Source organism: Luteimonas flava, from assembly GCF_036584485.1.
GTDB lineage: Bacteria > Pseudomonadota > Gammaproteobacteria > Xanthomonadales > Xanthomonadaceae > Luteimonas > Luteimonas flava.
On record NZ_JAZHBM010000001.1, the window covers coordinates 109245 to 339930 of the forward strand.

The window sequence follows — 230686 nt, forward strand, 5'->3', positions numbered from 1 at the left end:
CGCGTCGCGCATCGTGCCGTCGATGTCCAGCGCGAAGCCGACGATCTGCTGGCCCGGCGCGAGCGGGAACTGCAGATTGCCTTCGAGCACGCGGCCGGTGGGATTGCGGAGCGTGAGGTCGATCGTCGTGCGCGCGACGCCGGCACCTGTCTCCACGCGCATCGACGCGGATTCGAGCCGCACCGGCGATTCGCCGGCATCGGCGACCAGCAATGGTGGTGCGACGAGGTCGGGCATGCGCTGCGCCGTGGTCATCGTCGGCAGCAGTACGGTCAGGCAGAGCAGGGCACAGAGGCCGAAGCGGAGACGGGACATGGCGACATCCTTGGGCAGTACTGTCGTCAACGCACGTCGATTGCAAACGGGGTTGCGGCTGACGCGCACCGGCCTTCACGTGCCCATTCAGATTGATCGGCGAGGATCGCGGCCTTCGAGAATCACCGGAGCATCTCCATGAGCGCACAGGGTTCGGCTGGCAACGTCATCGCCGCGATCTGCAGTTTCTTCGTCCCCGGACTCGGCCAACTGGTACAGGGCCGCATCCTGTCGGCCATCCTCTGGTTCGCCGCGGCGTGCATCGCGTTCGTGATCACCTGGCTGCTCACGGTGTCGCTGCTGCCGTTCGGCTGGTTCGTGGTCAGCATCTTCGCCTGCATCAACGCCGCGGTGTATCGCCGCTGAGACAGGACGGGCCGGCAGTGCCGGCCCGTGTCTGCATGTGAACCCGGCGGGCCTTACTTCGGCTCGCCGTTCTCCACGCCGGTATCGCTGCGGACATCGTCCGCAAACGAGCGACCCGTTGCATCGCGATCGCCCAGCTGATCGTCGAGTTCCACATCCAGCAGATCGGCCTGGTCGTCGAGCCCGATGTTGTCGATCGCGGACTGAGAGCGCGGATCGCGCAGCGGCGGACCGTCGGTGTCCGGCAGATCGTCGTGATCGCGCAGTGTCTTTTCGTCCGCGGGGGCAGCCGGACGCGTCGGGTTGGACGTGCTCATGTGAGTCTCCTCGGGTGGAGCTGCAGCCTGCGCGCGCGAATGTCATGCCGCCGGCAAGCGGATGTAAACCCTTCGCAACGACCGGTGCTCCCGACGCGCGGCTATAGTGCTGCGGACGGCTGCCGGACGCGGCCGATGTCGGGGAGGCGAGGTGGACGACGCGCAGGCGAAGGGACAGCGGATTCTCCGCATGGCGACGATCGCGGGATTCGCGCTCGCCGGTGCACTGCTGGCGGCGTGCGTGTCGTGGCAGGTCGTGATCCACATCGCCGAGCAGCGCCTCGGGGGCTACGCGACGATGCTGCTGGAGCGCGCACGGGAACTCGACGACGAGTCGCGCCAGACACTCGACACCTTCAACCGCCAGCCGCAGGCGCGCTGCACGGATCGCGAATTCGAGCAGATGCGCGAAGCGGTGTATCGCACCTACTTCGTCAAGGACATCGGTCGCGTCGAGAACGGGCAGCTGCGCTGCACGGCGAGTCTGTTCCGCCTGCCCGTACCGACTGCCGTCGAACGGCCGCAACTGGTGACCCGCGACGGTCTGCAGGTCGCGACGATGGAACTGCAGCTGCTCGCGAGCGGCAGTCGCGCGCCGGTGCTGGCGCTGGGCGACACCCGGGTGATCCTCGATCCGCTGGCGTTCCGGCTTCGACCCGCGCCGGACATCGGTTTCACGATTGGCTACGTCGACGACGGCGACCGCTTCCTGCCGCTGTACGGCGCCGCCACGCCACTCGACGCGAGCATGCTGCGCGCCGGGCGGCCGCTCGATCGCGACGGCGTGCTCGTCTATCCGATGTGCGCGCCCGAGCACGCCGTCTGCGTCGCCAGCACGCAGTCGAAGGCTGCGCTGTCCGACAGCCAGTGGCCGCTGCTGCTGGTGTGCACGGTGCTCGGTGCGGGCGCAGGCGCCGCGGTCGGACTGGCGCTGCTGCTGGCGCATCTGCGCCGGCATTCGCTCGAAGGCCGTCTGCTGCGCGCGATCGATCAGGACGCACTCGACGTCGAGTACCAGCCGGTCGTGCGGATCTCCGATGGCGCCCTGGTCGGCGCCGAAGCGCTGGTGCGCTGGCGCGACCACGACGGCCGCATGGTCTCGCCGGTGCGCTTCATCCCGATCGCCGAGGAGAACGGCAGCATCGGCCGCATCACCCAGCTCGTACTGCGCCGCGTGGCCGCCGATTTCGGCGGCGTGCTGGCCGCACCGGGCGAATTCCGCATCAACGTCAACATCTCGGCCGCGGATCTCGACAACAGCCGCTTCCACGCCGGCATGGCGCAGATACTCGACTCCGTCGGCATCGCACGCGACCGCATCGGCATCGAACTCACTGAACACTCCACCACCGCCCGCGACATCGCCGTGTCGGGCACGAAGCGACTGCGCGAACTCGGTCACCACGTCTACATCGACGACTTCGGCACAGGCTATTCCAGCCTCGCGTATCTGGCCGAACTCGACGTGCACGCACTGAAGATCGACCGCTCGTTCACCCGCACCATCGGTACCGATGCGGTGAAGGTCAGCCTGGTCCCGCAGATCATCGACCTCGCCCGTACGCTCGGCCTGCAGGTGGTCATCGAAGGTGTCGAAACCGAAGCCCAGCGCGACTGGCTGCGCGCGGTCGATTACCCGCTGTACGCACAGGGCTGGCTGTTCGGCCGGCCGATGGCGGCGGCGGAGTTGCGTGCGCTATTGGACGCACAACGCTGAGAACGCTCAGGCAGCGCGATTGCGCTCGAACGCGCGGCGTGCGCGCGGGGCCACCAGATCGTCGCTGGCGCGCCAGGCGGCCTGGACTTCGGCGCGCACGTCGTGCCAGGCGCGGAGGCGGCCGTCGAATTCCCACATGCGGCGCAGCACGGGCTCGATGTCTTCCCACGGACGTTCGGGATAGGACGCGCGGCCGTTGCGGCCGAGCGAGATCACGAGGGTGCGGTCCGAGTCGTGCTTCATGCGGAGGTACTGCCGGTTGGGAGCGCGCAGGCTACGGTCCGCTTCGTCTCGTTTCCGTGAACCCGACAGTCGATTTCGATGACAACGCACGTGCGTTCAGCGACGGCTGCGGCGTGTCGCGGACGCGCGAAATCCGCGAGGGATTTCGACTGCGCGGACGCGCGCAGTCATGCAACCGCGTTGCTGCATTGCAACTCAGAACAGCGGCTTGATGACATGGATGGTGCCCCACAGAGAGACCACCCAGATCGCGCTGCGCAGGTACGGGACGCCGATGGCATACACCGGCAGATAGGCAACGCGCGCCCAGACATAGACCTGCGCGCCGAGTGCGGTGCCGGCATCGGCGCGGCCCGCGAAGACGACCGCCAGCACTGCGGCGGCGAACAGCGGAAATGTTTCGAGGAAGTTGCGACTGGCGGCCGCGGTACGCACCGCGGCGCCGGTCAACGGCGGGATGTCCGCGCCATCCCGATTGCTGGCGTTCCAGCGCACGCCGCGCTGCGCCGTCGCGAACGCGGCGGCCACGCCGATGTGGACGAGGCCGAGGACGATCGCCCAGCCGAGCATCTGCAGTTCGATCGTCATCGTCCGGTCTCCTTGCGTGGTGTCAGCCGGCGACCGCCTTCGCGATCGCCTCGTTGAACGCAGGAATGTCGTCCGGCTTGCGGCTGGTGATGAGGTTGCCGTCGACGACGACTTCCGAATCTTCCCAGTGTGCGCCGGCGTTGACGAGGTCGGTCTTCACCGATGGCCACGAGGTGACCTTGCGGCCCTTCGCCAGGCCGCTTTCGACCAGCAGCCACGGGCCGTGGCAGATCGCCGCGACCGGCTTGCCGGCATCGCCGAACGCGCGCACGAAGGCCACCGCGTCCTTGTCGGCACGCAGCACGTCGGGGTTCATCTGGCCGCCGGGCAGCACCAGGGCGTCGTAGCTGCCGGGGTCGGCTTTGGACAGCGCGACGTCGACATCGACGCTGCGGCCCCAGTCCTTCTTGTCCCAGCCCTTGATGGAGCCGGCGTCGCCGGGCGAGACGACGTCGACATGCGCGCCGGCGTCCTTGAGCGCCTGAAGCGGCTTTTCGAGCTCGGACTGTTCGAAACCGTCGGTGGCGAGGATGGCGATCTTCTTGCCGTCGAGATTCTGCATCGGGATATCTCCGGGGAGTGGAGCGGCCGATGCTGGGCGACGCGAAGTCCCCCGGCCGTGAAGCAGGCGTTTGCCGCGTGTGCGCCTGCAGTCTCGCCCGGTGAGACGCGCGGCGGCCACGCTTGCGCCCCGTCATCGAACGCGCCGGAGCAGGCAGTGAACGCGATCCTCAAACCTGTCCAGGCACTGGCGACCACAGGCGACGCCGTCTCCGGCAGCGCACTGGCGACGAAGCTGGCGGCGAAGTATCCCGGCCGCGTGACCGGTACCTTGCTGCTGCCGGGACAGGCCGGCGACTACGCGCCCTTGCCCGACGATGTGCCCGAAGCCCTTGCGCGCGCGCTGCGCAGCCGAGGCATCGACCGGCTGTATCGTCATCAGGCGGAAGCCTGGACCGCCACGCAGGCGGGCCGCCATCTCGTCGTGGCCACGCCGACCGCCTCGGGCAAATCGCTGTGCTACACGCTGCCGGTGCTGTCGGCGGCGATCACCGCGCGCAGCAAGGCGCTGTACCTGTTCCCGACCAAGGCGCTGGCGCAGGACCAGGTAGCGGAACTTCTGGAGATCAACGCGGCCGGCGAACTCGGCCTGCGCGCAGCGACCTTCGACGGCGACACACCCGGCGATGCGCGCCAGGCGATCCGCATCAACGGCGACATCGTGGTCAGCAATCCGGACATGCTGCACCAGGCGATCCTGCCGCATCACACGAAGTGGGCGCAGTTCTTCGAGAACCTGCGCTATGTGGTGATCGACGAGATCCATACCTATCGCGGCGTGTTCGGCTCGCACGTCGCCAACGTGATCCGCCGGCTCAAGCGCGTCTGCGCGTTCTATGGCGTGACCCCGCAGTTCATCCTGTGCTCGGCAACGATCGGCAATGCGCGCGAGCACGGCCGCGCGCTGGTGGAAGTGGACGACGCCGCGCTGGAATCGATCCTCGAATCGGGCGCGCCGCGCGGCGACAAGCATGTGCTGCTGTGGAATCCCCCGGTGATCAATCCCGATCTCGGACTGCGCGCATCGGCGCGTTCGCAGTCCAACCGCATTGCGCGCATGGCGATCCGCGCGGGGCTCAAGACGCTGGTGTTCTGCCAGACACGGCTGATGGTCGAGGTGCTGACCAAGTACCTCAAGGAAGTGTTCGACCACGACCCGCGCAAGCCCAAGCGCATCCGCGCCTACCGTGGCGGCTATCTACCGACCGAGCGCCGCGCGGCCGAGCGCGAGATGCGCGCGGGTCACATCGACGGCATCGTCAGTACCTCGGCGCTGGAACTCGGCGTCGACATCGGCAGTCTCGATGTCGTGGTGCTCAACGGCTATCCGGGCAGCATTTCGGCGACGTGGCAGCGCTTCGGCCGCGCCGGTCGCCGTCAGCAGCCGTCGGTCGGCGTGCTGGTCGCGAGTTCCGAGCCGATGGACCAGTACGTGGTGCGGCATCCGGAGTTCTTCGCCGATGCCAATCCCGAGCACGCGCGCATCGAGCCCGACCAGCCGCTGATCCTGCTCGACCACATCCGCTGCGCCGCGTTCGAGCTGCCCTTCATCGACGGCGACATGTTCGGTCCGGTCGCGCCGCTGCCGTGGCTCGAAGTGCTGGCCGAATCCGGCGTGCTGCACCACGAGGGCGATCGCTGGGAGTGGATCGCCGACAGCTATCCGGCGCAGGCGGTGAACCTGCGTTCGGTCGCCGATGGCAACTTCGTCGTCGTCGACCGCACCGATGGCCGCCAGACGATCATCGCCGAGGTCGACTACTCGGCCGCCGCGCTCACGCTGTACGAAGGCGCGATCCACATGATCCAGTCCGAGCCCTTCCAGGTCGAACGGCTCGACTGGGAAGGCCGCAAAGCCTATGTCACGCGGACGAACGTGGACTACTACACCGATGCGATCGACTACACGAAGCTGAAAGTTCTGGACGACGAGGAGCAGGCCGACGCGGGGCAGGGCAGTGCGCACCTCGGCGAGGTGCACGTGGTACGGCGCGTGTCGGGCTACAAGAAGATCCGCTTCCACACCCACGAGAACATCGGTTACGGACCGGTCAACCTGCCCGACCAAGAGTTGCATACGAGTGCAGTGTGGTGGCAGCTGCCGCAGCAGGCACTGGATCGTGCGTTCGATGCACGCCACGAAGCGCTGGATGGCTTCCTCGGTGCGTCGTATGCAATGCATCTGGTCGCGCAGGTCGCGGTGATGGCCGAGAGCCGCGATCTGCAGAAGGCGGTGGGCAGTGGTGATGGCACCTGGTTCGCGACCGCCGACCAGCGCGGCCGCGGGCAACTGCGCGATGGCGACGGCGCGGCGCTGGACTTAGAAGGCATCGGCCGGTTCACGCCGACGCTGTATCTCTACGACAACTATCCGGGCGGTGTGGGTCTGTCGTCGCCGCTGTACGAGCGGCGCGACGAACTGCTCGCCCAGGCGGCCGTCCTGATCGGCAGTTGCAGTTGCCGCGCCGGCTGTCCGGCCTGTGTCGGTCCGATCCTCGCGTCCGAAGAAGATGCCGAACGTACGCCGCGCCAGCTGGCGGCGCGGGTGATCGAACTGCTCGTCGAAACGCCACAGCTGCCGGCATGAGTGCACTCGCCAAACGCCTCGGCCTGCTGCGCAGCCAGGCCGGCACCGCATTGCCGTCGGTGACCCCGACGCCACCGATGCCGACTACCGCGCCGCGCGCGCAGTGGCCGCGCGCCGACGGTGCGCGCTCGCCGGAAGAGGTCGTCGCGCAGCTGCGCAAGCTGATGAAGCTGCGCATACCGACGCCGGCCGCGCGCCCGACAGGACCGATCGATCGCGCGCTGCCCGGCGAGGAGATCGCGCCCGGCCTGCGTTATCTCGAACAGACCGCACCGTGGCCACGTGAGGACGCCGAACTCGCGCTCTACGACATCCGCCACGAGCCGGCACAACGATCGGATCTGCTGGCCTTCGACACCGAGACCACCGGACTCGCCGGCGGTACAGGCACGCGTGCCTTCATGATCGGCGCCGCCGATTTCATCGATGGACGCATGCGCATCCGCCAGCTGTGCATCACCACGCTGGGCGCCGAGCGCGAGATGCTCAAGACGTTCTCGAAATGGCTGCGGCCGTCGACGGTGCTGGTCAGCTACAACGGCCGCAGCTACGACCGCCCGCTGCTGACCACGCGCTATCGCCTCGCGCGGCTGCGTGATCCGCTGATCGAGCTGCGTCATGTCGATCTGCTGCATCCGGTGCGGCGTCGCTATCGCGGCGTGTGGGTGAACTGCAAGCTGGCGACGGTCGAGCGCGAACTGCTCGGCGTGCTGCGCGAGGACGATCTGCCCGGCAGCGAAGCGCCTGCGGCGTGGCTGGACTATCTGCGCGGTGGCAGCGCGGACAAGCTGCGGCGTGTGGGCCTGCACAACGCGCAGGACCTGCGCAGCCTGTTCGGCGTGCTGGAAGCGATGTGCGACGAGGCGGTCATCGATTCGGTGGTGGTGCCCGACGATGTGGACCTCGCGATCGCGGAGAGCGGCTTCGACTGAGCCTGATGCATGCGTGTCGCGCAGCGACACCAAGTCGCATGCAGACAGTCCGTCGCATCGCGTTCACATCACCTGAATCGCGACGATGTTTGAATCGGGCGGCCCAGCAGTTCCGAATCGCCATCCACCGGCGAGCAGTCCGCGCCACTCTGGAGCCCCATGGACCTACGCGAACGCCGGCCAGTGACGGCCGACCCTGTGCCACCGCGCGCCACGCTTCGTGCGCGCGATGCGTTCGCGATCACCATCGGCATCGTCGTCGGGGCCGGCATTTTCCGGACCCCGTCATTGATCGCCGGTGCCTCCGGCAGCGAATTCGTGATGCTCGCGGCCTGGGTCGTCGGCGGCCTCCTGTCGATCGTCGGCGCGCTGTGCTACGCCGAACTCGCGACCACGTATCCGCAGGCCGGCGGCGACTACACCTATCTGCGTCGTGCCTACGGGCCACGCCCCGCCTTCCTGTTCGCCTGGGCGCGCGTGTCGGTGATCCAGACCGGCTCGATCGCGCTGCTGTGCTTCATCGTCGGCGACTACATGGGGCAACTGTTCGATCTGGGGCCGTGGTCGTCCGCGTTCTACGCCGCGAACGCGGTGGTCCTGCTGACGATCGTCAACTGGATCGGCACGCGCCAGGGCGCGGCGGTGCAGACCTGGCTGACGATCGCCGAGATCATCGGCGTGCTGGTCATCGTCGTGGCCGGCCTGATGTTCGCGCCGACCGACATCGCGCCGGTTCCCGGCAGCGGCGGCGACAGCGCCATCGGTCTGATCCTGGTGTTCGTGCTGCTGACCTATGGCGGCTGGAACGAAGCCGTCTACGTGACCTCCGAAGTTCGCGACGCGAAGAAGTGGATGCCGCGCGTGCTGATCCTGAGCCTGATCGCCGTCGCGTCGCTCTACGTGCTGGTGAATCTCGCCTACCTGAAAGTGCTGGGCCTTGGCGGCATGGCCGAGCACAACGCCGTTGCTGCAGAGGTGATGGGGCGCGTATTCGGACCGACCGGTGCGGTGCTGATGAGCGTGATCGTCGTGGCCGCGGCACTGACGTCGGCCAACGCGACACTGATCACCGGCGCACGCAGCGTGTACGCGGTCGGTCGCGATTTTCCGGCGCTCGGATTCATCGGTCGCTGGGATGCGCGCAGCGGCACGCCGCGCGCCGCGATCATGACCCAGGGCGTGCTCGCGCTCGCGCTGGTCGGTCTCGGCGCGTTCGCGCGCGATGGCTTCGAGGTTGCGGTGGAATACACCGCGCCGGTGTTCTGGCTGTTCTTCCTGCTCGTCGGCGTTGCGCTGTTCGTGCTGCGCCGGCGCGATCCCGATCTGCCGCGCCCGTTCCGCGTGCCGCTGTATCCGGTGCTGCCGCTGCTGTTCTGTACGACCAGCGCCTACCTGCTGTATTCCAGCCTGGCCTACACCGGACGCGGGGCGCTCGTCGGCGTCGTCGTGCTCGCGGTTGGCGGCCTGCTGCTGTTGCTGTTCAAACCGACCCTGCATTCCGAGGAAACGCCGCCATGAAGTCGAAGAAGACCCTGATCGCACTCGCCATCTGCACGCCCTTCCTGCTGGCCTGTGCCGACAAGGCGGTCAACGCCTACGAGCCGGCGAACGGTGCTGCGACCAGCGCGGCGACCGGCGAAGACCCCGCGATGCACACCACGGACGCCGTGACCGCCGAGATCGGTCCCGACTCGCCGCACGCCGAGGGCGCGCCGCCGCCGTCGCGCGAACCGGATGTCATCTACGTGCCGACGCCCGAGCCGGTGGTCGACGCGATGCTCAACCTGGCCGGCGTCAAGGCGGGCGATGTGCTCTACGACCTGGGTTCGGGTGACGGCCGCATCCCGATCGCCGCCGCGCAGCGCTTCGGCGTGCGCAGCGTCGGCATCGACATCAATCCGGTGCGCGTGCGCGAAGCGAATGCGAACGCTCAGACGGCCGGCGTGACCGATCTGGTGACGTTCAAGGAAGCGGACCTGTTCGAGGAAGACATCAGCGAGGCCAGCGTGGTCACGCTGTATCTGCTGCAGAGCCTCAACGTGAAGCTGCGGCCCAAGCTGCTGGCCGAACTCAAGCCCGGCACGCGCATCGTCAGCCATGCATTCGACATGGCCGACCAGTGGGAACCCGAGCAGACCCAGGAAGTCGACGGCACGCGCATCTATCTGTGGACCGTGCCCGAGCGCTGAGACCTGTCTCACTGCGTCGAACAGGTTTCGAGCACGCGCGCCGCCGGTCGTCCGCCGACGGCGCGATGGCATCATCGTCGCCCCGCAAGAGAACACCCCGCCATGACCCGCATCGCTCCGCTCGTCCTGTCGCTCGCCGCACTTTCGGCTGCCTCCGTGTCCGCGTCGCCGTATGGCGGTGAACTGCAGGGCTTCGACTATCCGCATCCGCGTCAGGCGCACGCGCTCACGTCGCAGGGGCAGTCGCTGTCGATGGCCTACATGGACGTGCGGCCCGAACGCGCGGGCAACGGCCGCACGGCGGTGCTGCTGCACGGCAAGAATTTCTGCGGGCCGACCTGGGATGACACGATCACCGTGCTGGTCGAGGCCGGCTGGCGGGTGATCGCGCCGGACCAGATCGGCTTCTGCGGATCGACCAAGCCGCGCGGTTACCAGTTCTCGTTCGCGCAGCTGGCCGCGAACACGCATGACCTGCTCGACTCACTGGGCGTCGAACGCGTCGTGCTGATCGGGCATTCGATGGGCGGCATGCTGGCGACGCGCTACGCGCTGCAGTATCCCGACGCGGTCGAGCAACTGGTGCTGGTCAACCCGATCGGGCTCGAGGACTGGCAGGCCGAAGGCGTGCCGTACGCGAGCATCGACACGATGGTCGAGGGCGAGCGCAAGACCACCTTCGACAGCATCAAGGCCTACCAGCTGAAGTTCTATTACGACGGCCAGTGGGCGCCGCGCTACGACCGCTGGGTCGATATGCTGGCCGGCATGTACGCGGGGCCCGATCGCGAGATCGTCGCCTGGAACCAGGCGCAGACCTCGGAGATGGTGTTCACCCAGCCGGTGGTCCACGAGTTTCCGAAGCTGCGCGTGCCCACGTTGCTGATGATCGGCGGCAAGGACCGCACCGCGCCGGGCGCCAACCGCGCGCCGGCGGACGTCGCGGCGCGGCTGGGCGACTACCCGGCGCTGGGCCGTCGGGCCGCCGATGCGATTCCCGACACGCAACTCGTCGAGTTTCCCGCGCTCGGCCATTCGCCGCAGGTCGAGGCGCCGGACGAATTCCACGCTGCGCTGCTGCGTGGGCTGACGCCGCGCTGAGGCGCGCGTCTGTCGACGAGGCGTGACGCGACACGCGCCGCGATGGGGTGGACATTCATTCCGCATTCGTCCGGCGCGGGGCGCACCCCCTAGACTGTCGGGCATCGTCGCGCGCCGCGCGTGCCCGCCCACAGGACCTGTCTTCCGATGCCGATCCGGCGCCTGCCACTGCCGCTGTTGTTGACCGCCTGCATTGCACTGGCGGCCTGCCAGCGCACTGCGGAGGACACCGCGCCGCCGGTCGAAACGGTCGAGGTCGCGAGCCCGGAAGAGGGGGGCGCGGTCAGCAGCGCGCCGGTCGATGTCGACGCAGTGCCGGCCGTGCCGGTGGCCGAGCCCGACACCGGCGGCGTGGACTGGTCGCCGATGACGCTGCCCGCGGGCACGGCCTCGATCAGCTGCGAGCTCGACTACGCCAATGCCGGCGACGGCACGCCGTTGACCGCATTCGACCACGACGCGCTGCGCGAGGCGATGGCGGACTGCGCCGAGCGCGGCGTGTTCCGGCTGCGCTTCAAGGGCCGGGTGACCGAAGACTTCACCCGTCTGATGAAGCGGCTGGCGGTCGTGGCCGACGAACTGTCGATCAACAAGCGCGTGCTCGACATCGACTCCAGCGGCGGCATGGTCGAAGAGGCCATCCGCGCCGGCGACGTGATCGCCGAGACGCGTTGGACGATCTGGGTGCGCGAGGGCGCGGTCTGCCACAGCTCCTGCGTGTTCCTGCTCGCCGGCGGCGACACCCGCCTGATCGGCGGACGCGTCGGCATCCACCGCATCATCCGTATGAGCTCCACGGCCTCCACCCGCGCCGAGCTCAACCGCGAGCTGCGCGCGGTCTACGGCCGCGTGCGTGACTACCTCGAGCGCAACGGCGCCGCGGTTGCGGTAGCCGACCTGATGATGGCCGTGCCCAACCGCAGCCTGCGCATCCTCACCCCGGACGAACTCAAGCTCTACGGCCTCGACGGCGTGAACCCGGCCCAGGACGATCTCGATCGCCTGCGCCTGATGCGCAAGTGCGGTCAGGATTTCGTCGCCCGCCGTGACGCGTATGCACGCGCGTTCGACACCACCTGCAACGCGCCGGATCGCGATGTCGAGCAGATGGCGAACTGCGGCCTCGAACTGCGTGGCAAGTTTGGTTTCCCGGACGAGCAGTGCCCGACCGAGAGCCCGTTGTCGGAATTCGATCTGGTCGGCGCGCTGACCGCCGCGGCCGGCAATGCCAGTCGTTTGCGCATCCTCGGCGTGCCGGTTGGCGAGCCGCGACCCGCTGCACGTCCCACGACGCCGGCGCGTGCGACACCGGCGCCTGCACCCGCGGCCGTCTCTGCCGAATCGCGGGCTGCGAGCGAGCCTGCGGACGAGGGCGATGCGGCGGCGGATGAAGAGGCGGAGGCGCCGGTTCCGTAATTGGCGCTTAGGGATTTCGTGCTGGGCAGGCGTTGCTGTGGCTCGGAGCTACAGGAGCGGTATCTGCCGCAAAGAATTGCTCGAAGCCTGCAATCTCAGTGTCTAGCCGCCCGCCATGAATGAGCACCTCTTCCTTCGGGAGAGGTCGACGCGCGCAGCGCGTCGGGTGAGGGCAGGGCTCTCAAACTATCTCTGAAAAGCGGTGCTTGTTCTCGAGCGCCGTAGATTTGCGACCCTTCGCCCTCACCCCAACCCCCGCTCCGCGCCCCGGCCCTCGCGTTGCCGCGATGGCGTTCGTCGGCACGCGAGCCAGCGGCTCGCAAGCGTGCCATCTCACCCCAGAGGGAGGGGGGCTCTAGTTCAAGACTCGGATCCTGTACTCGGAACCGTTCGCGCTGTACGCCGGCAAGCGCAATCGCGACGCCTCACCCCTCCGCCAGAAACCCGCCCGACTGCCGCTTCCACAGCTGCGCATACACGCCATCGCCGGCGACCAGCACCTCGTGCGTGCCTTGTTCGACGATGCGCCCGCGGTCCATGACGATCAGGCGGTCCATGGCCGCGATCGTCGACAGGCGATGCGCGATCGCGATGACCGTCTTGCCCTGCATCAGGCGGTAGAGGTTTTCCTGGATCGCGGCCTCGGCTTCCGAGTCCAGCGCGGACGTGGCTTCGTCCAGCACCAGGATCGGTGCGTTCTTCAGCAGCACGCGGGCAATGGCGATGCGCTGGCGCTGGCCGCCGGAGAGTTTGACGCCGCGCTCGCCTACGTGCGCGTCGTAGCCGGTGCGGCCCTTGGCGTCGCTCAGCGTCAGGATGAAGTCGTGCGCCTCGGCCCGCTTGGCGGCTTCGATCATCTCGGCTTCGCTCGCATCCGGGCGGCCGTAGAGGATGTTCTCGCGGACCGAGCGGTGCAGCAGCGAGGTGTCCTGCGTGACCATGCCGATCTGCGCGCGCAGCGAATCCTGTTCGATTGTCGCGATGTCGGTGCCGTCGATGCGGATCGTGCCGGCCTCGCGGTCGTAGAAGCGCAGCAGCAGGTTGACCAGCGTCGACTTGCCGGCGCCGGAACGGCCGACGAGACCGATCTTCTCGCCGGGCCGCACGTGCAGGTCCAGACCCTCGATGACGCTGCGGTCGTTCTGGCCGTAGTGGAAATCCACGTGCTCGAAGCGGATGTCGCCGGCGATCTTCGCCAGCGGCTTGGCATCGTCGGCGTCCTCGACGGTCGGCGCCAGCGAGATCGAGTTGATGCCGTCGCGCACGGTGCCGATGTTCTCGAACAGCGCCGACAGTTCCCACATGATCCACTGCGACATGCCCAGCATGCGCAGCGCCAGCGCGATGGCGACGGCGATCGCGCCGGTGCTGATCGCGCCCTGCTGCCACAGCCACAGGCCGAGCCCGGTGACCGATCCGACCAGCAGCATGTTGAGCATGTAGTTCGCGGCGTTGACGATCGTCACCAGCCGCATCTGCCCGTGCACGGTGTGCAGGAAGCCGTCCATCGCTTCGCGCGCGTACGCCTGTTCGCGCTGAGAATGCGAGAACAGCTTGACCGTCGCGATGTTGGTGTAACTGTCGACGATGCGCCCGGTCATCACCGAGCGCGCGTCGGCCTGGCGTTCCGAGATCCGGCTCAGCCGCGGCACGAAGCGCCACATCAGCGCGGCGTAGAGCAGCAGCCAGCCGACGAAGGGCAGCATCATCCGCCAGTCGGCCGCGGCGGCGACGATGATCGCGCCGGTGAAATAGACGATCACGTAGTTGCCGACGTCGAGCAGCTTGATCACCGTCTCGCGCACGGCCAGCGAGGTCTGCATCAGCTTGGTGGCGATGCGGCCGGCGAACTCCTCCTGGAAGTAGCTCATCGACTGCCGCAGCAGGTAACGGTGCACGTTCCAGCGGATCCGCATCGGGAAATTCCCGAGCAGGGTCTGGTGGATGACCATCGCGTTGAACCAGGTCAGCAGCGGCAGGCCGATCAGCACCAGCACCGCCATCAACGCCAGGCGCCCGCCTTCGGCTGCCATGAACGTGGCGGGCGTGTGCGAGGTCAGCCGGTCGACCAGCGAGCCGACGTAGGCATAGAGCACGACCTCGGCCACCGCGATCAGCGCGGTGAACGCCGCCATCAGCAGCAGCCAGCGGCCGCTGCCGCGCACGTAGTGCATGCAGAACGCGAACAGCGTGGTCGGCGGCTGCGTCGGAATCGACGGCGGGAAGGGATCGATGCGGTTTTCGAACCAGCGGAGCATGGGCAATCCAGGGGCGGCGCGACGGGGCGCGCGGGACAGGCGGTCTATTGTCGGCGATGGCGGTCGCCGATGGCGCGACGCAGGCCGAACGCTGCGTGCGGTCAGGGCACGTCGAGCACGATGCGGCCCAGATGGTGACGCGCGATCGCGCGGGCGGCGTCAGCGGCATCGGCCAGCGGAAAACGCGCGTCGATGTGCAGATGGAACGGCCCGCGCGTCGCGGCGCGGCAGGCCGCATGCACCTGGCGCGCACCCGCGCCGGCGCCGAATGTCGACGCGGCGACGTCGTCGCGCGCCGGAGGCGCCGTGACGCCGCGCGGCCAGGCGATACGCCCGCCGGAGCGAAGCGCATCGACGATCACGCCCGCATCGGGCGTCTGCGCCGTCAACAGCGCGGCATCCAAGCCGTCCGGCGCGAAGATCCGCAGGGCCGGTGCCAGCGCGTGGCGCCGACCGTCGATGGCCATGTCGGCGCCGAGGCGTTCGGCCAGCGCCACACCGTCGGCGCCGGATGCGACCGCCAGCACGCGCGCGCCGCGCTGACGCGCGAACTGCAGTGCCATGTGACCGATGCCGCCGCTGGCGCCGAACACCAGTGCGGTATCGCCGGGGCCGAGTGCCAGCGCGACCGCGACCGCGTGCATCGCCAGGCCGCCATCCACCGGCAGCGCGGCCGCCTGCGGCAGGGTCAGACGCGGCGGCACCGGCCACAGATGGTCCACATCGACGACGACGAACTGCGCATGGAAGCCGTGCTTGGGACTGCGCAGCGGCAGCAGGCCGCAGACCCGGTCGCCCTCGCGCAGACGCTGCACGCCGGCGCCGACGTCCACCACCGTGCCCGCACCCTCCGCGCCGGGCACGTACGGAAACACCGGCGCGCCGGCAGCGAACGGCGCCAGCGCGCCTTCACGCTCCAGCACGTCCCAGGGACCGAAGCCCGCCGACAGCACGCGCACCAGGGCCTGGCCGGGGCCGGGCAGGGGAATCGGACGTTCGACCAGCGACAGCACCTCGGGCCCGCCGAAGCGTTCGAACGCGAGGGCGAGCATGGTCTCGTCGTCGATCCCGTCCGGAATGCCGGCATCGTCGGAACCGGGCACGGGAAGCGGCGTGCAATCGTCGAAGGTCATCGGGCGGCCGTGGACAGCAGGAGGAATGGCGCGCAGGCTATGACCTCAACCAATGTTGAGGTCAAGCGATGGCGACGCGTGCACGGCGGGCGGATGAGGTGCTCTCGGTCGGCGAACTGGCCGCGCGCAGCGGCGTGGCGGTCTCGGCGCTGCATTTCTACGAACGGCAGGGCCTGATCCACGGCGGCCGCAACGCCGGCAACCAGCGACGCTATGGCCGCGAGGTACTGCGGCGCGTGGCGATCATCAAGGTCGCGCAGCGTGCCGGCATTCCGCTCGCATCGATCCGCGAAGCCCTGGACACCTTGCCCGACGGGCGCACGCCGACCACCGCCGACTGGACGCGGCTGTCGCGCCGCTGGCGCGCGGAACTCGATGCGCGCATCGACCAGCTCACGCGTCTGCGCGACCAGCTCGACGGCTGCATCGGCTGCGGCTGTCTGTCGTTGAAGGCCTGCCCGCTGCGCAACCCCGAGGATGTCGCCGGTGCACGCGGGCCGGGCGCGCGTTACTTGGAAGGCTGAGGCGGCTCGGCCGGAGGCGGCGTCGGCGCGGCTGCGGCTTTCTTCTTCTTCGGAGTGGTCACCGCCGCGATCCGCGCAGCGAGGCTGTTGCCCATCGAGCGGCTGAAGCGCGCCAGATCGGTCACCGCGAGGCCGCGATACCAGGCGATCCCGGCGACCGCTTCGATCGCTCGGTCGTCGCCGACCGTCGCGGCGAACGCTTTCGTCCACGCATCTTCGACATCGAGCGCCACCGCGTACGGCAGCAGCCGCACGTAGCGCGCGGCATCGATCGTGGGCCCTGTGTGCGCATCGCCGTGCCGGCGTCCCGCCTTCGCCGCGCCGGCCAGATGACGGCGCAGACCTTCAGCCTCCGCGAGCAGCTGCCGCCCTTCGCGCGTAGGCGCACGCACCAGCAGTGCGAACGCCAGCAGCATCGGCGCCATCAGTACGACCGCCAGCACGGTCGCCGGCAGCGAAGGCGCGTGCCAGGCCAGCCACAGCGCCGGTACCGCGGCTGCGAGCGCGATCGCCAGCGCACCGAGGATGCTGCCGCCATGGGCGCGGAACAGTGCGGGCACGAAGCGTTTGCGCAGGGCGACTTCATGCGCCTTGCAGGCCTGCGCGACCCGCGCCTGCTCGCGGCTGCGCAGGTCCACCGCGTCATCGGGCGCCGGCAGCAACGCAGTCAGCTGCGCGCGCTGTTCCATCGTCGGCAGGGTGTGCGCGCCCTCGCGCGTGCGTTCGATCCGCCAGCCGGTACGCGCACCCTGCGGTGTGCGATGGAGGCACAGGTGTGCGTCGACCGCGCTGGCCAGCAGGTCCGCCGCGAAGCTGCGCGCGTCGTAGCGCATGCGGCGCAGGTAACGCAGGCCCGCGGGCGAAAAACCCGCGGGTGGTTCGAGGCGCTCGGGCACGGCGCCCAGCGCCTGCGGATGGCGGACACGGCGCCAGCGCAACACGCAGTACGCCGCCAACACCAGCAGTCCGGCCAGCGCGACCAGCAGTCCGGCGTTGTCCTGCAGCCACCACAGGGCGCGCTGGCGCGGCGCGGGCGCTGCGATCACGTCCTTGGGGAATGCCAGCCGCACGTGCAGGCCCGTGTGCGGCGGCAGCGCCTGCGTCAGCGTCCAGCGCGCGGTGCCTGCGGCCGAGAGAGCCACGTGGAAATCGCGTCCGGCCGTGCCGGTGATGCCTTCCGCGCGCAGCGTGTCGACCGCGACGGGCCGCGGCAGGGTCACCATGACCGAGCCCTGTTCGACCGGTACGGACTGGTCGCTGCCGATCGCCTCGAGCGACAGCGCATCACGCGTGTCGCTGAACAACGGTTGTCGCGTGGTGCGGTAGTGCAGCGTGTACACCGGCTGCGACGGCACCTTCAGATGCCCGGCATCGCCGGTACGCAGGCGCAGGACGCGGCCGACCCGTTCGATCCGCCACGGCTCGACGCGGCCGTCGCGCAGCACGTCCCGCATCTCCAGATCGGTCACCACGACGTCGCCATGCGGATCGCGATCACGCACCGGGAAATCGCGGACGAGGCCGTGACGGAACGTGCGGCCTTCCGCGCGCAGTTCGATCCGTTCGGTGACGTCGAGGCGGCCGTCGGCGAGTACGCGCACGTCGACGTCGTGACGCAGGATCCGCTCCTGCGCCCACGCCGGCAGCGCGAGGCAGGCGAGCAGCAGCAGCGCGCACCGCATCAGTGCGCCAGCTCCACGGGCACCGGCTGCCGGCTGCCGTCGTCGGCCTGGAAGAAACCGGCCGCGCCGATGCCCGTCAACCGCGCAACGATGGTGTCGGGTACGCGCTGGACCGCATCGTTGAGATCGCGCACGGCGCCGTTGTAGAAGCGTCGCGCGTACTGCAGCTGCGCTTCGACGTCGACGAGGTCGGCCTGCAGCTGCGCGAAACCGTCGCTGGCGGCGAGCGCCGGATAGGCCTCCTGCAACGCGATCAGGCGCTGGATGCCGGCGCCGAGGGACTGCTCGAGATCCGACAGCGTCGCGGCATCGGAGGTATCCATCGCCCGCGTGCGCAACGCGGTCACCGCATCGAGCGCGGCGCGTTCGTGATCCGCATAGGCCTGTACCGCGCTGACGAGCTGCGGCACCAGGTCGTGACGGCGCATCAGCTGCACGTCGATGTCGGCCCACGCGGTCCGCACCTGGTTGCGCAACCGCACCAGCCGGTTGAACACCGCGACTAGCCACGCCAGCAGTGCCGCGATCAGCAACGCGCCGATGACGGTGGCCATCATCGACGATCGCCTGCGATGTCCGGAGCTCGATCCATGGATCACACGGCAGCAGAGAAGCGGCTGAGCATACCTGCTGCACGTGACCCGTCGACCCCGGGAGAACCCTGCGTGCGGGACGCTTGCCGGCCGCGATGCAATGCGTACACTCGGTCCACTTCAAGCAGTTCTGCGAGGAACGTCACGATTATGAACACCCTACGCCTGTCGCTGTCGGCTGCCCTGCTGGTCGCCTTCGCTTCCGCTGCACACGCACAACAGCCTGCCGCCCAGCCCGCAGCGCAGCCCGGCGCCGCCGCGCAGCAGCAGCTCACGCCCGAGCAGCAGGCCCAGGTCGCGCGCCAGGATGCCGAGATGGGCGCCGCCGCGGTGCAGGTCATGCAGATGATCGACGGCAACCGCGCCGGCGAAGTCTGGGACGGCGCGTCGGCGACGATGAAGCGCGCGGTGACCCGCGACGAATTCGTGCGTCAGCTCAATATCGACCGCAACCGCCTCGGCGCGCCGACCAAGCGCGACCAGCCGGTCGTCAGCCGCTCGCAGTTCCGCGCCGGCGAAGCGGTGCCGGAAGGCATCTACATCAACGTCGCGTCGCCGACCACGTTCGCCAGCCAGCCGCAGGCCGTGCGCGAACTGGTGTCGTTCCGTCTCGACGAAGACCGCACCTGGCGCGTGTCGGGCTACAGCGTCCGCTGAGCCGACAGTCAATTGCGTTTTGCCGAACGGCGCCTGCGGGCGCCGTTCGTATATCCGCGCCTCAGTGCGCGGCGACGACGCGGATCACCTGGCCGTCGAGTTCGACGGTCTGGTCCGCGCGGATCTTGCAGGTCTTGCGCAGTTCGACCACGCCATCGACGAACACCGCACCGCTGGCGACGATGGCCTTGCCGGCGCCGCCGCTGTCGCACAGTCCCGCGAGCTTGAGCAGCTGGTTGAGTTCGACGTGGTCGCGTTCCAGCGGAAATTCGATTGGCGCGGGCATGGTCGGTCTCGTGATGCGGGCCGGCATTATCGGTGATCCGTCCGAGCGCGCGCGCGGTGTGCGGAAGATCACGCCGACGCCATGCGGGCGATCATGCGGGTGGCTGCAGTCAGTCTGTGTGCGTTACCGTACGTGCGGTGCATTCAGGGAGGCTGCAATGGTTGTACGAAGCGTTCGCTGCACAGGCATCAGCGACCCATGATTCGACCGCCGCTGCCGGCCGACGAGGCTGCGCGACAGTCCACGCTCGATGCGTACCGCATTCTGGATACGCCGCGCGAAGCGGCGTACGACGACCTCGTGACGATCGCCGCAGCGATCTGTGATGTGCCGATGGCGGTCATCACGCTCGTCGACCGCGATCGCCAGTGGTTCAAATCGACGCATGGCGTCGACGGGAGCGAAACGCCTCGCGAGATCGCGTTCTGTGCGCACGCGATTCTCGAACCGGACGAGACCATGATCGTGCGCGACACGCGCGAGGACGTGCGTTTCAGCGACAACCCGCTGGTCACCGGTGCAGCCAATGTCCGGTTCTATGCCGGCGCACCGATGCGCGCGGCAGACGGCCAGCCGATGGGCACGTTCTGCGTGCTCGACCACAAGCCCCGCGAACTCGGGCCAGTGCAGCGTACGGCGCTGGAGGCGCTCTCGCGTCAGGCGTCGCGGCTGATGGAACTGCATCGGATCAGCCATGAACTCCGTCTGCAGCTCGACGAGCGCGGCTGGTACGAACAGCAGTTGCTGCACTACCAGCAGGAGCTCGAGAACCAGAACGCGGATCTGGAAGAGCAGTCGTCGACCGATCCGCTGACCGGTCTCGCGAACCGTCGCGCGTTCTCGCGCACGCTGGACCAGGCGATCACCCAGGCGCATGCGCTCGGCACGCCGCTGTCGGTGGCGATCGTCGACATCGACCACTTCAAGTCGATCAACGATCTGCACGGCCATGCGGAAGGCGACCGCGTGCTGCAGACGCTCGGCGCGATGCTGTTGTCGACCGAGGCCGCACGCGGGCGCGTGGCGCGATTCGGCGGCGAGGAATTCGTGCGGTTGTTGCCGGATCGCGCCCTGGCAGATGCCGCGCGCGAGTCCGAATACCTGCGCGAAGCGGTCGCCGCGATGCCGACCGGATTGCCGGTGACGATCAGCATCGGCGTGGCCGCATTGCAGCCCGGAGAGGACGCGTCCGCATTGCTCGCCCGCGCGGACCAGGCGCTGTACAAGGCGAAGCATGAAGGGCGCGACCGGGTCTGCGCGTTGGCCTGAGGTCGCGCAACCCGACCAAACCCGCCCGTGGGCTGGTAGACCGCAGCGAACCGGATTTCAGTCCGCGATCTGCTTCGCTTCGCCGGCGGCGAGATTCTCCGGATGCACGATGCGGCGCGGTCGCGACAGCAGCGGATACGCCAGCACCGCGGCGAGGATGATCGCCACGCCCGCATAGAAGCGCGGCGTCAGCTCGTGCTGTTCGCCGAGCAGCACGATGGCGAGCGCGATCGCATAGACCGGTTCCAGATTGACCGCGAGCTGCGCGGCGAACGCGCTCATGTGCCGCAGCGCGACCAGCGACAGCGCGAACGGCAGCAGCGTGCAGGCGAAGGCGAGCAGCAGCAGATAGGCGCCGTCGTGCAGGCTCGGCAGGGTGAGCAGGCTGCCGGCGAAGGCCGGGAACAGCAGCGGCATCAGCGGCGCGAGCAGGGTCAGGGTCAGCGTGCCGGCACCGAGTTCGAGCGCGGTCACCGTGAGCGGATCGGCGCGTTCGACCAGGCGCTTGTTCAAGGATCCGAAGCAGGCGACGAACAGCGCCGACAGCGCACCGACCGCGACGCCGACGCGCATGCCGTCGGGAATGCCGCCGACCACCAGCGCCACGCCCGGCAACACGGCGATGCCCAGCGCGAGTTCGCGCCACGAGAAGCGGCTGCGTGCGACCAGCGGTTCGATCAGCGCGATGAACACCGTCGCCAGCGCCATGCAGGTCGCCGCAACCGAGGCGTTGGCGAGCTTCACCGCGCCGTAGAAGGTCAGCCAGTGCAGCGCGACCAGTGCGCCGACGCCGGCGTAGGCCAGCAGCAGTCGCGGCGGCAACGCGCGTACGCCGCGCCAGACCCGCGGCAGCAGCATCAGCGTGCCGGCGACGAGCAACATCCGCCACCACACCAACGGCAACGCGGGCAGGGTGATCAGCTTGCCGAGGATGGCGGTGAAGCCCCACAGCAGGACGCAGAAGTGGATCTGCCAGTGGGCTTTCGTCGTGGGCTGCATCGGGAGGCGCCGGCAAGGGCGCGCATTATCCATCGCCGATGACCGCCGCGGGTGGGCGCCGGTCAACGCGGGGCGGCGTCCCGGTTCGGTTGCAGGGATTCCGCATCGGCCTGCCGCTGCTGCGCCCGACCCAGCCAGATGCCCAGCGCCGCCCAGACCAGCGCCAAGGGCACGACCACGCTCACCAGCCCGCCGAGCGCCAGGCCCAGACGTCCGAGCACGCCCTCGGTCTGCGCGCCGACCACATCGCCCACGCGGTAAACGAAGGTGTCGATGAAGGCCTTGGCTTTGTATTTGTCTTCGCGGCCGACGACGGTGAACAGCGTCTCGCGCGCGGGGCGGGTCAGGCCACGCTGGATCGCGCGGTTGGTGGCTTCGAGCAGGATCAGCACCAGGAACGAGCCGTAGATCGCCAGACCGATGAAGCCGACCGCCATCGCGATCGGCAGCAAGGCCAGCGCGAAGGCCAGTCCGAGTCGGCGGATGATGTGACCGGTCAGCGTGACCTGCAGCACCAGCACCGCGACCTGGGTCCACATGTCGATATTGCCGAGCAGCCCGGTGCGCGCATCGAGATCGGTTTCGGCTGCGGCCACCATCTGCAAACGGGTGAAGTAGATGAAGGTCGCGACGATGGTCATGATCACCACGTAGCCGGCGATGCCCATCAGATAGCGCGACGCGAACACCGCGCGGATGCCGGCCAGTGCGCTGCCACCGATGCGGACGGCCTCCGGGTCCTGCATCGGCGCATCGCGTGGCCCGTCGGACCGCAGCCGCACCAGCCACCAGGCCAGCACGATCGAGGCCGCGAGAAATCCTGCGGCGACCAGCAGCAGCGCCGGCGTGCCCAGCGGTTCGGCCAGTCGCGCAGCGAGCCAGGGGCCGAAGATCGCGCCGAGCGTGCCGCCGACCGCGATCAGCGCGAACAGCCGCTTGCCCTGATCGCTGCTGAAGCGATCGGCCAGCAGCGCCCAGAAGACCATCGTCACGAACAGGTTGAACACGCTGAACCAGACGTAGAACACCTGCCCGCTGCGCGCGCCGACGGCGCCCGGTGCGAACACGAGCAGCGCCCAGAACCCGACCAGGCTCAGCGCGAAGAACGCATACGTCGCCGAGATGAAATGCAGCCGCCGCAGGCGCGCGACCAGCCAGCCGAACACCGGATTGACCAGCAGCGTCACGACTGCGGTGCCGATGAACAGCCAGCGCACGCTGTCGAGTCCGCGCTCCATGCCCAGCGCGTCGCGCGCCGGTCGCAACATCATTAACGCGGTCAGGATGCAGAAGAAGAACAGCCCCGCGACCAGCACCGGCGCGGCCTCGCCGCGTCGGAGATTGAACAGGTCGGCGATCCTGCCGTCGGACATCTTGGCCCGCGCCTCAGGCGAACTGCGCGACGAGCTCGGCCTGCTGCGCCGCACTCAGCAAAGGCCCGGTGCCCGCGCGCAGCTGGTCGGCCTGGCGGTCGGGCCGACCCGTCGCCGGGATCACCGCGGTCACAGCCGGGTGGCTGATCGCGAATTTCAGGAACAGATGCGACCAGGACGTCACGCCGACGTCGTCCGCCCAGCCCGGCAGCGTCAGATCCTGCACCCGCGCAAACAGCTTGCCGTCGTCGAAGGCGCGGTTGATCAGCACGGCGATACCCAGTTCCTGCGCGACCGGCAGCACCGTCTGCGCGGCCTGCGGTGCATTGACCGAGTAGTTGACCTGCACGAAATCCGGGCGGCGCGCACGCATCGCAGCGACCAGCGGGGCATGGCCGCTCTCGAGGTAGTGGGTCAGGCCGATGTATCGCGTCGCGCCGGCGGCTTTCAGCTGCTGCGCGTAGGGCCAGGCGATGTCGAGCGCGCGCAGGTTGTGGACCTGCAGCAGCTCGACGTGATCGGTCTGCAGGCGGCGCTGGCTTTCGGCCCATTGCCGTTCCATCGCGGCGCGGTCGTCGGCGGCGATCTTGGTCGCCAGGAAGCAGCGGTCACGCCAGCCACCGGCGGCGAGCAGAGCGCCGAGCACCGCGTCCGCGGTGCTGTAGTTGGGCGACGTGTCGAACAGCGTGGCGCCACCGTCGAAGAAGACGCGGACGGCGTCCTGCAGACGCGCGAAGTCAGGCGAGTCCAGCGCGATCTCGTAGCTGCCCGATGTGCCCGCGCCGATGGCAGGCACGGTTTCGCCGGTGGACGGAATCGTGCGGCTGATCAGCGGGCCGGGGTGGGCGGCGTGCGGCGGCGCGGCGCCCGCACCTGCAGACGGCGCGGCGGCCTCGCGGCTGCAGGCCGCGATCGGAGCCAGCGCCAGGCCGGCGGCGGCAAGCGAGGCTGCACTGAGGAAACGGCGACGGGACGGCATGGCGAACGCTCCTGCATCGGGTCGGCTCCCGATCATAGGCGGTTCGACACCACGAAGTCGGTCGCCCGACGCGCGTTTGACGTTTCCGGTCTGCATCGCGGAATCCGCCGGCAACCACGCGGCATCGACGGCCGCAGACTGTAGGCTGTGCATCCGGCCGGACCTGACCCGTCGCGCCGGTTCGCCGTTTCGCGTGTTGCCGCCCCAGGCGCGACCGGAAGGGTGAAGCCGAGGGGGTGGCCGGGTCGATGGCCGGGAGGGCCGACGCAACAATGACGCTGGACGAACGCAGGCTCGCGGTGCGCGAGCTGAAGGTGGGCATGTATGTCTGCCGCCTGGACCGACCGTGGGAAGGCACGCCGTTCCTGCTGCAGGGTGTGTTGATCGAGTCCGAGGACGACATCCGGACGCTGGATGGTCTGTGCGCGCATGTCTTCGTCGATGTCGAACGCGGCCTTGCGCCGGTCGGCCCGGCGCTGCAAGTGCTGGATGCTGCACCGCCGAAGCCCGCCGCGCCGCCGAAACCGCGCTGGCGCGCCTACGGCAACGACGAGATATCGGCCCTGCAGGGCGCGGCGACCTATCCCGAACAGATCGAGTTCGAGCAGGAACTGCCGCAGGCGCGCGAAGCGCATGCGCAGGCCGCGGCATTCGCCGAACGCGTGCTCGACGACGTGCGCGAGGGCCGCGCGATCGCGGTCGAGGAGGTGCGTGGTGCGGTCGAGCCGATGGTCCGCAGCCTGGTGCGCAACGCCGACGCCTTTCTGTGGCTCGACGCACTGCGCGCGCGCGGTGCCTACGAATACCGGCACGCGCTGTCGTGCAGCGCGCTGGCCGCGGCATTCGGTCGCCACGTCGGACTGCCGCAGGAATTGCTGATCGACATGGCCAGCGGCGCGCTGCTGCTCGACGTCGGCAAGTTGCGGCTCGATCCCGATCTGCTCGGTAGTAACACCGCGTACGACGACGATGCGCGCCGGCGGATGCAGGCGCACGTCGAGCAGGGCCTGGCGATCGTCGATGCCGGCGGCGCGGTGCCCGAACACGTTCGCGACATGATCCGCACCCACCACGAATGGATCGACGGCAGCGGGTATCCGCGCCGGCTCGAAGGCGACGCGATTCCGCTGCTGGGCCGGGTCGCCGCGGTCGTCGACGCCTACGACGCAATGACCAGCGAACGTCCGCATCAGCCGGCAGCTGCGCAGCACGTCGCGTTGCAGGCGTTGTACCGCGGCCGTGGCAGCCAGTTCGCGGCCGAGATCGTCGAGCAGTTCATGCAGTGCATGAGCGTCTATCCGATCGGCGCACTGGTGGAGCTGAGCAGCGGCGAAGTCGCGATCGTCACCGCCCAGAACGCGGCGCGACGCCTGCAGCCGCGGGTGATGGTGCTGACCGATCCGGACAAACAGGTGCTGTCGCAGTTCCACTCGCTCGATCTCATGGTGCGCGCCAACAGCGACGACCCCGTGCGGATCGCAAGCGCGCTCGCGCCGGGCGCCTACGGCCTCGATCCGGTCGATCTGTTCCTGTGACGCGGATGGGGCCCGTTCCGTGTTGAACCGCACCGCGGCATTGGCCGACGTGGCCGAATGCCTGCAGACGGCCCGGGCCGATGCGCCACTGGGCGTGGTCGTGCTGCGCGCGCAGCGCGTGCGCGAGATCGAGCTCGCACTGGGCTACGCGGCGGGCGAAGCCCTGGGTCATGCGATGCAGACCGCACTGGAAGCCGCGGTGCGGCCGGGCGATCGCGTGCTGCGGATCGGCGAGCACGATTTCCTGGTGCTGTTGCCTGCGTTGCGCGGCCGCGCGCACGCTGCGCTCGGCGCGGCCAAGTTCGTGCGCGCCCTGCAGCAACCGCTCGACTTCGGCGGCCAGCGGGCCCAGGCCACGGTCGTCGCAGGTATCGCGATCGCGCCGGAAGATGGCGATGTCGCGGAATTACTGTGCCGGCGCGCCGATCGTGCCTGCGACGATGCCGTAGACGGCGTGGAGCGGCACGCGTTCTGGAAGGCGCCGCCGATTCCACTCGATACCCTGCACGACGATCTGCGCGCGGCGATCGCCGACAATCAGCTGGTCGTGCATCTGCAGCCGATCGCGGGACTGCCCGATCGCCGCATCCGGAGCTACGAAGCGCTGTCGCGGTGGACGCATCCCAAGCTCGGCAATATTCCGCCCGATGTCTTCATCGACGTGGCCGAACGCGGCGGCATGATCGGCGAGCTCACGCGCTGGAACGTTAATGTCGCGCTGCGTCACCTGGCGACATTGCGCAGGGCGGGGCAGGCCACGCGGATCGCGGTGAATCTGTCGGTGGATGCCTTGCAACTGCCGGGATTCGTCGACCAGGTCCTCGATCTGTTGCGGCTGTGGGACGTGCCCGGCGAGTCGCTGGTGTTCGAGATCACCGAAAGCGCGTTGATGCGCGACATCGTGCGCTGCAGTCATCTGCTGGGCCAGCTGCGCGCGAGCGGCGTCCGCATCGCGATCGACGATTTCGGCACCGGCTATTCGTCACTGGCATATCTGCGCCGGTTGCCGATCGACGCGCTCAAAATCGATCGCAGCTTCGTCCGCGACATGGTCGAGGATGTGCGGGCACGCCGGATCGTCGTGACGATGATCGAGCTGGCGCACGATCTCGATCTGACCGTCGTGGCCGAAGGCATCGAAGACGAGGCCACGCTCGCGCTGCTGCGCGACGCGCGTTGCGACTTCGTGCAGGGCTATCTGATCGGGCGGCCTGCGCCCGCCGACGCTGTGGTGGGCGACGCCTTGGCTCCGTCAGCGGCGCCGGTCGTGTTGTCGTAGACAGCGTCGCCATGGACACGCAGCGTCAACGCAAACGCGCGGCCACCGCATCCCAGTTCACCAGCTGCCAGAACGCATCGAGATACTTCTGCCGGTTGTCGCGGTAGTCCAGATACCAGGCGTGTTCCCACAGCGAGATCGCGAGCAGCGGCGTGTCCTGCCCGGTGATCGGCGTGGCCGCGTTCGCGGTCGCCGCCAGCGCGAGGCGGCCGTCGGGCCGCTGCAGCAGCCAGACCCAGCCCGCGCCGAACGTCGCCAGGGCCAGTGCGTCGAAACGCGAACGGAAACCGGCGAAGTCGCCGAACTGGCGCGCGATCGCCTCGGCGAGACGGCCCTTGGGCTCGCCCCCGGCACCAGCGGCGGCAGGCTTGAGCGAGTGCCAGTAGAAGCTGTTGTTCCAGATCTGCGCCGCATGATCGAAGGCCGCGCCCTGTGCCTTGCGCACGATGGTCTCCAGCGGCGCGTCGGCGAGTTCGCCACCTGCGAGCAGGGCGTTGAGCCGCTCGATGTGCCCACGTTGCAGATGCCCGTGATGCTGGTCGAGCGTGTCGCCCGACAGATGCGGCTCCAGCGCGGTGCGGTCGTAGGGCAGGGCGGCGAGTTCGAGGGGCATGGACGGCGGTCCGGTGGTCGATGGCGGCGACGCGATAGAATGCACCAATTCCGAAACCCGATCCCCGCCGGCGCCGCGCCCGCGGTGTGGTCCACAGGGAGCGTCACCGTGTCGATCCTCGAACACATCCAGGCCGAAATCGACGGCCATGCCATCGTGTTGTTCATGAAGGGCACGCCGCGTTTTCCGATGTGCGGATTTTCCAGTCGCACGGTTGCAGCCCTGCACGAAGCCGGCGCGAAGGACTACCGCACCATCAACGTCCTCGAGGCGCCCGAGATCCGCGCCAACCTGCCGCGGTTCTCGAACTGGCCGACATTCCCGCAGCTCTTCATCCACGGCGAACTGATCGGCGGCTGCGACATCACCCTCGAACTGCACGAGTCCGGCGAGCTGTCGCGCATGGTGGCCGAGGTGCTGGCGGCGTGAGCACGGCCGCTTCCGAGGCCCTGCCGGGCGCCCTGGCCGGACGCGTCGTGCTGGTCGTCGGCGCTGCCGGCGGCCTCGGTGAAGCGGCCTCGCTGGCGTGCGCCGAGGCCGGTGCGTCGCTGGTGCTGCTCGGTCGGCGCGTGCCGAAACTCAATCGTCTGCACGATCGCCTGCAGAAGGCAGGCGCAGCGCCCGCGCTGTATCCGCTCGATCTCGAAGGCGCCAGCCCGGACGATCATGCTGAACTCGCCGCGCGGATCGAGGCGGAATTCGGCCGGCTCGACGGCATCCTGCATGTCGCCGCGTCCTTCGATGGACTGACTCCGCTCGAACTGACCGATCCGGCGGCGTTCGCGCGTGCGCTGCACGTCAACCTCACCGCACGCTGGTGGCTGACCCAGGCCTGCCTGCCTGTGTTGCGCCGCGCCGGTGACGCCTCGGTCGTCTTCGCGATCGACGATCCCGCGCGTACGAGCGCTGCCTACTGGGGCGGCTACGGATTGGCACAAGCCGGGCTGTCGGCGCTGGTCGGCATGCTGCAGGCCGAGCTCGGTGATGCATCTGTCCGCATCAGCGGCCTGCTGCCGCCGCCGATGCGCACACCGTTGCGGGCCAGGGCCCACGTCGAGGCAGAGGACCGCATCGCCCGGTCGCCGGCCGAAGTCGCGGCCCGTTGCGTCGCGTTGCTGTCGCCCGCCGGCGTGTCGCATCGCGGGCAGCTGTGGGCACCTGATACGGCGCGCTCCGCATGACCATCGCCTCCGCCGCGCTGCTGTTGTTTTTGATCCTGGATCCGCTGGGCAACATCCCGGTGTTCCTGAGCATGCTGCGGCGGCTCACCCCGCAGCGGCAGCGCATCGTGCTGGCCCGGGAACTGCTGATCGCGTTGATCGTGCTGATGGCGTTCCTGTGGGCGGGCAAGTACGCGCTGGAAGTCATGCACCTGCGGCAGGAGTCGGTGGCGATCGCCGGCGGCATCGTGCTGTTCCTGATCGGCATCCGCATGATCTTCCCGCCGCCCGAAGGATTGATGGGCGAGATTCCGGACGGCGAGCCTTTCATCGTGCCGATGGCGATCCCGCTGGTCGCCGGCCCGTCCGGCATGGCCGCCGTGATGCTGATGGGCAGCAACGAGCCCGACCGGCTCGGCGAATGGAGCCTGGCGCTGCTGATCGCGTGGGGCGCGACGGCCGCGATCCTGTTCTCGGCCACCTATCTCTACAAGCTGCTCGGTGCGCGGGCGCTGACCGCGATCGAGCGGCTGATGGGGATGCTGCTCGTCGCGATCTCGGTGCAGATGCTGCTCGACGGTCTCGTCAGCTACCTCCGGGCCGGCCTAGCGCCCATGTGAGTGCGGCGTGACCACAGTGCGACAAGGACTTACGCGTCTTTGTTCCAGCTGGTCATAAAAGCCAATGCGGTCAGTGGTTTGCGCCTGCCCGCTGCTGTCATGGCACTGTCACTTCGATTGTTTACCGTGTTAACCTGTTGTTAACCACGGCGCTTCGCCGCGAGCCGTGGCGGGGCCCCCATTCTTGTTTCAAGACCTGACCGTCGCTCGCCATCCGGCCTGCGCCGCAATCCACGTATCGAGGCTATACAACCCATGAACCACTCGCATCGCGCCCGACTCTCCAAGCTGTCGCTCGGCCTGATCGTTGCCCTTGCAGCCGCTCCCGCGTTCGCGCAAAGCACCTCCGCCGGTGTCGGCGGCCAGGTGACCGGCGCTGGCGGCGCTCCGGTGACCGGCGCAGACGTGACCATCGTGCACACCGAGTCCGGCACCGTCAGCCGCGCCACGACCGATGCGAGCGGCCGCTACAACGCCCGCGGCCTGCGCGTCGGCGGCCCGTACACGATCACCGTGACCAAGCCGGGCGAGGGAACGCGGACCGAAGACAACGTCTATCTGACGCTGAACCAGATCAGCACCGTCAATGCCGCGCTCACCGGCGACATGACCACGCTGGCCACGGTGACCGCGACGGCAGTCGGCGGCTCCGAGGTGTTCAGCACGACCAAGATGGGTTCGGGTACCGCGGTCAACCAGCGCACGATCGAATCGCTGCCGTCGATGGGCGGCAACATCCAGGACTACATGCGCCTCGACCCGCGCGTGGCCTTCACCGATCGCGCCTCGGGCAGCATCAGCGCCGGCGGCCAGAATCCGCGCTTCAACAAGATCACCATCGACGGCGTGTCGGCCAGCGACACCTTCGGTCTGGAAGGCAACAACATGCCGACCCAGCGCCAGCCGGTTTCGATGGAAGCCATCGAAGCGCTCGACATCGACCTGTCCAGCTACGACGTGACCATCGCCGGCGCCGCCGGTGCCAACATCAACGCTGTGACCAAGTCGGGTACCAACGAAGTCCACGGCTCGGTCTACGGCTACATGCGTGACGGTGACTGGTTCGGTTCGCACCCGCTGACCCGCGCCCCGTTCTCCGAGTACGACAAGGAAGAAACCTACGGCTTCACCGTCGGCGGCCCGATCATCAAGGATCGCCTGTTCTTCTTCGCCAACTACGAGAAGTTCGAACGCTCCAAGCCGGGTCCGGACCTGAGCAGCACGCCGCTGTTCAACTCGACGGCCGACTTCAACGCCGCCGACCTGCAGCGCGTCGTCGATCTTGCCCGCAACAATCTCGGTTTCGACCCTGGCTGGTACGAGGGTGCGACCGGCAATACCGATCTCGAGGAATACGCGGTCAAGATCGACTGGAACATCAACGACAACCACCGCGCCAACATCCGCTACAGCAAGCTCGAGCAGAACCGCCTGCGCGCCGACGGCAACAGCGCGTCCGCGCTGGTGCTGAGCTCGTCGTGGTTCAACCACGCCAAGACCGTCGAGAGCTATGTCGGTCAGGTCTTCAGCGACTGGTCGGACAATTTCTCCACCGAGTTCAAGGTCTCCTACCGCGACTATTCGGCCATCCGTCAGACCCCGACCAACGCGCCGCTGGTCACCGTCTATTTCGATGACGGCATCGCCGGCAACCAGATCACTTCGGGCGACTACATCCGCTTCGGCACCGAGCGCAGCTCGATGGGCAACGTGCTGACGACCGAGACCTGGAACTACTTCGGTTCGGCCACCTGGACCGTCGGCGACCACGACATCAAGTTCGGTTTCGAATACGCCGACAACGACATCTACAACCAGTTCCTGCAGGACGCGTGGGGCAACTACAGCTTCTACGTGCCGCGCGTGAACGGCGTCAACGACTTCGGCAATCTCGAGCGTCGTCAGTACTTCGACTACGACCTCAACACGAACGTCGCCAACCCGAACGCGATCCCGGCGATCTTCAGCAACAAGAACCTGGGCTTCTTCGTCCAGGACACCTGGTATGCCACGCCGAACCTGACCCTGACGCTCGGCGTGCGCGGCGATCGCCCGAGCACCGGCAACGATCCGCAGTTCAACGCGTGCTTCGCGGCAGCCCCGGGTGCGGCCAACGTCGCCCAGTGCGGCACCGGCCACACCGGCGGCTTCGGTCTGGACAACAGCTTCACCTTCAACAACAAGTTCATCATCCAGCCGCGCTTCGGCTTCAACTACACGTTCGACACCGACCTGCAGACGCAGCTGCGCGGTGGCGTGGGCATGTTCCAGGGTGATGCGCCGACCGTCTGGGTGAGCAACGCCTACCAGAGCACCGGCCTGAACTACACCTCGTACCAGAACCTGACCGATTGGCAGGGCGTGCCCTACAGTGCGGACGGCTTCAACCAGAACGTGCCCAACACCCCGGGCGCCGCGGTGCGCAACGTCAACGTCATCGACAAGGACTTCGAACTCCCGTCGGTGTGGAAGGCGAACATCGCGTTCGACAAGGAGACGCCGTGGTGGGGCGTCGTCGCGTCGGCGGAACTGCTGGTCACCGAGACCCGTAACGGCCTGTTCTACAACAGCCTCAACATCGGTCCCGGCTTCGAGGGCTACGACGGCCGTCGCCTGTTCTGGAATCCGAGCGTCTACAACTTCAGCAACACCAATAACGGTCGTTTCGGTCGCAACGCCTACTTCGGTGACGTCTTCCTGCTGCGCAACACCGACAAGGGCCGCAGCCGCCAGATGACCCTGTCGCTGGCCAAGCCGTGGACGCCGGACAGCGACTGGTCCTGGAGCGTTGGCTACACCTACACCGACACCAAGGAAGTGGGCGCGCTGACCAGCTCGACCGCCGGCTCGGGCTTCGGCAGCCAGTACAACTTCACCACCAACGAGGAAGCACTGCACCGCGCGCGTTACGAGATCCGTAACCGGTTCTCGGGTGCGATCAACTGGGAGCACGCGTTCTTCGGTGACTACAAGACCCAGGTCGGCCTGTTCTACGAAGGCCGCAGCGGCCGTCCGTACAGCTACATCTTCGCCGGCGATGCCAACGGCGACGGCCGTACCTTCAACGACCTGTTCTACGTGCCCTCGGGCCCGGGCGACGTGCTGTTCGGCACCGTCAACAATGCGGGCGTGTTCACCGCCAACCCGGCGATGGAGCGCGCGTTCTTCGACTGGCTCGCCACGCAGGAAGATCTGTCGAAGTTCAAGGGCACCTACGCGCCGGAGAACGAGTTCCGCGCAGGTTGGGTCAACACCTTCGACGTGCGTATCAGCCAGGAACTGCCGGGCTTCATGAAGGGTCACAAGTCGAAGGTCTGGATCGACATCCAGAACGTCGGCAACCTGATCAACAACGACTGGGGCCACGTCCTCGACTGGGGCTTCAACGCCAACCAGGCGGCCGCCACGCTGGTCGGTATCGACCGTGCGACCGGCAAGTACGTCTACGGCTACCGCAGCGGCACCTCGTTCGGTCAGCCGGGCAACCTCGCCGTTCCGACCGACGCCGACAGCAACACCAACGGCATCTCGCAGTGGTCGGTGCAGGTGGGTCTGCGTTACGACTTCTGATCGTGATCTGATGTCGTGAAGTCGAAAACGGCCGGGGAAACCCGGCCGTTTTCTTATGTGCGGGGTCCTGCGCTACAGTGCCGCACCCCTAAGAGAAGCGAAGCACGAATGAGCAACGAGATTGGGGCGGCGACGGCGCTGCCCACGGTGAATGCCTACGTCTACCCCCGTGGCGGCCTGGACGTCTTGTCCCGCGACGAGGTGGCCCGTCTGAAGGATGCTTCGACCGGCGGCATGCACGACCTGCTGCGCCGCTGTGCGCTCGCAGTGCTGACCAGCGGCAGCGCGTCCGACGATCCGCGCGCTGCGCAGGAGCTGTATCCCGATTTCGACATCCAGGTGCTGCAGCAGGATCGCGGCATCCGCATCGAGCTGGCGAACGCACCGGCAATGGCCTTCGTCGACGGCCAGATCATCCGCGGCGTCGCCGAGCTGCTGTTCGCGGTCGTGCGCGACCTCGCCTACACCGCGATCGAGCTGGGCCCCGAATACGCCACCGACCTGGAATCCTCGGCCGGCATCACGAATGCGGTCTTCGGCCTGCTGCGCAACGCGCGTCTGCTGCAGCCGGGCGATCCGAACATGGTGGTCTGCTGGGGCGGTCACTCGATCAACCGCGTCGAGTACGACTACACCAAGCTGGTCGGCTACGAACTCGGCCTGCGTGGCATGGACATCTGCACCGGCTGCGGTCCGGGTGCGATGAAGGGGCCGATGAAAGGCGCCAACGTGGCCCATGCCAAGCAGCGCCAGTATCCGGCGCGCTACATCGGCATCACCGAGCCGGGCATCATCGCCGCCGAATCGCCGAACCCGATCGTCAACCAGCTGGTGATCATGCCGGACATCGAGAAGCGTCTCGAATCGTTCGTGCGCCTCGGCCACGGCATCATCGTGTTCCCCGGCGGCGTCGGCACGGCGGAAGAGATCCTCTATCTGCTGGGTTTGCTGCTGCAGGAGGAGAACCGCGACATCCCGTTCCCCTTCATCCTGACCGGGCCGACCGCGTCGGCGCCGTACTTCGAGCAGATCGACCAGTTCATCCGCCTGACGCTCGGCGACGAGGCCGCCTCGCGCTACGAAATCATCGTCGCCGATCCCGAACAGGTCGCCCGCCGCATGTCGGCCGGCATCCGCAAGGTCAAGGAGTACCGGGTCGGCCACAAGGACTCGTTCTACTTCAACTGGTCGCTGTCGATCCCGCTGGACCTGCAGCAGCCCTTCGTGCCGACCCACGAAGCCATGGCCGCCCTCGACCTGCACCACGGCCGCCGCCCCCACGAACTCGCCGCCGACCTGCGCCGCGCGTTCTCCGGCATCGTTGCCGGCAACGTCAAAGAGGACGGCCTGCGCCGCGTCGAGGAATTCGGCCCGTTCCGGATCAACGGCGACCGCGACATCATGCAGTCGCTCGACGCCCTGCTGCGCGCGTTCGTGGAACAGCGGCGGATGAAGATCGCGGGGGAGTACAAACCCTGTTATGAGGTCGTCGCCTGACCGATCGGCCTCTGGCGACCGCCGCTGATCCGCTGGTCGCTGCCGCCTGTCTGTCTCTCGTTGCGGCAGAAGTCGGACCCGAGGACACTTTTCCGTGGCCCGTACCGGGTTTGGGGGCAATCTGCATGTTGCGTCGGTGGAGCGGTGGTTTCACATTGACCGAGCTGATGGTTGTGGTCGCGATCCTGGCGGTGCTGCTGGCGATCGGCCTGCCCGGCTTCAAAGATACGTTCCAACGAAATCGCGTTGCGACGATGAGCAACGAGGTGATCGGCGCTCTCTCGCTCGCCCGTAGCGAAGCCATCCGGACGACCCGTGGCGGTGGCATGTGCCCGACTGTGGATGGATCGGCCTGCAGCGGCACGAACTGGAACGGGGGTTGGATGGTGTGGGCTAACCAAGGGACAGCGAATACGACCTTCGAAGCGGGTGATGTGCTGACCCGTCGTATCGACGCCCGGCCCGCGATGACGATATCCGCAGTGGCCACCGGTAGTGCCACGGCCCTTGACAGGGTCACGTTCGACGCACGTGGTCGCGTTACTACGCCCGCGTCCATCACTCTGGCGCCGGTGTCCTGCAGCCGGGGGCGGGCCTTGGTACGCACTTTGAGCGTCAATGCTTCCGGGCAAGTGACGACGGTCACCGGGAATTGCCCATGACCATGATCACCCACGATCGGGCTGCTTCAATCAGGCAGCGTTCGCAGGGCTTCTCTCTAATCGAGGTATTGATCGCGCTCGTCGTGCTTGCCATCGGACTGTTAGGGCTTGGGCTGCTTCAAACGATGAACCTGCGTTACACCCAGAGCGCAAACCAGCGGACGGTCGCGACGACTCTGGCCGGGGAGCTGCTCGACACAATCCGTACCAACCGCTCGTTGGCTAATGCCTATGCAATGACCCCATCGGATTTCACCGTCAAACCGACGCGTGGCACCGGGTGTGGCTCGATTGCGAATCTGAACGCTGCTGCCAACGCCACGCGCTGGCGGTGCGAGGTCATGGAGAAGCTGGGCGACGGCGCTTCTGCTGAGGTCATCACGACTGGACTCCCGCAAATTTCCGTAAGCATCACCTGGGACGATCTGCCAGGTGAAACCGCATCGGTGCGACTGGAGACCACGCTGTGATCGCGAATCGGGAACGCGGCGTCTCTCTGATCGAGCTGATGGTTGCCCTGGCCATCGGGACGTTGCTCATCCTCGGGCTGGTGCAGGTGTTCGGCGCATCGCGTACTGCTTACCAGCTATCCAGCGGGCTGGGTCGTGTGCAGGAGAACGGGCGCTTCGCACTCGATCTCCTCCAGCGCGACATTCGCATGGCAGGGCACATGGGATGCGTCAACGATCAGGCCCGCTTTCTGCCGACGAATGTGACAGCGTCGCGACCGGCACTGCTGTCGACATTCCTCACGGCCGCTCAGCAGTTCGGGACGGGCGCGTCCCCGACGTCCAATTACGCGGCTGCTCCGTTTCCTCTGCGCTTCGATGTCGCAATCCAGGGCTACAACGCGGTCGGTACGGCCAGCGGTAATACATTGGCACTGCCGTCAGCACCCGCGCTCGCCACCGCGAACACGTGGGAACCTCAGATTGAGGCCAACCTGTACACGACGCTGACCTCGGGTACCGGTGCCGGCAGACTCGTCGATGGCAGTGACGTCCTCGTGCTTCGCTACTTCGCGCCGACGGGCGCGCAGGTCACTGCCTTCACGTCGGGTGCGCCGACCTCCATCACGGTTGCCCAGCCGGCACTGCTGACGGAGGGCGGGCCCAACAGCGGTCTGTTCGGCATCGCCGACTGCATGCAGGTGGGTGTGTTCGCAGCGACGGTGGGGGCGGGCGGTACGCTTTCCGTCGCCACCACCGCTCTGAACAGGACGACGTTCGACACCATTCCTCAGTTCACGATCGGCCAGGCCATGGTGTATCGGGCCGAGAGCATCGTGTATTACATCGGTCGGAATGCTTCCGGGAACCCGGCGCTGTACCGACTGAGATACGGCGCCAATGCAGCCTTGACCGCAGTGACCGCAGGTGCGCCGGAAGAAATGGTCGAAGGCATCGAATCGATGCAGTTCCAGTTCGGCCAGGACAGCCAGACCAGTGCCTCCGCGCGACCTACCGGCAATATCGGGCAGTCCGTGCTTCCTGCAGGGCTTCAGCCTGCCGGCAACCTCGATCACGCCTGGCGGACCGTCGGACTGGTCCAAGTGGGCCTCTTGGCCAGAAGTCCGGATTCGGCGGCGGCCGAGCGCAGAGCAGACGCCACGATGCGTCTGTCCGCACTCGGCGTGATCATGGCGCCGCCCGATGACCGGCGGTATCGCACTGTGTACGAAGACTCCATCGCTCTCCGCAACCGGTTGTTTGGAAACTGATGATGCACACGTACAACAATCCGCGGCGCGCACAGTCCGGGGCGGTTCTCTATATCGCGCTCGTCATTCTGATCCTGATGGCGTTGCTGGGCATCGTCGCGCTGCAGGTCGCGAGCCTGCAGGAGCGCATGTCTGCGAACTACACCGCGACAAATGTAGCGTTCCAGCTGGCGGAACGCGAGGTGCGCGAGATGGAAAACAAGCTTAAAACCGACGTGCTCGCGGGCAGGACACCGGCCACGAACCTGGCGCCTAACGACTGCACCACGCCACCGGACCTCACGGCCTGGACGCAGAGCGCACAGTACGTGCGACGGCTGGACCTCTGCTTTTCATGGGGCGCGCTCGATGTGCCGGCCGACGAAGCGGAACGCACCGACCAGATCTATCAGGTCACTGCTTACTCCAAGGATCGCGCGGTCCTCCCAACCTCTGAGTCGACCGTAGACACGGTCTTCATTCCCTGATCCAGGTGGAACAGCTGTGAAGTCTGACAACCTCGTTCGATACGGAACCGCCGGTCTGCTGCTCGCAGGTGTCGGTCTCTTCAGTCTGAGCCTTCGCTCCGATCCGGCGTTTTTCGCCGGGGCGCCGCCGCCGATCGCGCAGTCGCCGCTCTACATGCGCGATGCGGTGCCGCCCCTGAACATGCTGGTGATGGGCAAGGATCACAAGATCTATTACGAGGCCTATAACGATGCATCGGACCTCGATGGCGACGGGGTCGTCGATGTTGGATACAAGGGGTGGGAACGCAAGCAGCCAGCGCCGACTGAAGACGGTGTTTCACGGTTCAAAATCGACTATTACGGCTACTTCAACTCCTACGCCTGTTACACGTGGCAGTCGACCCGTTTTGTTGCGGTCGCCGAGGCGTCGGACAAAACCTGCAATGGGCAGCAGTGGAGTGGCGATTTCCTCAATTATCTGTCCACCTCACGCATGGACGCGCTGCGCCGCGTGCTGTACGGCGGTTTCCGTCAGGTGGACGACGACGAGACCGTCTTGCAGGGCGCGTTCTTTCCGCAGGATGCGCACAGCTGGGGCAAGGAATACCAGAGCCTGGCGCGTGACGGCTACAACATCGCGAACTACGCGCCGTTGAGCGCGCCGCCGGCCGGTCGATATCATCTGTTCGCCGTCACGACCCTGACAGATAGCGCCTCGCCATTTCCGGCGTACCAGGCGCCGATGCTGCGCGTGCTGAAGAACTCACCATTCCGTGTCTGGAACTGGTTGTCGATCGAGGGTCCTGTCGCGGGCAATCGGTGCTTCACCGAGAGCAATCAGCGTGTCGACTGTGTCGGCGCCGGTGGCAGCACGGCGGGTCATCCCGGGCATCCGGCGAATCGCAGCCAGTTCGACGCCATGGAGACGTCTCGCGCGGTGCCCGCGAATCTTCTGGGCAGCGGCAGCGTCAATCAGATCGACTGCAACGGCAACAACTGCAATCCGTATGGCAGCCAGGACAACTTCCTGACCATTTTCACGGGTGTCCTGCGAACGGTCGGCGGTGGCGGCATGGCAGCCGCTTACCAGTTCAAGGTCGATGGTGACGACGCGATTGATTTCGCTCTCTACAGCCCGAACGGCAATTTGGTGCCGGGAAGCCAGATCGGTTGTTACAACGGCCGCGGGTTCGGCGCTGCATGTGCGGGCACGCAGATCAGCCCGAACATTATTCTGTCCTCGAATACGGAATACACGTTCAAGTTCCGGCACGAGGAAGCGAACGGTAGCGAGGGCTACCAGTTGCAGGTGCGCGACTGCACGCTGCTGATCGTCTGTGGCGCGTGGCGCACGATCAGCACCAGCAATGTCAGCAATATGCGCCTTCAGGATGTCACGAGAACGGTCTACAACCTGGCGCAATCCGTCGGCGGGGCCACCCGCGACGACTACTACGTTCGTGTTCTGGCGTGTCCGCCCGACCGCCCCCAGCTTCAGGATACGAGCTGCAAGGTGTATCCCGATGGCAGTGTCAAGCCGACGGGCATCCTGCATGACTACGGCGAGTCGAACAAAATGTACTTCGGGCTGATCACCGGCTCGCAGCGAAACAATCTTGAAGGCGGTCTTCTGCGCCGGAACATTTCCAGCTTTGCTGATGAGGTCGATCCTCGCTCTGGTCGCTTCCGGTCTGTGAACGGGCAGCCCGGCATTGCGCGAAGCATCGATCGGTTGCGCATGATCGGCGGTGGATACGACGGCAGTGTCCAGGACAATTCGGGTGGTGATTCGAACTGGAACTGGGCCAACCGGTCATGGATCGGAACCAACATCGGGCAGAACTGTCCCTCGCAAGGCGATCGCGATCTGGCAAACGGCGAATGCCGTATGTGGGGTAATCCGATCGGTGAAATGCTGTTCGAAAGCATGCGTTACTTCGCCGGCGCAAATGAAGGCACCGCGCGATTCACCGCGCGCGGCAATACGAACGGCAATGCCGAGGACGAGTTCCTGGGCTTGCCCGAACCACAGTGGCGCGATCCTTACTCGACGTCCCAGTCGCGCGGGCTCGGCTATCCGGCGTGCTCACGTCCGTACCAGACCGTCATCAGCGACATCAACCCGAGCTACGACGGCCAGATGCCGGGCAGCGCATTCGGCACCTTCCCGGCAGATGCCGCGGTGCCCGGTTTCAGTGCATCAGCCGAGGGGCAGACGATCTGGAACGCGGAGTACGGCGGTCAGCGCGATGTCTTCATCGGGCAGGTCGGAACCGCTGTGGTGGACGGCGCACCGACCGCAAAGTCGGTGTCGAGCATGGGGAACATCCGCGGCCTTTCTCCGGAAGAGCCGAGCAAGGGCGGCACTTACTACTCCGCCAGCGTCGCGCGCTTCGGTCGCAACAACTCGCTCAACGCAGCCGCCGATCCGGACGTGCGCTTGAGCACTTACTCGATTGCGCTGGCGTCTCCGCTGCCACGCATCGAGTTCCCGGTCGGCGGTCGGACGGTCACGCTGCTGCCTTTCGCAAAAACCGCGAGCGGCACGTTTGGTGGTGGCACGCGCAAGCCGACCAACACGATCGTGGATTTCTACGTCGAGACGATCGAGAACTTCCCCGGTACCCCGGTCAACACCACGGTGAACGGCGGGCGGCCCTATGCCGTGTTCCGTATCAACTACGAGGACGTCGAGCAGGGCAATGACCACGACATGGACGCGATCGTCCGGTACGAGGTCGCCGCGAACGCCAACAACACGATATCGGTCAATCTGACGTCCGAGTACGCCGCAGGCAGCGCGGACCAGAACATGGGGTACGTGCTCTCCGGCACAACGCAGGATGGCATCTATCTCGTGGTCCGCGACTCCGATTCGACCGCAGGTTCGTTTCGGCCTTACGATCTCAACACCCCGCCCGGCGTCAGTCCGGGCGGCTGTCGCAATGTGACCACCGGTGCGTGCAACCAGCAGCTGCCGCTGCGTTCGGAGCGTACGTTCACGCCTTCTACGACCGGCTCCAGCGCCATCCAGCTGCGCGATCCTCTGTGGTACGCCGCCAAGTACGGCGCACCGGATCCGGCCAACTGGGACACCAGTCCGCCGGGGACGCCGGGCGCCGGTGACCCGGACAACTACTTCCTCGTGACCAACCCGCTCAACCTGCGCAACCAGCTGGCGAAGGCCTTCGACGACATCGCCAGCCGCGGTCTCGACGCCGGCAGCCGCACGATCGTCGGCGCGCGCATCGGTGCGGAGTCTTTCACGCTGCAGCCGACTTTCCAGCGCGACCGCAATGGCAAGGATTGGACCGGCAATCTGACTGCAATCGCGTTGCGTGCGGACGGGACGCTCGGCAGCTCGCTGTGGAACGCGCGCGCACAATTGCCGGTAGCTGCTTCGCGTAATGTGCGTACGATCACCAACGTGCGTGACGGCACCAGTACGGCAAGTACCGGCGTGACGAAGGCGGAATTCCAGGCAGCGAACCTGGGCACCACGAATGCCGACCGGCTTGGCAAGCTGGGCATCACCGCTGCGCGTCTTTCCAATGGCGACTACGGCAGCGGCGCTTACACGGCAGACGATTTCGTTGCCTACCTGCGTGGTGATCAGAGTCGTGAACTGGGGCGTGGCACAGGCGCTACGCTGCGCGCCCGCAGCTCGGTGATCGGGAGCATCGTCAACTCAGAGCCGGTGGTTGCAGCCCCGCGCTCCGATCTCGGTTATGGAAACGTCTTCCGTCAGACCTCGGACGCGATGTTTGCCGGCTATGCAAGCAATACGGATGGCACCGGGTATCTGGACATCAAGCGGACTCGCCCGGCAGTTGCCTACGTCGGCGCGAATGACGGCATGCTGCATGCGTTCAATGCTGCGACGACGCCGTGCGCGCTCGACCCGACCCAGACCTGTGCGGGTGCAAATGCAGGGCGCGAGGCTTTCGCCTTCATCCCGAACGCCGTACTGGGCAATCTCGGTCAGATTCCCGTGCAGGATGCGCGTTACGAACACCGTTACTTCGTCGATGGGCAGATCAGCATCGGTGACGTCAAGAGCGGCAGCGGTGCAGCGGGTTCGGCGTGGAAGACCGTACTCGTGGGGTCGACCGGCGGCGGTGCGCGCTCGATCTTCGCGCTGGATATCTCGTCGTTCTCCACCGATCCCACGTCTGCGACACGCTTTTCGGACGCGAACGTCCTGTGGGAGCGGAATGACAGTGTCGATGGCGACCTCGGCCACATCTATGGCAAGCCATTGATCGTGCCGTTGGAGAACGGACAGTGGGGCGTGATCTTCGGCAACGGTTATGGCGGGCGTCGCAGTGATCCCTCGCTGTATGTGCTCAACGCCATGACCGGCGCCGTCATCGCCAAGCTCACCGCCGACGACGGGCAGCCGGCACGCCAGGGCGGGCTGCTGAGTGGCTTGGCGTGCGGCTTGCGCGACCTGCTCAACCTGGGGGCGTGCAACGCGCTCGGGACGTCGCCTTACAACGGTCTGGGCCAGGTGACCGCGATCGACAGGTCGGGCAACGGCAAGGTCGATACGATCTATGGCGGCGATCTGCAGGGCAACCTCTGGAAGTTCGACATCAGCAGTGGTGACGCATCTGCGTGGAACGTCGCGAACAGCGGGCGTCCGCTGTTCACAGCCGAGTTGCCGAGCGGCGAGCGTCAGCCGATCACCGGCGGTATGCGCATCACTGCGGGGCCGGGTACGGGCGTGATGGTCTACTTCGGCACGGGCCGTTATCTGTTCGGTGGTCCGTCCGGCGACAACAACGTCCCTGCGAATCCGACTGTGCAGTCGCTCTACGCCGTGTTCGACAACGGAACGCGGGTTGCGAACGGACGCAGCGATCTCCAAGTGCAGACCATCACCGGAACGACCGATTCGGGGGGGAACACGACGCGCAGCATCAGCCGGACCCGTGTGATCTATAACGGTACGGGCGCAAAACGCGGCTGGTATCTCGATCTGCAGGTCAACACGGCGCAGGCCGGCCAGCCGGCCAGCTACTCCGCGGTCGGCGAGCGGTTCATCGCGACGCCGCGCATCCAGAGCGGGCGCGTCTTCTTCACGACGTTCACGCCCTCGGAGGACAGCTGCAATCCAGGCGGTGACAACTTCGTGTACGGGCTGGACCTCCTTTCGGGATCTGGCGCGCTCGCAAATGTGCAGGTACTCCCGTCGCAGACGCCGGCATGTACGGGCGCCGATTGCGGCGCGATCCGCATCAATCAAGGCGGCGCCCCGGTCACCAGCAACTCGGTGGCAGCGATCAATCCGCTCGTCCCGATCACCACGCCTGCGCCTGGCTCCTGCACCCCGGGCGTGGACTGCCCCACCTTCGAACAGTGCCAGGTAGTCGTGTATCCCGGCGCTTTCGTCCTTCCCCGTCCGTGCGGACGTCAATCCTGGCGACAGTTGCGATGATGAGAAATTCTGATTACCCGGTCGTCCAGCAAGACCTTTGTCGGAATCGGGTGCGCGGTTTCACGCTGATCGAACTGATGGTGGTCGTCGCCGTGATCGCGATCCTGGGTGCGATCGCATTCCCCTCATATCAGGAGGCGGTCCGGAAGGGACATCGCGGACAGGCAAAGGCGGATCTGCTCGACCTGGCGCAGCGGGCTGAGCGGTTTCGCACCATCAACGGCACCTACGAGGGCTTCGCGCTGGCTTCGGGCGATGACAGGTCGCCGCGACAGGGCACCCAGCGCTACGCGGTGACTTTGGCCACCACGCCGACCACCTTCACGCTCAAGGCGGCGCCGTCCAATGCGCAGCAGCGCAAGGATGCGAGGTGCAGGACCCTCGTGCTGAATCAGGCGGGTCAGAAAACGATCGAAGGCTCGCCAACGCCTACCGGTACAGCTGCAGAGTGCTGGTGACGTCGCGCTCATCGCGCGTCGGCGTGCATGGATCGGGTGCTTGACCAAATCCGCTGACAGATTAGAATACGCCTCCCCGCCCGAATAGCTCAGCCGGTTAGAGCACTTGACTGTTAATCAGGGGGTCGTTGGTTCGAGTCCAACTTCGGGCGCCAAACATCAGAAGGTCCGCAGAAATGCGGGCCTTTTTTGTTGCGGCTCTCACGTGGGTGTTTCGACCAGCGTGTCCGCAGCAGATCGGGCTCTGCATCATCGGATCGGGCACGGTTGCTGGCGCGCAGGCCGCGCGCTCCGCACGCGCCCCAGATTGTTGACCACCACCTGTCCGCCCAGCGCGTCACCGCGGCAGACGTTAATGGTCAGGTTGGTGCCTGCGCTGCGCCCGTCGCGCTGATAGCGGACGAAGGCTCTGGTCGATGCGAGGCGGATGCTCTGCGGCGCGCCGGATGGCGCGTTGGCGACCCGGATGAGGTCGTCGTCCGTGTCGGGCTGACGGTTGCCGTCGGGATCGGTGAAGACGATCCAGCCGTGGCTCCAGTCGGCGTCCGGGCGGCAGCCGAGCAGGGCGTCGCCGGGGCAGGCGACGACCTGGTTCCGGCGCATGATGGCCGTGCTCCGGGCCATTGCGAGGTCCGCGCTGATCAGGTGCAGAGCGCTCTGGACCCGGTGCCGGGCCAGTGTCTCGGCAAATGCTGAGAGTCCGAACGTGCCGAGCAGCGCGAGGATGACGAGCGTGGTCATCAGCTCGATGAGGGTGAGTCCATGTTGCTGCCGCATGCGGACATCCTTGTCCTGTCGCTGGGCGGGGCCTTTGGCGTGCGGCTGCGAGCGTCCCATCATGTCCGTTCGCTGTGCCCGTCTCAGGTCCTGCTCCGGGTACCTGCGATCCTGCAGGTCGTTCAGAGTCCGCCTGTTCCTGCGGCGATGCAGCCGGCGGGTGTCCCGCTTGGCGGTCGGAGACCGCCCACTGCTACGGTGAGCGGTGGCATCGCGAGGATGTCCGGGCCCTGACCGCAATTGGCTGGTGGCATCGGGCCTACGTTGTCGCCATCCACTTTCGTCCCCATGTCCCGTGCTTCCCCGGATCGTCCCTCGCCATGAACGAAGTCATCCATCCCGCCGCGTTCCAGCTCGTCTCGCCCTATCAGCCGGCGGGTGACCAGCCGCAGGCGATCGAAAAGCTGGTCGAGGGCTTCGAGGCCGGGCTGGCGCACCAGACGCTGCTCGGTGTCACGGGGTCCGGCAAGACCTACACGATCGCGAACGTGATCCAGCAGGTGCAGAAGCCGACGCTGGTGATGGCGCCGAACAAGACCCTGGCCGCCCAGTTGTACGGCGAGTTCAAGTCGTTCTTCCCGCACAACGCGGTCGAGTACTTCGTCAGCTACTACGACTACTACCAGCCAGAGGCCTACGTACCGTCGTCGGACACGTACATCGAGAAGGACAGTTCGGTGAACGAGCACATCGAGCAGATGCGGCTGTCGGCGACGAAGGCCTTGCTCGAGCGACGCGATGCGATCGTGGTGTGCTCGGTGTCGGCGATCTACGGCCTCGGCGATCCGAACGAGTACTTCCGGATGGTGCTGCACATGGTGCGCGGCGAGCGCATCGACCAGCGCGAGCTCATCCGGCGGCTGACCGAGATGCAGTACAGCCGCAACGACACGGAGCTGCGGCGCGGTACCTACCGGGTGCGCGGCGAGATCATCGACATCCATCCGGCGGAGTCCGAGATGGACGCGCTGCGCATCGAGCTGTTCGACGGCGAGATCGAGCGCATCACCCAGTTCGATCCGCTGACCGGCGAGACCAAGCGCACGCTGCCGCGCTACACGATCTATCCGAAGTCGCATTACGTCACCACGCGCCGCACGACGCTCGAAGCGGTGGAAGCCATCAAGGCCGAGCTGCCGCCGCGACTGGAGCAGTTCTACGCCGAGAACAAGCTGGTCGAGGCGCAGCGGCTGCAGCAGCGCACCCAGTTCGATCTGGAAATGATGGCCGAGGTCGGCTACTGCAACGGCGTGGAGAACTATTCGCGGCATCTGACCGGTCGCATGCCCGGCGAGGCGCCGCCGTGCCTGTTCGATTACCTGCCGCCTGATGCGTTGCTGGTGATCGACGAGTCGCACGTGACCGTTCCGCAGATCGGCGCGATGTACAAGGGCGACCGCTCGCGCAAGGAAACGCTGGTGAACTTCGGCTTCCGCCTGCCGTCGGCGATGGACAACCGGCCGCTGAAGTTCGAGGAGTGGGAAGGCCGCGCGCCGCGTGCGATCTTCGTGTCGGCGACGCCCGGCAAGTACGAGCTGGACAAGTCGGAAGGGCAGATCACCGAACTGGTGGTGCGACCGACCGGCCTGATCGATCCGCAGGTCGAGATCCGCCCGGTCGCCAGCCAGGTCGACGACGTGCTCGGCGAGATCCGCGAGCGGGTCGAGATGGGCGACCGCGTGCTGATCACCGTGCTGACCAAGCGCATGGCCGAGAACCTCACCGAATATCTCGGCGAACACGACATCAAGGTGCGTTACCTGCACTCGGACATCGACACCGTCGAGCGCGTGGAGATCATCCGCGACCTGCGGCTGGGCAAGTTCGACGTGCTGGTGGGCATCAATCTGCTGCGCGAAGGTCTCGACATGCCCGAGGTGTCGCTGGTCGCGATTCTCGATGCGGACAAGGAAGGCTTCCTGCGTTCGGGTGGCTCGCTGATCCAGACCATCGGCCGCGCGGCGCGCAACCTGCGCGGCAAGGCGATCCTCTACGCCGACCGCATCACCAACTCGATGCAGATGGCGCTCGACGAGACCGACCGTCGCCGGGCCAAGCAGGTGGAGTACAACGCCGAGCACGGCATCACGCCGACGTCGGTGGCGCGTGCGATCGACGACATCATGGAAGGCGCCCGCGCCGAGCCCGAGACGGAGAAGAAGGGGCGTGGCAAGAGCCGCAAGGTTGCCGAGCCAGCGGAGGATTACAGCGCGCTGTCGCCGGAGAAGCTGGCCGCGCGCCTGAAGACGCTGGAGCAGCAGATGTACCAGCACGCGCGCGATCTGGAGTTCGAGGCCGCCGGCCGCATCCGCGACCAGATCCGCCAGATCAAGGACGCCAGCCTGGTCCGATAAAAATTTGCGCGCGGGTATTCGACAATGCGCGAATCCGGTGTATGATTCGCACCCTTCGGGCGGTTAGCTCAGCGGTAGAGCACTACCTTGACATGGTAGGGGTCACAGGTTCGAACCCTGTACCGCCCACCACCTTGAACCCTGGATGCAACGGGTGAGGTGGAACGAAGTTCCGGTGCGGATGGAGATCGTCTCCGCGCCGATGTGACGCAGGGTTGGCCGAGCGCCCCGTCACGCCGGATCCGTTTCGAATCCAGAAGACCGATGGTTTGGTCGCACTCGCGTGTCTGGCGATCCGGCGGACCGATCGCACGAGATTGTCTCGTGGCGCCTGACCGTCGGCCTTCCATGCACCTGTCTTCATCACGCCGCCGCGGGCGGTCGAGGCGCAGCCTAGCGGCAAGCAGGCCGCCGGCTTGACAGGATCCTCCATGCACCCTGTTTCGAGGATGTCCCGCCGTTGGGCGCGTCTGCGCCGTCGGTTCGGACTGTTGTCGCACCCGGTCACGTCTGCTGACCTCGCATCCGAAGCGCCGATCCGCGCCCAGCTCTTCAGCGCCGAGCAGATGGAACTGCACGGCAAGGCGCTCGCGCTGACGCATCGCATCCATGCCGGCCGCGTGCCGGACCGCCTGCTCGCACGACTCAGCGACAACGCTGCGCTGCTCGAAGACGCGCGCACGTTCCTCTCGCTCATGGTGCGCGACGACATCCGGATCACACCGGCCGGCGAGTGGCTGCTCGACAACTATCACCTGATCGAAGAGCAGGTGCGTCTGGCGCGGCGCCATCTGCCCAAGGGCTATAGCCGCGAGCTGCCGGCGTTGTCGAAAGGCGCATCGGCGGGCCTGCCGCGCGTCTATGACCTCGCGATGGAAGCGGTCGCGCACGGCGACGGCCAGGTGGACGCCGTCACGCTGAGCCGCTTCGTCGCGGCCTACCAGTCGGTGACGCCATTGACGCTCGGCGAACTGTGGGCGATCCCGATCATGCTGCGCCTCGCGGTGCTGGAGAACCTGCGGCGCATGGCGGCGGGCGTGATCCGCGACGGGCGCGACCATCGTCGCGCGCGCCGATGGGCGGAGCGTCTGAATGCCACGGCTGCCGAATCGCCGAAGGACGTCGTGCTCGTCGTCGCCGACATGGCGCGCAGCCAGCCGCCGGCCACCGGTGCGTTCGTCGCCGAACTGACGCGTGGCCTGCATGGTCGCGGCGCACTGCTGTCGATGCCGCTGACGTGGATCGAGCAGTGGCTGACCGACAGCGGCCTGCGCATCGAGGCACTGGTCCATGCCGAAAGCCAGCAGCAGGCCGCGGACCAGGTGTCGATCGGCAACAGCATCGGCAGCCTGCGCTTCCTCGCCAACATGGACTGGCGCGAATACGTCGAGACCATGAGCCTGGTCGACGCGGCGTTGCGCGAAGACCCGGGCGCGACCTACGGCCTGATGGATTTCGCCACCCGCGATCATTACCGCCATGCGGTCGAGACGCTCGCCAGGCGCTCCGGCGCCAGCGAAGTGCAGGTCGCGCAGACCACGGTGCAACTGGCGCAGGCGCATCCGGTCGACAGCATCGAAGCGCACGTCGGCTACTACCTCGTCGACGACGGCATCGACCGCACGGTCGAAACGCTCGCATCCGCGCACGGCCACCGCAAGGCGCACGTGGCGCCGCGCACGGTGCCGTTGCCGGTCTATCTGACGATGATCGCCGTCGTCGTCGCTTTGGCGACGACCGGCCTCGTCGGACAGTCGGGTGCGCATCTGGTGCCCTGGGCGCCGACGTGGGTGCTGGTCCTGCTGGGCCTGCTGGTGTTCAGCGAACTCGGGATCGCACTGACCAACTGGCTGGCCACGGTCATCGTGGCGCCGAAGCCGCTGCCGCGGCTGGATTTCTCGCTCGGCCTGCCGGCGACCGAGCGCACGCTGGTCGTCGTGCCGTGCATGTTCGGCGACATCGCCACGGTCGATGCGCTGGTCGAAGGGCTGGAGGTGCGATTCCTCGCCAATCGCGATCCGCATCTGCACTTCGCGCTGCTGAGCGACGATCTCGATGCCGACCAGCAGACATTGCCCGGCGATGCGGCGGTGCTGGCGCATGCGTCGGCGCTGATCGCCGGCCTCAACCAGCGCTATCTGGCCGACAGTCCCGCGCCCGGCGGCGACCGGTTCTTCCTGTTCCATCGACCGCGCAGCTGGAATGCGGGCGAGGGGCGCTGGATCGGAGAGGAGCGCAAGCGCGGCAAGCTGGCCGCGTTGAACGGCTTCCTGCGCGGCGCCGGCACGGGTGCATTCCAGCAGATCGTCGGCCGCACGGACGTGCTGGCCAACGTGCGCTACGTGATCACCCTCGACACCGACACGCGACTGCCGCGCGATGCCGCACGGGCCTTCGTCGGCACGCTGGCGCATCCGCTCAATCGCGCGGTGTTCGATCCCAGGCGCAATCGCGTGACCCGCGGCTACGGCATCCTGCAGCCGAGCGTCGGCAGCAGTTTCAGTGGCCGCCGCATCAGCCGCTATGCGCGCATGTACGGCAGCGAGCCGGGCATCGATCCGTATACCCGCACTGTCTCGGACGTGTACCAGGATCTGTTCGGCGAAGGCTCCTTCGTCGGCAAGGGCATCTACGACGTCGACGCGTTCGAGCGCGCGCTGCACGGACGCTTTCCCGACAACCGCATCCTCAGCCACGACCTGCTCGAAGGCTGCCATGCGCGCGCCGGTCTGGTCAGCGACGTGCGTCTGTACGAGGACTATCCGGCGCGCTACGCCGCCGACGTCAAGCGTCGTCATCGCTGGATCCGCGGCGACTGGCAGCTGCTGCCGTGGGTAATGCCGTGGGTGCCGACCGCGCGCGACGGCACCGTGCGCAATCCGCTGTCGTGGCTGTCGCGCGGCAAGCTGCTCGACAACCTGCGCCGCAGTCTGGTGCCCGCCGCGGCCCTTGTACTGCTGGTCTTCGGCTGGGCCACGCTCGCCGCGCCGCTGGCGTGGACGTTCTGGCTGCTGACGGTGTTCTTCGCGCCGGTGCTGATTCCGGCCCTGCGCGATCTGCTGTCGAAGCCGGCGGACATGCGCCTCGACACGCATCTGCTGCAGGTCGGAGACGCGACCGGTCGCGGCCTCGTGCGCGCGGCGGTCAACTTCGCGTGTCTGCCTTACGAGGCGATGTTCAGCCTGTCGGCGATCGCACTGACCCTGTGGCGCACGCTGGTAACGCGCCGCCATCTGCTGCAGTGGAATCCGTCGAGCGAGGTCGAGCGTTCGCTCGGCAGCGGCATGGCCGCGGAGCTGCGCGGCATGTGGGGCGCACCGGTGCTCTCGCTGCTGATCGCGCTGCTGGTCCTGCGCACGAATCCCGCAGCGCTGTGGGTCGCCGGTCCGCTGCTGGCGCTGTGGGCCGTCTCGCCGCTGCTGATGGCGTGGCTGGGCCGCGCGCCGCCGCAGCGTAGCGCGCAACTGTCGACGGTGCAGCTGGATTTCCTCGGCCGCCTGGCGCGGCGCACCTGGGCATTCTTCGAGGTCAACATCCGCGAAGAAGACCATTGGCTGCCGCCGGACAACATCCAGGAGCATCCGTCGCTGGTCGTCGCACGCCGCACGTCGCCGACCAATATCGGCCTGTCGCTGCTGGCGAATCTGGGTGCCTGGGATTTCGGCTACCTGCAGACCGCCGCCGTGGTCCAGCGCACGCAGCGCGTGTTCGCCACGCTCGATCGCATGGAGCGCCACCGCGGCCATTTCTACAACTGGTACGACACCGAGACGCTGGCGCCGTTGCCGCCGCGCTACATCTCCACCGTCGACAGCGGCAATCTCGCCGGGCATCTGCTGACCCTGCGGCAGGGTCTGCTCGGTCTGATCGACGCACCGGTGCTCGCGCCGCAGACCTTTGCGGGTCTGGCGCACACGCTGGGTGTGCTGCGTGGACTGCACGACGTGCAGGACCATCCGGATCGTGCCTGGCAGGTCGCGCTCGAGGCCTTCGAGTCGCGGCTCGCAGTCGCGCTGGCGACGCCGCCGGACACCGTGCGCGATGCGCTGGCGACGGTGGACGCCCTGGCGGCGCTCGCACTGCCGCTGGCTGCGCTGTCGCCACCGGTCGATACCTACGATCCGCTCGAGGATGCACCGGCGCACTGGTCGGCGCGTCTGATCGATGCCTGTGAGCAAGCGCGTCAGGCGCTGGCGGCCTGTCTGCCGGCATCGACCGCGCCATCCGGCAGCCTGACCGCGGAGGACGGCGTGCCGTCACTGCGGGCGCTGTGCGCGCCCGGCATCGCAGCGGACGTGCGCGCCCGGGCCTGCGCGCAGGTCCACGAGCTCGAACGTCTGGCGCACGTCGCAGGCCAGTTCTCGCTGATGGAATACGGCTTTCTCTACGACCGTGCGCGGCATCTGCTGTCGATCGGTTACGACGTCGACAACCGCCGCCTCGACCAGGGCCACTACGATCTGCTCGCCTCCGAGGCCCGTCTGTGCAGCTTCGTCGCGGTCGCACAGGGCCAGTTGCCGCAGGACACCTGGTTCGCACTGGGCCGCCTGCTGACCGAGGTCGACGGCGACGCGACGCTGCTGTCGTGGAGCGGCTCGATGTTCGAGTACCTGATGCCGCAGCTGGTGATGCCCAGCTATCCGGACACGCTGCTCGACCAGACCGCGCGTCACGCGGTGCAGGCACAGATCGCCTACGGCCGACAGCACGATGTGCCGTGGGGCATTTCGGAATCCGGCTACAACACCGTCGACACGCGCATGAACTACCAGTACCGCGCGTTCGGCGTGCCGGGGCTCGGGCTCAAGCGTGGACTCGGCGAGGATCTGGTGATCGCGCCCTACGCGACGATGATGGCGCTGATGGTCGCGCCGGAAGCGGCGACGCAGAACCTGCAGCGGCTCGATGCGGCCGGTTTCTCCGGGCGTTTCGGCCTGTTCGAGGCGATCGATTTCACGCCCTCGCGCCTGCCGCGCGGACAGACCCACGCGGTGGTGCGCTCCTTCATGGCGCATCACCAGGGCATGGGGTTCCTCGCGCTCGATCATCTGCTGCGCGAGCAGCCGATGCAGAAGCGCTTCGTCGCCGACGCCGAGTTCCAGGCCACCTTGCTGCTGCTGCAGGAACGCGTGCCGCGCACCGGCGTGTTCCGGCCGCACGAGGTCGAATCGGTCGGCGTGCGCACCAGCAGCGCCGGCAATGAAACCCAGCTGCGCGTGTTCCGCACGCCCGACACCACGCGGCCTGCCGTGCAGATGCTGTCGAACGGACGCATGCATGCGCTCCTCACCAGTGCCGGCGGCGGCTATCTGCGCCAGCACGACATGGCCGTGGTCCGCTGGCGCGAGGACGGCACGCGCGATCACTGGGGCAGCTTCTGCTATCTGCAGGATGTCGAGAACGGCGACGTGTGGTCGGCCGCGCACCAGCCGACCTGCGTGCCGGTCGAGCATTACGAAGCGATCTTCTCCGACGCCAAGGCCGAGTTCCGCGGTCGCCGGCGCGGCATCGAGACGCATCTGGAAATCGCCATCTCGGCCGAGGACGACATCGAGCTGCGGCGTCTGCGCCTGAGCAACCGCTCGCGCCGTCCGCGCACGATCGAGATCACGACCTATGCCGAAGTGGTGCTGGCGCCGGCCATCGCCGACGAACTGCACCCGGCTTTCAGCAACCTGTTCGTGCAGACCGAGATCGTGCGCGACAAGCAGGCGCTGCTGTGCACGCGGCGCCCGCGTGCGCACGACGAAATCCCGCCGTGGATGTTCCATCTCGTCGCCGCGCACAATGCGGACATCGAGGCGATCTCCTACGAGACCGACCGCGCGCGCTTCGTCGGCCGCGGCCGCACGCCACGCGATCCGCTGGCGATGCGCCGGAACGGGCCGCTGTCCGATACCGCGGGCTCGGTGCTCGATCCGGTGGTCGCGATCCGCGTGCGGATCACCCTGGCGCCGGAGCAGACCGCGGTCCTCGATCTCGTCACCGGCGTCGGCGGCGATCGTGATGCATGCGCGTCGCTGCTCGACAAGTATCGCGACCGGCGTCTCGCCGATCGCGTGTTCGATCTGGCCTGGACCCACAGCCAGGTCGTGCGCCGCCAGATCAATGCCACCCAGGGCGACGCGCAGCTGTACGAGCGCATCGCCGGGCTGCTGACGTTCTCGCATGCCTTCCTGCGCGCCGACAGCGCCGTGCTGCTGCAGAACCGTCGCGGACAATCGGGGCTGTGGGGCCATTCGATCTCGGGCGATCTGCCGATCGTGCTGGTGCAGATCGCCGCCGCGGAGAACATCGAGCTCGTGCGGCAGATGGTGCAGGCGCACGCCTACTGGCGGCTCAAGGGCCTGCAGGTCGATCTGGTGATCTGGAACGAGGACCAGATCGGCTATCGGCAGGAGCTGCAGGAACAGATCCTGGGTCTCGTCTCGGCGGGGCCGGAGGGCAATGTGCTCGATCGTCCGGGCGGCATCTTCGTGCGGCCGGCGCAGCAGATCTCGCAGGAAGACCGCATCCTGATCCAGTCGGTGGCGCGGGTGATCGTGGGCGACCAGTACGGCACGCTGGCCGCGCAGGTCGCGCGTCACGTGACGCCGGCGCGCAGCACGCCGTTGCTGGTCGCAAGTACGCCGCCCGTGGACGAAGGTGAAGGCGGTCCCGTCGCGCCGGTCGCCGGGTTCCACGGCCTGCCACCGTCCCGCGACGCCGACGCGCATGACGAAGACCCGTGGCCGTTCGAAGCGGTTGCCGACGCGGTGCTGTTCGACAACGGCCTCGGCGCATTCGCCGCCGACGGCCGCGAGTACGTGATCGTGCTCGACGACGACGCGACTACGCCCGCGCCGTGGTCGAACGTCATGGCGAACGCGAAGCTCGGCAGCGTGGTCAGCGAGAGCGGGCCGGGCTACACCTGGTTCGAGAACGCGCACGAGTTCCGCCTGACGCCGTGGCACAACGATCCGGTGTCCGACACCGGCGGCGAGGCGTTCTACCTGCGCGACGAGGAGAGCGGCCATGTGTGGTCGCCGATGCCGCTGCCGATGCGCGGCCGCGGTGCGTATCGCACGCGCCACGGTTTCGGCTACAGCGTCTACGAGCACGTCGAGGACGGCATTGCCAGCGAACTGTGGATCTACGTCGGCCTGCGCGATGCGGTGAAGTTCTCGGTGCTGAAGCTGCGCAACCTGTCCGGACGTGCGCGCCGGCTGTCGGCAACGGGCTACGTGGAATGGGTGCTCGGCGACATCCGGGTGAAGTCCCAAATGCACGTGGTCACCGAGCAGGACGCCGCGACCGGCGTGCTGACCGCGCGCAACCCCTACAACACCGAGTTCGGCGGACGCGTCGCGTTCTTCGATGTCGATGGCGACCGCCGCACATTCACTGCCGACCGCGGCGAATTCCTCGGCCGCAACGGCAGCCTGCGTGATCCCGATGCGCTGCGTCGCGAGCGTCTGTCGGGCCGTCTCGGCGCGGGGCTGGACCCGTGCACCGCGATCCAGGTGCTGGTGGATCTCGCGCCGGAGCAGGCGACCGAAACCGTGTTCCGGCTCGGCATCGGCGACGACATGCACGCCGCGCTGCAACTGGCGGCTTCGCTGCGCGGCTCGATGCCGGCGCACGATGCGCTCGACGGCGTGCGTCTGCACTGGCTGCAGACGCTCGGCGCGGTGCGGGTGGAGACACCCGAGCCGGCGACCGATCTGCTGGTCAACGGCTGGCTGCTGTACCAGACGCTGGCCTGCCGCTACGTCGCGCGCAGCGGTTACTACCAGTCCGGCGGCGCGTTCGGGTTCCGCGACCAGTTGCAGGACACGATGGCGACCGTGCATGCGATGCCGGCGCTGACCCGCGCGCATCTGCTGCTCAGCGCCGAACACCAGTTCCCGCAGGGCGACGTGCTGCACTGGTGGCATCCGCCGGCCGATCGCGGCGTGCGCACGCGCTGCTCCGACGACTACCTGTGGCTGCCGCTCTCGGCCTGCCGCTATCTGGAAGTCACCGGCGACGCCAGCGTGCTCGACGAGCGCGTCGGTTTCATCGAGGGCCGCCTGGTCAATGCCGACGAGGAGTCGTACTACGACCTGCCGGTGACGTCGGGTCGCGTGCAGTCGTTCTACGACCACTGCGTGCTCGCGCTGGAGCGCGGCATGGCACTGGTCGGCGAACGCGGCCTGCCGCTGATCGGCACCGGCGACTGGAACGACGGCATGAACCGGGTGGGCGAGGGCGGCCGCGGCGAAAGCGTGTGGCTGGGCTTCTTCCTCTACGACGTGCTGCAGCGCTTCATTCCGGTGGCGACGGCGCGCGGCGATGCCACGTTCGCGGCCACGTGCGTCGCGGCGGCGGAGCGCCTGCAGGCCAATCTCGAAGCCGAAGCCTGGGACGGCGGCTGGTACCGGCGCGCCTGGTTCGACGACGGCACGCCGATCGGCTCGCAGTCCAGCGACGAGTGCCGGATCGACTCGATCTCGCAGAGCTGGTCGGTGCTGTCGGGCGCTGCCGAACCGGCACGCGCGCGTCAGGCGATGACCGCGCTCGACACGCATCTGGTCAAGCGCGAGGCGGGCCTGATCCAGCTGCTCGATCCGCCGTTCGACAGGACCGCGCACGATCCGGGCTACATCCGCGGCTACGTGCCCGGTGTGCGCGAGAACGGCGGCCAGTACACGCACGCAGCGGTGTGGACGGCGATGGCGTTCGCCGCGCTCGACGATCGCGAGCGCGCCTGGGAACTGGCGCGCATGATCAATCCGGTGCACCACGCCGAAGACGCCGCCGGCACGGCGGTCTACAAGGTCGAGCCTTACGTCATGGCGGCCGATGTCTACGGCGTCGCGCCGCATGTCGGACGGGGCGGCTGGACCTGGTACACCGGTTCGGCGGGCTGGATGTATCGGCTGCTCAGCGAATCGCTGCTGGGTCTGCAGCGTCGCGGTGACACGTTGCGGATCGAGCCCTGCATCCCCGATGACTGGCCCGGCTACCGGATGCAGCTGCGCCACGGCGCGGCGGTGTATCGCATCGAAGTCACGCGCACGGATGCGGACGCGCCGAAGCTCACGCTCGACGGTCAGGCGCAGGCCGATCTGCAGATCGCGCTGCACACCGACGATGCGGTGCACGAGGTCGTGCTGCACTGGCCGCGTCGACCCGCCGGCGGAGCGGACTGATGGGGCTGCGCATCGAACTCGAGAGCGCACTCGATGCCCTGGCCGGCATGATCCCGGTCTGGCGCGAGAAGCTGCGCGAGCCGGACGCGTTCTGGAAGCAGTTCGACGCACTGTCGGCGAAGATCCTCGTGCGGGCCCGCGACGACGGCGAACGCGCCGCGGTGCAGACGCGTCTGCAGGCGATGCTCGCCGACGCGGGCTGCGTGCGACCCGGCCGTCGTTGAACGAGAAAGGGGCGGCTTCCGGGCCGCCCCTTCTTCAGTCCCGGTGTCGCGCACTCAGAACTTGTAGTTCACACCCACCAGATAGGTGCGACCCCATTCGAGGTTCTCGAGCGGCCGGTCGCGCGTGCCGGCGTAGGTGCGGTAAGCCTCGTTGGTCAGGTTGTTGGCCTGCAGCAGCAGGGTCAGACCGTCGAACGACGAGCCCTCGCCGAAGCTGTAGCTGATCTGCGCATCGGTGATGTTCTCGCCGACCACGTAGCGCAGCGTCCGCGCACCATCGAAGTTGCCGATCTCGCCGATGAAGTCCGAACGCCGGCGCTGGCTCACGCGTGCCTCGAACCCGTCGCGTTCGTAATACGCCGTCAGGTTGTAGACGCGCTTGGACAGACCCGGCAGGTCGATCGGTCCGCTGCCCACGCTGTTGGCGCTTTCGGGATCGAAGATCTGGATGCTGCTGTCGTTGAAGCTCGCGCTGGCGACGATACCGAAACCGCGCAGCGATTCGGTCCACAGATCGAACGGCAGCGAGGCCGTCAGCTCCAGGCCGCGCAGCGTGCCGCCTTCGCCGTTCTGCGGCGCGGTGAAGTTGCCGATGGTCTGCACCGGTGGCGAGTTCGGCGGCGGCACGTAGCTGGCGACGAAATCGGAGAAGTCGTAGTCGTCGCGCGTCTGCGTGTAGATGTAGGTGCGCAGGTCCTTGTAGAAGAACGCCGCGGCCACGTAGGCGCGGTTGCCGAAGTACTTCTCCCACGACACGTCGAACGCGTAGGCGCGCCACGGATCGAGCAGCGGATTGCCGCCGCTGCCGCCGGGCCGGCCGGTCGCGGTGTCGACACCGAACTCCAGCGAGGAGCGCAGCTGGTCGACGCGCGGACGCGCCACCTGTTCCGCCAGGCCCACGCGCAGCGTGTGCTCGTTCGGCAGCTGGAACGCGAGGTTCATGCTCGGCAGCACGTCGGTGTAGGTCTTGCCCGCTTCGAAGGGGCGCACGTTGCTGCCGGCCGGCTGCGTTGAGTCGAAGTAGCGCGATGCCGACGACTGGTCGACGCGCTGGATCTGCACGCCGACATTGCCGGTGACCGTGGTCGCGCCCCAGTCGGTGCTCAGGTTGGCGCGGGCGAAGGCGCTGGTGATCTTCTCGCTGACCGTCCACGCCTTGGGAATCAGGTAGTTCAGGTCTTCGGTCGGCTCGAACACCATGTAGCGCGCGACCGCGGCAGGCACGTTCCAGGCGGGAATGTAGCCCACGCCCGCGAAGCCCAGGTCGACCAGTCCGTACTGCAGATCGCTGGCGATGGCGGTATCACCCTGCGGCCCGAGGAGGATGTTGCCCTCGGGCTGGCGCTTGGATTTCTCGCGGTCGGTGTGGTTGAGGCCGAAGTCGAAATCGGCCAGCCAGGCGATCGACTCCGGCGCCGGCACCGTCAGGCCGATGCGCGCGGCCTTGAGTTCGTCCTCGACCTGCGGTGTCTTGCCGTAGCCCGAGCCGTAGATCGTGTTGGTCAGGAACAGCTGCTCGGGATTCGAGTAGTCGAGACCCGGCGCGAGCTGGGTGAAATCGTCGCGGCGGATGTCGAGTTCGATCGTGTCGAAGGACGGATTCGGCAGACGCTGCGCGTTGTTCTCCAGGCTGATCTCCGAGCGCTTGGCCTTCGACCAGCTGACGTCGGTGAACAGACGCGCACGTTCGAAGTTGAACTCGTTGCTCCAGCCCACGGCCGAGATGCGGTCTTCGCGATGGTTGTACATGCCGCGCACCAGCGGATACACGCCGCTCAGAGTGCCGCCGGCGAAGCTGCCGTTCTCGCTGGTGCGCACGTTGCTGTAGACGCATGCCGGGTTGCACGGGAACGAGCCGTTGAACTGCGTGTTGACCTCGAACTGGTTCGCGGTGTCTTCCTGCTCGGCGCGCGAGTGGAACATGTCCAGCGTGCTGGTCCACGCGTTCGACGGCCGGAACTGCAGCGTCGCCATCACGCCGTCGCGCTTGGTATAGCCGGTGCGGCGCAGGGCCTTCATGCCGTCGGTGGCCCAGGTGCCGGGGGCGAGGCCGGGTCGCGCATCGGTCTTCCACGGTTCGTACAGGCCGACCTGGTTCTCCTGGATCGGCGTATCGCTGTGCGAGTAACCGATCGAGAAGCCGAAGCGGCGGTCTGCGGACTGGCCGATCCAGCTGCCGCTGATGCGGTTGCCATAGGGGTCGGTCTTCGCCGCTTCGCCCAGCGAGTTGCGCTGGTAGCGACCGTTGAGGGTGATGACCGACTCGTTGAAGTTCAGCGGCCGCACCGTCTGCATGTCCAGCGTGCCCGACAGGCCCTGGCCGAACAGGCCGGCGTCGGGCGTCTTGTACACGGTGACGCCGCTGACGAGTTCCGACGGGTACTGGTCGAACTCCACGCTGCGGTTGTCGCCGGTGCTGACCATCTCGCGGCCGTTGAGCAGCGTGGTCGCGAAGTCGGGCGACAGGCCGCGCACACTGATCACCTGCGCGCGGCCGGCGACGCGCTGCGCCGACAGGCCGGGCAGGCGCGCGATCGATTCGGCGATGCTGACGTCGGGCAGCTTGCCGATGTCTTCGGCCGATACCGCTTCGACGATCGACGTCGCATCGCGCTTGATCGAGATCGCGCTCTCGATACCGCGGCGGATGCCGGTGACCTTGACGGCATCGAGTTCGGTCGCCTCGTCCGCGGCGGCGGTGTTCGAGGAATTCGTGGTGGTCTGTGCGTGCGCGCCAGCGGCGAGCATCAGCAGTGCCGACGACAGCGCGGCACTGAGCAGGTTGCGATCGAGCTTCGACATCTCCCCTCCCAAGGGTGTCCAGCGGACAGCAGTGTGTCTTCGTTTATGCCGTCGACGACCGCCGTGGGGCAGGGCGTGGATCGGTTCGCGGCAATGGTAGTCGCGCGTTTGCCGGGCGGACGCGCGCTGCATACGTATTCATTGCGTCGCGCGCGCCGCGCTGTCATCGCGGGTGGCGTGGGCTGGTGTCGCGTGTCGCGTCGGTGTCCATGGAAACCGTTTACGTCGTGCGCCGCTGCCGCGCGATTGCAGCGATCGCGCATCGCCGACGACCGGCCCGTCGCAGCGCGTCGGCTAGCATCGCGGCATGTCTTCGCCCCTGACCGCACCACTCGCCGCCGCATTGCGCCGCTGGGTGCTGGGCGTGTTTCCGCGCGGACAGAGCGGCATTGATTACGACGCGCCGGCGGGCGACCCCGGCCTGTTCGGGCCGGACAGCGCGACCTGGCGCGTGCACGCGGATTTCCCCGGCATGCTCGCCGGCGGCCTGTGCGCGCTGATGCTGCAGGCGCTGCATCCGCAGGTACTCGCGGGCGTCTGGGACCACTCGGACTTCCGCGACGATCTCGTCGGCCGGCTGCGGCGCACGACCGGCTTCGTCGCCGGCACCTCGTTCGCAGGCACCGAGCAGGCCCAGCGGCTGATCGCGCGGGTGCGCGCGATCCACACGCACGTGCGCGGGACCACCGCCGACGGCATGCCGTACTCGGCCGACGAGCCCGCGCTGCTGTCGTGGGTACATGCCAGCGAGGCCTACGCATTCCTGCAGGGCTTCCGCATGTACGCCGGTGTCGAGATGCCGGCGTGGGCGCAGGACCGCTACTACGCCGAGGGCGATCGCGTGGCGGCTGCGTTGGGTGCGGCCGAGATTCCCGAAAGCCGCGCGGCAATGGCGGCGTACTTCGACGCGGTGCGGCCGCAGCTGCGTTACGACGATCGCGCGCGCGAGGTGCTGCAGGTGCTGTCGCGCATCCGTCTGCCGGTGCCGGGCGCGGCGATCTCGCGCGGCCTGTTTCTCGGTGCGGGCGCGGCGCTGCTGCCGCCCTGGGCGGAGCGGATGCTGGGCATCACCACGCCGCAGCGTGCGCGGCATCGCGCCTGCGCACGTGCCCTGCGCGACCTGGCGCCGCTGTTCCACATCGCATTGCCGGATGGCGCGGGTGCGCGCGCCTGCAGGCGCGTGGGTGTGTCGCCGTCGATCCTGCGCACGTGGCCGGACAGCGCGGCGCGCGACGGTTGATGCCGCTCAGCCGGCAGCGTCCAGCGCTGCGACGCAGATGCCGTGCGCAGGCAGCTGCAGCGTGCCGTCGTGCAGTTCGCCCGTCGGCAGACCATGCCCGTCCAGCGGATGCACGGCCTGTGTCGTACGCCATTCGACGGGCGCCGCCGAGAGATTGAACACGACGAGCACCCGCACGCCGTCTTGTTCCCGCACGAAGGCCAGCACCGGTTCCGGCGCGTCGAGGAACGTGATGCTGCCGGTACGCAGCGCGGGCTGCGTGCGCCGCCACTGCAGGAAGCGGCGCGCATGCGCCAGCACCGAATCGGCATCGGCGTCCTGCGCGGCCACGTTCTGCGCGCGATGCGCGTCGGGAATCGGCAGCCACGGCGTGCCGGTCGAGAAACCCGCGTCCGCATCGCCGGTCCACGGCATCGGCGTGCGGCAGCCGTCGCGGCCCTTGAAGTTCGGCCAGAAGGTGATGCCGTAGGGGTCGCGCAGCGCCTCATAGGGCACGTCCGCTTCCGCCAGACCGAGTTCCTCGCCCTGGTAAAGGCATACCGAGCCGCGCAGCGTGCACACCAGCGCGATCATCTGGATCGCGAACGCCGCGCCCGCGGTGCCGCCGCCCCAGCGCGTGACCGCGCGGACCACGTCGTGGTTGGAGATCGCCCAGCACGGCCAGCCGTCCATCGCGGCTTCGAGGCGCTGCACGGTGTCGCGGATGTAGCCGGCACTGAAATCGTCGACCAGCAGCTCGAAGCTGTAGCCCATGTGCAGGCGGCCGGGGCTGGTGTATTCGGCCGTCGTCGCCAGTGAATCCTCCGACGAGATCTCGCCCAGCGCAGCGACGTCGGTGTAGCCGTCCATCAACACGCGCAGGCGCTCGATGAAGCCGATGTTCTCCGGCTGCGTGTTGTTGTACCAGTGGTACTGGAACGCGTAGGGATTGTCGGGCGAGAAGCCGCGACCGATGCGCAGCGCCTCGGGCTTGGGCGGGTTGTCGCGCAGCTGCGCATCGTGGAAACAGAAGTTGATCGAATCGAGGCGGAAGCCGTCGACGCCGCGGTCGAGCCAGAAGCGCACGTAGTCGAGCGTCGCCTGCTGCACTTCGCGATTGTGGAAGTTGAGGTCCGGCTGGCTCGACAGGAAATTGTGCAGGTAGTACTGGCGGCGCCGCGGCTCCCACTTCCACGCCGGGCCGCCGAAGATCGACAGCCAGTTGTTGGGCGGCGTGCCGTCGGGTTTCGCATCCGCCCAGACGTACCAGTCCGCCTTGGGGTTGTCGCGCGATTCGCGACTTTCGCGGAACCACGCGTGCGCGTTCGAGGTATGGCTGAAGACCTGGTCGATCATGACCTTCAGGCCCAGCGCATGCGCCTTGGCGAGCAGTGCATCGAAGTCCGCCAGCGTGCCGAACATCGGATCGACATCGCACTGGTCTGCGATGTCGTAACCGAAGTCGTCCATCGGCGAGCGGAAGAACGGCGACACCCAGATCGCATCGACGCCGAGCGAGGCCACGTGATCCAGGCGCGCGATGATGCCGGGCAGGTCGCCCACGCCATCACCGTCGCTGTCCATGAAGCTGCGCGGGTAAATCTGGTAGATCACCGCACCGCGCCACCAGGGACTCTCGCTCATCGCCGCTCTCGTCTCGCGCCGGCCGGGCGCGCAGCGAAAGTAGTGCATCGCACGGCGCCGGTGAAAGCACGCGAGGCGCCTGCATGCGATGAATACGTATGCAACTCGCGGCGCGTCGCGACGTGCTCGTTACCATGCAGCCATGCACGCACCGGCGTTGGTGCGATGCAGCGGTCCTTGGGAGGGGAGTCGCAGCACATGCGCAACGCGAAACCGCAGCTGTCGTTCTGGCAGATCTGGAACATGTGTTTCGGCTTTCTGGGCATCCAGTTCGGATTCGCCCTGCAGAACGCCAATGTCAGCCGCATCTTCCAGACGCTCGGCGCGGACATGGAACAGGTGCCCGGCCTGTGGATCGCGGCCCCGCTGACGGGGCTGCTGGTGCAGCCGGTGATCGGCTACTTCTCCGACCGCACCTGGACACGTCTCGGCCGTCGCCGTCCGTACTTCCTGTGGGGCGCGGTGTTCTCGACCGCCGCCCTGCTGGTGATGCCGAACTCGCCCGAACTGTGGATCGCGGCCGGCACGCTTTGGGTGCTCGATGCGTCGCTCAACGTGTCGATGGAACCGTTCCGCGCCTTCGTCGGCGACCAGCTCGCGCCGAAGCAGCGTCCGACCGGTTACGCGATGCAGAGCTTCTTCATCGGCGTCGGTTCCGTGGTCGCCAGTGCGCTCCCGTTCGTGCTGGCGAAACTCGGCGTCGCCAATACCGCGGGGCCGGGCGAAGTGCCCGACACCGTGCGCTACGCGTTCTACTTCGGTGGCGCGGTGTTGATCAGCGCGGTGCTATGGACCGTGCTGCGCACGCGCGAGTATCCGCCCGAGGCGCTGGCCGCGTTCGACGATGCGCATCCGCCCGGCACGGTGGCAGGCGGCGACGTGCCGGTGCCGGGCGCGATCGGCGGAGTGCCGTGGTTGCTCGCCGGTATCGCCGGCGTGGCGCTGGTCTGGGCGATGGGCTGGGACCGCATGCTCTACGTGCTCGCCGCGCTGCCGCTGGCCTACGGCCTGTTGCGGCTGCTGGCCGTGGCACTGGGCGGCGGCATGATTGCCGCGATCGCCGGTGACCTGCATGCGATGCCGACCACGATGCGCCAGCTCGCGGTCGTGCAGTTCTTCTCGTGGTTCGGCCTGTTCGCGATGTGGATCTACACCACCGCCGCGGTCGCGCAGACCCACTACGGCACCACCGATCCGCAATCGGCCGCCTACAACGAGGGCGCGAACTGGGTCGGCGTGCTGTTCGCCGCCTACAACGGCTTCGCCGCGATCGCCGCGGTCGCGATTCCGTGGATGGCGCGCCACCTCGGCCTGCGCATGACCCATCTGGTGAACCTGTGGCTGGGCGGCGCGGGTCTGGTGTCGATCGCCTTCATCCGCGATCCGCAATGGCTGCTGCTGTCGATGGCCGGCGTCGGCTTCGCCTGGGCCTCGATCCTGTCGCTGCCGTACGCGCTGCTGTCCGACAGCCTGCCCGCGCACAAGATGGGCGTGTACATGGGCATCTTCAATTTCTTCATCGTCATCCCGCAGCTGGTCGCGGTGAGCACGCTGGGTTTCCTGCTCGGCCACGTGTTCGGCGGCGCGCCGATGCGCGTACTGATGCTGGGCGGCGCGAGTCTGGCGATCGCCGGGCTGTGCGCGCTGCGCGTCTCGCGGCCACTGTCGGAGCAGGCGTCGCGATGACATCGAAACCGAGGAGTGACCGCATGACCCGAGCGTTGACCGTCGCCATCGCCGCGCTGTTGAGCGCCTGCAGCCATGCCGGAGACGTCCGCGCCAGCGACACACCGGTTGGCGACGCGCTCTACGGCACGCGCGAGCCCTTCGCCGCGCACGCGGTCTACTTCGTCGTCACCGACCGCTTCGTCAACGGCGACACGTCGAACGACCAGCGCGAGCAGGGCGGTGCGCATCGCACCTTCGACATCCCGGTGCGTTGCCCGGACGGCATCGACGGGAACATCGGCTATCTCGGCGGCGACTTCCGCGGCGTGCTCGACAACGCCGGCTACATCCGCGACATGGGCTTCGGCGCAGTGTGGATCACGCCGATCGTCGACAACCCGGACGAGGCCTTCACCGGCGGCGATCCGGTCGCCTGCGGCAGCTCGCTGACCGACCGTGGCAAGACCGGCTACCACGGCTACTGGGGTACGAACTTCTACAAGCTCGACGAGCATCTGCCGAGCGCCGATCTCGATTTCCGCGGCTTCACCGACGGCATGCGTGCGGCGGGCCTGAAGACCGTGCTCGACATCGTCGGCAACCACGGCTCGCCGTCGTGGACGATGCCGACGCCGCAGCCGGGCTTCGGCCAGATCTTCGACGCCGACGGCAGGCTGATCGCCGACCACCAGAACCTGCCGCCGCAGCAACTCGATCCCAAGGGCAATCCGCTGCATGCGTTCTACAATGCGACCGGCGTGGTCGATGCCAAGGACGGTTCGATCTTCGACGGCAACCTCGCCCAGCTGTCGGACTTCGACGCCACCAATCCGGCCGTGTTCGAGTATCTCGCCGGCGCCTACGAACAATGGATCGGGCAGGGCGCCGACGCGTTCCGCATCGATACCATCGCCTGGATGCCGCACGCGTTCTGGAACCGCTTCGCCGACCGCATCCGCGGCCAGCACCCGGGCTTCTTCATGTTCGGCGAAGCCTTCGACTACAACGCCGACAAGATTGCAGAACACACCTGGACGCAGAATGGCGGCGTCAGCGTGCTCGACTTCCCGATGAAGCAGGCGATGGACGCGGTCTTCGCCGGCGATGCCGGCTTCGAGCGCCTCGCGCCGGCGCTGCACCTCGAACGTGGGCCGTATGCCAATCCCTACGATCTGGCGACGTTCTACGACAACCACGACATGCCGCGCATGGCGGCCACCGACACCGGCTTCATCGACGCGCACAACTGGCTGTTCACCGCGCGCGGCATCCCGGTCGTCTACTACGGCTCGGAAACCGGCTTCATGCGCGGCCGCGCCGAACACGCCGGCAACCGCGCGTACTACGGACAGGATCGCGTCGAAGCTGGCGCTCAGAGCCCGATCCATGCCGCGCTGACCCGTATCGCGAATCTGCGCCGCGACACACCTGCGCTGCAGCGCGGCCTGCAACTGGTGCTCGATCTCGAGGGCGACCACGCCGCGTTCTATCGCGTGCTCGGCGATGGCGATGCCCACCAGACCGCGCTCGTGCTGCTCAACAAGGGTGACGTGCCGTGGCAGGCGCGGCTGGAAGCGGCGCAGATCGCCGATGGCGTGTGGCGCGATGCGATGGACGCCGGGAATGTGACAGCCGCGCGCGGCGTGTCGCTGGACGTGCCGGCGCATGGCGTGCGCGTGCTGGTGCGCGACGAGATCGCAATGCCGGATGCGCTGCGCGCTCGCCTGCACAAGACGATGGACCGGCGCCTGGGCGGGCCCGACGCCGCCACCGATTGACCGGGCGCGCGACCCGGCAGGCGATCACCGCCGCGCCGTCGACTCCCGCACGACCAGCGACGTCGGCATGCGCAGGCTCTCCGCCGGCTCGCCGATGACCAGTTTCATCAGGGTGTCGACCAGCAGCTCGCCCGCGGTCAGTGTGTCCTGCACCACGGTCGTCAGCGCCGGCGTGGTCATGCGCGCGGCGGGAATGTCGTCGAATCCGGCAATGGCGACGTCGTCGGGCATCCGAAGTCCGTGTTCGGCGAATGCGCGCATCGCGCCGATCGCGATCAGGTCGCTCGCCGCGAATACCGCATCGAACGGCAGCCCGCGCCGCAGCAGCTCGCGCGCCGCCGCGTAGCCCGAATCCTCCGCGCTCTCGGCATCGACCTGCAGCGTCCGCTCCATCGGCAGGCCGCGCGTCTGCAGCGCCGACTCGCACCCGAGCCAGCGATCCAGGAATTCCGGATAGCGGCTGGACGCATCGCCCAGAAACGCGATGCGGCGATGCCCCAGGTCGGCGAGATGCGCGCCGACCTGCGTACCGCCGCCGGCGTTGTCGCAACCGATCGAGATGCCGGGCTGCCCCGGCAGCACCGCGCCCCAGCGCACGAACTGCGTGCCCTGTTCGACCAGCGTGCGCAGCTTGCCCTGGTAGGCGAGATAGTCGCCGTAGCCGAGCAGGATCAGCCCGTCGGCCTTGTGGCTGTCGCCGTAATCGGCGTGCCAGTCGTCCGAGAGCTGCTGGAACGAGATCAGCAGGTCCTGTCCGTGCCGCGCGCAGGCGCGGGTGATCGAGCCGAGCATCGGCAGGAAGAACGGGTTGATGTGCGACTGGTCGCTGGTCGGATCCTCGAACAGCAGCAGCGCCAGCGTGCCCGACTGCTGCCGCCGCAGATTGGATGCGTTCTTGTCGACCTTGTAGTTCAGCTCCCGCGCGATCCCGAGGATGCGCTCGCGGGTTTCGCGATTGACCGACGGATGCCCTCGCAGCGCACGCGAGACGGTCGGCTGCGACACGCCGGCGAGGTGCGCGATGTCCAGCGAGGTCGGCTTGCCCTTGATCGTCATCGCGCAGGTACGGAAAAAACCGCCCCGATGATGCCACGCGGGGGGAAGACGGCGTCCGGAGCAGGATCTTGAGGGCAGGGCTGCGGCTGCTCGCGTGCCGGCCGCAGGCACCCCGAGGCCGCGCGCGCCGCCGGTCAGGGGCCAGACCGCGGCGATCCCGCCCGAAGCGCGCCACGGCCGCTTTCTGCGTTACCATCGACGCCCGTTCTCCCGCATACAGGTGGCCCGCGGCAACGCCGGCCGAGCGTGCGACATGCGCACTACCACCGCCCAGCGCTGACCGCCCCGAGGCCTCCTGCACAAGGCGCCCTCCGGCGCTTTTTTTGTGGCCGCCACGCGGCTCGCGGACCGCCACCGGCCCGCTCCCGACACCTTCAGATCCCGGTTCCCATGATCACGATCACGCTCCCCGACGGCAGCCGCCGCGAATTCGAACAGCCCGTTTCCGTCCTCGAGGTCGCCCAGTCGATCGGCCCGGGCCTGGCCAAGGCCACCGTCGCCGGCAAGGTCGACGGCCGCCAGGTCGACGCGTCCGACGTCATCGACCACGACGCGACGCTGCAGATCCTGACCCCGAAGGACGCCGAGGGCGTCGAGATCATCCGCCACTCCTGCGCGCATCTCGTCGGCCATGCGGTCAAGCAGCTGTACCCGGACGCGAAGATGGTCATCGGTCCGGTGATCGACGACGGCTTCTACTACGACATCTACAGCGAGCGGCCGTTCACGCCCGAAGACATGGCGGCGATCGAAAAGCGGATGGCCGAGCTGATCGACACCGAGTACGACGTCATCAAGAAGATGACGCCGCGCGCCGAGGTCATCGAAACCTTCAAGGCCCGCGGCGAGGACTACAAGCTGCGCCTGATCGAGGACATGTCCGCCGACATCACCGAAATGGGCCTGTACCACCACCAGGAATACGTCGACATGTGCCGCGGCCCGCACGTGCCGAACACGCGGTTCCTCAAGGCGTTCAAGCTCACGCGCATCTCCGGTGCGTACTGGCGCGGCGATTCCAAGAACGAACAGCTGCAGCGCATCTACGGCACCGCGTGGGCGGATGCCAAGCAGCTCAAGGCCTACATCCAGCGCATCGAGGAAGCCGAGAAGCGCGACCACCGCCGCATCGGCAAGCAGCAGGAACTCTTCCATCTGCAGGAAGAGGCGCCGGGCCTGGTGTTCTGGCATCCGAAGGGCTGGGCGCTGTGGCAGGTCGTCGAGCAGCACATGCGCGGCGTCTACCGCGACAGCGGCTACGGCGAAGTGCGCTGCCCGCAGATCCTCGACGTGTCGCTGTGGCAGAAGTCCGGCCACTGGGACAACTACAAGGACAACATGTTCTTCACCGAGTCGGAGAAGCGCACCTACGCCGTCAAGCCGATGAACTGCCCGGGCCACGTGCAGATCTTCAACCAGGGCCTGCACAGCTACCGCGACCTGCCGATCCGCTACGGCGAGTTCGGCAGCTGCCATCGCAACGAGCCCTCGGGCGCGCTGCACGGCATCCTGCGCGTGCGCGGTTTCACCCAGGACGACGGCCACGTGTTCTGCACCGAATCGCAGATCGAATCCGAAGTCACCGCATTCCACCAGCAGGCGCTGGCGGTCTATACGCACTTCGGTTTCGACGACATCCAGATCAAGATCGCGCTGCGTCCCGAATCGCGCCTCGGCGACGACGCCACCTGGGACAAGGCCGAAGCCGCGCTGCGCAATGCGCTGTCGGCCTGCGGCGTCGCGTGGGAAGAACTGCCGGGCGAGGGCGCCTTCTACGGCCCGAAGATCGAATACCACCTCAAGGATGCGATCGGGCGCACCTGGCAGCTCGGCACGATGCAGGTCGACTTCATGATGCCCGGCCGCCTCGGCGCCGAATATGTCGACGAGCACAGCCAGAAGCAGGTGCCGGTGATGCTGCACCGCGCGATCGTCGGCTCGATGGAGCGTTTCATCGGCATCCTGATCGAGCACCACGCGGGCGCCTTCCCGGCGTGGCTGGCGCCGGTGCAGGCGGTGGTGATGAACATCACCGACGCCCAGGCCGATTTCGTGGGGACGGTTCGGAAATCCCTTGCAAATCAAGGGGTCCGCATCGAGGCCGATTTGCGGAACGAAAAGATCGGCTATAAGATTCGCGAGCACACGCTGCAACGGGTACCGTATCTGCTCGTGATCGGGGATCGCGAGAAGGAAACCGGTACCATCGCCGTTCGGACGCGTTCCGGTGAAGATCTGGGCTCGATGCCGATCGACGACTTCGTTGCCCGCCTTCGCGCGGCGCCCGTTCCAGCATGAGTCCTTCACCGGCGCCGGTCCAACATGGACGCGCCGGTCGCCCCGTTGGTTGACGAGCCGGCGGTATGTTCCATTTCGGAGATCGCAGTATTAGCACCCCTGACAACAAGCAGAATCGGCGCAACCAGGACATCCGCGTACCGCGGGTGCGCGTGATTGGTTCCGACGGAGAGATGATCGGCGTCCTGTCGCGCGACGATGCGCTGAAGGCTGCCGAGGAGGAGGGGCTCGACCTCGTCGAGATCCAGCCCAACGCGGATCCGCCGGTCTGCAAGATCATGGACTTCGGCAAGTTCAAGTTCGACCTCCAGAAGAAGGCGAACGAGGCCAAGAAGAAGACCAAGCAGCAGGAAATCAAGGAACTCAAGTTCCGGCCGGTCACCGACGAAGGCGACTACCAGATCAAGCTGCGCAAGATGCGCGGGTTCCTCGAGGACGGCGACAAGATCAAGGTCAACATCCGCTTCCGTGGCCGCGAGATGAGCCACCAGGAGCTGGGCCGCGAGATGGCGTCGCGCATCGAGGCCGACCTGGGCGAGGACATCGTCATCGAATCGCGTCCGCGCCTCGAAGGCCGGCAGATGGTGATGATGATCGCGCCGAAGAAGAAGTAACCACGCGTTTCACGCGTGGGCATGCCGTTTCCCTCTCCTTCTGGAAGAGGGCAACGGGTGAAGGGGCGCCGCGAGGCGCCTCTTTCGTTTCAGGTGGAGGCCCGGTCGTATTGGCGTCAGCAAACTGATCCCGCTGGCGCCACTGCAGCCGCCCGGTGGTGGCATGCGTCGAGCCCTCCGCCAACCCGATGATTTGCAAGCCGAATCCCCGCACGGCATAATGCGCGGCTCCCCGGTTCGTCGGGGTGGCAGATTCATCCAGGACCCGCCTGGATTCCCTCGTGGGATCAAAGGCTTAACACCGGCATGGGCAGGACGGAAAGCGTGGCATCGGCCACCGCCCAGTCAGTACTCGTATCCCACAAGGACTCTCGCAATGCCCAAGATCAAGACGCACCGGGGCGCCGCCAAGCGGTTCCGGAAGACGGCGTCCGGCAAGTTCAAGGCCGGTCACGCAAACCGCAGCCACATCCTCACGAAGAAGACGACCAAGCGGAAGCGCGGTCTTCGTCAGACGAACATCATTCCGGCATGCGACAGCGCTCGCGTCGCCCGCATGCTGCCGTATCTCTGAGGAGGACTGAACCATGGCTCGAGTCAAGCGGGGCGTCCAGGCACGCCGTCGTCACAAGAAGGTTCTCGGCCGCGCGAAGGGCTATTACAACGCCCGTCGCAAGGTCTTCCGCGTCGCCAAGCAGGCCGTCATCAAGGCCGGCCAGTACGCGTACATCGGTCGCAAGCTCAAGAAGCGCGATTTCCGTTCGCTGTGGATCACGCGTATCAACGCGGCCGCACGTCTGAACGGCATCAGCTACAGCCGCTTCATGAACGGTCTGCTGAAGGCCGGCATCACACTGGATCGCAAGATCCTGGCTGACCTCGCGGTCAACGATGCTACCGGCTTTGCCGCGCTCGCCGAGAAGGCGAAGGGCGCGCTGGCGGCCTGAGGCCGTCGTCTCCACCGTAAAGCGGTACTGCCGCCGGATCCGTCCGGCGGTCACGTGGGGAAGGGCGCAAGTCCTTCCCCATTGTTGTTTGTGGCGCCGGATTTTCCAGACGTGACATCCCCCATCAGCGACGGGCCAGCAGTGCGATGAGCGAAATCGACTCCCTTTCGAACCAGGCGCTTGCCGATATCGAGGCGGCCGCGACGCCGGAGGCGCTCGAAGCGCTGCGCGTCGGGCTGCTCGGCAAGAGCGGCAGCATCACCTCGCAGCTCAAGGCGCTCGGCGCGTTGCCCGGCGACCAGCGCAAGGCCGCAGGCGAGGCGATCAATCGCGCGCGCGACGTGATCGGCACCGCGCTGTCGACGCGCAAGATCGCACTCGACGACATCGCCCTCGACGCGAAGCTGTCGTCGCAGACCATCGACGTGACCCTTCCGGGCCGTGATGGCGCGCGCGGCGGCGTGCATCCGATCAGCCGCACGCTGGAGCGCATCGCCGACATCTTCGGGCGCCTGGGCTACGAGCTGGCCGACGGTCCCGAGATCGAGGACGACTGGCACAACTTCGAGGCCTTGAACTTCCCGCCGCACCACCCGGCGCGTGCGATGCACGACACGTTCTATTTCGGCGACGGCCGTCTGCTGCGCACGCACACCTCGGGCGTGCAGGTGCGCTACATGGGCGAGCATGCGCCGCCGCTTCGCATGATCGCAGCCGGCAAGGTCTACCGCTCCGACAGCGACCAGACGCATTCGCCGATGTTCCACCAGGTCGAAGGCCTGCTGGTCGATGAGCACGCGACGTTCGCCGATCTCAAGGGCACGCTGAGCGAATTCGTGCGCGCGTTCTTCGAACGCGATTTCGAGATGCGTTTCCGCCCGAGCTACTTCCCGTTCGTCGAACCCGGCGCCGAAGTCGACATCGCCTGGCAGCAGGCCGATGGCAGCACGCGCTGGCTCGAAGTGCTGGGCTGCGGCATGGTCCATCCGAACGTGCTGAAAGCCGTCGGCATCGATCCCGAGCGCTACACCGGCTTCGCCTTCGGCCTGGGTGTCGAGCGCTTCGCGATGCTGCGCTACGGCGTCGACGATCTGCGCGCGTTCTTCGACAACGACGTGCGCTTCCTGCGCCAGTTCGCGTAAGTCCAGCCGCAGCGCGTCTGCATCTTCTCCGCGTCATCCGTCGCGACAGGTCCCGCAGTGCCGGGACGACGATTCCAAGAGATCGCCATGAAATTTTCCGAGAACTGGCTGCGCCAGCACGTCAAGACCGATGCCACCCGTGACCAGCTGGCGGCGACGCTGACCGCGATCGGCCTGGAAGTCGAAGAGATCACGCCGCTGGGCGAGGCGCTCGATGGTGTCGTCGTCGCGCGCATCGTCTCGGCCGAGAAGCATCCCGAAGCCGACCGTCTGCAGGTCTGCCAGGTCGATGCCGGTGGTCAGATGCTGCAGATCGTCTGCGGCGCGCCGAACGCGCGTCCGGGCCTGGTCGCGCCGTTGGCACTGATCGGCACGACCGTCGGCGCGTTGACGATCAAGGCTGCGCAGCTGCGCGGCGTCGATTCCAACGGCATGTTGTGCTCGGCCAGGGAGCTCGGCATCGACGCCGACGCATCCGGTCTGCTCGAACTGCCCGACGATGCGCCGATCGGCGCGCCGCTGGCCGACTACCTCGGACTGCCCGACGCGAGCATCGAGCTCAAGCTCACGCCGAATCGCGCCGACTGCTTCGGCATCCGCGGCATCGCGTTCGACGTGGCCGCCGCCTGCGGCAGTGAAGTCGTGCCGCTCGATGCACCGCCCGTGCCGGCCAGCACGGACGCATCGCTGCAGGTCGTGCTCGACGCGGGCGCCGATGCGCCGCGTTATCTCGGCCGGGTGATCGAAGGCATCGATGCGACGCGTCCGACGCCGTCGTGGATGGCCGAGCGCCTGCGTCGCAGCGGCGTGCGTCCGGTCAGCTTCCTCGTCGACGTCACCCAGTACGTGATGCTCGAACTCGGACAGCCGATGCATGCCTTCGACCGCGATCTGCTGACCGGACCAGTGGGCGTGCGCCGCGCGCGCAAGGGTGAAACGCTCAAGCTGCTCGACAGTCGCGACGTGACGCTGGACGAACAGTTCCTCGCGGCCACCGACGCCGACCGCGTTGTCGCGCTGGCCGGTGTCATGGGTGGTTTCGACACGCGCGTGACCGACGGCACCCGCAGCGTGTTCCTCGAATCCGCGCACTTCGCGCCGGACGCGATCATCGGCCGCAGCCGCCGTCTGGGCCTGCACACCGATGCCGCGCACCGCTTCGAGCGTGGCGTGGATCCCGAGCTGCCGCGGACCGCGATCGAATACGCGACGCGCCTGATTCTCGATGTCGCCGGCGGCAGCGCCGGTCCGGTGGCCACCGCAGAACTCGACGCGCACCTCGCGCAACCGCGCACGATCGCGCTGCGTCGCGCACGCCTGACGCGTGTGCTCGGCCTGACGGTCGACGATGCGGAGATCGAACGCATCCTGCGCGCGCTGGGACTGACCGTCGTCGCGCACAGCGAAGGCTGGCAGGTCACCGCGCCGACGCGTCGCTTCGATCTGGCGATCGAGGAAGATCTGATCGAAGAGGTCGTGCGCATTCACGGCTACGACCGCGTGCCGACCACGCTGCCCGGCGGCGCGACACGCATCGCTGCGCCCAGCGAAACCCGTGTCGCCGAGGCCGAGCTGCGCGGGCAGATGGTCGCGCGCGATTACCTGGAAACGGTCAACTTCGCCTTCGTCGATGCGTCGCTGCTCGCGACCTGGCAGGCGGATGCCGGCAGCGTGCCGCTGGCCAATCCGCTGAGCGCCGAACTCGGCGTCATGCGCACCGCGTTGCTGCCGGGCCTGGTGTCCACGCTCGCGCGCAACCTTGCGCGCCAGCAGGCACGCGTGCGCCTGTTCGAACTCGGCAAGGTCTTCGCACAGGCGGACGCTGCCGGCGCCGCACCGGTCGAGACCTTGCGCGTGGCTGCCGCGGTCGCCGGTGATGCCGGCACCGAGCAGTGGGGCGATGCCACGCGTCCGGTCGATTACTTCGATCTCAAAGGCGATCTCGAAGCGCTGGCCGCAGTCGCGGGCGCGACGCTGACATTCGAGCGTTCGACCACGGCGCACGGCCACCCCGGTCGCTCGGCCGATGTCTTGCGCGACGGCGCGTGCGTGGGCTGGATCGGCGAGCTGCATCCGCGTCTGCTGCGCGCGCTCGACATCGATGTGCCGGTGGTCGCGTTCGAACTGGACGCATCCGCGCTGCAGGCGCGTCCGCTGCCACGCGTGACCGGGCTGTCGAAGTTCCCGTCGGTGCGCCGCGATCTGGCGATCGTCGCGCCGGAATCGGTCGACTGGGCAGCGCTGGAAGCTACCGTCCGCGCATCCGCCGGTCCGCTGCTGGCCGACGTGCGCCTGTTCGACCGTTATGCCGGGCAGGGGGTCGAAACGGGGTTCAGGAGTCTCGCCATGGGCTTGATTCTGCAGGAAAGTTCACGCACTCTGACCGATCGCGATGTCGATGCCGTCGTCGCGGACGTGGTGGCCGCGCTCGCGCGCGAACACCACGCGAAGATCCGGGGCTGAGGCCTCACAGGGGGATTGCTGCGTGGCACTGACGAAGGCGGACATGGCCGAGAAGCTCTACGAGGAAGTCGGCTTGAACAAGCGCGAGGCGAAGGAATTCGTCGACGCCTTCTTCGACGTGTTGCGCGATGCGCTGCAGCAGGGCCGACAGGTCAAGCTGTCCGGCTTCGGCAATTTCGACCTGCGCCGCAAGAACGAACGTCCGGGCCGCAACCCCAAGACCGGTGAGGAGATTCCGATCTCCGCACGCACGGTCGTGACCTTCCGTCCGGGCCAGAAGCTCAAGGAACGCGTCGAGGCCTATACCGGATCGGTGGGCGCCGCGCATGCTTGACCCGGGCAGCAACCGCGAACTGCCGCCGATTCCGGCGAAGCGCTACTTCACCATCGGTGAGGTCAGCGAGCTGTGCGACGTCAAACCGCACGTGCTGCGTTACTGGGAGACGGAATTTCCGAGCCTGAGCCCGGTCAAGCGCCGCGGCAACCGCCGGTACTACCAGCGCCACGACGTGCTGATGGTGCGCCAGATCCGCGGCCTGCTGTACGAGCAGGGCTACACGATCGGTGGTGCGCGCCTGCGTCTGGAAGGCGAGGGTGCGAAACAGGAGTCCGCGTTGAGCAGCCAGATCGTGCGCCAGGTGCGCATGGAGCTCGAGGACGTGCTCCAGTTGCTGAAGCGCTGAGCGCGCCGCGCAACATGGATGGGCGAAACGTCCGCCAGACGGTATAATTTCCAGATTACGGGGTATAGCGCAGCCTGGTAGCGCACTTGTCTGGGGGACAAGTGGTCGTCGGTTCAAATCCGGCTACCCCGACCAAACCATGCGACATCCGAACGGCCCGTGCGCAAGCGCGGGCCGTTCTGTTTTTTGGCGAATCATTGGTGTGCGTCAGCTCGCATCGAGCAGCGCGCGACCTTCGCTCGTGAGATCGATATCGCCGTCTTCGGCGAGCACGGCATACCCCGCATTGACGGCCCAGCCGGTCTCGGATTCGGTAATGGGCGTCGTCGTGTCGATATCGCGCAGGATGCGGCGTTGGTCACTGGTGATCGTCATGGCGGTCTTCCGGTACGGGATATGGCCACGGTAGCGATGCGGGTGTCGGTAGGGCGTGCGCGCTTTGCGAACGCGCCAGTCGTTTGCACTCGCGACCATGCTGAATGGAAAGCCAGAGATGCGTGGCTACGTGCGCACTCGCGACGCCGGCTTCGTATGCTCAGTCTTCATTTTCTTGAACGGATCAGGCTTATGGGCAAGCGGTTCGGTGGTGTGTCCCTCGCGTTCGCGATGGCATCGATCCTGGCGGTCCCCAACGTGCACGCGCAGGACGCGGCGGCGCGCCTGTCTACACCCGTTGCACCGTCCGATCCCTCAGATGTCCGCGACATGGAGACCGTTGTGGTCACCGGTGTGCATCCCGGCCCTGGCCTGTGGCGGGTGCGGCGCGGCGACCACACGCTCTACATTCTCGGCACCCAATCGCCCCTGCCCAAGTCCATGACCTGGCGTTCGGACGAGGTCCGCGAGGTGCTTGCCGAGGCAGGCGTGGTGCTCGGACCGCCGGGCGTACGAGTGGGCTCGGATATCGGCATCTTCCGGGGCCTGACGATGCTGCCGGCAGCGATGCGCGCAGCGAGAAATCCCGACGGTGCCACGCTGGACGAACTGTTGCCGGCGGATGTCTACCAGCGCTGGTCGGCGCTCAAGCAGCGCTACATCGGGCGCGATCGGGGAATCGAACGCAAGCGGCCGCAGATCGCGGTGTACGAGCTGTATCGCGCCGCGCTCGACGCCAACGGACTGCGCGAGGGCGGCGTCATCACGCCGGTGCTCGACGATGTCCTCAAGGCGCGCGGCATGAAGCTGACGCCCACGACGCTCGAGGTCAAGATCGACGATCCGCGCGCGGCGCTCGCCGAGTTCCGCAAGGAAGGCTTGAAGCCCGAGGACGTGTCCTGCTTGCGCGAGACACTCGACGTCATCGAGCGGGGATTGCCGCAGGTCGCCACGCGTGCGAACGCATGGGCCGCCGGCGATCTCGACGTACTGCGGGCGACGGCCGGGCAGGGCAGCCAGTTGCAGGCCTGCATGTCGTCCTTTCTACAGACCGACACCGCACGCAAGCGCGGTCTCGATGATCTCGAAGCGCGGGTCCGGGCGCACTGGCTGGCCGCGGCCGATCAGGCGCTCGACGCGCATCCCGTGTCGTTTGCAACGCTGTCGGTCAACGATCTGCTGGGGACTGCGGGCTATCTCGCCGCATTGCGGCCCCGCGTGGATGCGGTGCTCGCGCCGGACGAGGCGGACGCGATCGAGGACGTCGATGCAGAGGGCATCGACGCCGCTACGCCCTGATCCGCGTGCGCCGGACAGCTTCGAAGCTGTCCAGCGCTCCGCTTCGGTACCTCAGCCTGCCACGGCCTGCACACCGGCGGCGGGACGCGCTGCCAGATCCGGCCAACGTGCGAGCACCGCGGCGCGGATGCCTGCGGGATCGAGCCCTGCTTCGGCGAGCAGATCTTCGCGGCTGGCGTGATGCTGAAACGCATCCGGAAGACCCAGGTGCAGCACCGGCATGGTGACGCCCTCGGCATTGAGCAGTTCGGCCACGCCCGAGCCGGCGCCACCAGCGACCACGTTGTCCTCGAGGGTGACGAAGCCACCGTGGATCTTCGCGAGTTCGAGCAGCAGCGTGCGGTCGAGCGGACGCACGAAACGCATGTTGACCACGGTCAGATCGAGCGCTTCGCCGACCTGTTCGGCGGCCGGCACGATCGCGCCGAACGCCAGCAGGGCGATGCGCGAACCGCGGCGTCGCAGGTCGGCCTTGCCGATCGGCAGCGTGTCGAGCGTCGTGTCGATCGCAACGCCGGGACCGGTGCCGCGCGGGTAGCGCACCGCTGCCGGGCCTTCGTGACGGAAGCCGGTCGTCAACATCGTGCGGCATTCGTTCTCGTCGGCCGGCGCCATGATCACCATGTTCGGCACGCAGCGCAGGAAGCTCAGGTCGAGGTTGCCGGCATGCGTGGCGCCGTCCGGACCGACCACACCGCCACGGTCGATCGCGAACAGCACGTCGAGCTTCTGCACCGCGACGTCGTGGACCAGCTGGTCGTAGGCGCGTTGCAGGAAGGTCGAATAGATCGCGACAACCGGCTTGGCGCCCTCGCAGGCCATGCCCGCGGCCAGCGTGACCGCATGCTGTTCGGCGATAGCAGTGTCGAAATAGCGCGCCGGGTATGCCTTGCTGAAACGCACCAGGCCCGAGCCTTCCCGCATTGCAGGTGTGATGCCGAGCAGCAGCGGATCAGCCGCGGCCATGTCGCAGATCCAGTCGCCGAACACGTCGGTGTAGGTGGGCTTCTTCGCGCCGGACTTGGCGACGAGGCCCTTGTCGGGATCGAAGGGCGAGACGGCGTGGTAGCCGATCTGGTCGCCTTCGGCCAGTTCGTAGCCCTTACCCTTGGTCGTGATCACGTGGAGCAACTGCGGACCCTTGAGACCCTTGAGGGTCTTGAGCGTCTCGACCAGCGCCTTGACGTCGTGTCCGTCGATCGGGCCGGTGTAATGGAAGCCCATTTCCTCGAACAGCGTGGACGGCACGAACATGCCTTTCCAGTGTTCTTCCCAGCGCCGCACGAACTTCGCGGTCGGATTGTTCTTGTCGCCGAGCAGCTTCTTGCCGCCTTCGCGCAGCGCGTTGAGCGTGCGGTTGCCGGTCGCCCGGCCGAGCATCTTGGTCAGCCCGCCGACGGCTTCGCTGATCGACATGCGGTTGTCGTTGAGCACCACCAGCACGTCGGGCTCGGGCTCCATGCCGCCGGCATGATTGAGCGCTTCGTAGACCATGCCCGCGGTCATCGCGCCGTCGCCGATCACCGCGACCACGCGGCGGTCGTTGCCGGCCTGCGCGTTTGCGATCGCCATGCCCAGTGCGGCCGAGATCGAGGTCGACGAGTGGCCGACGCCGAAGGTGTCGTACTCCGACTCCTCGCGCTTCGGGAATGGCGCCACGCCGCCCTTCTGCTTGACCGTATGGATGCGGTCGCGGCGGCCGGTCAGGATCTTGTGCGGGTACGTCTGGTGACCCACGTCCCAGACGACACGGTCGTGCGGCGTGTCGTACAGGTAGTGCAGAACGGTCGTCAGCTCGATCACGCCGAGGCCGGCGCCGAAATGGCCGCCGCTCTTGCCGACGGATTCGATGAGGTAGGCACGCAGTTCGTCGGCGATCGCGGGCAGTTCGGCTTCGTCGAACTGGCGGAGGTCGGACGGCGCGTCGATGCGCGCAAGGCGCGGATAGCGCGTGGAGTCGATCATCCGCCAATTGTACGCCGCGGCCCCCCGGCTGGCGTCACCGGCCTGTCATGGAAACCGGGCGTTCAGGGCGGTCAGCGGCGCCGCAGCCGGGAGAAGAAGCCGCCCGGTCGCGCGGGTTCGTCCACCGCTTCGGTCGCCTCGACCAGCGGCTCGGCGTAACCCGTGGCGAGGTTGGCATTCACGAACCGGACCACCTCGTCCGCCGGCAGGCCGCTGGACTGGATGATCTCGTCGAGCGTGGCCGGGCCTTTCATCATTGCGGTCGCAATGCGGAAGTGGCGCGGGTATTCGCGTTCGGTCTGGGGCCACTTGTTCAGCTGGTAGCGCGCATCCGGGTCGTGTTCCGGCGCGAGCGTGCCATCGCCGGCCAGCAGGCCGCCCAGCCAGACCAGACGCAGCAGCGGCTGCGGCGCCCCGGACGCCTGCGCCTCGCGCGACCAGGTCGCATCGTCGACGGGCCCGAATGCATCACGCTCGATCGGGCCGTCGAAGTACTGGCTCAGCGGTTTGAGCGTCGTGGGGCCGTGGTACTGCTGCGCGTCGAAATCGAGCCAGAGCGTGGGACCGGTCTCCCGGCGATAGCGACGGCGGCCGCGCAGCACGCCTGCATCGATCCAGGTCGCAAAGGGCAGGGCGCGTTCGGGTTCCGGTTCGGGTACCGGTACCGGCTCGGGCTCGGGCTCCGGGGCGACCGCTGCCACGTGTTCGGGCGCGACCGGTACTTCCGGTGCCGCGGCGGTTGCCGTTTCCGCGACGTCGCCTGGCTCGGGAATCGTGACCTCGGGCTCGACGAGCGCGACCGCTGACGCAGTCCCGGTCACCGGGTCTGCTTCGCGGACATCAGGCGCAGGCGCCGTAGCCGCGGCAGCTGCCGGCATGGGCGTCGCAGACGCCTGCGCGCCCAGCACGATGTCCTGCATCGCCGCGATCTCGCGGAGCAGTGCGGCCATCGCGTTGTCGTCGAACGGACGCCCGAGGCGGAAATGGGTCTGCACCCGCGGTGCCGAGGTCAGGCCGACGATCTGTTTGCCCGCCGCGTGCAGGCGCAGCCAGCTCATCGGGCCGTACATGCTGTCCATGTCGACGATGATGTGTTCGGCATCGGACTCGGCGACCAGCAGGAACGGCTCACCGAGCTGGGCATTGGCACCGGCGAAGGCCGCGCGCAACGCGGTTTCGGTGGCGGTGTCCATTCCGCTCAGGGCGATGGTCAGGGTCATGCAGGGAGTACCGGGCGACGCGGCGCGAGGCGCGCTATCCATGAAGTGTAGCCAAGGCCACGCATGCTGTGCAGCGCACGCGACGCGTGGCGCGCGGTCATCCGCCGCGATCGCGTTTTGGCAGATGGGTGCTGAGGAACGCCATCTGGTCGGCGAGGATGTTGCGGTTGCTGAGGATCAGATGCTCGATCCAGCTCGGCCGGAACGGTACCGCCAGCAGCGGCATCGAAGCCTCCTGCGGCGTGCGCGCGCCCTTGCGGGAATTGCATTGGAAGCACGCGGTGACCACGTTCTCCCAGATGTCGAGACCGCCGCGCGACAGCGGTTCGACGTGATCGCGGGTCAGCGTCTGCCGGCCGGCACGCCGGCCGCAGTACAGACACAACTGGTAGTCGCGGGCGAACAGGGCGGTGTTGGTCAGCGCGGGCGTCGGATCGATCGCACTCGGGCGCACGTGGCTGCGGCCGGCGATGATCGGATGCAGATCCATGCGGCTCTGCTGGCCGGTCGCGCGGCACATGCCGCCGTGCACGGTCATGCAGGGATCGCCGAGCGTCCAGGCGACCGCGCCGCGCGCGTACAGACATGCCGCGTCCTGCCAGCTGATCCAGTTGAGCGCACGACCATGCGCGTCGAGGGCGAGCAGGCGGACTGCATCGCGACGCGGGGCGTGATCAGAAAGTGCGGGGGAGACTCCGGAATCCAGCGCGTTTGCAGCGCCGGTGGGGATCAGGCGTGTGATCGCGCTGTCTGCCTCCATTGCGTCCGAGCATATACCCGATCGATGACACTTTGTGCAATCGATTGCGCGCACGTCGCGACGCCGGGTGGCGGTCGCGACGTGTGCGCAGGACCTCAGCTGTCGAAGGCCTCGTCGGCGATCGACAGCAGCGAGGCCGGGCCACTCGCGATCGCCGCGGCATGGCTCAACGTGCGCGGCAGGATGCGGGTGAAGTAGAAGCGTGCGGTCTCGCGCTTGCCGGCCTTGAAACTCTCCGGGCGCGACGAGGCATCGGCCACCGCCACGCTGCGTGCCCACCAGTAGGCCAGCGCCACGTAGCCGGAGAAGAACAGATAGTCGTACGCGGCCGCGCCGATTTCCTCGGGATCGGCCGCAGCGCGCCCGGCGATCGCACGCGTCAGCGTCTGCCACTCGCCGGCCTTCGCCCGCAACGGCTCGATGAACTCGGCCAGCGCCGCGTCGTTCGCGTGCTCGGCGCAGAAGCGATCGATCATGCCGAGGAACACGCGCAGGCCCGAGCCCTGCAACTGCAGGGTCTTGCGGCCCATCAGGTCCAGCGCCTGGATGCCGGTCGTGCCCTCATAGAGCGTCGTGATGCGGGCATCGCGCGCGAGCTGCTCGATGCCGTGCTCGGCGATGTAGCCGTGGCCGCCGAAGCACTGCAGGGCGTGGTAGGTGCACTCGTTGCCCCATTCGGTCAGACAGCCCTTGACGATCGGCGTCAGGAAGCCGAGCAGATCGTCGGCTTCTTTGCGCGCGGCATCGTCGGCGGCGAGTTCGGCGCTGTCGACCAACGAACCGGCGTGGTACGCCAGCAGGCGGCCGCCTTCAGTCAGCGACTTGCAGGTCAGCAGCATGCGGCGCACGTCGGGCTGCACGAGAATCGGATCAGCCGGCTTCGATGGCAGCTTCGGGCCCGACAGCGCACGCGACTGCAGACGCTCGCGCGCGTAGCGCAGCGCGTTCTCGTAGGCGCGCGTGGCGAGGCCCAGACCCTGCACACCGACGCCGAGGCGCGCGGTGTTCATCATCGTAAACATCGCCATCAGGCCCTTGTGCGGCTGGCCGATGAGATAGCCCTGCGCGCCATCGAAATTCATCACGCAGGTCGCCGAGCCGTGGATGCCCATCTTGTGTTCGACCGCGCCGCAGCGCACGGCGTTGCGCTCGCCTACTGTCCCGTCGCGTGCGACCTGGACCTTCGGCACGATGAACAGCGAGATGCCCTTGCTGCCCGCGGGGGCGTCAGGCAGGCGCGCGAGCACCAGGTGGATGATGTTGTCGGTGAGGTCGTGCTCGCCGGCGGTAATGAAGATCTTGGTGCCGGTGATCGTGTAGCTGCCGTCGGCGACCGGCTCGGCGCGCGTCTTCAGCAGGCCGAGGTCGGTGCCGCACTGCGGTTCGGTCAGGCACATGGTGCCGGTCCAGGTGCCGGCGATCAGCGGCTTGAGGAAGACTTCCTTCTGCCAGTCCTCGCCGTGGTGGCGCAGCGCGTTGACCGCGCCGTGCGAGAGCAGCGGGAAGTTGCTCCACGCGAGGTTGGCGGCATCGATCATTTCCTCGAGGCAGATGCCGATCGCATGCGGCATGTTCATGCCGCCGAATTCGGTCGGCGCGCTCATGCCGGTCCAGCCGCCCTCGGCGAACTGGTCGTAAGCGGCCTTGAAACCGTCGGGCGTGGTGACTGCGCCGGTGGCCTTGTCGAACCGCACGCCCTGTTCGTCGCCGATGCGGTTCAGCGGCGCGAGCACGGTCTCGCACATGCGCGCGCACTCGTCGAGCACGGCGTCGACGGTCTCGCGGTTCGCATCGTCGAAGCCGAGCGTGGAGAACAGGGACTCGACCTGCAGCACGTCGTGCAGCGCGAAACGGATGTCGGTCAACGGGGCGTGGTAGGTGCTCATGCGTCTGTCTGGCTCGCTTGCGTGTTCGTATCGGTGAAAAGAGGTGGCGGCGTCAGCGCATCACGCCGGGCAGGCCCGGCACGGGATTGAGGGTGCTGTCGCGGCGTACGGTGTAGTCCCTGGCGCTGTTGCGGTCATCGGGCGCGGCGCGGATGCTGCCGTCGATCCGGTAGTTCAGCGAACGCCCCGCGGCCAGCGCATCGGCCGCGTGCAACCGGCCTTCGGCAGACGGCGCCAGGCGCAAGCTCAGGATGTCGGCCGATTCGGGACCGATCGTCAGCGTGGTGGCGTCTTCGAGCGTGCCCGCGGACACGCCGTCGACCGACACTGCGAAGCGGATGGATTCGAAGCGCATCGGAATGCTGCTGTAGTTCTGCAGGCGCAGATCGACCGACCAGTTGCCGTCGGCGCCGACGCTCAGCTGCTGGATGCTCGCGGTGGGTTCCGATACGCGACGCTGCCCGGTCACGCAGGCGGCGAGGGCGCCGGCCAGCAGCACGATCGTCAGCAGTTTCCACGGTTTCATGCGCGGCACTCCGGTTGCGGGTGGAGGCCGATGTTAACGCGTCGTCGGTCGCGAGCCGCTGCGCGGAATGGCCTCGAATGCGGCGCTCGACACGAGTTTTCGAAAAACGGTTGCCGTTCGCGAGCCCGCCCCGTATCATGCGCCTCCCGCAGTGGCCGGGTAGCTCAGTTGGTAGAGCAGGGGATTGAAAATCCCCGTGTCGGGGGTTCGATTCCCTCCCCGGCCACCATATATATCAAGGGCTTGCAGAGATGCAGGCCCTTTTTATTTGGACGAATCGCAATCTCGTTGCCGTTCCGTTGCCGTTTGTATGCGACTCGCGCGTTGCGCATCGCACTTAGGCCGCGCGCTGTTCGCCTTCGGTATGGCCGTCGAGTACGCGGGCAATCCATGCTGCGACTTCATGCTCCGGCCAAACCACAACGGTGGGCGTGACCTTTCGTTGTCGCGGGAACGTGCCGGCGTCGATCAACTTGTAGATGGTCGTACGGCCGAGGCCGGTTAGGCGTTGTACTTCTGGCATCCGAATGAGGCGACGCGGGGCCGTGTGGGCGGTGGTGTTCTGGTCCTGCATTGGAATCCTAGGCATGAGAAAGGCCCGCCGCGGTGGTGGGCCGGGCGGGCGTCGGTAGTGGTGTGGTGGTAGGAAAGGCGGCCCCGGTCCTGCTGTAGACAGCGAAGGGGGTACGGGGGGTGATCGGCGCGCTCCGACTTCTTAGATACCCTCGCGGAAATTTGTCACCAAAATTCTGTCCAGGTCGAGACGCAGCCTTGTGTCCCGTCAGTCTCGGTTGGTTCCGTCCGCCCTGTCGGGGAATTGGCGGGCCACCTCGTCGGTGATGTTCCGCACCCCGGTGAGGTTGTTGAACCACCAGATTTTCCAGAAGTCCCGCATCTGCTTCTCGGTGATCGCTTGGTCGTCATTGATCGCCGCACCGGCCATGCCCAAACTGCCGTAGGCCCGGTTGAACAGGTCGAGGGTCGGAATCCCCATGACACCGTTCTCTAGGCCGGTGGACCTGTTGTTGGCGAACACGGGGTCATTCCGCAGGATGTCCGACCACACGGCGTCGGTGATCGCCGGGATCGCGGTTGCCCAGCTCGATTGCGCTACGGCGTTCTTGTAGAAGTTCGCCATCGTGAGTTGCTGCTCCCGCTGCTCGGGGTTCCCTACGGTGTTGACGTAGGTACGCGCGGCCCAGCCCATGCCAGCAAAGCCGGCGCTGAGGGTGACCATCGCGTAGGTGCGCCAGTCGTCGTAGTGGTGGACCGAGTTGAGGAAGTGCCGGGTGTAGCTGTTGACCATGAAGCTGCGGAACTGCAACAGCAGCCGCCCGGTCACCCCATGCATAAGCTCGATGCTGTCCGAGGCGTCACCCTCCATGACCTGATGCCGCGTCAAGCGGAACAGGAAGGCGGCCATGTGCTCGCGGGTCTGGAACGGCAGTGCGTCGGGGTTGATGTCCTCGATCCGCTGCTTGCCCCGTAGGTGCCCGAACAGCTCGCCTTGGGCCTTCTCGGTGAGACCCCATGACCGCAGCCGCGCCACCTCCGCGGGTGTCAGGGCCTCGGCGTTCGCCAGGTCGATTAGCCGCAGCATCGTGGCCCGACCAGCGACGCGTTGAAGCATCGTGTTGATGGGGGCCATGCCCGACGCCACCGAGGTGACGTAGTTCGCCGCGCTCATGGCGTTGTCGATGTGGTGACCGCCTTGGACGTTGAACGTCTGCGGCGCTAGCGCCCCGTCGTCAATGCGGAGGAACGGCGGGTTCCGCATCCAATCAGTCCCCGGCGCGAACAGCCGCTCCATCGTCCGCGCTTCCTCCGACAGTAGCGTTCCGTCCGATCCGCGGCGGATGAGGTCGCGGGCAACCTTGGTGGAGTCGATGAAGTTCCGCAGGCCGCCGTGGGCGATAGCCGGTCCCAGCTCGGCGAACAGCGTAAAGCCCACCTGATTCATCACGCGGGAGAAGTTGTAGTTCCGAAGGAAGCGCCCATAGCGCGACGCGGCACCCGCAGGGTTTTCCTCGGTGGACCTGCCGAACACTGACCGTTCGCCGATGTCCAGCAAGCGGGACACACCGCGGTCGCCAGACTTCCGGGCATCTGCTTCGACCTGTCGGCGCCATGCATCCAGCTCGCTCCGTGTCTTCACCCCGACCTTGGCCGCCATAGCGGACCAGCCGGTCATTTCTCGGAGATATCTCGACATCACGGCGTCGATGTCGTTGTCCAGCAGATCGGCCACCGACACCTCCACCTCGTCGCCGGCATCGTTCCGCAGAGTCGCTGCAAAGGTCTCGTCCAAGTCGATACGACGGCGTGCCCGGTCGAGCTTGCCGGATTGATAGGCGCGCTGTTCAAGGCCACCGATGAGCGTCTGTGCCCGCGAGGGTGATACCCCGGCCTCTTGGAGCATCCGGGCAATCTCGTCCACAGCGTCCGCATTGAGCGGCCGGACCAGCAGGTCCATGCCGTCACCCTCGAAGCTACGCTGAGCACGGTCCACCCAAGCACGCGCGACAGCGCCCAGCAACTCGTCGTCGATTACTTCGCCGTCGTCAGCGGCGGCCTGCCACGCCCGGCGCATAGCCGGCTGGATTAGGCCGGCCACTACGTCGTCCTTGTGCAGGCCGAGGTCACCAAACAGCCGTTGAAAGCCGCGCGCGCTGAAATAGCGTGGGAGGTAGTTCCCGTTCGGCCGCACGTTATCGAAGCCGTCCAGACCCGAATCACGCGCAAGCTGCAAGACTCGCTGCATGGTGTCGGCAACGGAGCGCGCGGCCTGCTGTGCTTCGAGGGAGACATCCGCTTCACCGCGAACGGCGCGGCCGACTTCCTCGTTGAACCGGATGCGCTCGCCGACGTTCCACCAGTGGGCGCCAGTGCGCGCCTTGTAGGCCGCCCAAGCTGCATTCGTGCCGGCCCGCCACTCGGTGTCGAACGATGCGAGATGACGCTTGGCAAACTCGCCGGCCGATTCCTCTACCGCGATGCTGCGATCCGTGTACCCCACGCCATCGCGGAACAACAGGCGGCCAGCTTCGCGCACCAGCGGGGACGCGGCGTTACCCATCCTCGCCGCCAAGTCTCGCCGCACCACCCCAAACGCAGGGGCGATGTGGGCATTGGTCAGCGCTTGGTCAACAAACGCGGCCTCCCGGTCGGTCTCGTTGCGCAGCGGGTTCGCACCGGGCGTCGGGTCAGCGGTGGAGCTTCCCGCGACACGGGCGGCGGACAGCGAGTCATCGCCGGCCAGCCGCTTCACGGTGTCAGGGTTCACCGTGCCGTCGTACAGCGCGCCGCGTCGGGCACCGAGGGCACCAGCAAAGGCGAACGACAGCGCGGCCGACTGCACACCGTCTGCCAGCGTCAGTTCCGGGTCGTAGGCGGACTGTGCGGCCGACAGGGTGGCCGACACCGCGGCGCCTTGGAGACCACTGCGGGCAGCATTGGCGATCCGCCCGGCCTTCGCGGCGTAGCCGAGGCCACCTGTAGCGAGGTCGAGGCCAGTTGCCACCGGGTCGGTGAAGCCGAGAAGGATTTGTCCGCCGAGGCCGAACTGTGCGAGGTCTTCGTCCGCCATCTGATTCTGAAAGGCAGTGTGTTCGAGAAACGACAGGTGATCCGCGGAGACCGCACGGCCGAACAGTTCCCATTGCTCCGGACGGAGGCCCTGCGATTCCCAGCGCTTGCGCGCGTCTTCGGGAATGCGGAACTCGGGGTCGATGTCGAATCCAAGCTCGGTCGTGAAGCGGTCGATGAAGCCGATGCCGCCCTTGACCTGGGCAGCTCCGATTCCGTCCCACACGGTTGTTTGATCCTTGCGGGTCTGTACGGCTTCGCGTTCGGCCCTGCGTTCGCGCACAGCTTCCACGAGCGGCTGCTGTACGGCGGGCTTGACCTGCGTAGTGTCGGCGCCAGGGAGGAACTCAAACACGGGGCGCCCCTCGCAAGCTGTTCTGCACTTCCTCAGGCGTTGGGATAGCCAGCAGAAGGCGGTCGATGGTCTCGCCGTTCGTTAAGTGGCGGCCTTCCCTGCGAGCCAAGTACCGCTGCCAATGCTTGAAGTGATTGAAGGCGGCGAGACCGAACGCCACCTCTCGGTAGACCACGGTGTCCGGCTTGGGCGTAGCTTGCGGATAGACGCTCACGCCACACCCCCGCTGACGGTTTGGTTCAGCCCGTCGATTCGTGGCAGCAGTGCGTCGCGCTCTAGTCGGGTATAGCCCTCGCGCAGTTGAAGGTTGTCGCGCCTCAGGTTGAGGGTGTTGTTGTCGCGGTAGAAAATGCGGCGGTCCTTCGGCGCGTCTAGGATCATCCGCGAGACGGTCAGCGCGGTATGGCGCTTGCAGGCATCGCATGGCGAGCCGCGGGGGACATGGCACTGCACGTAGCTCCGCAGAGCCGTGCGGCTAAGGCGGTTGGGGATCGTGTGCTGCCAGTTGCCTGTGATGCCTCTGGCGATCAGGGCGGCGTAGTCGTCTGCGTACAGCTCAGCAAAGTGCTTGCCATTCGACAGGGGGACGCGCACGCAGGGGGTGCCGTCTGGATCGTTGAACGGGATCGGATGGCGTGTGACTCGCTTCTTCATGGTCTTCTCCGTTTCCCGATAGCGCGCACGGCAAAGCCGCCGAGGCCCGAAGGCCCAGCACTAGCGGGTGTTGTGGTGGTTGAGGTGATACGGCGGTGGGGCGCCAGTTGCGCCGGGTGTGTTGGTAGAGCAGCCTTTCGTCAAAGATGACTACTAAACCCGTTCGGGGTTATCTCGGTCAGCTCGATGCAGACCGCGGCGATCAGTGGTCTTGGCGGCGGTTCGTGAACTCAAATCGCCGCGCACACGTACTGCGACGACTGGCGGCCGAGGCAGCGATGTAGCAAGGCGTCTAGATCGGCGCGCGCGCCACGCGTAGGGCGGCGGTGGCACGGTTAGGCGCTTAGGGTGTGAGGGCGCTTAGCGGGCGGCGCAGGCGATCTTGGCTGCGGTGGGTATCGCGTGTGCCTAGCCATTGGTTAGGCTTCGCGCGCAGCCCCCTCGTCGGGGGGGGGTCAAGGACAGCAATGCTCAGGATCGCAGCAATTTTTCTCGCCCTTCTCCCATCCGCGTTGGCTGTCGCGGAGGACACGGCGGAAGATCGAATGGTTTCCGCGTGGCGAGTGTGGGGCGCTTGCGTGAGCCTCCAACTCGTGCCCTACGCACCAGCGGCATCCACCGCTGAGGAAGCCATCACCGCTGCCAAAGGCGTCTGCACCGGAACCCGTGATCTTCTCGAAAGACAGCTCAAGGACGCGGGCGCAGACCTAGACACTGTGCGCGCCATCTTCTCGGACTGGGATGAGCGTCTGGTGCCGCGCTGGACCAAGGAATACTTGGACCTGAGGATTGCGGCAAGCAAGCCACCCACCGCGGGGTGACTAAGGTGGACCTAGGTCACCGTAAGGATCACCTATGTGGAACCATAGTTGTCTTTGGTGGTGAATAACTAAAGAACAGTAATGAATAGTAATACTGTTCATTAACCATGATAGGTGGTCTGTCAAGAGGCGGGTTCCGGTGATCATTCGCCCCGTTGGCGGCTTCGGAGATCCTTAGGTCGGTAGGTGTAAGCGCACTGGAAAACGCTGTTTCGCGTTGCTCGTCTGCCGGGGAGTTTGTTTCCCTGTAGTTGACTACCAAATGCTAATGCCATCGCCCGGCGTCACAGCGCGCGACAGAAGCGCGTGAGCGTGCAGCCATCCACGCGCCTATCTTCCATCGCTGGTCCAGCGCCAGCGGCCGCGCAAGGGCCTCTACATCGATGCGCCTTGGTGTCACCTTTGCCAGCAGTGGTGGAAGATGCCGAAGCCTGCGAAGTCGCTTTTAACGACGATAGCAGCCATAGCGCTGTCTGGCGTCGTAAAAGGCCCTCCGCATATAGGAAGGGCGCTTGGGCGCGCGCTTATTGAACAAACAGCGCATCAACGAGACGCTGAGAAATAAGGAACTGCGCCATGTCGTCTTCTCGGTTGAGCATCAGGCCGGCTACCTGTTCCTTTGTGATTAGATACACCGCACTGCGGTCTAGCTCTAGCTCAGTGCCGTGTCCGTGGAGCTTGACCAGCGCGACTAGGTGGAACTTCTCAGGGAGCCTGAGCCGCGCGGGGAACCTTGCGGTGGAGGTTTTCACTTGAATGGTCCTGACGGCATAGCCTTTCAGGGCTATCAGGTCGTTGCCGCTATCCTTAAGAGGAGCGGCGGCCTGCACGCCGTATTGAAGAAGGCGTGTCTGCACCAGCAGCTCGCCTATGGTGCCTATCGCCATGTTGTCGGAAATCGCGTTTGCCATGCGTTGAGACCTGGGGTTGTCATCCCTTCGAGGATGCCGACTAAAACAAGCCGCGGCCTAGGACGCCCTCCCTCGGGGCGAGCGTCAGGCGCCCTAGGTACGTCGCTGCGCTCAGTCTTCGTCGTCGGCAGACATCCCGCATTCCAGACCGCACTCAGGGCCTAGCGAGTCGTCGTAGTCGCCATTGATGCTGACGATCTGCGCGTCTTCTCCGCGCTTCTCATCCTCCGCGATGCACGCACCGCACACATTTCTCTGCGGGTATTGCTCATCGGTCGAGTCTGACCCCATCGCGCCCCACAACGTGCAGGCTTGCCAATCCGTCGTGTCCATTCGCAACCCCAAGGTCCGCCGGGCTGGCGGCTGTTGGATTCTGCGCTGCGCCGAGGTTCGCGCAAAGTGCCGCCCGAGGGGTGGCCGTGTGATTCTGTGGAAGGATGACTACTAAAACTTTTTATAGGTCGTTTTCGCTTTAGATTCAGGCGCTTGCAGGCTTCGATCCCTCTTAGGTAATCCATGCCCCCACGTCAGGATTATTCCGGTCTACGCTCCGGCCGCGTCGCCCAAAAAGACAGATGGGGCCGCGCGCACGCTTGTCGATTCCAACAGGGGGAACACCTACATGACCTTGCTCTATTCGCTGACCTTCCGCATTCCGTTTACGTCCCGCGCGCTGTCCATCCTGCCGGCCACTAAGGGGCAGCAGGGCTTCTGGCTGGATCGCTCCCACGTTGCTTGTGTAGTTTTGGCGGTGGGGCGTTGGCATGTCTACATCGAGCGGCAGGCGGGACCGCTGCTCCGCTATTGCGGCTGAGCGGTCATAGAGTCTGGCTCGCCCCTCGTCTCGGTGTTGAGTCGGCGGAGAGCGCGGTAGAACTCGCGACCGCGCTCACCCTCCGCCATCTTGAACTCAGTAGGCCAGAGGACAACCTCTCCGGGGAAAACCCCATCAGGTTGCTGATTGGGGATGAGTCTCAGGGTGCCTTTGCGTTCGTCTTCAACCCGCAGTTTGAAGCTGGCGTACGCTCGATGTTGGTTCTCCACCACATCCAACACCACCCCTTCAAACCCGCCTCGAACGCCGACCTTCCCATCGACCAAAATCCGCGACCAAGGCACTGGCAGATGCTCAATCATATGGATCGAATGGATCTCGCCTGAGTAGCGACCGCCACCGAGGTACTGGATCGACAGTTGAAGATCGCCCTCATCTGTTGGCGGCGATGACTCCTGCATCACGTTCCGCGCTATCCACGCATTCGGATCGCTGGAATACCGGCCAGTAAAGCGCTCGTACTCTGTGAGGGCGTTGAGTGATGCCTCCTTTGCCTCCGAATAGTTAGATGCAAACGACACGATCTTGCTAGGCAGCTCAAGCAGTCCGAGAAAGAGGCTCATGATCCAGCCCGACGCAACAAGTAGCCACCGATACCACCGTCCGGAAGCTGGGGCGCGCGGGACACCGCTGACCGGCGATTCGGTAGCGCGAGGCTGGGTTGACCGGTGCTGGCGGCGTTGCTTCTTTGGCGGCATTGGGCGTTGAGAATTTGTTTACTGCATCCTGCCATGCGGGAAGGCTGGCGGGGTGGCATCGGCTGGCAGTGGGCCGTGAATCTCTTGAAGCGCGTCGCTCCACACAAGCGGCTAGGATGGGAGGGCACGTAGAGGTGCCTCGTATCGATTCGCGTAGGAAGCGCTTGATGTCATCTTTGGGATTCGAATGGAGAAATTCGCGGTGCGCCTTGGGGCTGCAACAGGTCAGTCTGGCACAACACCTCCTGCCTCCCCCGCGCCCCTGCTGCAAGCGTCATGACTTCGCGCGGAGTGCTATAGACCTGGCGCTTGAGCACCACCGGAGTCTCATCCTTCTAGTTCAGAGCGGGATGTATGGAAGCGCTGGGACGCTCCTTAGGCCCCTCGTGGAAGCGTCTACGGCTGCGTGGTGGTTGATCTACTCAGCAGATGACGCGGCAGTCCAGAGCTTGCCCACGACTCGTGTGGAGGGCCACCCGGATGATCTGCTCATGCTGAGGGACATGGCAGCCGACTTAACCACGGTCTTTCCTGTCATCGGCGCGATGGTTGAAGGGTTCAAGAAGAACGGAAGTCGTTCATCGAAGTGGATGCACCAATACACGCATGGAGGTACACCTCAGCTAACGCGCAGAGACCCCATCGGCAACTGGACGGACTTCGATATCGCACTGACTCTCGTGCGCGCAGAGATGTTTGGTCTTCTAGCCCCAGCAGCGGAGGGTGCGCTGTCTGGCAAGGCTGACCTTCTGTCGTTTGTGTTTGATCGCAGGGAGGCCATCGCCTTTGACCTCAATCGCATTTTTGGTCTCGGCGAACTTGGCGAAGGGGAGCGCGCCTTTCCAGAGCCGGACAAGCGTTGTTGCGGAGACCCGCTTTTTAGCTAGGTCACGCACGCTTGCGGCTTTCATTCCGGGTGCCACTCGCGGGCCGGGCCTTGGCTCTACTTCCTGGCCGAGCAACGGCGGATTCTGGATCGACTGCACACTCCGCTGCAACGTGGTCCGCCTTGGGTGCACGCTGCTGTACGTCTAGCGCGACGCGGTAGCGGCAGTGCTGCGCTACTGCTCGTGGTTCTGCGGGGAGTGGCGCTGCCTGCGAGGGGTCTACCTTCCCCTGCGGCGCTGCCAATCTTCGCCTACGTCCTCTCGCCCCTGCGAAGGGCTAACCGTACAAATGCAAAAGCCCGCTTCGTGCGGGCTTCTGTGTTGTTGGGTGGTGCTGTCTAGAAAGGGATGTCGTCGTCCGTGAAGTCATCCATAGGCACCGGGCGTGCACTCAGCTGAGCACGCTTCAACTTGAATCGGGACTGGTTGTGCTTAATCCAGTCCCATCCTGCGTCGGCCAGCCCGTAACAGGAGTAGGGATAGCCTTGCTCGTCCGACCGCTCGCTATCCGTCGCGAGACCAGCGAGCTTCAAATTCCGCAATGCCAGCATCGTCGCCACGTTGTGAAATCCTGCCTTCTCCATATCCCTTTTGATGGTGAAGGTGGAGACATGATCCCCCACTGAGTCCAGGTTGCCGGCTATGGCCGCAAGCGCAGTTATTTCATGATGCTCTAGACCTTCCAGCTTGGGGATTCGGACGGCGGAAGATACCGATTCCAAGCGATCCTCCTTCGTCAGGATTGCCTCGATACGCGCCTGAATCTTGTCGCGGAGGGCATCAAAGTCTCTGGGCGATCTGGTCTGGTAAGTGATGATTGAGCGGTGTTGCACGTCGAAGGGGAACTTCGATCTCCGAGCATCCGAGCACAGTAGGACGACCGATTTGTAGGCAGCGATTGCGTAGCCCAGCTCGAACCAGACGTTCGGGTTGTCCTCTGTGATATCGGCGAGGCACACCCTCGACTCGCGGATGCCGCTCTCGATGTCTTGGATCGGAATGCTGACGTTGGGGTCGCGGTCAACGCGATAGGCCTCAAGGCCCGAGGCGGTAATCGCCGGCTTTACGACATCCTCGAACCTGTTGTCGAACGCCCCGCCGTCGAACGGCTGGATGACAAAGCATCTCTCCACGATCTTCCCCTGTTGCCCTCGGGCTAGGATGTGAGGAAGTCAGTGTGGGGTCAACGACCGTCAACATAGGCCAGAGTTAGGGGGCTAGTGTGCCAACTCCGCAAAACATCCAGCTTTTCGATCAGGTGGTGATCCACGTTCTGGTGAAGCTCTACAGCAGCTTCCCCGATCCGCTAGACCTCAGTTGCACTGACATAGGAGCCGAGGTCGCCGAGGTGCTCGAAGGCGGCGCTGATACGGAAAACAACGCAGCTCGGCTCATTCTTTCTACCGCCAGCAGCACTTTGGGATTCTTGGTTCGTGAGGGATTTATTCACTGCGACCCAGAAATGCGGTGGATGAACGGGCCGGAGTTCCCCGGGGCGGTATTGACCCTGAAAGGCATCACGTTGCTGGGGCTAACCCCTTCTTCTATTGACGAAAGGGCCGACCGGCGTCCTTTCATCGATCAACTGCATGATGCGGCGGAGCGGGGCGCGGAAGGCGCTGCCGCAGGCATCGTCCAGTCTCTCCTTACGGGCGCCGTTCGGTTAGGTGTGACTGCGGTGTCGGGTGCTGGTTGGGGTGGCTAGACAAGAGCGGGGCCGTCGCTATGCAGCCCCGCGTTCGCTCTTGCGGCGCAGCGGCACCACGTCGGCGCCCTTGCTGCTTACGAGGCGGAACAGGGCTTCGAGTGCGTCCCGCTTTTCTTGCAGGTAGTCGTGGCGATCGTAGTGCCGTGCCTGCACGCCACCAAGGCCATGTGACTGTAGCTGCGCCCTCACGTCGGAGTGAACGCCTAGTTCCGCCAGTCGGGTCTCAACAGTTCGCCGGATGTCCGTGATGGAGAACACACCGGCAGGAAGTTCACCGGCGGCCTGCATCGCCTCCATGACCGCTCGGCACCGCAGGTACGCGGTCGATGCGACCATCCCTGCTTTACCCGCCGTAGTCGTAAACAGAAAGTCTCCCAAGCGATAGCGGCGGCCCTCGTCCGCGTTGCCATCGTCGCCTTCGGCGGGAGTGGGAAGCATGGCGTGCATGGCTTCGACTGCCTCTGGGATCAACGGCACAACATGCAGCCGCGGGGTTGTTCGGCGCCCCTTGGTGTCTCGGAGGGTAACCGTGGATTGATCGGTGTCGTAGTCGGCGAGCGTGGCGCGTGCAAGCTGGTCAATGCGCTGGCCGCCGGTCAGAAGATGGAAGCGGAGGCAGGCCGCGTCGTGATCGGGTAGGGCGCTAATGCGCTTCCAGTAGGCCCGAAGCTCTGACGTGCTCAGCGCGCGATGGCGAACGTTGGCTGCGCCTTCGATGGTCCCCAGGTCACGCGCGGGGTTGGTCTTGATGCGCAGCGCTCGAAGTGCTGGCGTGGCGCTCGCAGTGGTCCTTGCCCGGACGCCGGCTGAGTAAGCGGATTGCAGGTAGGAACGCACCTTCGCAGCCTCGCGCAGCTTGTCGTCGTCGGTCAGGCGGGTCAGGACCGACATTAGGTCATCCGCCGTCAGGTCATCTGCCGGGGTAGACCACAGAACGGGCCACGCTTCCTCGACGTGGCGGTGTAACGCAGCGCGAACAGCCTTTGCGCTGGCCTTGCCGCGGGCTTCCAGTGCATCGCAGTAGGCGTTCAATAGTGCGCCTAGGGTGGCTTGCTGGCGCTCCTGCTTTGACTGCTCGGCTCGGTCGGCGGCTTCCCGTTCCCGGCGTGCCTCGCGTTCCTCCGCGTCCAGTACGGCGCGCAGATCGCGGTCACCAGCACGGTAGCGGTTCGACAAACGATGCGCCTGCGCGCGCGCGTCGGCCAGCGACAGCGGGCCGCCTGAGCCTTTCCATTCGCCAAGGGGGTAGGGGTCGCGGCTCCCGTCCGGGCGCGTATAGCGGAAGTAGAACAGCACGCTGTCCTGCTCACGTCGGGCGTAGAGCGTGCCACCTCCGCGGGCACCTCCATCCGTCATCCATTCCCCGTGCTTCGAGGCACGTAGGCCGCGGTCCGTGAGTAGTGCCATTCGCTGTCCCCATTCGTTGCCGTTTAACGATGCTAGCACGCCCGTTGCCGTTCCGTTGCCGTTAGCGCGCGGAACCCGGCGAACGGTGGCGAAAAAGGAACTGCCTTAATTTAATTACTATCAATGACTTTTGATGATTCGGCGAACGGTGATGAACGACCCTGTATCTGGAAAATGATGATTGAAAATCCCCGTGTCGGGGGTTCGATTCCCTCCCCGGCCACCATTGCAGGTACGTCGAAAGCCCGCCATGTGCGGGCTTTTTGCGTTCCGGGCTGCGGAAATCCGTTTACCCGCGCGTCGCAGCAGCGCATCATCGCCGCGCGCCGCTACGGCGCTGGAGCTCTTTCGATGCCGACCGCCCAGTTGTCCGTCTTCTTCTTCCTGCAGGCCGCGGTGATCCTGCTGGTCTGTCGTCTGGTCGGCCGCCTGGCCCAGCGCCTCGGGCAGCCGCAGGTGGTGGGCGAGATGATCGCCGGCGTCACCCTCGGTCCGTCGCTGCTGGGCTGGATGCTGCCCGATCTGCAGGCAGCGCTGTTTCCCGCGCAGACGCTCGACACGCTGTACGTGTTCGCGCAGTTCGGCGTGGGTCTCTACATGTTCCTCGTCGGCACCGAATTCCGCGGCGACCATTTCCGGTCGCGCTTCCGCGGCGCGTTCGCGGTCTCCATCGCCGGCATCGTGGTGCCGTTCGCGCTCGCGTTCCTGATCGCCCCCTGGCTGCTCGGCATTCCGAATCTGTTCGCCGAGAACGTGCGCGTGTCTGATGCATCGCTGTTCCTCGGCGCGGCGATCGCGATCACCGCCTTCCCGATGCTGGCGCGGATCATCCACGAACGCGGCCTGGCCGGCAGTCCGTTGGGCACGCTCGCGCTGACCGCAGGCGCGGTCGATGACGCCGCGGCCTGGTGCATTCTCGCGATCGTGCTCGCCAGCTTCGGTGGCAGCTGGGACAGCGCGTGGTGGGCGATCGGTGGCGGCATCGCGTATGCGGTCTTCATGCTGCTGATCGGGCGCAAGCTGCTGCGCAGGCTCGCCGATGCCGTGCGTCCCGATGCACCGCTCAGCGCGACGATGCTCGCGGTCATGCTGATCCTGTTCTGCCTCAGCGCGTGGCTGATGGACGCGATCGGCATCCACGCGGTGTTCGGCGGCTTCCTGCTCGGCGCGTGCATGCCCAAGGGCGCGCTGGTGGAAAAGGTCCGCGACACGCTGCAGCCCTTCGTCGTCGTGTTCTTCCTGCCGATGTTCTTCACCTTTTCGGGGCTGAAGACGGATCTGGGCATGGTGCTGGAGCCGCAGCTGCTGCTCGCCGCAGGCGCGATCCTGCTCGTCTCGTTCGCAGGCAAGGGACTGGCCTGCTGGGCGGCCGCGCGCATGGCCGGCGAGAGCCCGCGCGATGCGCAGGCGATCGGCGCGCTGATGAACGCCCGTGGCCTGATGGAGCTGATCCTGATCAACATCGGCCTGCAGGCCGGGGTGATCAAACAGGGTCTGTTCTCGATCCTGGTGCTGATGGCCATCGTCACCACGCTGATGGCGACGCCGCTGTTCAACTGGATCATGCGTCGCCGCGGTGGCGAGCTGCCGGCCACTCCTGCGCAGGACGCGCGCTGACGCTCAGCGCGTCGGAGCGGCGCGGATGCGGTCGTACAGGCCGCCATCGGCGAAGTGCGTGGCCTGCGCCTTCGACCAGCCGCCGAACGCGTCGTCGACGGTGACCATGGGCAGCGATCGGAAACGCGCCAGCTGCGAGGCCGGCACGCCATCGCGCAGGATCGGGCGGAAATGGTGTTGCGCCACCAGCCGCTGCGCCGCGGATGTGTACAGCGTCTCGACGTATGCCTTGGCCACCGCGCGCACGCCGTGGGTGTCGGCGTTGCGATCGACCACCGCGACCACCGGTTCGGCGCGGATGCTGATGCTCGGATAGACGATCTCGAAGGCCTGGCTGGTCTGCGGATCGGCCAGCACGCGCAGCGCTTCGTTCTCCCACGCCAGCAGCACATCGCCGATGTCGCGGTCGACGAAGGTGTCGCGGGCCCCGCGCGCGCCGCGGTCGAGCACCGGCACCTTGCCGTAGAGCGCGCGCATGTAGTCCAGCACACGCCCGCCATCGCGATACGTCCGCGCGGCCCAGCTCCACGCCGCCAGATAGCTCCAGCGCGCGACGCCGGACGTCTTCGGGTCAGCGGTCACCACTTCGACATCGCCGACCAGATCGCCCCAGTCGGCGATGTGCTTGGGATTACCCTTGCGGACGAGAAAGACGACGGTCGAGGTGTAGGGCACGCTGCCGTGGGGCATCTGCCTGCGCCAGTCCGCATCCAGCAGTCCCGCGGACGCAATCCGGTCCACATCCGCCGAAAGCGCCAGCGTCACGACATCTGCAGGCTCGCCCGCGATCACCGCATCGGCCTGCGCGCCCGAGCCGCCATGCGTCTGCAGCACCTCGACGCCGCCGCCGCCATTCTGCCGCCAGCCGGCAGCGAACATGCGGTTGTAATCGACGTAGAACTCGCGCGTCGGGTCGTAGGACGCGTTGCGGAGAACGAGGTCCTCGGCCGACACGAGTGTCGGCAGCGCAAGGCACAGCAGCAGGGCAACAAGACGCATCGTCATCGCCAGACTCCGTGGGGGCGGCGTCGGCGCCACATTACCCGGTCGTCGGGGGAAAGGCATGAGCACACTGGGCCGGCGCTGCCGCCGGCCCTCCCGAACCTCAGCAGCAGCCGTGATCGCCGTGCCGCGTGCCGCTGTCGGCGACCACGGCGGCTCCCGTCGTCTCGCCACGCTGACCGGCGTGGTGGTGCTCGACGATCACGCGTGCGACGCAGCTGGTCACGCGCTTGCCCATCTCGATGTGCAGGAACTCGTTGGGACCGTGCGCGTTGGAATGCGGGCCGAGCACGCCGGTGATCATGAACTGCGCGCCGGGGAATTTCTCGCCGAGCATGCCCATGAACGGGATCGAGCCGCCCTCGCCCATGTACATTGCCGGTTTGTCGAAAAACGCCTGGCTGGCGTCGTCGATCGCCTTCGTGAGCCACGGCGACATCGCCGGCGCATTCCACCCGGTGGCGGCCTTCTCCAAGGCCAGCGTCACGGTTGCGCCGTTCGGCGGATCGGCCAGCAGGACCTCCTGCAACAGTTCGCCAGCGCGCTTGCCGTCCACGGTCGGCGGCAGGCGCAGCGACAGCTTCACCGCGGTGTGCGGGCGCAACACGTTGCCGGCCGACTGCAACGACGGAATGCCGTCGACGCCGGTCACCGACAGCGCCGGGCGCCAGGTGCGGTTGAGCACCAGCTCCGACAGGTCTTCCGACACCTGACCCTGCGCGTCTTTCGGGAACATCGGCTGGAGCGCGCCGGTCAGCGGGAACTTGTCGTAGATCGCAGTGTCGAGCACTTCGGCCGCGCGGCGTGCCTGTTCCAGGCGTTCGGCCGGAATGTCGGCATGCAGGCCCTCGACCAGAATGCGGCCCGTCACTTCGTCCTCGATGCGCGACAACAGCTGGCGCAGCAGACGGAAGCTCGACGGCACGACACCGGACGCATCGCCCGAATGCACACCTTCGTCGAGCACCTTGACGGTCAGATTGCCGCCGGCGAGGCCGCGGAGCGACGTCGTGCACCAGAGCTGCTCGTAATTGCCGCAACCCGAGTCCAGGCAGACCACCAGAGACGGCTTGCCGATGCGCTCGGCGAGATGGTCGACGTAGGCGGGCAGGTCGTAGCTGCCCGACTCCTCGCAGGCTTCGATCAGCACCACGCAACGCGCATGCGGCAGGCCCTGCTCGTGCAGCGCCAGGATCGCGGTCAGCGAGCCGTAGATCGCGTAGCCGTCATCGGCGCCACCGCGGCCGTAGAGCTTGCCGTCGCGCAGCACCGGCTTCCACGGACCGAGATCGTCGTCCCAGCCGGTCATTTCCGGCTGCTTGTCGAGATGACCGTAGAGCAGCACGCAGTCGTCGTCGCTGCCGCCGTTCGCGGCCGGAATCTCGATGAAGATCAGTGGCGTACGGCCTTCAAGGCGGACCACGTCCAGCACCATGCCGGGAATCGACTGGGCCTTGGCCCAGCCCGACATCAGCTCGACCGCGCGTTCCATATGGCCGTTGGCGACCCAGTCGGCGTCGAACATCGGCGACTTGTTAGGGATCCGGATGTATTCGACGAGCTGGGGAACGATTTCGTCGTCCCACTTGGCGCCGACGAAGCGGTCGGTCTGGCTGCTGTCCATTCGGGTTTCCAGTGTGCGTAAAAAACCGATTCTATCGCGGACCCGCGTGTAGGAATTTTCCTACAACTGCTCGGGCGTTCGGCTGGCTACGGCCCAGCAGTGCCGCGGATATTCTGGCCGCCTGGTGTTGGGAAGACTGGCTGTACCGGCAAGGACGAATGAATCGCCAGTCGGGAATGGAATCCCCCCAATACCAAGGAGTTCAGGACATGAAGTCGATCCGAGCCGTGCTTGCGTCGCTGTGCCTCTCACTGCTGTTGGCAGGCACCGCATTCGCAAATGAAAGCGTGGAAAAGGTCAACATCAACACCGCGGATGCAGCCACGCTGGCACGCGTGCTGCACAACGTGGGGCAGGCCAAGGCGGAGGCCATCGTGGCCTTCAGGGATGAAAACGGGCCGTTCCGAAGCGCCGAGCAACTGGCGCAGGTGAAAGGCATCGGGTTGCGGACCGTCGAGCACAACGTCGATCGCATCGAGATCGGTGCGGCCGGATCGCAGGCTGGCGCGACGCGGGCACCGAGCCCGCCCGCCGCAGCCGGGACCAAGGGGGCAGCGCAACTGCGCTGACTTTGACCCATCGCTGACGTCGGCACAGGGAGTGCCGGCGTCAGGCGAGGAGCAGGACGCTCCACGGGACCGGCAGGATGCCGCTACAGGGACGTAACCGTCGCCCGCCTCGCATTGGATGCGAAGCGGGCGACCCTGTTTTGGGCGGCGGTATCTGGAGTGCGCTCTGAGCCGGCCCCGTCTTCCGCCATTCGGTGTGCACCGACTGGATCGAAAGCGCTTAGCTGGCCAAGCGGTTTTGATCCAGCTTCGATCGATAGCCTGAAGCAGTCCCAGTCCCAGTCCCAGTCCCAGCGGCGCGCAGGCATTTCTGGCCGCGCCACCATTCGGCCTCAGCCTTCAAACCGTGCGTCTTGCGGCTCAGGGCTTGCGCTTTACGCCTTTTGCTTGAATCTGGCTCCCGAGGCCTGCCGCCTTCGGCACCCAGGGGCGAGGTGCGCTGGCAGGACGCGAAGTGCTTGTCTCAAGAAGTCTGCGCGGCCCCGCACTTCGCCAGCCCTTGCGTGTGGCATCGAACGTGGGCGCATATCGGAAGCGCGCAAATTTGCGGTTCCGGGGTTCTAGACTTGTGGCATGCACGAAACAACTTCAGGCGAGCCGTCTTGTGTCCAGCGGATCGATGCGCACGAGGCACAGCGCGTGCGCTGGCGCAATGGCCTGGGATGGACCAGGGAGATCCATGCCGAGCCCGGCGCGGGTGCGGAGGCTTGGATCTGGCGGCTGTCGATCGCGGAGATCGAACAGACCGCGGCGTTCTCCCGGTTCGAGGGTGTCGAGCGGGAGCTGATGCTGCTGACCGGCGATGGACTGACGCTGCACTTCGAGGATGGGCAGGTCTCGGATCTGCAACCGTCGCATGCGCGGCTGCGTTTTTCCGGCGAGCGGGCGCTTCGGGGCGAGCCGGCAGGGCCCGGCGTCAGTGCCCTGAATCTGATGTGGCGTCCGGACCGGATCGAGGCATCGACCTGGCATCGGCCGCTGGTGGGAACGATGGTCGTGTTCGTCGATCCCGGCGACTGCTGGCTGCTGCACGTGCTGGCGGGTCATGCGCGACTCGTGACGGGCGACACACGGCTGCTCGAACGTGGAGACACGGTCATGCTGCGCGCGCTGGACGGGCGGTGTCGTTACGTGCTGGACGGGGGTGGGGAAGTAGTGTTGACGCGGTTCCAGCCTGTCGCGCTTTCGCCGATTCGATCTCCGGATTTGCAGGTGTAGGGCGCTGCCCGGCTGCGCACTGATAAGGCGGCCGATGTGTATATCCACATGCATCCGATCTGCAGTCTTGTCGAACTCACGGCTGGCGCAGATCTGCGATCTTCGGCCCCCACCCCAACCCCTCTCCCGGAGGGAGAGGGGCCTTGAATTCTTGTGTCGACTGCTGCCGCGACGAAAGCCCCGGACGTTCTGGCAACGGTCCGGCAGCTGGGATGGACAAGCGACTGCGCTTTCAGTTCTTTGAGCCGTACTCCAATATCCGCAGGCGTTTTGGTCACAGCGTAGGCGTTGCGAAGAAGACGCTTGTCGGAAACGCAGGCGTTCGCGGTGCCGAAGCGAAGAAGATGCTTGTCGCTGGCAGGTGTTCGCTGTGCCCGCGGCGAAAAAGAGGTTTCTCGGCGATGCACGCGCTCGCAATGGGCTCGACGACGCTATTCCCTTTCGCCTTGCCGGTTCGTTTTGATCAGAAAAGCCGATCGGCGTCGTGCAGGGGAACGCGCGTTCCGGTCAAGCGGGCGGGCGTCTGCTTCCTTTTTTTTTTGAACCGAGCTCCCAAAGAATAGTTACTACGAATCCCTCTGCGCGTGAGACGAAAACGCCCGATCCGGATCGACGGAGCGGGCGCGTGGTTCCGGTGCGTCACCCGGCGCCCGTGCAGGGCGCTGTGACTTGGGATCACTCAGAAGCGGACGTTGACGCTCAGCCAGAGGCCGCGCGCTTTGTCCTTGTTGTTGTAGTGGTCGAAGTACAGGATCTCGTTGGTGCCGTCGAAACCCGGCGCATCGTCGAGATCGCGGAACTCGGTGTCGTAGGTCGTGAAGTCGCGATCGAGCAGGTTGTTGATGCGCCCGTTGAAGGTGACCGACTCGTTGAGTTTGAACGAGGCACCAAGGTGCAGCACTTCGTAATCCTTGTAGTACAGCGGTTCGCGCGTGATCACGTGCAGGTCGCGGTAGCGCTTGGATCGCGCTTCGGCGGTCAGGAACAGGTTGAAGCGTTCGCTGGCCTGCCAGTCGAGCGTGGCGTTGGCCATGTGGCGCGCGCTGTTGCCGAGCGGGAGGCCCGCGGCACTGCCACTCTTCTGCTCGCTGTCGGTAAAGGTGTAGTTCGCGCGAAAGCCGAATGCCTCGCTGATCTGCCAGCGACCTGCCACTTCGGCGCCCTGGATCACCACCTTGTCGATGTTGACCGTCTTGCTGCTCGATGCGTAGCCGATGTCGGCGTACTCGCCTGCGGCGGTGCATGTGAGTGTGGTACCGGGGCCGCAGGGCTGGGACGCGATCTTGTCCTCGAACGCGTTGTGGAACAGCGTCAGGTTGGCGTTGTGGCCGTCCGGGCTCTGCCAGTAGACCGCCAGTTCGGTGCTGGTGCTGGTCTCGGGCTGCAGATCCGGGTTGCCGAACATCGGCGAGGTGCCCTGCGCGCCGAAACCGGTGACGCCGTCGTAGAGCTGGGTGGTCTTGGGCGTCTTGAAGCCGGTGCTGACGCCACCCTTGACCGTCCACTGCGGGCTGACGGTGTAGACGCCGTACAGACGCGGGCTGAGGTGGTTGCCGAAGACCTCGTGGTCGTCCCAGCGCAGACCGGCGGTGAGCGCGAACGGTTCGGTGATGGTCCAGGTGTCCTCGGCGAACAGCGAGTACATGTTGTGTTCCTGCTTCAGGCCCGGCGTGCCGCTTTCGATGCCGAAGATGCCGTCGGTCAGTTCACCCTGGATCACCTGTGCGCCGAGCACGGCGATGTGTTCACCGAACAGCTGGAACGGCACGTCGAGCTTGGCATCGAGCGTGTATTGCGCGCTCTCGAGTGTGCGCTTGGGACGCGGCAGGAACGTCGATTCGGCGAGCGCGCGACGCTCGGCCAGCGACAGGCCGGCGTAGGGACCGGTCCCGTCGATCATCCGCAACAGCTCGGCGCGCTCGTCGACGGTGAACGGCATCGTGCGGCCGTCGTTGTTGGTCGCCACGTGCGACAGCGAGACGAAGCTGTTGCCGAAGTTCCAGCGGCCTTCGTGCGTCAGCGACCACGCGTCGCGGGTGAACTCCTGCACCGCGCCGTAGCCGACGCGCGGATTGGCCCGGCGTGCCCAGGTGCCGCCGTTCGCGCGGCAGGCATTCGCGTTCGCGCCGGCAGCGCCCAGGCAGTAATTGCCGGCGGTGAAGATGCTGTTGATGTTGTCGACCGTGCCGACGGGATATTCCTCGACACCCTGGTCATTGATCTTGATCGCGTTGTCGTATTCCTGGCGCGAGGTGTCGTAGTCCAGCGTCAGGCTCTGGTTCTCGGTCGGCATCCAGGCCAGCGTGATGCCGCCGGCCTTGTTGGTGTTGTCGACGGTCTTGCCGCCGCCGCCGAAGCCCAGCGGGCGCGTGCGTTCGACGCCCGCGGGATCGGTGATCGGCGCATAGACCGGGTTGGACGCGTCGCGGTCGTACCAGCTGGCGCGCGCGCTGAGGTTCAGCACGCCGGGCACCAGTGGGCCGGTGACGAAGGCGTCCACCGTGGTGTCGTCGCCGAACTCGCTGTCCTCGAACGAACGGCTCACCGTCGCCGAGCCGTGCCACGCGTCGAGCACCTTCTTGGTGATGATGTTGATGACGCCGCCCATCGCATCGGCGCCGTAGAGCGTCGACGCCGGGCCACGGATGACTTCGATGCGCTCGATCGCATCCAGCGGCGGGATGTGGTTGAACTGGTTGCCGCCGAAGTTGTTCGGATAGATGTCGCCGTGATTGTTCTGGCGCTTGCCGTCCACGAGGATCAGCGTGTAGTCCGAGCCCATGCCGCGCATCGAGATCGAGCCCTGGCCGGTCTTGTCGCGCGTCTCGCCGACGTCGATGCCTTCGATGTCGCGCACTGCATCGAGCAGCGTCATGTACGGACGCTTGGTCAGGTCTTCCTGGGTGATGACGCTGATGCTCGCGGGCGCATCGGTGAGCTTCTGCTCGAAGCCGGCGGCGGTGACGACGACGGTGTCGAAGTCGGTGGCCGGGTTGGCCGTCGCGCTGTCGGCGAAGGCGGGCGCGGACAGCAGGCCCAGCAGGGCGATGGCGAGCGGACGACGGATCGGGAAACGGGTCATGAAGGTCTCGTTGGACGGGATCGATACGCGGCGTGGCGTCGGCTGGCCGGAGTGGGGTGCGCATGCGGGCATGCGACAGGCCGCAGCGCGTCACGCCCGGTGACGGGCATGCGCGATGCGGGTCGCCGGCGCAGGCCGGCGGTATCCGGAATCAGCGGGGCGGCGCGCGGCCGCGGTGCTGGCGGCGAGGGGACCCTTGGCGGGGCCGCGTCACAGCCGGTCGCGGACGACGCGCGAGGCGTCCGCGTCGCGATGCAGGCAGGACCGGCATCGCCGTGGCAGCGAACAACGGGTCGGCCGCAGGCAGGTGCAGGCGTGGCGTCGTCCGGATGGACGACAGCGCCGGCGTGGTGTCCGGTGAGGGCGGCGTTTCGCCGCCGTGTTCGAACGGGATGCTCGGTACAGACACGCCGCCGGGCAGGGTGACCGCCATCGCGGATGGTCCCAGGGTGGCCGCCCACAGCAGCAGGAACAGCAGGCCGAGCGCCATGGCGCGCGCGGCATCGGCACCCGGGCGCACACGTGCGCCGAACCGTTCCGTCAGTGATCGGATGCCCTGCGGCACGCCTGCTTCTCCCGCGGGCGGTCTCGCCCGATCACGGGATATTAACCGAGAATGATTCTCGACATCAAAGGTGAACGATTCCGGTTAGCGTAGGCGGGCGTTCCCGAGCCGCTCGAAGCCTGCATCTCAGTCGCGGTCGTCGCGGGTCCAGACGCCGCCGTGCTCGATCTTGGTCGGAAATTTCGCCACTGGTTCGTACGCAGGTGCGCACAGGGCACGACCGTCGCGCACGTCGAACTTCGCGCCGTGCAGCACGCATTCGATCGTGCCCAGGGCGGTGTCGAACGCGCCGCCGCTCGACAGGCCGAAATCCTCGTGGCTGCACTGGTCTTCGAGCGCGTACAGATCGCCATCGAAATTGAAGACGATGATCGGCACGCTGGTGATCTCGTCGAAGGTGGTGCGCATCTCGCCGGGCAGCAGCTCGCCGGTCGCGCAGACGAAGGTCCAGGTCTCGCTCATGGGGTGACTCCGAAGGTCTTCTCCAGCACTTCGAAGCGCAGGTCGTCGCGGCGCGGGTTGCCGAAGCGGGTGTCGCCGTACGGGAACGGCTTGTGCACGCCGGTTCGGCGATAGCCGCGGCGCACGTAGAACGCGATCAGCGCATCGCGCACGTCGATGACGGTCATGCGCATGCCGGGCAGGCGCCATTCGTCGCGGGCGATGCGTTCGCACTCGCGCAGCAGCGCGTCGCCGGTGCCACGGCCCTGCAGCGTGGGATCGACCGCGAACATGCCGAAGTAGCCGACGCCGTCCTCGATCGCGACGTGCGCGCAGGCGAGCGGGCGTCCGTCGTCGCCATCGATCACGACGACGCGGCTGTCGGCGCGGACGATGTCGTGCGCCAGCACGTCGGGATCGATGCGCGCGCCATCGAGCAGGTCGGCCTCGGTGGTCCAGCCGCTGCGGCTGGATTCGCCGCGATAGGCGGACGTCACCAGGGTGACGAGGGCGGGGACGTCGACGGGCGTGGCGGTGCGGAACACGGGAGCGGGCATGGCGGCGGCTGAAGTCGTGACGCCGCCATTATCCCGCGATGGCCCGGCGCCTGCGCGCGGAAGCACGGTAATGCAGCCGCAGCCTCAACCGAGCAGCGTGCGCACCTTGCGCAGGGCGGCGACGAAGGCGTCGATTTCCTCGTGCGTGTTGTAGAACGCGGGCGATGCGCGGCAGGTGGCGGCGACGCCGTAGAACTGCAGCAGCGGATGCGCGCAGTGCTGGCCCGAGCGGATCGCGACGCCTTCGAGATCCAGCAGCGTGGCGAGATCGTGCGCGTGCGCGCCTTCGATCAGGAAGGCCACGACCGCGGCCTTGTCCGGCGCGGTGCCGAAGATGCGCAGGCCCTCGATCTCCTGCAGCGATTCGGTGAGGTGCGCCAGCAGTTCGGCCTCGCGACGTTCGACATGGTCCATGCCGAGCCGCTCGAGATAGTCGACTGCGGCGCCGAGACCGACGAAGCCGGCGATGTTCGGGGTGCCGGCTTCGAAGCGGTGCGGCGGATCGTTGTAGACCGTCTTCTCGAAGCTGACTTCCTTGATCATCTCGCCGCCGCCGAGGAACGGCGGCATGGCCTGCAGATGTTCGCGGCGCGCCCACAGCGCGCCGGTACCGGTCGGCCCGCACATCTTGTGGCCGGTGAACGCATAGAAGTCGCAGCCGAGCGCGGCGACATCGACGCGGCGGTGCGGCACGGCCTGCGAACCGTCGATGACGGTGACGATGCCGCGCTTGCGCGCCTCGCGGCAGATCTCGCGCACCGGGTTCACCGTGCCCAGCACGTTGGAAACCTGGGTCAGCGCGAGCAGTTTGACGTCGGATGTCATCGCGCGGCGCAGGGCGTCAAGGTCGAGCGTGCCGTCCTCGAGGATTTCGGCCACGCGCACCGTCGCACCCGTGCGCTCGGCGACGAGCTGCCACGGCACGATGTTGGCGTGGTGTTCCATGCGCGAGACGAGGATCGTGTCGCCGGCCTTCAGCCGCGGCAGCGCCCACGACCAGGCGACCAGATTGATCGCGAACGTCGTGCCGCTGCACAGCACGAGTTCGTCGCTGCGCACGTTGAGGAACCGCGCGAGCTTCGTGCGCGTGCCCTCGTAGGCCTCGGTCGCCTCGGTGCCGAGCTGGTGCACCGCGCGGCTGACGTTGGCGTTCTGCCGCCGGTAGAAGCCGTCGACCGCGTCGATCACCGATGCCGGCTTCTGGCCGGTATTCGCGTTGTCGAAGTAGATCAGTGGCTTGCCGTGGACTTCGCGCAGCAGCAGCGGGAAGTCCGCACGCACCGCGGCCCAGTCGACGCTGCCGTCATGCGCGACCGGCGCGCTGGGCGCATCGAACGGCGGCGTCAGCGGCGGCAGGGTGGTGCTCATACGAGGGCGAGTCCCGACAGGACGCGATCGAGACCGGCCTCGGCGTGCGCACGCAGCTCGGGATCGGTGATCGTCGACAGCGGCTCGCGCACGAATGCGGCGGTCAGCAGGCGCTGCGCATCGGCTGCCGGCAGGCCGCGCGAGCGCAGATAGAACAGCGCGCCCGGATCGAGCTGGCCGACCGTCGCGCCGTGCGCGGCCTGCACTTCGTCGGCGTGGATCACCAGCACCGGCTGGGTGTCGATCTCGGCCGTGGGCGACAGCAGCAGGTTCTTGTTCGACAGGCGCGCGTCGGTGCCGTCGGCGCCGGCATCGATGGTGATGCCGCCATGGAACACGACACGACCGCGCTGGTCGCCGATCCCGCGCCACTTGAGTTCGCAGGCGGTGTTCTTCGCGATGTGGCGGATGCCCAGGCGCGTGTCGACATGCGCGCGGCCACCGGCCAGCAGCACGCCGTTCGCGGTCAGGCGCGCGTCGTCGCCGAGCAGGCGCACGTCGAGTTCGTGACGCGACAGCGCACCGCCGGCTTCGACATCGACGCGGGTGTAGACCGAGGCGGCCTGCAACTCTGCGTCGGTGCGCAGGAAGCTGGTCGCGCCGATGCCGAGGTGCTGCAGACGCACGTGGTGCAGCTCGGCGCGGTCGGCGACGCGCAACGAGATGATGGTGTTGTCGAGATGGCGGTGCGCGCCGGCGTCGAGATGATGCTCGACCAGCGTCAGCGCCGCGCCTTTGCCGAGCACGACGTGATGGCGCAGATGCCAGGCGAGATCACCTTCCGCAGGCGCGCCGACAAACACCAGGTGCACGGGCGTCTCGATGCGGGCGCCGGCCTCGACGGAGACCGATGCGCCGTCACGGGCAAGTGCGTCGTTGAGTCGGGCGAACACGGCGTCGTCGCGATTGTCGATGTCAGGCAGCGTGCCGGCATCGGCGAGCGTTCCGATCGACAGGCCGGCGACGGTGGTACCCGCATCGGACAGCGCTGCGGACAGGCGGCCGTTGACGAAGACCAGGCGCGGCGCAGGAATCGCGGCCAGCAGATCCGCATCGACCGGGGCATCGGTCTGCGGCGCGACGAAGCTGCGACGCTCCAGCGCACGCAGCGAGGTGTACTTCCAGGCTTCGCTGCGCGGGCCGGGCAGGCCGGTCGCGAGCGTCGCGTCGAGGGCCGCGCGACGTGCGGCGTCGCCGTCGAAACCGGCGGCGAGAGAGTCGAGCAGGGCACTCATCAGACGGCGGTCTCCGGCGCGACGCGGTCCTTGATCCAGGCGTAGCCCTTCTCTTCGAGCTGCAGCGCGAGTTCCGGACCCCCGGTCTGCACGATGCGGCCATCGGCCAGCACGTGCACGACGTCGGGCTTGATGTAGTCGAGCAGGCGCTGGTAGTGCGTGATCACGATGAAGGCGCGGTCCGGCGAACGCAGTGCGTTGACGCCGTCGGCGACGTTCTTCAGCGCGTCGATGTCGAGACCCGAGTCGGTCTCGTCGAGGATCGCGAGTTTCGGCTCGAGCACGGCCAGCTGGAAGATCTCGTTGCGCTTCTTCTCGCCGCCCGAGAAGCCTTCGTTGACGCCGCGATGCAGCAGGCGGTCGTCGAGATGCAGCACGGCGAGCTTCTCGCGCACCAGCTTGAGGAACTGCATCGAATCGAGCTCTTCCTCACCACGCGCCTTGCGCTGCGCATTGAGTGCGCTGCGCAGGAAGTAGGTGTTGTTCACGCCCGGAATCTCGACCGGGTACTGGAACGCGAGAAACACGCCGGCCGCGGCACGCTCTTCGGGTTCGAGCGCCAGCAGATCCTGGCCCTGGAACGCGACGCTGCCGTCGGTGACCTCGTAACCGTCGCGGCCGGCGAGCAGGTTGCCCAGCGTCGACTTGCCGGCGCCGTTGGGCCCCATGATCGCGTGGACTTCGCCCGGCTTCACGTGCAGCGAAAGGCCCTTGAGGATTTCGCGCTCGTTGATGGAGGCGTGCAGGTTGTCGATATTGAGCATGGGTATCGGAATTCGAAAAAGAGAAAGAGAACCGGCGCGATGACGCTGCGTCGAAGAACGGGTGCATCGCCGGCCCGTGAGCCGGCCGCGGTGTCAGCCGACCGAACCTTCCAGCGACACGTCGAGCAGCTTCTTGGCCTCGACGGCGAACTCCATCGGCAGTTCGCGGAACACCTGCTTGCAGAAGCCGTCGACGATCAGGCTGACCGCGTCTTCCTCGCTGATGCCGCGCGTGCGGCAATAGAACAGCTGGTCGTCGCTGATCTTGGACGTCGTCGCTTCGTGCTCGACGGTCGCACCGGGGTGCTTGACCTCGATGTACGGGAACGTGTGCGCGCCGCACTGCTTGCCGATCAGCAGCGAATCGCACTGGGTGTAGTTGCGCGCACCCTCGGCGCCCGCGCCGATCTTGACCAGGCCGCGATAGGTGTTCTGCCCGCGACCGGCGCTGATGCCCTTGCTGACGATCTTCGACTTGGTGCGCTTGCCGACGTGGATCATCTTGGTGCCGGTGTCGGCCTGCTGGCGATGATGCGTCAGCGCAACCGAATGGAACTCGCCGCTCGAATCGTCGCCGAGCAGCACGCAGGACGGGTACTTCCAGGTGATCGCCGAACCGGTCTCGACCTGCGCCCAGACCACGCGGCTACGATCGCCGCGACATTCCGCGCGCTTGGTCACGAAGTTGTAGATGCCGCCCTTGCCGTTCTCGTCGCCGGGGTACCAGTTCTGCACCGTCGAATATTTGATCTCGGCGTCTTCCAGCGCGACCAGCTCGACGACCGCCGCATGCAGCTGGTTCTCGTCGCGCATCGGCGCGGTGCAGCCTTCGAGGTAGGACACATAGGCCTTGTCCTCGCAGATGATCAACGTGCGCTCGAACTGGCCGGTGTGGCCGGCGTTGATGCGGAAATAGGTGCTCAGCTCCATCGGGCAACGCACGCCCTTGGGAATGAACACGAAGCTGCCGTCGGAGAACACGGCCGAGTTCAGGGCGGCGAAGTAGTTGTCGCTCACCGGCACCACGCTGCCGAGGTACTGCTTCACCAGCTCGGGATGGTCCTGGATCGCTTCGGACATCGAGCAGAAGATCACGCCTTTCTCGGCGAGTTCCTTCTTGAACGTCGTGCCGACCGACACCGAATCGAACACCGCGTCCACGGCGACGCCGGCCAGACGCGCGCGCTCATGCAGCGGCACGCCGAGCTTGTCGTAGGTGTCGAGCAGTTCCTTGGGCACATCGTCAAGCGAGGCGTACTTGGCCTTGGGCGCGGAGTAGTAGCTGACGGCCTGGAAATCGATCGGCGCGATCGACAGCTTCGCCCAATGCGGCACCGGCATCGTCAGCCAATGGCGATAGGCGGCGAGACGCCAGTCGGTCATCCACTGCGGCTCTTCCTTCTTCGCCGACAACGCGCGGACGACGTCCTCGTCGAGGCCGGGCGGAAAGCTGTCGGACTCGATGTCGGTGACGAAGCCGGCGTCGTAGCGACGGCCGAGCTGCTCGTGGATTTCTGCGTTCGCAATCGGTTCTGCGATGTCGGTGGCCATGGGGGCTGCCTACTGTCTAAGCGCGGGCGAGGCGGGCGTCGATGCGCTTCGCCCCACCGGCGGTGGAAATGGGTGAAGGACGCGGCGCGTCGTCGAGCATCTGCGCCAGGCTCACGGCGCGCAGCGCATCGGCTACCACGTCGTTGATCCGGCGCCAGTTGCCGCGCACGCCGCACTGCTCGGAAATGCCGCACTGACCGTCGTGCAGGCTGCACTCGGTCATCGCGAGCGGCCCTTCCATGGCCTCGACGATCTCCACCAGGCTGATCGCCGCGGCCTCGCGTGCGAGGCGATAGCCGCCGTTGGCGCCGCGGAAGCCTTCGACCAGACCGGCCTGCGCCAGCGGCTTGAGCAGCTTGCTGACCGTCGGCGCTTCGAGGCCCGACTGTTCCGCCAGATCGGCCGCACTCATCACCACCTGCGGCCGTGCGGCGAGCACGGTCAGGACGACGGTGGCGTAATCGGTGAGCTTGGTGACACGGAGCATTGCGGGCGGGGGCGACCGGAGACGCGTCGGATGAAAGCGGACCAAAATTGTACGCTTTTGCGTCCGGCAGCTCAATGTGGCGGGCGGCGGGCGTTCATCGCAGGGCGCGGCGGCGAGGCGCCTGCGCTGGCGGCTCGACGGGTTGTTGGCCACAATGCGGACTCACTCCGCCGTGGAATCCGCAATGCCCAAGACGCCGAAGAAGCCCAAGACGCCGAAGAAGATCGAGGCGCGTCTGTCGAGCATCCACGGCAACGGTGTGTTCGCAACCGAGGCCATCGCCAAGGGCGAGCGGATCGTCCGCTACAAGGGTCTGCTGCGCACGCACGACGATGTCGATGCCCAGTACGGCGACATCGACGAGGACGGCCACACGTTCCTGTTCACGCTCAACGACGACTACGTCATCGACGCGAACGAGGACGGCAACATCGCGCGCTGGATCAACCACAGCTGCGCGCCGAACTGCGAAGCCGTCGTGCAGGAAGATCTGAAGGAGCGCCGGCACAAGGACAAGGTCTTCATCGAAGCGACGCGTGATATCGCCGCCGGTGAAGAGCTGGCCTACAACTACGGCATCACCCTCGCCGAGCGGCACACCCCGAAGCTCAAGAAACTGTGGGGCTGTCGCTGTGGTTCGAAAAAGTGCACCGGCACGATGCTGCAGCCCAAGAAATGATGGCGTCTTCCGCCGCGGGCGGAAGACACATATGCCCCGCCACCTCGGGGGGAGGGGAGGACCATCGGCGGATGCCGGTGGTGGAGTGAGGGAAGGGGCTCTACCGAGAGTCCCGTGCTCAGGGTCACAGTCAAAAGCAACCCTCACCCCAACCTCTCCCGAAGGGAGAGGGGCTCCAGCGTCACGGCGTCGGAGACACTTCCCGCAGATCCGCCGACGCGATCCGCCACGCGCGTTGCGCGTCGCTGGCGCCGTCGACCATCGCGCGGCGCAGGACGTAGCGGCCTTCGAAACGGCGGCTGCTGCCGTCGGTCTGCTGGGCGCGCAGCGACACGGGCACCTCGATGAAACGCGAACCCGCGGCGGCTTCGACCGCGCCCGGTGCGCCGATGTCGACCATCACCACCGCCGTGTCCCCGAAACCGGCCGCGAACTGTTCGGGCGACTGGCCGCTGGCACGGCCGCCGTCGGACCACAGGGCATAAGCGCGCGCGTAGTCGACCGCATTGATCGCGGCGTAATAGGTGCGGATCACCGCCGAGGCTTCTTCGGGCGTCGGCTCGGGACCGGCGACGGCGGTCTCGCCCGGCACGCCGGTGAGACCGGTTTCCGGATTGTCTTCGAGCGGCAGCAGCGCGCTTTCCTCGATGCCGGCTTCGGGCAGCGGCTGTTCGCCGCCGAGCGGAATGTTGCCGGGGCCCGGCTCGCCGCTCAGGCCAGTGACGCCGCCCGCGTTCTGTTGCGGTTGCGGCAGCGGACCGTCGGCTGCCTGGCCGGATGCTTCGGCGTCGGCGCGCGCCGCGTCGCGGTCGCAGGCGCCGAGGGCGCACACCAGCGCGAATGCGACCGCGACAGCGGCGGCGTTGCGCTTGCTGCCGCTATCAGCGCGCAAGGTGCACCACCACGCGGCCATCGGCGATGTCGACGTTGCCGATGCGCTTGCCGGAAGGCAGCTTCGACAGCAGATCGTCATCGAGGCGATACACAGGTTCGCTGCGCGCGTACTCCGACAGCAGGCTGTTGACGATGCCGCGCGCGCCGCCCTTGAGCAGCGTATTGGAGCCGGGCAGATCGAACTGCAGCAGCTCGGGATCTTCGAGATGCAGGCCGCGGGTCGCGGGGTCGTAGCGCAGGCCGCTCACCAGCGCGAGACGGCCCGGGCGGTCGTCCGCGGCCACGCCGCCGACACCGAGATCGAAGTCCAGCCGCAGCCGGCGATCGCCCTGCGGAATCATCAGGCGCGGATTGTCGAGCGTCACCGACACCAGCCCGCCGAGCTTGTCGAAGGTGCGCGGGAAGCGCGTGTCGAGCTGGCGCTGCAGCTGCGGCGTGGTGAAGGCGACCTGGTCGTTGAGCCAGGCCGAGACCACACCCAGCGACGTACAGGCGGTGAGGACGAGCAGCAGCAGGGCTGCGGCGGACAACTGCAGGGGACGGCGCATGGCACGCTCCGGAACGGCGATGGAGGCACCCTACGCAGGCGCCGTGAATACGGGATTAGCGGCGCGTCAGTCCGGCGCAGGCGCCAGCGGCCGGCGGTGCGGCTGCAGCCAGGCGAGCAGCAGGCCGAGCAGCAGCATCGCGATCACGTCGAAGACGATCTGCTTCAGCGACAGCGTCAGCGGAAACGGCTGGCCTGCATGCGCGAGCAGGTGCCAGGGCACGAACGACACCAGCGCGATCGCCAGGCCGAAGCGTGCGCCGTGCCAGCGCTTGCTGCGATGCGGCGGCGGCAGCCAGCGGTAGAGCCAGGTCATCGCCAGTCCCAGCGACAGATAGGCGAGCAGGATCCAGGCGACCTGCGCGTTCGCATCCGCCTGCGGGCGGAACAGATGGGCGAGGGCGAGATAGTCGTCGCGCAGCAGCAGGCCGTGCACGAAGAAGCCCAGCGCCAGCGCGGTGGCGGAGATGGTGAGGCCGCAGATCCAGAACCGTTTGTCCATTGCAGGGTGTCCGAAGAGGCGCGTCGCTCGGCCCAGATTAGCGCTGCGCGGGTGACGGATCGATGGACGCCGCGGTGATGCGCCAGGTCTCGCCGTCGCGGCGCAGATCGTAATGCCCGCTGTAGCGGCGCAGCGGCCCCTGTCCACCGATGCGCAGATGCACCGGAATGCGCAGCGCGGCGGGCACCGGCGTCGCATCGAGTGGCTGTGGCCGTGCGTTGTCGACACGCAAGCCGGTCACGTTTTCGAGCGTGCGCAGGTCCGCTTCGCCCTGTGATGCGGGACGGCCGTGGATCCACATTGCATCGGCTTCGCTCCGGTCGTCCTTGAACAGTGCGGCGAGATAGGCGTGCACGGCGGAGACGGCGTCGCGCATCGCGGCATCGTGCGCCGCCTGCAGTCCGGCACTGGCGGCCGCCCCCGCGGCGTCGGGCGATGGGGCGGACGCAGTCGACGCGGCGGCGGCCGGCGAATCCGGCGATGGCAGGTCGTCCGCATCGCGGCGCAGGCCTTCCTGCACCGCGACGGCGATGCCGAGCAACACGATGGTCGCGATGACCAGCCACCAGGCGCGATGCGACATCCGGATGTTCCCTTGCACCGCATGCGCGGCAACGATCGGATGCTAGCGCGCCGCGTCGCCGTTGTCGGCACCGTGTGCACGCAGCAGCGGCAGCGGGTCGAACGCGCCGTCGCTGGCGTAGACGCCGTAATGCAGATGCGGCGGCGTGCCGCGCGCGTTGCCGGTGTCGCCGACGACGCCGAGCGCATCGCCCGGCCGCACCAGATCGCCGACTTCGAGCAGATCCGCGAAGTCGTCGAGATGCGCATAGTAATGACGCTGCCGGCCCGGGCCCATGATCCACACCTGCTTGCCGCCGAGGCCGCTTTCGCGCACGCCGACGACGAGGCCGTCGGTCGTACTGCGCACCGGCGTGCCGCGGGGCGCGAAGATGTCGACGCCTTCGTGCTGGCGGTCGCGTCCGCGTGGCGCGCCATAGGTGTCGGCGACGCGCGAGGCGCGCACGCCGTCGACCGGCATCGGCAGCGATTCCGGTGCAGGTGCGGCAGACAGCGTGGCGATCGCGCGTGGCTTGGCCATGAACGGCTGGTGCCAGGCCCAGTAGCCGGCAGCGGCGAACAGGCCCGCCCAGAACACGAAGCCCAGCGTGGCCCGCAGCTGCGGCGTGTAATCGCGGCGCGGCTTGCGCACGGGTTTCGGTGCGGCCGGTGGGGTGGAACCGGGTGTGGGATCGGGCTCGGACATGACGTCAGCGTCGCAGACCGTGCGCGAAGCCGGAGTCAGTGCAGCGGGTCGCACAATGCAGAACGGCCTGCACGAGGCAGGCCGTTCGGGACAAACGAGACGGGCTCAGCGCGCGTCGGCGTTCGCTTTCACTTCCTGTTCGAGCCGCGTCTTGAGCTCGGGCGCGAGCTTGAGCTGACGCGCGAGTTCGTCGAGGTAGCTGCGTTCCATGAAGCTGGTCTCGTCGGCGACGAGCACGCTGGCCAGATACATTTCCGACGCGATCTCGGGCGTGGTCGCGGCGCTGGCCACTTCCGCCGGATCCAGCGGCTTTTCCAGTTCCGCATGCAGCCAGCGCTGCACGTCGGCGCCCTCGTCGATGCGCTTGAACTCGCCTTCGATGACTTCGCGCTCGCGTGCATCGATGTGGCCGTCGGCCTTCGCAGCGGCGACCAGCGCCTTGAGAATCGCCTGGCTGTGGATGTCGACCTGCGGCGCGGGCAGACGGTCGACGGTCTGCGGCGCGACGGTCGCCGCCCCGGCCTGCTGCTTCTGGTAATCGCCGTAGGCCTTGTACGCCATGACGCCGATCGCGGCGAGGCCGCCATAGGTTGCGACCTTGCGGGTCTTCTTGTTCTTGCCGAGCAGCAGGCCCAGCGCGCCGCCGGTGGCCGCGCCCTTGCCGAAATCCGCATTGAGCAGGCTGCTGCCGGGCTTGCCGCCGGCCTGCGAAGTGAGCAGATGATTGAGGAAGCCCTGGAAGCTCATCGTTCGATATCCATCGGTAGGGAGAAAACGGCGCCGAGCATGCGGCGGTCAACGTTCACCGGATGTGCACGGTTCGCTTCACCGGACGAATCGTTCAGAACCGGGTGAGCGTCATGTTCGCAGCAGGCGGGCGATGACATCGCATCGCGCCGTCCCAATCGAAATCGGGACGACCAAGCCGTCGAGGGAACCCTGAAACGAAATCGGGACGGCCAAGCCTTCGAGACGCCCCTGAAACGAAATCGGGACGGCCAAGGCCGTCCCGATCGAAAGACACGTGGCGCTTGGAATCAGGCAGCGGCGTCCTTGAGCTTCTTGAGCGGGCGCACCTTGACCTTGACCGAGGCGGGCTTGGCGGCGAACCACTGCTCTTCCTTGGTGAAGGGGTTGATGCCCTTGCGCTTCGGCTTGGCCGGCACGCTGACCGACGTGATCTTCAGCAGGCCGGGAAGGGTGAACGAACCCGCGCCCTTCTTGCTGATCGAGCCGTGCACGGCGCCTTCGAGCGCAGCGAACACCGCGCGCACGTCCTTCGCCACGACGCCGGTGGATTCGGCGATGTGTGCGACCAGGCCCGACTTGCTCAGGGCTTCCTTGATCGGCTTCGGTGCTGCCGGCTTCGCGGCGGCGGCCTTCTTCGGCGCAGCAGCCTTCTTGGCCGGGGCTTTCTTGGTGGGGGCCTTCTTCGTTGCCATGAGCGTGTGGTTCCCTCGTCGAGTGATGATTGAGTTGTCCGGGCCGAGCGAGCCGGCAAGCGGAATGTAGGGCATCGTGGCACGTGCGCCAATAGGAAACCGCAAAAAACAGGGCTTTTGCGTTTAGCGGTCCTGGCGCGAAGCGCGGCGACGGGGCGGCCACAGGATCCAGGCACCGGCGACCACCAGTGCGAGCACGCTGTAGGCGGCGACGAAACTCCACCACGGCGCCTCGAAAAACAGCACCTTCGACAACCAGTGCCCGACGAAGGATTCGTTGTAGGACTGCTGTCCGGCGCGCGCACGCAGCCACTGTTCCCAGATCGTCAGCGGGCACAGACGCCCGAGCCAGGCCTGCACGGCGATCACCACGACCAGCGCGACGTGCAGCCAGCGCAGCCACCTGCGGCGCACCCAGCACCAGCCGAGCGGGCCGCCGACCAGCAGTGCGAGCGTCATGCCGACGACGAATGCCGCGATGCCGACATGGACTGCGAGCACGGCGTCGGCGAGCACGGCGGCGAGCGAGGGTGAGAGTGTCATGGCCGGATCATCGTGCATCGGCCGTCGAGGTGCAGGTGCTGCGTCGCATCACCGGGACGCGCGCGTAACGGATGGGGGGCCACCATGCACGCCCCAACTCTCGAGGAGCACACACATGGGTATCGCCCGTCACGCCACCGCCCACTGGACCGGTGATCTGAAGTCCGGCAAGGGCACGCTGTCGACGCCGCAGAGCGGCCTGCTGTCGGAGACGCGCTACGCGTTCGGCACCCGCTTCGGCGACGAGAAAGGCACCAATCCCGAAGAGCTGATCGCCGCCGCGCACGCGGGCTGCTTCACGATGGCGCTGTCGGCCAAGCTCACCGAGGCGGGCTTTCCGCCGGAATCGCTCGACACGCGCGCCGATGTCGACCTGTCGATGGACGGCGGTCCGCAGATCAGTTCGATCCGCCTGAAGACCCGCGCCAAGGTGCCGGGCATCGACGCGGCGAAGTTCCGCGAGCTCGCCGATGACGCCAAGCAAAACTGCCCGGTGTCGAAGGCGCTGTCGGCAGTGCCGCTGTCGCTGGATGCCGAACTCGAAAGCTGAGTGGTGAACGCAGAACGCCGCGTCGGGCAACCGGCGCGGCGTTGTCGTGTCTGCGGTGTGCTATCGGACCGCGGCCCGGCGGCGCGGGGGGCTCAGCGCCAGTCGATCGTCCCGCGTACCACGGTCTGCACGCGGCCGCCGGACCAGACATCGCCGTTGTCGTCGACGTGCAGTTCGATGATCGCATCGTGGCCGACCTCGCGGCCCTGGCTGATACGGTAGCGGCCATTGCTGCCGGGCAGGGCGTCGCGATCGGCCAGCCACGCGGCCAGCGTCGCGTTCGCGGCGCCGGACGCGGCATCCTCGAAGTGGCCGGTCGAACCGACGAAGGCGCGCACCGCGAGGTGATGCACCGGATCATCGGAACGCGCGAAGGCGCACAGCCCCATGCTGCCCGTGGCCTCGACGATTGCGCCGATCGCATTCCAGTCCGGCGTCGCGGCGCGCAGGTCGGCTTCGCTCGCGAGCTCGGCCAGCCACCAGCGGCGACCGCCGTCCATCAGGACCGGCGGCAGCGCGCCGAGCGGCATCGCCGCGAGCACGTCGCGCAGGCGCGGATCCTCCGCCGATGCGGTCTCGACGACCGACGCGCGCGGTGTGCGCACAGCGATCGTGCGCGTCGGGCCTTCGCCGACGACTTCCAGCGGCAGCTTGCCGGCGATGCCGTCCTGCACCAGCAGGCCATCGCGCGGCGCGGCGAGTCCGGCTTCGAGCACGACGTGCGCGGTGCCGACGCTCGGGTGCCCGGCGAAGGGCACTTCGCGGCGTGGCGAAAACATGCGGATGCCGTAGCTGGCGTCGTCGGACGTGGCCGGAAACACGAACGTGGTCTCGGGCAGACGCGTCCAGCGGGCGATGGCCTGCATCGTGGCGTCGTCGAGGCCGTCGGCATCGAGCACCACGGCGAGCGGATTGCCGGCACCGGGCCGGTCGGCGAATACGTCCACCTGGACGAAACGGCGGGAAGTCATGGCGGGAGCGTCACGCGGCGCGACAGTGTAGCGGTCCGCTCACCAGTCGAATGTCCCGCGGATGACCGCCTGCACCGCACCGCCGATCCAGACCTCGCCGGCCGGATCGATCTCGACCTCGACGCGTCCATCGCGGCCCAGCTCGCGGCCCTGGCTGGCGACGTAGCGGACCACGCGGCCGTCCTCGGCCCGATCCATGTGCAGCCACGCGGCGATCGCGGCATTCGCGCTGCCGGTCACCGGATCTTCCGGCACGCCGTCGGCGGGACAGAACGCGCGCACCACGAGCGCGTGATCGGCCGCCTCGCTGCGCCCGCACACCGCCACGCCCACCGCGTCGCTGGCCAGACACAGCGCGGCGATCTCCGCCAGCGGCGGCGCGAGCGCGCGCACGGCGGCGGACGTGCTGAGATCCACGCACCACCAGCGCGGGCCGTTGTCGAGCAGCGCATGCGGCGCATCGATGGCGCCGAGCGCCTGCAGCACCGCATCGAGCTGGGCCTCGATGCCGTCCGGCGAGGCGCGGTGCACGGCGCGTGGGGCGCGCACGCTCGGCCGCGTGTGGCCGTCGCGACTGTCGATGCGCACCGGCAGCAGACCGGCCGCGCACTGCTGCACCAGCGCACCGGACCGCGGCGTCGCGAGCCCCTGGTCCAGCGCCGCCCAGGCGGCGCCGACGCTGGGATGGCCCGCGAACGGCAACTCCTGGCGCGGGGTGAAGATGCGCACGCGGTAATCGGCGTCGGCATCGGGTGGCAGCAGGAAGATGGTTTCCGAGAGGTTCGTCCAGTTCGCAATGGCCTGCATCGCCGCACCATCGAGCCCGTCGGCATCGACCACCACGCCGAGCGGATTGCCGGCACCGGGCCGGTCGGCGAACACATCCAGCTGCAGATAACGGCGATGCATCGGGGTCTCTCGGGGGGCGGAGGGTTGCTTTAGAATCGCCTGTCATCGCGCGCGTTGTCACCGCATGCCGGTCGTCGCGCCTGTTTTTCGCCCCCCATCCGAGACCCCACCTCGATGTCCTCACCCCCTGACGATCGCTGGATCGTGCTCAAGTTCGGCGGCACTTCGGTGTCGCGTCGCCACCGCTGGGACACCATCGGCCGACTGGCGAAACGCCGGGCACTGGAGCAGGACGCGCGCGTGCTGGTGGTGGTCTCCGCGCTGTCGGGCGTCACCAACGAACTGACCGCGATCGCCGATGGCGCCGCGGATTCGGCCGCGCGCGTGGCCGCGCTCGTCGAGCGCCACCGCGCGTTCGTCGCCGAACTCGAGCTGGATGTCGATGCGGTGCTCGGCGCGCGTCTCGCTGCGTTGCAGGCGCTCGTCACCGATGCCCGCGCGGCGACGCGCACGCTCGACTGGCAGGCCGAGGTGCTGGGGCAGGGTGAACTCCTGTCCTCGACGATCGGCGCGGCCTACCTCGCGGCGCAGGGTCTGGATTTCGGCTGGTGCGATGCGCGCGACTGGCTCGATGCGGTCGCGCTGCCGAACCAGAGCGACTGGGCGCTGCGCCTGTCGGTGAACTGCAAGCGCGAACCCGACGGCGACTGGCGCGCGCGGTTCGCCGCGCAGGCGCCGCGGATACTGCTGACCCAGGGCTTCATCGCGCGTCATGGCGACGGCGGCACCGCGATTCTCGGCCGGGGTGGCTCGGATACGTCGGCTGCGTACTTCGGTGCGCTGCTGGGCGCGCGTCGCGTCGAAATCTGGACCGACGTGCCCGGCATGTTCAGCGCCAATCCGCGCGATGTACCCGACGCACGCCTGCTCGCGCGACTGGATTACGCCGAAGCGCAGGAAATCGCGACCACCGGCGCCAAGGTGCTGCATCCGCGTTCGATCAAGCCCTGCCGCGATGGCGGCGTGCCGATGGCGATTCTCGATACGGAGCGTCCGGATCTGCCGGGCACTGCGATCGACGCAAGCGCCGAGCCGGTGCCGGGCGTCAAGGCGATCAGCCGCCGCAACGGCATCGTGCTGGTGTCGATGGAAGGCATCGGCATGTGGCAGCAGGTCGGCTTCCTCGCCGACGTGTTCGAGCGCTTCAAGCGCCACGGCCTGTCGGTCGATCTCATCGGTTCGTCGGAGACCAACGTCACCGTGTCGCTGGATCCGAGCGAGAACCTGGTCAGCACCGACGTGCTGGCGCGATTGAGCGACGATCTGGCCGAAGTCTGCCGGGTCAAGGTCATCGCGCCGTGTGCGGCGATCACCCTCGTCGGCCGCGGCATGCGGTCGCTGCTGCACAAGCTCTCGGATGTCTGGGCCACGTTCGGGAAGGAACGCGTGCACCTCATCTCGCAGTCGTCGAACGATCTCAACCTGACCTTCGTCATCGACGAGGCCGACGCCGACGGTCTGCTGCCGGTGCTGCATGCCGAGCTGATCGACAGCGGCGCGATGCCGGTGCATGACGAGACCGTGTTCGGCCCGAGCTGGCGCGAGATCGCCCACGGCCGCCGCGAGCGCGCGCCGCAGTGGTGGCAGGACGCGCGCGAATCGCTGCTCGCACTCGCCGAGCCGGGCCGGCCACATTACGTCTATCACCTGCCGACCGTGCGCGAACGCGCGGCCGCGCTGTCGACGGCTGACGCGATCGACCGTCGCTTCTTCGCGATCAAGGCCAATCCGCATCCGGCGATCCTGCGCACGCTGGTCGACGCCGGTTTCGGTCTGGAATGCGTGTCGCAGGGCGAGCTCGAACACGTATTCGCCGTGCTGCCGGATCTCGATCCCGCGCGCGTGCTGTTCACGCCGAGCTTCGCCCCGCGCAGCGAGTACGCGGCCGCTTACGCGCGCGGCGTCACCGTGACGGTCGACAACGTCGAAGCGCTGCGCAACTGGCCCGAGGTCTTCCGCGGCCGAGATCTCTGGCTGCGTCTGGATCTGGGCCGCGGCGACGGCCACCACGCCAAGGTCGTCACCGGCGGCGCGGCATCGAAGTTCGGACTGCCGCTGGGTGCGTTCGATCAATTCCTGATCGCGGCCGAAGAAGTCGATGCGCGCATCACCGGCATCCATGCGCACCTCGGCAGCGGCATCGAGACCGTCGCGCACTGGCGTGAGGTCTACGCGGAGCTCGCCGGATTCGCCGATGCGGTCGGTACCGTCGACACGATCGACATCGGCGGCGGTCTGCCGATTCCGTATCGCCCCGACGACGTGCCGTTCGACATCCCGGCCTGGGCTGCGGGCCTGGCGGCGATCAAGGCCGAGTACCCGCGCTATCGCCTGGCGATCGAGCCAGGCCGTTACCTCGTCGCCGAAGCCGGCGTGCTGCTGACCACCGTCACCCAGGTCGTCGACAAGCTGGGCACGCGCCGCGTCGGTGTCGACGCCGGCATGCACAGCCTGATGCGGCCGGCGCTGTACGACGCCTGGCACGGCATCCACAACCTGACGCGGCTCGATGACGTGGTCGAGGCCACGGTCGAGATCGTCGGCCCGATCTGCGAATCGAGCGACGTGTTCGGCACGCGCCGCCGCCTGTCCGCCGCGACCCGCGAAGGCGACACCGTGCTGATCGCAGACGCCGGCGCCTACGGCTTCGTCATGGCCAATACCTACAACCTGCGGCAGCTGCCGCAGCAGGATGTTCTGGAATGAGTGTTGTCTTCGACCGCAACGCGGTCCGCAGTTTCCGCTTCATCGATTGCGACCTCGACGCCGCGACCGGCGTCGCGCGCCTGCGCTACGCCTTCGACGACGGTCCCGAGCTGATCGAAACCGTGACCGTGCCGGGTGCGCCGTTCGCGCTCGATGCGGCGCGCGCCGAGGCCGCGACACAGGCGCTGCGTCTGCTGCACCTGATCGCCGGCGTCAGCTACTACAAGGCCGCGGTGCCGACCGACATCCGCATCGAGGGTTATGCGATCGATGCGGCGACCGCGGCGCTGCTCGAGGACGTGTACGTGCACGGGCTCGGCGAGTTCGCGTATCGCAACGGGCTGGACCTGCACGGGAAGATCCGTTTTCCGCACGACGCAACTGCGACTGCCGGAGCACCTGCGCTCGGCCTGCGCACGCATGCACTAGTCGCGATCGGCGGCGGCAAGGATTCGCTGGTGTCGATCGAAGCGCTGCGCGCGTTGGGCATCGAACAGACCGTCAGCTGGATCGGCGGCTCGCAGCTGATCCGCGTCTGCGCCGAGCGCACCGGTCTGCCGACGCTCAACATCGGCCGCCAGATCGCGCCGGAACTGTTCGAGTACAACCGCCAGGGCGCGTGGAACGGGCACATCCCGGTCACCGCGATCAATTCGGCGATCCTCGTGCTGGCCGCCGTGCTGCACGGCGTGGACCAGGTGGTGTTCTCCAACGAGCGTTCGGCCAGCTATGGCAGCCTGATCAAGGACGCGTCCGGCGGCGAGACGCGCGAAGTGAATCATCAGTGGTCGAAGGGCTGGGCGTTCGAGCGCGCGTTCGGCGACCACGTGCAGGCGCGCGTCGCTGCGGACCTGCACTACTACTCGCTGCTGCGGCCGCTGTCGGAGCTCGCGGTCGCGCGCCAGTTCGCGAAGACCGATCGCTACGACGCGCATTTCTCCAGCTGCAACCGCAACTTCCATCTGCTCGGCGAGCGGCCGGTGAACCGCTGGTGCGGTATCTGCCCGAAGTGCCATTTCGTGTTCCTGGCGCTCGCGCCGTTCATGCCCAAGCCGCGTCTGGTGTCGATCTTCGGCCGCAACCTGCTCGACGATGCGTCGCAGGTGCCGGGCTACGACGCCCTGCTCGAGTACCAGGACCACAAGCCCTTCGAATGCGTCGGTGAGGGACGCGAATCGCGCGCGGCGATGGCGGCCCTGGCGAAGCGTCCGGAGTGGCGCGAAGACGCGATCGTCGCGCGCTTCGCCCGTGAGATCGCGCCGCAACTTGAAGCGGGTGAGCTGGATGTCACGGGCCTGCTGGCGGTCGAAAACGACGCGCACCGTATTCCCGACGTGCTGTGGGATCGCCTGCGTGCGCATCTCGCAGCTTGAGGCGATCGCCGCCAACGGCGGCCGCATCGCCCTGTGGGGCTGGGGTCGCGAAGGCCGCGCCGCCTGGCGCGCGATCCGCAGCCGTGCGCCGACGCTGCCGCTGACGCTGTTCTGCAACGCCGACGAAGCCAGTGATGCAGCGACGCTCGGCGATGCGCTGCTGAGCTGCGATACCGGCATCGACGCCGCACGCCTGTCGGCCTGCGCGGTCGTCGTGAAGTCGCCCGGCATCAGCCCCTACGCGCGCGATGCGATGGCCGCCGCCGCGCAGGGCACGCAGTTCGTCGGCGGTACCGCGCTGTGGTTCGCCACACGCGCCGCGCCGGGTGACGTTGCGGCCGGCACGGTCTGCGTCACCGGTACCAAGGGCAAGAGCACGACGACCGCGTTGCTTGCGCATCTGTTGCGCGCGCACGGCCTGCGCACCGCGCTGGCCGGCAACATCGGCCTGCCGCTGCTGGAATTGCTCGATGCCGACGCCGATGCCTGGGCGATCGAACTGTCGAGCTACCAGACCGGCGACGTCGCCACCGGCGGCGTGCGGCCCGACATCGCAGTGGTCACCAACATCTTCCCCGAGCATCTCGACTGGCACGGCAGCGAGGCGCAATACATCGACGACAAGCTGGCGCTGGTCACGCGGGCGCGGCCGCGCATCGCCGTGCTCAATGCCAACGAGCCGCGGCTCGCCGCGCTGGTGCTGCCCGACAGCCGGATCCACTGGTTCGGCACGCCGGATGGCTGGCATCTGCGCGGCGACGTCCTGTATCGCCGCGACATCGCGGTGATGGACACCGTGGGCCTGCCACTGCCGGGTCGGCACAACCGCGGCAATCTGTGCGCCGTGCTGACCGCGATCGAAGCCCTGGGCATCGACGCCGCGCCGCTGGCCGCGGCCACCGCGGACTTCGTGCCGTTGCCGCATCGCCTGCAGCCGCTGGGCACGCGCGATGGCGTGCTGTGGGTCAACGATTCGATCAGCACGACGCCGCACGCGACGCTTGCGGCGCTCGATGTCTATCGCGACCGGCGCGTCGCGTTGCTGGTCGGCGGACACGATCGCGGCCTCGACTGGCAGGCGTTCGCCGACGCGATGCGCACCGGCGCGCCGCACGCGATCGTGACCATGGGCCAGAACGGCCCGCGCATCTTCGATCTGCTGGCACCGGTCGCGCGCGACGCCGGGTTCCAGCTGTCCGCGGCCGATGATCTCGAGTCGGCGATCGCACAGGCGCGCACGGTACTGGACGGCGAGGGCGTGCTGCTGCTGTCGCCGGGCGCGCCCAGCTTCGGCGCCTACCGCGACTACACCGCGCGCGGGCGCCATTTCGCGACGCTGGGCGGCTTCGATCCGGATGCGATCACGGCGATTCCGGGAATCGGGATCGCCTGACGCGACGGGGCCCGTCGGCCCACGGACGTGGTCCGTCGCGAACGCGGCCCGCTTCGTCGCATCGCCGTCTCCGTGCGACGCGGTGCTGCGAGACTGGACGCCCATCGAACAGGACGTCGACATGGATCGCAGCGAACGCAACGCACGCGCCTGGCAGAACCCGGACAACTGGATCGGCCCGCGCTGGCTCGGTCTTTACCGGTCCGCGGACGATGACCGGCTGTGGGTGCCGAAGGTGCCGCGCGCGCTGGGCTGGACGGTCAATCTCGCCCGGCCGGTCGGCGCGCTCATCCTGATGGCGCTGGTGACCGCCGTGCTGTCGATCGCGTACCGCGTGCTCGGCGCCTGACGGCACCGCCCCAGCTCAATGCCCGCGTTCGACCGCGTAGCGCGCCAGGCCGCGCAGTGCGGCGACGGCATCGTTGTCGCCGAGCCCAGCAAGCGCACGTTCGGCTGCTTCGGCGTATTCGAGCGCGCGGGCGCGGCTGTAGTCGAGGCTGCCGGCGGCTTCGATCGCGGCCAGCACTTCGGGCAGCGCATCGGTATCGCCGGTCTCGACGATGGTCCGCAGGCGCGCGCGCACATCCGGCGCGGCCTGCGCCATGGCGTGGATCAGCGGCAGCGTGGCCTTGCCCTCGGCGAGGTCGTCGCCCAGGTTCTTGCCCAGCGCATCGGCGTCGCCCGAATAGTCGAGCACGTCGTCGGCGATCTGGAATGCGTAGCCCAGCTGCATGCCGTAGTCGTACAGCGCCTGCTGCGTCGCTTCATCCGCGCCGGAGGCCAGCGCGCCGAGCTGCGTGCCGGCGGCGAACAGCACCGCGGTCTTGCGCTCGATGACGTTGAGGTAGGCGGCCTCGTCGGTGTCCGGATTGCGGACGTGCAGCAGCTGCAGCACCTCGCCTTCGGCGATGCGGTTGGTGGTGTCGGCGAGAATGCGCATGACCGGCATGCGGTCGAGTTCTACCATCAGCTGGAAGCTGCGCGAATACAGGAAGTCGCCGACCAGCACGCTGGCCGCATTGCCCCAGATCGCGTTCGCGGTGCTGCGGCCACGGCGCAGGTCGGATTCGTCGACCACGTCATCGTGCAGCAGGGTCGAGGTGTGGATGAACTCGACGATCGCCGCCAGCTGGTGGTGCTCGGCACCGACGGTGCCGGTCGCGCGGCCGGCCAGCATCACCAGCATCGGTCGCAGGCGCTTGCCGCCGGCCGAGACGATGTGCTCGGCGACCTGGTTGATCAGCACCACATCGGAGGCCAGCCGGTCGCGGATCAGCGCGTCGATGGCGGCCATGTCGCCCGCGGCGAGGGCCTGGATCGCCGGCAGATCGAGGCGGGCGGCCGGGTGGTCGACGTTGTTCATGCAGGATCCGGGACAGGCAGGCCCGGAATTATAGGAGACGCCCGACAACGGCGTGCGGGCGAGGGCGGGGGTCGGACGCCGACCGGCTGGCGGCTATACTGTCGCGGTCCATCACGCCGGTTTCCATGCCGGCGCAATCCAAGGAATTCCCATGGCCCGCGGCGTCAACAAAGTCATCCTGGTCGGCAATCTCGGCAACGACCCCGACACCAAGTACACCCAGGGCGGCATGGCCGTGACCCGCATCAGCCTGGCCACGACCAGCGTGCGCAACGACAAGGACGGCAACAAGCAGGAGCGCACCGAATGGCACCGCGTGGTGTTCTTCGGCAAGCTCGGCGAGATCGCCGGCGAGTACCTGCGCAAGGGCAGCCAGTGCTACGTCGAGGGCGAGATCCGCTACGACAAGTACACCGGCCAGGACGGCGTGGAGAAGTACACGACCGACATCGTCGCCAACGAGATGCAGATGCTCGGCGGCCGTGGTGACGGCGGCGGCGGTGGTGGTGGCGGCGGCAATTACGAGCGCGGCAACCGTCCGCAGCGTTCGGCCGGTGGCGGCGGTGACGCTCCCCAGCGCAGCGCGCCGCCGCAGCGTCAGGCGCCGCAGCAGCAACGCCCCGCGCCGATGGACGACTTTTCGGACGACGACATCCCGTTCTGATCGGACGCACGTCGCCCGGTGTACCGCACGAACCCCCGAGCGATCGGGGGTTCTGCGTTTCAGGGATCGACGGTCCGGAAGACCGGTGCTGCGCGCCTCAGCGCACCCCGTGCATCCAGCGCCGCACCAGTGGCGACAGCACGAAATAGGCGATGCCCGAGCCGACGCCGATCCACAGCATCAGCTGGAACAGATCGGCGTAGCGCGTCGCCGCGACCGCCATGTCGAAGGTCTCGCCCTCGAGCACCTCCATCGAGGTCAGCTTGCCGAACTGCGCAGCCAGCACTTCCGAATACGCGGTTGCCAGCCAGAACGCGCCCATCATCAGGCCGACCACGCGTGCGACCGACAGCTGGGTCACTGCCGACAGGCCGATCGGTGACAGGCACATCTCGCCCAGTTCCAGCAGGAAATACGCCAGCACCAGCCACCACACGCTGGCGAGCACGCCGCTGCCGGCCGATTGCGCCGCCAGCATCAGCGGCACGAAGGCGAGGCCGGCGAACACCAGGCCGATCGCCATCTTCGCCGGCTTGCTCGGGTTGAGCCCGCGGCGGTCCAGCCATGGCCACAGCCACGAGAAGATCGGCGCCAGCACGACGATGAAGAACGCGCCGAGGAAGGTCAGCGAACCCGCGGTCTGCGGCACCAGCACCACGTCGTGGACCAACGCGATCGCGAGCGCGACGACCATCGCGATGACCGCCGCCTTCGCCAGCCCGCCACGGCCGCGATCGCTGGCGCGCAGCGCAGTGACCATCAGGATCGGGCTGCTGGCGAGCGCGAAGATCGCCCACGGAATGCCGGGCCGGTAATCGCCAGGCGTCAGGCCGAACAGATCCTTGGTCAGCATGCGATCGGTGAACGTGACCCAGGAGCCGTAGGTCTGCTCGTAGAGGGTGAAGAAGATCAGCACGCCCACGATCAGCAGCACCAGCGCCAGCATCTGCTGCCGCTCGACTTTCGTGCAGTGGCGCACGAGAAACCAGACGAACCACACCGCGAGCGCGACGGCGATGAGGTGCATCGCGCCGTGCACGGTCCAGGTGCGCTGGATCAGCTGCCAGACCAGCAGCGCACCGGCGACGCTGCCGGCGTAGATCCACCACTCGCGCGACAGCGGACCGACGCGTTCGCGCAGCTTCGCCGGGTCGTTGGGTTCGGCGAGGCCGTAGAGATACTTCTGGCCCCAGATGAAGACGATCAGCCCGGCGATCATGCCGATACCTGCCGCGCCGAAGCCGTACTTCCAGCCGTAGGTCTCGCCCAGGAACGCGCACACCAGGCTCGCGAACAGCGCGCCGACGTTGATGCCCGCATAGAACAGCGTGAACCCGGAATCGCGCCGCGGATCCTCGGGCGCGTAGAGCTTGCCGACGATCGTCGAGATGTTCGGCTTCAGAAACCCGACGCCCATGATGATCAGCGCCAGCGAGAGATAGAACACCTGCAGCGCGGCTTCGTCGCGGACGACGACGCCATCGACGATCCGCGCCTGCTCGCCCTCGTAGGCCATGCCCAGATGGCCGAGCACCAGCAGCACGCCGCCGAGCACGACCGCCTTGCGCATGCCCAGATAGCGATCGGCCAGCAGGCCGCCGATCACCGGCACCGCGTACACCAGACCGCCGTATGCGCCGAGCAGATCGAAGCCGGCGTCGTCGCCGAACAGGTGGTACTTGAGGATGTAGAGCAGCAGCAACGCCTTCATCCCGTAGAACGAGAAGCGCTCCCACATCTCGGTGAAGAAGCAGACGAAGACGCCCTTGGGGTGGCCCAGAAAGTCCGCGTGCGACGCGGCGGAGGAAGCGGTGACAGCGCGCAATGCCGTGGTCCGGGCGGGCGAAGGCGCGAGTATAGGCCCGGCGCTTCGCGCTGCGGATGCCGTGCATCGGGGGGCTTGCCGGCTGATCGCGCATCGCTACGATGAGGGCCGCCGTGTCCGGGGAGACCGTCTTCGACGATCGGGGCGCGGCGCAAGAGATCAGGAGTTTCGTATGGTCCGCAAAGGACTGCTTTCGATGTGCATCGCGCTGTCGTGCCTGGCTGCGCCCCATCTCCATGCGCAGGTGGACCTTGCGCCCTTCGTCGAGGACGAAGGCGTCCAGGACGCCAAGATCTCCCCCGACGGCCGGTACTTCGCGGTCACGATGCCCAATGGCGACCGGTCCGTGATCGCGGTGCTGAACCGTGCCGATCGGCGCGTCGCGGGCAGCTTCCAGTTGCCGGCGAACACGCACATCGCGGATTTCTGGTGGGCGAAGGACGATCGACTGATGTTCGGTCTCGCCCAGCAGTTCGGCACGCGCGATTTCCCGATGGCGACGGGCGAGCTCTACGCCATGAACGCAGATGGCGGGCGCGCCCAGTTGCTGGTGGGATACCGGGTCCAGAACTCGGGCCTGGGCACCAACATCCGCAGCGGCCCGAAGGAAGAACGGGTCTTCGCGTGGCCGATCGACCTGTTGCCTGCCGATCCGAAGCACGTGCTCGTCGCGATCTCGCCGTTCACGGGCGATCCGTACACACGCGTGGACCGGATGGACGTCTACACCGGACGTCGGCATACGGTGGCCACCGTGCCCGTGCGCCGTGCGTCGTTCGTGACCGACCACACGGGCGAGGTGCGTTTCGCCACGGGTTCGCAGTCGGACAATCACAGCCAGCTGTTCTATCGCGCCTCGCGAGGTGCCGACTGGGAACTGCTCAACCACCAGGGCCAATCGGGTCGGGTGGAAGAGCCCGTCGGATTTTCTGCGGACAATTCCATCGCCTACCTGCGCGTGAGCCAGCCCAGTGGCCCGGATGCGATCGTCGCGATGGACGTCGCCACGCGCGCGCGGACCGAACTGATGCGGGACGCCACGGTCGACCCGGAAATCCTGTTCCGACCCGGCACCGAAGTCGCCATCGGCGTCCGCTACGCCGGCGCGACGCCGCGGATGGCGTTCTTCGACGACGCATCGGACGACGCGAAGCTGTTCCGCATGTTCGAGCAGGCCTTTCCCGGCAGCTCGATCTCGGTGGCATCGTCCACGCGCAATGCCGACACCAAGCTTCTGCTCGCCGAAAGCGATCGGGATCCCGGCAGCTTCTTCAGCTACGACGCCGTCGCCAAGAAGGCGGATTTCGTGCTGGCCCGCCGGGCGAAGATCGATCCCGAGCGCATGGCCGCAATGGCGCCGGTGTCGATCCGGGCGCGCGATGGTCTGATGCTGCACGGCTACCTGACCCGCCCGGCAGGCCTGCAGGCGGGCGCAGCGGCGCCATTGATCGTGCTGCCGCATGGTGGGCCGTTCGGTATCGCCGACGAATGGGTTTTCGATCCGGAGACGCAGATGCTCGCGCAGGCCGGTTACGCCGTCCTGCAAGTCAACTACCGGGGATCGGGTGGCTACGGCCGCAGCTTCCAGCAGGCCGGTGCACGCGAGTGGGGCGGGAAGATGCAGGATGACCTCACCGATGCGACGCGTTGGGCGGTCGAGCAGGGCCACGCGGACGCCGGGCGGATCTGCATCTACGGTGGCAGCTACGGCGCGTATGCGGCGCTGATGGGCGCGGCGCGCGAGCCCGATCTGTACCGCTGCGCGGCAGGCTATGTCGGCGTCTACGACCTGCCACTCATGCGCAACCAGGACAATCGCACCAGCAACTGGATGAAGTCGTGGTTCGACGAATGGGTCGGCAACGATCCGCAGGCGCTGCTGGCGGCCTCTCCGACCCAGCGGGCCTCGCAGATCAAGGCGCCGGTCCTGCTGGTGGCGGGGGGCAAGGACGAGATCGCGCCCGTGGACCACACGCGGCGCATGGAGCGCGCCCTGCGGTCGGCGGGCGTCCCGGTGGACACCCTCTACGTCGACAGCGAAGGCCACGGCTTCTACAAGCCCGAAAACCGTCGCGCCTACTACACCAGGCTGCTCGACTTCTTCGCCACGCATCTGGGCGGCCAACGCGCCGCCCAGTGACGCCCCGCCGGCGCCGCTTTGCCAGCATCGCGGCGCCGGCCTACCATTCGGGCTCTTTGTACGGAGCCCTGCCATGTCCCTGCGCCTCGCGCTGTTGCCGTTGTGCCTGCTCGCCGCATTGCCGGCCGTCGCCCAGGACCGTGAGGCCGCGCGCGGGCTCGACGTTCGCGATCTGGTCAAGCTGGACCGCGTGTCCTCACCGCTGCTGACCGCCGATGGTCGCCAGCTGGTGTTCGCCCAGCGCACGCTGGACTTCGATTCGGGCAAGGCCACGACCGCGCTGTACGCGCGCAATCTGCTGACCCGCGACATGGCGCCGCCGAAGCGGATCACACCCGACGGCTGGAGCGTGAACTCGCCCGCGCTGTCGGCCGACGGCCAGACGGTCTACTTCCTCAGCAGCAAGAACGGCAGTGCACAGGTGTTCTCGATGCCGCTCGCCGGTGGCACGCCACGCCAGCTGACCGACGTCGCGGTCGACATCGGCACGTTCCAGATCTCGCCGGACGGCACGCGCGTCGTCTTCAGCGCCGATACCTTCGGAGATTGCGCGGCGGACCTCGCCTGCACCAAGCGCAAGCTCGGCGAGCAGAAGGACGCCAAGGCCAGCGGCGTGGTCTACGACCAGCTGTTCGTGCGCCACTGGGACACCTGGAAGGACGGCACGATGAGCCGCCTGTTCGTTGCCGACCTGCCGGCCGCCCGTGCGCGCGCGGTCACGACGGTGCGTGCGCTGGGCCATGCGCTCGAGGGCGACATCCCGTCCAAGCCGTTCGGCGGCGCCGAGGACTACACATGGGCGCCGGATGGCCGCTCGGTCGTCGCCAGCGTCAAGGTCGCCGGGCGCGAGGCGCCGTGGTCGACGAATTTCGATCTCTACCGCATCGACGCGGTGGGCGAGGCGGCGCCGGTGAACCTCACCAGCGGCAATCCCGCCTGGGATACCGGGCCGGTCTTCAGCGAAGACGGCGCCACGCTGTTCTACCGCGCGATGCAGCGCCCGGGCTTCGAGGCCGACCGTTACGCGCTGATGGCGATGGATGTGGCCAGCGGCGAGGCCCGCGAGATCGCGCCGCAGTGGGACCGCTCGCCGAGCAGCGTGATCCCGTCCGCCGACGGCCGCACGCTCTACGTCGCCGCGCAGGACACGGGTGAGTACCCGCTGTTCCGCGTCGACGTCGCCAGCGGCGAAGTCACCAAGCTCATCGCCGACGGCTCCATCTCATCGTTCGCGATCGCCGGCGACACCGTTGCGCTGAGCCGCAATTCGATCCAGAGCGGCGACACGCTCTACACCGGGTCGCTGCAGTCGCTGGGCGCCGATGCGCAGCTGCGCCAGATCACGCCGACCGCGGCCGAGCGCCTGCCCGATGTCGCGTTCGGCGACTTCGAGCAGTTCTCGTTCAAGGGCGCTGGCAACGAGACCGTGTACGGCTACGTGGTCAAGCCGTGGAACTACCAGGAAGGCCAGACGTATCCGGTCGCGTTCCTGATCCACGGTGGCCCGCAGGGCAGCTTCGGTAACGGCTGGAGCTACCGATGGAATCCGCAGACGTATGCGGGGCAGGGCTACGCGGTGGTGATGATCGATTTCCACGGCTCGACCGGTTACGGCCAGGCGTTCACCGATGCCATCAGCGGCGACTGGGGCGGCAAGCCGCTCGAGGATCTGCAGAAGGGCTGGGCCGCCGCGCAGGAGAAGTACGCGTTCCTCGATGGCGACAAGGCCTGCGCGCTCGGCGCGAGCTATGGCGGCTACATGATCAACTGGATCGCCGGCAACTGGTTCGACCGTCGCGGCAATGCGCCGTTCAAGTGCCTGGTCAACCACGACGGTGTCTTCGATACGCGCTCGATGGGGTACGTCACCGAGGAGCTCTGGTTTACCGAGTGGGAGAACAAGGGCACGCCGTTCGACCAGCCGAAGAACTACGAGCGCTGGAATCCGGTCAACCACGTCGCCAACTGGAAGGTGCCGATGCTGGTCGTGCAGGGCGAGAAGGACTACCGCGTGCCGGTGGACCAGGGCCTGTCGACGTTCACCGCGCTGCAGCGCAAGGGCATCGAATCGAAGCTGCTGTACTTCCCGGACGAGAACCACTGGGTGCTGCAGCCGCACAACAGCGTGCTGTGGCACGACACGGTCAACGCCTGGCTCAAGCAGCACATCGGCGAGTAAGCGGCTCTGAGCGAGCGGCCGGCATACGCCGGCCGTTCGCGTCTGTGCGTCACCGCAACACCAGGAATGGAGGTCCGCCAAGATGGCGATCGAAACCGCTGTACCGTCCCCCGCGCTGATCACCAGCGACATCGTGCTCTTCGGCCTGATCGCGGCCACTCTGGGTCTCATCTTCTGGCTCGCCAGCGGGCCCACGCCGTTCTGGAAGAAGTTCTTCGCCTGGGTGCCGGCGCTGCTGCTGTGCTACTTCGTGCCGGCGTTCTACAACACCGTCGGTCTGATCGACGGCGAGAGCAACAGCCTCTACAACCCGATTGCCAGCCGCGTGCTGCTGCCCGCCGCGCTGGTGCTGCTGACGCTGTCGATCGATCTCAAGGGCATCCTCAAGCTCGGACCGAAGCTGCTGTTCGTGTTCGTCGCCGGCACCGTGGGCATCGTGCTCGGCGCGATCGTGTCGTTCCAGATCATGGACTGGGTGCATCCGCCCGCGGTCGCGGGTGATACCTGGAAAGGCATGGCGGCGCTCGCCGGCAGCTGGATCGGCGGCGGCGCCAACATGGTCGCGATGCGCGAGGTCTACGAGGTCGATGCCACGCTGTTCGGGCAGTTCGCGGTCGTCGACGTCGCGATGGCCAGCCTGCTGATGGCGACGCTGCTGTTCATTGCCAACCGCTCGGCACAGATCGATGCGCGCAGCGGCGCGGACACCGCGGCGATCGACGAGATGAAATCGCGCATCGCCGCGCACGAGGCTGCGAACGCGCGCATTCCGACCTTGAACGATCTGATGATCATCGTCGCGGTCGCCTTCGGCTTCGTCGGATTGGCGCACGCGATCGCCAATCCGCTGTCGGCGTGGTTCGGCCGCTTCGAATGGGCGTCCCGTTTCAGTCTCGACTCCTCGTTCGTCTGGGTCGTGCTGATCTCCACGCTGTCCGGTCTGGTGCTGAGCTTCACCCGTGCGCGCCGGCTCGAAGACGCAGGCGCGTCGAAGATCGGCACCGTGTTCCTGTATTTCCTGATCGCGTGCATCGGCATGCAGATGGATTTCATGCGGCTGTTCGATCGTCTGGAGCTGATCGCCATCGGCGCGATCTGGATGCTGGTGCACGTGTTGGTGATCTGGGGTGCGGCGCGGCTGGTCAAGGCGCCGATGTTCTATATCGGCGTCGGCTCGATGGGCAACGTCGGCGCCGCGGCTTCGGCACCGGTCGTGGCGGCCGCGTTCCATCCGACGCTGGCACCGGTCGGCGTGCTGCTCGGCACAGTGGGCTACGCGACAGGCACGCTGATCGCCTATCTGGTCGGGCAGATCCTGCGGGTGATGGCAGGGCAGTAGCGGCGCGCAGCCGACTGAGTCGCGTCCGCCGGCACGTGCCGGCGGGCGAACAGCAGGGCGACTTTGCAGGATCGATGCATGTCGCGCGACGACGCTTGCGCAGCGGTTCCGCTGTGGCACGATGCCGCCACGCCGTCGCCGATGACGGCGTCCTTGCCGCGGCCGCCGCCGTCGCGGCCTGCGCGCAGCGGGCGGGCGATAGAAGGCACCGTCCATGGCCGCAGATCCCGCAACGCCATCCACGGCGCTGATCACCAACGACATCGTGCTGTTCGGCCTGGTCGCCGCGACACTCGCCGCCGTGTTCTGGACCGCGTCGCGTCCGAGCGGCCCGTGGAAGCGCTTCTACACCTACGTGCCGGCGTTGCTGCTGTGCTACTTCATCCCCGGTATCTACAACACGGTCGGCCTGATCGAGGGCAGTGCGAGCGCGCTCTACAACCCGGTCGCCAGCCGCGTGCTGCTGCCGGCCGCGCTGGTGCTGTTGACGCTGACCATCGATCTGCGCGGCGTGCTGCGGCTGGGCCCCAAGCTGCTGCTGATGTACATCGGCGCATCGATCACGGTGATGATCGGCGCCTTCGCCGCGTTCTGGATCATGGGACTGCTGCATCCCGAGACCGTCGCCGGCGACACCTGGGCCGGCATGGCGACGCTGGCCGGCAGCTGGATCGGCGGCGGCGCGAACATGGTCGCGATGAAGGAAGTCTTCGCCGTCGACGAAACCACGTTCGGCCAGTTCGTGGTCGTCGATGTCGGCGTCGGGTACGTGTGGATGGCGGTGCTGATTTTCCTCGCCGGCCGCGCCGCGAAGATCGATGCGCGCAGCGGCGCCGATACGCGCGCGATCGAAGACCTCAAGACACGCCTCGCCAGCTACCAGGCCGAGCACGAGCGCGTGACGTCGCTGACGGACCTGATGCTGATCGTCGGCATCGCCTTCGGCGCGGTCGGTCTGTCACATGCGATCGCCGGACCGGCGTCGGCATGGTTCGGCGCGAACGTGGGCTGGGCGCGGCAGGTCAGCCTGCACGAGCCCTTCGTCTGGGTCGTCGTGCTGTCGACGCTGATCGGCCTGGCCCTGAGCTTCACCCGTGTGCGCACGCTCGACGGCGCCGGCGCCTCGAAGATCGGCACCCTGCTGCTGTACATCCTGATCGCCTGCATCGGCATGCAGATGGACATCTTCGCGCTCGCCGACCGGCCGTGGCTGTTCCTGCTCGGTCTGATCTGGATCAGCATCCACATCGCACTGCTGTGGGCACTCGGCAAGGCGCTGCGCGTGCCGTTCTTCTATTTCGCGATGGGCTCGCAGAGCAACATCGGCGGGCCCGCGTCGGCGCCGGTCGTGGCGTCGGTGTTCCATCCGTCGCTCGCGCCGGTGGGCGCGCTTCTCGGAGCGCTTGGTTATGCGACGGGGACGGTGTTGGCGTATCTGGTGGGCATCGGCTTGCGGGCGATGGCGGGGCAGTGATCTGGCTTTGAGTGTTGCTTTTGATTTTTGCTTTGCTCGGCTTCTGCTTCTGCTTCGGCTCTGGCTTTGCGCCTTTGATCTGAATCGAGCCGTAAAGCGAGCCGAGCATCGCAGGGCGGCGGGGTCGTAGAGCAGCCCATGTCTGAGCGCAGCGAGTTTGGGCTGCGTGCCCCGTCGTCCGAGAAGCGCAGGGAACCGCCGCGGCCGTATCGCGGCGGATCGCGTCCGGCGAAGGGGGTTTTTGGTTCCCTTTTTGGCCCGTCAAAAAGGAACTCGCACGCGTAGCGGGCGAAAGCTTTGCACTCGCTCGGGCTTCTTCGCTCGTCGCTTTGCGATTTCGATGTTCGGGGCGAAGGCAGATGAATCAATCGCAGAAGCGAAGATCAAGTACAGGGCTTCCGCGCTGTCGCGCGGCTTACTTTTGTCTTGGCAAAAGTAAGCAAAACCGTCTTCGCCGGACGCGAGCCGATGCGATGCCGCATCGGTCCCCTCCGCGCCTCGCCTGACGCGGCACGCAGCCCAAACTCGCTGCGCTCAGACACGGGCTGCTCTTCGGCCACGCCAGGCTCCGGTGCTCGGCTCGCTTTACGGCTCGATTGAAATCAGAAGCCAAAGCAAAAGCAAAAGCAAAAGCCACAGCAAAAGCAAAAGCAGCAGCAAGAGCCACAGCCAAAGCAGAATCGAAACGGGATGCGCGAGCGTGCAAACAGGGGCGCGCAAGCGCCGGTCTCGACGACACCCGATTGCCCAAACGAAAACGGGCGGAACCCTGAGGTTCCGCCCGTCGTCGTATCACGTGTCGCCCTGGATCAGCAGCAGCGGAATCCGCTGCGTCCGCCGAAGCGGGCTTCCTGCCGTTCGCGGAAGAACGTCTTGTAGTCCATCGGCTCGCGGTCGGGATGCTTCTCGAGGATGTGGCGCACGTAGTTGTCGTAGTCGGGGACGCCGCAGCACAGCCGCGCCGTCTGGACGACTCTCCGCCACACACGCTTGTGCGTGGCGAAGTACTCGACGGGAACCAGCGCGCCGGCCATCAGTTCGGCACTCCGGTCACGCGCCGCGCCGTCACAGCCAGGCCTGCTGCTGTTCGGGCGTCAGTTCGACGAACGCCGATTCCTTGGCCGTCGGCGCGGATGCGCGGCGGGCCTTGAGAATGGCGCGGACGGCGAAGAACAGCACGCTGAAGACCACGAACAGGAACAGCGCCGTCAGGCCGGCATTGACGTAGCCGTTGATGATGACCTGACGCATCTGGCCCGCGGTCTTGGCCGCACCCAGCAGTTCGCCGTTGGCCAGCGCCGCCTGATAGTGGCGGGCCTGGGCGAGGAAGCCCATGGCCGGCTTCGGGTCGAACAGCTTGATCAGGCCTGCGGCCGTGGTGCAGATCAGCAGCCACGATGCCGGCACGATGGTCACCCACGCGTAGCGGTCCTTCTTCATCTTGAACAGCACCACCGTGCACAGCATCAGCGCGATGCCCGCGAGCATCTGGTTGGCAATACCGAACAGCGGCCACAGGGTGTTGATGCCGCCCAGCGGATCCACGACGCCCTGATAGAGGAAGTAGCCCCACAGCGCGACGCAGCCCGCGGTGCCGAGTGCGTTCGCACCCCAGTTGTCGGTCTTGCGCAGCACCGGCACGAAGTTGCCGAGCAGGTCCTGCAGCATGAAGCGACCGGCGCGGGTACCTGCGTCGACTGCCGTCAGGATGAAGAGCGCCTCGAACAGGATTGCGAAGTGGTACCAGAACGCCATGGCGCCGTCGCCGGTGCCGGGCAGGGCGTCGTGCAGGATCACCGCGATGCCGACGGCGAGCGTCGGTGCGCCACCGGCGCGCGAGATGATGGTGCCTTCGCCGATCTGCTGGGCCTTGAGTTCCAGCGCCTCGGGCGTGATGACGAAGCCCATCTGGCTGACCGCGGCCGCCGCGCTCTGCACGTCCGTGCCGAGCACCGCTGCGGGGCTGTTCATCGCGAAGTAGATGCCCGGATCGAGGATCGAGGCCGCGACCAGCGCCATGATCGCCACGAACGATTCCATCAGCATGCCGCCGTAGCCGATGTAGCGGGCGTGGGTCTCGTTGGCGAGCAGCTTGGGCGTGGTGCCCGAGGAAATCAGCGCATGGAAGCCGGAGACGGCGCCGCAGGCGATCGTGATGAAGAGAAACGGGAACAGGCCGCCCTTCCAGACCGGACCGTCGCCGGTGGAGGCGAACTCGGTCAGCGCCGGCATCTTCAGCGTGGTGACTTCCGGGCTGGCGATGACGATACCGATGGCCAGCGCGACGATCACGCCGATCTTGAGGAACGTCGACAGGTAGTCGCGCGGGGCGAGCAGCAGCCACACCGGCAGGGTCGCGGCGACGAAGCCGTAACCGATCAGCATCCAGGTGATCTGGGTGCCGGTGAAGGTGAAGGCCGGGCCCCAGTAGGGATCCGCGCCGACCTTGCCACCGAACCAGATCGCGGCGAGCAGGGCGATGATGCCGAAGATCGAGATCTCGCCGATCTTGCCCGGGCGGATGTAGCGCATGTAGATGCCCATGAAGACCGCGATGGGCATCGTCGCGATCACCGTGAACATGCCCCACGGGCTCTCGGCCAGTGCCTTGACGACGATCATCGCCAGCACCGCGAGGATGATGATCATGATCATGAAGGCGCCGAACAGCGCGATGGTGCCGGCGACCTGGCCCATTTCCTCGCGCACCAGATCACCGAGCGAACGGCCGTTCCGGCGCGTGGAAATGAAGAGGACCATGAAGTCCTGCACGGCGCCTGCGAGCACCACGCCGACGATCAGCCACAGCATGCCGGGCAGGTAGCCCATCTGCGCGGCGAGCACGGGACCGACCAGCGGACCGGCACCGGCGATGGCGGCGAAGTGGTGACCGAACAGCACGTGCTTGTTGGTCGGCACGTAATCGAGGCCGTCGTTGTTGACGTGCGCCGGGGTGGCCCGACGCGGATTGAGGCCCAGCACCTTGTCGGCGATGTAGAGGCTGTAATACCGGTAGGCGACCAGATAGATCGAGACTGCGGCCACGACGATCCAGAGCGCGCTGATCTGTTCGCCTTGTCGCAGGGCGACAACGCCCATACAGGACGCGCCCAGCAGCGCGACCGCGCCCCAGACTACGTGATTGATGGCACCCTTCATTTTCAGTTAATCCCCGGGAAGACGCGCACAGGGTCGCCCCGGGGACGCGTGGGGTCAATGCGCAATCGGTCGAATGCGGCGCCAGGGTCTTAAGACTTTCGTCGTAGACATGTGCATCGCCTGCTAGCATCGCGCTTCCGAATTCCGTGTCGAGCGCCCATGCAGGCTGTCGCGAACGGCCTGCGCCGCAGGTCCGCCCCCGTTCCAGAATCGATCGAGCACGCGGCACGATGACCGGCGCGAACGACACCCCGACCCTGCGCGGGCAACTGCAGTCGCTGATCGCGCGCTTGCCCGATGGCGACGTGCAGGTCGGTCCGCTGGTCGACGAGCTCGGAACCCAGGGCATGTTGCTGCTGGTGATCCTGCTGACGCTGGTGTTCCTGATTCCGGTGTCGATTCCCGGCGTCAGCACCGTGTTCGGCGCGGTGATCGTGCTGATCGGATTCGCGCGCATGGCCGGTCGCGCGCTGTGGCTGCCCGATGCGGTGCGTCGGCGCACGGTGCCCGCGGGCCGGCTGCGCGGCGCGCTCGATACCGGCCTGACGTGGGTGCGCCGGCTGGAACGCATCACCCGGCCCGGACGTCTGGCGCGACTGACCGACGGTCGCGCGATGGGTCTGGTCAACGACGGCGCGCTGGTCCTCGGCGCGGTGCTGCTGATGGCGCCGTTCGGCTTCATTCCCTTCAGCAACACGATTCCGGGCGTCGCCCTGATGTGCCTGGCGATCGGCCTGCTGCAGCGCGACGGACTGATGGTGCTGCTGGGCCACCTCGCCAACGTGCTGACGATGGTCTACTTCGCGATCCTGATCGGCGGCGGCGGTCTCGCGATCCGCGAATTGTTCGTGCGCTTCTGGCCGGGTTGAGTCCGCAGGCGCGCGGCTACAGCCAGCGCGCCTTCTTGAACATTCGATAGAGCACGACCATCACCACGCCCACGCCGCCGATCAGCACGGGATACGCGTAACGTTCGTCGAGTTCGGGCATGCCGTGGAAGTTCATGCCGTACCAGCTGGTGATCAGCGTCGGCGCGGCGAGCAGGGCGGCCCAGGCACCGAGCTTCTTGACGATCTCGCCCTGGGTCAGCGTCACCAGCGCCTGGTTGACGCCCAGCGCGGTGCCGAGGATGTCGCGGATCGCGTCGATGGTCTCGTTGATGCGCACCGAGTGGTCGAGCACGTCGCGGATGTAGAGCTTGGCGTCGCTGGGAATCAGCGGGCTGCTACTGCGCACCAGCTGCGAGAGCACGTCCTGCAGCGGCGTCACCGCGACGCGCATGTAGGTCAGCTCGCGCTTGAGCTGGTAGAGCCGGATCACGATGCCGCGATGGAACTGCTCGCTGATGATGTCCTGCTCGAGTGCGTTGAGCGTGGTCTTGAAGTCGTCGACGATCGGCAGATAGTTGTCGACGATCGCGTCGAGCACCGCGTACAGCGCGGCCGGCGCGCCCATCGCCATCAGTTCGGGCTCGCGTTCGATGCGTTGCCGCGCCGGCGCATACGACAGCGACGCCCCGTGGCGCACGGTCACCAGATAGCGCGCGCCCAGGAAGATGTGGGTCTCGCCGTAGGCGATGCGTTCGTCGATCGCCTGCGCGGTGTTGGCCACGATGAACAGCGAATCGCCGTAGGCCTCGATCTTCGGCCGCTGGTGCGCCTTGCCGGCGTCCTCGATCGCGAGATCGTGCAGGCAGAACTCTTCCTGCAGCTGCGCCAGCACCTCGGCGGCCGGCTCGTACAGGCCGATCCACACGAAGCTGCCGTCGTCGACCGCCAGGACCTCGCTGATGTCGTCGAGCAGGATGTTCTGCTTGCGGCCATCCGGCGCGTATACGGCGCAATTGACCACGCAGGCTGGGTTGGCGGCGGCGGGTGCCGCGGCGACGACTGGATCGGCTGGGGTCTGCATCGCGCCATCGTCCGCCAGCGCGGTCCGCTCGACAAGCGCGGCGCGCCCGGTGGGCGCGCGCCTGACGCTCAGCGTGCGATGAAACGCACCGCCTGGCCGCCGCCCGATGCCATCGCGATCGACAGCGTGTCGCCGGCGCCGACCTCGCGCGATTCGATCGCGATCGCATGCGGATCGGTGCGCCATCCGGCACCGTCACCGTCGCGGTAGATCTGCGCCGTGTAACGGCGGTCCGGGTCGAGGAAATCCAGTGGCAGCGCGACCGTGCGCGCGGTGTCGTCGGTCACCGCGCCCAGATACCAGTCGTCGCCGCCGCGCTCGCGGCGTGCGATGACCGCGAACTCGCCGACCGCGCCGTCGAGCGCGCGGGTCTCTTCCCAGTCCACCGGCACGTCGCGGACGAACTGGAACGCCTCGGGGCGCGATTCGTAGTGCTCGAGCAAATCGGCCGCCATCTGCAGCGGGCTGTAGATCACCACGTACAGCGCCAGCTGCTTGGCCAGTGTCGTCGCCATCGGCGTGCCGGACTTGGTGTCCATGCCGAAGATGCCCGGCGTGAAGTCCATCGGCCCGGCGAGCAGGCGCGTGTAGACCAGCGTCGCCTCGTGTTCCGGCGGATTGCCCGGTTGACCCCAGGCGTTGTATTCCATGCCGCGCGCGCCTTCGCGCGTGACGAGGTTCGGATACGTGCGGCGCAGGCCGGTGTCCTTGACCGGCTCGTGCGGATTGACGCTGATGTGCTGCGCCGCCGCGGCCTCGACCACCTTCTGGTGGTGGCGCACCATCGCCTGGCCTTCGTGCCAGGCGTAGTGCAGCGCGCCGTCCTCGCCACGCACCTTGGCCTGGCCCGCGTCGGCGACGTAACCGGTCTTGACCGCCTGCACGCCGAGGCGTCCGTAGAGCGCCATTGCATCGTCGAGCTGCGCTTCGTAGTGCGCGGCGTGGCCGGAGGTTTCGTGGTGGCCGATCAGGGTCACGCCCTTGTCGCGCGCGTGGCGGGTCACGGCTTGGATGTCGAAATCGGGGTAGGGCCGGGTGAAGCTGAAGGTCTCGCCGTTGCCGAACCAGTCGCCGTCCCAGCCGACGTTCCAGCCTTCCACCAGCACGCCGCCGAAGCCGTTCGCCGCGGCGAAATCGATGTGCCGGATCGCATGCGCGGTGGTCGCGCCGTGCTTCGGTCCCGACGCCCAGGTCTTGCGGTCGAGGTGCATCTCCCACCAGATGCCGACGTACTTCATCGGCCGCACCCACGACACATCGCCGAGCGCGTTGGGTGCATTGAGGTTGAGGATCAGGCCCGACTCGACCAGTCCGCCGGCGCGATCAGCGATCTGGATCGTGCGCCAGGGCGTCGCGAATGGCGTGGCCACTTCGACCTTGGCCGCGCCGATGCCCGGCGTCAGCGCGGCGCGGAAGCGGCGACCGTCGACGCGCGCGAGATTCATGCCCGAGTAGTCGACCAGCGCTGCTTCGTGGATCGACAGGTGCAGGCCGTCACCGGTGCGCAGCGTGATCGGCGTCTGCGCCTGGCCGACCTGCTCGACCGGCGTGCGGTGATAGATGTACTCCTCGCGGTTCCATTCGAACGCGGGAATCCACCACGCGGTCGCGGCATCGGCGATGTCGAACTCGGTCAGTTCCTCGGCGATCGACAGGCGATCCAGCCCGGGCTGTTTCGGAACGTCGTAGCGGAAGCCCACGCCGTCGTCGAACACCCGGAACTCGACGTCGAAGCGGCGCTTCGGCCCGGCAGTCTCGGCCAGCGTGACCCGCAATGCGGTGTGGTGGTCGCGCATCTCGCGGCGCTCGCCCCAGGGCTGCTCCCAGCGTTCGTCGTGCGCCTGCGTGCGCTGGTCGACGATCGCCAGATTGCGTTCGAACTTGCGCGTGTCGGTGAACATCAGGCCCAGGCGCGACGGCGCGATGACCGGGCGGCCGTCGCGACTGACGGCGTAGCTGGCGCGGCCTTCGGTGTCGGTCGTGACCTCGACGGTGATGCGTCCATCGGGCGATGCGGCACGCGCGCTGGTGCGCGGTTCGGCAGCGATTGCGGTGAAGGTGGCGAGCGGCAGCAGTGCGGCCAGTAATCCGACGAGACGGTTCGACATCGTGCGGCGCCCTCCCAGACGCGTGCAATCGTGCGTGCGTCCGGATTCTTGCACGCGCATTCCGCGTGGTCGGGGTGCATACGTATGCAGCGATGCGCGTTCCTGCAGGCGTGGTTCTACCGGGCGTGTCGCCCGCGAAGCGCGCACCACAACCCCGCATGCACCGGCATCAGCAGCGAGAGCCACGCCGCATTGCGCTGCGGCAGCACCGGCAGCCAGTGCAGGAACAGCGCCACGATGCCGCACACCAGAACGGCGGCGAGTGCCCAGCCGAACAGTGCACCGGGTGCGCGTCCACGTGCGATGCGCCAGCCGCCTGGCAGCAGCAGCAGGCACAGCGGGTTGAACAGCAGCAGGTTGTGATTGCGCCAGGCGAAGACGTGTTCGCTGCCCAGCCACAGGAACAGCATCACGCCGCCGAGCAGGGCGCTCAGGGTCCAGAACGGCAGGGCGACTGTGGCCAGCGCACGCGGTGCGAACCGGCCGGCGACGAGAATCGCCACGCCCAGTGCGAGACCGGCCACCAGCCACGGCCACAGCAGACGCGCGCGCTCGACCGGTTCCGGTGCCTGCGTGTGCGGCACGATGATCTGCTCGCCCGAGACCAGCGGACGGCCATCGACATTGCGCACGCTGCGCAGCGCATCGGCCAGCCGCATCGGCACGAACGCGTCTTCCCACAGGGCGTTGGGGCGATCGGCGGACGGCCCCAGGCCGATGTCGAAGCCCAGCCACATCCACGGCGCCGGCGATGCCAGCCGCACCGCATCGCCGCGATAGGTGTTGCCGCGCGAGCGGCCCTGCAACTGGCTGCGCAGCGCGCCGTCGAGAACGCTGTCGATCGCGTCGCGGACGCGGGTGGAGCAGTTGTCGGTGAAGTAGTCGTAGCGGTAGTGCGCGTGTTCGGGCTTCGCGTTCTCGGCCAGCGCGCCGGCGAGCTCGCGGGCCTGCGCAGGGTCGAGATCCAGCCACTGGATCGACACGCCGCGGCCGACGTCGCGGTAGTAGGCCAGGTCATCGGCCAGCGGCAACGCGGCCAGCATGTAGCGCATGTCGCCGCGGATGAAACGCGGCACGAAATCCGGCTCGTTCGGATCGAAGAAGCCGAAGTTGTACGACAACGGTTCCGGCTCGGCCGGATCGTCGACGACCAGCGCGTTGTGGCCGAAGCGTTCGAAGAACACGTCGCCGGGCTGCATCGTTGCCACGCCGATGCGCGGCGCGCCCGTATCCTGCGCCACCGCGAGCAGCGGCCACAGCATCAGGCACAGCAACAGAGCGCACGCACGCGCGAACGTGCGCGCCCGTCCGCGCAGCAGATCAGGCTTCGGCATGCACGCTGACGTGCAGCGCGTGCAGACGTCGCGAGTCGGCATCGGTCACCCGGAACGCGAAGCGGCCGAGCGTGAGTTCCTCGCCGACCTCGGGCAGATGGCCGATCGCGCCGGTGATCACGCCACCGATCGTGTCGTACTCGGCGTCGTCGAAATCGGACCCGAAGCGCTCGTTGAAATCGGCGATCGGGGTCAGCGCGCTGACCGCGAACTGGCCGTCGGCCTGGGCCGCGATCAACGCGTTGGGATCCTCGGCGTCGTCGTGTTCGTCGTCGATCTCGCCGACGATCTCCTCGAGCACGTCCTCGATCGTCACCAGGCCGGCGACGCCGCCGTACTCGTCGATGACGATCGCCATGTGGTTGCGCGACAGGCGGAACTCGCGCAGCAGCACGTTGAGCTTCTTGGATTCGGGAATCAGCACCGCGGGGCGCAGCAGCTCGTGGATCGAGCCGGGGCCGTTGTCGGCCACCACGCCGCGCAGCAGATCCTTGGCCAGCAGAATGCCGAGAATCTCGTCCTTGTCGTCGCCGTGCACCGGAAAGCGCGAGTGGCCGGAATCGACGACCTGCTTCATCAGTTCCAGGAAGGGCGCATCGGACGGCAGCGCGACCATCTGCGCGCGCGGCACCATCACGTCACCGACCGTCTTGCTGGAAATGCCCAGCGCGCCTTCGAACATGCGCAGCGTGTCTGCATCGATCAGACCGTCTGCGTGGGTATCGCGGAGCAGTTCCACGAGGTCCTCGCGGTTGCTCGGCTCGCCGGAAATGGCCGAGCTCAGGCGCTCGAGCCAGCCGCGGCGGCGCTCCTGGGGTTCGGAGGCGGGGGAAGGTCGACTGTCGTCCTCGGACATGGCGTGCTGCGTGTTCGCGAATCGCCCGGATGGGCCTTGGTGGCAGTCTATCAGGCCGCCGTGGAGGCGCCCGTCAGCGCAGCTCGCCGGCGTAGGGATCGTCGATGCCGAGACCGGCGAGGATCTCGCGCTCCAGCTGCTCCATCGCCTCGGCGTCCTTGTCGTCCTCGTGGTCCCAGCCGAGCAGGTGGAGCACGCCGTGGACGGTGAGGTGCGCGTAGTGCGCGTTCAAGGACTTGGCCTGCTCGGTGGCCTCGCGCGCGACCACCGGTGCGCAGATGACGAGGTCACCGAGCAGCGGCAGATGCACGCCCTCGGGCAGGCCTTCCGGCAGCTCTGCGGGGAAGCTCAGCACGTTGGTCGCGTAGTCCTTGCCGCGGTAATGGCGGTTGAGCGCACGGCCTTCGTCTTCGTCGACGATCCGGATCGCCAGATCCGCCTCGCGGATGCGTCCGGCCAGTGCGGCCGCCGACCACTTCCGGAAACTCGCCGCGGCCGGCAGACCCTTGCGCGGCAGCGCATAGCCGATCGCGACATCGAGTCGGGTGGGACCTTGCGTCATCCCTGCGCCGCCGGGCCGGTGGCCGCGTCGCTGGCGTCGCGGCGCTCGTAGGCGGTGACAATGCGCGCGACCAGCGGATGACGCACCACGTCGCGTGCTTCGAAGAACGTGAAGCTGACGCCTTCGACCTCGTGCAGCACCTCGATCGCATCGCGCAGGCCGGACTTCACGTGCTTGGGCAGATCGATCTGGGTGAGGTCGCCGGTGACCACCGCGGTCGAGCCGAAGCCGAGGCGGGTCAGGAACATCTTCATCTGTTCGATCGTGGTGTTCTGCGCCTCGTCGAGGATCACGAACGCATCGTTGAGCGTGCGGCCGCGCATATAAGCCAGTGGCGCGATCTCGATGACGTTGCGTTCCAGCAGCTTGGCCACTTTCTCCACGCCGAGCATTTCGTACAGCGCGTCGTAGAGCGGGCGCAGATAGGGATCGACCTTCTGGGTCAGATCGCCGGGCAGGAAGCCGAGCTTCTCGCCGGCCTCGACCGCCGGCCGCACGAGGATCAGGCGCTGCACCTTGGCTTCGTTGAGCGCTTCGACCGCCATCGCGACCGCGAGGAAGGTCTTGCCGGTACCCGCCGGGCCGACGCCGAAGTTGATGTCGTGGCCGGTGATCTTGTGGAGGTACTTGGCCTGGTTCGCGCCGCGCCCGCGGATCGTGCCGCGCTTGACCCGCACCGAGACTTCCTGCGGCGTGTAGTCCTCTTCGACGTTCGCCGGACTCAGGCGCAGGTTGATCGCATGGCTGTCGAGCACCTCAGCCTCGCTCTCGGCGTACAGCGCCTTGAGCAGCTTCTCGGTGCGGTCGAGCATGGCCTCGTCGCGACCCGTGACGCGGAAGATGTTGCCGCGGTTGGCGATCTCCACGCCCAGGCGCAGTTCGATCTGGCGCAGATGGCCATCGAACGGACCGGCGAGATTGGACAGGCGCTCGGAGTCCGAGGGCTCGAGCAGGAAGGTGCGTTCGGGGAGGGCGTTGGTCATGACGCGGATTCTAGCGAGGGTCGCGACAGGCGGACGTGTAAAGCCGTGCCGCGGCTCGGTTCAGTCGGTGTCGCGCAGCACCAGGCGACCGCGCAGCGAATTGCTCAGCGCCGCGGTGATCTCGACATCGACGAACTGGCCGATCAGCCGCGCCGGCGCCGGGAAGTTCACCGACCGCATGTTCTCGGTCTTGCCAGTGAGCTCGGCCGGATCCTTGCGCGAGGGACCTTCGACCAGCACCGTCTGCACGGTGCCGACCATGCGTTCGGAAATGCCGGCGGCATACGCATTGATGTGCGCCTGCAGACGCGACAGGCGGGCATGCTTTTCTTCCTGGGTCACCGAATCTTCGAGATCCGAGGCCGGCGTGCCCGGGCGGCGTGAATAGATGAAGGAGAACGACTGGTCGAAGCCGACGTCCTCGATCAGCTTCATCGTCTTCTCGAAATCGGCGTCGGTCTCGCCGGGGAAGCCGACGATGAAATCCGAACTGATCGAGATGTCCGGCCGCACCGCGCGGAGCTTGCGGATCTTCTGCTTGAATTCCAGTGCGGTGTAGCCGCGCTTCATCGCCGACAGGATGCGGTCGCTGCCGGCCTGCACCGGCAGATGCAGGTAGTTCGCGAGCTGCGGCACGTCGCGATAGGCCTCGACCAGCGAGTCGGAGAACTCCAGCGGGTGCGAGGTGGTGAAGCGGATGCGGTCGACGCCGTCGATCTCGGCGATGGTCCGGATCAGCAGGCCGAGGTCGGCGATCTCGCCTTCGCCCATCGGGCCGCGATACGCATTGACGTTCTGGCCCAGCAGATTGATCTCGCGCACGCCCTGGCCGGCCAGCTGCACGACCTCGACCAGCACGTCCTCGAACGGCCGGCTGACTTCCTCGCCGCGCGTGTAGGGCACCACGCAGAACGAGCAGTACTTCGAGCAGCCTTCCATGATCGACACGAACGCGCTCGGCCCCTCGGCGCGCGGCTCGGGCAGGCGGTCGAACTTCTCGATCTCGGGAAAGCTGATGTCGACCTGCGGCAGGCCGGTCTCGCGCTTGGCGCGGATCAGTTCGGGCAGGCGATGCAGGGTCTGCGGGCCGAACACCAGATCCACGTAGGGCGCGCGCTTGACGATCGCCTCGCCTTCCTGCGACGCCACGCAGCCGCCGACGCCGATCAGCACCGGCTTGCCGTCCTTCTTGAGCGCCTTCCAGCGGCCGAGCTGGCTGAAGACCTTTTCCTGCGCCTTCTCGCGGATCGAGCAGGTGTTGACCAGCACGACGTCCGCGTCCTCGACGTTGTCGGTGAGTTCCAGGCCATCACTGGCGGCGAGCACGTCGGCCATCTTGGCCGAGTCGTACTCGTTCATCTGGCACCCGTGGGTCTGGATGTAGAGCTTGCCGCGCGGCGCGGCAGCGCCGGGCGTCGGCGAAACAGGGAGGTCGGAAGCAGGCGCGCTCGGCGCCGCGGAAGCGATCTGGGTCATGGCATGTCCGGGGCGCGGTGTTGAGTCCGGGCCGGATGGCTGGAATGGGGCGGGCAGTGTACCGGCAAGCGCCGCGTCCGCGTCCTCCGGGCCACGCCGGAGGACCGTCGGCGCCGTTCACAATCAAGCACTTGGCAACCGCCGCCGAACATCGGACACTCCGCATCGTGAAACGGGGATGGGGACTCATCGCGACACTCGGTCTGCTGGCGGCCTTTCCGGTTGCCGGCAGCACGCTGTATCGCTGCGATTCCGGCGACGGCATCCCGCAGTACGTCAGCAAGCGCGTCAGCGGCGCCAGTTGCCGGCTCGTCAGCAGCGCGCCCGCGGCGCCGCGTTCCAGCGGCACCCGCGCGTCGCGCCCGGCAGCGGCAACGCCCACGCCGGCGACGGCACCCGCGAACGTCGACAGCGGCGCGCCCGCGACCTTCATGGGCGGCACCGCTTCGCCTGCGCCCGCAGCCACGACGGCATCGGCCCGGCCCGTCGCCACCGCGACCGCGGCACCGACGCCGGCACCGCGGGCCCAGCCCGGCAGCAACCAGCGGCGCCTGCAGCAGGGCCAGGTCTACTCGTATGTGAAGGACGGCGTGCGCCACTACAGCAGCAGCCGGCCCGCCGGTGGTGCGCAGGTCGCCGCGGTCCGCACGATCCGCTACAGCTTCTTCGAGACCTGCTACGCCTGCGGCGCGGCGCCGGGCGTGAACTTCGGCAGCGTGCGGCTCAACGAGAATGCCTACCGCGACGAGGTCGCGCGCGCCGCCCGCGAGTTCGGGGTCGAGGAAGCGATCGTGCGAGCGATCATGCACGCCGAGTCCGCGTTCAATCCCAATGCGCTCTCGCGCGCCGGTGCCCAGGGCCTGATGCAGCTGATGCCGGCCACGGCCGCGCGTTTCGGCGTGGTCAACGCCTTCGACCCCGAGCAGAACATCCGCGGCGGCGTCGAGTACCTCGCGTGGCTGCTCAAGCGCTTCAACGGCGATCTGACCCTGGCCGCGGCCGGCTACAACGCCGGCGAAGGCGCCGTGCAGCGCCACGGCGGGGTGCCGCCGTATGCCGAGACCCAGCGCTACGTGGTCCGGGTCGGCACGCTGGCCGACCGGTATCGCGGCCAGCTCGCCAGCCGCTGAGCCGGGATCCGCATCCGGCATCTGCAAATCGATTGTCGGTCGATTCAGGGTTCCGCTACACTCGGGCCTCTCTATATGCGGCCAGCCGTCCCACGCGGGCGAAACGGTCCGCGGCAGCCAGTACGCAACAGCTACCGAAAGAGGGCGGGGTACCGGATGGTCGATGAAGCGGTGAGCGGACCTGGTGGGGATGGTCCAGTCAATGAGGGGCGGCGTCGGTTCCTGACCGCCAGTACCCTCGTCGTGGGAGCGGTGGGCGCGGGTGTGACCGCGATTCCGTTCATCAAGTCATGGAATCCCAGCGCCCGGGCCAAGCTCGCCGGTGCACCGGTGACCGTGGACATCAGTGCGCTGCAGGAAGGCCAACGCCTGGTCGCCGAGTGGCGCGGGCAGCCGATCTGGATCGTCAAGCGCTCCAAGGCGATCCTCGAGGCGCTGCCGACGCTCGACGGCATGCTCAAGGATCCCGAATCCGGGAATCCCGACCAGCAGCCGGCGTACGTGCTGGAGGCGAACCCCGAGCTGCGCTCGATCAAGGCCGACATCTCGGTGCTGGTCGGTCTGTGCACGCATCTGGGCTGCTCGCCTGAGATGGTCGCCGAGATCCGGCCGGCGCCGTTCGACGCCAACTGGAAGGGCGGCTACTTCTGCCCCTGCCACAAGTCGAAGTTCGACATGGCCGGCCGCGTCTACGACGGCGTGCCCGCACCGACGAACCTGCTCGTGCCGCCGCATCACTACGTCGACGACAACACGCTCGTCATCGGCGTCGATCCGCAGGGAGCCGCCTGATGGCCAACGTCCTCGTCCGCGGCGCCCACGGCGTCTTCAACTGGGTCACCGAGCGCGCACCGGCCTTGATGCCGATGTACCGCAAGCACATGACCGAGTACTACGCGCCGAAGAACTTCAACATCTGGTACATCTTCGGCGTGCTGTCACTGGTGGTGCTGGTCAACCAGATCCTGACCGGCATCTTCCTGACGATGCACTACAAGCCGAGCGCGACGGAAGCCTTCGCCTCGGTCGAATACATCATGCGAGACGTGGAGTGGGGCTGGCTGATCCGCTACATGCACTCCACGGGTGCGTCGCTGTTCTTCATCGTGGTCTACATCCACATGTTCCGCGGCCTGATGTACGGCAGCTACAAGAAACCGCGCGAGCTGGTGTGGATCCTCGGCATGCTGATCTACCTCGTGCTGATGGCCGAAGCCTTCCTCGGCTACGTGCTGCCGTGGGGCCAGATGTCGTTCTGGGGCGCGAAGGTCATCATCTCGCTGTTCGGCGCGATTCCGGTGATCGGCAACGGCCTGACCGAGTGGATCATGGGCGACTACCTGCCCAGCGATGCCACGCTCAACCGCTTCTTCGCCTTGCACGTCATCGCGCTGCCGCTGGTGCTGCTGTTGCTGGTGGTGCTGCATCTGGGCGCGCTGCACGAGGTGGGTTCGAACAATCCCGATGGCGTCGAGATCAAGTACGGCCCGAAGGGCAACCGGTGGTCGACGACCGCGCCGGCCGACGGCATTCCGTTCCACCCGTACTACTCGGTGAAGGACGGCTTCTACGTCTGCTTCTTCCTGATCATCGCCGCCTTCATCATCTTCTTCGCGCCCGCGTTCGGCGGCTGGTTCCTCGAGCACGACAACTTCACCGAGGCCAACCGCCTGGTGACGCCCGAGCACATCAAGCCGGTCTGGTACTACACGCCCTACTACGCGATGTTGCGCGTGGTGCCGCACAAGCTCAGCGGCGTGCTGGTGATGTTCGGCGCGATCGCGATCCTGTTCCTGGTGCCGTGGCTGGACCGCTGCAAGGTGCGCTCGCACCGCTACCGTGGCCCGATCACCAAGATCATGCTCGCACTGCTGGTGATGTGCTTCGTCTGGCTGGGCAAGATCGGCGCTGGTCCCGGTACCGACCCGGTGGAGACGATCATCGGCCGCGTGCTGACGTTCCTCTACTTCGCGTTCTTCATCACGATGCCGGTCTGGACCAAGCTCGACCGGACCAAGGCAGTCCCGGAACGGGTGACGATGCATGACTGACCACACCTCTTCCCGCAGGTTCTTCGCGCGCATCGCCACCGCCGTCGCCGGCCTGTTGCTGTCGTTCGGCGCATTCGCCGCCGCCGGCGGCCCGGTCGAGCAGGCCGGCACCGACATCGGTGACCGGGCGTCGCTGCAGCGCGGTGCCCAGCTGTACATGAACTACTGCGCCGGCTGCCATTCGCTGAAGTTCATGCGCTATTCGCGCATGGCTGAAGACCTGGGCCTGACTGAGGACGAGGTGATGAACAACCTCAACCTCACCGGCGCGGCCTATGGCGAGCACATCGTGTCGTCGATGACGCCCGAGCACGGCGCGCAGTGGTTCGGCCAGGCGCCGCCGGACCTGAGCCTGATCACCCGCGTGCGCGGCAGCGACTGGGTCTACACCTATCTCAAGTCGTTCTATCTCGACGAGAGCCGTCCGCTGGGCTGGAACAACACGCTGTTTCCCAACGCCTCGATGCCCAACCCGCTGTGGGAAATGCAGGGCCTGCAGCGTCCGGTGCACGGCGAGGTCGACGACTCGGGCGAGCCGGTGGTCGCGCATCTGGAGCTGGGCACGCCCGGCAGCCAGGACGCCCGCCAGTTCGACCAGACCGTCCGCGACATCACCACGTTCCTGGAATACGTCGGCGAGCCGGCCGCGCTCAAGCGCCAGCAGCTCGGCGTCTGGGTGCTGCTGTTCCTGACCCTGCTGACGTTCCTGGCCTGGCTGCTGAAGCAGGAATACTGGCGCGACGTCCACTGATCGATCCCGTCCCCCGGCGCACGCCGGGGGCAGCGTCGCGTGCCGTCCGGCCCATTGCCGTCCGGCTCACGTAGATGCGAGACTCGGGAAACCGCGACAACCGTCTGCGAGCAGCAGTCGGCGTCACCGGGCTGGCGGACTCCAGCCTCCGGACAGGCCGGGCGACGGCCGTGAGTGCATCCATGCGAAACGTGCTGACGCTGTTCTCTTCTGTCGACGACGTGCTCTGTCATCGCGCACGCCTGGTGCTGGCCGCCAAGGGCGTGAACTACGACATGGTGCCGGTCGATGCGCAGAATCCGCCCGAGGATCTGATCGATCTCAACCCCTACCACTCGGTGCCGACCCTGGTCGAGCGCGAGCTGGTGCTCTACGCCGCCAGCGTGGTCAGCGAGTATCTCGACGAGCGCTACCCGCATCCACCGCTGATGCCGGTCGATCCGCTGTCGCGCGCGCGCCTGCGTCTGGCGATGCTGCGCATCGAGCACGACTGGGTACCGCAGGTCCAGGCCATCCAGATGGGCAACAAGGCGCAGGCCGAGAGCGGCCGCAAGCGCCTGAAGGAGCTGGTGACCTCGGCGGTGCCGTTGTTCAAGGCCAGCAAGTTCTTCCTCAATCCGGAAATGAGTCTGGCCGACTGTGCGGTCGCGCCGATCGTCTGGCGCCTGCAGGCGCTCGACATCCCGCTGCCGAAGGACGGCGCCAAGGCCATCGAGGACTACGGCAACCGGATCTTCCGCAGCCCCGGATTCGTCCGCAGCCTGACGCCACAGGAGCGGCAACTGCGCGCGCTGCCCGACTGACGGCGGCTTGGCGCGCCATTCAGCCCTGCACATCTGAACGACGGGATGAACGGCTAAACTGTCGCGCATGACGGACAGCACGCCCCCGATGACCAGCCATCGCCCGTACCTGCTGCGGGCGCTCTACGAATGGATCGCCGACAACGGCATGACCCCGCACATCCTCGTGGATGCGCGGCAGCCGGGCGTGCGCGTGCCGGCCCATGCGGTCAAGGACGGGCGCATCGTGCTCAACGTCGCCGACCGCGCTGTCGGCCGGCTCGAAATGGACAACGACAGCGTGCGATTCTCCGCGCGGTTCGGCGGTGTAAGCCAGTCGGTGCTGGTGCCGGTGGGCGCCGTGCTCGCGATCTACGCGCGCGAAACCGGGCAAGGCATGGCGCTGCCCGAAGAGATCGTCGGCTCGGGAGAGCCGCGCGACGATGCCGAGGACAGCGCGCCCTCGCTCCACGCGGTGGAAGACGACGGCAACGGCACGGCCGAAGGCCCGGACGATCCGCCCGATGGCGACACGCCGCCGGAGCCGCGTCGCGGCCATCTGCGGGTCGTGAAGTAGGCGGCGGCCGCCGTTACGGCGTGAGTGCGTCAGGACGTGAGAGCGTCAGCACATAAAGCGTCGGTACGTCAAAGCGCGAGGGCGATGACGAGCGCCCTTCGATCTCAGTTGGTCCAGTGGATCGACGCGGGCTGCGGCCGGGTTGGGCCGCTGAAGGCGATCAGCTGTTCGCCGCGCAGCACCAGGTGCCCGATGTGGCGCTGCACGCCATCTTCCGAATACTCGAAACGGAAGCTGCGCTCGACGCGCAGGCGTCCGTCGTCGCCACGGCGCAGCCGCATCGAATGCGCGTGCACCGCCTGGTCCAGCCATTGCACGCCCGCGCGTTCGCAGGCATCGCGTCCGAGTTGACCGGCGCGTTCGGCCGCCGCGCGCGCACCGCTCCACCACAGGAATGCGGCGAACGCGGCCAGCATCACGAAGATCATCGTCGGAAAGTCGGGCATGCGCGAACTGTGGCGGCGGCAGGGGCGGGATACAAGTGCGGATGCGCCGACGTCGTGTTGCGGCTTTCGGTCCATGCGCCTCGAGGACCGACATTTCGCTGGCGCGTGAGAACGTCAGTGACGTGAGTGCGTCAGTAAAAGCAGCCGCGTACGAGCGGATTGCAACGCGCGAGCGCGATCAGGCCGGCGGCGGGCCGAGCTTGAGCGACAGATCGATCGCGCGGACGTGCTTGGTGAGCCCACCGATCGACACGACGTCCACGCCGTCCCCGGCGATCGCGCGCAGGCCGTCGAGATCCACGCTGCCCGAGACTTCCAGCGGAATGCGTCCGTCGTACGGCGCGGCGTGTGCGATGCGCACGGCTTCGCGGCGCGTGGCCGCGTCGAAATCGTCGATCAGCACGCGCGTGCAACCGGCGTCGAGCGCGGCGCGAAGTTCGTCCAGCGTCTCCACCTCGATCACCAGCGGCAGGTCGGGCGATTGCGCACGCGCGGCATCGACCGCCGCGGCGATCCCACCGGCCGCGCGCACGTGGTTTTCCTTGAGCATCACGGTGTCGTAGAGGCCGATGCGGTGGTTGTGGCCACCACCGACCCGCACCGCGTATTTCTGCGCCAGTCGCAGGCCGGGCAGGGTCTTGCGGGTATCGAGAATGCGCGTGCCGGTACCGGCCACTGCGGCGACGTGACGCGCGGTGACGGTCGCCGTCGCGCTCAGCGTCTGCATGAAATTGAGCGAGGTGCGCTCCGCGCTGACCAGGGCGCGGGCGCGGCCTTCGAGCGTCGCGAGCACGGTGCCGGCGGTGACGTGGTCGCCCTCGGCCACGCGCCACTCGATGCGCACCTCGGGATCGAGCGCGCGATGACAGGCGTCGAACCAGGGGCGCCCGCAGACCACGGCGTCTTCCTTGCACAGCAGATAGGCGACGTCGTCGTGATCGGGCAGCAGCGCCGCGGTGACGTCGCCGCTGCCGATGTCTTCGGCAAGCGCAGCGGCCACGTTGGCCGCGACCGCCGCGCGCGGGATGTCGAAGCGGTCGGTTCCGCTCATGCCTTCGGGAAGTCGGGAATCTGCGCGGTGCCGATCGCTTCCTCGACCAGCAGCACCGGAATGCCGTCGTCGACGCGGTAGACGCGCTTGCGATCGTGGGTGATCAGCGCTTCGCGCACCGGACCGGCCTGCGCGGCGCCGTCTTCGCGACGCGCCGAGCCCGCGGCAATCGCCGCATTGAGCGCGTCGAGGCCCGCAGCATCGAGCAGCGCGAGCGGCTGGCGGCTGGCGGGGCAGACGAGAATATCGAGCAGCTTGCGGTCCATGGGCGGTCTTGTGCGGGCAGCGGGAGCGGACCGGAAGGTTAGCATTCGGCGGTGCGCGGCCGTGGCATCCAAGCACGATGGCGCCGGGACGGATAAAATGCGTCTTTGTGGCCGGGGACCCCCAATGACCGCCAGTTCCGTTCCGCCGAAGGTCGGCATCGTGATGGGATCGCGATCCGACTGGGACACGATGCAGCACGCCGCGCAGAAGCTCGAGCAGCTCGGCGTCCCGCACGAAGTCCGCGTGGTGTCCGCGCACCGCACCCCCGACGTGCTGTTCGAATACGCCGCCAGCGCGCAGTCGCGTGGCCTGCGCGCGATCATCGCCGGCGCCGGTGGCGCGGCGCATCTGCCGGGCATGCTGGCTTCGAAGACCGCGGTGCCGGTGCTCGGCGTGCCGGTGCAGTCGAAGGCGCTCAACGGCATGGATTCGCTGCTGTCGATCGTGCAGATGCCGGCCGGCATTCCGGTGGCGACGTTCGCGATCGGCAATGCCGGGGCCGCCAATGCGGCGCTGTTCGCCGCGGCGATGCTGGCGTCCGACGATGCTGCGGTCGCCGCTGCACTCGCCGAGTTCCGTCAGCGCCAGACCGACGACGTCGCCGGCAACGACGACCCGCGACGTTGAGTGTCGGGACCAGAGCGCCGCGCTTCTCTTTCCCCCGTGAGCGGGGGAAGGCGGGGATGGGGGCGAACGGTCCGGCCATCGAAGTGGGTGAGCCCGGCTTCTGCGCAAGTCTGGTCGTTCGCCCCCACCCAACCCTCCCTCGCGAGCGGGGGAGGACTTTCGCATCGCTTGATCGGACACACGCATGACCACCGTTGGAATTCTCGGAGGCGGCCAGCTCGCCCGCATGCTCGCACTGTCGGGCGCGCCGCTGGGTCTGCGCTTCCTGGTGATGGACACCGCTGACGACGCCTGCGCGGGGCAGTTCGCGCCGCTGCTGGTCGGCGACTATCGCGATGAAGCAGCGCTGGCCGAGTTCGCCGCCAAGGTGGACGTCGCGACCTTCGATTTCGAGAACGTGCCGGCCGAGAGCGCGCACTGGCTCGCCGAACGCGTGCCGGTGTTTCCCAATCCCGGCGCGCTGGCGCTGACCCAGGACCGGCTCGCCGAGAAGACGCTGTTCCGCGAACTCGACATTCCGGTGCCGGATTTCGCCGATGTCGCCACGCGCGCGCAGCTCGACGACGCCGTCGCGCGCATCGGCACGCCGTGCATCCTCAAGACGCGGCGGCTGGGTTACGACGGCAAGGGCCAGTTCCGGATCAAGTCGCCGGCCGATGTCGACGCCGCGTGGGACGCGCTCGGTGCGCAGGCCGACACGGTGGGCCTGATCCTCGAAGGCTTCGTCGCGTTCCAGCGCGAACTCAGCGTGGTCGCCGTGCGCGGCCGCGATGGCGAGTTCCGTGCCTGGCCGCTGACCGAGAACTGGCATGTCGACGGCGTGCTGTCGGCGAGCCTGGCGCCGGCGCGGGTCGATGCGTCGCTGCACACGACGGCGCTGTCGCATGCGCGCGCGATCGCCGAACGTCTCGGCTATGTCGGTGTGTTCGCACTCGAGCTGTTCTGCCGCGACGGCGAACTGCTCGCCAACGAACTCGCGCCGCGCGTGCACAACTCCGGGCACTGGACGATCGAAGGCGCCGAGACCTCGCAGTTCCAGAACCACCTGCGCGCGGTGCTCGGTCTGCCGCTGGGCGATACCGCCGTGCGCGGCGTGGTCAGCATGCTCAACTGGATCGGCGCGATGCCCGATGCCGCGCCGGTGCTGTCGACAGCCGGCGGACACTGGCACGACTACGGCAAGCAGTCGCGCGACGGTCGCAAGGTCGGCCACGCGACGCTGCGCGCAGACGAGGCCGAGGCACTCGCGCAGCGGCTGGCGGATGTCGGCGAAGCGCTGGGCAGGCAGGCGCAGGTCGCGCCGGTCGTCGCGCGTCTGCGCGAAGGCTGATTGCTGCATCGGAGCGCGCGAGCGCGCTCCCGAGAGATCAGGCGCTCACTCGGCCCACGGGTCGTAGCTGCCGAACCACCACAGATGGCCTTCCGGATCGCGGCAGGAATAGCCGCGACCGCCGTAGGGCTGATCGGCGATGTCCTGCACGATCTCCGCGCCCGCCGCCGTCGCGCGTGCGTAGTGCGCGTCGGGATCGGTCACGACGACGCAGGGACTCTGCGTGGTGCGGCCGCCGATGTCGCGCGGCTGGGTGATCAGATCGCCCCATTCGCTGCCGCGTTGCGTCGAGCCGAGCATCAGCATCCCGCTGCCGAACACCAGCTGCGCGTGGTGGACGGTGTCGCCGTCGGCGTACACGGCCTGGACCTGGAAGCCGAAAGCGTCGCGCAGCCAGTCGAGCATGCGCGGGGCATCGTCGTAGCGCAGGCAGGGGATGATGGTGGAACCGGCGGGAGGGGACATCGCGGGTCTCCGGGGATGCGTCGTGTCACGCGGATGTGGCCCGATGATGCGCCGCAGGGCGGCAGACGCCAAGTGCGGCGGGCGCCGCGCGATCGGACACCGGATCGCGAAGCGTGCCCTCACCCCAACCCCTCTCCCGGAGGGAGAGGGGCCTTGGACTTCGCGGGAGGCGGGTGTCGCTGACGACTGGTGCGGTATCGAGTCGGCGTGTGTCGAACAGCGTGCGAACAGGCGGGTTCGCTTGAATCAGCTCGCCGAGCGCGGATCGTCGCTGACCACCAGCGGCACGCCGCGGGTCGGGTGTTCGAGCACCAGGACCGGCTGTGCATAGACGCGTTCGATCGTCGTCTGGGTCAATACGTCGCGCGGGGTGCCGTCGGCGGCGATGCGGCCCTGGTGCAGCATCGCGATGCGGTCGGCGTAGCCGGCAGCGAGGTTGAGATCGTGCAGGACGACGATCACGCAGGCGCCGTCGTCGGCCAGGCCGCGGGCGATGCGCAGCACGGCTTCCTGGTGCTGCAGGTCGAGCGCTGCGGTGGGCTCGTCGAGGAACACGACCGGCGTGGTCTGGGCGAGCACGCGCGCGAAGGCGGTGCGCGAGGATTCGCCGCCGGACAGGGTCTGCACATCGCGCGCGGCGAGGTGGGTGACATCGGCCGACACCAGCGCGGCGTCGACGATGCGACCGTCGGTTTCGGGATCCGGCGCATGCGGCAGGCGGCCCATCGCGACGACTTCGCGCACGCTGAAGCCGAAGCGCACCGCGTGGTCCTGCGGCAGCACGCTGCGCTCGCGGGCGAGCGGTCGGGCCTTCCAGTCGCGGAGTTCAGCGCCCGACAAGCGCACGCGGCCGGCGGCCGGCACGAGATCGCCGCTCGCGACCGCGAGCAGGGTCGATTTGCCGGCCCCGTTCGGCCCGACCAGTGCGGTGAGCGTGCCGCGCGCGAAGCGCAGGTCGACCGCGTCGAGAATCGCGCGGCCGTCCATGCGCACGGTCACGCCGTCGAGTGCGAGCACGTCGTGCGCGGCGTCGGCATGGTCGTGACTCATGCGGCGCCCTTGCGGCGCAGCACCAGCCACAGGAAGAACGGCGCACCGAGCGCGGCCGAGAACAGGCCGAGCGGGATTTCGGATGGCGGATCGAGGCTGCGCGCGGCCGTGTCGGCAACGACGATCAGCAGGCCGCCGGCAACGGCCGACAGCGGTACCAGCCAGCGATGGCCGGGGCCTGCGAGCAGACGCACGAAATGCGGTACGACGAGGCCGACGAAACCGACCACGCCCGCGAACGCGACCGCCGAGCCGACCAGCAGCGCGCAGACCGCGATCAGCATCAGCCGCGCGCGTTTGACGTCCAGACCGATGTGCTGGGCCTGACGTTCGCCGAGCGCCAGCATGTCGAGCGGCGTGGCGAGCGCGCGCAGTGCGACCGCGCCGAGTGCGAAGGCGGGCAGGGCCGCCAGCATCGAGTTCCAGTTCGCCATCGCCAGCGAGCCCATCTGCCAGAACACCAGCGACTGCAGTTCGTCGGCATCGGCGATGTAGGTGAAGAAGCCGATGGCCGCGGAACACGCCGCCGCGATCGCGATGCCGACCAGCAGCAGCGTCGCGGTGCCGGTGCCGCGATCGGGCCGGGCGAGCACGTAGATCAGCGTCGTCGTCGCGGCGCCGCCGAGAAATGCCGCGACCGGGATTGTCCACGCACCGAACGCGGTCAGCCCCAGCACGATCGCCGACACCGCGCCGAGCGCGGCGCCATGGGTCACGCCGACGATGCCGGGATCGGCCAGCGGATTGCCGAACAGGCCCTGCAGCCCTGCGCCGGCCATGGCCAAGGACGCGCCGACGATCACCGCCAGCAGCGCACGCGGCACGCGCAGGTTCCAGACCACCGAGATGTCGCGTTGCGTAAGCGCGCCGGCATCGACGAGGCCCAGCTTGTGCGCGATCACGTGCACCACATCGCCGGGCGGAATGCGCAGCGGACCGATGCCGAACGACAGCACGATCACGACCACCAGCAGGGCCAGCATGCCGACGAACAGCAGCCCGCCAGGCGGTCGCCGGACCAGGCCGGTGCGTCGTGCCGCTCCGGTCATGCGCCGGGCGCGGTGTCGAGTTCGGCGGCCAGCGTGGTCAGCGCCTGCGCCAGCGCGACCGCGCCGGTGCCGCCGCCGATGCTGCTGACCTTGAGCTGCGTGTCGGGCATCACCCAGACGCGATTGGCGAGGCCGGCCGGTGTCTGCTTGAGCGTCGGATACGCCTCCCACAGACCGGCTTCGCCGCCGAACACGCGCAGGTCGTCCTCGCTGACAAGGATCACTTCCGGTTCGACCGCGACGATGCCCTCGTTGCTGAGCTGCGAGTAGTTGGCGACCTTGGCTTCGTCGCCGACGTTGATACCGCCGGCGAGGCGGATCAGCACTGCGGCCGCGGTATCGGCGCCGCCGACGGTCGGCGAACCGCCGCCGCCGGTCGCGGAAATGTGGATCACGCGCGGCTTGCGTGTGTGGGTGCCGGCGATGCGCGCGGCTTCGTCGAGCTGTTGCTGCACCTGCATGGCGAGCTGCTCGCCTTCATCGGCGTGGCCGAACACGGTGGCGAGCTTGCGCACCTTGTCGGGAATCGGCTGCAGCTCGTCGACGATCACCAGCGTCTGCCCGGCATCGCGCAGCGGCTGCGCGAGCTTGCCGTGGCGGCGCAGGCTGTTGCCGACGAACAGGGTGCCGTCGAGGCTCAGGATGCCTTCGACGCCGGTGGTGCGGTTGAACAGGAAATGGTGTTGCGCATCGCGGCCGGTGTCGGTGACGGCATTGGTCGGCGCGGCGAACACCTGGTCGGACAGGCCGAGTGAGTCCATGACCATCACGATGTCGTCGTTGCCGACGATCGTGCGGCTGGTATCGGCGATGGTGACGTCGACGCCGTCATCGGACCGCACCGTGACCGGCAGGTCCTGCTGCGAACGTGCGACGCGCGGGATGTCGGTACCGGCGATCCGCAGCCAGCCTTCCGACAACGCATCCGGCGTGGCGCGTGCATCGGTCGACGATGCAGCCTCGGGCGGCGTGGACGACGGCGCGCACGCGGCGAGCGCGCAGGCGAGGGCAAGGAGAAACGGAGCGCGCAGGCGACGTTCGGACATCAGCAATCCAGTTCGTAAAAAGACGGCGGCCGGACCGGAGTCCGGCCGCCGTGGGGCCATTTTACCGCGGTTTCCTCACTCGGCCTTCGGCGCGATCCGGCGGATCTGGTCGCCGTCCTGGTCCTCGGCGCCGCGCGACTTGTTGACCGCGTACACCGTGCCGTCGCCGGTCGGCAGCACGTGGTTCGGGAACGTGCCGCCATCGAGGTTGGCGACGATGTTGCCGTTCGCGTCCACCGCCGTGATCGTGCCGGCACCGCGGCTCGCCACGTAGGCGAGCTTGCTGTGCGGATCGAAGGCGACGTACACCGCGCCGGCGCCGACGTAGACGTCGTGCAGCACTTCACCGGTGTCGGCGTTGGCGATCACCAGGTTGTCGCTGCCCTGCGCCGCGACGTAGAGACGACGGCCTTCGGGATCGATCGCGACGCCGATGCCGCCATTGACCGACGGGAAGCGGAACATCTTGTCGACCGCGCCGGTCGCGCCGTCGAGTACGACGACCTCGCCGGTCGACAGCCCCACCGAGTAGAGCTTGCCGGCCGCGCGGTCGAGCGTCAGCGCCATCGGACCGAACTCCTCGCCGCGCACTTCCGACGCGACGGTCAGGTCCTGCACCAGCTCGAGCGTCGTCGCATCGAAGGCCACGAACTTGCCGCCGCCGAAGCCGCTGGCCCAGACGCGGTTGTCCTTGGTGTCGACGACCAGATCGCGGCCGTGCGGCAGCACGCCCTTGTCGAACTGCTTGACCAGCGACAGGTCGGACTGCTTGTAGACGGCGACCGTGTCGTCGCGGGTATTGGTGACCCAGACGTTGCCGTTGACGTCGTCGACGGCCACGCCGTAGACCGCGTACACGCGACCATCGGTCTGGCCTGCGACCTGGGCCGGCGTGACCCGGGCCGTGACTTCGAGCGTGACGGGATCGAGCTTGAGCAGCTCCGACTGCGTGACCGGCGGACGGCCGACGGCGGCCGTCACGAACAGCGCATTCGACGCCTCGCTGTGCGCGACCTGGTACAGGCCCTGCACCAGCTTGTTGGTGGTCACGTCGTAACGCTCGGCGCCCGACAGCGGCAGTTCCTTCGAGATCTTCAGATCGAACACGACGGCGGCATCCGGGTTGGCGGCGCGCACGACGACCGGGTGACGCCCGGTCACGGCGTCGGCCGGGATCTGCACATTGCCCTTGAAACGACCTTCTGCATCGGCGGTCCAGGGCTGGGCGTTGAGCACGGTTTCGCCGCGCAGCAGCGTGACCGACTGGCCCGGCTGGAAGCCGGTGCCGTTGAGTTCGACCGTGTCGCCGGCCTTGATCACCGGGCTGGCGGCGCGCACGGCGCCCTTGAAGTCGATGGCCGGCTGGCCGAAGCCCTGCGCACCCGCGGCACCGACGGCGGCGCACAGGGCGATGGACAGAGCGGCGAGACGCAGACGACGCGAGGACAACAACTTTTGCATGACGAACTCCTGGAGCGTGGATTGGACCGGCGTTCCGTTTCGCCGGAAAGACATTGCGTGGTGAGCGGGTACAACGTGTGCTGGGCGGGCGACGGGATTCATCGCGGCACCTGGCGTGAGGCGGCGGACCCGATCGCCGGCAGCAGTGCCAACGCGGGAACGCCCGGAAGCGGCGCGAGTTGACGCGCCAGCGCATCGGCCGACGCCTCGCGGCTCGACGGCAGGCAGGCATGCACGAGGCCGGCCCACGTCAGCGCCTGCAGCGCCTGGTTGAGCAGGCCCGGCGCAGTGTCGTACGGCGCGCGCGTGCGCAGCTGGGCGAATGACAGCGGCCCCTGCGCCAGTGCATCGAGCACCGGCGCGAACAGATCGCGCGCGCCGGTCACCGGGCCGATGCGGGTGTCGAAGCGCAGATCGCCGGAGAGCGTGGTCGGCGCGCCGGGCAGGGCGGCGAACACCAGCGCGTCGAGCGCATCGAGATGCGCGGCCTCGTCGAGGCGACGCGCGTCGCGCTGGAACAGGTCGCGGCGCAGGCTCTGGTTGCGTGCGAGGTCGCGTGCGGTCTCGGCGAGTGGCCCGGGCGGCAGCGTGCGCATCCGCGGCTGCAGCTGGCCCGGAATCGACAGCGCATCGATGTTCTCGATCGGCGTCGCGCTGCCGAGAAAACCGCAGCCCACGCCGGCGAAGTCGCGGATCACGTCGGCGACGTGCTGTGGCCGCCAGTGCGCGCCGAGGAATTCGTGGGCGATGTAGGCGGCCGGTTCGCGCGCCATTGCATCGAGCTGGCGCGACGCGCCGGGATGCTCGGCGAAGAACCCCGCGCCGCCATCGGCGAGATCGCGCAGCAGCGACAGCGCGGTGGTGGTCCGCGATACCGTGTCGCCTTCGAGATGGCGGTTTGCCTCGTGCAGCAGCCGCTGCGCGCCCTGCAGCTGCGAGGCGCCCGGATGACTCATGTAGCCGACGGCGACCAGGCCGCCGGGCGCGAGACGCCGCTCGACGATCGCGAGGCACGCTGCGCGCACCGCGTCCGACACCCAGGCCCAGAGTCCGTGCGAGACGATGAAATCGAAGGACTCGCCGTCGTGCGTCGCGTAGTCGCGCAGATCGGCGTGGACGCAGTCGAGATTGGCCAGGCCCGCGCGCTCGGCAATGGTGCGCGTCCGCGCGACCTGCGTCGCATCGGCATCGACGGCGGTGAAACGGCCCGACGGATTGCAGGCCGCGGCGACCAGTGCAGTCAGACCTGCGCCGCTACCGAGCTCGCACCAGCGGTAGGGCCGGGCCAGATCGGGGGCGCGGACGCCGAGCGCGGTGGCGGTGGCGTGCAGCCACGCCGGCATCTGTTCGCGATGGAAATGCATCGGGTACGCGGTATCCGCCATGTAGCCGTCGATGTCCGTCGCGCGTGCGCTCACCGGTTCGGATCCACGCCGTCGGCGTGACTCGGCGTGTCGCTGTGATCGGCGATGCCGGTGATCGCGTGCAGCGCCCACATCAGCGAGGCGCGGAACATCGGGCCGTGGGTCAGCGCGGGGAACTGGCGGTATTCGACCTGCAGGCCGTCGACCTCGGACAGGCGCTGCGCGAGTTTCTCCGCCGAATCCGGCGGCGCGGCTTCGATGCGGCGCAGATGCACCTGCACGCGCGGATCGTTGAGATCGCGGTGCGCGACCTCGCGCGTGCGCTCGCCTTCGCCCAGGCCGATCAGTACGCGCGCCTGGCGGCCCGCGTTGTTGGCGACGAAGCGCTGCTCGGGCGCGCCGAGCAATGCGCCATCGCCCCACCACAGTGACGGGCTGCCGGCGGCGTAGGTGTCGAACGCGCCGGTGCGCGTGTACAGCACGTGCAGCGCGAACAGGCCGGCCAGCGAATGGCCCCACAGCGTCTGCTGCGTCGGATCGGTGGCGACGCGGCGTTCGACTTCGGGCCGGATCGACCGTTCGATGATTTCCAGCAGCGCATCCGCGCCACCGCCGCCGACGATCGTGCCGCCGTCACGCACCGGGCGCTCACCCGCGAACGGCGTGTAGTCGCGCGTGCGCGCTTCGGAATCGATGCGCAGGTCGTTGGCGTAGCCGACGAACACCAGCGCGTGCGGCACCGGCTGCGCGGCGAGTTCGGCGAGCAGCGCGTCGTCGAATTCGATCAGTGCGGCATTGCCGTCGAGCATCCAGAACGCCGGCCAGCCGCCCGCGGGCGCGGCGCCCTTCGGCGCGGCGACGTGCACACGCCAGGTGCGCTGGCCGTCGGCGCTGCTGACGTCGAAACGCTGGAACGCGTAGTGCTGCGAGGCGTGGTTGGCGACGGTGTCGGTGATGAGACGCGTCGGATCGCGCTGCTGCGCGGCGGCGGTCTGCGGCATGGCCTGCAGCGCGAACAGCAGGCCCGCGGCCGCGGCGAGCGTGGCCAGGCGCAGCGGACGGACGGCGTTGGATCGGCGGTTGGACATGCGGGACATCGTGGCGTGTGGGGTTCCGATCTTCGGGCGACGGGCCGGATGCGTCCAGAACGTCGCGAATGAGGGCCGGACCCTGGGCGGTCCGGCTGGTGCGGCATCAGAAGCCGATCTGCATGCTCACGTAGTACGCGCGGCCCGGCTCGTTGTAGGTCGCCGCGCCCGCGTACTGGCTGTTGGACTCGCGGAACAGACGCTTGTCGAACAGGTTGTTGACGCCGCCGCCGAGGCTGACCGTCGGCGTAATGCGGTAGCGCGCGCCGATGCCCCAGACGGTGTAGGGCTCGCGCACCTGGCGGACGGACACGCAATCCGCGCCCGCTTCGTCGCAGCGGTCGTCGTTGTTGATGTCGCGCGTCGCCGGTTCCTGACGACCGTAGAACGTGCCGGTCAGCAGCAGCGACAGCGCATCGGTGGCCTGCCAGTCAAGCGAGGTGTTGACGGTGTATTCGGGAATCACCGACAGCGGCTGGCCGGTCACCTTGTTCTCGTTCTCGATCATGTAGGTGACGTTGTTGTTCCACTTCAGCACGCGGCCGCGGTCGCCGATCAGCGGAATATTGAGGTTGCCCTCCAGGCCCGAGACCACGGCCTCGGGCGCGTTCTCCCACTGGAAGAGGCGCGCGGGGCGCACGGTCGGCGTGCCCGGCGTCTGCCCGATCGGGGTGAAGCCGGCGACCACCTTGTCCTTGTAGTCGTTGTGGAAGTAGGTCAGCGACGCGTGGTGGCCGGAGACCGGCGCCCACTCGATGCCGATTTCCTTGTTGATGCTGGTCTCGGCGTCGAGATCGGCGTTGCCGAGGATGTAGCAGCCCGAGCCGAAGCTGGGGAAGTTATCCGGGCAGCCGAAGCCCATCGTGTAGTACAGATAGTTCGGGTTTGACTGGTAGAGATTCGGCGCCTTGAACGCGCGCGCCGCGCCGCCCTTGAGCTTGAGGTCGTCGCTCAGCGCGAACTGCACGTTGAGGCTGGGGCTGGCGTTGTTGCCGAACTGGCTGTGGTGATCGAAGCGCACGCCCGGGGTCAGGATCCAGCGCTCGCCGGCATAGATGTTGTCTTCTACGAACACGGCCGAGGTCTGCGCATCGGCCTTGCCGCCACCACGGGTGGGGTCGAGGCCGGGAATGCCGCCGCCGTTGCCGCCCGACTGCGACATCGAATACGGATCTTCCAGCGCGCTGTCGCGGTGCTCGAAGCCGACCGTCCAGATGTGCTCGGTCGCGCCGAGGGTCGTCGGCAGATTCACCTCGCCGTCGATCGCGTAGTTGCGCAGGCGCGAGGTCGACGACGCGGTCGCGCTGCCGATCGTGCCTTCCGGCCCGCCGGCCAGGCCTTCGTTGAGGCGTGTGTTGTTGGTGCCTTCGAACGCCAGCGTCACGCGCGAGGACGCATCGCCCCAGCGGCCGCGATGCGTCACCGCGCCGCTGTTGCGGTACATGCGGTTTGTCTCGGCGCCCTGTTCGGCGAGTTCGGTCGTCAGCGGCGTGCCGTCGAGGCTGACCGCGCGGTCGCCGGCGTAGATGTTGCCCTGGCGGCTGGTGCCGGCCTCGAACTCGATCACATGCGCGTCGTTGATATCCCAGCGCAGCAGGGCGTTGATGTCGCGATTGCGTACGCCTTCGCGGCCCGCGGGCGGGGTGACGCCGGCATCGGTCAGGAAGTCCGCGTTGAGGTCGAGCGAGTCGGCCTCGGTCTTGTTGACGTTGCCGTAGAGGCGGAACGACAGCGCATCGGTCAACGGGCCGCTCAGGGTCACGCCGGCGCGCCGGCTGCCGCCTTCGACGCCGTGCTGTGGCACCTGGCCGTACAGGCTCAGCGAGCCGCTCAGATCGCCGGTCGGGCGCTTGGTGATGATGTTGACCACGCCGCCCGAGGCGCCGGAGCCGTACCGCGCGGCCGCGGGACCGCGCAGCACTTCGATGCGTTCGACCGCTTCGGCCGGCACCCAGTTGGTGTCGCCGCGCGTGTTGCGCTCGCCGCTGCGGCCCATGCGGATCGAATCGCGCGAGCCGACCGGCTTGCCGTCGACGAGGATCAGCGTGTTCTCCGGGCCCATGCCGCGCAGATCGATCTGGCGGTTGTTGCCGTACTGGCCCGACGAACTGTTCCCGGTGAGATTCACGCCCGGCATCGTGCGGATCAGTTCCGACAGATCGTTCGCCGGCGGGCGGCGCTCGATGTCCTCGACCGTGATCACCGAGGTCCCCAGCGCCTGGCGGGCGATGGCTTCGGCCGTGACGCGGACGGTATCGAGTTCGACGGCGTCGCGATCGGTGTCGTCGGACACGCTCTGCGCCAGGGCAGGCGCGGACAGCAGCAGGGCGATCGAGGCGGACAGGGCAGTGCGGTGCAGGCGGGCGGACGACATGCGGAAACTCCGGCGCTGGTAACTCGCCATGGCGGCGGCAGGCGGTGACGTGGAAAGGGCGTCGCTAGGCGACGTTCGCGAATAGTAAAATGAATGCGAATTATTCTCAATAACGACATTGCCGCGGAACGATGCATCCCGCGTCGCCAGAAAGGCAGTTGGTAAATGCGATCTGTTATCATTTGGGCCTTCCAGCAGGCCCGGGCCCGTCAACCGCCGGATCGCTGATCCGTTGCCCCGACGGGCCGCTGCTGGCGCCTGCGAACCGAGACCCCGATGCTCACTGCGACGACCGCGCCCCGCACCGCTTCCGCCCTGCCGGCGCTGGTGTTCACTGCCCTCGTGGGCACGATGGCGATGATGGCTTTCGTCGCGGTGGTCGGCCCGGTCGTGCGCCTGCTGGGGTTGGCCGAATGGCATGCCGGCCTGTCGGTCACCGCTGCGGGCGTGCTGTGGATGCTGTCGGCGCGACGCTGGGGCCGGCTCAGTGATCGCATCGGCCGTCGTCGCGTGCTGCTGATCGGTCTGACCGGCTACGCCGTGGTCTACATCGCGATGGCGGTGTTCGTGGACGTGGCGCTGCGGTCGCCGCCGGCGGTGCTGGTCTCGGTGGTGATGCTGGTGGGCACGCGCGCGTTGATCGGCCTGTTCTATGCGGCGATTCCGCCGACCGCCGGCGCGCTGGTCGCCGATGAAGTGGCGCCCGGTCTGCGCGGCAGTGCGATGGCCAAGCTCGGTACGGCGAATGCGCTGGGCATGGTGCTGGGCCCGGCCGCGGCCGGCTGGATCGCCTTCCACGGGATTGCGCTGGCGCTGTACATCGCCGCGGCGCTGCCGCTGCTGGCGCTCGCCGTGCTGTGGTGGCGGCTGCCCGACACGCCGCCTTCCGACAGCCTGCACCAGAAGCCGAAGACGGGCATGGCGCTGGCCGATCCACGTCTGCGCCTGCCGGTGTTCACCGTGTTCGCGGCGATGGTCTCGGTGACGATCGCCCAGGTCGTCGTCGGCTTCTTCGCGATCGACCGGCTGCAGCTGTCGCCGGCCGATGGCGCGCGCGTCGCCGGTCTGGCGCTGACGGCGGTCGGCATCGGTCTGATCCTCGCCCAGTCGCTGGTGATGCGCTTCAAGTCCGTCCCGCCGGCGCGCTGGATCGCATTCGGCGCGCTGGTCTCCGGCATCGGTTTCGCGTCTTCGGCGCTGGTGGCCGTGCAATGGCAGCTGCTGGCGGCCTATGGATTCGCCGCGTTCGGCATGGGCTTCGTGTTTCCGTCGTTCCAGGCGCTGGCGGCCGATTCGGTCGAGTCGCACGAGCAGGGCGCGGCGGCAGGCACGGTCGCGGCGGTGCAGGGCATGGGCATGGTCGCCGGCCCGCTGCTCGGCACGCTGCTGTATCGCTGGTCGCCGTCGGCACCGTATCTGTTCGTCGGCGTGGTGCTGGCCGTGCTCTCGCTGGTCGCCACCCTGCACGCGAGGCGGCCCGCATGAGCGCGACCCGCGCCCTCGACGCGCGCGATCCGAATGGCGACGTCGCCAGCCTGTTCCGGCTGCACGCGCCGGACCGGCGTCTGGCGACGGACGGCATCCGCACGCGTCTGCCGGCCGGTCCGGCGGCCACGCTCGGCGAACGCGTCGCCACGTTCTTCGCCACGCCGCGCAGCGGGCCGGAGCTGCTGGTCGGCGCGCTGCCGTTCGATCCGCACCAGGACGACGCGCTGTATCAGCCCGAGCGCTTCTCCACGCCCGGTACCGGCAGCCTGCCGACGACGCTCGGCCCGCTGTTCGCTGCGGCGGAACTGCCGCCTGCGGCCGATTACGCCGACGCGGTCGCGCGCTGCATCGCCGTGCTGCGCGATGCGCCCGCGGGCGAGGACGCGCTGCGCAAGGTCGTGCTCGCGCGCGGCCTGCGTGTGGAAGCTGCGGCGCCGATCGATCCGCACGTGCTCGCGGTCAAGCTCGGCAGCGATGCCAGCGTGACCACCTATGTCGTGCCGCTGCCGGTTGCGCCGGGCGAAGCGCCCGCCTGGCTGGTCGGCGCGACGCCGGAGCTGCTGGTGTCGCGGCGTGGCCGCGCGGTGGTCTCGCATCCGCTGGCCGGTTCTGCGCGTCGCGTCGGCAACGAGGCCGAGGACCGCCGCCGCACCGATGCGTTGCTGGCCTCGGACAAGGATCTGCACGAACACCGGTTCGTCGTCGAGGCGATCCTCGACGGCCTCGCGCCGCTGTGCAGCCAGTTGCAGGCGCCACCGCGACCGTCGCTGCATGCGACCGCGACGATGTGGCATCTCGCCACGCGCATCACCGGCACGCTGAAGACCGACGACATCTCGTCGGCAATGCTCGCCGGCGTGCTGCATCCCACGCCCGCGGTCTGCGGCACGCCGCGTCTGCCGGCGCTGCAGGCGATCCGCGATCTCGAACCCTTCGACCGCGGCTTCTACGCCGGCGCGGTCGGCTGGACCGATGCATCCGGCGACGGCGACTGGTACGTGGCGATCCGCTGTGCGCGCGTGCAGGGCCACGCGATGCATCTGTTCGCCGGGGCCGGTATCGTGGCCGATTCGCAGCCCGCGCTCGAGGTCGACGAGACCGCGGCGAAGTTCATGGCCCTGCGCAACGCGCTCGGCATCGACGACGCCCGCGCGGCCTGAAGACACACCAGGACCCCTGTTCCGCATGACCGATGCATCCCGACACACCGTGCCGCTGCGGCAGACGTGGCCCGACGATTTCGTCGCGCGCTATCGCGCTGCCGGCCACTGGCGCGGCGAGACCTTCCCCGGCTTCCTGCGCGAGCGCGCGGCGCGCATCGCAGACAGCGTTGCCGTCGTCGGCGGCGACACGCGCTGGACCTATGCGCAGCTGGGGGCGGAGGCCGAACGCATCGCCGCGGGTCTGCTCGCGAGCGGTCTCGCGCCCGGCGACCGCGTCGTCGTGCAGCTGGGCAATATTCCCGAATTCATTGCCGTGGTCTGTGCGCTGTTCCGCGCGCAGCTGGTGCCGGTGTACGCCTTGCCCGCGCACCGGCTGACCGAGGTCGCGCACTTCGCGCGCAAGTCGGAAGCCGGCGCCTACATCTGCGCGGAGCGCTACGAGACCTTCGATTACCGCACGCTCGCCCGCGAACTGCAGACCGAGGTGCCGGCAGTGCGGCAGGTCTTCGTCGTCGGCGATGCTGCGGAGTTCGTGTCCATCGAATCACTCGACGACGCGCGCGACGCGTTGCCGGGCGATCCAGATCCGCAGTCGGTTGCGTTCCTGCAGATATCCGGCGGCAGCACCGGCCTGTCGAAGCTGATCCCGCGCACGCACGACGATTACATCTACAGCTTCCGCGCGAGCAACGCGTTGTGCGGTATCGATGCGGACAGCGTCTACATGGTCGCGCTGCCGGCCGCGCACAATTTCCCGATGAGCTCGCCCGGTTTCTTCGGCGCGCTGTACGCCGGCGCGCGCGTGGTGCTGAGTCCCGGCCCGGGTCCCGATGCCGCGTTCCCGCTGATCGCGCGCGAGCGCGTGACCTGCGTCGGCCTCGTGCCGCCGCTCGCGCTGCTCTGGGCCGATGCCGCGGGCAAGACCCCGCACGATCTGTCGAGCCTGCAGGTGCTGCAGGTCGGCGGCGCCAAGCTGGTGCCGGAGGCCGCGCGCCGCGTGGTCGCGGGCCTGGGCTGCACGCTGCAGCAGGTGTTCGGCATGGCCGAGGGGCTCGTGAACTACACGCGCCTTGACGATGCCGATGAGCTCGTGCGGACCACGCAGGGCCGGCCGATCAGCGACGACGATGAAGTTCTCGTGGTCGACGATCACGGCGCGCCGGTCGCCGAAGGCGAAATCGGCCATCTGCTGACGCGTGGCCCGTACACGATCCGCGGCTATCACAACGACGACGCGGCGAATGCGCGCTCGTTCACCGACGACGGCTTCTACCGCACCGGCGACATGGTGCAGCGCCTGCCGAGCGGCCATCTGATCGTGCAGGGCCGGGCGACCGACCACATCAACCGCGCCGGCGAAAAGATCTCGGCCGAAGAAATCGAAGACCATCTGCTCGCGCATCCGCAGGTGTTCGATGCAGCGGTGGTGTCGATTCCCGACGAATTCCTCGGTGAGCGCAGCTGCGCGTTCGTGATTCCCGGCGATACGAAGCCGCGCCCGGCCGAGCTCAAGGCCTGGGTGCGCGGCCGCGGGCTCGCGGCCTTCAAGGTGCCGGACCAGATCGTGTTCGTCGACGCGTTCGGCACCACGGCGGTCGGCAAGATCAGCCGCCGCGAACTGCGTGCGCAGCTGCGCGCGCGTTTCCTCGACGAGCAGAAGGATGCCGGCTGATGGGCCTGCCGAAGATCACGCCGTACCCGCTGCCCACTGCCGCCGAACTGCCGGCCGCGCGCGGCCAGTGGACGCCCGAAGCCTCCCGCGCCGCGTTGCTCGTCCACGACATGCAGCGATACTTCCTCGCCGCATTCGCGCAGGACGACGCACCGCTGGCGCCTGCCGTGCAGAACCTCGCGCGCCTGCTCGCGCATTGCCGCAGCCAGGGCATCCCGGTGTTCTACACCGCGCAGCGCGGCAATCAGGACCGGCGCGATCGTGGCCTGCAGGCCGATCTCTGGGGCCCGGGCATGCAGGCGAGTGCCGAGCACGAGGCCATCATCGACGCACTGGCGCCCGCCGACGGCGAACACGTGCTGGTCAAGCATCGCTACAGCGCCTTCCAGCGCAGCAACCTCGACACTCTGATGCGCGCGCGCGGTCGCGATCAGCTGCTGATCACCGGCGTCTATGCGCACATCGGCGTGCTGTCGACTGCGACCGACGCCTTCCAGCGCGACATCGAGACCTTCGTCGTGGCCGACGCGGTCGCCGATTTCTCGCGCGCCGACCACGACCTCGCGCTGCACTGGATCGCGCGCACCTGCGGCGTGCCGCTGACCACCGACCGACTTCTGGAGATGCTGCAGTGACTGTGGACCGCACCGGACCGTTGACCCTCGAGCGCATGCGCGCCGATGTCGCCAAACTCGTCGGCGAAGCGCCCGAAGACGTGCGCGACGACGACAACCTGATGGACCTCGGTCTCGATTCGATGCGCGTGCTGGGCCTGGTCATGGCCTGGGGCGAACACGGGCTTGTGCTGGAGTTCTCGCATCTCGCCGAGCACACCACGCTCGCCGGCTGGTGGCAGGTCGTGCAGGACCTGCAGCGCGACACGCCCGCCGCCGGATGACCGCGACTGCGTCCCGCGTCGAAGCCGAGGCCGTCGCGTCGGGCACGGGCTGGCCGCTGACCGAAGCGCAGGCCGGCCTCTGGTATGCGCAGCGGCTGGCGCCGGACAATCCGGCATTCAACACCGCGCACGCCTTGTGGATCGACGGCGCGCTGGACGTCGAGGCCTTCGTGCGCGCGGCGAACCAGGCCGCCGACGAGGCGCCGGCGCTGGCGCTGCGTATGCGCGAGACGGGCGACGGTCCGATCCAGTGGATCGACGCGAGTCACGTGCCGCATCTGGACATCGTCGATCTGTCGGCCGAACCGGCGCCGGATGACGCCGCGCGTGCGGCGATGACGCGCGATCGGCTGTCGCCGGTCGATCCCGCGCGCGATCGTCTCGCGCTGCAGCGGCTGTACCTGCTGGGCGGCGACCGCTGCGTCTGGTACCTGCGCGTGCATCATCTCGCGACCGACGGCTACGGCATGGCGCTGCTGACCGAGCGCGCCTGCGCGCTGTATGCCGACGCATCTGCCGGTGCGGCATTCGCGCCACTCGATGGCGTGCTGTCGGAGGACGCGAACTATCGCGCGTCGGACAAGCGCACGACCGATGCGGCGTACTGGCAGGAGACGCTGGCCGGCATGCCGGCGGCGTCGGGGCTCGGCGGCGGTTTCGCCCATGCCGCGCCCGATTGCCTGCGTCACGTCGAAGCGCTCGACGCGGACTTCCGCGACGGCCTCGCACGCGCGGCCACCGCGCTCGGCCAGCCCTGGCCGGACGTGCTGACCGCACTCACCGCCGCCTACTGCCAGCGCTTCGGCGGGCAGGGCGAAGCGGTCGTCGGTGTGCCCTTCATGGGCCGGCTCGGCAGTGCGTCCGCGCGCGTGCCGGCGATGGTCATGAACGTGTTGCCGCTGCGGATGCCCGCTCTGCCGGATGCGAGCGTTGCGGAATTCATGCAGACGATGATCCGTGCGCTGCTGCGCGGCCGCCGGCATGGTCGCTATCGCGGCGAGCAGTTACGACGCGATCTCGGCCTGATCGGCGGGCAGCGCCGACTGCATGGCCCGCTGATCAATGTGCAACCGTTCTATCGCCCGACACTGCTGGCCAGCACGCGCGCGTTGATGGAAATCCTCGGCACCGGACCGGTCGACGACATCACGCTCGGCTTCCGCGGCGACGGCGTGCAGGCGCTCGATCTCGAGATCGAGGCCAATCCCGAGCTCTACACGCCAGCCGATGTCGTGGCGCACGCGACGCGTCTGCGCACCTTCCTCGCTGCCTCGTTCGCGCTTGCGGCGCAGCCGGATGCGCGGCTCGACGACGTGCCGCTGGCGACACCGGCCGAAGCCGCACGCACGCTGTTCGACTTCAACGCCACCGCGCATCCCGTGCCCGACACGAGCCTGGTCGCGTTGATCGAAGCGTCGATGGCGGGCACGCCCGATGCGCCGGCACTGGTGTTCGGCGGCGAGACGCTGACCTACCGCGCACTCGACACGCGCAGCCGCGCACTCGCGCAGGCGCTCCACGCGCGTGGTGCAGGCGCCGACACGGTTGTCGCCGTCGCATTACCGCGTTCGATCGAACTCGTCGTCGCACTGGTCGCCGTGTTGCGCGCCGGCGCGGCGTATCTGCCGATGGATCTTGCGCATCCGCTGGAACGGCGCGCGCGCATCCTGCGATCGGCGCAGCCGCTCGCACTGCTCGCGAACGCAGACGACGGGATCGACTGGCCGGATGACGCGCTGCGTTTCGCGCCGTCCGAGTGGCCGCAGCGTGCGGACGACGGCGCGCTGCCGTCCGTGGAGCCGCAGCATGCGGCTTACGTCATCTACACCTCCGGCTCGACCGGCGAGCCCAAGGGCGTCGTCGTCGCGCATCGCGCGATCGTCAATCGCCTCGAATGGATGCGCACGCATTACGGCATCGACGCGAGTGATCGCATCCTGCAGAAAACGCCGGCCACGTTCGACGTCTCGGTCTGGGAGTTCTTCCTGCCGTTGCTGGCCGGCGCCACGCTGGTGGTCGCACCGCCGGACGCACACCGCGACCCGGTCGCGATCGCGCGGCTGATCCGCGAGGCCGGCATCACCACGCTGCATTTCGTGCCCTCGATGCTGGCCGCGTTCCTCAGCGCGCCGGAAGCGCGCGGGCTGTCGACGCGTCGCGTCTTCGTCAGCGGCGAAGCGCTGGATGCCGATCTGCGCGACCGTTTCCATGCGACGCTCGAGTCGGAACTGCACAACCTCTACGGGCCGACCGAAGCTGCGGTCGACGTCAGTTTCTGGCCTGCCAATGCGGATGACACTTCGCGCCCGGTGCCGATCGGCTTTCCGGTCTGGAACACGCGGCTGTACGTACTCGATGCGCGCATGCGCGCGTTGCCGCCGGGTGTCGTCGGCGATCTGTACCTCGGCGGCGTGCAGCTCGCGCGCGGCTATCTGGGGCGCGACGATCTGACCGCCGAACGCTTCCTCGCCGATCCGCATCTGCCGGGCGAGCGCATCTACCGCACCGGCGACCTCGCACGCTGGCGTGAGGATGGCGCGGTCGAGTTTCTCGGCCGCAGCGACCACCAGGTCAAGCTGCGTGGCCTGCGGATCGAACTGGGCGAAATCGAAGCCGCCATCGTCGCCAGCGGGCTCGCGTCGCAGGCGGCTGTGATCGTGCGCGAGGACCGCGTCGGCGACCGGCGTCTGGTCGGTTATCTGCAGCCGACGTCCGACTTCGACGCTGCGTCTCTGCGCACGTTCGTCGCGATCCAGCTGCCGGATTACATGGTGCCGTCGGCATTCGTCGCGCTCGTCGACTGGCCGGTGACCGCGAACGGCAAGCTCGACCGCGACGCCTTGCCGGCACCCGCGTTCGAGGCAGGCGTGTTCGTCGCGCCCCGCACGCCGACCGAATCCGCGCTCGCCGCGTTGTTCGCCGACGCCCTTGGCATGGACCGCGTCGGCGCGGACGCCGACTTCTTCGCGCTCGGCGGCGATTCGCTGCTCGCGGTGCATCTGCTGCTCGCGATCCAGCAGGCCTTCGGTCGGGATCCGGGACTCGGTGCCTTGTTCTCGACGCCGACTGTGGAAGGACTCGCCGCCGTGCTCGACGCGGGCGAGGGCGACGATCCCGATCACGGCCTGGCGCCGGTAATCGCCCTTGCGCAGGGCGAGTTCGCGCGCGCGCCGCTGTTCGTCGTGCATCCGGCCGGCGGCATCGCCTGGTGTTATCGCGACCTCGCACGCGCACTCGCACCGGCGCGCAGCGTGTATGGCCTGCAGTCGCCTGCGCTCGATTCCGCGCAGGCGCTGCCCGGCAGCATCGACGCGCTGGCGGCCGAATACGCCGACCGTGTGGCTGTCCTGCAGCCGGACGGCCCCGTGCATCTGCTCGGCTGGTCGGTCGGCGGCATCCTCGCCCAGGCGATGGCCGTGCGTCTGCGCGCGCTCGGTCGCCAAGTCGGTGTGCTGGCCCTGCTCGATGCGTATCCAGCGGAAGTCTGGCGCGCCGAGCCCGAACCCGACGCGATCGCCGCGTTGCGCGCCTTGCTCGCGATCGCAGGTTACGACCCGGATGCGTATCCCGCGCTGCGCACGCGCGAGTCGATCGTCGATTTCCTGCGTCGCGGCGACAGCGCGCTGGGCAATCTGCCGGGCGCGGTGCTCGACGGCGTCGTGCGCGCGGTGACCGATACCAACCGCCTGGTGCGGCTGCATCACCACCATCGTTTCGACGGCACGCTGCTGCACGTCCGCGCCGGCAACGACCACGCCGATCGCCCGCAGCTGCAGTCTTCGTTGTGGGCTGCGCATGCCACGCAGATCGAATCGATCGAACTGCCGTTCCTGCATGCCGAGCTGACGGGTCGGGATGCCACTGCGCGCATCGCGCCGTTCCTCGATGCGAGACTGGCGGTCTTCGACGCGCGCTAGCGAAGAACCATGCAGTTCTATCCAATTGCATGATCGTAGGATGGGTAGAGCGCAGCGAAACCCATCATCTCCTCGCCGCATCACGCGACAGTCCCGGAATCGACCACATGCAACTCACAGGCTTCGACGGAAAGATTGCCCTTGTCACCGGCGCGGCAGGTGGTATCGGCGCTGCGGTGGTGCGGCTGCTGCGGGAGAGTGGCGCGACGGTGGTGGCGACGGACCGGGAGGCGCCGGTGATGACGGCATCTTCCGAAGGCAGTGCGTCTGCTGATGCCGCCCTCACCCCAGCCCCTCTCCCGGGGGGAGAGGGGCTCGAATCTCGAGGTCGGCCGCTTTTGAGCCCCTCTCCCTCCGGGAGAGGGGTTGGGGTGAGGGAAGGGCTCGCAACCCTCCATTCCCACGCCCTCGACGTCACCGACGCGACCGCCGTCGACACACTGGTCAAAGAGATCGAAGCCGACCTCGGCCCCATCGATCTCGCCATCAACGTCGCCGGCATCCTCTCGACCGCCTCGATTCTCGACCTCACCGCCGACGAGTGGCGCCGCACCTTCGCGGTCAACACCGATGGCGTCTTCCACGTCTCCCAGGCCGTGGCCCGTGTCATGGCGCCGCGCCGTCGCGGCGCAATGGTGACTGTCAGTTCCAACGCCGCCGGCATCCCGCGCCAGAACATGGCGGCCTACGCCGCGTCGAAAGCCGCCACGACGATGTTCGTGCGCTGCCTCGGCATCGAACTCGCGCCGCTCGGCATCCGCTGCAACATCGTCGCGCCCGGTTCGACGCGCACGCCGATGCAGACCGGCATGTGGACCGATGCCGGCGGCGAGGCGCGCACCATCGCCGGCACACTCGACACCTTCAAGAGCGGTATCCCGCTCGGCAAACTCGCCGAACCCGAGGACATCGCACACGCGGTGATGTTCCTGCTGTCCGACCAGGCCGGGCACATCGCGATGAGCGATCTCTATGTCGACGGCGGCGCCACGCTGCGCGCCTGATGGACTCGTATCGGCGCATTGAAATAGCACTGACTTCTGGACACGACGGGAGACGGATATGACGACGCAAGTGCAGTCCGGCTCAGTCCTGGTGGGCGTCGGCGTGATCATCCTCCGCGACGGCAAGGTGCTGCTCGGCGAACGTGCCGGCGCGCACGGCGCCGGCACCTGGGCCTTGCCGGGCGGCCATCTGGAATTCGGCGAAACCGTCGCGGACTGCGCGCGGCGCGAGGTGCTGGAAGAGACCGGGCTGGCGATCCACGACATCGCACCCGCGCCGTACACCAGCGATGTCTTCGCCGTCGAAGGGCGCCATTACGTCACCCTGTTCGTCACCGCGCAGGCGACCGGTGAGCCCGCGGTGCTCGAACCTGCGAAATGCCTGGGCTGGGCATGGTGCCGATGGGCCGACTTCCCGAATCCATTGTTTCCGCCCTTGCAGACCTTGCGCGATTCCGGCTTCGTGCCCGCGAGCGCGGTCTGATCCTTTAGTCCGGATGCGCGCTGCGCACAGGCACGTCTTCCGCACGGCACGACCGAAGCGCGTCGCGCGGGCGCACGGCATTGGGGCATCATCCGCGCAACCACACCGGAGCCCCGCCATGCCCGCCCACGAAAAGCTCAACTACGTCGAACTTCCCGCCCGCGATCTGGATGCGACGAGGCGCTTCTTCGCCCAGGTATTCGGCTGGACCTTCGAAGACTACGGTCCGGACTACATCGCGTTCGCGAATGAAGGACTCGACGGGGGCTTCTATCGCGCGGATCTGGAGGCGCGCAGCGAGGCGGGCAGTGCACTGCTGGTGTTCTACAGCGCCCGCATCGAAGAGACGCTGGCGAAGGTCGAGGCCGCGGGCGGCACGATCCTGAAACCCGTCTTCGAGTTTCCGGGCGGTCGCCGGTTCCACTTCGCCGAGCCGAGCGGCAACGAGTTCTCGGTGTGGTCGGATCCGGTCACCTGAGCAGTTCCCGCCGCGCGCTGCACATCCCGATGCGCGGATCAAGCGGCAGGACTCACCCGCATCGATAGGGTGGTGAAAATTTGACCGCATGAAACCGGGCCGCCTGCGAGGCGGCCTCGCGATGCTTATCCACACCTTTGTCATCAGACCATCCACATCCGGTGTGGACAACGCGCGCGGGAGTGGTCGACGCGGTGCAGTCAAGCGCGGCGTCGACGCCGCATCGCCGGTCAGGCCGGCGCGCCGTCGTCCGGCTGCAGCAGCGACATCGCGACTGCGCGTCCGCTGTCGGTGAGTTGCGCGAGCGTCCGCTCGCCATCCTCGACCGTGCGCACCCAGCCCGGCCCTTGCGCATCGCCGATGCGTTCCTCGCCGAGGTAGGCGAGGGTGCGCAACAGCACGCTCATGCGGACGCCGAGCCGCTTGCACAGTCGCGGCAGCGACATGCCGTCCGGCGCTGCCGCCAGTTCGGTCAGCAGCGCCTGCAGCAGGGCTTCGTCAGCGGACAATGGTGGCCGTGATGTCGCGCTGGCGCGGCATGTGTGCGCCGACGTCGGCGACGTGCGGGGTCACGATGACCGGCACCGATTTCGAGGTCGGCGTGCGCGATTCGTCGGCGAAGCTCGACAGCGGCACCAGCGGATTGGTCTCCGGGTAGTACGCCGCCAGACAGCCGCGCGGGATGTTGTATTCGACCAGCAGGAAGCGCGGTGCCTGACGGCGCACGCCGTCCTCGCAGATGCTCTCCAGATCCACCCAGTCGCCAGCCTGCATGCCGAGCGCGGCGATGTCGTCCGCGTTCGCGAACAGCACGCGACGCTCGCCGAACACGCCGCGATAGCGGTCGTCGAGGCCGTATATCGTGGTGTTGTACTGGTCGTGCGACCGCGTGGTCGCGAGCGTGAACACCGGTTGCGTGCCGTGCATGCGGCGCGCGCGGTGGATCGGGTTGTCGGTCGGAACCGGACAGGCGAAGAACACCGCCTTGCCGGCGGGGTTGGCCCACTTGCGGTCACGCGCCGTGTTCGACAGCCGGAACCCGCCCGGCACGCGCACGCGGGTGTTGAAGTCGTGGAAGTCGTCGAAGGTCGCGGCGATCGCATCGCGGATGCGGTCGTAGTCCTCGACCATGCCCAGCCAGTCGATCTTCGAACGCGCGCCGAGCGTGGCATGCGCGAGGCGCGCGACGATCGCCGGTTCCGACAGCAGCGTGTCCGACGCCGGCGGATTGATGCCCGACGACAGGTGCACCATGCTCATCGAATCCTCGACGGTCACGCCCTGCGGGCCGGCCGCCTGGATGTCGATCTCGGTGCGGCCCAGGCACGGCAGGATCAACGCGTCCTGGCCGTGGATCAGATGGCTGCGGTTGAGCTTGGTGGTGACGTGCGCGGTGAGCGCGCAGCTGCGCAGACCGCGCGCGGTCGCATCGGAATCCGGGGTGGCGATGGCGAAGTTGCCGCCCATGCCGAAGAACACCTGGCCGCGGCCGTCGATCATCGCCTCGATCGCGCCGACGGTATCGAAGCCGTCCTCGCGCGGCGGCTCGAAGCCGAACACGTCGCGGATGCGATCGAGAAACGCGACCGGCGGCTTCTCGTAGATCATCATCGTGCGGTCGCCCTGCACGTTGCTGTGGCCGCGCACGGGGCACGCGCCGGCACCGGGACGGCCGAGGTGGCCGCGCAGCAACAGCAGATTCATCAGCACGTTGATCGTCGCGACCGAATGCTTGTGCTGGGTGATGCCCATGCCCCAGCACGCGATGACGCGCTCGCACGACAGATACAGCTCGCCGGCGCGGCGGAGCTGCGCCTCGTCGAGTCCGGATTCCTCGATGATGACGTCCCAGGATTCGGCCAGCACGTCGACGACGAAGTCCTCGAAGCCGGTCGTGTGCTCGGCGATGAACGCATGGTCGAGCAGCGACGGCCGGCCGAGCCCGGTCTCTTCGACGTCGCGTTCGAGCACGTGCTTGATCATGCCTTTCACGGCCGCGAGGTCGCCGCCGATCTTGAGCTGGAAATAATCCGACGAGATCTTCGTCGAACCGTAGGTCGCCATCTCGAGCTTGTCCTGCGGATCGGCGAAACGTTCCAGGCCGCGCTCGCGCAGCGGGTTGAACGAGACGATCTTCGCGCCGCGCTTCGCCGCCTCGCGCAGTTCGCCGAGCATGCGGGGATGGTTGGTGCCGGGATTCTGGCCGAAGATGAAGATGCCGTCGGCCAGTTCGAAATCGTGCAGCGACACCGTGCCCTTGCCGACGCCGATCTGTTTTTTGAGCGCCGTGCCGGACGACTCGTGGCACATGTTGGAGCAGTCGGGGAAGTTGTTGGTGCCGTACTCGCGCACGAACAGCTGGTACAGGAACGCGGCCTCGTTCGAGGTGCGGCCCGAGGTGTAGAAGATCGCGTTGTCGGGCGAGGGCAGGGCGTTGAGATGCGTCGCGACGAGGCCGAGCGCTTCATCCCAGGTCACCGGCACGTAATGATCGGTCGCCGCGTCGTAGCGCATCGGCGTGGTCAGGCGGCCCTGTTGTTCGAGCCAGTAATCGCTGTACTCGGCGAGCTGCGTCACCGTGTATTTGGCGAACAGCTCGGGGCCGGCGCGGAACTTGGTCGCTTCGGCGGCGACGGCCTTGGCGCCGTTCTCGCAGAACTCGAAAGTCGAGGTGTGGTCGCGGTCGGGCCAGGCGCAGCCGGGGCAGTCGAAGCCGTCGGGCTGGTTGGCCTTGAGCAGGGTCTTCGCGCCGCTGACCGCGATCTTCTGTTCGGTCAGATGCCTGGCCACGCTCTTGAGTGCGCCCCAGCCGCCGGCGGGACCGTCGTACTTGCGGATCGTGTCGTTGCTCATGGGGCAAAACTCCTGCCTGTGCGCTCGGCGACCGGCGATGTCGCCGGCGGGGGCAGCAGCCGCTGCGCGTGGGTGTACACGGCATACCCGTCGTCGCGGGCGAAACCGATCAAGGTGAGATGGGCGCGCTGCGCCAGCGAAATCGCCAGCGCGGTCGGCGCGGAAATCGCCGCCATCAATGCGATGCCGACGCTCGCCGCCTTCATCGCCATTTCGTAGCTGGCGCGACTGGTGACGACGAGAAACCCGTTTGCCGGATCGAAGTCATCCGCGTGCAGCGCGCCGATCAGTTTGTCGAGCGCGTTGTGGCGGCCGACGTCTTCGCGTGCGAGTTGCAGCGTGCCGTCGAGCGACGCCCAGCCTGCCGCATGCGTGGCGCCGGTGAGCGCGGCGATGGATTGCGCATCGCGCAGTGCGCGCAATGCCCGTGACAGTGATTCGGGTGACACACGGACATCGGTCGTGACCGGCGCCGGATAACGCAGTGCGGCTTCGAGCAACTCGCTGCCGCAGACGCCGCAGCCACTGCGTCCGCTCATGCTGCGGCGACGCAGGGCCAAAGCTTCGGCGCGCGCCTCGGGAATCCGCAGGCGGATCTCGATGCCTTCGATGAAATGCGCGACGCCTTCGATCGCCACATCGTCCGGCGCATCGACGATGCCTTCGCTGATCGCGAACCCCCGCGCGAAATCCTCGAGATCGGCGGGCGTCGCCATCATCACCGCGAACGGCACGTCGTTGTAGACGAAGGCCACCGGCACTTCTTCGGCGACGTGGTCGTCGACCTGACGCACCACGCCGTCGCGCCAGCGGTCGACCGGACGGCGCACCGCGCCGGCGGTCGTGTCGCTCTGAAGAAGATCTGTGTCGGGGGACCGTGTCATGTCGGGAGGGTACCGGCGACCGCGTGAGCGGCCGCCGGTCCGTGGCCAGGCCTCAGGCGAACAGCACCAAGGCTTTTTCCAGCGTTTTCCAGATGCCGAAGGCGAGCGGAATGCCGACTGCGGCCCAGCAGAACGCGACCAGTGCGGGGTTGCCGCCCGCGCCGATGCGATCCATCTCGTCCTGCGAGATCAGCGACTTGCCGCTGGCATCGACCTTCTCGTGCGCCAGCTGCTTCTCGTGCGCCAGCTCCTGGGGCGACATGAAGTACTTCGGGTTGACCGGCCGCACCAGCAGGTTGCAGATCAGGCCCAGCACCAGCATGCCGGCGAGGATGTACATCGTGGTGTTGTAGACCTGCGACGGCGGCATGCCGAGGCTCAGCTGATGCTCGCGCATGTAGCCGATCACCAGCGGGCCGAGGATGCCGGCGGTCGCCCATGCGGTCAGCAGGCGGCCGTGGATCGCGCCGACGTGCTGGGTGCCGAACAGGTCGGCCAGATACGCCGGCACGGTGGCGAAGCCGCCGCCGTACATCGACAGGATCACGCAGAACGCCGCGACGAACAGCGCGATCGAACCGGCGTTGCCGAGCGTCGGCGCCGAGGCGTACAGCGCGATGCCGAGCACGAAGAAGATCGAGTAGGTGACCTTGCGGCCGAACTTGTCCGACATCGACGCCCAGAAGAACCGGCCGATGATGTTGGCCAGGCTCAGCATGCCGACGAAGCCCGCGGCGATCGCGGCGATGGCCGACAGCTGCTCGGTGCTCAGGTCACCGAAGCCGACATCCAGCCCGATCAGACGGCCCCCGAACATCTCCTGCAGCATCGGCGAGGCCAGACCCAGCACGCCGATACCGGCCGACACGTTGAGGCACAGCACGCCCCAGACCAGCCAGAACTGCGGGATGCCCCAGACGCGCTTCACGTGCACATGGCCCTGGGTGATCATCGCGTTGTCCTTCGCGGGCGGCGGCGTCCAGCCCTTCGGCTTCCAGCCGGTCGGCGGCACGCGATAACCGAACGCGCCGGCCATCATGAAGACGAAGTAGGCCGCGGCCATCACCAGGAAGGTTTCCTTCACGCCGACCGAGGTCGGCGTCGCGAAGTGGCGCATCAGCATGTCGGCCAGCGGGCTGCCGATCAGCGCACCGCCGCCGAAACCCATGATCGCCATGCCGGTCGCCATGCCGCGGCGGTCCGGGAACCACTTGATCAGCGTCGACACCGGCGAGATGTAGCCCAGGCCCAGACCGATACCGCCGATCACGCCCGAACCCAGCCACAGCATCCAGATCTGATGCAGGTGCACGCCGAGCGCGGAGATCAGCAGACCGCCGCACCAGCACAGCGCGGCGACGAAACCGGCCTTGCGTGGGCCGACGCGTTCCAGCCAGCCGCCCCAGATCGCCGCCGAGCAGCCCAGCAGCACGAAGAACAGCGTGTACATCCACTGCAGTTCGCTGATCTGCCAGTCGCAGCTGGCCGAGGTGATGCGGGCGAAGAAGCCCATGTCGGCGCCGCAGGCGATGGCGGCATCGATGCCGACCGCCTTCGACAGCGGCAGCCAGAACACGCTGAAGCCGTACGCCATGCCGATGCACAGATGGATCGCCAGCGCGGCGGGCGGGACCAGCCAGCGGTTGAAACCGGGCTTGGCGATGATGCGTTCTTTCGAGAGCAGGCCGCCTTCGCGGGCGCTGCTGGCGGATGAGGGTGCTGCGGAACTGGTGGCCATGAATCCTCCCCGGGTCGATGTGCCGATCTCTGACCATCGTCGCCTGGTTATGTTCTTGGATACATATTGGCTGCGACAAATCGCCGCAACGGTACCGCCGTAATCCTTGTGCCGCCAGTTCCGATGGTCGAATATCCGGCTTTCAGGAACATATTGAACCTGCGGCCGGCGCGCACTGCGCTGCAGCAGGCACGGGGGGGGCGCGTATGTACAAGGTCCGTATCCAGCCACGCTGGGAACTGGAGAGCGCTGCCGGCGCGAAGCTGCCGTCGCATCTGGTCGAACTGCTGATCGCGGTGCGTGGAACCGGCTCGCTGGCCGCCGCAGCGCGGAAGATCGGACTGTCTTACCGATACGCCTGGGGCCAGTTGCAGGACGCGCGCGAGGTCTTCGGACAGCCGCTGCTGCGCATGACCCGCGGCCGCGGCGCGCGCCTGACCCCGATCGGCGAGCGCCTGGTCTGGGCCGACAACCGCATCGCCGCACGCCTGTCGCCGATGCTCGACAGTCTGGCCACCGAACTCGAAGCCGAACTCGAACGCACGGTCAGCGCGCATGCCACGCCGCTGCGCATCCACGCCTCGCACGGCTTCGGCGTCGAAACGCTGCGCCGCACGATGGCCGAGGCCGACCTCGCGCTGGACCTCAAATACCGCAGTCCTGACGACGCGCTGGTCGCGCTGCGCAGCGGTGCCTGCGACATCGCCGGCCTGCACCTGCCGATCGGCGATCTGGAACCGGCGCTGTTCGCGCACTATCGCGACCGCCTCGATCTCGACGCCGACCGGGTGATCCATCTGGCGATGCGGCGTCAGGGTCTGGTGCTCGCGCCAGGCAATCCGCGCGGTATCGAGACGCTGCAGGATCTCGAACGCCCCGACATCCGCATGATCCACCGCCAGCCCGGGTCGGGCACGCGCCTGCTACTGGAAGCGATGCTCGCGCGCCACGGCATCGCCTTCGACCGCATCCGCGCCTGCGATGTCGAGGAACTCACGCATGCCGCGGTGTCGGCCTACGTCGCCAGCGGTCTGGCCGACGTCGGCTTCGCCCTGGAACCACCCGCGCGCAAGTACGGACTGGATTTCTTCCCGCTGATCACCGAGCACTATTTCTTCCTGTGCCACAACGACGTGCTCGAGTCCGGGCGTCTGACCGAACTGCTGGCGCTGCTGCGCAGCGACGGCTTCCGGCGTGATCTGGGCATGCTGCCGGGGTATGACCCGAGCTATTGCGGCAAGGTGCAGACGTTGCCCGAGGCGTTCGAGGCGGCGCGGGGGTAGGGCTGTGCGCGCTTTTTCTTTTTTTTGGCTGTGCCGGACGAAGCAGAGATCTGTCCGTCATCCCGGCGAAGGCCGGGATCCATTTTGACTTTGCCATTCCGATAAAAAATCAGAATGGGCCCCAGCGTGCGCTGGGGCGACGGTGATCTGGATTCCGCCATCATTCCGACGGCTTTCAACAGACGCATGTCTGGTCAAGCCAGAAGCGTTTTTTCATCAGCGCGCAGCGCTGGTCATCCAGTGACTTGAGTTCGGCCAGTCGGTGCCTCCGGCCAGCCGGTGTTCGCACAGCGGTCGTGCAAGTCGCCGGGCCCCGGCCTGCGCCGGGGCGACGGAAAAAATGACCTGCTACCCGGGGTGACGATCGGAACTATCCAGGCGGATGAGGCGGTCGCGAAATCTACAACCCCTCCGCAGCCAACTTCGCCTTCAGCGCCGCCACCGTGTCCGCATCCCATCCGTCGGGCGCCGTCGTCGCGATCCACGCATCGACGTAATCCTCGGCCGCGAACACATGCCCGTAGCCGGTCGGTGTCGAGGTCGCGACCGCCATGTCCATGCCGAGCTGCAGGAAGGTCACCAGCGGAAACCAGTGCAGCGAATCGGACACGTCTTCGGCGCGTGGCCCGGACAGCCACGCCGGCCGGCGCAATGCCGAGCCGGCCTCGAAGAACGTGATCGGGTCGCTCGGATACTGCAGATAGACGATGCGCGTGCCGCCCCATGCCGCATCGCCCGCGGGTGCGCCGTCCTGGGTCATGAAACGCACGACCGAGCCATCGCCGTAGCGCGGTCGCCATGCCGGCGTCTGCGGGTCGCGCCCGAGCGTCGCGTGACGCCATGTGCGGCTCGGAAACGGCGGGCCGGCCCACAACGCGCCGTCGAATGGCTCGCCGAGAATGTCGAACAGATCGACCGACAGGTCGGAATTCAGCGCGCCCAGGCTCAGCCCATGCAGATACAGACGTGGGCGCTGATCGCGCGGCAGCGTGCGCCAGTGGCCATGCACCGCGGCGAACAGGGCGCGTGCCGAATCCGCGCCATAGGTCGGATCGACCATCAACGCCAGCCAGCTGGCGAGATACGAGTACTGCATCGAGACCGTGGCCACATCGCCGCGCTGCAGATATTCCATCGCCTGCTGGCTCGCGGGATCGAGCCAGCCGGTGCCGGTCGGGGTGTTGATCACCAACGCCGAACGCTCGAACGCGCCGACCCGGATCATTTCCGCCAGTGCAAGGTCCGCGCGCGCCCGGATGTCCGGCGCGGAATTGAGGCCGACGTAGATCCGCAACGGTTCCTGCGCAGGCTGTCCGGTCAGCGTTTCGATCCCGGCCTGCGTCGGGCCGGCGGCGACGGCGGCGCGGCCCATTCGACCGAGCCCCGACCAGCCGATCAGCGACGCGTCGCTGCCCGTCTTCAATGGATCGGAGGGGGGATCGAGTGCGGTATCGACGACCGAGTCGAGTTGCCGGTACGACGAATCCAGCGCACGCAGGCCGGCCTCGAACACGACGCCGTTGCCGATCGACCAGAACAGCAGGCCGGCGAGCGCGACGCTGACGATCAAGGACACGCGTCGCGGTAGATGGCGGCCGAGGCGTTGCGACAGCACGTAGACCACGCCGCCGAACACACGGCCGAGCAGCAACAGCACCAGCGCGACACCGCCCGCCACAAGACCCACGAACAGCGGCCGCGCGCTCGCGACCGCCTCCATGCCCATGCGCGCGCGGATGTCGTTCTGCCAGCCGGACGCCTGCGCGAGGAACCCGATCACCATCGCCGCGCACACGACGACCGCGAGCCCGGTCGCGATGCGTCCGATCGCCAGATCGCGCAATCGCGGCAGACCGAGAAAAATCCACAGCCAGCGCATCAACACGCCGACGCCGTAACCGGCCGCGAACGCGATGCCCGACAGCACGCCCTGCAACAGCGCGTCACGCGGAATCAGACTGGGCGTCAGCGACGCCGCGAAGCACAGCGTCCCGAGCCAGAGGCCCATGCTGCACAAGGGATCGAGCATGCGCGCGGCGGCGTGGCGGAGAGAGGCGCGTGTGGGCATGCCGCGATGATATCGCGGGTGCTTTGATCACCTGGGTCACGCTCACGGCCAAGAACGCCGCAAGGCGTTCGAGTGTCGCTACCGATTTTCAGGCGTCAGCGAATCCTACGACCCGTCATCCCAGCGAAGGCTGGGATCCATTTTTGATTCTGCTTGGGATCCATTTTGATTCTGCTGTCGTGCAGAGAAATCAAGATGGGCCCCAGCGTGACCAGACGTGCGTCTGTTGAGAGCCGCTGGGGCGACGATCCCAAGGTGCGTCGGGTCGACGCTGGAGTGCGTCGATTGCGGCGCCGCAGATGCGGATTGCATCGAACGTCCGCGTCACCGCATTCCAGGCGCAAAGTCGCTGGGCCCCGGCCTGCGCCGGGGCGACGTCACGTTGCAATCAGCGGATCGACAGCCAATCGCTTACTCGATCGTCTCGTCCAGCATCAGCTGACGCGCGAAGCGCACCGGCGGGGCGCCCTGGGCCAGCATGTCGTCGTGGTACCGCTTGAGGTTGAACGCCTCGCCGGCCTTGGCTTCGGCGGCCTTGCGCGCATCGAAATGTTCCTGCGCGCCGACGAAGTACGTCGCGAGCTGGGTCGACGAGAGCTGGGCGCGGATCCACTTGCCTTCGGCTTCGCTGGTCTGCTGGAAGGTCTGGCGGACCATCAGGTCCATTGCCTGTTCCTTGGTCCAATTGTCGACGTGGATGCCCTGGTCGAGGATCGCGTTGGCCACTGCGCGCGCGTAGAACTTCAGCTGCATCAGGCGGAACAGCGGATCGTTGTCGGCGTAACCGGCGTCGGCCATCATCCGCTCGGTGTAGACCGCCCAGCCTTCGGCGAACGGGCCCGAGCGGAACACTGCGCGCAGCGTCGACGGGTGGTTCACCGAGTGCGCGCCTTCGAGGTAATGACCGGGCATCGCTTCGTGGATCGTCAGCACGTGGATCATGTGCTTGTTGTATTCGCGCAGGAACGAATCGACCTGGCCGTCGTCCCAGTCGTCCGGGATCGGCGAGATCGCGTAGTAGGTGTCCAGGCCCTTGTCGAGCGGGCCGGGCGAATCGCAGTAGGCGACCGCGACGCCGCGCTGGAATTCCGGCATCAGGATGATCTTGACCGGATCGTCCGGCACCGTGACCAGATCGTGCTGGCGGGTGAATTCGGTCGCGACGTCCAGCGTGTGCTTGGCGAAATCGACGACTTCATTGCGGCCCGGCTTGTCGGCATAGGCGACTTCCATCGCCGCTTCGATCGCCGCCTGGCGCTGGTCCTCGCTCGGCTGCACCGGCGTCTCCGGTGCGCCTTCGCGATCCTTGAGCACGGCCTGGGCGACGACGTACATCTCGTCGCGGATGCGCACCAGTTCGGCTTCGGCGCGCTGACGGATGTCCTGGCGGCTGAGCGAGGAATTGAGCGCGAACTTGAGCTTCTGGTCGTAGATCTCGGCGCCGACGCGGAACTCGCCTTTGGCGTTCGGCACCAGCGTGCCGTCGAGCCAGGTCTGGTGTTCGTCGACGGCGGCGCGCAGCGTTTCCACCGCGGCATCGAGACGCGTGCGGTCCTCGCCCTGCAGCTGGTCGGCGTTGGGCGTGATGAAGGTGTCGATCAGCGACAGCACGCCCTTGTTCTGCGCGGCGACGGTGCGCGCGTGCGTCGCGGGCACGCGCGCCGGGTCGAGGTTCTCACGCGCCTGGGCGAGGATCGCCGGGATCTTCTCCATGCGCGCGGTCGCCGACTTCAGGCGCTCGGGCATCGGTGCGAATTCGCGCGCCATCAGGTTGTAGATCGCGCCACCGGCCAGGCCGCTGTACATCTGCGGATCCCAGGCCCAGCTCTGCAGCGTCTCGGTATCCCAGATGCCGTATTCGAGGGTGTTCTTCAGAATCAGCGCATCGACATGGTTGTCGCGCGAGAGCTGAGCGAAATCGATCGCCTCGAGTTCGGTCAGATAACGGCGGTTGAAGTCGAGACCCGCCTGGCGACCGGCCGCGGAGAGATCGTCGACCTCCGAATCGAAGCGGTGGTCGCCGATCTGCGTGGCCGAGATCGGCGAGAACTTCATGCCTTCGTCGAGATAGCGCTTCGACAGTTCGGCGAACGCGGCGTCGGCCTGCGACGGTGCGGTGGCGGCCGCGCCGTCCTGCGCGGTGGCGGGCGTGGTCGGCGCCTCACGGTTGCAGCCGGCGAGGGCGGCGGTGAGCACGGCGACGGCGAGCAGGGAACGACGCATGCGGCGGTTTTCCGGAAGTTGGGACAGCGCGCAAGCATAGAGGCGCGCCGGGAGCGGCGCATGTGCCGATGGTGGCGGGAAGCCGGGCCATCCGTGGGAGCGCGCTTGCGCGCGATGTGGCCTTGCCGTTGAAGCCACATCGCGCGCGCCCCCGGACAGGCGATGCGCGCGCAAGCGCCGCTTCCATCGCGGCGAAGATGCAGTCCAGATTTGACGCATGCACCACGCGCACCGAAGAATCGGGCGGTGTGCGGCCATCGCCGCGGGGAGAGTGGAATGCGGCGTCGTGACTTCATGGCCTATGGTGGAATCGGGCTCGGCAGCCTGTTGTTGCCGGGCGGCATCGGCCGCGCGATCGCCGCGGAAGACCTCGTCAGCACGCTCGATCCGGCGCTGAAGAAGCGGCTTGCCGATGTGGCCTTGCAGGCCTCGCGCGATGGCGGTGGCAGCTATTGCGACGTGCGCATCGGGCGGTATCTGCGCCAGTACGTGATGACCCGCGAGACGCGGGTGGAGAACGTGGTCAACGAGGAGTCGACCGGCGTCGGCATCCGCGTGATCGCGAACGGTGCCTGGGGCTTCGCGGCGACGCGATCGCTCGATCCCGACGGCATTGCCGAAGCTACGCGGCAGGCGCTGGCGATCGCCAAGGCCAATGCACGCATCCAGACCGAGCCGGTGCAACTGGCGCCGGTGCGCGGCGTGGGGGAAGTGTCGTGGGCCACCCCGGTGCGGCGCAACGGCATGGCCGTGCCGCTGGAGGACAAGGTCGCGCTGCTGATGGACGTCAACGCCGCCGCGACCGCGGAAGGCGCGGACTTCGTGAGTTCGCGGCTGTTCCTGGTGAACGAGCAGAAGTACTTCGCCAGCACCGACGGCTCCTACATCGACCAGGACGTGCACCGGATCTGGGCACCGTTCACCGTCACCGCCGTCGACAAGGCCAGCGGCAAGTTCCGCACGCGCGACGGCCTGTCGGCGCCGATGGGCCTGGGCTACGAATATCTCTCGCCCGATCCCGCGCAGCGCTTCGAACTGCCGGGCGGCGTGATCGCCTACGGCCAGGCCTACGACATGCGCGCCGATGCCGCAGCCGCGGCGCGGCAGGCGCGCGAGAAACTGTCCGCACCGTCGGTGCAGCCGGGCCGCTACGATCTCGTGCTCGATCCGTCGAACCTGTTCCTGACCATCCACGAGAACGTCGGTCACCCGCTCGAACTCGACCGCGTGCTCGGCTACGAGGCCAACTACGCCGGCACCAGCTTCGCCACGCTCGACAAGCGCGACGCGGGCTACCGCTGGGGCAGCGACATCGTCAACTTCTTCGCCGACAAGACCCAGCCGGGCAGTCTCGGCGCGGTCGGTTTCGACGACGAAGGCGTGCAGTGCAAGCGCTGGGATCTGGTCAAGGACGGCATCCTCGTCGACTACCAGACCACGCGCGACCAGGCGCACATCCTCGGCAAGACCGAGTCGGACGGCTGCAGTTATGCCGATGCGTGGTCGAGCGTGCAGTTCCAGCGCATGCCCAACGTCTCGCTGGCGCCGGGCAAGTCGCCGCTGACAGTCAAGGAGATGATCGCCGGCGTCGAACGCGGCCTCTACATCCACGGCCGCGGCTCGTACTCGATCGACCAGCAGCGCTACAACGCGCAGTTCGGGGGGCAGCTGTATTACGAGATCAAGAACGGCGAGATCGCCGGCATGGTCGAGGACGCGGCCTACCAGATCCGCACGCCGGAATTCTGGAACGCCTGCTCGGCGATCTGCGACGAACGCGATTTCCGCCTCGGCGGCTCGTTCTTCGATGGCAAGGGCCAGCCGAGCCAGGTCTCGGCGGTGTCGCACGGCTCGGCGACGACGCGCTTCGACGGGATCAACATCATCAATACGGCGCGGAATATCTGACCATCCGCATCTCCAGAACTCGTCATTCCCGCCTTCGCGGCAATGACGGGCTGAGTGGTGCTGTGACGCATGTGTCGTGCCGTATGCCGAAAGTCACTGGACGCTGTGCACGCATCGCGTCAAGAATCGGGATGGCGCCGCAGGACGCGATGCCACCCTTGCCAACCCCGTCCACGGCGAACGCCGCTGCGGACCCGTTCCGGGAGAGCTCCCTTGCATAGACGCGACTTCCTCGCCCTCGCTGGTGTCGGCGCGGGCGGCCTGATGCTGCCTGCCGTCTTCGGCCGGGTCATCGCCGCCGAGCAGCTGGTGTCCACGCTCGATGTCGGCTTCAAGAAGCGGCTCGCCGATGCCGGCCTCAATGCCGCGACGTCCGCGGGCGCCACCTACTGCGATGTCCGCGTCGGCCGCTATCTGCGCCAGTTCGTGATGACGCGCGAGGACAAGGTGCAGAACGTCGTCAGCACCGAGTCGATCGGTGTCGGCGTGCGCGTGATCGCGGGCGGGGCCTGGGGCTTCGCGGCGACCAATACGCTGACCGAGCAGGGCGTGGCCGAAGCCGCGCGCCAGGCGACGGCGATCGCGATGGCGAATTCGAAGGTGCAGACCGCGCCGGTGCAGCTCGCCCCGGTCAAGGGCGTGGGCGAAGTGTCCTGGCGCACGCCGCTGACCAAGAACGGCATGGAAGTGCCGGTGGCCGAGAAGGTGGAGCTGCTGCTCGGCGTCAACGCCGCGGCGATGGGCGCGGGCGCGAGCTTCGTGAACTCCACGCTGTTCCTGGTCAACGAGCAGAAGTATTTCGCCAGCACCGACGGCTCCTACATCGACCAGGATGTGCACCGCATCTGGGCGCCGATGACGGTCACCGCGATCGACAAGGCCAGCGGCAAGTTCCGCACGCGCGAAGGCCTGTCCGCGCCGATGGGCATGGGCTACGAATATCTGGACGGCGCGGCGTCGGGCAAGATCGTCTCGCCCAACGGTGTCGTCAACTACGGCAACTCCTACGACATGCGCGAGGACGCGATCGCCGCGGCGAAGCAGGCGCAGGAGAAGCTCAAGGCGCCGACGGTCAAGCCGGGCCGCTACGACCTCGTGCTCGACCCCTCGCACACCTGGCTCACCATCCACGAGGCGATCGGCCATCCGCTCGAACTCGACCGCGTGCTCGGCTACGAAGCCAACTACGCCGGTACCAGCTTCGCCACGCTCGACAAGCGCGAGCAGCGCTTCCAGTACGGCAGCGACATCGTCACCGTGTTCGCCGACAAGACCCAGGCAGGCAGCCTCGGCGCCGTGGGCTTTGACGACGAAGGCGTGGCGACCAAGCGCTGGAACATGATCACCGACGGCAAGCTGGTCGATTACCAGGCGATCCGCGACCAGGCCCACATCCTCGGCAAGACCGAATCCGACGGCTGCTGCTACGCCGACTCGTGGTCGAGCGTGCAGTTCCAGCGCATGCCCAACGTCTCGCTGGCGCCGGGCAAGGCGAAGCTGAGCGTCGCGGACATGATCAAGGACGTCGAGGACGGCATCTACATCGTCGGCGACGGTTCGTTCTCGATCGATCAGCAGCGCTACAACGCGCAGTTCGGCGGCCAGCTGTTCTACGAGATCAAGAACGGCGCGATCACCGGCATGATCGAGGACGTGGCCTACCAGATCCGCACGCCGGAATTCTGGAACGCCTGCGTCGCGATCTGCGACGAGAGCGACTATCGCCTCGGTGGTTCGTTCTTCGACGGCAAGGGCCAGCCGAGCCAGGTTTCGGCGGTTTCGCACGGTTCCTCGACCGCGCGGTTCAACGGCATCAACGTCATCAACACCGCGCGTTCGCTCGGCTAAGGAGATCCCACCATGACCATCTTCACCGAAGCCCAGGCGCGCGAGATCCTCGAGAAGACCGTCGCCCTGTCCACCGCCGACGAATGCACGGCCACGCTGGCCGGTTCCGTCGACGGCAACATCCGCTTCGCGCTCAACAACGTGTCCACCAGCGGCATCGTCAGCAATGCCGAGCTCGCGGTGCAGGTCGCGTTCGGCAAGCGCGTCGGCACGGCCAGCATCAATGCCTTCGACGACGCTTCGCTGCGCAGCGTGGTCAAGCGCGCCGAAGACCTCGCGCGCCTGGCGCCCGAGAATCCGGAATTCCTGCCGGCGATCGGCAAGCAGGAGTATCGCCCCAGCCCGACCTTCAGCGAATCGACGGCCGCGATCACGCCGGAATTCCGCGCCCAGGTCGCCGCCGGTTCGATCACTCCTTGTCGCGCCGAGCAGTTGATCGCCGCAGGCTTCCTCGACGACGGCAAGAACTTCGTCGCCTTCGCCAACAGCAACGGCAACTTCGGCTACCAGCAGGCGACGAACTTCAACTACACCTGCACCGTGCGCACCGAAGACGGTCGCGGTTCGGGCTGGGTGGGGCGCAACCTCAAGGACGCCAGTGCGTTCGATGCCGGCCGCGACATCCGCGTGGCGATGCGCAAGGCCAGTGATTCGGCCGAGGCCAAGGCCTTGGAGCCGGGCAAGTACACGGTGATCCTGGAGCCGGCCGCGGCCGCGGGCCTGATCAGTTTCATGATGCGGTTCTTCGACGCACGCACCGCCGATGAAGGCCGCAGCTTCCTGTCCAAGCGCGGCGGCGGCAACAAGCTCGGCGAGCAGGTCTACGACCCGCGCGTCAACATCGTCGCCGACCCGTGGCATCCGGAAGCGGCGGTGATGCCGTGGGACGGCGAGGGTCTGCCGCGCGAGAAGATGCCGATCATCGAGAACGGCAAGATCGCCAACCTCGACTACTCGCGCTTCTGGGCGCAGCAGCAGGGCAAGCGCGCGGTGGGTCGTCCGGGCAACCTGCTGATGTCGGGCGGCGAGGGCACCACGGCCGACCTGATCCGCGGCACCGACCGCGGCATCCTGGTCACGCGCACCTGGTACATCCGCATGGTCGATCCGCAGACCGTGCTGCTGACGGGTCTCACCCGCGACGGCACGTTCTACATCGAGAACGGCGAGATCAAGCATCCGGTGAAGAACTTCCGCTTCAACGAGTCGCCGGTGATCATGCTCAACAACATCGACGAGCTGGGCCGCCCGGTACGTGTGGGCGGCGACGAATCGTCGATGGTGATGATGCTGCCGCCGATGCGGCTGCGGGACTTCACGTTCACGTCGTTGTCGGATGCGGTCTGAGGACGTTCCGCACTCGCGCCGCCGGACAGCTCGAGGCTTCTGCTCGCCGTGACGCACGCAGTGCAGTTCGCAGACCCGAAGGGCGCCGCCCATGGATGGGCGGCGTTTTCCGACCGAGGCAGGATGCCGAGTCGGAAAATCCCGGTGCACGTAACTCCGGAGGCTTCGGACTTGTCGGGGAGACGTTTTTCTTTGGTTCCGTTTCTTTTGGCGTCAACCAAAAGAAATGAACTCGGCCGCGTCAGCGGACGAAAGCGGTTGACGTTGCTGTTCGATTGGCCGCTTACGCAAAAACACGAGATCAAACGCTTCCACTCGCCTTGCGGCGAGCGGGTTCATTTCTTTTGCTGGCCCTACGCACGCAGTGCGAACGGCGAAGCCGGCCCCGAAGGGGCGAGCATCGAAGATGCGAGTCAAAGAAACGGAACCAAAGAAAAGGGCCAGCCCCGACGAAGCTCACCCGGCGAGTCACTCGTTCCGGGATTTTTCGACTCGCCATCCATGGCTCGGTCGAAAAGCGCCGCACATCCATGTGCGGCGCCCTACGGGTCTGTGTTCTGCATTCACCATTCACTGCAAAGCCAAAGCCAAAGCCAAAGCCAAAGCCAAAGCCAAAGCCAAAGCCAAAGCCAAAGCCGAAGCGAGTACCCCGTCCCTGCGGAGGCGTACGCGCGATGAACCGTCGCCAGTCTTTGCAACTGCTACTCGCCAGCGCCGCAACACTCGCGCTGCCGCCTGTGGCGGCCCAGTCCGCCCGCTACGATTTCTGGTTCACCCGCCTGCGCTACGAATCCGGCAACTGGGACGTGGACCAGCGGATGCCGTCCAACGTCATCACCTCGCTGATCGACTACACCAACCTGCGGGTCGATCCCGAGGAGCGCGTCGTCGCGCTGTCGGATCCGAAGATGCTGGCATCGCCGTTCTGCTATCTCGCCGGCCACAAGCTGGTCGAGTTCAGTCCGGCCGAGCGGCGCAACTTCGAACGTTACGTACGTGGCGGTGGCTTCGTTTTCGTAGACGACTGCAACCACGACATTGACGGACTGTTCGCGAAGTCCTTCGAGGCGCAGATGGCGGCGATCTTCGGCGCTCAAGCACTGCGGAAGTTGCCGAACAATCATGCCCTCTACCGCAGTTTTTTCCAGTTCCCGGACGGGCCACCGGCGACGAGCTTCGAGCTCAACGGCTGGGGCGACGATCTGGTGCACGACTATCTGAAAGGCATCACGATCGACGGGCGCCTGGCCGTGCTCTACAGCAACAAGGATTACGGCTGCGAGTGGGATTACGACTGGCGCAACAAGCGTTTCCTGGCCGAGGACAATACGAAGTTCGCGGTCAACATCGTCATGTATGCGTTGAGCGCATGACCCGGATTCTTTCGCCCGTGGGAGCGCGCTTGCGCGCGATGGCGCTCTACCGGGACAGCCTGATCGCGCGCGAGCGCGCTCCTACAGGAATTTCTGCATGACCCCTACCGCCCCCACCGAAGCCGACCTGCAGGCCCGTATCGCCGAGCTCGATGCCTTGCGCGCCGCGATCGGCCGCGCGGTCGTCGGACAGGCCGATGTCGTCGAACAATTGCTGGTCGCGCTGCTCGCGGGCGGTCACGTGCTGCTCGAAGGCGTGCCCGGACTCGGCAAGACATTGCTGGTGCGGACCTTGGGGCAGGCGCTCGATCTGGGCTTCCGGCGCGTGCAGTTCACGCCCGACCTGATGCCCAGCGATCTGCTCGGCACCGAACTGCTCGAGGAAGATCACGGCACCGGCAAGCGCCACTTCCGGTTCCAGGAAGGCCCGGTGTTCACCCAGCTGCTGCTGGCCGATGAACTCAACCGCACGCCGCCCAAGACCCAGGCCGCGCTGCTGGAAGCGATGGCCGAGCACACCGTCAGCCATGCCGGCGTCACGCGTGCGCTGCCGCGGCCGTTCTTCGTGCTGGCGACGCAGAACCCGATCGAACAGGCCGGTACCTATCCCTTGCCCGAAGCGCAGCTCGACCGCTTCCTGCTGCACGTCGCGCTCGGCTATCCCGATGCGGACGAGGAGCAGGCGATCCTCGCGCGCACCACCGGCACGGCCGGGGCCGAAGTGCCGCGCGTCATGGGTGCCGACGCGGTGCTCGCGCTGCAGGCGCTGGTACGCGAGGTGCACGTCAGCGAAGACCTGCTGGCGTGGATCACCGCGCTGGTGCGTGCGACGCGGCCGGGCGAGGGCGCGCCGGAGGTCGTGCGTGAGTACGTGCGCTGGGGCGCGGGTCCGCGCGCGGGCCAGTCGCTGGTGCTCGCAGCGAAGGCGCGTGCGTTACTGCAGGGCCGGCTCGCGGCGACACGCGACGATGTCGCGGCCTTGCTCGCGCCGGTGCTGCGCCATCGTCTGGTGCTGTCGTTCGCGGCCGAGGCTGCGCAGATCGATGCCGACACGGTGATCGCCGGCCTGCTGCGCGCCTTGCCCGCGCCGGCACGCTGATTCCCGCGATGGCGACTGCGGGACCCGATGCACCCGGAACGCCTGCGGCCGATGCCGCGGGCGACCTGCTGTCGCCTGCGTTGCGATCCTGGCTGGCGACCCTGCGCCTGCGGCCGCGTCGTGCGCTCGGGCGACAGGGCATCGGCCATCATGCGAGTCGCAACCGCGGCAGCGGACTCGAATTCTCCCAGTACCGCGCCTACGAATCCGGCGACGAACCGCGGCAGATCGACTGGAAACTCTACGCGCGCAGCGACCGCTTCTTCGTGCGTGAAGCCGAGCGCGACAGCCCCGTGCGTGCGTGGGTGCTGCTCGACACCACCGCATCGATGACCCAGGCCGACGAGGCCGCGCCGACGCGCACGCGCTTCGATGTTGCGTGTTTGCTGGCGACCTGCATCTACGAGATCGCGCAGCGGCAGGGCGATGCCTGCGGCCTGGTGCTGTGCGGTGGCGCGGGTGTCGCGCTGGTGACCCCGGGCACCGGGCCACGTCAGCGCGACCGGCTGCGGCATGCACTGGCCGCGGTGCGTCCGCAGGGCGAATGGCCCGACGCGAAGGCGCTGGCGCCCGCGTGGGGCCGCATCGCGCGTGGCGATCTCCTCATTGCGGTCGGCGACTGGTTCGACGACGTCGCGGTGGAGCATCTGGTGCAGCTGGCGAACGCCGGCCGCGAGGTGGTCGCGTTGCAGGTGCTGACCGCGGACGAACGGGATTTCCCGTTCCGCGACGGACGCCGCTTCGTCGAACCCGAGGCCGGCGAGTCGCTGCTCGGCGATGGTCCTGCGCTGCGCACGGAGTACCTCGCGCGCTTCGAGGCGGCGCGACACGCGCTGGCGGCGCGGCTCGCCGCGGCCGGCATCCGCTTCGCCACACACGTGATCGATACGCCGCCGGAGTCCGTGCTGCGCGCACTGTTCGGTGACCGCGCGCCATGAGTGTCGGTCTGCTCGCGCCTGTCGCGCTCGCGACGCTGGTCGCACTGCTGTTGCCGCTGCTGCTGCATCTGGCGCGCCGCGATGCGACGCGGCCCACGCCGTTCGCCGCGTTGCGCTGGCTGCGCGAGCGGCCGAAGCCGCGACGTCGCCTGCGCTTCGACGACTGGCCGCTGTTGCTGGTGCGGCTGCTGCTGCTGGCACTGCTTGCGCTGTGGCTGGCGTGGCCGGTGCTGCACGGCGAAACCGCGCCGGCGCGCTGGACCGTCGTCGTGCCCGGCGTCGCCGACGGGGCGCTGCCGCCAATCGAAGAAGGCGCGCCCGCGCCCCGTTGGCTCGCGCCGGGCTTTCCCGAAGTGGGACGCGACGCCGTGCCCGCGGACAGCGGCGCCAGTGTCGCCAGCCTGTTGCGCGAGCTGGACATGACCGCACCGGTCGGCACCGCCCTGACGGTGCTGGTCCCGGATACGGTCGATGGCGCGGACGGCGGCCGCATCGTGCTGTCGCGCCCGGTCGACTGGCGCATCGTCCTCGGCGATGCGCCCGGCACGGACGCGACGCCGATCCTGCCGCCGCGTCTCGATGTCTTCGACATTGCCGCCGACGATCCGGCGTTGCGCGTGCTGCGCGCCGTCGCACGCGCGTGGCGCCCCGACGATGCTGATGCGTTGCGCATCGCGAACGCCGACGATGCGCCGCGGGCGGATGCGATTACCGTGTGGTGGGGCGCGTCCGCGCCGCCCGCCGCGTTGCTGGCCGGACGTGCCGGACGTGTGCTGCTGTTGGGTCCGGATGCGCCGCGCGACGACATCGACTGGCAGCCGCTCCTGCAGACCGCGGATGGCGCCCCGCTGTTCGAGCGCGGCAGCTGCGCTAATGGGGTCTGCCTACGTTTCGCGCAGGCCGTCGACCCGGCGACGATGCCCGGCCTGCTCGATCCCGCATTCCCGTCGCGCCTGCGCGATCTGCTGCAGCCGCCGCCCGCGCCGCGGCGCATCGCGGCCGCGGATCTGACCCCGTCGACCGGCGCCGATGCCTGGCCGCCGACACCGCGCGATCTGCGGCCGTGGTGGGCCTTGCTCGTTGCGTTGGCATTCGCGCTGGAGCGCTGGATGGCCGCGGCGCCACGTCGGAATCACGCGGCATGAGCGTGACCGCGCAGCTGACCCGCACGCTGGATGTCGCACGTCGACGCGCAGCCGCCATCGTGCTGCTGATCGCGCTGCCGCTGGTCGCAGGCAGCGCGATGCTCGCGTGGCGACTCGCGGGCATGCCGTTCGCGGCCGGTATCGCGCTGGTGGGTGCGGTGATCGTCGCGTGGCTGGCGTCTCGGCGCAGGGCGCGCTTCGATCGTGCCTGGCTGACCCGCCGCCTGGACGCGGATCGCGCCGACATGGACGACAGCGCCGCGCTGGTGTTCGCACGCCCCGAGGCGCTCGGCGCGCTGCAGCGGTTGCAACAGTCGCGTCTGCAGGCGCGACTCGGGGCGACGCCGTGGATTCCGGAACCTGCTCCGTTGCCGAAGCGCGCGATCGCGGTGGCCTGGGTGTCGGGCGCGCTTCTGGCCGCTGCGGCCTTGTGGTGGCCGCCCACCACGTCGCATGCGGATGCGCAGACGCAGGCGACGTCGCGTGCGGCCGCGACACGCGGCACGCCGGTCCTGCAGTCGCAGTCGCTCCGTATCAATGCGCCGGCCTACACCGCTCGGGCAGTGCGCACGCAGACCGAACTCGACGCGCAGGCACCGGTCGGCGCGACCTTGCGCTGGACCCTGCGCTTCGCCCCGCAGCCGCAAGGTGTCGCGCTGCGCCTGCACGACGACAGCGAGATCGCGTTCGTACGCGAAGGCGAGGACTGGGTCGCAACACTGCGGCTCGACCAGTCCTGGCTGTACCGCATCGCCGTCGACGGCGACACCGATCACATCCTGGCGCGCGCACAGCCGTGGCGGCTGGACGCGGTGCCGGACCGGCCGCCCGAGGTGCGCGTGCGCACGCCGGAGGAGACGCTGTCGACCTATACGCGCGGACAGCGCGCGTGGCCGCTGGTCTTCGAAGCCAGTGACGATCACGGCGTCGCGCCGACCGCGCAGCTGCGGATCACGGTGACGCGTGGCAGCGGCGAGGCGATCACGTTCGAGGACCGCACCATGCCGCTGCGTGGACGCGGCGATCCACGCGCGATGACATTCGCGACGACGCTCGACCCGGTCGCACTCGGACTGGAGGAGGGCGGCGATCTCGTCGCGCAGCTCGAAGTGCGCGACACCCGCGCGCCCGAACCGCAACGTGCCCGCAGCGCCAGCCTGATCCTGCGCTGGCCACCGCCGACGCCGGTCGATGCGGATGGGCTCGAAGGACTCGCGCGCGACGTGCTGCCCGCGTACTTCCGCAGCCAGCGCCAGATCATCATCGATGCCGAAGCCCTGATCGCCGAGCAGCCGCGCATCGCGCGCAGCGCCTTCGAAGGACGTTCCGATGCGCTCGGCGTGGACCAGCGCATCCTGCGTCTGCGCTATGGGCAGTTCCTCGGTGAGGAGTCGGAAGGCGGGCCGCGTCCGCCGCCCACCGATGACGCGCAGGCGCCGCCTCCACCGCCGCGCAAGCCGTTGCCGATCGACGACTTCGGCCAGGCGGACGCGCCGCCGACGGACACGCACGATGACCAGGCCCACGACGATCACGCGCATGACGCCACCACGCCGCAGGGCGCGACCGCGCACGCGGACCACGACCATGATCACGCCCCGCAGGACGCCATGACCTTCGGCCGCGCCGACGATGTGCTGGCGACGTTCGGCCACACCCACGATCTGCCCGAAGCGGCGACGCTGCTCGACCCGAAGACGCGCGAGATCCTGCGCGGCGCGCTGCAGGCGATGTGGCAGTCGGAACTGCATCTGCGACAAGCCGCGCCGCGTGAGGCGTTGCCGCATGCGAACCGCGCGCTGGAGCTGATCAAGCAGGTGCAGGAAGCCGACCGTATCTATCTGGCGCGGGTGGGGTCCTCGTTGCCGCCCGTCGATCCCACACGCCGCCTCGGTGGGGATCGCGACGGCATCGCGCCGCGCGCCGTGCCCGCACCCGACGTGGATCTCGATCTGGCGCCCGCGATCGCCTGGCGTGCGCTCGCCTGGCACGACGCGCCGGATCTCGATGCATTGATCGGCTGGGCGCAGGCGCATCCACGCCAGGTCGACGATCCGCTCGCGTTGCTGGCCGCCGTCGATGCCTTGCGCCGCGACGCGGGCTGCGTCGACTGCCGCCAGGCACTGCGCGGACAGCTGTGGCGCGTGCTGCAGCGGCCGTTGCCGTCGCCCGCTCGGCGCGCTGCGCCCGATGCGATGGGCGCGCGGTATCTCGATGCATTGCAGGAAGACGCCCCATGAGCCCGGAACGCTGGCTGCTCATCGTGCTCGTCGTCGGCGCCGCACTTGCCGTGCTGCGGCTGGTCGTGGGTCATCTGCGCGCGACGTCCGATGTATGCCCTGCCGTGTGGCGCACGTGTGCGCTCGTCGCGCTGACGCTGGTGTCGACATCTCTGCTGTATCGCGGCCTGTTGCCGCCGCCCGTCGCGGTCGAGCGCGGCACGCTGGTCGTGCTGACGGCCGGCGCGGATGGGCTCGCGGTGCCGGCGGCCGAGACCGTCGTGGCCTTGCCGGAATCCGGCGATGCGCCGCCGGGTGCCGAACGCATGCCGGATCTGGCGACCGCGCTGCGCCGGCATCCCGATGCGCGCGCACTGGTCGTCGTCGGGCATGGACTCGAAGCACGGGATCGCGATGCGGTCGAGGGTCGCGCGCTGGCGTTCGTGCCGGCCGAAGCGCCTGCCGGATTCGCCGAACTCGTCGCACCGGACCACACGGGCGCCGGTGCGCGTTTCGAAGTGCAAGGCCGCGTCGCCGGGATCGATGCGGCACGCGTGTCGCTGATGGATCCAGCGGGACGCCTCGTGTCGACCGCGGAAGCCGACGACGGCGGACATTTCCGGTTGGGTGCGACCGCGCGCGATGCAGGCGCGACCCTGTTCGACGCCGTGGTGCACGACGCGGAGGCGCGCGAGATCGAGCGCGTGCAGGTGCCGGTGATCGTCGACGCGGCAGCGCCGCTGCGCGTGCTGCTGATCGCGGGCGCGCCGAATCCGGACATGCGCGCGCTGCGTCGCTGGTCCGAGGATGCCGGCTTCACCCTGCGCTGGCGGACGAGCTTCGGCGGCGGCGCGGGCGTGGGCGATGCGCCGGCCTTCGATGCCGCATCGCTCGCCGCGCAGGATCTGATGCTGCTCGACGCGCGCGCCTGGGACGGCCTCGGCGCCGGCGCGCGTGCGTCGTTGCTGACGGCCGTGCGCGGTGGCCTGGGCGTGCTGATCCATGCGCCGCAGGCGCCGTCCGCGGCGCTGCGTGGATGGCTGCGTAGCGCCGGTCTGACGGTCGAGACCGGACGCGCCGTCGACTGGCAGCCGGACGTCGGCCCCGACGATGTCGCGCGTCTGCGCGCCTGGATGGGGCCGGGCAGCGACGACGCGCCTTTCGATCCTGCGCTGGCCGGCGAAGCCGCCCCCACGCTCACCTATCTGCCGCTGTCCGGTGGTGCACCGGGGCAGGGGGACGGACCGCCCGGGATGATGCGCTGGCAGGCCGTCGGGCAGGGGCGGCTGGGCGTGGTCACGCTGGCCGACAGTTGGCAACTCCCGCTGTCCGGTCGCGCGGATCTGCATGCAGGATTGTGGAGTGGCTGGGCGGGCACGCTCGCGCGCGCTGGCGACGCGGCGGAGCCACGGTTCGACGGCGAGTTCCGTGTCGGCACGCGTTCGACGGTCTGTGGCCTGGACGCCGGGGCCCGTGTCCAGGCGCCCGACGGCACGACGATCGCGCCGATCCCCGATCCCGCCGCGAACGGCTGCGCCGGTATCTGGCCGACGGCGGCGGGCTGGCATCGCATCGACACTGCCGCCGGCAGCTGGCCGGTCCTGGTGCGGGCAGAAGGCGACGCCACCGGTCTCCACGTCGCTGCGTTGCAGCGCGCGACGCAGGCGCTGGTGCGCGCGTCGGACGCGACCGTCGGCACGATGCCGGCGACACGCCCCGGCCGCGCCTGGCCGTGGCTGCTCGCCTGGCTGTGCGTTACCGCCGCACTGTGGTCACTCGGCCGTGCGCGCATCGGTCGCCGCCGGGTGCCGGCGTCCTTCCCAGGCGCATAATCCCGGCGCACAACCGGAGAGACGACGATGACGCATACGGGGCGCTGCCACTGCGGCAGCCTGGCGTTCGAACTGGACGGCGAGATCGCCGAGGTCTACGACTGCAACTGCTCGATGTGCCGTCGGCGTGGTGGCATGCTGGCATTCGCGGCGGCAGACGCCCTGCGCGAAACCGGCAGCGGTACGCCGCAGACCTATCGCTTCAATACCCACAACATTGCGCATCACTTCTGCGGCACCTGCGGCATCGCGCCATACAGCCGCGGCGTCGGTCCGGATGGTGTGGAGATGGCCTGCATCAATGTGCGCTGCGTCGACGGGATCGATCTCGCGGCGCTGAAGATCGTGCAGATCAATGGAGCCAGCCTGTGAGTCGTGCGCGACTGCGTTGGATCGGCGTGCTCGCGCTCTCAGGCGCGCTGACCACCGGTTGCTCGAATCCAAACGCATATTCGGACGGCATGGCCTATACAGAGGGCGCCGCCGTACATGCAGAAAACGCCGATGCGCTGCTGGCCTACGAGCACAGCGTCGGCGTGCAGTTGGACGGGGCGATGATCGTGCCGCGGCTGCAGGCGATCCAGGCTGCGTGCCGTGATGCGCGCTTCGGTGCGTGCACGCTGATCGAAGCGCAGCAGTCGGCCGGCGATCGTCCGTCCGCGCGTGCGGTGCTGCGCATGGCGCCTGCGGGTATCGAACCGATGATCGCGCTGGCAGGCGAGGGTGGCGAGGCCGGTGAGCGCAGCACGCGCGCGGAGGATCTCGCCGTCGTCGTGCGCGACAACGCCACCGAGCAGGACCGGCTGACGAAGGAGATGGCACGGCTGCAGGCGTTCGAAGCGCGGCGCGATCTGTCGGTGGCCGACATGATCGCGTTGTCGGAGCGCATCGCCGCGACCGAAGCGCAGATCGAGGCCGCACGTCGCGATGGCGCCCAGCATCGCCGTCGCATCGACACGCAACTGCTGACCGTGCAACTGCGCGCACGCGATGGCGAGCAGGGTCGCAGCGAGATCGCGATGGCGTTCCGCGAGTTCGGCGGCACGCTCGCCACCGGCACCGCCTGGACGATCCGCGCGACCGCGTTCCTGTTCCCGTTGGCGATCGTCGGTGTCGCGCTGTTCGCCCTGCTGCGCGCGCTGTGGCGGCGACGTCGCCGCGGCTGATCGCTCGCGGGGCGCGTCGGTTGCCCGAGGCTTCGGGCTATTGCAGACTCGGGACGCCGCAGGTCATGCCGGCATTCCGGGCGCGCAGCGCGATTTTGATACCGCGCCGGTTCACGACGCAGGCCTTCGCCTGCGCCATCCATGCAAGGAGGACGCCATGGTCACCCGTCGCGATGCCCTGAAACTCTCACTTGGTGCCGGCCTGTCGCTGGCATTGCCCGGCACGCTGTTCGCCGCCACGCCCGCGCCGATGCTGACGCGCCCGATTCCGTCGAGCGGCCAGCGCATTCCCGTCGTCGGTCTCGGCAGCTCGGCGACGTTCTCGTCGACCGCGCGCGACGATGCATCCGCGCTCAATGAAGTCCTGCGCACGCTGGTCGACCAGGGCGGCGCCGTGTTCGACACCGCGCCCAGCTATGGCGCCTCGGAAGAAGTCGCCGGCAAGGCGGTGCAGGAACTGGGCATCGCCGATCGCGTGTTCTGGGCGACCAAGGTCAATGTCGCCGGTCGCGAAGCGGATGCGAAGGCCGACCCGGCCGCGGCGCGCGCGCAGATCGAAGCTTCGTTCGCGCGCCTGGGCCGCGATACGATCGATCTGATCCAGGTGCACAACCTCGGCGACGTGCCGACCCAGCTCGGCATCCTCAAGGAACTGAAAGCGGCCAAGCGCGTGCGCTACATCGGCGTCACGTCGACCAGCAAGCCGGCGTATCCGAAGCTGATCGAGACGATGCGCAACGAGCCGCTGGATTTCATCGGCGTGGATTACGCGATCGACAACCGCGACGTCGAAGAGACGATCCTGCCGTTGGCCGCCGAGCGCGGTATCGGCGTGCTGGTGTATGCGCCGTTCGGTCGCACGCGGCTGTGGCGTCGCGTCGGCGAAACCTCAGTGCCGGACTGGGCGGCGGAGTTCGATGCGGCCACCTGGGGCCAGTTCTTCCTGAAGTTCGTGCTGTCGCATCCGGCGGTCACGTGTGCGACGCCGGCGACGAGTCGTGCCTCGAACCTGATCGACAATCTCGGCGCGGGCCGGGGCCGTCTGCCGGACACCGCGCAGCGCGAACGCATGGCCAAGCTGATCGAGGCGTTGCCGGCGGCGAGCTGAGTCCAGCGCGCCCGCCGCCGCGAAGGGTGCGCGGGCTCAGCCTTCTTCTTCGGTCTCGAACTCGACGACGGCGTCGAGATCGAAGGCCAGCGCTTCGATCGCCTCGCGCACCTTGCGCTCCGTCGAGGGATTGCCGACTTCGACTTCGATCTCGTGCATCTTCGGTCCGGCGACATCGCTGAGACCGGCGGAGCTGGAATCGGCATCGTCCATGTGCGACATCAGGTCGTCGATTTCCTCGACGTGCTCGATGCCCTCCACGCTCGACAGAAGATTGATCACCGCGCGTGCGGTGTCGTCGCTGCCGGTGAGGCGGATGCGGAGCATGGGCATGTCGGTTCCTTGGTGCGGGGGATGACGTGCAGGCTAGGCAGCGAAACGGAAAGCCGACGTGACGACACCACGCCTCTGTCACCGGCGGGGCGTAGGCTCGCGCCCATGAATGCGACCGCGTCCACCTCTGCCACTGCCGGCGAACAGCCGCCGGTCCTGCTGCGTCCACTCGAACGCGGCGATCTGCACTTCGTCCACGAGCTCAACAACAACCGCACGGTGATGAGCTACTGGTTCGAGGAACCGTACGAGTCCTTCGTCGAACTCGAGGAGCTGTTCCGCAAGCACATCCATGACCAGAGCGAACGCCGCTTCATCGTCGAAGACGGCAGCCACACGCGCGTGGGCATGGTGGAGCTGGTCGAGATCGACCATCTGCACCGGCGCGCCGAGTTCGCGATCATGATCTCGCCCGCGCACCAGGGCCGCGGCTATGCGCGGCCGGCGACGGCGCTGGCGATCGCCTACGCGTTCCGCGTGCTCAATCTCTACAAGCTGTTCCTGCTGGTCGATGTGGACAACGCCGCGGCGATCCACGTCTACGAGTCGCTCGGCTTCCAGCGCGAAGGCGTGCTGGTCGACGAGTTCTTCAGCGACGGCCGCTATCGCAGCGCGATCCGCATGTGCCTGTTCCAGCACCAGGCGCTGGGCAGCGACGACAGCCGCCGTGACGCCTGATCAGGCGCGCGGTCGCAGGCGCTCGAAGGTCAGGATGGTCTCGTCGTGGTACTGCGTCGGACCCGTTTCGACGTAGCCGAGCTTGCCGGCCAGTGTCCGCGACGGCGCGTTGTCCGGATTGATGATGCAGACGCTGCGCCCGCCGAAGGGCTGAGCGTCGAACCAGGCGTGCATCGCCTGCGTGGCTTCCGAGGCGATGCCGCGACCATGTGCCTCCTTCGCGAATACCCAGGCGCCTTCGGGCGAGGCGGAGAACGCCTCGCCGAGGTCGCGACGGAAATCCGCGAAGCCGGCGCCGCCGATGGTGCGGCCGGTCTCGCGTTCGACCACCGCGAAGATGCCGAAGCCGAACGCGGTCCAGTGGCCGATGTAGCGCAGCAGCCGGTTCCAGACATCCTCGTCGCTGGGCACGATCGAGGTGATGTGCCGCATCACCTCGGGGTCGCGGATCATCGTCCGCAGCGCGTCGAAATCCTCGATCGTGTGCGGGCGCAGCAGCAGGCGTTCGGTCTCGATGCGCATCGTGCTCACCCTGCCGGCGGCGTGCGCACCGGCACGCTGATGTTGCACAGGTCGATGTGCCCGGCCGGACGCACGTACCAGTCGTCGCGGCGGTTGCGGCGCGATTCCACCACAGCGTCGAACAGCGGCGTGTCGGTGCGCAGCACCTGCAGCGGCGTGCGCTCGCTGGCTGGCACTTCGGACGCGAGGCGGATGCGGCGGATCGGCGTGCGCTGTTTCGGGTCCTCGTAGAAACCCAGCGGGCCGGTGCCGCGCGGCAGCACGCTCAGCAGCTCCATGCCCTGCAGCACGCGGCCGACGGTGGTGATGTTGCGGTCGAGCTGGCGCGGCGACTGGCCGGTGACGATGTAGAGCTCGGTGCCGTTGCTCGAATCGGGCGCCATGTCGCGGCCCGCGCCCAGCGTGCCGTAGCAGTGCGCGAGCCACGTGCGGCCGGCGCCCTTGCGGTCGTCTTGCGCGGCCGGGAAGCCGTCGGCGAACCCGGCCTGCGCCGCCCAGCCGTCGGGATCGGGCAGGGCGTGGAAGGCGAGACCGGCCGAGGCGCGGTCGAATTCGGCCGGCAGCTTCGCGCGTGCGCTGCCGATCGGCTTGCCGGGTGCGCCTTCTTCGGTGACGTCGCCGAACTGCACGACGAAGTTGTCCTGCGAGCGGTACAGCGTGAGCCCGTTCCAGAAGCCGCCGCGGGCGAGGGTGCGGATGTTGGCGACGTGTTCGGGTGCGAACGCCGGCGCCAGTTCGATCACCACACGGCCGCCCTCGACGTCCATGTACAGCAGGTTGGCCGGATCGGGCGTGCGCCAGTCCGCGGGCGTGGAGGCGTCCAGCAATTCCTGCGTGGAGCGGGTCTCGACGCTCGCCGGCGCGCCGGACGTGGCGCAGCTGGCCAGGGCGAACACACAGGCGGCGAGGGTGGCGGACAAGGCGTGGCGCGACGGCTGGCGCATGGATGGATTCCCCGGAAGACAGATCCCGATTGTGGCCGAGTCGATGGTCTGCGTGACTACCGGCACATCCGCTATAGCGAAGTCCGCACTAGTATCTGGATCAACCTAGCGGAGGTGGCCCATGGCCGATGCCCCGGATGACGGCGAGCTGCAGCTGCGCAAGTTCCAGAAGGAACTGAGCGCGGGCACGGTGTCGCTGGCATTGCTGGCGGTGCTGGGCAGTGCGGCCGAGCCGATGTACGGCTACCAGATCGCCAAGCGTCTCGAATCGCTCGACGGCGTGCTCAGCGGCAAGCAGAGCGCGCTGTATCCGGTGCTGCGCAATCTCAGCGCTGCAGGGCTGCTCGACAGTCACGTCGAACCGTCCGTCGCCGGACCGCCGCGCCGTTACTACCGCATCACCGAGGCAGGGCGGACCACCCTGCAGCACTGGACCGCCGCCTGGCGGGCCACACGGGATTCCGTCGACGCCGTCCTGGAGGGGATACGCGAATGAACATGCACACGCCACCGCAGAGCATCCCCGAGTACCTGGAACAGCTGCGCGTCGCGCTCACCGGCGCGGATCCCGCACTCGTGCAGGACGCGCTCTACGACGCCGAGGAATACCTGCGCTCGGAACTGGCCGAACAACCGGGCCGTTCGGAAGCCGACGTCATCGCCTCGGTCGCGTCGAGCTACGGCGCGCCGGACGAGGTGGCCGACATCTACCGCGACACCGAGGTCAAGGTGCAGACCGCGCTGCGACCGCCGGCGCCGAAGCCGCGCACGTCGCTGTTCGGCCGTTTCTTCGGCGTTGCCGCCGACCCGCGCACCTACGCATCGATGTTCTACATGGTGCTGTCGCTGGCGACGGGCATCTTCTACTTCACCTGGGTGGTGACCGGCCTGTCGGTGTCGCTGAGCCTGGTCGTCGTGCTGATCGGCATTCCGCTGCTGATCCTGTTCTTCGGGTCGGTGCGGCTGCTGTCGCTGGTCGAAGGCCGCCTGGTCGAAGTGATGCTCGGCGAGCGCATGCCGCGCAGGCCGCTGTACTCGGCGCGCGGGCGCAACTGGCTGCAGCGCATCGGCGACATGTTCACCGACGTGCGCACCTGGAGCACGCTGTTCTACCTGCTGCTGATGCTGCCGCTGGGCATCGTCTACTTCACGATCAACGTGACCCTGCTGTCGCTGTCGTTGAGCATGATCGCCGCGCCGCTGCTGGTATGGACGGGCATGGCGACAGCCGGCGTCAGCAATTACGGTTGGTCGGTCCTGAACTGGTCCAACGATTCGGGCCTGTCGACGTCGTTCCCGCTGATCGCGACGCCGCTGCTGCTGGTGACCGGCGTGCTGACCCTGTTCGCCAGCCTGCACCTGTTCCGCGGCATCGGCCGCATGCACGGCGGCATCGCCAAGCACCTGCTGGTGAAGACGGCGCAGTACAGCTGAGCAACCGTTGTGTGATCCATGAGAAAGGCGCGCCGGTGTCGACCAGCGCGCCTTTCTGTTTGCGTGATCCGCGTCTGCGCGGCGCGCGGGATCAGGTCGGCTTCTTCGTCGTCCGCTTCGCAGCCTTCTTGCGTGCGGTCTTCACTGCCGGCTTCGCCTGCGCCGGACTCGCGCCCTGCGCATGCGATGCGATGAAGGCGCGCACCTGTGGATACACCTGGGTGCGCCAGCGGCGGCCGCTGAAGATGCCGTAGTGGCCGGCGCCCTCGACGGTCAGATGTGCGCGATCGGCTTTCGACACACCGGTGCACAGCGTGTGCGCGGCGCGCGTCTGGCCTTCGCCGGAAATGTCGTCGAGCTCGCCTTCGATCGTCAGCAGCGCGGTGCCGGTGATCTTCGACGGGTCCACGCGCTCGCCGGCCACGACCCACTTGCCGCGCGGCAGCAGATGCTCCTGGAACACGACGCGTATCGTGTCGAGGTAGTACTCGGCCGGCATGTCGAGCACCGCGTTGTACTCGTCGTAGAAGCGGCGGTGCGACTGCGCGTCGTCGTCGTCGCCCTTGACCAGATCGCGGTAGAAATCCCAGTGCGATTCGAGATGGCGCTCGGGGTTCATCGCCATGAAACCCATGTGCTGCAGGAAGCCGGGATACACCTGACGACCGCGACCGGGATAGTTCATCGGCACCGGATGGATCACGTTCTGTTCGAACCAGGCGAGCGGCTTTTCGGTCGCCAGGTTATTGACCGCGGTCGGCGACTGGCGGGTGTCGATCGGGCCGCCCATCATCACCAGCGAACGCGGCGTGGCTTCGCCGCGACCGGCCATCAGCGAGACGGCGGCGAGCACCGGCACGGTCGGCTGGCAGACGCTGACCACGTGCAGGTCCTCGGCGCCGATGTGGCGGATGAAGTCCTCGATGTAGGCGATGTAGTCGTCGAGCGAGAATGTGCCGGATTCGGCAGGCACCATGCGCGCGTCGATCCAGTCGGTGACGTAGACCTTGTGATCGCGCAGCAGCGTGCGCACGGTGTCGCGCAGCAGCGTCGAATGGTGGCCCGACAGCGGGGCGACGACGAGGACGGTCGGCTGCGCCTTGATGACCTCGAGATGCGCCGGATCATCGGTGTAACGCTTGAAGCGCAGCAACTTGCAGAACGGCTTCACCAGCGCGTCGAGCTGCACGACCGGATAGGTACGGTCGTTGTCGTCGTTCTCGACGGCGTGGATGCCGAATGCCGGCTTCTCGTAGTCCTTGCCGATGCGGTACAGCAGCTCGTTGGCGGCGGAGAGCTGCTCGGCGCCGGGCAGGTTGGACAGCCAGGTGCCGTCGGCGCCGAACGCCTTCGCGTTCGCGTCGGCCAGCAGCGTCCACGGCTTCATCCAGGCGCGGCCCATCTCGTGCAGTTGGTAGAACAGCATCGGCATTCCGGTCAGTGGTGTTGCTGCGACGCAGCATAGCGCATCGGCCGTGAACGGCCGGGGCGGCAGCGGGCTGGATTCAGCGCGCGCTAGGGCGCTGGATCAGGCGGTTTCGAGTGCCGTGGCGGCATCGGCCAGCTGCGGCGACAGCCAGCAATGCGAGCCCAGCGCGCGGAAACCGGCGGCGGCGAAACGTGCCCGGTAGAAGCGGGCGGGGCGCTGCTTGAAACCGTCGTCGTCGCCCTCGGCGCCGTCCTCGCGGGCGAAGCATTCGAGGAACGCGACGCCGCCGGTGAGGTCGGCCAGGCCGGGCAGGCCGCGATCGAGTTCGCGGGTGTCGAGGTAGTGCAGCACGTCGCTGCAGATCAGCAGGTCGACCGGCGGGCAGGGCCGCAGCATCTCGAAATCGGCGAAGCGTGCGTGATGCAGATTGCGCGCGCGCCCGAAACGCGACACCGCGTATTCGCTGGCATCGAAACCGAGGTACTGCGCCTTCGGCCGCAGCTTGAGCAGCGGCGCGCGCCACGCGCCTTCGCCGGCACCGATGTCGAGCACGGTGCGCAGCGGACGCTCCAGGTGGTACTCGGCCGTCGCGACCGCGAGCGCGACCTTGCGCGCGAGACGCGCAGGCCCGCCGATGTCGCCGGCGCGGTACCAGCGGTCGAAGTAGGCGCGGTCGTATTGCTTGGACATCGAAGGGCCGGACGGTTGCGGGGACGCGCATTCTAGGCGCTGGCGGCGACTGCGACACAGCGTCGCAGCACGCCCCTGTGATGCGAACCGCACCTGCGGGCGTGCGATCCTTGCCCGTCAGCCGAGGGAGCCAGCGCGATGCAAGCCTATCTGTGGGTCAAGACCTTCCATCTCGTGTTCGTGATGGCGTGGATCGCCGCCGCGTTCTATCTGCCGCGCATCCTGATCAACCTCGTCGAGGCTGGCGATTCCGTCGACGTGCGCGCACGCCTGGTGCTGATGGGTCGTCGCCTGTACCGCTTCGGCCACGTGATGCTGGGCCTCGCGCTCTTTCTGGGTCTCGTGTTGTGGATGGGCTACACCTTCATCACCGATTTCCCGACGATGGCCCCGATGGGCGGCGGCGCCGGCTGGCTGCACGCCAAGCTGGGCCTCGTGGTGCTGCTGATCGTGCACTTCGTCGTCGCAGGACGCTGGCTCAAGGGTGTCGACACGGGCCGTGCGCTGCCGTCGACGAAGGCGCTGCGCTGGTTCAACGAGATCCCGGTGCTGCTGCTGGTCGGCGTGGTGTGGCTGGTGCTCGCGAAGCCGTTCTGAGTGCCGGATCGATGCCGGGCCTTCACATCGACCCGGTGACAGCCGCATCCACTCAGTCGCCCGCACGCGTCCGATGGATATCGTGCGTCGCCACGCCCTTCGCGCGATCGGGCAACTCGAACCAGTGCGGATGCGCCAGCGTGCGATCCATGTCGCGTCGGCCGCTGTCCCAGTGTTCGCGCAGCGGAATGTGGCCGAAGGCGTAATCCTTGTTCTGCTGCTCGTGCGGCTTGGTCTGGTAGATCAGGTGGATCACGTTGAACACGCGATCGTCGAGATACGGCGACAGCGCCTCTTCGAGATGCGCCGGCAGCACGCGGCCCGGCAGATGCTCGATCAGTTCCTTGAGCGACGTGCGCAGCGTCTGCGCCATCTCGACCATGCGCGTGCCGTGGCGCGTGCGGCTGGAGAAACGGATGTCCTTCATGCGCTCGAGCACGTCGAGCATCGATGCCGGCGCCACGCCGCGTGCGCTCCACAGGTCGACCTGGAAGGCGAGCGTATCCTCGTGCGGCCGGCAGTCGAGGATGTACTCCAGCGGCGTATTGGAGACGATGCCGCCGTCCCAGTAGGGCTCGCCGTCGATCTCCACTGCGGGAAACGCCGGTGGCAGCGCGCCCGAGGCGAGGATGTGCTCCACGCGGATGGGCTCGAGCGCACTGTCGAAGTAGCGGAAGTTGCCGCGGGTCACACTGGTCGCGCCGACGGTCAGGCGCACGCCACGGTCGCGGTTGATGCGGTCGAAATCGACGAAGCGCATCAGCGTTTCGCGCAGCGGCGAGGTGTCGTAGAAACTCGTCGCCGCATCGCTGCCGTCGCCGGGCAGCAGCAGCGGCGAGATCGGTCGCGCTTCGAAGAAGCCGCGCTGGCCCTGCAGCAGCGCGCCCATCGCGCTCATGCCGCGCGCCCAGGACAACAGCATCGGATCTTCGGGCAGACCGGCGATCGCGGTGCGGATCGCCAGCGCCGGCAGCGACATCGGGCCGGCCGGCTCGGTGATCGTGTGCCAGAAGGCCTGCAGTTGCGCAATGCGGTCGTCGGGCGCGTTGCCGGCGAGGATCGCGGCGTTGATCGCGCCGATCGAGATGCCGGCGAACCAGTTCGGCGCGATGCCGGCTTCGTGCAGGCGTTCGTAGACGCCGCACTGGTAGGCGCCGAGCGCGCCGCCGCCCTGCAGCACCAGGGCGACGGTGGGATAGCGCGCGACGTGCCGGCGGACCGCGGCCTCGCTCACTGCATGTACCAGCCGTGGCTCACGACGAGGCTCTGGCCGGTCAGCGCGTTGGTCTCGAACGCGGCGAGCGTCAAAGCGACATTCGCGACGTCGTCGACGGTGGTGAACTCGCCGTCCACCGTGTCCTTGAGCATTACGTTCTGGATCACCTCGTCCTCGCTGATGCCGAGCTCCTTCGCCTGCTCGGGAATCTGCTTGTCGACCAGCGGCGTGCGCACGAAGCCCGGGCAGATCACGTTGGCGCGCACGCCGTAGGCCGCGGCCTCCTTTGCGACCGTGCGGGCCAGGCCCAGCAGGCCGTGTTTGGCGGTGACGTAGGGCGCCTTGAGCTTGGACGCGGAATGCGAATGCACCGAGCCCATGTAGATGATCGCGCCGCCGGTCTTGCGCGTTTCCATGTCGCGCAGACACTCCCGCGTGGTCAGGAACGCGCCGTCGAGATGGATGGCGAGCATCTTCTTCCAGTCGGCGTAGCTGAAGTCGGTGACCTTGTTGACGATCTGGATGCCGGCATTCGAGACGAGCACGTCGACCTGGCCGTAGTGCGCGACGGCCTTGGCGATGCCGTCGACCACCTGCGCCTCGTCGGTGACGTCCATCGCCACGGCCAGCGCATCGCCGCCGGCATCGCGGATTTCGGCCGCGGTGGCTTCGGCCGCCTCGAGCTTGAGATCGGCGATGACGACCTTGCCGCCCGCCTGGGCATAGACCTCGGCGATGCGCTTGCCGATGCCGCTGGCTGCGCCGGTGACCACGCAGACCTTGCCGTCGAGTCGATTCATGGGTGCCGCTCCGCTTTGAATGGGGATGCGGCGAGCTTAGCCCGTCGATGTTGCGGGCCGCGTCGTACTTTCGGGCGAGGTGGGACGCCGTGCGTGGAACGCTGCGTACGCGATCGGGCGGGCCGATCGCGTACGGAGCCCTGGAACCGGCTTCAGTCGGCCGCGCGCAGCGGCGCGTCCACCGGCGTCATCACCGGCAGGTCCACCGGCACGCCGTCGGCATTGCAGTGGCCGGTCGCGCACAGCTGCGCGCGCAGCGCGGGCGTGGCCTGCACGATCAGGTGGTAGATCACGTTCTGCTCGACGGTGCCACGCACCGCGTCGCTGCCCGGGCCGCGCGCCCAGATGCCGACGTCGTCGCCGCCATGCGACTCGCTGCGCATCGGCACCAGCGCTTCCTGCATGAAATCCGGATGCTCGGTGTCGACTTCGCGCAGGTCCGGGCGGCCGTCGGAGGGCTCGAAGCTGCTGGGCTTGTGGAAGTGGACCTTCGGGCCGGCCGGCTGCTGGTTGCTGGCGCCGGTGTAGCCCGGACCGTTGGCATAGACCAGCGTGGTGTAGGGCAGGCCGGTCGCATCGAGCGCATAGGCGTTCGGATCGTCGTCCTCGCTGACCCGGCCGCGCACCTTGCCGAGGATCGGGTTGCCGCGGGTCGGATAGCCCACGAAGTTCAACGTGTGCGAATGGTCGGCGGTGACGAGGATCAGCGTGTCGTCGGCCGATGTCGCCTCGGCCGCGGCCTGCACCGCGCGCGACATCGCGACGGTCTCGTCGAGCGCGCGGTAGGCGTTGCCCTCGTGGTTGGCGTGGTCGATGCGCCCGCCCTCGACCAGCAGCACGTAGCCCTTGCCGTCGCGTGCCAGCCGCTCGATCGCGAAGCGGGTCATCTCGGCGAGATCCGGCTCGCCGTCGTCGCCGCGGTTGCGGTCGTGCTCGTACTGCATGTGGTCGGGTTCGAACAGGCCGAACACCGCATCGGCATCCCGTGCCGCGCGCAGCTGCGCGGTGTTCCAGACGACGGCGCCGCCGGGATTCGCCGCGCGCCATTCGGCGGTCAGATCGCGGCCGTCGAGGCGCTGGCCGACCTTGTCGTCGTACTCGGGATCGCGCTCGCCGGCAGGCAGGAAGTTGCCGCGGCCGCCGCCCATCAGCACCTTCGGCCCACGACCGGGGGCGAAGTCGAGGATCTGCTGGGCGATGTCGCGGCAACCCTGCGCGCGTGCCTCGTCCGGCACGTCGACATCGTTCTCCCAGTTGCGGTCCGGCACGTGGGCATAGGTCGCCGCCGGGGTCGCATGGGTCAGACGCGCGGTGGTGACGATGCCGGTGTCGAGACCGGCGTCGCTGGCCAGGCGCAGCCAGGACTGCACGTGGCGCTGGCGGCTGTCCTCGCAATCGAAGCGCCTGCCGGACGACACGCCGATCGCACCCATGTGCGACTTCACGCCGGTCGCGACCGCGGTCATCGTGCCGGCCGAATCGGGCGTCTGCGAATCGGTGTTGTAGGTCTTGGACAGTCCGGTGTTAGGGAACTGTTCCCAGCTCAGCGCGTGCTCCTCGCCGCTGCCGCCCAGGCGCTGGCCTTCGAGAATGCGCGCCGCGGCGACCGTGGTCAGGCTCATGCCGTCGCCGAGGAACACGATGACGTTCTTCGCGTGGCCGCCCATCGCGCCGTTGCCGGCCGCGCGCGCGGCGCCGCTGCGGTACCACCACTGCGCGGTCTCGTCGGCGCGGGACGCGGCGGGCGGCACATCGACGGGTCGGACATGGCCGGCGGTGGAGGTGCCGGAGGACGCGCACGCGGCGCAGAGCAGGGTCAGCGAGCAGGCGAGGCCTGCGGTCAGAAAGCGCATGGGGCAGGGGATTCCGGAAAAAACGCCGCGCAATTATGCCCGGCCTGCATTGCACGTTCGCGGCAGACGCGCGTCGCGGCCCTGCGCGTGCGGCGACGCGCTAACATCAGGGGGCTCCGGCGATGCGATCCCCCGACGTATGCCGGAGTCCAGGATTCCGGTGATGACGCTGAAGATTGCGCTCCTCGAAGACGACGACATGCTGCGCGAGCGCGTGCTGCTGCCGCGCCTCGCCGACTTCGGGTTTTCCGTCGACGGGATGGCGAGCGCGGCGGAGCTGGAAACCCTGCTCGTCCGCGAGGTACCCGACATCGTCGTGCTCGATGTCGGCCTGCCCGACGCCAGCGGCTACGACGTCGCGCGCAGTTTGCGTGCGCGGTATCCGCACATGGGCATCGTGATGCTGACCGCGCGCCGCGAGACGCCCGATCGCGTACGCGGCCTCAACGAAGGCGCCGACGCCTATCTGTCCAAGCCGGTGGAGATCGATCTGCTGGCGGCCACCCTGCACAGCCTGGCGCGGCGTCTCTACGACGGCGCTGCCAGAGTGCCGACGGCGACGACCGCCTGGCATCTGGCCGACAACGGCTGGAGTCTCGTGGGACCCGGCGGCGGCAGCGCGGCGCTGACCAAGTCCGAGCGCCGGATGCTGCAGTGCCTGGTCGACGCGGAAGGCGAGACCGTCTCGCGCGACCGCCTGATCGCCGCGGTCTCCGACAACGTCCACGATTTCGATCCGCATCGCCTCGACACGCTGATCTATCGCCTGCGGCGCAAGGTCGCAGATGCCTGCGGCGAGCCGATGCCGCTGCTCGCCGTGCACGGCGAGGGCTATGTGCTGACCTCGATGGGCTGAACGTCCGCATCCGCCGTCACGCGCGGCAGGCGGATTCGGAACGTCGTGCCCGCGCCCGGCGCGCTGTCGGCGGCGATCGTGCCGCCGGCGCTGCTGACCAGGCTGTGCGCGACCGCGAGGCCCAGACCCGTGCCGCTGCCGGTCGGCTTGGTCGAGAAGAACGGTTCGAAGATGCGTTGCCGCACCGCCTCGGGCATGCCGGTGCCGTCGTCGCGCAATACGATCTCCACCGCGTCGTCGCCGGTCACCGCTGCAGCCACGTCGAAGCGGCCGCCGTCGGGCATCGCATCGCGGGCGTTGGAGGCGATGTTGAGCAGCATCAGATCGAACTGGTGGCGGTCGATCCGCGCCAGCAGTGGTACGTCGCTGCGCTGCACGTGGACGCGCACGTCCGGCCCGAAGGTCTGGCGCAGCATCGGCGTCAGCGCGTCGATCGCCGCGCCCAGTTCCACGGTTTCGAGCTTCGCCGGCAGCGGTCGTGCGAAGGTCAGCAGCTTGCGGGTCAGGGCCATGCCGCGTTCGGCGGCCTGTTCGACCCCGTCGAGCGCGTCGGCCAGTGCGTCCGCACGCGCATGCGCGGAGGCCGACGGATCCACGCGATGGCGTTCGCTGGCGAAGGCCGACATCAGCGACAGGATGTTGTCGAAATCATGGGCGACGCCGCTTGCGAGTCGACCGGTGGCCTCGAGCTTCTGCGCTTCGATCAGCTGCGCCTGCGCGCGCTCGCGCTCGCGCATCTCGTTCTCCAGCCGCACGCCACGGGCCTTGGATTCGGCCAATGCCTCGCGCAACGCCGCGATGATGCGGTCGAGCACCAGCGTGACGACGAGATAGCTCATCACGAACGACGGCAGGATCACCGCCGCGCGCGTCATCGCCTGCGCGGTGCGGGTTTCCGGCAGTACGTGCACCAGCACGCCGATCGTCGCCACCGCCAGCAGCATCAGGAACACCGTCCACAGAGCCTTGCGGCCGAGAATCAACCCGGCGATCACCAGCGACAGGATCTGCAGGCTCTGGTCGAACATCACCGCCGTGGTGACGTAGCCGATACAGGCCGCGGTGAGCTGCGCGCAGACGAACAGCGCGATGCCGCCGCGCAGCCAGCCGCGGCGGATCAGCCAGATGCAGGGAAAGCACACCAGTGCGGCGATCACGTCGGCCGCCATGAAGGTCTGCAACTGCGGCGTGACCATGCCGGCGGCCGCATGCCGCCACCAGTTCAGCGGAATCGTGGTGCCCAGAAACAGGAACAGCACCTGCAGGGTCGCCGCATTGCGGCGATCCATCGGCTCGGCGAGGGGCACGTGCTGCAGCCACCGGACGAGATCGGAGACGCCCGAAGCGATGCGTCGAAACGGCGGAGCGGGCGGACTGGACGACATCGTCGGAGCCGCCTGCAGACGGAATGTGAGAAGTCGTGATCATCCGGCCAGATTCTGAGTGTGACAAGTCACGCGATTGAAACTTAGTGTCGGCGCGTGCCTTCGAGCACGCGGCGCGGCCTTCGGGGGACGCGCACCGTCGACAGGATTCGACATCCATTTCACGGCATGACCGACGCGCCCTCCGGGCAGGCGTCGCGGGCTGCCGATGCCGTCTCATTCTCCAGGGGTTGAACGATGAACAGGATTTACAGAAAGGTCTGGAACCGCGCGGCCGGCCAGCTGGTGGTCGCTTCCGAACTCGCACGCAGTGGCCGCGGCGGCATCGCGGGTCGCACGACCGGTGCATCGCCGCGCGTGCTCGCGCAGGCTGCGCTGCTGGTCGCCCTGGCCGCGGGCTCGGGTGTCGCGTTCGCCGAGGATGCGCATTGCGTCGACGCGGACGGCAACGTGCTCGGCACGACCGGCGGCACCGGCGATGCGGCGGTCTGCGGAGACGGTGCGTCGGCAGCGGGATCGGGCGCGGTGGCGGTCGGCGCCGGTGCGACGGCATCGGGCGGCGTGTCGGTCGCGGTCGGTTTCGATTCCACCGCATCCGGTGGCGAAGCGACGGCGATCGGCAACGGCACCGTCGCCTCTGGCTACGGCAGCTCGGCGCTGGGGTCCTATGCCTGGGCGAGTGGCGGTGGCAGCGTCGCGCTGGGGATCGAGTCCTGGGCCGACGGCCAGAACGCCATCGCGATCGGCGGCGCCACGCGCGCCTTCGCGCTGGGCAGCGTCGCGCTGGGCGAGAACGCAGTGGTGTGGGCCGATGCGCCCGACAGCGTCGCGATCGGGCGCAACGCCTCCGCACATCGACCCAACACCGTGTCGTTCGGCCAGCAGGATGACGAGCGTCAGCTGACCAACGTCGCCGCCGGCACAGAAGCAACCGATGCGGTGAACCTGGCGCAGCTGGAAAACGCGACGGCCTCGAACAAGTACTTCGCCGCGGTTGGTCGCGCGAATGCAGACGAGGACGCGGGCGCGCTGGCGGCTGGCGAGGAAGCGACCGCAGCGGGCGAAACCGCGACCGCGATCGGCTTCGGCGCGTCCGCCTACGGCGCGGGCGCGACGGCCTATGCCGACGGCGCGCTGGCGATCGGGCACAACGCGCTCGCCGTGGCCGACAACGCCATGGCGCTCGGCCGCAACGCGCAAGCGTCGAACTTCAACACCGTCGCGATCGGCACGGATGCGGCGGCACTCGGCGACCAGAGCATCGCGATCGGTCTCGGGTCGATCAGCGACGGCCCGGCGAGCATGGCGGTCGGTGCGTTCAGCAGCGCAGACGGTCTGTGGGCCACGGCGTTCGGCTACAACGCGAATGCGGTCGGCGAGATGGCGCATGCACTCGGCGTCGGTGCGAATGCCAACGGCTACGACAGCACCGCGGTCGGCGGGACGGCGTTCGCCGGCGACATGGGCGCGACCGCACTGGGCGCCAATGCGCGCGCGGACGTGATGTACGCCACCGCCGTCGGCAACAACAGCTTCGCGCGCGGCATCCAGTCGGTGGCGCTGGGCAACGGCGCGTACGCGAACAGCGACGCGTCGATCGCGGCCGGATTTCTGTCCACGGCCGAAGGCGAGGGCAGCCTGGCCTTCGGCTACTTCGCGAACGCCGGCGGTTTCCGGCCCTGGGAACTCGGCGGCGACGGCTCGCGCGAGGCGGCGCCGTTCGCGGTCGCGCTCGGTGCCTACAGCACGGCGCTGGGCCGGGGCGCGCTCGCGCTGGGCCACTACACGATGACGCTCGAGGACGGCGCCGTCGCACTCGGCGCCGGCTCGCTCGCCGACCGCGGCAACGCGATCTCGGTCGGTGCGTCGCAGGCCTGGATCAACGGTTACGACGGCACGGAAACCGCGGCCTTCACCCGTCAGATCATCAACGTCGCCGACGGCACCGAAGCCACCGATGCGGTGAATCTCGGACAGCTCGAGGACGCGACCGCATCGAACAAGTACTTCGCGGCGGTCGGCCGCGCTAATCCAGACGAGGATGCAGGCGCATTCGCGGCAGGCGAAGAAGCGACCGCATCGGGCGAAACGGCGACGGCGATCGGTTACGGCGCGTCCGCCTTCGGCGCGGGCGCGACGGCCTATGCCGATGGTGCACTCGCCGTGGGCCACAACGCCCTCGCATCGGCCGACAACGCGCTCGCACTGGGTCGCAATGCGGAAGCGTCGAACTTCAACACCATCGCGATGGGCACCGATGCACTGGCGCTCGGCGACCAGAGCATCGCGATCGGCCTGGCCGCGACCAGCGATGGACCGGCGAGCATGGCGGTCGGTGCGTTCAGCAGTGCCGACGGGTTGTGGGCGACGGCATTCGGCTACAACGCCGATGCGGTCGGCGAGATGGCGCACGCACTCGGCGTCGGCGCGCGGGCGTCAGGCGAGAACGCGACCGCCGTCGGCGGCGGCGCCTGGGCGTCGGACTGGGGTGCGACCGCGATCGGCGCGAATGCGCAGGCGCGGGTGATGTTCTCCACCGCGCTGGGCAACAACAGCTTCGCGTCCGGCATCCAGTCGGTGGCGCTGGGCAACGGTGCGTACGCGAACAGCGACACGTCGATCGCCGCCGGGTTCCTGGCGACGGCCGAAGGCGAAGGCGCCATCGCGCTGGGCACGTTCGCCAACGCGGGCGCCTTCCGCCCATGGGAGTTCGGCGGCGACGGCACGCGCGAGGCCGCACCGTTCTCGGTCGCGCTCGGTGCCTACAGCGCGGCACTCGGTCGCGGTGCGCTGGCGCTGGGGCACCACACCCTGACGCTCGACGACGGCGCGGTCGCGCTCGGCATGGGTTCGCTGGCCGATCGCGGCAATGCGATCTCGGTCGGCGCCTCGCAGCAATGGATGAACGGCGACGACGGCACGCTGACCGGCGCCTTCACCCGTCAGATCATCAATGTCGCCGCCGGCACCGAGGACACCGATGCGGTGAACCTCGGACAGCTCAAGGCGGTTGCGGGTGAAGTCGACGCGCTGGTCGAAGGCGTCGTGCGCTACGAGGACACCGGCAAGGGCCGCGTCCGCTTCGAAGGTGCAGATGGCACCGTGCTCGCGAACGTCGCGGCCGGCGAACTGTCGGCCGACAGCACCGAGGCGGTCAACGGCAGCCAGCTGCACGCGACCAATGTCCGCGTCGACGACATCGAAACGCGGATCGGCGACGTCGGCGGGATCGTCGCGAACGCGGTGGTCTATGACTCCGCGCAGCGCGACAGCGTGTCCTTCGGCGGTGCGGACGGTACGCGTCTGGGCAATGTCGCCGCGGGCGCAGTGGCGATCGACAGCCGCGATGCGGTCAACGGCGGACAGGTCCACGCAGCGCTGCAGAGCGTGGCCGACGTGCTCGGCGGCGGCGCTGCCGTCACCGCGTTCGGCACCCTCTCCGCACCGGGTTACGTGCTGCAGGGCACGCAGTACACCTCGATCGGGGCGGCCTTCGGTGCACTCGACGCGCGCATCGGCGCACTCGATGCCCGCATCGGCGCAGTCGAAGGCGCGCCGGGCAACGGCGGCAGCGACCCGGGTCTGGCGATCGGCGGCGACGGCGCCGCGAGCGTCGGTGCAGACAGTCCGAACGGGGTGGCGATCGGCAGCGGCGCGGCCGCCAACGGCGAGAACGGCGTCGCGATCGGCGGCGGTGCCTACGCACACGGCCCCAACGACACCGCGATCGGCGGCAACGCGCAGGTGCGTGCCGACGGCAGCACCGCGCTGGGTGCGAACACGTCGATCTCGGCGAACGCGACCAATGCGGTGGCCGTGGGCGAAGGCGCCTCGGTGTCCGCGGCGTCGGGCACCGCGATCGGGCAGGGCGCATCGGTGACCGCGGAGAACGCGGTCGCACTGGGCCAGGGCGCGGTGGCCGATCGGGCGAACACGGTCTCGGTGGGCAGCGCGGGCAATACGCGCCAGATCACCAACGTCGCCGCCGGCACGGCGCCCACCGATGCCGCCAACGTCGCGCAGGTGCAGGCCGGTGTCGCCGAGTCGCGCGCCTACACCGACACCACGGCGACGAAGACGCTGTCGTCGGCGAACGCCTATACCGACCGGCGCTTCGCGGCATGGAACGAGGACTTCAGCGCCTATCGCGGCGATGTTGAACGTCGTTTCAGCGATGTCGACCGTCGCATGGACAAGCAGGGCGCGATGAGCGCGGCGATGCTCAACATGGCCACGAATGCGGCCGGCACGCAGAGCCCACGCGGGCGCGTCGCGGTGGGCGCCGGCTTCCAGAGCGGCGAGCGCGCGCTGTCGCTGGGCTACGCCCGCAAGGTCGGCGAACGCGCGTCGATCAGCCTCGGCGGTGCTTTCAGCGGTGACGAGAGCTCTGCCGGCATCGGCTTCGGCATCGACCTGTGATTCCGCGCCGGCGCATCGATGCGCCGGCGTTCCCTGCTTACCGATCTTCCACCTCCACGGTCCGCGCCTGTGCGCGGGCCGCTCCCTGACCGCATCGAGGACATCACCATGAAGAAGACCACCATCAGCCTCGCGCTGACTGCCGCGCTCGTCGGCGCCCTGGGCATGCAGTTCGCCGACGCCGCGTCCACGCGCGCCAAGATCGTCCAGCGCATCGGCGCGCCCGCACCGGCCGATGCACCCTCGGATCGTCTCGTGATCCGCTACGCCGCCACGCGCATCGCGTCCGGCGACGCGGCCGGCAAGCTGCAGATCGCGACCGCCGCGATCCGCCGCGCCGGTGTCGAGCGGCCCGTCGTGTCCGGCCGCGCCGCGAAGGCGCTGCCCGCGCTGCAGATCGCGCACCTGCGGACGACCGCCGTCGGCTTCGACGTGCTGCGCCTGTCGCGCAGCCTGTCGGCGCGCGATCTCGACGCGCTGGTGACCGAGCTCGCGGCCGATCCCGCGGTCGCCTCCGTGCACGTCGAGCGGCGCATGCAGGCGACCGGCGTCGCCAGGGCGCCGGTGATGCCGCAGTTCACCCCCAACGATGAATTCTTCGCCAGCTACCAGTGGCATCTGAGCGGGTCGGCCGGCGCCATCAACGTCACCAATGCCTGGGACAGTTCGACCGGCGCGGGCGTGGTCGTGGCCGTGCTCGACACCGGCATCCTGCCCGACCATCCGGACTTCGCCGACAACCTGCTGCCGGGTTACGACTTCATCACCGACAGCTTCGTCTCGCGCCGCGACAGCGACGCGCGCGTGCCGGGTGCACTCGATCTGGGCGACTGGAACCCCGTTGCCGGCGAGTGCTACGCGGGCTCGCCGCAGATCCCGAGCTCGTGGCACGGCACGCACGTCGCGGGCACGGTCGCGGAGGCCACGCACAACGGCATCGGCGGCGCAGGCGTCGCGTTCGACGCCCAGGTCCTGCCGGTGCGTGTGCTCGGCCGCTGCGGCGGTTATCCGTCCGACATCGCCGAGGCGATCGTCTGGGCCTCGGGCGGCGAAGTGGCCGGCGTGCCGCGCAACGAGACGCCGGCCGAGGTCATCAACCTGAGTCTCGGCGGCCTGGGCGCGTGCGATGCGCAGACCCAGTTGGCGATCGACGGCGCGGTCTCGCGCGGCAGCACGGTCGTGGTCGCGGCCGGCAACGCCAACGACAACGCGCAGAACTATTCGCCGGCCAACTGCGACAACGTGGTGACCGTGGGCGCGAACCGCATCAATGGTGGCCGCGCGTTCTATTCGAACTTCGGTCCGCGCGTGGACGTGTCCGGCCCCGGCGGCGGTGGCGAGTTCGATCCCGGCAACGGCGGCTGGAACGGTTACGTGCTGCAGGCCGGCTACGACGGCCTGACGACCCCCACCTCGGGTGAGTATCTGTACGTGGGGCTGGCGGGGACCTCGATGGCGTCGCCGCACGTCGCGGGCATCGTGGCGCTGGTGCAGAGCGCACTGGCCGGACAGGACCGCGATCCGCTGACCCCGGCGCAGGTCGAGGCGTTGCTCAAGGACACCGCGCGTCCGTTCAATGTCGCACCGCCGGCGAGCACGCCGATCGGCGTCGGCATCGTCGACGCGACGCGCGCGCTCGCCAAGGCGCTGGAAGTGCCCTGCGACCCGGCCACCGAAACCTGCGTGATCGGGACCGAGCTGATCAATGGCGTGAACGTCACCGGCCTGTCGTCGAACGGCGAGGGCGCGCTGTACCGCTTCGAGGCACAGGCCGGCCGCGTGCTGAGTTTCATGACGCTCGGCGGCAGTGGCGACGTGACCCTGCACGCGCGGCTTGGCGAAGTGCCGACGTCGGCGGCGTACGAATTCCGCTCCGCGCGTGCGGGCAACATCGAAACCATCCGCATCACCGCGCCCAGGACCGGCACCTACTACCTGCAGCTGAGCGGCAGCTACAGTGGCTTGACGCTGGTCGCGCGACAGTAAGCGCCGTCCGCGGCGTCCGTCGCCCGCTGGCGGACGTCGTACCGGATCCCCGAGCGCCAGCGTTCCGGAAATAGGACGCTGGCGTCCGGGTGCCGGCATCGCCAACATGGATGGCGTCACGTATCGTCGCCTGTTGATGTCGCGGACAACCCTCGAATGAATGCTCTGGCCTGGTGGTTCCGGATTCCGTTCTGGCAGCGGGTGCTGGGCGCGTTCGTGCTCGGTGCGCTGGTCGGTTGGCTGATGGGGCCGGCGGCCGGGACATGGCTGCAGCCGCTCGGCACGCTGTACGTCAACCTGATCCGCATGATCGCAGTGCCGCTGGTGTTCTTCGCGGTGATCAATGCGGTCGCCGCGCTGCACGGGCAGCAGTCCATCGCTGCACTTGGCGGACGCACCTTCGGCTGGTTCGCCGCGACCGCAGTGCTCGCGGTCGGCGTGGGCTTCGCCGTCGCCTACACGTTCAATCCGGGCCTGAGCATCGAAGCGGGTTCGTTGACCGCGGCCGCGGACTACACGGTGCGCGAAGTGCCGACGCCGGTCGAAGTGCTGCTCAACGTGGTGCCGACCAATCCGTTCGCGGCCTTGTCGGAAGGCAAGATCCTGCAGGTGATCTTCTTCGCCGGCCTGCTGGGCTTCGCGCTGGTGAAGCTCGGCGAGCGTGTCGCGGCCTTGCGCGCGCTGGTCGGGCAGGCGTCTGATGCAATGATCCAGGTCACGCGGTTCGTGCTGGAGCTCACGCCGCTCGGCACCTTCGGCCTGATCGCTGCGCTCGTCGGCACCTACGGGTTCGAACGGCTGCTGCCGCTGGGCAGTTTCGTCATCGCGCTGTACGTCGCCTGCGCGGTGCACATCGTCTTCGTCTACGGCGGCCTGTTGCTGACGCATGGCCTCAATCCGCTGAAGTTCTTCCGCGGCGCGGCGCCCGGTATGCAGGTCGCGTTCGTCAGTTCGTCGAGCCTGGCGTCGATGCCGGTCGCGATCCGCGCGGTCACCCACAACCTCGGCGTCAACCGCGACTACGCTGCGTTCGCCGTGCCGCTGGGCGCGACGATCAAGATGGACGGCTGCGGGGCGATCTATCCCACGCTCGCCTCGGTGTTCATCGCGCAGTACTTCGGCATCGAGCTGAGCTTCGCCCAGTACGCGGCGATCCTGCTGGCCTCGGTGCTCGGCAGCTTCGGCACCGCGGGCGTGCCGGGCACGGCGGTGGTGATGGCGACGGTCGTGCTGTCGGCGGCCGGTCTGCCGCTCGAAGGCCTCGGGCTGCTGCTCGCGATCGACCGCATTCTCGACATGATGCGCACGATGACCAACGTGACCGGCCAGATGCTGGTACCGGTGCTGGTGGCGCGCGAGACCGGGCTGCTGGACCGCGAGATCTACGAGTCGGCGCGCAGCAATGTCGGACTCGACGATCCGGGCGTCGAAGAAACGAAGTGAGCGCCGCCCGTCACGACGCGCAAACGGAAGGCCGCCACCGGGCGGCCTTCGTCGTCATCGGGCTCGACGCTCGACGCTGATCAGCGATGCAGGAAGCGGTTGAGCGGCGCATTCGGTCGCGGCTCGAACATCGGCACCACCTGCTCGCGCAGCGGCTCGCCTTCGGCGTTCCACACGGCGGTCTCGGCGGGGAATGCTTCGCTGCGGGTGATCGCGCCCACCACCGTCGGCAGCGCCTGCACCGATGCCGGCACGTCCGGATTCCAGCGGAACACGCCGTAGTCGGGCGAGAACACCACGGCGACGTCGCCTTCGAGGCGACGGTCCGGGCACAGCACCGCGCCGTGTTTGGCCAGCACGCGCAGCGCGCCGACCGGCATCGCGCGCACCGTCGGACCGGTGGCCGCGTTGGAATGTCCCGGGCACACCTGCGCGGCGGTTTCGATCGCACGTTCGGCGACTTCGCGATCGCTCTGGGCATGGGCGGCGGTCGCGGCGAACAGCAGCGGCAGGGCGAGGGCGGGCGTGAGGCGCATCGAGAACTCCGTGTCTGGACGTGGGCCGCGATCATCGCGTGCGTCTGCACCGCAGTTGTTAGCGCCGCGTGCATGGCGTCGCATGACCGCTGGCACGCGCGCACGCGGCCTCGCGACTTATAGTCGGGGTTCGTGCCCCCGGGGAGCGGGGCGGACAGGGAACCGACCATGAAACGACTCGCAGGACTGGGTGGCGCATGCGTGCTGCTCGCGATGCTGGCCGCGCCCGCGGCCGCGCAGCAGGCCGACTGGCGTCTGCCGATCGAAACGAAGACGCTCGACAACGGCCTGACCGTCGTCGTCTCCGAGGACCGCAGCTCGCCGACCGTCGGCGTCAGCGTGGTCTATCACGTGGGCATGCGTCTCGAACCCGAGAACCGCACCGGCTTCGCGCATCTGTTCGAACACCTGATGTTCCAGGGCACGCCGGTCGCGCCCAAGGGCACGTTCGATCGCGTGATCCAGGGCGGCGGCGGTCGCCTCAACGGCTCCACGCGTCCCGACTACACCAACTACATCGAGACCGCGCCGGTCTCGGCGCTGCGGCCGATCCTGTGGCTGGAAGCGGACCGCATGAAGACGCTGAATTTCTCGGCCGAGAACCTCAAGAACCAGCAGGACGTGGTCAAGGAGGAGATCCGCGTCAACGTGCAGAACCAGCCCTACGGGCTGTTCTTCGTGTTCGACATCAACCGTCTGGCGTTCTCGAAGTGGGCGAACGCGCACGACGGCTACGGCAGCTTCAAGGATCTCGAAGGCGCGACGCTCGCCGATGTCGAAGCCTTCCATCGCGACTACTACGGCCCGAACAACGCGGTCATCGGCATCGCCGGCGACATTTCGCCGGACGAAGCCTTCGCGATGGTCGAGGAATACTTCGGCGACATCCCCTCGCGTGCGACGCCCGCACGTCCGGACGTGTCCGAACCGCTGAACACCGAAGGCACGCGCGAAGCGCAGGCCGATGCGCTCGCCCAGGTGCCGGCGCTCGCGGTGGGCTGGAAGATGCCCGCACGCGGCCACGCCGACCACGCACCGATGGCGGTGCTCTCGCAGCTGCTGGCCGGTGGTGACGCCTCGCGCCTGTACCAGGGCCTGGTCAAGGGCCGCGAGCAGCTGCTCAACATCGACGGCGGCCTCGGCTGGCCACTGGGCCACGCCTGGGATTATGACGGCCCGACGCTGCTGACGTTGTTCGCGCTGTACAAGCCCAACGTCGAACCGGACGCGGTGCTGGGCGCGGTCAACGAGGAAGTCGCACGCATCGTTGCCGAAGGCGTGCCCGCCGAAACGCTGGCCGCGGCCAAGACCAAGCTGCTGGCCGATTACGTCAACGGCCTGGAGCCCTTCATCTCGCGCGCCGACGAGCTCGCCAAGGCGCAGCTGCTGTGGGGCGATGCGGAGACGCTCAACAAGGTGCCCGAGTGGGTGCAGGCGGTGACCGTCGCCGACGTGCAGCGCGTGGCGAAGACCTATCTGATCGATGCCAACCGCACCGTCATCGACCGCGTGCCGGCCGCACTGGCGCCCGCGCGCGGCATCGCCCCGCCGGCTGCGCCGGCGCCCGCTGCCGCACCGGCGCAGGACTGAGGAGATCGACATGCACAAGCACCACATTCCGACCCGCGGCCTGCGTCCGCTCACACTCGCGCTAGGCGCCTGCCTGTTCGCCAGCGTGGCCTGCGCGCAGCAGCCGGCCGCCGCCGGCGCACCGCCCACCACCGCACCGCCGACCGAGCTGCCCGCGGGCCTGCCCGACTACGGCGCCGACAAGCCGCTGCCCGAACTCGGCCTCGTCGAACACAGGCTCGACAACGGACTGACCGTCTGGGTGCTGCCGCGCCAGGGCGGCCTGCCACGTGTCGACTACGTGCTCGCCGTGCGCGGCGGTCTCGCCAGCGATCCGGCCCAGCTGCCGGGCATGTCGAACCTGCTCGCGGGCCTGATGCGCGAAGGCACCGCCACGCGCAGTTCGGTGCAGATCGCCGAGGAACTCGATCGCCTCGGCGGTTCGATCGGCGCGACCGCGAGCAACGACGGCCTGTTTGTCAGCGCGTCGGGCCTGTCGTCGTCGGCGCAGCCGTTGGCGACGCTGTTCGCCGACGTGGTGCGCAACCCGTCGTTCCCCGCGAACGAAGTGCAGCTGGCGAAAACCAATGCGCTGCAGGGCCTCAAGGCCATGCAGGCGCAGCCGAGCTACCAGGCCAACCGTGCGATGGGTCGCGTGCTGTTCGGCGATCATCCCTACGGCAACACGCTGCCGACCGAAGCGGCGATCAACGGTACCGACATCGCCGGCCTGCAGGCCGCGCATGCCGCGCGTTTCCGGCCCGACCATGCGCTGCTGGTGATCGCAGGGCCGGTAACGCCGGAGGCGGCCAAGGCACTGGCCGAGTCGATGTTCGGCAACTGGCAGGGCCGTGGCGATCCGATCGCCGAGGTCGCGGCGCCGGCGTATCCGAAGGGCCCGCAGTTCGTGCTCGTGCCGCGCGAGAACAGCGTGCAGTCGGCGGTGCGCATCGGCCGTCCGGCTTTCGACGCGGACGACGACCGCGCCATCCCCGCAGCGCTGGCCAACACGATTCTCGGCGGCGGCTTCGACAGCCGGCTGATGCGCAATCTGCGCGAGGACAAGGGCTATACCTACGGCGCCGGCAGCAGCTTCGGCCTGCGCGCGGAGGGCGGGTCCTTCCAGGCACAGGCCGACGTGCGCAACGAAGTGACCGGGGCCGCGATCGGCGAGTTCCTCAAGGAGTTCGAGACGATGCGCGAGCAGGCGGTGCCCGCCGATGAACTGCAGCGCGCCAAGCGCTTCACCGCCGGGACCTACCTGTTCCAGAACCAGCTGCAGTACGCGGTCGCGTCCGCGCTCGCCGGCAACTGGCTGCTGGGACGCCCGGCCGACTACCTCAGCACCTACGTCGACAAGGTCAACGACGTGACCGCGGCGCAGGTGCAGGCGGTCGCGCGCGAGTTCTTCGATCCGAAGCAGCAGAACATCGTCGTGGTCGGCGATGCGGCCGTCGCCGAGCAGCTGAAGACGTACGGGGCCTTCGGCAGCGGCGAGTAAATCCTCGCCTCGTCCCACGCAACGCAGAAGGCCCCGCACGTGCGGGGCCTTCTGTTGTCGAGTGGCGTTGCGGCACGGGTGAAGCGCGAGAGTGCCCGTCACCGCATCGGGACGTGATCCAGGGCCGATGCTCGCCTTCTCAACGCACTCAACGCGGTTTCGCGTCTTCTGCCGCGAGCTGCGCCTCGAACCGCGTCGCCGCGCCCTCCGCATATGCCGCGCACGTCAGCGCCTTTGCGCCCGCCGTATCGCCAGCCGCGTAGTTCCACTCGCTCGCACCGGGATGCGGCGTCAGCAGCAGATCGCAGGGCAGGCCGCGCACCACATCGAACGAACGCCTGTAGTCCTCGACCAGGCGCGGATAGCGCGGATTGCCCTGCAGCCGGTAGCCCGGCGCACTGAGGCTGTCGACGTACGCGATCCGCACCGGGCGGCCGTCGCGGGTGTCGGTCCAGGTCCACGCGACGCTGCCGGGCGTGTGGCCGGGAATGAAATGCACGGTGAAGTCGGTGCCGCCCTGCGACACCACTTCGTGGTCCATGACGATGCGGTCGGTCTGCACCGGCGGATACGTGATCTCGTCGCCGAAGTGCAGGTCGTCGCTGCCGCCGCGCGCGAACAGCGCCGCGGACTCCGCGTTCGCGACGAGATGCGCGCCGGTGCGGCGCTTGAGCGCGGCGAACGGACCGGCGTGATCGGCGTGCGCGTGGCTCGACAGCAGCAGGCGCAGATCGCCCGGTGCGACGTTCAGGCGCTGCATGTTCGCCAGCAGCAGATCCGCAGCCTGCGGCATGCCGCCATCGAGCAGTACGGCGCCGTCGTCCGTCATCACCAGCAGTGCGGTCAGTCCTTCGGTGCCGATCTGCCAGGTGCGATCGGCGATGCGGACCGGCGCGATCGGCTGCCGCCACGACGCATCGACCGTGTAGGCCTCAAGTTGCGGCAGCGGCGATTCCGCAGCACTGGCGGTCAACGCCGCCGACAGCAGACAGGTGACGAGCGAACAGGCGAGCGGGAACGGGCGCATCGGAGGTCCAGCGGCAGGCGGACGCACAGTCTGCCGCGTCCAGCGCGTCCTGCAACCCGCTTCAGGCGCTCGCGTTCGCGTCGCGCGCGCCGGGCCGGTTGAGCCACGCGGCGAAGGCGGCGGCGGTGAAGAACATCAGCAGGCTGTAGACCGCGGCAGGCGCCGACATCGTCGCGTTGCCGAGCACGCTGAGCGCGATGAAGATCGCCAGGGTGCCGTTGTGGATGCCGATCTCCATCGCGATCGCGATCGCCTGCCGGCGGGGCAGTTGCAGCGCCCGCGGCGCCGCGTAGCCGGCGCCCATGCTGACCAGATTGAACAGCAGGCAGGCGATGCCGACCGCGGCGAAGTAGGCCAGCAGCGTGTCCCAGGTGCCGGCGACGGCCGCGACGATCAGCAGCACCAGCACGATCACCGACAGCAAGCGGATCGGCTTCTCCATCCGCGAGGCGAATCCGCTGGCGAACGCGCGCACCAGCATGCCGATGCTGACCGGCAGGAGGATGATCAGCGCGACCTCGACGATCTTGCGCGTCGGCGGCGGCACGTACTGGCCGGCGCCGAGGAAGAACTCCAGCGACAGGTTGAGGATGATCGGCAGCGTGACCAGGCACAGCACGCTGTTGACCGCGGTCAGGGTGATGTTGAGCGCCACGTCGCCGCGCGCGATGTGGCTGTAGATGTTCGCGGTCGCGCCGCCGGGCGATGCGGCCAGCAGCATCAGGCCGACGGCGAGTTCGGGCGGCAGCCGGAACAGCAGCGCGAGTGCGAGCGCCGCCCACGGCAACACGCCGATCTGCAGGACGAGCCCGATCAGCACCGCACGCGGATAGCGTGCGACGCGGCGGAAATCATCGAGCGTCAGGCCGAGGCCGAGTCCGAACATGATCACGCCGAGCGCGAGCGGCAACAGCACGGTGGTCAGCAGCGATGCCTGCATGGAACGTCCTTCGGCTCAGGTGCGCGCGTCGACGCGATCGCGCCGCAGTGCAAGCCGGCCGCCGCACCAGGCGAGCGGGATCGGCCCGATCACACCGAGCAGGGTCATCCACAGCGGATGCGGCAGCATCCAGGCATTGCCGATCACGCCCAGCACGATCAGCACACCCACCGCGATCGCGGCGCTCATGCGGCGCACGCGTGCGAGCCGCGCCGCGACCCAGCCGCCACAGACCGCGGCGAGCAGCCAGCCGCCCAGCACCCAGACGAGCTTGCCGGTCGGTGCATTGGCGACGATCTGCGCGAGGTCCGCTTCGTTGGCGAGCTGCCCGGCGGGCATCGGGAACATCCACGACCCGAAGAACTCCAGCCCGAGCATCACCATCATGGCGACGACCATGCCGAGCATCACCGAGAACATCGTGCGGATCAT

The 230686-nt window shown here is 67.8% G+C and carries 193 protein-coding genes, 4 tRNA genes and 2 pseudogenes (2 of these 199 only partly in view); 105 read left to right on the forward strand and 94 right to left on the reverse strand.

What is annotated here, in order from left to right:
• A protein-coding gene (locus V3391_RS00570; RefSeq protein WP_332076474.1) for a VIT domain-containing protein crosses the window boundary here: on the reverse strand, nt 1-315 show its 5' end (the start). Its footprint begins 2589 nt before the window's first position; only the first 315 of its 2904 coding nucleotides appear in the window; its start codon is at nt 313-315; its stop codon lies off the left edge, out of view.
• Between the two features lie 138 nt (nt 316-453).
• On the opposite strand from V3391_RS00570, the gene V3391_RS00575 reads away from it, so the two are divergent.
• The gene (locus tag V3391_RS00575) at nt 454-681 is read left to right on the forward strand and encodes a hypothetical protein (RefSeq protein WP_232148123.1); all 228 of its coding nucleotides are present in this window, start codon (nt 454-456) and stop codon (nt 679-681) included.
• Between the two features lie 53 nt (nt 682-734).
• Here the strand turns inward: V3391_RS00575 and V3391_RS00580 are convergent, their stop codons facing one another.
• Nucleotides 735-998: a hypothetical protein gene (locus V3391_RS00580; RefSeq protein WP_332076477.1), complete on the reverse strand. Its 264-nt coding sequence runs from the start codon at nt 996-998 to the stop codon at nt 735-737.
• Between the two features lie 190 nt (nt 999-1188).
• Here V3391_RS00580 and V3391_RS00585 point away from each other — a divergent pair, with 190 nt between their 5' ends.
• Nucleotides 1189-2715, forward strand: a complete 1527-nt coding sequence (locus tag V3391_RS00585) for an EAL domain-containing protein (RefSeq protein WP_332076479.1) — start codon at nt 1189-1191, stop codon at nt 2713-2715.
• A 6-nt stretch (nt 2716-2721) separates the two neighbouring features.
• On the opposite strand, the gene V3391_RS00590 is transcribed toward V3391_RS00585, so the two are convergent.
• From V3391_RS00590 to V3391_RS00600, 3 genes are all read right to left on the reverse strand, one after another.
• Nucleotides 2722-2958, reverse strand: a complete 237-nt coding sequence (locus V3391_RS00590) for a hypothetical protein (RefSeq protein WP_332076480.1) — start codon at nt 2956-2958, stop codon at nt 2722-2724.
• Nucleotides 2959-3153: 195 nt separating this feature from the next.
• Nucleotides 3154-3546, reverse strand: a complete 393-nt coding sequence (locus V3391_RS00595; RefSeq protein ID WP_332076481.1) for an MAPEG family protein — start codon at nt 3544-3546, stop codon at nt 3154-3156.
• Between the two features lie 22 nt (nt 3547-3568).
• Nucleotides 3569-4108, reverse strand: a complete 540-nt coding sequence (locus V3391_RS00600) for a type 1 glutamine amidotransferase domain-containing protein (RefSeq protein WP_332076482.1) — start codon at nt 4106-4108, stop codon at nt 3569-3571.
• Nucleotides 4109-4264: 156 nt separating this feature from the next.
• Between V3391_RS00600 and V3391_RS00605 the strand changes: the two genes are divergently transcribed.
• The 6 genes from V3391_RS00605 (at nt 4265) to V3391_RS00630 (ending at nt 12332) form a co-directional block, all read left to right on the forward strand.
• The gene (locus V3391_RS00605; protein WP_425497179.1) at nt 4265-6694 is read left to right on the forward strand and encodes a DEAD/DEAH box helicase; all 2430 of its coding nucleotides are present in this window, start codon (nt 4265-4267) and stop codon (nt 6692-6694) included.
• Complete coding sequence (locus V3391_RS00610; RefSeq protein ID WP_332076484.1) at nt 6691-7626, forward strand: ribonuclease H-like domain-containing protein; 936 nt, start codon at nt 6691-6693, stop codon at nt 7624-7626. The genes V3391_RS00605 and V3391_RS00610 overlap by 4 nt, the downstream gene beginning before the upstream one ends.
• 183 nt (nt 7627-7809) lie before the next feature.
• Nucleotides 7810-9144: an APC family permease gene (locus tag V3391_RS00615; RefSeq protein WP_332076485.1), complete on the forward strand. Its 1335-nt coding sequence runs from the start codon at nt 7810-7812 to the stop codon at nt 9142-9144.
• Nucleotides 9141-9815 carry an SAM-dependent methyltransferase gene (locus V3391_RS00620; RefSeq protein WP_332076486.1) on the forward strand — a complete coding sequence of 225 codons (675 nt, stop codon included), beginning with the start codon at nt 9141-9143 and terminating at the stop codon, nt 9813-9815. Before V3391_RS00615 ends, V3391_RS00620 begins: the two co-directional genes overlap by 4 nt.
• Before the next feature lie 102 nt (nt 9816-9917).
• Entirely contained in the window at nt 9918-10916 is a 999-nt protein-coding gene (locus V3391_RS00625; RefSeq protein ID WP_332076487.1) for an alpha/beta fold hydrolase, read from the forward strand.
• A gap of 147 nt (nt 10917-11063) precedes the next feature.
• A complete protein-coding gene (locus tag V3391_RS00630; RefSeq protein ID WP_332076488.1) occupies nt 11064-12332 on the forward strand; it encodes a COG3904 family protein in 1269 nt (422 codons plus the stop codon).
• 425 nt (nt 12333-12757) lie between these two features.
• On the opposite strand, the gene V3391_RS00635 is transcribed toward V3391_RS00630, so the two are convergent.
• The gene (locus tag V3391_RS00635) at nt 12758-14590 is read right to left on the reverse strand and encodes an ABC transporter ATP-binding protein (protein WP_332076489.1); all 1833 of its coding nucleotides are present in this window, start codon (nt 14588-14590) and stop codon (nt 12758-12760) included.
• A 101-nt stretch (nt 14591-14691) separates the two neighbouring features.
• Entirely contained in the window at nt 14692-15723 is a 1032-nt protein-coding gene (locus tag V3391_RS00640; RefSeq protein WP_332076490.1) for a quinone oxidoreductase family protein, read from the reverse strand.
• 68 nt (nt 15724-15791) lie between these two features.
• Here V3391_RS00640 and soxR point away from each other — a divergent pair, with 68 nt between their 5' ends.
• On the forward strand, nt 15792-16247 hold the full coding sequence (gene soxR, locus V3391_RS00645; protein WP_332076491.1) for a redox-sensitive transcriptional activator SoxR: 456 nt from the start codon (nt 15792-15794) through the stop codon (nt 16245-16247).
• Here the strand turns inward: soxR and V3391_RS00650 are convergent.
• The gene (locus tag V3391_RS00650) at nt 16232-17929 is read right to left on the reverse strand and encodes a DUF2207 domain-containing protein (protein ID WP_332076492.1); all 1698 of its coding nucleotides are present in this window, start codon (nt 17927-17929) and stop codon (nt 16232-16234) included. The two genes, soxR and V3391_RS00650, sit on opposite strands and share 16 nt — an antisense overlap.
• Nucleotides 17929-18486 carry a LemA family protein gene (locus V3391_RS00655; RefSeq protein WP_332076494.1) on the reverse strand — a complete coding sequence of 186 codons (558 nt, stop codon included), beginning with the start codon at nt 18484-18486 and terminating at the stop codon, nt 17929-17931. The genes V3391_RS00650 and V3391_RS00655 overlap by 1 nt, the downstream gene beginning before the upstream one ends.
• Nucleotides 18487-18672: 186 nt before the next feature.
• Between V3391_RS00655 and V3391_RS00660 the strand changes: the two genes are divergently transcribed.
• On the forward strand, nt 18673-19179 hold the full coding sequence (locus tag V3391_RS00660) for a DUF4019 domain-containing protein (protein ID WP_332076495.1): 507 nt from the start codon (nt 18673-18675) through the stop codon (nt 19177-19179).
• A 61-nt stretch (nt 19180-19240) separates the two neighbouring features.
• Here the strand turns inward: V3391_RS00660 and V3391_RS00665 are convergent, their stop codons facing one another.
• Entirely contained in the window at nt 19241-19465 is a 225-nt protein-coding gene (locus V3391_RS00665; RefSeq protein WP_332076496.1) for an RNA-binding S4 domain-containing protein, read from the reverse strand.
• A 198-nt stretch (nt 19466-19663) separates the two neighbouring features.
• On the opposite strand from V3391_RS00665, the gene V3391_RS00670 reads away from it, so the two are divergent.
• Complete coding sequence (locus V3391_RS00670; protein WP_332076497.1) at nt 19664-20734, forward strand: sensor domain-containing diguanylate cyclase; 1071 nt, start codon at nt 19664-19666, stop codon at nt 20732-20734.
• Nucleotides 20735-20791: 57 nt separating this feature from the next.
• Here V3391_RS00670 and V3391_RS00675 read toward each other — a convergent pair whose 3' ends face one another.
• The 3 genes from V3391_RS00675 to V3391_RS00685 form a co-directional block, all read right to left on the reverse strand.
• Nucleotides 20792-21733 carry a DMT family transporter gene (locus V3391_RS00675; protein WP_332076498.1) on the reverse strand — a complete coding sequence of 314 codons (942 nt, stop codon included), beginning with the start codon at nt 21731-21733 and terminating at the stop codon, nt 20792-20794.
• Between the two features lie 62 nt (nt 21734-21795).
• Nucleotides 21796-23106 (reverse strand): NTP/NDP exchange transporter, encoded by a 1311-nt coding sequence (locus V3391_RS00680; protein ID WP_332076500.1) that lies wholly within the window; start codon nt 23104-23106, stop codon nt 21796-21798.
• 13 nt (nt 23107-23119) lie between these two features.
• Complete coding sequence (locus V3391_RS00685; protein ID WP_332076501.1) at nt 23120-24085, reverse strand: aldo/keto reductase; 966 nt, start codon at nt 24083-24085, stop codon at nt 23120-23122.
• A gap of 272 nt (nt 24086-24357) precedes the next feature.
• Between V3391_RS00685 and V3391_RS00690 the strand changes: the two genes are divergently transcribed.
• Together V3391_RS00690 and V3391_RS00695 are read left to right on the forward strand one after the other, a co-directional pair.
• A complete protein-coding gene (locus tag V3391_RS00690) occupies nt 24358-25620 on the forward strand; it encodes an HD-GYP domain-containing protein (RefSeq protein ID WP_332076503.1) in 1263 nt (420 codons plus the stop codon).
• A 19-nt stretch (nt 25621-25639) separates the two neighbouring features.
• The gene (locus V3391_RS00695; RefSeq protein ID WP_332076504.1) at nt 25640-26899 is read left to right on the forward strand and encodes a putative bifunctional diguanylate cyclase/phosphodiesterase; all 1260 of its coding nucleotides are present in this window, start codon (nt 25640-25642) and stop codon (nt 26897-26899) included.
• A 25-nt stretch (nt 26900-26924) separates the two neighbouring features.
• Here V3391_RS00695 and V3391_RS00700 read toward each other — a convergent pair whose 3' ends face one another.
• Nucleotides 26925-27512, reverse strand: a complete 588-nt coding sequence (locus V3391_RS00700; RefSeq protein WP_332076505.1) for a superoxide dismutase — start codon at nt 27510-27512, stop codon at nt 26925-26927.
• 108 nt (nt 27513-27620) lie between these two features.
• Here V3391_RS00700 and grxD point away from each other — a divergent pair, with 108 nt between their 5' ends.
• The 12 genes from grxD (at nt 27621) to V3391_RS00760 (ending at nt 43243) form a co-directional block, all read left to right on the forward strand.
• Nucleotides 27621-27941, forward strand: coding sequence for a Grx4 family monothiol glutaredoxin (gene grxD / locus V3391_RS00705; RefSeq protein WP_332076506.1), 321 nt, complete (start codon nt 27621-27623; stop codon nt 27939-27941).
• Nucleotides 27938-28693, forward strand: a complete 756-nt coding sequence (locus tag V3391_RS00710; protein ID WP_332076508.1) for an SDR family NAD(P)-dependent oxidoreductase — start codon at nt 27938-27940, stop codon at nt 28691-28693. Before grxD ends, V3391_RS00710 begins: the two co-directional genes overlap by 4 nt.
• Nucleotides 28690-29292, forward strand: a complete 603-nt coding sequence (locus V3391_RS00715; RefSeq protein ID WP_332076509.1) for a YhgN family NAAT transporter — start codon at nt 28690-28692, stop codon at nt 29290-29292. Before V3391_RS00710 ends, V3391_RS00715 begins: the two co-directional genes overlap by 4 nt.
• A gap of 255 nt (nt 29293-29547) precedes the next feature.
• Complete coding sequence (locus tag V3391_RS00720) at nt 29548-32862, forward strand: TonB-dependent receptor (protein WP_332076510.1); 3315 nt, start codon at nt 29548-29550, stop codon at nt 32860-32862.
• 108 nt (nt 32863-32970) lie between these two features.
• On the forward strand, nt 32971-34359 hold the full coding sequence (ppnN, locus tag V3391_RS00725) for a nucleotide 5'-monophosphate nucleosidase PpnN (protein ID WP_332076511.1): 1389 nt from the start codon (nt 32971-32973) through the stop codon (nt 34357-34359).
• Nucleotides 34360-34484: 125 nt separating this feature from the next.
• A complete protein-coding gene (locus V3391_RS00730; protein ID WP_332076512.1) occupies nt 34485-35021 on the forward strand; it encodes a GspH/FimT family pseudopilin in 537 nt (178 codons plus the stop codon).
• Nucleotides 35018-35491, forward strand: coding sequence for a type IV pilus modification protein PilV (pilV, locus tag V3391_RS00735; RefSeq protein WP_332076513.1), 474 nt, complete (start codon nt 35018-35020; stop codon nt 35489-35491). The genes V3391_RS00730 and pilV overlap by 4 nt, the downstream gene beginning before the upstream one ends.
• Nucleotides 35488-36741, forward strand: coding sequence for a PilW family protein (locus V3391_RS00740; protein ID WP_332076514.1), 1254 nt, complete (start codon nt 35488-35490; stop codon nt 36739-36741). The genes pilV and V3391_RS00740 overlap by 4 nt, the downstream gene beginning before the upstream one ends.
• 2 nt (nt 36742-36743) lie before the next feature.
• Nucleotides 36744-37208, forward strand: coding sequence for a pilus assembly PilX family protein (locus tag V3391_RS00745; protein ID WP_332076516.1), 465 nt, complete (start codon nt 36744-36746; stop codon nt 37206-37208).
• A 16-nt stretch (nt 37209-37224) separates the two neighbouring features.
• Entirely contained in the window at nt 37225-42630 is a 5406-nt protein-coding gene (locus V3391_RS00750; RefSeq protein ID WP_332076517.1) for a pilus assembly protein, read from the forward strand.
• The gene (locus tag V3391_RS00755) at nt 42630-43088 is read left to right on the forward strand and encodes a type IV pilin protein (RefSeq protein ID WP_332076518.1); all 459 of its coding nucleotides are present in this window, start codon (nt 42630-42632) and stop codon (nt 43086-43088) included. The genes V3391_RS00750 and V3391_RS00755 overlap by 1 nt, the downstream gene beginning before the upstream one ends.
• Before the next feature lie 78 nt (nt 43089-43166).
• Nucleotides 43167-43243 (forward strand) — tRNA-Asn (locus V3391_RS00760).
• Nucleotides 43244-43337: 94 nt separating this feature from the next.
• Here the strand turns inward: V3391_RS00760 and V3391_RS00765 are convergent.
• On the reverse strand, nt 43338-43865 hold the full coding sequence (locus V3391_RS00765) for a GspH/FimT family pseudopilin (protein ID WP_332076519.1): 528 nt from the start codon (nt 43863-43865) through the stop codon (nt 43338-43340).
• 320 nt (nt 43866-44185) lie between these two features.
• Between V3391_RS00765 and uvrB the strand changes: the two genes are divergently transcribed.
• The 4 genes from uvrB to V3391_RS00785 all read left to right on the forward strand — a co-directional run bounded on the left by uvrB (nt 44186) and on the right by V3391_RS00785 (nt 55616).
• The gene (uvrB, locus tag V3391_RS00770; RefSeq protein WP_332076520.1) at nt 44186-46219 is read left to right on the forward strand and encodes an excinuclease ABC subunit UvrB; all 2034 of its coding nucleotides are present in this window, start codon (nt 44186-44188) and stop codon (nt 46217-46219) included.
• Nucleotides 46220-46276: 57 nt separating this feature from the next.
• A tRNA-Val gene (locus tag V3391_RS00775) sits at nt 46277-46351 on the forward strand.
• Nucleotides 46352-46668: 317 nt separating this feature from the next.
• Nucleotides 46669-55392 (forward strand): glycoside hydrolase family 94 protein, encoded by an 8724-nt coding sequence (locus V3391_RS00780; RefSeq protein WP_425497180.1) that lies wholly within the window; start codon nt 46669-46671, stop codon nt 55390-55392.
• Nucleotides 55392-55616 (forward strand): hypothetical protein, encoded by a 225-nt coding sequence (locus tag V3391_RS00785; protein ID WP_332076521.1) that lies wholly within the window; start codon nt 55392-55394, stop codon nt 55614-55616. The genes V3391_RS00780 and V3391_RS00785 overlap by 1 nt, the downstream gene beginning before the upstream one ends.
• A gap of 54 nt (nt 55617-55670) precedes the next feature.
• On the opposite strand, the gene V3391_RS00790 is transcribed toward V3391_RS00785, so the two are convergent.
• Nucleotides 55671-58418: a TonB-dependent receptor gene (locus V3391_RS00790; RefSeq protein ID WP_332076522.1), complete on the reverse strand. Its 2748-nt coding sequence runs from the start codon at nt 58416-58418 to the stop codon at nt 55671-55673.
• Between the two features lie 307 nt (nt 58419-58725).
• Between V3391_RS00790 and V3391_RS00795 the strand changes: the two genes are divergently transcribed.
• Nucleotides 58726-59658 (forward strand): oxygenase MpaB family protein, encoded by a 933-nt coding sequence (locus tag V3391_RS00795; protein ID WP_332076523.1) that lies wholly within the window; start codon nt 58726-58728, stop codon nt 59656-59658.
• 6 nt (nt 59659-59664) lie between these two features.
• Here V3391_RS00795 and V3391_RS00800 read toward each other — a convergent pair whose 3' ends face one another.
• Nucleotides 59665-61281: an alpha-glucosidase family protein gene (locus V3391_RS00800; protein ID WP_332076524.1), complete on the reverse strand. Its 1617-nt coding sequence runs from the start codon at nt 61279-61281 to the stop codon at nt 59665-59667.
• A gap of 198 nt (nt 61282-61479) precedes the next feature.
• Between V3391_RS00800 and V3391_RS00805 the strand changes: the two genes are divergently transcribed.
• Nucleotides 61480-62967, forward strand: coding sequence for an MFS transporter (locus V3391_RS00805; RefSeq protein WP_332076525.1), 1488 nt, complete (start codon nt 61480-61482; stop codon nt 62965-62967).
• A 23-nt stretch (nt 62968-62990) separates the two neighbouring features.
• On the forward strand, nt 62991-64727 hold the full coding sequence (locus tag V3391_RS00810; protein ID WP_332076526.1) for an alpha-amylase family glycosyl hydrolase: 1737 nt from the start codon (nt 62991-62993) through the stop codon (nt 64725-64727).
• A 24-nt stretch (nt 64728-64751) separates the two neighbouring features.
• Here the strand turns inward: V3391_RS00810 and V3391_RS00815 are convergent, their stop codons facing one another.
• Nucleotides 64752-65783, reverse strand: a complete 1032-nt coding sequence (locus V3391_RS00815) for a LacI family DNA-binding transcriptional regulator (RefSeq protein WP_332076527.1) — start codon at nt 65781-65783, stop codon at nt 64752-64754.
• A gap of 390 nt (nt 65784-66173) precedes the next feature.
• Here V3391_RS00815 and thrS point away from each other — a divergent pair, with 390 nt between their 5' ends.
• The 9 genes from thrS to V3391_RS00860 all read left to right on the forward strand — a co-directional run bounded on the left by thrS (nt 66174) and on the right by V3391_RS00860 (nt 74065).
• Entirely contained in the window at nt 66174-68081 is a 1908-nt protein-coding gene (thrS, locus tag V3391_RS00820; protein WP_332076528.1) for a threonine--tRNA ligase, read from the forward strand.
• 65 nt (nt 68082-68146) lie between these two features.
• A complete protein-coding gene (gene infC / locus V3391_RS00825) occupies nt 68147-68695 on the forward strand; it encodes a translation initiation factor IF-3 (RefSeq protein WP_159678260.1) in 549 nt (182 codons plus the stop codon).
• A gap of 376 nt (nt 68696-69071) precedes the next feature.
• Nucleotides 69072-69269: a 50S ribosomal protein L35 gene (rpmI, locus tag V3391_RS00830; RefSeq protein ID WP_232114664.1), complete on the forward strand. Its 198-nt coding sequence runs from the start codon at nt 69072-69074 to the stop codon at nt 69267-69269.
• 13 nt (nt 69270-69282) lie between these two features.
• Entirely contained in the window at nt 69283-69642 is a 360-nt protein-coding gene (rplT, locus tag V3391_RS00835) for a 50S ribosomal protein L20 (RefSeq protein WP_159678264.1), read from the forward strand.
• Nucleotides 69643-69788: 146 nt separating this feature from the next.
• Nucleotides 69789-70784 carry a phenylalanine--tRNA ligase subunit alpha gene (pheS, locus tag V3391_RS00840; protein ID WP_332076529.1) on the forward strand — a complete coding sequence of 332 codons (996 nt, stop codon included), beginning with the start codon at nt 69789-69791 and terminating at the stop codon, nt 70782-70784.
• Nucleotides 70785-70871: 87 nt separating this feature from the next.
• Nucleotides 70872-73247 carry a phenylalanine--tRNA ligase subunit beta gene (gene pheT, locus V3391_RS00845; protein ID WP_332076530.1) on the forward strand — a complete coding sequence of 792 codons (2376 nt, stop codon included), beginning with the start codon at nt 70872-70874 and terminating at the stop codon, nt 73245-73247.
• Between the two features lie 22 nt (nt 73248-73269).
• Complete coding sequence (locus tag V3391_RS00850) at nt 73270-73581, forward strand: integration host factor subunit alpha (RefSeq protein WP_232114670.1); 312 nt, start codon at nt 73270-73272, stop codon at nt 73579-73581.
• Entirely contained in the window at nt 73574-73930 is a 357-nt protein-coding gene (locus V3391_RS00855; RefSeq protein ID WP_047136502.1) for a MerR family transcriptional regulator, read from the forward strand. The genes V3391_RS00850 and V3391_RS00855 overlap by 8 nt, the downstream gene beginning before the upstream one ends.
• A gap of 58 nt (nt 73931-73988) precedes the next feature.
• Nucleotides 73989-74065, forward strand: a tRNA-Pro gene (locus V3391_RS00860).
• Between the two features lie 72 nt (nt 74066-74137).
• Here the strand turns inward: V3391_RS00860 and V3391_RS00865 are convergent.
• On the reverse strand, nt 74138-74305 hold the full coding sequence (locus V3391_RS00865) for a hypothetical protein (RefSeq protein ID WP_332076531.1): 168 nt from the start codon (nt 74303-74305) through the stop codon (nt 74138-74140).
• A 192-nt stretch (nt 74306-74497) separates the two neighbouring features.
• Between V3391_RS00865 and V3391_RS00870 the strand changes: the two genes are divergently transcribed.
• Nucleotides 74498-75604, forward strand: a complete 1107-nt coding sequence (locus V3391_RS00870) for a TraB/GumN family protein (RefSeq protein ID WP_332076532.1) — start codon at nt 74498-74500, stop codon at nt 75602-75604.
• 51 nt (nt 75605-75655) lie between these two features.
• Here the strand turns inward: V3391_RS00870 and dxs are convergent, their stop codons facing one another.
• The 5 genes from dxs to V3391_RS00895 form a co-directional block, all read right to left on the reverse strand.
• The gene (dxs, locus tag V3391_RS00875; RefSeq protein ID WP_332076534.1) at nt 75656-77569 is read right to left on the reverse strand and encodes a 1-deoxy-D-xylulose-5-phosphate synthase; all 1914 of its coding nucleotides are present in this window, start codon (nt 77567-77569) and stop codon (nt 75656-75658) included.
• 71 nt (nt 77570-77640) lie between these two features.
• Nucleotides 77641-78789, reverse strand: a complete 1149-nt coding sequence (locus tag V3391_RS00880) for a hypothetical protein (protein WP_332076535.1) — start codon at nt 78787-78789, stop codon at nt 77641-77643.
• Nucleotides 78790-78886: 97 nt separating this feature from the next.
• Nucleotides 78887-79549, reverse strand: a complete 663-nt coding sequence (locus V3391_RS00885; RefSeq protein WP_332076536.1) for an HNH endonuclease — start codon at nt 79547-79549, stop codon at nt 78887-78889.
• Between the two features lie 95 nt (nt 79550-79644).
• Entirely contained in the window at nt 79645-81435 is a 1791-nt protein-coding gene (locus V3391_RS00890; protein WP_332076537.1) for an acyl-CoA dehydrogenase C-terminal domain-containing protein, read from the reverse strand.
• A gap of 52 nt (nt 81436-81487) precedes the next feature.
• Nucleotides 81488-81961, reverse strand: coding sequence for an LEA type 2 family protein (locus tag V3391_RS00895; RefSeq protein WP_332076538.1), 474 nt, complete (start codon nt 81959-81961; stop codon nt 81488-81490).
• Nucleotides 81962-82114: 153 nt separating this feature from the next.
• On the opposite strand from V3391_RS00895, the gene V3391_RS00900 reads away from it, so the two are divergent.
• Nucleotides 82115-82190, forward strand: a tRNA-Phe gene (locus V3391_RS00900).
• A 108-nt stretch (nt 82191-82298) separates the two neighbouring features.
• Here the strand turns inward: V3391_RS00900 and V3391_RS00905 are convergent.
• The 3 genes from V3391_RS00905 to V3391_RS00915 all read right to left on the reverse strand — a co-directional run bounded on the left by V3391_RS00905 (nt 82299) and on the right by V3391_RS00915 (nt 86555).
• A complete protein-coding gene (locus V3391_RS00905; protein WP_332076539.1) occupies nt 82299-82535 on the reverse strand; it encodes a helix-turn-helix transcriptional regulator in 237 nt (78 codons plus the stop codon).
• 207 nt (nt 82536-82742) lie between these two features.
• Nucleotides 82743-85901, reverse strand: coding sequence for a hypothetical protein (locus V3391_RS00910; RefSeq protein WP_332076541.1), 3159 nt, complete (start codon nt 85899-85901; stop codon nt 82743-82745).
• 210 nt (nt 85902-86111) lie between these two features.
• Nucleotides 86112-86555 carry a hypothetical protein gene (locus V3391_RS00915; RefSeq protein ID WP_332076543.1) on the reverse strand — a complete coding sequence of 148 codons (444 nt, stop codon included), beginning with the start codon at nt 86553-86555 and terminating at the stop codon, nt 86112-86114.
• A 578-nt stretch (nt 86556-87133) separates the two neighbouring features.
• Here V3391_RS00915 and V3391_RS00920 point away from each other — a divergent pair.
• A complete protein-coding gene (locus V3391_RS00920; protein WP_332076544.1) occupies nt 87134-87376 on the forward strand; it encodes a hypothetical protein in 243 nt (80 codons plus the stop codon).
• 524 nt (nt 87377-87900) lie between these two features.
• Here the strand turns inward: V3391_RS00920 and V3391_RS00925 are convergent.
• Both V3391_RS00925 and V3391_RS00930 read right to left on the reverse strand, forming a co-directional pair.
• Complete coding sequence (locus V3391_RS00925; RefSeq protein ID WP_332076545.1) at nt 87901-88287, reverse strand: hypothetical protein; 387 nt, start codon at nt 88285-88287, stop codon at nt 87901-87903.
• Between the two features lie 111 nt (nt 88288-88398).
• The gene (locus tag V3391_RS00930; protein ID WP_332076546.1) at nt 88399-88620 is read right to left on the reverse strand and encodes a hypothetical protein; all 222 of its coding nucleotides are present in this window, start codon (nt 88618-88620) and stop codon (nt 88399-88401) included.
• Nucleotides 88621-88909: 289 nt separating this feature from the next.
• On the opposite strand from V3391_RS00930, the gene V3391_RS00935 reads away from it, so the two are divergent.
• Complete coding sequence (locus tag V3391_RS00935) at nt 88910-89101, forward strand: hypothetical protein (protein WP_332076547.1); 192 nt, start codon at nt 88910-88912, stop codon at nt 89099-89101.
• Here the strand turns inward: V3391_RS00935 and V3391_RS00940 are convergent.
• Complete coding sequence (locus V3391_RS00940; protein WP_332076549.1) at nt 89089-89685, reverse strand: hypothetical protein; 597 nt, start codon at nt 89683-89685, stop codon at nt 89089-89091. The two genes, V3391_RS00935 and V3391_RS00940, sit on opposite strands and share 13 nt — an antisense overlap.
• A 302-nt stretch (nt 89686-89987) precedes the next feature.
• On the opposite strand from V3391_RS00940, the gene V3391_RS17780 reads away from it, so the two are divergent.
• Nucleotides 89988-90707, forward strand: coding sequence for a DUF6988 family protein (locus V3391_RS17780; protein WP_425497181.1), 720 nt, complete (start codon nt 89988-89990; stop codon nt 90705-90707).
• A gap of 338 nt (nt 90708-91045) precedes the next feature.
• On the opposite strand, the gene V3391_RS00950 is transcribed toward V3391_RS17780, so the two are convergent.
• A complete protein-coding gene (locus V3391_RS00950) occupies nt 91046-91840 on the reverse strand; it encodes a hypothetical protein (protein WP_332076551.1) in 795 nt (264 codons plus the stop codon).
• A gap of 128 nt (nt 91841-91968) precedes the next feature.
• Here V3391_RS00950 and V3391_RS00955 point away from each other — a divergent pair, with 128 nt between their 5' ends.
• Nucleotides 91969-92412 (forward strand): hypothetical protein, encoded by a 444-nt coding sequence (locus V3391_RS00955; protein WP_332076552.1) that lies wholly within the window; start codon nt 91969-91971, stop codon nt 92410-92412.
• An 18-nt stretch (nt 92413-92430) separates the two neighbouring features.
• Here the strand turns inward: V3391_RS00955 and V3391_RS00960 are convergent, their stop codons facing one another.
• Nucleotides 92431-93711 (reverse strand): tyrosine-type recombinase/integrase, encoded by a 1281-nt coding sequence (locus V3391_RS00960; RefSeq protein ID WP_332076553.1) that lies wholly within the window; start codon nt 93709-93711, stop codon nt 92431-92433.
• Between the two features lie 462 nt (nt 93712-94173).
• Here V3391_RS00960 and V3391_RS00965 point away from each other — a divergent pair, with 462 nt between their 5' ends.
• Nucleotides 94174-95439: a cation:proton antiporter gene (locus tag V3391_RS00965; protein WP_332076554.1), complete on the forward strand. Its 1266-nt coding sequence runs from the start codon at nt 94174-94176 to the stop codon at nt 95437-95439.
• 3 nt (nt 95440-95442) lie between these two features.
• On the opposite strand, the gene V3391_RS00970 is transcribed toward V3391_RS00965, so the two are convergent.
• Together V3391_RS00970 and V3391_RS00975 are read right to left on the reverse strand one after the other, a co-directional pair.
• Nucleotides 95443-96444, reverse strand: coding sequence for a sulfate ABC transporter substrate-binding protein (locus V3391_RS00970; RefSeq protein ID WP_332076555.1), 1002 nt, complete (start codon nt 96442-96444; stop codon nt 95443-95445).
• 100 nt (nt 96445-96544) lie between these two features.
• Nucleotides 96545-98065 (reverse strand): M20 family metallopeptidase, encoded by a 1521-nt coding sequence (locus tag V3391_RS00975; protein ID WP_332076556.1) that lies wholly within the window; start codon nt 98063-98065, stop codon nt 96545-96547.
• 209 nt (nt 98066-98274) lie between these two features.
• Here V3391_RS00975 and V3391_RS00980 point away from each other — a divergent pair, with 209 nt between their 5' ends.
• From V3391_RS00980 to V3391_RS00990, 3 genes are all read left to right on the forward strand, one after another.
• Nucleotides 98275-98634, forward strand: a complete 360-nt coding sequence (locus V3391_RS00980) for a ComEA family DNA-binding protein (protein ID WP_332076558.1) — start codon at nt 98275-98277, stop codon at nt 98632-98634.
• 573 nt (nt 98635-99207) lie between these two features.
• On the forward strand, nt 99208-99852 hold the full coding sequence (locus tag V3391_RS00985) for a HutD/Ves family protein (protein ID WP_332076560.1): 645 nt from the start codon (nt 99208-99210) through the stop codon (nt 99850-99852).
• A 212-nt stretch (nt 99853-100064) separates the two neighbouring features.
• Nucleotides 100065-100415: a hypothetical protein gene (locus V3391_RS00990; protein WP_332076561.1), complete on the forward strand. Its 351-nt coding sequence runs from the start codon at nt 100065-100067 to the stop codon at nt 100413-100415.
• A 116-nt stretch (nt 100416-100531) separates the two neighbouring features.
• On the opposite strand, the gene V3391_RS00995 is transcribed toward V3391_RS00990, so the two are convergent.
• The 9 genes from V3391_RS00995 to V3391_RS01035 all read right to left on the reverse strand — a co-directional run bounded on the left by V3391_RS00995 (nt 100532) and on the right by V3391_RS01035 (nt 109902).
• Nucleotides 100532-102934, reverse strand: a complete 2403-nt coding sequence (locus tag V3391_RS00995; RefSeq protein ID WP_332076562.1) for a TonB-dependent receptor domain-containing protein — start codon at nt 102932-102934, stop codon at nt 100532-100534.
• A 151-nt stretch (nt 102935-103085) separates the two neighbouring features.
• Nucleotides 103086-103499 (reverse strand): hypothetical protein, encoded by a 414-nt coding sequence (locus V3391_RS01000; protein WP_332076563.1) that lies wholly within the window; start codon nt 103497-103499, stop codon nt 103086-103088.
• Between the two features lie 126 nt (nt 103500-103625).
• The gene (locus V3391_RS01005) at nt 103626-103961 is read right to left on the reverse strand and encodes a non-heme iron oxygenase ferredoxin subunit (RefSeq protein ID WP_332076564.1); all 336 of its coding nucleotides are present in this window, start codon (nt 103959-103961) and stop codon (nt 103626-103628) included.
• Nucleotides 103958-104497, reverse strand: coding sequence for a GNAT family N-acetyltransferase (locus tag V3391_RS01010; RefSeq protein ID WP_332076565.1), 540 nt, complete (start codon nt 104495-104497; stop codon nt 103958-103960). Before V3391_RS01010 ends, V3391_RS01005 begins: the two co-directional genes overlap by 4 nt.
• Nucleotides 104498-104581: 84 nt before the next feature.
• Entirely contained in the window at nt 104582-105865 is a 1284-nt protein-coding gene (locus tag V3391_RS01015) for a cysteine desulfurase (RefSeq protein WP_332076566.1), read from the reverse strand.
• Nucleotides 105862-107100, reverse strand: a complete 1239-nt coding sequence (gene sufD, locus V3391_RS01020) for a Fe-S cluster assembly protein SufD (protein ID WP_332076567.1) — start codon at nt 107098-107100, stop codon at nt 105862-105864. The genes V3391_RS01015 and sufD overlap by 4 nt, the downstream gene beginning before the upstream one ends.
• The gene (gene sufC / locus V3391_RS01025) at nt 107100-107864 is read right to left on the reverse strand and encodes a Fe-S cluster assembly ATPase SufC (protein ID WP_332076568.1); all 765 of its coding nucleotides are present in this window, start codon (nt 107862-107864) and stop codon (nt 107100-107102) included. The genes sufD and sufC overlap by 1 nt, the downstream gene beginning before the upstream one ends.
• A 93-nt stretch (nt 107865-107957) precedes the next feature.
• Entirely contained in the window at nt 107958-109415 is a 1458-nt protein-coding gene (sufB, locus tag V3391_RS01030) for a Fe-S cluster assembly protein SufB (protein ID WP_332076569.1), read from the reverse strand.
• A gap of 16 nt (nt 109416-109431) precedes the next feature.
• Nucleotides 109432-109902, reverse strand: a complete 471-nt coding sequence (locus tag V3391_RS01035) for an SUF system Fe-S cluster assembly regulator (protein WP_332076570.1) — start codon at nt 109900-109902, stop codon at nt 109432-109434.
• 184 nt (nt 109903-110086) lie between these two features.
• Here V3391_RS01035 and V3391_RS01040 point away from each other — a divergent pair, with 184 nt between their 5' ends.
• Nucleotides 110087-110581, forward strand: a complete 495-nt coding sequence (locus V3391_RS01040; protein ID WP_332076571.1) for an SET domain-containing protein — start codon at nt 110087-110089, stop codon at nt 110579-110581.
• 181 nt (nt 110582-110762) lie between these two features.
• On the opposite strand, the gene V3391_RS01045 is transcribed toward V3391_RS01040, so the two are convergent.
• The 8 genes from V3391_RS01045 to V3391_RS01080 all read right to left on the reverse strand — a co-directional run bounded on the left by V3391_RS01045 (nt 110763) and on the right by V3391_RS01080 (nt 115776).
• Nucleotides 110763-111494 carry a hypothetical protein gene (locus tag V3391_RS01045; protein ID WP_332076572.1) on the reverse strand — a complete coding sequence of 244 codons (732 nt, stop codon included), beginning with the start codon at nt 111492-111494 and terminating at the stop codon, nt 110763-110765.
• Entirely contained in the window at nt 111463-112023 is a 561-nt protein-coding gene (locus tag V3391_RS01050; protein ID WP_332076573.1) for a DUF1439 domain-containing protein, read from the reverse strand. Before V3391_RS01050 ends, V3391_RS01045 begins: the two co-directional genes overlap by 32 nt.
• A gap of 66 nt (nt 112024-112089) precedes the next feature.
• On the reverse strand, nt 112090-112524 hold the full coding sequence (locus tag V3391_RS01055; protein WP_332076574.1) for a hypothetical protein: 435 nt from the start codon (nt 112522-112524) through the stop codon (nt 112090-112092).
• A gap of 37 nt (nt 112525-112561) precedes the next feature.
• Nucleotides 112562-113107, reverse strand: coding sequence for a hypothetical protein (locus V3391_RS01060; RefSeq protein WP_332076575.1), 546 nt, complete (start codon nt 113105-113107; stop codon nt 112562-112564).
• Nucleotides 113108-113149: 42 nt separating this feature from the next.
• Nucleotides 113150-113791, reverse strand: a complete 642-nt coding sequence (locus tag V3391_RS01065; protein ID WP_332076576.1) for a M23 family metallopeptidase — start codon at nt 113789-113791, stop codon at nt 113150-113152.
• A gap of 105 nt (nt 113792-113896) precedes the next feature.
• The gene (locus V3391_RS01070; RefSeq protein ID WP_332076577.1) at nt 113897-114538 is read right to left on the reverse strand and encodes a tellurite resistance TerB family protein; all 642 of its coding nucleotides are present in this window, start codon (nt 114536-114538) and stop codon (nt 113897-113899) included.
• Nucleotides 114539-114828: 290 nt separating this feature from the next.
• A complete protein-coding gene (locus V3391_RS01075; RefSeq protein ID WP_159678313.1) occupies nt 114829-115233 on the reverse strand; it encodes an HU family DNA-binding protein in 405 nt (134 codons plus the stop codon).
• Nucleotides 115234-115356: 123 nt separating this feature from the next.
• Complete coding sequence (locus tag V3391_RS01080) at nt 115357-115776, reverse strand: DUF2784 domain-containing protein (RefSeq protein ID WP_332076578.1); 420 nt, start codon at nt 115774-115776, stop codon at nt 115357-115359.
• A 115-nt stretch (nt 115777-115891) separates the two neighbouring features.
• Between V3391_RS01080 and V3391_RS01085 the strand changes: the two genes are divergently transcribed.
• Nucleotides 115892-116326, forward strand: coding sequence for an OsmC family protein (locus V3391_RS01085; RefSeq protein ID WP_332076579.1), 435 nt, complete (start codon nt 115892-115894; stop codon nt 116324-116326).
• A gap of 92 nt (nt 116327-116418) precedes the next feature.
• On the opposite strand, the gene V3391_RS01090 is transcribed toward V3391_RS01085, so the two are convergent.
• Both V3391_RS01090 and V3391_RS01095 read right to left on the reverse strand, forming a co-directional pair.
• Nucleotides 116419-117297, reverse strand: coding sequence for a PhzF family phenazine biosynthesis protein (locus V3391_RS01090; protein ID WP_332076580.1), 879 nt, complete (start codon nt 117295-117297; stop codon nt 116419-116421).
• 39 nt (nt 117298-117336) lie between these two features.
• The gene (locus V3391_RS01095) at nt 117337-118206 is read right to left on the reverse strand and encodes a PhzF family phenazine biosynthesis protein (RefSeq protein ID WP_332076581.1); all 870 of its coding nucleotides are present in this window, start codon (nt 118204-118206) and stop codon (nt 117337-117339) included.
• A gap of 114 nt (nt 118207-118320) precedes the next feature.
• Here V3391_RS01095 and V3391_RS01100 point away from each other — a divergent pair, with 114 nt between their 5' ends.
• The 4 genes from V3391_RS01100 (at nt 118321) to V3391_RS01115 (ending at nt 124027) form a co-directional block, all read left to right on the forward strand.
• On the forward strand, nt 118321-120912 hold the full coding sequence (locus V3391_RS01100) for a bifunctional aspartate kinase/diaminopimelate decarboxylase (RefSeq protein WP_332076582.1): 2592 nt from the start codon (nt 118321-118323) through the stop codon (nt 120910-120912).
• A complete protein-coding gene (gene murL, locus V3391_RS01105; RefSeq protein WP_332076583.1) occupies nt 120909-122285 on the forward strand; it encodes a UDP-N-acetyl-alpha-D-muramoyl-L-alanyl-L-glutamate epimerase in 1377 nt (458 codons plus the stop codon). The genes V3391_RS01100 and murL overlap by 4 nt, the downstream gene beginning before the upstream one ends.
• Nucleotides 122266-123678 carry a UDP-N-acetylmuramoyl-L-alanine--D-glutamate ligase gene (gene murD / locus V3391_RS01110; RefSeq protein ID WP_332076584.1) on the forward strand — a complete coding sequence of 471 codons (1413 nt, stop codon included), beginning with the start codon at nt 122266-122268 and terminating at the stop codon, nt 123676-123678. The genes murL and murD overlap by 20 nt, the downstream gene beginning before the upstream one ends.
• A gap of 121 nt (nt 123679-123799) precedes the next feature.
• Entirely contained in the window at nt 123800-124027 is a 228-nt protein-coding gene (locus tag V3391_RS01115; RefSeq protein ID WP_332076585.1) for a DUF5808 domain-containing protein, read from the forward strand.
• 15 nt (nt 124028-124042) lie between these two features.
• On the opposite strand, the gene V3391_RS01120 is transcribed toward V3391_RS01115, so the two are convergent.
• A complete protein-coding gene (locus V3391_RS01120) occupies nt 124043-125041 on the reverse strand; it encodes a polyprenyl synthetase family protein (RefSeq protein ID WP_332076586.1) in 999 nt (332 codons plus the stop codon).
• A gap of 151 nt (nt 125042-125192) precedes the next feature.
• Between V3391_RS01120 and ssb the strand changes: the two genes are divergently transcribed.
• Entirely contained in the window at nt 125193-125705 is a 513-nt protein-coding gene (ssb, locus tag V3391_RS01125; protein ID WP_332076587.1) for a single-stranded DNA-binding protein, read from the forward strand.
• Between the two features lie 97 nt (nt 125706-125802).
• Here the strand turns inward: ssb and V3391_RS01130 are convergent, their stop codons facing one another.
• Nucleotides 125803-127530: a peptide MFS transporter gene (locus V3391_RS01130; protein ID WP_332076588.1), complete on the reverse strand. Its 1728-nt coding sequence runs from the start codon at nt 127528-127530 to the stop codon at nt 125803-125805.
• A gap of 196 nt (nt 127531-127726) precedes the next feature.
• Between V3391_RS01130 and V3391_RS01135 the strand changes: the two genes are divergently transcribed.
• The 4 genes from V3391_RS01135 to V3391_RS01150 all read left to right on the forward strand — a co-directional run bounded on the left by V3391_RS01135 (nt 127727) and on the right by V3391_RS01150 (nt 134662).
• Nucleotides 127727-129670, forward strand: coding sequence for a S9 family peptidase (locus V3391_RS01135; RefSeq protein ID WP_425497208.1), 1944 nt, complete (start codon nt 127727-127729; stop codon nt 129668-129670).
• A gap of 73 nt (nt 129671-129743) precedes the next feature.
• Entirely contained in the window at nt 129744-131849 is a 2106-nt protein-coding gene (locus tag V3391_RS01140; protein ID WP_332076590.1) for a S9 family peptidase, read from the forward strand.
• 82 nt (nt 131850-131931) lie between these two features.
• The gene (locus tag V3391_RS01145) at nt 131932-133188 is read left to right on the forward strand and encodes a DUF819 family protein (RefSeq protein ID WP_332076591.1); all 1257 of its coding nucleotides are present in this window, start codon (nt 131932-131934) and stop codon (nt 133186-133188) included.
• A 214-nt stretch (nt 133189-133402) separates the two neighbouring features.
• Nucleotides 133403-134662 carry a DUF819 family protein gene (locus V3391_RS01150; RefSeq protein ID WP_332076592.1) on the forward strand — a complete coding sequence of 420 codons (1260 nt, stop codon included), beginning with the start codon at nt 133403-133405 and terminating at the stop codon, nt 134660-134662.
• Between the two features lie 809 nt (nt 134663-135471).
• Here V3391_RS01150 and V3391_RS01155 read toward each other — a convergent pair.
• Nucleotides 135472-135696: a YbdD/YjiX family protein gene (locus V3391_RS01155; protein WP_332076593.1), complete on the reverse strand. Its 225-nt coding sequence runs from the start codon at nt 135694-135696 to the stop codon at nt 135472-135474.
• 31 nt (nt 135697-135727) lie between these two features.
• Complete coding sequence (locus V3391_RS01160; protein ID WP_332076594.1) at nt 135728-137821, reverse strand: carbon starvation CstA family protein; 2094 nt, start codon at nt 137819-137821, stop codon at nt 135728-135730.
• A 230-nt stretch (nt 137822-138051) separates the two neighbouring features.
• On the opposite strand from V3391_RS01160, the gene V3391_RS01165 reads away from it, so the two are divergent.
• Nucleotides 138052-138690, forward strand: coding sequence for an exopolysaccharide biosynthesis protein (locus V3391_RS01165; protein WP_332076595.1), 639 nt, complete (start codon nt 138052-138054; stop codon nt 138688-138690).
• Between the two features lie 16 nt (nt 138691-138706).
• On the opposite strand, the gene V3391_RS01170 is transcribed toward V3391_RS01165, so the two are convergent.
• The 7 genes from V3391_RS01170 to miaB all read right to left on the reverse strand — a co-directional run bounded on the left by V3391_RS01170 (nt 138707) and on the right by miaB (nt 147051).
• Nucleotides 138707-139732 (reverse strand): magnesium and cobalt transport protein CorA, encoded by a 1026-nt coding sequence (locus V3391_RS01170; RefSeq protein WP_332076596.1) that lies wholly within the window; start codon nt 139730-139732, stop codon nt 138707-138709.
• Nucleotides 139733-139800: 68 nt separating this feature from the next.
• Entirely contained in the window at nt 139801-141840 is a 2040-nt protein-coding gene (locus V3391_RS01175) for a glycoside hydrolase family 97 protein (RefSeq protein ID WP_332076597.1), read from the reverse strand.
• 116 nt (nt 141841-141956) lie between these two features.
• On the reverse strand, nt 141957-143174 hold the full coding sequence (locus tag V3391_RS01180; RefSeq protein ID WP_425497182.1) for a lipoprotein N-acyltransferase Lnb domain-containing protein: 1218 nt from the start codon (nt 143172-143174) through the stop codon (nt 141957-141959).
• Nucleotides 143161-144030: a CorC family transporter gene (locus tag V3391_RS01185; RefSeq protein WP_332076598.1), complete on the reverse strand. Its 870-nt coding sequence runs from the start codon at nt 144028-144030 to the stop codon at nt 143161-143163. Before V3391_RS01185 ends, V3391_RS01180 begins: the two co-directional genes overlap by 14 nt.
• A 73-nt stretch (nt 144031-144103) precedes the next feature.
• Nucleotides 144104-144592, reverse strand: a complete 489-nt coding sequence (gene ybeY / locus V3391_RS01190; RefSeq protein WP_332076599.1) for an rRNA maturation RNase YbeY — start codon at nt 144590-144592, stop codon at nt 144104-144106.
• Nucleotides 144589-145575 (reverse strand): PhoH family protein, encoded by a 987-nt coding sequence (locus tag V3391_RS01195; RefSeq protein WP_332076600.1) that lies wholly within the window; start codon nt 145573-145575, stop codon nt 144589-144591. The genes ybeY and V3391_RS01195 overlap by 4 nt, the downstream gene beginning before the upstream one ends.
• A 60-nt stretch (nt 145576-145635) precedes the next feature.
• On the reverse strand, nt 145636-147051 hold the full coding sequence (gene miaB, locus V3391_RS01200; RefSeq protein WP_332076601.1) for a tRNA (N6-isopentenyl adenosine(37)-C2)-methylthiotransferase MiaB: 1416 nt from the start codon (nt 147049-147051) through the stop codon (nt 145636-145638).
• 167 nt (nt 147052-147218) lie between these two features.
• On the opposite strand from miaB, the gene V3391_RS01205 reads away from it, so the two are divergent.
• The 6 genes from V3391_RS01205 (at nt 147219) to V3391_RS01230 (ending at nt 152342) form a co-directional block, all read left to right on the forward strand.
• The gene (locus tag V3391_RS01205; RefSeq protein WP_425497183.1) at nt 147219-148181 is read left to right on the forward strand and encodes a lytic transglycosylase domain-containing protein; all 963 of its coding nucleotides are present in this window, start codon (nt 147219-147221) and stop codon (nt 148179-148181) included.
• 156 nt (nt 148182-148337) lie between these two features.
• Nucleotides 148338-148973, forward strand: coding sequence for a ubiquinol-cytochrome c reductase iron-sulfur subunit (petA, locus tag V3391_RS01210; protein ID WP_425497184.1), 636 nt, complete (start codon nt 148338-148340; stop codon nt 148971-148973).
• Entirely contained in the window at nt 148973-150232 is a 1260-nt protein-coding gene (locus tag V3391_RS01215; RefSeq protein WP_332076603.1) for a cytochrome b, read from the forward strand. Before petA ends, V3391_RS01215 begins: the two co-directional genes overlap by 1 nt.
• Nucleotides 150225-150983 (forward strand): cytochrome c1, encoded by a 759-nt coding sequence (locus V3391_RS01220; protein WP_332076604.1) that lies wholly within the window; start codon nt 150225-150227, stop codon nt 150981-150983. Before V3391_RS01215 ends, V3391_RS01220 begins: the two co-directional genes overlap by 8 nt.
• A gap of 182 nt (nt 150984-151165) precedes the next feature.
• Nucleotides 151166-151786, forward strand: a complete 621-nt coding sequence (locus tag V3391_RS01225) for a glutathione S-transferase N-terminal domain-containing protein (RefSeq protein ID WP_332076605.1) — start codon at nt 151166-151168, stop codon at nt 151784-151786.
• A 67-nt stretch (nt 151787-151853) separates the two neighbouring features.
• On the forward strand, nt 151854-152342 hold the full coding sequence (locus tag V3391_RS01230; protein WP_332076606.1) for a ClpXP protease specificity-enhancing factor: 489 nt from the start codon (nt 151854-151856) through the stop codon (nt 152340-152342).
• A 104-nt stretch (nt 152343-152446) separates the two neighbouring features.
• Here the strand turns inward: V3391_RS01230 and V3391_RS01235 are convergent, their stop codons facing one another.
• From V3391_RS01235 to V3391_RS01245, 3 genes are all read right to left on the reverse strand, one after another.
• A complete protein-coding gene (locus V3391_RS01235; protein WP_332076607.1) occupies nt 152447-152788 on the reverse strand; it encodes a DUF3301 domain-containing protein in 342 nt (113 codons plus the stop codon).
• A gap of 178 nt (nt 152789-152966) precedes the next feature.
• On the reverse strand, nt 152967-153839 hold the full coding sequence (gene nadC, locus V3391_RS01240) for a carboxylating nicotinate-nucleotide diphosphorylase (protein WP_332076608.1): 873 nt from the start codon (nt 153837-153839) through the stop codon (nt 152967-152969).
• Nucleotides 153836-154105, reverse strand: coding sequence for a Trm112 family protein (locus tag V3391_RS01245; RefSeq protein WP_232137836.1), 270 nt, complete (start codon nt 154103-154105; stop codon nt 153836-153838). The genes nadC and V3391_RS01245 overlap by 4 nt, the downstream gene beginning before the upstream one ends.
• 124 nt (nt 154106-154229) lie before the next feature.
• On the opposite strand from V3391_RS01245, the gene purE reads away from it, so the two are divergent.
• Both purE and V3391_RS01255 read left to right on the forward strand, forming a co-directional pair.
• On the forward strand, nt 154230-154733 hold the full coding sequence (purE, locus tag V3391_RS01250; protein WP_332076609.1) for a 5-(carboxyamino)imidazole ribonucleotide mutase: 504 nt from the start codon (nt 154230-154232) through the stop codon (nt 154731-154733).
• Between the two features lie 184 nt (nt 154734-154917).
• Complete coding sequence (locus V3391_RS01255) at nt 154918-156063, forward strand: 5-(carboxyamino)imidazole ribonucleotide synthase (protein ID WP_332076610.1); 1146 nt, start codon at nt 154918-154920, stop codon at nt 156061-156063.
• Between the two features lie 45 nt (nt 156064-156108).
• Here the strand turns inward: V3391_RS01255 and V3391_RS01260 are convergent, their stop codons facing one another.
• The 8 genes from V3391_RS01260 to V3391_RS01295 form a co-directional block, all read right to left on the reverse strand.
• Complete coding sequence (locus V3391_RS01260) at nt 156109-156528, reverse strand: VOC family protein (protein ID WP_332076612.1); 420 nt, start codon at nt 156526-156528, stop codon at nt 156109-156111.
• A 246-nt stretch (nt 156529-156774) separates the two neighbouring features.
• On the reverse strand, nt 156775-157578 hold the full coding sequence (locus V3391_RS01265) for a heme ABC transporter ATP-binding protein (RefSeq protein WP_332076613.1): 804 nt from the start codon (nt 157576-157578) through the stop codon (nt 156775-156777).
• Complete coding sequence (locus V3391_RS01270; RefSeq protein WP_332076615.1) at nt 157575-158627, reverse strand: FecCD family ABC transporter permease; 1053 nt, start codon at nt 158625-158627, stop codon at nt 157575-157577. Before V3391_RS01270 ends, V3391_RS01265 begins: the two co-directional genes overlap by 4 nt.
• Nucleotides 158624-159673, reverse strand: coding sequence for a heme/hemin ABC transporter substrate-binding protein (locus V3391_RS01275; RefSeq protein ID WP_332076616.1), 1050 nt, complete (start codon nt 159671-159673; stop codon nt 158624-158626). Before V3391_RS01275 ends, V3391_RS01270 begins: the two co-directional genes overlap by 4 nt.
• A 75-nt stretch (nt 159674-159748) precedes the next feature.
• Nucleotides 159749-161134 (reverse strand): Vgb family protein, encoded by a 1386-nt coding sequence (locus V3391_RS01280; protein ID WP_332076617.1) that lies wholly within the window; start codon nt 161132-161134, stop codon nt 159749-159751.
• A 98-nt stretch (nt 161135-161232) separates the two neighbouring features.
• Nucleotides 161233-162552: a class I SAM-dependent methyltransferase gene (locus V3391_RS01285; protein ID WP_332076618.1), complete on the reverse strand. Its 1320-nt coding sequence runs from the start codon at nt 162550-162552 to the stop codon at nt 161233-161235.
• Nucleotides 162549-163586, reverse strand: coding sequence for an alpha/beta hydrolase (locus tag V3391_RS01290; protein ID WP_332076619.1), 1038 nt, complete (start codon nt 163584-163586; stop codon nt 162549-162551). Before V3391_RS01290 ends, V3391_RS01285 begins: the two co-directional genes overlap by 4 nt.
• Before the next feature lie 106 nt (nt 163587-163692).
• Nucleotides 163693-165960, reverse strand: a complete 2268-nt coding sequence (locus V3391_RS01295) for a TonB-dependent siderophore receptor (RefSeq protein WP_332076620.1) — start codon at nt 165958-165960, stop codon at nt 163693-163695.
• Between the two features lie 276 nt (nt 165961-166236).
• On the opposite strand from V3391_RS01295, the gene V3391_RS01300 reads away from it, so the two are divergent.
• The 9 genes from V3391_RS01300 to V3391_RS01340 all read left to right on the forward strand — a co-directional run bounded on the left by V3391_RS01300 (nt 166237) and on the right by V3391_RS01340 (nt 177064).
• Complete coding sequence (locus V3391_RS01300) at nt 166237-167445, forward strand: MFS transporter (protein ID WP_332076621.1); 1209 nt, start codon at nt 166237-166239, stop codon at nt 167443-167445.
• On the forward strand, nt 167442-168608 hold the full coding sequence (locus V3391_RS01305) for an isochorismate synthase (protein WP_332076622.1): 1167 nt from the start codon (nt 167442-167444) through the stop codon (nt 168606-168608). The genes V3391_RS01300 and V3391_RS01305 overlap by 4 nt, the downstream gene beginning before the upstream one ends.
• A gap of 25 nt (nt 168609-168633) precedes the next feature.
• Nucleotides 168634-170283 (forward strand): (2,3-dihydroxybenzoyl)adenylate synthase, encoded by a 1650-nt coding sequence (locus V3391_RS01310; RefSeq protein ID WP_332076623.1) that lies wholly within the window; start codon nt 168634-168636, stop codon nt 170281-170283.
• The gene (locus tag V3391_RS01315) at nt 170283-170918 is read left to right on the forward strand and encodes an isochorismatase family protein (protein ID WP_332076624.1); all 636 of its coding nucleotides are present in this window, start codon (nt 170283-170285) and stop codon (nt 170916-170918) included. The genes V3391_RS01310 and V3391_RS01315 overlap by 1 nt, the downstream gene beginning before the upstream one ends.
• Nucleotides 170919-170953: 35 nt before the next feature.
• Nucleotides 170954-171181, forward strand: coding sequence for a phosphopantetheine-binding protein (locus V3391_RS01320; RefSeq protein WP_332077683.1), 228 nt, complete (start codon nt 170954-170956; stop codon nt 171179-171181).
• A complete protein-coding gene (locus tag V3391_RS01325; protein ID WP_332076625.1) occupies nt 171178-175098 on the forward strand; it encodes an amino acid adenylation domain-containing protein in 3921 nt (1306 codons plus the stop codon). Before V3391_RS01320 ends, V3391_RS01325 begins: the two co-directional genes overlap by 4 nt.
• 107 nt (nt 175099-175205) lie before the next feature.
• Nucleotides 175206-176102 (forward strand): 2,3-dihydro-2,3-dihydroxybenzoate dehydrogenase, encoded by an 897-nt coding sequence (locus V3391_RS01330; protein ID WP_332076626.1) that lies wholly within the window; start codon nt 175206-175208, stop codon nt 176100-176102.
• 58 nt (nt 176103-176160) lie between these two features.
• Nucleotides 176161-176586 carry a nucleotide triphosphate diphosphatase NUDT15 gene (locus tag V3391_RS01335; RefSeq protein ID WP_332076627.1) on the forward strand — a complete coding sequence of 142 codons (426 nt, stop codon included), beginning with the start codon at nt 176161-176163 and terminating at the stop codon, nt 176584-176586.
• A 118-nt stretch (nt 176587-176704) separates the two neighbouring features.
• On the forward strand, nt 176705-177064 hold the full coding sequence (locus V3391_RS01340; RefSeq protein WP_332076628.1) for a VOC family protein: 360 nt from the start codon (nt 176705-176707) through the stop codon (nt 177062-177064).
• A gap of 230 nt (nt 177065-177294) precedes the next feature.
• Here V3391_RS01340 and V3391_RS01345 read toward each other — a convergent pair whose 3' ends face one another.
• Genes V3391_RS01345 through V3391_RS01360 form a run of 4 tightly spaced genes read right to left on the reverse strand, consistent with a single transcriptional unit; the run spans nt 177295 to nt 182539 of the window.
• Entirely contained in the window at nt 177295-177573 is a 279-nt protein-coding gene (locus V3391_RS01345) for a hypothetical protein (protein ID WP_332076629.1), read from the reverse strand.
• Entirely contained in the window at nt 177563-179917 is a 2355-nt protein-coding gene (locus V3391_RS01350; protein ID WP_332076630.1) for an FdhF/YdeP family oxidoreductase, read from the reverse strand. The genes V3391_RS01345 and V3391_RS01350 overlap by 11 nt, the downstream gene beginning before the upstream one ends.
• On the reverse strand, nt 179914-180801 hold the full coding sequence (gene fdhD, locus V3391_RS01355) for a formate dehydrogenase accessory sulfurtransferase FdhD (RefSeq protein WP_332076631.1): 888 nt from the start codon (nt 180799-180801) through the stop codon (nt 179914-179916). The genes V3391_RS01350 and fdhD overlap by 4 nt, the downstream gene beginning before the upstream one ends.
• Nucleotides 180802-180853: 52 nt before the next feature.
• Nucleotides 180854-182539, reverse strand: coding sequence for an OFA family MFS transporter (locus V3391_RS01360; protein ID WP_332076632.1), 1686 nt, complete (start codon nt 182537-182539; stop codon nt 180854-180856).
• 206 nt (nt 182540-182745) lie between these two features.
• Here V3391_RS01360 and V3391_RS01365 point away from each other — a divergent pair, with 206 nt between their 5' ends.
• Nucleotides 182746-183822: a substrate-binding domain-containing protein gene (locus V3391_RS01365; RefSeq protein ID WP_332076633.1), complete on the forward strand. Its 1077-nt coding sequence runs from the start codon at nt 182746-182748 to the stop codon at nt 183820-183822.
• A gap of 400 nt (nt 183823-184222) precedes the next feature.
• On the opposite strand, the gene V3391_RS01370 is transcribed toward V3391_RS01365, so the two are convergent.
• Entirely contained in the window at nt 184223-185890 is a 1668-nt protein-coding gene (locus V3391_RS01370; protein ID WP_332076634.1) for an alpha/beta hydrolase, read from the reverse strand.
• 411 nt (nt 185891-186301) lie between these two features.
• On the reverse strand, nt 186302-188113 hold the full coding sequence (locus V3391_RS01375) for a DUF885 domain-containing protein (protein ID WP_332076635.1): 1812 nt from the start codon (nt 188111-188113) through the stop codon (nt 186302-186304).
• 276 nt (nt 188114-188389) lie between these two features.
• Between V3391_RS01375 and V3391_RS01380 the strand changes: the two genes are divergently transcribed.
• The 12 genes from V3391_RS01380 to V3391_RS01435 all read left to right on the forward strand — a co-directional run bounded on the left by V3391_RS01380 (nt 188390) and on the right by V3391_RS01435 (nt 204096).
• Entirely contained in the window at nt 188390-190021 is a 1632-nt protein-coding gene (locus V3391_RS01380; RefSeq protein ID WP_332076636.1) for a TldD/PmbA family protein, read from the forward strand.
• A gap of 213 nt (nt 190022-190234) precedes the next feature.
• The gene (locus V3391_RS01385) at nt 190235-191869 is read left to right on the forward strand and encodes a TldD/PmbA family protein (RefSeq protein WP_332076637.1); all 1635 of its coding nucleotides are present in this window, start codon (nt 190235-190237) and stop codon (nt 191867-191869) included.
• A gap of 12 nt (nt 191870-191881) precedes the next feature.
• A complete protein-coding gene (locus V3391_RS01390; RefSeq protein ID WP_332076638.1) occupies nt 191882-193216 on the forward strand; it encodes a TldD/PmbA family protein in 1335 nt (444 codons plus the stop codon).
• A gap of 674 nt (nt 193217-193890) precedes the next feature.
• A complete protein-coding gene (locus V3391_RS01395) occupies nt 193891-194589 on the forward strand; it encodes a DUF4159 domain-containing protein (RefSeq protein WP_332076639.1) in 699 nt (232 codons plus the stop codon).
• 97 nt (nt 194590-194686) lie between these two features.
• Nucleotides 194687-195688, forward strand: coding sequence for an AAA family ATPase (locus V3391_RS01400; protein ID WP_332076640.1), 1002 nt, complete (start codon nt 194687-194689; stop codon nt 195686-195688).
• Nucleotides 195689-195696: 8 nt separating this feature from the next.
• Complete coding sequence (locus V3391_RS01405; RefSeq protein ID WP_332076641.1) at nt 195697-196626, forward strand: DUF58 domain-containing protein; 930 nt, start codon at nt 195697-195699, stop codon at nt 196624-196626.
• Nucleotides 196623-197771: a BatA domain-containing protein gene (locus V3391_RS01410; protein ID WP_332076642.1), complete on the forward strand. Its 1149-nt coding sequence runs from the start codon at nt 196623-196625 to the stop codon at nt 197769-197771. Before V3391_RS01405 ends, V3391_RS01410 begins: the two co-directional genes overlap by 4 nt.
• Entirely contained in the window at nt 197768-200011 is a 2244-nt protein-coding gene (locus V3391_RS01415) for a hypothetical protein (protein ID WP_332076643.1), read from the forward strand. Before V3391_RS01410 ends, V3391_RS01415 begins: the two co-directional genes overlap by 4 nt.
• Nucleotides 200008-201822: a hypothetical protein gene (locus V3391_RS01420; protein WP_332076644.1), complete on the forward strand. Its 1815-nt coding sequence runs from the start codon at nt 200008-200010 to the stop codon at nt 201820-201822. The genes V3391_RS01415 and V3391_RS01420 overlap by 4 nt, the downstream gene beginning before the upstream one ends.
• 27 nt (nt 201823-201849) lie before the next feature.
• Nucleotides 201850-202194, forward strand: coding sequence for a GFA family protein (locus tag V3391_RS01425; RefSeq protein WP_332076645.1), 345 nt, complete (start codon nt 201850-201852; stop codon nt 202192-202194).
• The gene (locus tag V3391_RS01430; protein WP_332076646.1) at nt 202191-202988 is read left to right on the forward strand and encodes a DUF4349 domain-containing protein; all 798 of its coding nucleotides are present in this window, start codon (nt 202191-202193) and stop codon (nt 202986-202988) included. Before V3391_RS01425 ends, V3391_RS01430 begins: the two co-directional genes overlap by 4 nt.
• A gap of 157 nt (nt 202989-203145) precedes the next feature.
• Entirely contained in the window at nt 203146-204096 is a 951-nt protein-coding gene (locus tag V3391_RS01435; RefSeq protein ID WP_332076648.1) for an aldo/keto reductase, read from the forward strand.
• 36 nt (nt 204097-204132) lie between these two features.
• Here V3391_RS01435 and V3391_RS01440 read toward each other — a convergent pair whose 3' ends face one another.
• A complete protein-coding gene (locus V3391_RS01440) occupies nt 204133-204429 on the reverse strand; it encodes a hypothetical protein (protein WP_310231409.1) in 297 nt (98 codons plus the stop codon).
• Nucleotides 204430-204534: 105 nt separating this feature from the next.
• Here V3391_RS01440 and speG point away from each other — a divergent pair, with 105 nt between their 5' ends.
• On the forward strand, nt 204535-205107 hold the full coding sequence (gene speG / locus V3391_RS01445) for a spermidine N1-acetyltransferase (protein WP_332076649.1): 573 nt from the start codon (nt 204535-204537) through the stop codon (nt 205105-205107).
• Here the strand turns inward: speG and V3391_RS01450 are convergent, their stop codons facing one another.
• Nucleotides 205108-205629, reverse strand: coding sequence for a GNAT family N-acetyltransferase (locus V3391_RS01450; RefSeq protein WP_332076650.1), 522 nt, complete (start codon nt 205627-205629; stop codon nt 205108-205110). It lies immediately after the preceding gene.
• Between the two features lie 5 nt (nt 205630-205634).
• A complete protein-coding gene (locus tag V3391_RS01455; RefSeq protein WP_332076651.1) occupies nt 205635-206573 on the reverse strand; it encodes a peptidylprolyl isomerase in 939 nt (312 codons plus the stop codon).
• A gap of 121 nt (nt 206574-206694) precedes the next feature.
• Between V3391_RS01455 and V3391_RS01460 the strand changes: the two genes are divergently transcribed.
• Together V3391_RS01460 and V3391_RS01465 are read left to right on the forward strand one after the other, a co-directional pair.
• On the forward strand, nt 206695-207069 hold the full coding sequence (locus V3391_RS01460) for a PadR family transcriptional regulator (RefSeq protein ID WP_332076652.1): 375 nt from the start codon (nt 206695-206697) through the stop codon (nt 207067-207069).
• The gene (locus V3391_RS01465; protein ID WP_332076653.1) at nt 207066-208007 is read left to right on the forward strand and encodes a sensor domain-containing protein; all 942 of its coding nucleotides are present in this window, start codon (nt 207066-207068) and stop codon (nt 208005-208007) included. The genes V3391_RS01460 and V3391_RS01465 overlap by 4 nt, the downstream gene beginning before the upstream one ends.
• Before the next feature lie 91 nt (nt 208008-208098).
• Here V3391_RS01465 and V3391_RS01470 read toward each other — a convergent pair whose 3' ends face one another.
• Both V3391_RS01470 and V3391_RS01475 read right to left on the reverse strand, forming a co-directional pair.
• A complete protein-coding gene (locus V3391_RS01470) occupies nt 208099-209439 on the reverse strand; it encodes a polyhydroxyalkanoate depolymerase (RefSeq protein ID WP_332076654.1) in 1341 nt (446 codons plus the stop codon).
• Between the two features lie 96 nt (nt 209440-209535).
• Nucleotides 209536-210126 (reverse strand): class I SAM-dependent methyltransferase, encoded by a 591-nt coding sequence (locus V3391_RS01475; protein WP_332076655.1) that lies wholly within the window; start codon nt 210124-210126, stop codon nt 209536-209538.
• A gap of 138 nt (nt 210127-210264) precedes the next feature.
• Between V3391_RS01475 and V3391_RS01480 the strand changes: the two genes are divergently transcribed.
• Nucleotides 210265-210723, forward strand: a complete 459-nt coding sequence (locus tag V3391_RS01480) for a CopD family protein (RefSeq protein WP_332076656.1) — start codon at nt 210265-210267, stop codon at nt 210721-210723.
• A 52-nt stretch (nt 210724-210775) separates the two neighbouring features.
• On the opposite strand, the gene V3391_RS01485 is transcribed toward V3391_RS01480, so the two are convergent.
• The 3 genes from V3391_RS01485 to V3391_RS01495 all read right to left on the reverse strand — a co-directional run bounded on the left by V3391_RS01485 (nt 210776) and on the right by V3391_RS01495 (nt 214592).
• The gene (locus V3391_RS01485) at nt 210776-211957 is read right to left on the reverse strand and encodes a patatin-like phospholipase family protein (protein WP_332076657.1); all 1182 of its coding nucleotides are present in this window, start codon (nt 211955-211957) and stop codon (nt 210776-210778) included.
• The gene (locus V3391_RS01490) at nt 211954-212739 is read right to left on the reverse strand and encodes a 3-hydroxybutyrate dehydrogenase (protein ID WP_332076658.1); all 786 of its coding nucleotides are present in this window, start codon (nt 212737-212739) and stop codon (nt 211954-211956) included. The genes V3391_RS01485 and V3391_RS01490 overlap by 4 nt, the downstream gene beginning before the upstream one ends.
• A gap of 152 nt (nt 212740-212891) precedes the next feature.
• Complete coding sequence (locus tag V3391_RS01495; protein WP_332076659.1) at nt 212892-214592, reverse strand: alkaline phosphatase family protein; 1701 nt, start codon at nt 214590-214592, stop codon at nt 212892-212894.
• 163 nt (nt 214593-214755) lie between these two features.
• On the opposite strand from V3391_RS01495, the gene V3391_RS01500 reads away from it, so the two are divergent.
• Complete coding sequence (locus V3391_RS01500; RefSeq protein ID WP_332076660.1) at nt 214756-215448, forward strand: response regulator transcription factor; 693 nt, start codon at nt 214756-214758, stop codon at nt 215446-215448.
• On the opposite strand, the gene V3391_RS01505 is transcribed toward V3391_RS01500, so the two are convergent.
• Complete coding sequence (locus tag V3391_RS01505; protein WP_332076661.1) at nt 215424-216833, reverse strand: sensor histidine kinase; 1410 nt, start codon at nt 216831-216833, stop codon at nt 215424-215426. The genes V3391_RS01500 and V3391_RS01505 overlap by 25 nt on opposite strands.
• A 237-nt stretch (nt 216834-217070) precedes the next feature.
• Between V3391_RS01505 and V3391_RS01510 the strand changes: the two are divergent.
• The 4 genes and pseudogenes from V3391_RS01510 to V3391_RS01520 form a co-directional block, all read left to right on the forward strand.
• Nucleotides 217071-220232: pseudogene (locus V3391_RS01510) on the forward strand (ESPR-type extended signal peptide-containing protein); the annotation flags it as partial.
• Between the two features lie 192 nt (nt 220233-220424).
• Nucleotides 220425-221252 (forward strand): annotated as a pseudogene (locus V3391_RS17785) (YadA family autotransporter adhesin); the annotation flags it as partial.
• 108 nt (nt 221253-221360) lie between these two features.
• Entirely contained in the window at nt 221361-223238 is a 1878-nt protein-coding gene (locus V3391_RS01515; RefSeq protein ID WP_332076663.1) for a S8 family peptidase, read from the forward strand.
• A 156-nt stretch (nt 223239-223394) separates the two neighbouring features.
• Nucleotides 223395-224681, forward strand: coding sequence for a dicarboxylate/amino acid:cation symporter (locus tag V3391_RS01520; protein WP_332076664.1), 1287 nt, complete (start codon nt 223395-223397; stop codon nt 224679-224681).
• An 80-nt stretch (nt 224682-224761) separates the two neighbouring features.
• Here the strand turns inward: V3391_RS01520 and V3391_RS01525 are convergent, their stop codons facing one another.
• Entirely contained in the window at nt 224762-225217 is a 456-nt protein-coding gene (locus V3391_RS01525) for a hypothetical protein (protein ID WP_332076665.1), read from the reverse strand.
• 168 nt (nt 225218-225385) lie between these two features.
• On the opposite strand from V3391_RS01525, the gene V3391_RS01530 reads away from it, so the two are divergent.
• On the forward strand, nt 225386-226807 hold the full coding sequence (locus V3391_RS01530) for a M16 family metallopeptidase (RefSeq protein ID WP_332076667.1): 1422 nt from the start codon (nt 225386-225388) through the stop codon (nt 226805-226807).
• Nucleotides 226808-226817: 10 nt separating this feature from the next.
• The gene (locus V3391_RS01535) at nt 226818-228287 is read left to right on the forward strand and encodes a M16 family metallopeptidase (protein ID WP_332076668.1); all 1470 of its coding nucleotides are present in this window, start codon (nt 226818-226820) and stop codon (nt 228285-228287) included.
• 148 nt (nt 228288-228435) lie between these two features.
• Here the strand turns inward: V3391_RS01535 and bla are convergent, their stop codons facing one another.
• The 3 genes from bla to V3391_RS01550 form a co-directional block, all read right to left on the reverse strand.
• Nucleotides 228436-229314, reverse strand: coding sequence for a subclass B3 metallo-beta-lactamase (gene bla, locus V3391_RS01540; protein WP_332076669.1), 879 nt, complete (start codon nt 229312-229314; stop codon nt 228436-228438).
• A gap of 61 nt (nt 229315-229375) precedes the next feature.
• On the reverse strand, nt 229376-230254 hold the full coding sequence (locus V3391_RS01545; RefSeq protein ID WP_332076670.1) for a bile acid:sodium symporter family protein: 879 nt from the start codon (nt 230252-230254) through the stop codon (nt 229376-229378).
• 15 nt (nt 230255-230269) lie between these two features.
• Nucleotides 230270-230686 carry a hypothetical protein gene (locus V3391_RS01550; RefSeq protein ID WP_332076671.1) on the reverse strand — a complete coding sequence of 139 codons (417 nt, stop codon included), beginning with the start codon at nt 230684-230686 and terminating at the stop codon, nt 230270-230272.
• Nucleotides 230652-230686, forward strand: partial view of a hypothetical protein gene (locus tag V3391_RS01555; RefSeq protein ID WP_332076672.1) — the beginning only. It continues 181 nt past the right edge of the window; 35 of the gene's 216 nt are visible here — the first part of the coding sequence; the start codon lies at nt 230652-230654; its stop codon lies off the right edge, out of view. The two genes, V3391_RS01550 and V3391_RS01555, sit on opposite strands and share 35 nt — an antisense overlap.

Coding starts and splice junctions, on each gene's coding strand:
- V3391_RS00575 (WP_232148123.1), top strand. CDS start 454: ATGAGCGCACAGGGTTCGGCTGGCAACGTCATCGCCGCGATCTGCAGT.
- V3391_RS00580 (WP_332076477.1), bottom strand. CDS start 998: ATGAGCACGTCCAACCCGACGCGTCCGGCTGCCCCCGCGGACGAAAAG.
- V3391_RS00585 (WP_332076479.1), top strand. CDS start 1,189: ATGGCGACGATCGCGGGATTCGCGCTCGCCGGTGCACTGCTGGCGGCG.
- V3391_RS00590 (WP_332076480.1), bottom strand. CDS start 2,958: ATGAAGCACGACTCGGACCGCACCCTCGTGATCTCGCTCGGCCGCAAC.
- V3391_RS00595 (WP_332076481.1), bottom strand. CDS start 3,546: ATGACGATCGAACTGCAGATGCTCGGCTGGGCGATCGTCCTCGGCCTC.
- V3391_RS00600 (WP_332076482.1), bottom strand. CDS start 4,108: ATGCAGAATCTCGACGGCAAGAAGATCGCCATCCTCGCCACCGACGGT.
- V3391_RS00610 (WP_332076484.1), top strand. CDS start 6,691: ATGAGTGCACTCGCCAAACGCCTCGGCCTGCTGCGCAGCCAGGCCGGC.
- V3391_RS00620 (WP_332076486.1), top strand. CDS start 9,141: ATGAAGTCGAAGAAGACCCTGATCGCACTCGCCATCTGCACGCCCTTC.
- V3391_RS00625 (WP_332076487.1), top strand. CDS start 9,918: ATGACCCGCATCGCTCCGCTCGTCCTGTCGCTCGCCGCACTTTCGGCT.
- V3391_RS00630 (WP_332076488.1), top strand. CDS start 11,064: ATGCCGATCCGGCGCCTGCCACTGCCGCTGTTGTTGACCGCCTGCATT.
- V3391_RS00635 (WP_332076489.1), bottom strand. CDS start 14,590: ATGCTCCGCTGGTTCGAAAACCGCATCGATCCCTTCCCGCCGTCGATT.
- V3391_RS00640 (WP_332076490.1), bottom strand. CDS start 15,723: ATGACCTTCGACGATTGCACGCCGCTTCCCGTGCCCGGTTCCGACGAT.
- soxR (WP_332076491.1), top strand. CDS start 15,792: ATGGCGACGCGTGCACGGCGGGCGGATGAGGTGCTCTCGGTCGGCGAA.
- V3391_RS00650 (WP_332076492.1), bottom strand. CDS start 17,929: ATGCGGTGCGCGCTGCTGCTGCTCGCCTGCCTCGCGCTGCCGGCGTGG.
- V3391_RS00655 (WP_332076494.1), bottom strand. CDS start 18,486: ATGATGGCCACCGTCATCGGCGCGTTGCTGATCGCGGCACTGCTGGCG.
- V3391_RS00660 (WP_332076495.1), top strand. CDS start 18,673: ATGAACACCCTACGCCTGTCGCTGTCGGCTGCCCTGCTGGTCGCCTTC.
- V3391_RS00665 (WP_332076496.1), bottom strand. CDS start 19,465: ATGCCCGCGCCAATCGAATTTCCGCTGGAACGCGACCACGTCGAACTC.
- V3391_RS00670 (WP_332076497.1), top strand. CDS start 19,664: ATGATTCGACCGCCGCTGCCGGCCGACGAGGCTGCGCGACAGTCCACG.
- V3391_RS00675 (WP_332076498.1), bottom strand. CDS start 21,733: ATGCAGCCCACGACGAAAGCCCACTGGCAGATCCACTTCTGCGTCCTG.
- V3391_RS00680 (WP_332076500.1), bottom strand. CDS start 23,106: ATGTCCGACGGCAGGATCGCCGACCTGTTCAATCTCCGACGCGGCGAG.
- V3391_RS00685 (WP_332076501.1), bottom strand. CDS start 24,085: ATGCCGTCCCGTCGCCGTTTCCTCAGTGCAGCCTCGCTTGCCGCCGCC.
- V3391_RS00690 (WP_332076503.1), top strand. CDS start 24,358: ATGACGCTGGACGAACGCAGGCTCGCGGTGCGCGAGCTGAAGGTGGGC.
- V3391_RS00700 (WP_332076505.1), bottom strand. CDS start 27,512: ATGCCCCTCGAACTCGCCGCCCTGCCCTACGACCGCACCGCGCTGGAG.
- V3391_RS00715 (WP_332076509.1), top strand. CDS start 28,690: ATGACCATCGCCTCCGCCGCGCTGCTGTTGTTTTTGATCCTGGATCCG.
- V3391_RS00720 (WP_332076510.1), top strand. CDS start 29,548: ATGAACCACTCGCATCGCGCCCGACTCTCCAAGCTGTCGCTCGGCCTG.
- ppnN (WP_332076511.1), top strand. CDS start 32,971: ATGAGCAACGAGATTGGGGCGGCGACGGCGCTGCCCACGGTGAATGCC.
- V3391_RS00730 (WP_332076512.1), top strand. CDS start 34,485: ATGTTGCGTCGGTGGAGCGGTGGTTTCACATTGACCGAGCTGATGGTT.
- pilV (WP_332076513.1), top strand. CDS start 35,018: ATGACCATGATCACCCACGATCGGGCTGCTTCAATCAGGCAGCGTTCG.
- V3391_RS00745 (WP_332076516.1), top strand. CDS start 36,744: ATGCACACGTACAACAATCCGCGGCGCGCACAGTCCGGGGCGGTTCTC.
- V3391_RS00755 (WP_332076518.1), top strand. CDS start 42,630: ATGAGAAATTCTGATTACCCGGTCGTCCAGCAAGACCTTTGTCGGAAT.
- V3391_RS00765 (WP_332076519.1), bottom strand. CDS start 43,865: ATGCGGCAGCAACATGGACTCACCCTCATCGAGCTGATGACCACGCTC.
- uvrB (WP_332076520.1), top strand. CDS start 44,186: ATGAACGAAGTCATCCATCCCGCCGCGTTCCAGCTCGTCTCGCCCTAT.
- V3391_RS00780 (WP_425497180.1), top strand. CDS start 46,669: ATGTCCCGCCGTTGGGCGCGTCTGCGCCGTCGGTTCGGACTGTTGTCG.
- V3391_RS00785 (WP_332076521.1), top strand. CDS start 55,392: ATGGGGCTGCGCATCGAACTCGAGAGCGCACTCGATGCCCTGGCCGGC.
- V3391_RS00790 (WP_332076522.1), bottom strand. CDS start 58,418: ATGTCGAAGCTCGATCGCAACCTGCTCAGTGCCGCGCTGTCGTCGGCA.
- V3391_RS00795 (WP_332076523.1), top strand. CDS start 58,726: ATGTCTTCGCCCCTGACCGCACCACTCGCCGCCGCATTGCGCCGCTGG.
- V3391_RS00800 (WP_332076524.1), bottom strand. CDS start 61,281: ATGAGCGAGAGTCCCTGGTGGCGCGGTGCGGTGATCTACCAGATTTAC.
- V3391_RS00805 (WP_332076525.1), top strand. CDS start 61,480: ATGCGCAACGCGAAACCGCAGCTGTCGTTCTGGCAGATCTGGAACATG.
- V3391_RS00810 (WP_332076526.1), top strand. CDS start 62,991: ATGACCCGAGCGTTGACCGTCGCCATCGCCGCGCTGTTGAGCGCCTGC.
- V3391_RS00815 (WP_332076527.1), bottom strand. CDS start 65,783: ATGACGATCAAGGGCAAGCCGACCTCGCTGGACATCGCGCACCTCGCC.
- thrS (WP_332076528.1), top strand. CDS start 66,174: ATGATCACGATCACGCTCCCCGACGGCAGCCGCCGCGAATTCGAACAG.
- infC (WP_159678260.1), top strand. CDS start 68,147: ATGTTCCATTTCGGAGATCGCAGTATTAGCACCCCTGACAACAAGCAG.
- rpmI (WP_232114664.1), top strand. CDS start 69,072: ATGCCCAAGATCAAGACGCACCGGGGCGCCGCCAAGCGGTTCCGGAAG.
- rplT (WP_159678264.1), top strand. CDS start 69,283: ATGGCTCGAGTCAAGCGGGGCGTCCAGGCACGCCGTCGTCACAAGAAG.
- pheS (WP_332076529.1), top strand. CDS start 69,789: ATGAGCGAAATCGACTCCCTTTCGAACCAGGCGCTTGCCGATATCGAG.
- pheT (WP_332076530.1), top strand. CDS start 70,872: ATGAAATTTTCCGAGAACTGGCTGCGCCAGCACGTCAAGACCGATGCC.
- V3391_RS00855 (WP_047136502.1), top strand. CDS start 73,574: ATGCTTGACCCGGGCAGCAACCGCGAACTGCCGCCGATTCCGGCGAAG.
- V3391_RS00865 (WP_332076531.1), bottom strand. CDS start 74,305: ATGACGATCACCAGTGACCAACGCCGCATCCTGCGCGATATCGACACG.
- V3391_RS00870 (WP_332076532.1), top strand. CDS start 74,498: ATGGGCAAGCGGTTCGGTGGTGTGTCCCTCGCGTTCGCGATGGCATCG.
- dxs (WP_332076534.1), bottom strand. CDS start 77,569: ATGATCGACTCCACGCGCTATCCGCGCCTTGCGCGCATCGACGCGCCG.
- V3391_RS00880 (WP_332076535.1), bottom strand. CDS start 78,789: ATGACCCTGACCATCGCCCTGAGCGGAATGGACACCGCCACCGAAACC.
- V3391_RS00885 (WP_332076536.1), bottom strand. CDS start 79,549: ATGGAGGCAGACAGCGCGATCACACGCCTGATCCCCACCGGCGCTGCA.
- V3391_RS00890 (WP_332076537.1), bottom strand. CDS start 81,435: ATGAGCACCTACCACGCCCCGTTGACCGACATCCGTTTCGCGCTGCAC.
- V3391_RS00895 (WP_332076538.1), bottom strand. CDS start 81,961: ATGAAACCGTGGAAACTGCTGACGATCGTGCTGCTGGCCGGCGCCCTC.
- V3391_RS00905 (WP_332076539.1), bottom strand. CDS start 82,535: ATGCAGGACCAGAACACCACCGCCCACACGGCCCCGCGTCGCCTCATT.
- V3391_RS00915 (WP_332076543.1), bottom strand. CDS start 86,555: ATGAAGAAGCGAGTCACACGCCATCCGATCCCGTTCAACGATCCAGAC.
- V3391_RS00925 (WP_332076545.1), bottom strand. CDS start 88,287: ATGGCAAACGCGATTTCCGACAACATGGCGATAGGCACCATAGGCGAG.
- V3391_RS00930 (WP_332076546.1), bottom strand. CDS start 88,620: ATGGACACGACGGATTGGCAAGCCTGCACGTTGTGGGGCGCGATGGGG.
- V3391_RS00935 (WP_332076547.1), top strand. CDS start 88,910: ATGACCTTGCTCTATTCGCTGACCTTCCGCATTCCGTTTACGTCCCGC.
- V3391_RS00940 (WP_332076549.1), bottom strand. CDS start 89,685: ATGAGCCTCTTTCTCGGACTGCTTGAGCTGCCTAGCAAGATCGTGTCG.
- V3391_RS17780 (WP_425497181.1), top strand. CDS start 89,988: ATGTCATCTTTGGGATTCGAATGGAGAAATTCGCGGTGCGCCTTGGGG.
- V3391_RS00965 (WP_332076554.1), top strand. CDS start 94,174: ATGCCGACCGCCCAGTTGTCCGTCTTCTTCTTCCTGCAGGCCGCGGTG.
- V3391_RS00970 (WP_332076555.1), bottom strand. CDS start 96,444: ATGACGATGCGTCTTGTTGCCCTGCTGCTGTGCCTTGCGCTGCCGACA.
- V3391_RS00975 (WP_332076556.1), bottom strand. CDS start 98,065: ATGGACAGCAGCCAGACCGACCGCTTCGTCGGCGCCAAGTGGGACGAC.
- V3391_RS00980 (WP_332076558.1), top strand. CDS start 98,275: ATGAAGTCGATCCGAGCCGTGCTTGCGTCGCTGTGCCTCTCACTGCTG.
- V3391_RS00985 (WP_332076560.1), top strand. CDS start 99,208: ATGCACGAAACAACTTCAGGCGAGCCGTCTTGTGTCCAGCGGATCGAT.
- V3391_RS00990 (WP_332076561.1), top strand. CDS start 100,065: ATGGACAAGCGACTGCGCTTTCAGTTCTTTGAGCCGTACTCCAATATC.
- V3391_RS00995 (WP_332076562.1), bottom strand. CDS start 102,934: ATGACCCGTTTCCCGATCCGTCGTCCGCTCGCCATCGCCCTGCTGGGC.
- V3391_RS01005 (WP_332076564.1), bottom strand. CDS start 103,961: ATGAGCGAGACCTGGACCTTCGTCTGCGCGACCGGCGAGCTGCTGCCC.
- V3391_RS01010 (WP_332076565.1), bottom strand. CDS start 104,497: ATGCCCGCTCCCGTGTTCCGCACCGCCACGCCCGTCGACGTCCCCGCC.
- V3391_RS01015 (WP_332076566.1), bottom strand. CDS start 105,865: ATGAGCACCACCCTGCCGCCGCTGACGCCGCCGTTCGATGCGCCCAGC.
- sufD (WP_332076567.1), bottom strand. CDS start 107,100: ATGAGTGCCCTGCTCGACTCTCTCGCCGCCGGTTTCGACGGCGACGCC.
- sufC (WP_332076568.1), bottom strand. CDS start 107,864: ATGCTCAATATCGACAACCTGCACGCCTCCATCAACGAGCGCGAAATC.
- sufB (WP_332076569.1), bottom strand. CDS start 109,415: ATGGCCACCGACATCGCAGAACCGATTGCGAACGCAGAAATCCACGAG.
- V3391_RS01035 (WP_332076570.1), bottom strand. CDS start 109,902: ATGCTCCGTGTCACCAAGCTCACCGATTACGCCACCGTCGTCCTGACC.
- V3391_RS01040 (WP_332076571.1), top strand. CDS start 110,087: ATGCCCAAGACGCCGAAGAAGCCCAAGACGCCGAAGAAGATCGAGGCG.
- V3391_RS01045 (WP_332076572.1), bottom strand. CDS start 111,494: ATGGCCGCGTGGTGGTGCACCTTGCGCGCTGATAGCGGCAGCAAGCGC.
- V3391_RS01050 (WP_332076573.1), bottom strand. CDS start 112,023: ATGCGCCGTCCCCTGCAGTTGTCCGCCGCAGCCCTGCTGCTGCTCGTC.
- V3391_RS01055 (WP_332076574.1), bottom strand. CDS start 112,524: ATGGACAAACGGTTCTGGATCTGCGGCCTCACCATCTCCGCCACCGCG.
- V3391_RS01060 (WP_332076575.1), bottom strand. CDS start 113,107: ATGTCGCATCGCGCCTGGTGGCTGGTCATCGCGACCATCGTGTTGCTC.
- V3391_RS01065 (WP_332076576.1), bottom strand. CDS start 113,791: ATGTCCGAGCCCGATCCCACACCCGGTTCCACCCCACCGGCCGCACCG.
- V3391_RS01070 (WP_332076577.1), bottom strand. CDS start 114,538: ATGAGCTTCCAGGGCTTCCTCAATCATCTGCTCACTTCGCAGGCCGGC.
- V3391_RS01075 (WP_159678313.1), bottom strand. CDS start 115,233: ATGGCAACGAAGAAGGCCCCCACCAAGAAAGCCCCGGCCAAGAAGGCT.
- V3391_RS01080 (WP_332076578.1), bottom strand. CDS start 115,776: ATGACACTCTCACCCTCGCTCGCCGCCGTGCTCGCCGACGCCGTGCTC.
- V3391_RS01085 (WP_332076579.1), top strand. CDS start 115,892: ATGGGTATCGCCCGTCACGCCACCGCCCACTGGACCGGTGATCTGAAG.
- V3391_RS01090 (WP_332076580.1), bottom strand. CDS start 117,297: ATGACTTCCCGCCGTTTCGTCCAGGTGGACGTATTCGCCGACCGGCCC.
- V3391_RS01095 (WP_332076581.1), bottom strand. CDS start 118,206: ATGCATCGCCGTTATCTGCAGCTGGATGTGTTCGCCGACCGGCCCGGT.
- V3391_RS01100 (WP_332076582.1), top strand. CDS start 118,321: ATGTCCTCACCCCCTGACGATCGCTGGATCGTGCTCAAGTTCGGCGGC.
- murL (WP_332076583.1), top strand. CDS start 120,909: ATGAGTGTTGTCTTCGACCGCAACGCGGTCCGCAGTTTCCGCTTCATC.
- V3391_RS01115 (WP_332076585.1), top strand. CDS start 123,800: ATGGATCGCAGCGAACGCAACGCACGCGCCTGGCAGAACCCGGACAAC.
- V3391_RS01120 (WP_332076586.1), bottom strand. CDS start 125,041: ATGAACAACGTCGACCACCCGGCCGCCCGCCTCGATCTGCCGGCGATC.
- ssb (WP_332076587.1), top strand. CDS start 125,193: ATGGCCCGCGGCGTCAACAAAGTCATCCTGGTCGGCAATCTCGGCAAC.
- V3391_RS01135 (WP_425497208.1), top strand. CDS start 127,727: ATGTGCATCGCGCTGTCGTGCCTGGCTGCGCCCCATCTCCATGCGCAG.
- V3391_RS01140 (WP_332076590.1), top strand. CDS start 129,744: ATGTCCCTGCGCCTCGCGCTGTTGCCGTTGTGCCTGCTCGCCGCATTG.
- V3391_RS01145 (WP_332076591.1), top strand. CDS start 131,932: ATGGCGATCGAAACCGCTGTACCGTCCCCCGCGCTGATCACCAGCGAC.
- V3391_RS01150 (WP_332076592.1), top strand. CDS start 133,403: ATGGCCGCAGATCCCGCAACGCCATCCACGGCGCTGATCACCAACGAC.
- V3391_RS01155 (WP_332076593.1), bottom strand. CDS start 135,696: ATGGCCGGCGCGCTGGTTCCCGTCGAGTACTTCGCCACGCACAAGCGT.
- V3391_RS01160 (WP_332076594.1), bottom strand. CDS start 137,821: ATGAAGGGTGCCATCAATCACGTAGTCTGGGGCGCGGTCGCGCTGCTG.
- V3391_RS01165 (WP_332076595.1), top strand. CDS start 138,052: ATGACCGGCGCGAACGACACCCCGACCCTGCGCGGGCAACTGCAGTCG.
- V3391_RS01170 (WP_332076596.1), bottom strand. CDS start 139,732: ATGCAGACCCCAGCCGATCCAGTCGTCGCCGCGGCACCCGCCGCCGCC.
- V3391_RS01175 (WP_332076597.1), bottom strand. CDS start 141,840: ATGTCGAACCGTCTCGTCGGATTACTGGCCGCACTGCTGCCGCTCGCC.
- V3391_RS01180 (WP_425497182.1), bottom strand. CDS start 143,174: ATGCCGAAGCCTGATCTGCTGCGCGGACGGGCGCGCACGTTCGCGCGT.
- V3391_RS01185 (WP_332076598.1), bottom strand. CDS start 144,030: ATGTCCGAGGACGACAGTCGACCTTCCCCCGCCTCCGAACCCCAGGAG.
- ybeY (WP_332076599.1), bottom strand. CDS start 144,592: ATGACGCAAGGTCCCACCCGACTCGATGTCGCGATCGGCTATGCGCTG.
- V3391_RS01195 (WP_332076600.1), bottom strand. CDS start 145,575: ATGACCAACGCCCTCCCCGAACGCACCTTCCTGCTCGAGCCCTCGGAC.
- miaB (WP_332076601.1), bottom strand. CDS start 147,051: ATGACCCAGATCGCTTCCGCGGCGCCGAGCGCGCCTGCTTCCGACCTC.
- petA (WP_425497184.1), top strand. CDS start 148,338: ATGGTCGATGAAGCGGTGAGCGGACCTGGTGGGGATGGTCCAGTCAAT.
- V3391_RS01215 (WP_332076603.1), top strand. CDS start 148,973: ATGGCCAACGTCCTCGTCCGCGGCGCCCACGGCGTCTTCAACTGGGTC.
- V3391_RS01220 (WP_332076604.1), top strand. CDS start 150,225: ATGACTGACCACACCTCTTCCCGCAGGTTCTTCGCGCGCATCGCCACC.
- V3391_RS01225 (WP_332076605.1), top strand. CDS start 151,166: ATGCGAAACGTGCTGACGCTGTTCTCTTCTGTCGACGACGTGCTCTGT.
- V3391_RS01230 (WP_332076606.1), top strand. CDS start 151,854: ATGACGGACAGCACGCCCCCGATGACCAGCCATCGCCCGTACCTGCTG.
- V3391_RS01235 (WP_332076607.1), bottom strand. CDS start 152,788: ATGCCCGACTTTCCGACGATGATCTTCGTGATGCTGGCCGCGTTCGCC.
- nadC (WP_332076608.1), bottom strand. CDS start 153,839: ATGAGCGGAACCGACCGCTTCGACATCCCGCGCGCGGCGGTCGCGGCC.
- V3391_RS01245 (WP_232137836.1), bottom strand. CDS start 154,105: ATGGACCGCAAGCTGCTCGATATTCTCGTCTGCCCCGCCAGCCGCCAG.
- purE (WP_332076609.1), top strand. CDS start 154,230: ATGACCGCCAGTTCCGTTCCGCCGAAGGTCGGCATCGTGATGGGATCG.
- V3391_RS01255 (WP_332076610.1), top strand. CDS start 154,918: ATGACCACCGTTGGAATTCTCGGAGGCGGCCAGCTCGCCCGCATGCTC.
- V3391_RS01260 (WP_332076612.1), bottom strand. CDS start 156,528: ATGTCCCCTCCCGCCGGTTCCACCATCATCCCCTGCCTGCGCTACGAC.
- V3391_RS01265 (WP_332076613.1), bottom strand. CDS start 157,578: ATGAGTCACGACCATGCCGACGCCGCGCACGACGTGCTCGCACTCGAC.
- V3391_RS01270 (WP_332076615.1), bottom strand. CDS start 158,627: ATGACCGGAGCGGCACGACGCACCGGCCTGGTCCGGCGACCGCCTGGC.
- V3391_RS01275 (WP_332076616.1), bottom strand. CDS start 159,673: ATGTCCGAACGTCGCCTGCGCGCTCCGTTTCTCCTTGCCCTCGCCTGC.
- V3391_RS01280 (WP_332076617.1), bottom strand. CDS start 161,134: ATGCAAAAGTTGTTGTCCTCGCGTCGTCTGCGTCTCGCCGCTCTGTCC.
- V3391_RS01290 (WP_332076619.1), bottom strand. CDS start 163,586: ATGTCCAACCGCCGATCCAACGCCGTCCGTCCGCTGCGCCTGGCCACG.
- V3391_RS01295 (WP_332076620.1), bottom strand. CDS start 165,960: ATGTCGTCCGCCCGCCTGCACCGCACTGCCCTGTCCGCCTCGATCGCC.
- V3391_RS01300 (WP_332076621.1), top strand. CDS start 166,237: ATGCTCACTGCGACGACCGCGCCCCGCACCGCTTCCGCCCTGCCGGCG.
- V3391_RS01305 (WP_332076622.1), top strand. CDS start 167,442: ATGAGCGCGACCCGCGCCCTCGACGCGCGCGATCCGAATGGCGACGTC.
- V3391_RS01310 (WP_332076623.1), top strand. CDS start 168,634: ATGACCGATGCATCCCGACACACCGTGCCGCTGCGGCAGACGTGGCCC.
- V3391_RS01315 (WP_332076624.1), top strand. CDS start 170,283: ATGGGCCTGCCGAAGATCACGCCGTACCCGCTGCCCACTGCCGCCGAA.
- V3391_RS01320 (WP_332077683.1), top strand. CDS start 170,954: ATGCGCGCCGATGTCGCCAAACTCGTCGGCGAAGCGCCCGAAGACGTG.
- V3391_RS01325 (WP_332076625.1), top strand. CDS start 171,178: ATGACCGCGACTGCGTCCCGCGTCGAAGCCGAGGCCGTCGCGTCGGGC.
- V3391_RS01330 (WP_332076626.1), top strand. CDS start 175,206: ATGCAACTCACAGGCTTCGACGGAAAGATTGCCCTTGTCACCGGCGCG.
- V3391_RS01335 (WP_332076627.1), top strand. CDS start 176,161: ATGACGACGCAAGTGCAGTCCGGCTCAGTCCTGGTGGGCGTCGGCGTG.
- V3391_RS01340 (WP_332076628.1), top strand. CDS start 176,705: ATGCCCGCCCACGAAAAGCTCAACTACGTCGAACTTCCCGCCCGCGAT.
- V3391_RS01350 (WP_332076630.1), bottom strand. CDS start 179,917: ATGAGCAACGACACGATCCGCAAGTACGACGGTCCCGCCGGCGGCTGG.
- fdhD (WP_332076631.1), bottom strand. CDS start 180,801: ATGACACGGTCCCCCGACACAGATCTTCTTCAGAGCGACACGACCGCC.
- V3391_RS01360 (WP_332076632.1), bottom strand. CDS start 182,539: ATGGCCACCAGTTCCGCAGCACCCTCATCCGCCAGCAGCGCCCGCGAA.
- V3391_RS01365 (WP_332076633.1), top strand. CDS start 182,746: ATGTACAAGGTCCGTATCCAGCCACGCTGGGAACTGGAGAGCGCTGCC.
- V3391_RS01370 (WP_332076634.1), bottom strand. CDS start 185,890: ATGCCCACACGCGCCTCTCTCCGCCACGCCGCCGCGCGCATGCTCGAT.
- V3391_RS01375 (WP_332076635.1), bottom strand. CDS start 188,113: ATGCGTCGTTCCCTGCTCGCCGTCGCCGTGCTCACCGCCGCCCTCGCC.
- V3391_RS01380 (WP_332076636.1), top strand. CDS start 188,390: ATGCGGCGTCGTGACTTCATGGCCTATGGTGGAATCGGGCTCGGCAGC.
- V3391_RS01390 (WP_332076638.1), top strand. CDS start 191,882: ATGACCATCTTCACCGAAGCCCAGGCGCGCGAGATCCTCGAGAAGACC.
- V3391_RS01395 (WP_332076639.1), top strand. CDS start 193,891: ATGAACCGTCGCCAGTCTTTGCAACTGCTACTCGCCAGCGCCGCAACA.
- V3391_RS01400 (WP_332076640.1), top strand. CDS start 194,687: ATGACCCCTACCGCCCCCACCGAAGCCGACCTGCAGGCCCGTATCGCC.
- V3391_RS01405 (WP_332076641.1), top strand. CDS start 195,697: ATGGCGACTGCGGGACCCGATGCACCCGGAACGCCTGCGGCCGATGCC.
- V3391_RS01410 (WP_332076642.1), top strand. CDS start 196,623: ATGAGTGTCGGTCTGCTCGCGCCTGTCGCGCTCGCGACGCTGGTCGCA.
- V3391_RS01415 (WP_332076643.1), top strand. CDS start 197,768: ATGAGCGTGACCGCGCAGCTGACCCGCACGCTGGATGTCGCACGTCGA.
- V3391_RS01420 (WP_332076644.1), top strand. CDS start 200,008: ATGAGCCCGGAACGCTGGCTGCTCATCGTGCTCGTCGTCGGCGCCGCA.
- V3391_RS01425 (WP_332076645.1), top strand. CDS start 201,850: ATGACGCATACGGGGCGCTGCCACTGCGGCAGCCTGGCGTTCGAACTG.
- V3391_RS01435 (WP_332076648.1), top strand. CDS start 203,146: ATGGTCACCCGTCGCGATGCCCTGAAACTCTCACTTGGTGCCGGCCTG.
- V3391_RS01440 (WP_310231409.1), bottom strand. CDS start 204,429: ATGCCCATGCTCCGCATCCGCCTCACCGGCAGCGACGACACCGCACGC.
- speG (WP_332076649.1), top strand. CDS start 204,535: ATGAATGCGACCGCGTCCACCTCTGCCACTGCCGGCGAACAGCCGCCG.
- V3391_RS01450 (WP_332076650.1), bottom strand. CDS start 205,629: ATGCGCATCGAGACCGAACGCCTGCTGCTGCGCCCGCACACGATCGAG.
- V3391_RS01455 (WP_332076651.1), bottom strand. CDS start 206,573: ATGCGCCAGCCGTCGCGCCACGCCTTGTCCGCCACCCTCGCCGCCTGT.
- V3391_RS01460 (WP_332076652.1), top strand. CDS start 206,695: ATGGCCGATGCCCCGGATGACGGCGAGCTGCAGCTGCGCAAGTTCCAG.
- V3391_RS01465 (WP_332076653.1), top strand. CDS start 207,066: ATGAACATGCACACGCCACCGCAGAGCATCCCCGAGTACCTGGAACAG.
- V3391_RS01470 (WP_332076654.1), bottom strand. CDS start 209,439: ATGCCGATGCTGTTCTACCAACTGCACGAGATGGGCCGCGCCTGGATG.
- V3391_RS01475 (WP_332076655.1), bottom strand. CDS start 210,126: ATGTCCAAGCAATACGACCGCGCCTACTTCGACCGCTGGTACCGCGCC.
- V3391_RS01480 (WP_332076656.1), top strand. CDS start 210,265: ATGCAAGCCTATCTGTGGGTCAAGACCTTCCATCTCGTGTTCGTGATG.
- V3391_RS01490 (WP_332076658.1), bottom strand. CDS start 212,739: ATGAATCGACTCGACGGCAAGGTCTGCGTGGTCACCGGCGCAGCCAGC.
- V3391_RS01495 (WP_332076659.1), bottom strand. CDS start 214,592: ATGCGCTTTCTGACCGCAGGCCTCGCCTGCTCGCTGACCCTGCTCTGC.
- V3391_RS01500 (WP_332076660.1), top strand. CDS start 214,756: ATGACGCTGAAGATTGCGCTCCTCGAAGACGACGACATGCTGCGCGAG.
- V3391_RS01505 (WP_332076661.1), bottom strand. CDS start 216,833: ATGTCGTCCAGTCCGCCCGCTCCGCCGTTTCGACGCATCGCTTCGGGC.
- V3391_RS01515 (WP_332076663.1), top strand. CDS start 221,361: ATGAAGAAGACCACCATCAGCCTCGCGCTGACTGCCGCGCTCGTCGGC.
- V3391_RS01520 (WP_332076664.1), top strand. CDS start 223,395: ATGAATGCTCTGGCCTGGTGGTTCCGGATTCCGTTCTGGCAGCGGGTG.
- V3391_RS01525 (WP_332076665.1), bottom strand. CDS start 225,217: ATGCGCCTCACGCCCGCCCTCGCCCTGCCGCTGCTGTTCGCCGCGACC.
- V3391_RS01530 (WP_332076667.1), top strand. CDS start 225,386: ATGAAACGACTCGCAGGACTGGGTGGCGCATGCGTGCTGCTCGCGATG.
- V3391_RS01535 (WP_332076668.1), top strand. CDS start 226,818: ATGCACAAGCACCACATTCCGACCCGCGGCCTGCGTCCGCTCACACTC.
- bla (WP_332076669.1), bottom strand. CDS start 229,314: ATGCGCCCGTTCCCGCTCGCCTGTTCGCTCGTCACCTGTCTGCTGTCG.
- V3391_RS01545 (WP_332076670.1), bottom strand. CDS start 230,254: ATGCAGGCATCGCTGCTGACCACCGTGCTGTTGCCGCTCGCGCTCGGC.
- V3391_RS01550 (WP_332076671.1), bottom strand. CDS start 230,686: ATGATCCGCACGATGTTCTCGGTGATGCTCGGCATGGTCGTCGCCATG.